The sequence below is a fragment of the Nonomuraea sp. 3N208 genome (genome assembly GCF_052245935.1).
Lineage (GTDB): Bacteria > Actinomycetota > Actinomycetes > Streptosporangiales > Streptosporangiaceae > Nonomuraea.
The window spans coordinates 1-229,913 of sequence record NZ_JBQQBR010000006.1 but is presented as its reverse complement, the minus strand read 5'-3'; the positions used below and the strand labels follow the sequence as shown (position 1 = coordinate 229,913).

201 protein-coding genes, 1 pseudogene and 1 riboswitch are annotated in these 229,913 nt (G+C 69.4%); of the genes and pseudogenes, 109 read left to right on the top strand and 93 right to left on the bottom strand.

Annotated features, from left to right (window positions below; translation table 11 throughout):
- Positions 1-165 precede the first annotated feature (165 nt).
- Together ACTWPT_RS11055 and ACTWPT_RS11050 are read right to left on the bottom strand one after the other, a co-directional pair.
- Positions 166-399 carry a DUF397 domain-containing protein gene (locus tag ACTWPT_RS11055; protein ID WP_127935054.1) on the bottom strand — a complete coding sequence of 78 codons (234 nt, stop codon included), beginning with the start codon at positions 397-399 and terminating at the stop codon, positions 166-168.
- A gap of 135 nt (positions 400-534) precedes the next feature.
- Positions 535-1,416, bottom strand: coding sequence for a helix-turn-helix domain-containing protein (locus ACTWPT_RS11050; RefSeq protein ID WP_443177189.1), 882 nt, complete (start codon positions 1,414-1,416; stop codon positions 535-537).
- A gap of 129 nt (positions 1,417-1,545) precedes the next feature.
- On the opposite strand from ACTWPT_RS11050, the gene ACTWPT_RS11045 reads away from it, so the two are divergent.
- Complete coding sequence (locus ACTWPT_RS11045) at positions 1,546-2,019, top strand: ATP-binding protein (RefSeq protein ID WP_443177188.1); 474 nt, start codon at positions 1,546-1,548, stop codon at positions 2,017-2,019.
- 5 nt (positions 2,020-2,024) lie between these two features.
- Here ACTWPT_RS11045 and ACTWPT_RS11040 read toward each other — a convergent pair whose 3' ends face one another.
- The 7 genes from ACTWPT_RS11040 to ACTWPT_RS11010 all read right to left on the bottom strand — a co-directional run bounded on the left by ACTWPT_RS11040 (position 2,025) and on the right by ACTWPT_RS11010 (position 12,879).
- Entirely contained in the window at positions 2,025-2,651 is a 627-nt protein-coding gene (locus tag ACTWPT_RS11040; RefSeq protein WP_443177187.1) for a phosphoribosyltransferase, read from the bottom strand.
- 210 nt (positions 2,652-2,861) lie between these two features.
- Positions 2,862-7,424 carry a ThuA domain-containing protein gene (locus ACTWPT_RS11035; protein WP_443177186.1) on the bottom strand — a complete coding sequence of 1,521 codons (4,563 nt, stop codon included), beginning with the start codon at positions 7,422-7,424 and terminating at the stop codon, positions 2,862-2,864.
- Positions 7,425-7,442: 18 nt separating this feature from the next.
- Entirely contained in the window at positions 7,443-8,258 is an 816-nt protein-coding gene (locus ACTWPT_RS11030) for a sugar phosphate isomerase/epimerase family protein (RefSeq protein ID WP_443177185.1), read from the bottom strand.
- The gene (locus ACTWPT_RS11025) at positions 8,255-9,460 is read right to left on the bottom strand and encodes an ABC transporter substrate-binding protein (protein WP_443177184.1); all 1,206 of its coding nucleotides are present in this window, start codon (positions 9,458-9,460) and stop codon (positions 8,255-8,257) included. Before ACTWPT_RS11025 ends, ACTWPT_RS11030 begins: the two co-directional genes overlap by 4 nt.
- A complete protein-coding gene (locus ACTWPT_RS11020) occupies positions 9,447-10,385 on the bottom strand; it encodes an ABC transporter permease (protein ID WP_443177183.1) in 939 nt (312 codons plus the stop codon). Before ACTWPT_RS11020 ends, ACTWPT_RS11025 begins: the two co-directional genes overlap by 14 nt.
- A complete protein-coding gene (locus ACTWPT_RS11015; RefSeq protein ID WP_443177182.1) occupies positions 10,382-11,404 on the bottom strand; it encodes an ABC transporter permease in 1,023 nt (340 codons plus the stop codon). Before ACTWPT_RS11015 ends, ACTWPT_RS11020 begins: the two co-directional genes overlap by 4 nt.
- Positions 11,401-12,879, bottom strand: coding sequence for a sugar ABC transporter ATP-binding protein (locus ACTWPT_RS11010; protein ID WP_443177181.1), 1,479 nt, complete (start codon positions 12,877-12,879; stop codon positions 11,401-11,403). The genes ACTWPT_RS11015 and ACTWPT_RS11010 overlap by 4 nt, the downstream gene beginning before the upstream one ends.
- An 87-nt stretch (positions 12,880-12,966) precedes the next feature.
- Between ACTWPT_RS11010 and ACTWPT_RS11005 the strand changes: the two genes are divergently transcribed.
- The 8 genes from ACTWPT_RS11005 to ACTWPT_RS10970 all read left to right on the top strand — a co-directional run bounded on the left by ACTWPT_RS11005 (position 12,967) and on the right by ACTWPT_RS10970 (position 20,850).
- Positions 12,967-14,109, top strand: a complete 1,143-nt coding sequence (locus ACTWPT_RS11005; protein ID WP_443177180.1) for an ROK family protein — start codon at positions 12,967-12,969, stop codon at positions 14,107-14,109.
- A gap of 100 nt (positions 14,110-14,209) precedes the next feature.
- A complete protein-coding gene (locus ACTWPT_RS11000; RefSeq protein WP_443177179.1) occupies positions 14,210-15,319 on the top strand; it encodes an inositol-3-phosphate synthase in 1,110 nt (369 codons plus the stop codon).
- The gene (locus ACTWPT_RS10995) at positions 15,316-16,293 is read left to right on the top strand and encodes an SCO3242 family prenyltransferase (RefSeq protein WP_443177178.1); all 978 of its coding nucleotides are present in this window, start codon (positions 15,316-15,318) and stop codon (positions 16,291-16,293) included. The genes ACTWPT_RS11000 and ACTWPT_RS10995 overlap by 4 nt, the downstream gene beginning before the upstream one ends.
- Positions 16,290-17,147 (top strand): sugar phosphate isomerase/epimerase family protein, encoded by an 858-nt coding sequence (locus ACTWPT_RS10990; RefSeq protein ID WP_443177177.1) that lies wholly within the window; start codon positions 16,290-16,292, stop codon positions 17,145-17,147. The genes ACTWPT_RS10995 and ACTWPT_RS10990 overlap by 4 nt, the downstream gene beginning before the upstream one ends.
- Positions 17,098-17,580: an EboA domain-containing protein gene (locus ACTWPT_RS10985; protein ID WP_443177176.1), complete on the top strand. Its 483-nt coding sequence runs from the start codon at positions 17,098-17,100 to the stop codon at positions 17,578-17,580. The genes ACTWPT_RS10990 and ACTWPT_RS10985 overlap by 50 nt, the downstream gene beginning before the upstream one ends.
- Positions 17,581-17,582: 2 nt before the next feature.
- Positions 17,583-18,425: a TatD family hydrolase gene (locus ACTWPT_RS10980; protein ID WP_443177175.1), complete on the top strand. Its 843-nt coding sequence runs from the start codon at positions 17,583-17,585 to the stop codon at positions 18,423-18,425.
- Positions 18,425-19,522 (top strand): metabolite traffic protein EboE, encoded by a 1,098-nt coding sequence (gene eboE, locus ACTWPT_RS10975; RefSeq protein WP_443177174.1) that lies wholly within the window; start codon positions 18,425-18,427, stop codon positions 19,520-19,522. Before ACTWPT_RS10980 ends, eboE begins: the two co-directional genes overlap by 1 nt.
- Positions 19,522-20,850 (top strand): nucleotide pyrophosphatase/phosphodiesterase family protein, encoded by a 1,329-nt coding sequence (locus ACTWPT_RS10970; RefSeq protein WP_443177173.1) that lies wholly within the window; start codon positions 19,522-19,524, stop codon positions 20,848-20,850. Before eboE ends, ACTWPT_RS10970 begins: the two co-directional genes overlap by 1 nt.
- A 134-nt stretch (positions 20,851-20,984) precedes the next feature.
- On the opposite strand, the gene rsgA is transcribed toward ACTWPT_RS10970, so the two are convergent.
- Positions 20,985-22,085 carry a ribosome small subunit-dependent GTPase A gene (gene rsgA / locus ACTWPT_RS10965; protein ID WP_443177172.1) on the bottom strand — a complete coding sequence of 367 codons (1,101 nt, stop codon included), beginning with the start codon at positions 22,083-22,085 and terminating at the stop codon, positions 20,985-20,987.
- Between the two features lie 324 nt (positions 22,086-22,409).
- Between rsgA and ACTWPT_RS10960 the strand changes: the two genes are divergently transcribed.
- From ACTWPT_RS10960 to ACTWPT_RS10950, 3 genes are all read left to right on the top strand, one after another.
- Positions 22,410-22,937: a sigma-70 family RNA polymerase sigma factor gene (locus tag ACTWPT_RS10960; RefSeq protein WP_443177171.1), complete on the top strand. Its 528-nt coding sequence runs from the start codon at positions 22,410-22,412 to the stop codon at positions 22,935-22,937.
- Positions 22,934-23,653 carry an anti-sigma factor family protein gene (locus tag ACTWPT_RS10955; RefSeq protein WP_443177170.1) on the top strand — a complete coding sequence of 240 codons (720 nt, stop codon included), beginning with the start codon at positions 22,934-22,936 and terminating at the stop codon, positions 23,651-23,653. The genes ACTWPT_RS10960 and ACTWPT_RS10955 overlap by 4 nt, the downstream gene beginning before the upstream one ends.
- A gap of 212 nt (positions 23,654-23,865) precedes the next feature.
- Positions 23,866-25,098, top strand: a complete 1,233-nt coding sequence (locus tag ACTWPT_RS10950) for a CHRD domain-containing protein (protein WP_443177169.1) — start codon at positions 23,866-23,868, stop codon at positions 25,096-25,098.
- A gap of 403 nt (positions 25,099-25,501) precedes the next feature.
- Here ACTWPT_RS10950 and glyA (ACTWPT_RS10945) read toward each other — a convergent pair whose 3' ends face one another.
- From glyA (ACTWPT_RS10945) to ACTWPT_RS10930, 4 genes are all read right to left on the bottom strand, one after another.
- The gene (glyA, locus tag ACTWPT_RS10945; RefSeq protein ID WP_443177168.1) at positions 25,502-26,752 is read right to left on the bottom strand and encodes a serine hydroxymethyltransferase; all 1,251 of its coding nucleotides are present in this window, start codon (positions 26,750-26,752) and stop codon (positions 25,502-25,504) included.
- A gap of 25 nt (positions 26,753-26,777) precedes the next feature.
- A riboswitch (ZMP/ZTP riboswitch) is annotated at positions 26,778-26,860 on the bottom strand.
- Positions 26,861-27,028: 168 nt separating this feature from the next.
- Complete coding sequence (locus ACTWPT_RS10940; RefSeq protein ID WP_443177167.1) at positions 27,029-27,961, bottom strand: YihY/virulence factor BrkB family protein; 933 nt, start codon at positions 27,959-27,961, stop codon at positions 27,029-27,031.
- 57 nt (positions 27,962-28,018) lie between these two features.
- Positions 28,019-28,393 carry a YccF domain-containing protein gene (locus ACTWPT_RS10935; RefSeq protein ID WP_443177166.1) on the bottom strand — a complete coding sequence of 125 codons (375 nt, stop codon included), beginning with the start codon at positions 28,391-28,393 and terminating at the stop codon, positions 28,019-28,021.
- A 42-nt stretch (positions 28,394-28,435) separates the two neighbouring features.
- Positions 28,436-29,215, bottom strand: coding sequence for a TIGR03084 family metal-binding protein (locus ACTWPT_RS10930; protein ID WP_443177349.1), 780 nt, complete (start codon positions 29,213-29,215; stop codon positions 28,436-28,438).
- 264 nt (positions 29,216-29,479) lie between these two features.
- Between ACTWPT_RS10930 and ACTWPT_RS10925 the strand changes: the two genes are divergently transcribed.
- The 4 genes from ACTWPT_RS10925 (at position 29,480) to ACTWPT_RS10910 (ending at position 32,984) form a co-directional block, all read left to right on the top strand.
- Positions 29,480-29,563 (top strand): putative leader peptide, encoded by an 84-nt coding sequence (locus ACTWPT_RS10925; protein WP_443177348.1) that lies wholly within the window; start codon positions 29,480-29,482, stop codon positions 29,561-29,563.
- A 109-nt stretch (positions 29,564-29,672) separates the two neighbouring features.
- Complete coding sequence (locus tag ACTWPT_RS10920) at positions 29,673-31,361, top strand: nitrite/sulfite reductase (protein ID WP_443177165.1); 1,689 nt, start codon at positions 29,673-29,675, stop codon at positions 31,359-31,361.
- 136 nt (positions 31,362-31,497) lie between these two features.
- Positions 31,498-32,226 carry a phosphoadenylyl-sulfate reductase gene (locus ACTWPT_RS10915; protein ID WP_443177164.1) on the top strand — a complete coding sequence of 243 codons (729 nt, stop codon included), beginning with the start codon at positions 31,498-31,500 and terminating at the stop codon, positions 32,224-32,226.
- Positions 32,208-32,984 (top strand): sirohydrochlorin chelatase, encoded by a 777-nt coding sequence (locus tag ACTWPT_RS10910; protein WP_443177163.1) that lies wholly within the window; start codon positions 32,208-32,210, stop codon positions 32,982-32,984. Before ACTWPT_RS10915 ends, ACTWPT_RS10910 begins: the two co-directional genes overlap by 19 nt.
- Before the next feature lie 103 nt (positions 32,985-33,087).
- Here ACTWPT_RS10910 and ACTWPT_RS10905 read toward each other — a convergent pair whose 3' ends face one another.
- Entirely contained in the window at positions 33,088-33,828 is a 741-nt protein-coding gene (locus ACTWPT_RS10905) for a DUF1707 SHOCT-like domain-containing protein (RefSeq protein ID WP_443177162.1), read from the bottom strand.
- 181 nt (positions 33,829-34,009) lie between these two features.
- Here ACTWPT_RS10905 and ACTWPT_RS10900 point away from each other — a divergent pair, with 181 nt between their 5' ends.
- Positions 34,010-35,347 (top strand): ankyrin repeat domain-containing protein, encoded by a 1,338-nt coding sequence (locus ACTWPT_RS10900; protein ID WP_443177161.1) that lies wholly within the window; start codon positions 34,010-34,012, stop codon positions 35,345-35,347.
- 149 nt (positions 35,348-35,496) lie between these two features.
- Here ACTWPT_RS10900 and ACTWPT_RS10895 read toward each other — a convergent pair whose 3' ends face one another.
- The 4 genes from ACTWPT_RS10895 to ACTWPT_RS10880 form a co-directional block, all read right to left on the bottom strand.
- Entirely contained in the window at positions 35,497-35,808 is a 312-nt protein-coding gene (locus ACTWPT_RS10895; protein ID WP_443177160.1) for a hypothetical protein, read from the bottom strand.
- A 222-nt stretch (positions 35,809-36,030) separates the two neighbouring features.
- A complete protein-coding gene (locus ACTWPT_RS10890) occupies positions 36,031-37,230 on the bottom strand; it encodes a serine hydrolase domain-containing protein (RefSeq protein WP_443177159.1) in 1,200 nt (399 codons plus the stop codon).
- Positions 37,231-37,369: 139 nt separating this feature from the next.
- The gene (locus tag ACTWPT_RS10885; protein WP_443177158.1) at positions 37,370-38,260 is read right to left on the bottom strand and encodes a maleylpyruvate isomerase family mycothiol-dependent enzyme; all 891 of its coding nucleotides are present in this window, start codon (positions 38,258-38,260) and stop codon (positions 37,370-37,372) included.
- Positions 38,260-38,817, bottom strand: a complete 558-nt coding sequence (locus ACTWPT_RS10880) for a sigma-70 family RNA polymerase sigma factor (protein WP_443177157.1) — start codon at positions 38,815-38,817, stop codon at positions 38,260-38,262. The genes ACTWPT_RS10885 and ACTWPT_RS10880 overlap by 1 nt, the downstream gene beginning before the upstream one ends.
- A 163-nt stretch (positions 38,818-38,980) precedes the next feature.
- Here ACTWPT_RS10880 and ACTWPT_RS10875 point away from each other — a divergent pair, with 163 nt between their 5' ends.
- Together ACTWPT_RS10875 and glgX are read left to right on the top strand one after the other, a co-directional pair.
- A complete protein-coding gene (locus ACTWPT_RS10875) occupies positions 38,981-39,406 on the top strand; it encodes an OsmC family protein (RefSeq protein WP_327590568.1) in 426 nt (141 codons plus the stop codon).
- Between the two features lie 193 nt (positions 39,407-39,599).
- A complete protein-coding gene (glgX, locus tag ACTWPT_RS10870; RefSeq protein WP_443177156.1) occupies positions 39,600-41,729 on the top strand; it encodes a glycogen debranching protein GlgX in 2,130 nt (709 codons plus the stop codon).
- 26 nt (positions 41,730-41,755) lie between these two features.
- On the opposite strand, the gene ACTWPT_RS10865 is transcribed toward glgX, so the two are convergent.
- Positions 41,756-42,151, bottom strand: coding sequence for a hypothetical protein (locus ACTWPT_RS10865; RefSeq protein ID WP_443177155.1), 396 nt, complete (start codon positions 42,149-42,151; stop codon positions 41,756-41,758).
- Between the two features lie 336 nt (positions 42,152-42,487).
- On the opposite strand from ACTWPT_RS10865, the gene ACTWPT_RS10860 reads away from it, so the two are divergent.
- From ACTWPT_RS10860 to ACTWPT_RS10850, 3 genes are read left to right on the top strand one after another with little or no spacing between them, the layout of a single operon-like run.
- Positions 42,488-43,207 carry a pyrimidine reductase family protein gene (locus ACTWPT_RS10860; RefSeq protein WP_443177154.1) on the top strand — a complete coding sequence of 240 codons (720 nt, stop codon included), beginning with the start codon at positions 42,488-42,490 and terminating at the stop codon, positions 43,205-43,207.
- A complete protein-coding gene (locus ACTWPT_RS10855) occupies positions 43,207-44,358 on the top strand; it encodes an ATP-dependent DNA ligase (protein ID WP_443177153.1) in 1,152 nt (383 codons plus the stop codon). The genes ACTWPT_RS10860 and ACTWPT_RS10855 overlap by 1 nt, the downstream gene beginning before the upstream one ends.
- A 26-nt stretch (positions 44,359-44,384) precedes the next feature.
- Positions 44,385-44,726, top strand: a complete 342-nt coding sequence (locus ACTWPT_RS10850; RefSeq protein WP_443177152.1) for a hypothetical protein — start codon at positions 44,385-44,387, stop codon at positions 44,724-44,726.
- Here ACTWPT_RS10850 and pgeF read toward each other — a convergent pair.
- Positions 44,723-45,430: a peptidoglycan editing factor PgeF gene (pgeF, locus tag ACTWPT_RS10845; RefSeq protein WP_443177151.1), complete on the bottom strand. Its 708-nt coding sequence runs from the start codon at positions 45,428-45,430 to the stop codon at positions 44,723-44,725. The two genes, ACTWPT_RS10850 and pgeF, sit on opposite strands and share 4 nt — an antisense overlap.
- Before the next feature lie 37 nt (positions 45,431-45,467).
- Here pgeF and ACTWPT_RS10840 point away from each other — a divergent pair, with 37 nt between their 5' ends.
- Positions 45,468-46,412 (top strand): hypothetical protein, encoded by a 945-nt coding sequence (locus tag ACTWPT_RS10840; protein WP_443177150.1) that lies wholly within the window; start codon positions 45,468-45,470, stop codon positions 46,410-46,412.
- A 28-nt stretch (positions 46,413-46,440) separates the two neighbouring features.
- Here the strand turns inward: ACTWPT_RS10840 and ACTWPT_RS10835 are convergent, their stop codons facing one another.
- A complete protein-coding gene (locus ACTWPT_RS10835) occupies positions 46,441-47,520 on the bottom strand; it encodes a class I SAM-dependent methyltransferase (RefSeq protein WP_443177149.1) in 1,080 nt (359 codons plus the stop codon).
- Between the two features lie 154 nt (positions 47,521-47,674).
- On the opposite strand from ACTWPT_RS10835, the gene ACTWPT_RS10830 reads away from it, so the two are divergent.
- From ACTWPT_RS10830 to ACTWPT_RS10810, 5 genes are all read left to right on the top strand, one after another.
- Positions 47,675-49,108, top strand: coding sequence for an aldehyde dehydrogenase family protein (locus tag ACTWPT_RS10830; RefSeq protein WP_443177148.1), 1,434 nt, complete (start codon positions 47,675-47,677; stop codon positions 49,106-49,108).
- 19 nt (positions 49,109-49,127) lie between these two features.
- Positions 49,128-50,003 (top strand): tetratricopeptide repeat protein, encoded by an 876-nt coding sequence (locus ACTWPT_RS10825; RefSeq protein ID WP_443177147.1) that lies wholly within the window; start codon positions 49,128-49,130, stop codon positions 50,001-50,003.
- Between the two features lie 823 nt (positions 50,004-50,826).
- Positions 50,827-59,271, top strand: a complete 8,445-nt coding sequence (locus ACTWPT_RS10820) for a DNRLRE domain-containing protein (RefSeq protein WP_443177146.1) — start codon at positions 50,827-50,829, stop codon at positions 59,269-59,271.
- 111 nt (positions 59,272-59,382) lie between these two features.
- Complete coding sequence (locus ACTWPT_RS10815; RefSeq protein WP_443177145.1) at positions 59,383-59,835, top strand: hypothetical protein; 453 nt, start codon at positions 59,383-59,385, stop codon at positions 59,833-59,835.
- A 1,018-nt stretch (positions 59,836-60,853) separates the two neighbouring features.
- Positions 60,854-61,150: a GntR family transcriptional regulator gene (locus ACTWPT_RS10810; protein WP_443177144.1), complete on the top strand. Its 297-nt coding sequence runs from the start codon at positions 60,854-60,856 to the stop codon at positions 61,148-61,150.
- A 74-nt stretch (positions 61,151-61,224) separates the two neighbouring features.
- On the opposite strand, the gene ACTWPT_RS10805 is transcribed toward ACTWPT_RS10810, so the two are convergent.
- From ACTWPT_RS10805 to ACTWPT_RS10775, 7 genes are all read right to left on the bottom strand, one after another.
- A complete protein-coding gene (locus tag ACTWPT_RS10805) occupies positions 61,225-61,620 on the bottom strand; it encodes a RidA family protein (RefSeq protein ID WP_443177143.1) in 396 nt (131 codons plus the stop codon).
- Between the two features lie 39 nt (positions 61,621-61,659).
- On the bottom strand, positions 61,660-61,998 hold the full coding sequence (locus tag ACTWPT_RS10800) for a cupin domain-containing protein (protein WP_443177142.1): 339 nt from the start codon (positions 61,996-61,998) through the stop codon (positions 61,660-61,662).
- A gap of 334 nt (positions 61,999-62,332) precedes the next feature.
- Positions 62,333-62,782, bottom strand: a complete 450-nt coding sequence (locus ACTWPT_RS10795) for a hypothetical protein (RefSeq protein ID WP_443177141.1) — start codon at positions 62,780-62,782, stop codon at positions 62,333-62,335.
- Positions 62,783-63,047: 265 nt separating this feature from the next.
- Complete coding sequence (locus ACTWPT_RS10790; RefSeq protein ID WP_443177140.1) at positions 63,048-63,437, bottom strand: hypothetical protein; 390 nt, start codon at positions 63,435-63,437, stop codon at positions 63,048-63,050.
- A 588-nt stretch (positions 63,438-64,025) separates the two neighbouring features.
- Positions 64,026-64,877: an alpha/beta fold hydrolase gene (locus ACTWPT_RS10785; protein WP_443177139.1), complete on the bottom strand. Its 852-nt coding sequence runs from the start codon at positions 64,875-64,877 to the stop codon at positions 64,026-64,028.
- Between the two features lie 76 nt (positions 64,878-64,953).
- Positions 64,954-65,358: an RNHCP domain-containing protein gene (locus ACTWPT_RS10780; protein WP_443177138.1), complete on the bottom strand. Its 405-nt coding sequence runs from the start codon at positions 65,356-65,358 to the stop codon at positions 64,954-64,956.
- Between the two features lies 1 nt (position 65,359).
- A complete protein-coding gene (locus ACTWPT_RS10775; protein WP_443177137.1) occupies positions 65,360-65,728 on the bottom strand; it encodes an RNHCP domain-containing protein in 369 nt (122 codons plus the stop codon).
- A 329-nt stretch (positions 65,729-66,057) separates the two neighbouring features.
- Between ACTWPT_RS10775 and ACTWPT_RS10770 the strand changes: the two genes are divergently transcribed.
- Positions 66,058-68,262 carry an acyl-CoA dehydrogenase family protein gene (locus ACTWPT_RS10770; RefSeq protein ID WP_443177136.1) on the top strand — a complete coding sequence of 735 codons (2,205 nt, stop codon included), beginning with the start codon at positions 66,058-66,060 and terminating at the stop codon, positions 68,260-68,262.
- Here ACTWPT_RS10770 and ACTWPT_RS10765 read toward each other — a convergent pair whose 3' ends face one another.
- Complete coding sequence (locus ACTWPT_RS10765) at positions 68,263-68,982, bottom strand: class F sortase (protein ID WP_443177135.1); 720 nt, start codon at positions 68,980-68,982, stop codon at positions 68,263-68,265.
- Position 68,983: 1 nt separating this feature from the next.
- Complete coding sequence (locus ACTWPT_RS10760) at positions 68,984-69,442, bottom strand: hypothetical protein (RefSeq protein WP_443177134.1); 459 nt, start codon at positions 69,440-69,442, stop codon at positions 68,984-68,986.
- Positions 69,443-69,604: 162 nt separating this feature from the next.
- On the opposite strand from ACTWPT_RS10760, the gene ACTWPT_RS10755 reads away from it, so the two are divergent.
- Both ACTWPT_RS10755 and ACTWPT_RS10750 read left to right on the top strand, forming a co-directional pair.
- Positions 69,605-69,802 (top strand): hypothetical protein, encoded by a 198-nt coding sequence (locus ACTWPT_RS10755; RefSeq protein WP_443177133.1) that lies wholly within the window; start codon positions 69,605-69,607, stop codon positions 69,800-69,802.
- Positions 69,803-69,810: 8 nt separating this feature from the next.
- Positions 69,811-70,620, top strand: a complete 810-nt coding sequence (locus tag ACTWPT_RS10750) for an MBL fold metallo-hydrolase (RefSeq protein ID WP_443177132.1) — start codon at positions 69,811-69,813, stop codon at positions 70,618-70,620.
- Positions 70,621-70,634: 14 nt separating this feature from the next.
- On the opposite strand, the gene ACTWPT_RS10745 is transcribed toward ACTWPT_RS10750, so the two are convergent.
- From ACTWPT_RS10745 to ACTWPT_RS10735, 3 genes are read right to left on the bottom strand one after another with little or no spacing between them, the layout of a single operon-like run.
- Complete coding sequence (locus ACTWPT_RS10745) at positions 70,635-72,257, bottom strand: ABC transporter permease (protein ID WP_443177131.1); 1,623 nt, start codon at positions 72,255-72,257, stop codon at positions 70,635-70,637.
- The gene (locus tag ACTWPT_RS10740; protein ID WP_443177130.1) at positions 72,254-73,147 is read right to left on the bottom strand and encodes an ATP-binding cassette domain-containing protein; all 894 of its coding nucleotides are present in this window, start codon (positions 73,145-73,147) and stop codon (positions 72,254-72,256) included. Before ACTWPT_RS10740 ends, ACTWPT_RS10745 begins: the two co-directional genes overlap by 4 nt.
- Positions 73,144-73,971, bottom strand: coding sequence for an oxidoreductase (locus tag ACTWPT_RS10735; protein WP_443177129.1), 828 nt, complete (start codon positions 73,969-73,971; stop codon positions 73,144-73,146). The genes ACTWPT_RS10740 and ACTWPT_RS10735 overlap by 4 nt, the downstream gene beginning before the upstream one ends.
- Before the next feature lie 231 nt (positions 73,972-74,202).
- On the opposite strand from ACTWPT_RS10735, the gene ACTWPT_RS10730 reads away from it, so the two are divergent.
- On the top strand, positions 74,203-74,907 hold the full coding sequence (locus ACTWPT_RS10730; RefSeq protein ID WP_443177128.1) for a helix-turn-helix domain-containing protein: 705 nt from the start codon (positions 74,203-74,205) through the stop codon (positions 74,905-74,907).
- A 55-nt stretch (positions 74,908-74,962) separates the two neighbouring features.
- Here the strand turns inward: ACTWPT_RS10730 and ligD are convergent, their stop codons facing one another.
- Positions 74,963-75,964 (bottom strand): non-homologous end-joining DNA ligase, encoded by a 1,002-nt coding sequence (ligD, locus tag ACTWPT_RS10725; RefSeq protein WP_443177127.1) that lies wholly within the window; start codon positions 75,962-75,964, stop codon positions 74,963-74,965.
- Between the two features lie 390 nt (positions 75,965-76,354).
- Here ligD and msrB point away from each other — a divergent pair, with 390 nt between their 5' ends.
- A complete protein-coding gene (gene msrB, locus ACTWPT_RS10720) occupies positions 76,355-76,756 on the top strand; it encodes a peptide-methionine (R)-S-oxide reductase MsrB (protein WP_443177126.1) in 402 nt (133 codons plus the stop codon).
- A gap of 162 nt (positions 76,757-76,918) precedes the next feature.
- On the opposite strand, the gene ACTWPT_RS10715 is transcribed toward msrB, so the two are convergent.
- From ACTWPT_RS10715 to hemG, 3 genes are all read right to left on the bottom strand, one after another.
- On the bottom strand, positions 76,919-77,737 hold the full coding sequence (locus tag ACTWPT_RS10715) for a hypothetical protein (RefSeq protein WP_443177125.1): 819 nt from the start codon (positions 77,735-77,737) through the stop codon (positions 76,919-76,921).
- A gap of 158 nt (positions 77,738-77,895) precedes the next feature.
- Positions 77,896-78,597 carry a hydrogen peroxide-dependent heme synthase gene (hemQ, locus tag ACTWPT_RS10710; protein ID WP_443177124.1) on the bottom strand — a complete coding sequence of 234 codons (702 nt, stop codon included), beginning with the start codon at positions 78,595-78,597 and terminating at the stop codon, positions 77,896-77,898.
- Between the two features lie 5 nt (positions 78,598-78,602).
- The gene (hemG, locus tag ACTWPT_RS10705; RefSeq protein ID WP_443177123.1) at positions 78,603-80,006 is read right to left on the bottom strand and encodes a protoporphyrinogen oxidase; all 1,404 of its coding nucleotides are present in this window, start codon (positions 80,004-80,006) and stop codon (positions 78,603-78,605) included.
- 140 nt (positions 80,007-80,146) lie between these two features.
- On the opposite strand from hemG, the gene ACTWPT_RS10700 reads away from it, so the two are divergent.
- Positions 80,147-81,118, top strand: coding sequence for a DUF4349 domain-containing protein (locus ACTWPT_RS10700; protein ID WP_443177122.1), 972 nt, complete (start codon positions 80,147-80,149; stop codon positions 81,116-81,118).
- 21 nt (positions 81,119-81,139) lie between these two features.
- Here ACTWPT_RS10700 and hemE read toward each other — a convergent pair whose 3' ends face one another.
- Positions 81,140-82,096: a uroporphyrinogen decarboxylase gene (hemE, locus tag ACTWPT_RS10695; protein ID WP_443177347.1), complete on the bottom strand. Its 957-nt coding sequence runs from the start codon at positions 82,094-82,096 to the stop codon at positions 81,140-81,142.
- A 390-nt stretch (positions 82,097-82,486) separates the two neighbouring features.
- Here hemE and ACTWPT_RS10690 point away from each other — a divergent pair, with 390 nt between their 5' ends.
- The 6 genes from ACTWPT_RS10690 to ACTWPT_RS10665 all read left to right on the top strand — a co-directional run bounded on the left by ACTWPT_RS10690 (position 82,487) and on the right by ACTWPT_RS10665 (position 88,387).
- Entirely contained in the window at positions 82,487-82,696 is a 210-nt protein-coding gene (locus ACTWPT_RS10690) for a hypothetical protein (RefSeq protein ID WP_443177121.1), read from the top strand.
- Between the two features lie 60 nt (positions 82,697-82,756).
- Entirely contained in the window at positions 82,757-83,341 is a 585-nt protein-coding gene (locus ACTWPT_RS10685) for a DUF3000 domain-containing protein (protein WP_443177120.1), read from the top strand.
- 58 nt (positions 83,342-83,399) lie between these two features.
- The gene (locus tag ACTWPT_RS10680) at positions 83,400-84,620 is read left to right on the top strand and encodes an HRDC domain-containing protein (RefSeq protein ID WP_443177119.1); all 1,221 of its coding nucleotides are present in this window, start codon (positions 83,400-83,402) and stop codon (positions 84,618-84,620) included.
- A gap of 529 nt (positions 84,621-85,149) precedes the next feature.
- A complete protein-coding gene (locus ACTWPT_RS10675) occupies positions 85,150-86,295 on the top strand; it encodes a Gfo/Idh/MocA family protein (RefSeq protein ID WP_443177118.1) in 1,146 nt (381 codons plus the stop codon).
- Positions 86,295-87,458, top strand: coding sequence for a dihydrodipicolinate synthase family protein (locus ACTWPT_RS10670; protein WP_443177346.1), 1,164 nt, complete (start codon positions 86,295-86,297; stop codon positions 87,456-87,458). Before ACTWPT_RS10675 ends, ACTWPT_RS10670 begins: the two co-directional genes overlap by 1 nt.
- A 59-nt stretch (positions 87,459-87,517) precedes the next feature.
- The gene (locus ACTWPT_RS10665) at positions 87,518-88,387 is read left to right on the top strand and encodes a sugar phosphate isomerase/epimerase family protein (protein ID WP_443177345.1); all 870 of its coding nucleotides are present in this window, start codon (positions 87,518-87,520) and stop codon (positions 88,385-88,387) included.
- A gap of 40 nt (positions 88,388-88,427) precedes the next feature.
- Here ACTWPT_RS10665 and ACTWPT_RS10660 read toward each other — a convergent pair whose 3' ends face one another.
- The 8 genes from ACTWPT_RS10660 to ACTWPT_RS10625 all read right to left on the bottom strand — a co-directional run bounded on the left by ACTWPT_RS10660 (position 88,428) and on the right by ACTWPT_RS10625 (position 97,549).
- Entirely contained in the window at positions 88,428-89,039 is a 612-nt protein-coding gene (locus ACTWPT_RS10660) for a class I SAM-dependent methyltransferase (protein ID WP_443177117.1), read from the bottom strand.
- Positions 89,040-89,043: 4 nt separating this feature from the next.
- The gene (locus ACTWPT_RS10655; protein ID WP_443177116.1) at positions 89,044-91,614 is read right to left on the bottom strand and encodes a PEP/pyruvate-binding domain-containing protein; all 2,571 of its coding nucleotides are present in this window, start codon (positions 91,612-91,614) and stop codon (positions 89,044-89,046) included.
- An 82-nt stretch (positions 91,615-91,696) separates the two neighbouring features.
- A complete protein-coding gene (locus ACTWPT_RS10650) occupies positions 91,697-92,593 on the bottom strand; it encodes an alkaline phosphatase family protein (protein WP_443177115.1) in 897 nt (298 codons plus the stop codon).
- 32 nt (positions 92,594-92,625) lie between these two features.
- Entirely contained in the window at positions 92,626-93,399 is a 774-nt protein-coding gene (locus ACTWPT_RS10645) for a sugar phosphate isomerase/epimerase family protein (protein ID WP_443177114.1), read from the bottom strand.
- Positions 93,396-94,391, bottom strand: coding sequence for a LacI family DNA-binding transcriptional regulator (locus ACTWPT_RS10640; protein WP_443177113.1), 996 nt, complete (start codon positions 94,389-94,391; stop codon positions 93,396-93,398). Before ACTWPT_RS10640 ends, ACTWPT_RS10645 begins: the two co-directional genes overlap by 4 nt.
- Before the next feature lie 213 nt (positions 94,392-94,604).
- On the bottom strand, positions 94,605-95,435 hold the full coding sequence (nadE, locus tag ACTWPT_RS10635; protein WP_443177112.1) for an ammonia-dependent NAD(+) synthetase: 831 nt from the start codon (positions 95,433-95,435) through the stop codon (positions 94,605-94,607).
- Positions 95,436-95,662: 227 nt separating this feature from the next.
- Complete coding sequence (locus ACTWPT_RS10630) at positions 95,663-96,829, bottom strand: hypothetical protein (protein ID WP_443177111.1); 1,167 nt, start codon at positions 96,827-96,829, stop codon at positions 95,663-95,665.
- Between the two features lie 156 nt (positions 96,830-96,985).
- Positions 96,986-97,549: a TetR/AcrR family transcriptional regulator gene (locus ACTWPT_RS10625; RefSeq protein ID WP_443177110.1), complete on the bottom strand. Its 564-nt coding sequence runs from the start codon at positions 97,547-97,549 to the stop codon at positions 96,986-96,988.
- Positions 97,550-97,712: 163 nt separating this feature from the next.
- On the opposite strand from ACTWPT_RS10625, the gene ACTWPT_RS10620 reads away from it, so the two are divergent.
- Complete coding sequence (locus tag ACTWPT_RS10620) at positions 97,713-98,444, top strand: SDR family NAD(P)-dependent oxidoreductase (protein ID WP_443177109.1); 732 nt, start codon at positions 97,713-97,715, stop codon at positions 98,442-98,444.
- Positions 98,445-98,447: 3 nt separating this feature from the next.
- Here the strand turns inward: ACTWPT_RS10620 and ACTWPT_RS10615 are convergent, their stop codons facing one another.
- Positions 98,448-99,962: an LCP family protein gene (locus ACTWPT_RS10615; protein ID WP_443177108.1), complete on the bottom strand. Its 1,515-nt coding sequence runs from the start codon at positions 99,960-99,962 to the stop codon at positions 98,448-98,450.
- Positions 99,963-100,194: 232 nt separating this feature from the next.
- Between ACTWPT_RS10615 and ACTWPT_RS10610 the strand changes: the two genes are divergently transcribed.
- The 3 genes from ACTWPT_RS10610 (at position 100,195) to ACTWPT_RS10600 (ending at position 103,911) form a co-directional block, all read left to right on the top strand.
- The gene (locus ACTWPT_RS10610; protein WP_443177344.1) at positions 100,195-101,358 is read left to right on the top strand and encodes a thiolase family protein; all 1,164 of its coding nucleotides are present in this window, start codon (positions 100,195-100,197) and stop codon (positions 101,356-101,358) included.
- Entirely contained in the window at positions 101,355-103,442 is a 2,088-nt protein-coding gene (locus ACTWPT_RS10605; protein WP_443177107.1) for a 3-hydroxyacyl-CoA dehydrogenase NAD-binding domain-containing protein, read from the top strand. The genes ACTWPT_RS10610 and ACTWPT_RS10605 overlap by 4 nt, the downstream gene beginning before the upstream one ends.
- An 88-nt stretch (positions 103,443-103,530) precedes the next feature.
- Positions 103,531-103,911, top strand: a complete 381-nt coding sequence (locus ACTWPT_RS10600) for an SSI family serine proteinase inhibitor (protein WP_443177106.1) — start codon at positions 103,531-103,533, stop codon at positions 103,909-103,911.
- Between the two features lie 15 nt (positions 103,912-103,926).
- Here the strand turns inward: ACTWPT_RS10600 and ACTWPT_RS10595 are convergent, their stop codons facing one another.
- On the bottom strand, positions 103,927-105,396 hold the full coding sequence (locus ACTWPT_RS10595; RefSeq protein ID WP_443177105.1) for an amino acid permease: 1,470 nt from the start codon (positions 105,394-105,396) through the stop codon (positions 103,927-103,929).
- 108 nt (positions 105,397-105,504) lie between these two features.
- Here ACTWPT_RS10595 and ACTWPT_RS10590 point away from each other — a divergent pair, with 108 nt between their 5' ends.
- Positions 105,505-106,140 (top strand): DedA family protein, encoded by a 636-nt coding sequence (locus ACTWPT_RS10590; RefSeq protein WP_443177104.1) that lies wholly within the window; start codon positions 105,505-105,507, stop codon positions 106,138-106,140.
- Here ACTWPT_RS10590 and dxs read toward each other — a convergent pair.
- Positions 106,088-107,980 (bottom strand): 1-deoxy-D-xylulose-5-phosphate synthase, encoded by a 1,893-nt coding sequence (gene dxs, locus ACTWPT_RS10585; protein ID WP_443177343.1) that lies wholly within the window; start codon positions 107,978-107,980, stop codon positions 106,088-106,090. The genes ACTWPT_RS10590 and dxs overlap by 53 nt on opposite strands.
- A 159-nt stretch (positions 107,981-108,139) precedes the next feature.
- On the opposite strand from dxs, the gene ACTWPT_RS10580 reads away from it, so the two are divergent.
- The 3 genes from ACTWPT_RS10580 to ACTWPT_RS10570 are packed head-to-tail and all read left to right on the top strand — an operon-like array spanning position 108,140 to position 110,670.
- Positions 108,140-108,997, top strand: coding sequence for a neutral zinc metallopeptidase (locus ACTWPT_RS10580; RefSeq protein ID WP_443177103.1), 858 nt, complete (start codon positions 108,140-108,142; stop codon positions 108,995-108,997).
- A 56-nt stretch (positions 108,998-109,053) separates the two neighbouring features.
- Positions 109,054-109,866 (top strand): neutral zinc metallopeptidase, encoded by an 813-nt coding sequence (locus ACTWPT_RS10575; protein WP_443177102.1) that lies wholly within the window; start codon positions 109,054-109,056, stop codon positions 109,864-109,866.
- 36 nt (positions 109,867-109,902) lie between these two features.
- Positions 109,903-110,670: a neutral zinc metallopeptidase gene (locus tag ACTWPT_RS10570; protein ID WP_443177101.1), complete on the top strand. Its 768-nt coding sequence runs from the start codon at positions 109,903-109,905 to the stop codon at positions 110,668-110,670.
- Between the two features lie 12 nt (positions 110,671-110,682).
- On the opposite strand, the gene ACTWPT_RS10565 is transcribed toward ACTWPT_RS10570, so the two are convergent.
- Genes ACTWPT_RS10565 through ACTWPT_RS10550 form a run of 4 tightly spaced genes read right to left on the bottom strand, consistent with a single transcriptional unit; the run spans position 110,683 to position 115,100 of the window.
- Positions 110,683-111,885: an ROK family transcriptional regulator gene (locus ACTWPT_RS10565; protein ID WP_443177100.1), complete on the bottom strand. Its 1,203-nt coding sequence runs from the start codon at positions 111,883-111,885 to the stop codon at positions 110,683-110,685.
- Between the two features lie 35 nt (positions 111,886-111,920).
- Entirely contained in the window at positions 111,921-113,183 is a 1,263-nt protein-coding gene (locus tag ACTWPT_RS10560) for a sugar ABC transporter permease (RefSeq protein WP_443177099.1), read from the bottom strand.
- Positions 113,180-113,944 (bottom strand): ATP-binding cassette domain-containing protein, encoded by a 765-nt coding sequence (locus ACTWPT_RS10555; protein ID WP_443177098.1) that lies wholly within the window; start codon positions 113,942-113,944, stop codon positions 113,180-113,182. Before ACTWPT_RS10555 ends, ACTWPT_RS10560 begins: the two co-directional genes overlap by 4 nt.
- Positions 113,945-113,990: 46 nt before the next feature.
- On the bottom strand, positions 113,991-115,100 hold the full coding sequence (locus tag ACTWPT_RS10550; protein ID WP_443177097.1) for a sugar ABC transporter substrate-binding protein: 1,110 nt from the start codon (positions 115,098-115,100) through the stop codon (positions 113,991-113,993).
- A gap of 548 nt (positions 115,101-115,648) precedes the next feature.
- Between ACTWPT_RS10550 and ACTWPT_RS10545 the strand changes: the two genes are divergently transcribed.
- Positions 115,649-116,194, top strand: coding sequence for a GrpB family protein (locus tag ACTWPT_RS10545; protein ID WP_443177096.1), 546 nt, complete (start codon positions 115,649-115,651; stop codon positions 116,192-116,194).
- A 7-nt stretch (positions 116,195-116,201) separates the two neighbouring features.
- Here the strand turns inward: ACTWPT_RS10545 and ACTWPT_RS10540 are convergent, their stop codons facing one another.
- Positions 116,202-116,942: a sulfite exporter TauE/SafE family protein gene (locus ACTWPT_RS10540; RefSeq protein WP_443177095.1), complete on the bottom strand. Its 741-nt coding sequence runs from the start codon at positions 116,940-116,942 to the stop codon at positions 116,202-116,204.
- A 193-nt stretch (positions 116,943-117,135) separates the two neighbouring features.
- Here ACTWPT_RS10540 and ACTWPT_RS10535 point away from each other — a divergent pair, with 193 nt between their 5' ends.
- From ACTWPT_RS10535 to ACTWPT_RS10495, 9 genes are all read left to right on the top strand, one after another.
- Complete coding sequence (locus ACTWPT_RS10535) at positions 117,136-117,366, top strand: hypothetical protein (protein WP_443177094.1); 231 nt, start codon at positions 117,136-117,138, stop codon at positions 117,364-117,366.
- Entirely contained in the window at positions 117,347-117,682 is a 336-nt protein-coding gene (locus ACTWPT_RS10530) for a type II toxin-antitoxin system PemK/MazF family toxin (protein WP_443177093.1), read from the top strand. The genes ACTWPT_RS10535 and ACTWPT_RS10530 overlap by 20 nt, the downstream gene beginning before the upstream one ends.
- 82 nt (positions 117,683-117,764) lie before the next feature.
- Positions 117,765-118,532, top strand: coding sequence for a neutral zinc metallopeptidase (locus ACTWPT_RS10525; protein WP_443177092.1), 768 nt, complete (start codon positions 117,765-117,767; stop codon positions 118,530-118,532).
- Between the two features lie 437 nt (positions 118,533-118,969).
- Positions 118,970-120,724 carry an ABC transporter substrate-binding protein gene (locus ACTWPT_RS10520; protein WP_443177091.1) on the top strand — a complete coding sequence of 585 codons (1,755 nt, stop codon included), beginning with the start codon at positions 118,970-118,972 and terminating at the stop codon, positions 120,722-120,724.
- A 73-nt stretch (positions 120,725-120,797) separates the two neighbouring features.
- Positions 120,798-121,793, top strand: a complete 996-nt coding sequence (locus ACTWPT_RS10515; RefSeq protein ID WP_443177090.1) for an ABC transporter permease — start codon at positions 120,798-120,800, stop codon at positions 121,791-121,793.
- On the top strand, positions 121,790-122,674 hold the full coding sequence (locus ACTWPT_RS10510) for an ABC transporter permease (protein WP_443177089.1): 885 nt from the start codon (positions 121,790-121,792) through the stop codon (positions 122,672-122,674). Before ACTWPT_RS10515 ends, ACTWPT_RS10510 begins: the two co-directional genes overlap by 4 nt.
- Positions 122,671-123,612: an ABC transporter ATP-binding protein gene (locus ACTWPT_RS10505; RefSeq protein WP_443177088.1), complete on the top strand. Its 942-nt coding sequence runs from the start codon at positions 122,671-122,673 to the stop codon at positions 123,610-123,612. The genes ACTWPT_RS10510 and ACTWPT_RS10505 overlap by 4 nt, the downstream gene beginning before the upstream one ends.
- Positions 123,612-124,487: an ATP-binding cassette domain-containing protein gene (locus ACTWPT_RS10500; RefSeq protein WP_443177342.1), complete on the top strand. Its 876-nt coding sequence runs from the start codon at positions 123,612-123,614 to the stop codon at positions 124,485-124,487. The genes ACTWPT_RS10505 and ACTWPT_RS10500 overlap by 1 nt, the downstream gene beginning before the upstream one ends.
- Before the next feature lie 115 nt (positions 124,488-124,602).
- On the top strand, positions 124,603-125,946 hold the full coding sequence (locus ACTWPT_RS10495; RefSeq protein ID WP_443177087.1) for a hypothetical protein: 1,344 nt from the start codon (positions 124,603-124,605) through the stop codon (positions 125,944-125,946).
- Positions 125,947-125,948: 2 nt separating this feature from the next.
- Here the strand turns inward: ACTWPT_RS10495 and ACTWPT_RS10490 are convergent, their stop codons facing one another.
- The 3 genes from ACTWPT_RS10490 to ACTWPT_RS10480 form a co-directional block, all read right to left on the bottom strand.
- Positions 125,949-126,617, bottom strand: coding sequence for a DUF6879 family protein (locus ACTWPT_RS10490; protein WP_443177086.1), 669 nt, complete (start codon positions 126,615-126,617; stop codon positions 125,949-125,951).
- Positions 126,618-126,704: 87 nt separating this feature from the next.
- Positions 126,705-127,208, bottom strand: coding sequence for a DUF1707 SHOCT-like domain-containing protein (locus ACTWPT_RS10485; protein WP_443177085.1), 504 nt, complete (start codon positions 127,206-127,208; stop codon positions 126,705-126,707).
- Positions 127,209-127,274: 66 nt separating this feature from the next.
- On the bottom strand, positions 127,275-127,991 hold the full coding sequence (locus ACTWPT_RS10480; protein WP_443177084.1) for a PadR family transcriptional regulator: 717 nt from the start codon (positions 127,989-127,991) through the stop codon (positions 127,275-127,277).
- Positions 127,992-128,279: 288 nt separating this feature from the next.
- Here ACTWPT_RS10480 and ACTWPT_RS10475 point away from each other — a divergent pair, with 288 nt between their 5' ends.
- The 3 genes from ACTWPT_RS10475 (at position 128,280) to ACTWPT_RS10465 (ending at position 133,147) form a co-directional block, all read left to right on the top strand.
- A complete protein-coding gene (locus tag ACTWPT_RS10475) occupies positions 128,280-129,008 on the top strand; it encodes a metal-dependent hydrolase (protein WP_443177083.1) in 729 nt (242 codons plus the stop codon).
- A gap of 155 nt (positions 129,009-129,163) precedes the next feature.
- Positions 129,164-131,893, top strand: a complete 2,730-nt coding sequence (gene acnA / locus ACTWPT_RS10470) for an aconitate hydratase AcnA (protein ID WP_443177082.1) — start codon at positions 129,164-129,166, stop codon at positions 131,891-131,893.
- Between the two features lie 390 nt (positions 131,894-132,283).
- The gene (locus ACTWPT_RS10465; RefSeq protein WP_443177081.1) at positions 132,284-133,147 is read left to right on the top strand and encodes a CAP domain-containing protein; all 864 of its coding nucleotides are present in this window, start codon (positions 132,284-132,286) and stop codon (positions 133,145-133,147) included.
- A 29-nt stretch (positions 133,148-133,176) separates the two neighbouring features.
- Here the strand turns inward: ACTWPT_RS10465 and mug are convergent, their stop codons facing one another.
- The 5 genes from mug to ACTWPT_RS10440 all read right to left on the bottom strand — a co-directional run bounded on the left by mug (position 133,177) and on the right by ACTWPT_RS10440 (position 140,119).
- The gene (mug, locus tag ACTWPT_RS10460; protein ID WP_443177080.1) at positions 133,177-133,674 is read right to left on the bottom strand and encodes a G/U mismatch-specific DNA glycosylase; all 498 of its coding nucleotides are present in this window, start codon (positions 133,672-133,674) and stop codon (positions 133,177-133,179) included.
- A 10-nt stretch (positions 133,675-133,684) separates the two neighbouring features.
- Positions 133,685-135,085 (bottom strand): sugar porter family MFS transporter, encoded by a 1,401-nt coding sequence (locus tag ACTWPT_RS10455; RefSeq protein WP_443177079.1) that lies wholly within the window; start codon positions 135,083-135,085, stop codon positions 133,685-133,687.
- A gap of 69 nt (positions 135,086-135,154) precedes the next feature.
- Positions 135,155-137,614, bottom strand: coding sequence for a polynucleotide kinase-phosphatase (locus tag ACTWPT_RS10450; protein WP_443177078.1), 2,460 nt, complete (start codon positions 137,612-137,614; stop codon positions 135,155-135,157).
- Positions 137,598-139,169: a 3' terminal RNA ribose 2'-O-methyltransferase Hen1 gene (locus tag ACTWPT_RS10445; RefSeq protein WP_443177077.1), complete on the bottom strand. Its 1,572-nt coding sequence runs from the start codon at positions 139,167-139,169 to the stop codon at positions 137,598-137,600. The genes ACTWPT_RS10450 and ACTWPT_RS10445 overlap by 17 nt, the downstream gene beginning before the upstream one ends.
- 44 nt (positions 139,170-139,213) lie before the next feature.
- Positions 139,214-140,119, bottom strand: a complete 906-nt coding sequence (locus ACTWPT_RS10440) for an LLM class F420-dependent oxidoreductase (RefSeq protein WP_443177076.1) — start codon at positions 140,117-140,119, stop codon at positions 139,214-139,216.
- A gap of 118 nt (positions 140,120-140,237) precedes the next feature.
- Here ACTWPT_RS10440 and ACTWPT_RS10435 point away from each other — a divergent pair, with 118 nt between their 5' ends.
- Genes ACTWPT_RS10435 through ACTWPT_RS10420 form a run of 4 tightly spaced genes read left to right on the top strand, consistent with a single transcriptional unit; the run spans position 140,238 to position 144,320 of the window.
- Positions 140,238-141,425, top strand: coding sequence for a hypothetical protein (locus ACTWPT_RS10435; RefSeq protein WP_443177075.1), 1,188 nt, complete (start codon positions 140,238-140,240; stop codon positions 141,423-141,425).
- 51 nt (positions 141,426-141,476) lie between these two features.
- Positions 141,477-142,592 (top strand): sensor histidine kinase, encoded by a 1,116-nt coding sequence (locus ACTWPT_RS10430; protein ID WP_443177074.1) that lies wholly within the window; start codon positions 141,477-141,479, stop codon positions 142,590-142,592.
- Complete coding sequence (locus ACTWPT_RS10425; protein ID WP_443177341.1) at positions 142,592-143,704, top strand: sensor histidine kinase; 1,113 nt, start codon at positions 142,592-142,594, stop codon at positions 143,702-143,704. The genes ACTWPT_RS10430 and ACTWPT_RS10425 overlap by 1 nt, the downstream gene beginning before the upstream one ends.
- 16 nt (positions 143,705-143,720) lie before the next feature.
- Entirely contained in the window at positions 143,721-144,320 is a 600-nt protein-coding gene (locus ACTWPT_RS10420; protein WP_443160097.1) for a response regulator, read from the top strand.
- Positions 144,321-144,322: 2 nt separating this feature from the next.
- On the opposite strand, the gene ACTWPT_RS10415 is transcribed toward ACTWPT_RS10420, so the two are convergent.
- The 3 genes from ACTWPT_RS10415 to ACTWPT_RS10405 form a co-directional block, all read right to left on the bottom strand.
- Complete coding sequence (locus ACTWPT_RS10415; RefSeq protein ID WP_443177073.1) at positions 144,323-144,706, bottom strand: hypothetical protein; 384 nt, start codon at positions 144,704-144,706, stop codon at positions 144,323-144,325.
- A gap of 174 nt (positions 144,707-144,880) precedes the next feature.
- On the bottom strand, positions 144,881-145,336 hold the full coding sequence (locus ACTWPT_RS10410) for a lamin tail domain-containing protein (RefSeq protein ID WP_443177072.1): 456 nt from the start codon (positions 145,334-145,336) through the stop codon (positions 144,881-144,883).
- Positions 145,337-145,429: 93 nt separating this feature from the next.
- The gene (locus tag ACTWPT_RS10405) at positions 145,430-146,680 is read right to left on the bottom strand and encodes a class I SAM-dependent RNA methyltransferase (protein WP_443177071.1); all 1,251 of its coding nucleotides are present in this window, start codon (positions 146,678-146,680) and stop codon (positions 145,430-145,432) included.
- Between the two features lie 54 nt (positions 146,681-146,734).
- Here ACTWPT_RS10405 and ACTWPT_RS10400 point away from each other — a divergent pair, with 54 nt between their 5' ends.
- Positions 146,735-148,372 carry an alpha/beta hydrolase gene (locus ACTWPT_RS10400; RefSeq protein ID WP_443177070.1) on the top strand — a complete coding sequence of 546 codons (1,638 nt, stop codon included), beginning with the start codon at positions 146,735-146,737 and terminating at the stop codon, positions 148,370-148,372.
- On the opposite strand, the gene ACTWPT_RS10395 is transcribed toward ACTWPT_RS10400, so the two are convergent.
- Entirely contained in the window at positions 148,359-150,407 is a 2,049-nt protein-coding gene (locus tag ACTWPT_RS10395; RefSeq protein ID WP_443177069.1) for an APC family permease, read from the bottom strand. The two genes, ACTWPT_RS10400 and ACTWPT_RS10395, sit on opposite strands and share 14 nt — an antisense overlap.
- A gap of 103 nt (positions 150,408-150,510) precedes the next feature.
- Between ACTWPT_RS10395 and ACTWPT_RS10390 the strand changes: the two genes are divergently transcribed.
- Together ACTWPT_RS10390 and ACTWPT_RS10385 are read left to right on the top strand one after the other, a co-directional pair.
- A complete protein-coding gene (locus ACTWPT_RS10390) occupies positions 150,511-151,176 on the top strand; it encodes a potassium channel family protein (RefSeq protein ID WP_443177068.1) in 666 nt (221 codons plus the stop codon).
- Positions 151,176-151,835: a potassium channel family protein gene (locus tag ACTWPT_RS10385; RefSeq protein ID WP_138667998.1), complete on the top strand. Its 660-nt coding sequence runs from the start codon at positions 151,176-151,178 to the stop codon at positions 151,833-151,835. Before ACTWPT_RS10390 ends, ACTWPT_RS10385 begins: the two co-directional genes overlap by 1 nt.
- A gap of 42 nt (positions 151,836-151,877) precedes the next feature.
- On the opposite strand, the gene ACTWPT_RS10380 is transcribed toward ACTWPT_RS10385, so the two are convergent.
- Entirely contained in the window at positions 151,878-152,183 is a 306-nt protein-coding gene (locus ACTWPT_RS10380) for a hypothetical protein (RefSeq protein WP_443177067.1), read from the bottom strand.
- Between the two features lie 138 nt (positions 152,184-152,321).
- Between ACTWPT_RS10380 and ACTWPT_RS10375 the strand changes: the two genes are divergently transcribed.
- The 5 genes from ACTWPT_RS10375 to ACTWPT_RS10355 all read left to right on the top strand — a co-directional run bounded on the left by ACTWPT_RS10375 (position 152,322) and on the right by ACTWPT_RS10355 (position 157,181).
- Positions 152,322-152,987: a DUF998 domain-containing protein gene (locus ACTWPT_RS10375; RefSeq protein ID WP_443177066.1), complete on the top strand. Its 666-nt coding sequence runs from the start codon at positions 152,322-152,324 to the stop codon at positions 152,985-152,987.
- 57 nt (positions 152,988-153,044) lie between these two features.
- Positions 153,045-153,419 carry a YciI family protein gene (locus ACTWPT_RS10370; RefSeq protein WP_443177065.1) on the top strand — a complete coding sequence of 125 codons (375 nt, stop codon included), beginning with the start codon at positions 153,045-153,047 and terminating at the stop codon, positions 153,417-153,419.
- A 105-nt stretch (positions 153,420-153,524) separates the two neighbouring features.
- Positions 153,525-154,784, top strand: coding sequence for an RNA polymerase sigma factor (locus ACTWPT_RS10365; protein WP_443177064.1), 1,260 nt, complete (start codon positions 153,525-153,527; stop codon positions 154,782-154,784).
- Positions 154,785-155,360: 576 nt separating this feature from the next.
- Positions 155,361-155,750 carry a copper chaperone PCu(A)C gene (locus ACTWPT_RS10360; protein ID WP_443177063.1) on the top strand — a complete coding sequence of 130 codons (390 nt, stop codon included), beginning with the start codon at positions 155,361-155,363 and terminating at the stop codon, positions 155,748-155,750.
- Positions 155,751-155,912: 162 nt separating this feature from the next.
- Positions 155,913-157,181, top strand: coding sequence for a ferredoxin reductase family protein (locus tag ACTWPT_RS10355; protein WP_443177062.1), 1,269 nt, complete (start codon positions 155,913-155,915; stop codon positions 157,179-157,181).
- Between the two features lie 160 nt (positions 157,182-157,341).
- On the opposite strand, the gene ACTWPT_RS10350 is transcribed toward ACTWPT_RS10355, so the two are convergent.
- The 7 genes from ACTWPT_RS10350 to ACTWPT_RS10320 all read right to left on the bottom strand — a co-directional run bounded on the left by ACTWPT_RS10350 (position 157,342) and on the right by ACTWPT_RS10320 (position 162,955).
- Positions 157,342-158,013: a DUF3159 domain-containing protein gene (locus ACTWPT_RS10350; protein WP_443177061.1), complete on the bottom strand. Its 672-nt coding sequence runs from the start codon at positions 158,011-158,013 to the stop codon at positions 157,342-157,344.
- 4 nt (positions 158,014-158,017) lie between these two features.
- Complete coding sequence (locus ACTWPT_RS10345) at positions 158,018-158,404, bottom strand: OB-fold nucleic acid binding domain-containing protein (protein ID WP_443177060.1); 387 nt, start codon at positions 158,402-158,404, stop codon at positions 158,018-158,020.
- A 29-nt stretch (positions 158,405-158,433) separates the two neighbouring features.
- Entirely contained in the window at positions 158,434-159,084 is a 651-nt protein-coding gene (locus ACTWPT_RS10340; protein WP_443177059.1) for a DUF3710 domain-containing protein, read from the bottom strand.
- A gap of 46 nt (positions 159,085-159,130) precedes the next feature.
- The gene (gene dut / locus ACTWPT_RS10335; RefSeq protein ID WP_443177058.1) at positions 159,131-159,571 is read right to left on the bottom strand and encodes a dUTP diphosphatase; all 441 of its coding nucleotides are present in this window, start codon (positions 159,569-159,571) and stop codon (positions 159,131-159,133) included.
- Entirely contained in the window at positions 159,568-160,119 is a 552-nt protein-coding gene (locus ACTWPT_RS10330) for a PaaI family thioesterase (protein ID WP_443177057.1), read from the bottom strand. Before ACTWPT_RS10330 ends, dut begins: the two co-directional genes overlap by 4 nt.
- A gap of 11 nt (positions 160,120-160,130) precedes the next feature.
- Positions 160,131-161,429 carry an AI-2E family transporter gene (locus ACTWPT_RS10325; RefSeq protein WP_443177056.1) on the bottom strand — a complete coding sequence of 433 codons (1,299 nt, stop codon included), beginning with the start codon at positions 161,427-161,429 and terminating at the stop codon, positions 160,131-160,133.
- 257 nt (positions 161,430-161,686) lie between these two features.
- A complete protein-coding gene (locus ACTWPT_RS10320; RefSeq protein WP_443177055.1) occupies positions 161,687-162,955 on the bottom strand; it encodes an MFS transporter in 1,269 nt (422 codons plus the stop codon).
- Between the two features lie 57 nt (positions 162,956-163,012).
- Here ACTWPT_RS10320 and ACTWPT_RS10315 point away from each other — a divergent pair, with 57 nt between their 5' ends.
- On the top strand, positions 163,013-163,531 hold the full coding sequence (locus ACTWPT_RS10315; RefSeq protein WP_443177054.1) for an ArsR/SmtB family transcription factor: 519 nt from the start codon (positions 163,013-163,015) through the stop codon (positions 163,529-163,531).
- A gap of 40 nt (positions 163,532-163,571) precedes the next feature.
- Here ACTWPT_RS10315 and valS read toward each other — a convergent pair whose 3' ends face one another.
- Positions 163,572-166,070 carry a valine--tRNA ligase gene (valS, locus tag ACTWPT_RS10310; RefSeq protein ID WP_443177053.1) on the bottom strand — a complete coding sequence of 833 codons (2,499 nt, stop codon included), beginning with the start codon at positions 166,068-166,070 and terminating at the stop codon, positions 163,572-163,574.
- 78 nt (positions 166,071-166,148) lie between these two features.
- Here valS and ACTWPT_RS10305 point away from each other — a divergent pair, with 78 nt between their 5' ends.
- Entirely contained in the window at positions 166,149-166,433 is a 285-nt protein-coding gene (locus tag ACTWPT_RS10305; protein WP_443177052.1) for a DUF4235 domain-containing protein, read from the top strand.
- Here ACTWPT_RS10305 and ACTWPT_RS10300 read toward each other — a convergent pair.
- The 4 genes from ACTWPT_RS10300 to paaN all read right to left on the bottom strand — a co-directional run bounded on the left by ACTWPT_RS10300 (position 166,366) and on the right by paaN (position 172,014).
- The gene (locus ACTWPT_RS10300; RefSeq protein WP_443177051.1) at positions 166,366-167,799 is read right to left on the bottom strand and encodes an alpha,alpha-trehalose-phosphate synthase (UDP-forming); all 1,434 of its coding nucleotides are present in this window, start codon (positions 167,797-167,799) and stop codon (positions 166,366-166,368) included. The genes ACTWPT_RS10305 and ACTWPT_RS10300 overlap by 68 nt on opposite strands.
- Before the next feature lie 14 nt (positions 167,800-167,813).
- Positions 167,814-169,358, bottom strand: coding sequence for an FAD-dependent monooxygenase (locus tag ACTWPT_RS10295; protein ID WP_443177050.1), 1,545 nt, complete (start codon positions 169,356-169,358; stop codon positions 167,814-167,816).
- Positions 169,355-170,302 carry an MBL fold metallo-hydrolase gene (locus ACTWPT_RS10290; RefSeq protein WP_443177049.1) on the bottom strand — a complete coding sequence of 316 codons (948 nt, stop codon included), beginning with the start codon at positions 170,300-170,302 and terminating at the stop codon, positions 169,355-169,357. Before ACTWPT_RS10290 ends, ACTWPT_RS10295 begins: the two co-directional genes overlap by 4 nt.
- Before the next feature lie 65 nt (positions 170,303-170,367).
- Positions 170,368-172,014: a phenylacetic acid degradation protein PaaN gene (gene paaN / locus ACTWPT_RS10285; RefSeq protein ID WP_443177048.1), complete on the bottom strand. Its 1,647-nt coding sequence runs from the start codon at positions 172,012-172,014 to the stop codon at positions 170,368-170,370.
- Positions 172,015-172,131: 117 nt separating this feature from the next.
- On the opposite strand from paaN, the pseudogene ACTWPT_RS10280 reads away from it, so the two are divergent.
- The 3 genes and pseudogenes from ACTWPT_RS10280 to ACTWPT_RS10270 form a co-directional block, all read left to right on the top strand.
- Positions 172,132-172,242, top strand: a pseudogene (locus tag ACTWPT_RS10280) (phenylacetic acid degradation protein PaaD); the annotation flags it as partial.
- Entirely contained in the window at positions 172,239-173,537 is a 1,299-nt protein-coding gene (paaK, locus tag ACTWPT_RS10275) for a phenylacetate--CoA ligase PaaK (protein ID WP_443177047.1), read from the top strand. The pseudogene ACTWPT_RS10280 and the gene paaK, both read left to right, overlap by 4 nt.
- A gap of 4 nt (positions 173,538-173,541) precedes the next feature.
- Entirely contained in the window at positions 173,542-174,138 is a 597-nt protein-coding gene (locus tag ACTWPT_RS10270; protein ID WP_443177046.1) for a TetR/AcrR family transcriptional regulator, read from the top strand.
- On the opposite strand, the gene ACTWPT_RS10265 is transcribed toward ACTWPT_RS10270, so the two are convergent.
- The 4 genes from ACTWPT_RS10265 to ACTWPT_RS10250 form a co-directional block, all read right to left on the bottom strand.
- Complete coding sequence (locus tag ACTWPT_RS10265) at positions 174,127-174,927, bottom strand: hypothetical protein (protein WP_443177045.1); 801 nt, start codon at positions 174,925-174,927, stop codon at positions 174,127-174,129. The two genes, ACTWPT_RS10270 and ACTWPT_RS10265, sit on opposite strands and share 12 nt — an antisense overlap.
- A 75-nt stretch (positions 174,928-175,002) precedes the next feature.
- On the bottom strand, positions 175,003-175,302 hold the full coding sequence (locus tag ACTWPT_RS10260; protein WP_020542847.1) for a DUF4193 domain-containing protein: 300 nt from the start codon (positions 175,300-175,302) through the stop codon (positions 175,003-175,005).
- 309 nt (positions 175,303-175,611) lie between these two features.
- A complete protein-coding gene (locus ACTWPT_RS10255) occupies positions 175,612-176,880 on the bottom strand; it encodes a sensor histidine kinase (protein WP_443177340.1) in 1,269 nt (422 codons plus the stop codon).
- Between the two features lie 38 nt (positions 176,881-176,918).
- A complete protein-coding gene (locus ACTWPT_RS10250) occupies positions 176,919-177,572 on the bottom strand; it encodes a response regulator transcription factor (protein ID WP_138668011.1) in 654 nt (217 codons plus the stop codon).
- A gap of 234 nt (positions 177,573-177,806) precedes the next feature.
- Between ACTWPT_RS10250 and ACTWPT_RS10245 the strand changes: the two genes are divergently transcribed.
- Entirely contained in the window at positions 177,807-177,971 is a 165-nt protein-coding gene (locus ACTWPT_RS10245; protein WP_305922371.1) for a hypothetical protein, read from the top strand.
- A gap of 49 nt (positions 177,972-178,020) precedes the next feature.
- Here the strand turns inward: ACTWPT_RS10245 and ACTWPT_RS10240 are convergent, their stop codons facing one another.
- Both ACTWPT_RS10240 and ACTWPT_RS10235 read right to left on the bottom strand, forming a co-directional pair.
- Positions 178,021-178,809 (bottom strand): inositol monophosphatase family protein, encoded by a 789-nt coding sequence (locus ACTWPT_RS10240; protein ID WP_443177044.1) that lies wholly within the window; start codon positions 178,807-178,809, stop codon positions 178,021-178,023.
- Positions 178,809-180,857: an alpha/beta fold hydrolase gene (locus ACTWPT_RS10235; RefSeq protein ID WP_443177043.1), complete on the bottom strand. Its 2,049-nt coding sequence runs from the start codon at positions 180,855-180,857 to the stop codon at positions 178,809-178,811. Before ACTWPT_RS10235 ends, ACTWPT_RS10240 begins: the two co-directional genes overlap by 1 nt.
- Before the next feature lie 57 nt (positions 180,858-180,914).
- On the opposite strand from ACTWPT_RS10235, the gene ACTWPT_RS10230 reads away from it, so the two are divergent.
- On the top strand, positions 180,915-181,862 hold the full coding sequence (locus ACTWPT_RS10230) for a ferrochelatase (RefSeq protein WP_443177042.1): 948 nt from the start codon (positions 180,915-180,917) through the stop codon (positions 181,860-181,862).
- Positions 181,863-181,914: 52 nt separating this feature from the next.
- Here the strand turns inward: ACTWPT_RS10230 and ACTWPT_RS10225 are convergent, their stop codons facing one another.
- Complete coding sequence (locus ACTWPT_RS10225) at positions 181,915-183,096, bottom strand: lytic transglycosylase domain-containing protein (protein WP_443177041.1); 1,182 nt, start codon at positions 183,094-183,096, stop codon at positions 181,915-181,917.
- 92 nt (positions 183,097-183,188) lie between these two features.
- On the opposite strand from ACTWPT_RS10225, the gene ACTWPT_RS10220 reads away from it, so the two are divergent.
- The 5 genes from ACTWPT_RS10220 (at position 183,189) to sepH (ending at position 189,992) form a co-directional block, all read left to right on the top strand.
- Positions 183,189-184,391 (top strand): MFS transporter, encoded by a 1,203-nt coding sequence (locus ACTWPT_RS10220; protein ID WP_443177040.1) that lies wholly within the window; start codon positions 183,189-183,191, stop codon positions 184,389-184,391.
- A gap of 54 nt (positions 184,392-184,445) precedes the next feature.
- Positions 184,446-185,168, top strand: coding sequence for a polysaccharide deacetylase family protein (locus tag ACTWPT_RS10215; RefSeq protein WP_443177039.1), 723 nt, complete (start codon positions 184,446-184,448; stop codon positions 185,166-185,168).
- Positions 185,169-185,212: 44 nt separating this feature from the next.
- Positions 185,213-186,490, top strand: a complete 1,278-nt coding sequence (locus ACTWPT_RS10210) for a D-arabinono-1,4-lactone oxidase (protein ID WP_443177038.1) — start codon at positions 185,213-185,215, stop codon at positions 186,488-186,490.
- A 96-nt stretch (positions 186,491-186,586) separates the two neighbouring features.
- The gene (locus ACTWPT_RS10205) at positions 186,587-187,525 is read left to right on the top strand and encodes a protease inhibitor I9 family protein (RefSeq protein ID WP_443177037.1); all 939 of its coding nucleotides are present in this window, start codon (positions 186,587-186,589) and stop codon (positions 187,523-187,525) included.
- 160 nt (positions 187,526-187,685) lie between these two features.
- Positions 187,686-189,992, top strand: coding sequence for a septation protein SepH (gene sepH / locus ACTWPT_RS10200; protein ID WP_443177036.1), 2,307 nt, complete (start codon positions 187,686-187,688; stop codon positions 189,990-189,992).
- A 179-nt stretch (positions 189,993-190,171) separates the two neighbouring features.
- Here sepH and ACTWPT_RS10195 read toward each other — a convergent pair whose 3' ends face one another.
- Both ACTWPT_RS10195 and ACTWPT_RS10190 read right to left on the bottom strand, forming a co-directional pair.
- Positions 190,172-191,794 (bottom strand): PH domain-containing protein, encoded by a 1,623-nt coding sequence (locus ACTWPT_RS10195; protein WP_443177035.1) that lies wholly within the window; start codon positions 191,792-191,794, stop codon positions 190,172-190,174.
- On the bottom strand, positions 191,791-192,312 hold the full coding sequence (locus ACTWPT_RS10190) for a PH domain-containing protein (protein WP_443177034.1): 522 nt from the start codon (positions 192,310-192,312) through the stop codon (positions 191,791-191,793). The genes ACTWPT_RS10195 and ACTWPT_RS10190 overlap by 4 nt, the downstream gene beginning before the upstream one ends.
- Positions 192,313-193,025: 713 nt before the next feature.
- Here ACTWPT_RS10190 and ACTWPT_RS10185 point away from each other — a divergent pair.
- From ACTWPT_RS10185 to ACTWPT_RS10140, 10 genes are all read left to right on the top strand, one after another.
- Positions 193,026-193,547 (top strand): YbhB/YbcL family Raf kinase inhibitor-like protein, encoded by a 522-nt coding sequence (locus ACTWPT_RS10185; protein ID WP_443177033.1) that lies wholly within the window; start codon positions 193,026-193,028, stop codon positions 193,545-193,547.
- A gap of 183 nt (positions 193,548-193,730) precedes the next feature.
- Positions 193,731-195,260 (top strand): hypothetical protein, encoded by a 1,530-nt coding sequence (locus ACTWPT_RS10180; protein WP_443177032.1) that lies wholly within the window; start codon positions 193,731-193,733, stop codon positions 195,258-195,260.
- Positions 195,261-195,337: 77 nt separating this feature from the next.
- Positions 195,338-197,578, top strand: coding sequence for a SulP family inorganic anion transporter (locus ACTWPT_RS10175; RefSeq protein WP_443177031.1), 2,241 nt, complete (start codon positions 195,338-195,340; stop codon positions 197,576-197,578).
- A gap of 5 nt (positions 197,579-197,583) precedes the next feature.
- Positions 197,584-198,600: an NAD-dependent epimerase/dehydratase family protein gene (locus ACTWPT_RS10170; RefSeq protein WP_443177030.1), complete on the top strand. Its 1,017-nt coding sequence runs from the start codon at positions 197,584-197,586 to the stop codon at positions 198,598-198,600.
- 442 nt (positions 198,601-199,042) lie between these two features.
- Positions 199,043-199,393: a bifunctional 3-phenylpropionate/cinnamic acid dioxygenase ferredoxin subunit gene (locus ACTWPT_RS10165; protein WP_443177029.1), complete on the top strand. Its 351-nt coding sequence runs from the start codon at positions 199,043-199,045 to the stop codon at positions 199,391-199,393.
- Entirely contained in the window at positions 199,390-200,622 is a 1,233-nt protein-coding gene (locus ACTWPT_RS10160; RefSeq protein WP_443177028.1) for an NAD(P)/FAD-dependent oxidoreductase, read from the top strand. The genes ACTWPT_RS10165 and ACTWPT_RS10160 overlap by 4 nt, the downstream gene beginning before the upstream one ends.
- A gap of 15 nt (positions 200,623-200,637) precedes the next feature.
- A complete protein-coding gene (locus tag ACTWPT_RS10155; protein WP_443177027.1) occupies positions 200,638-201,723 on the top strand; it encodes an S-(hydroxymethyl)mycothiol dehydrogenase in 1,086 nt (361 codons plus the stop codon).
- Positions 201,723-202,346, top strand: coding sequence for an MBL fold metallo-hydrolase (locus tag ACTWPT_RS10150; protein WP_443177026.1), 624 nt, complete (start codon positions 201,723-201,725; stop codon positions 202,344-202,346). Before ACTWPT_RS10155 ends, ACTWPT_RS10150 begins: the two co-directional genes overlap by 1 nt.
- A gap of 27 nt (positions 202,347-202,373) precedes the next feature.
- Positions 202,374-203,480, top strand: a complete 1,107-nt coding sequence (locus tag ACTWPT_RS10145) for an aromatic ring-hydroxylating oxygenase subunit alpha (RefSeq protein WP_443177025.1) — start codon at positions 202,374-202,376, stop codon at positions 203,478-203,480.
- A gap of 3 nt (positions 203,481-203,483) precedes the next feature.
- Entirely contained in the window at positions 203,484-205,727 is a 2,244-nt protein-coding gene (locus ACTWPT_RS10140) for an FdhF/YdeP family oxidoreductase (RefSeq protein WP_443177024.1), read from the top strand.
- Here ACTWPT_RS10140 and ACTWPT_RS10135 read toward each other — a convergent pair.
- Positions 205,699-206,472 carry an IclR family transcriptional regulator gene (locus ACTWPT_RS10135; protein WP_443177023.1) on the bottom strand — a complete coding sequence of 258 codons (774 nt, stop codon included), beginning with the start codon at positions 206,470-206,472 and terminating at the stop codon, positions 205,699-205,701. The two genes, ACTWPT_RS10140 and ACTWPT_RS10135, sit on opposite strands and share 29 nt — an antisense overlap.
- A gap of 126 nt (positions 206,473-206,598) precedes the next feature.
- Between ACTWPT_RS10135 and betA the strand changes: the two genes are divergently transcribed.
- Positions 206,599-208,236, top strand: a complete 1,638-nt coding sequence (gene betA, locus ACTWPT_RS10130) for a choline dehydrogenase (protein WP_443177022.1) — start codon at positions 206,599-206,601, stop codon at positions 208,234-208,236.
- A 103-nt stretch (positions 208,237-208,339) separates the two neighbouring features.
- Here betA and purU read toward each other — a convergent pair whose 3' ends face one another.
- A complete protein-coding gene (gene purU, locus ACTWPT_RS10125; protein ID WP_443177021.1) occupies positions 208,340-209,191 on the bottom strand; it encodes a formyltetrahydrofolate deformylase in 852 nt (283 codons plus the stop codon).
- Between the two features lie 235 nt (positions 209,192-209,426).
- Between purU and ACTWPT_RS10120 the strand changes: the two genes are divergently transcribed.
- The 12 genes from ACTWPT_RS10120 to ACTWPT_RS10065 all read left to right on the top strand — a co-directional run bounded on the left by ACTWPT_RS10120 (position 209,427) and on the right by ACTWPT_RS10065 (position 226,203).
- Positions 209,427-210,887: an aldehyde dehydrogenase family protein gene (locus ACTWPT_RS10120; protein ID WP_443177020.1), complete on the top strand. Its 1,461-nt coding sequence runs from the start codon at positions 209,427-209,429 to the stop codon at positions 210,885-210,887.
- Between the two features lie 24 nt (positions 210,888-210,911).
- Positions 210,912-211,970, top strand: coding sequence for a quaternary amine ABC transporter ATP-binding protein (locus tag ACTWPT_RS10115; RefSeq protein WP_443177019.1), 1,059 nt, complete (start codon positions 210,912-210,914; stop codon positions 211,968-211,970).
- Positions 211,970-213,979: an ABC transporter permease gene (locus ACTWPT_RS10110; protein ID WP_443177018.1), complete on the top strand. Its 2,010-nt coding sequence runs from the start codon at positions 211,970-211,972 to the stop codon at positions 213,977-213,979. Before ACTWPT_RS10115 ends, ACTWPT_RS10110 begins: the two co-directional genes overlap by 1 nt.
- A 44-nt stretch (positions 213,980-214,023) precedes the next feature.
- Positions 214,024-215,007 carry an ABC transporter substrate-binding protein gene (locus ACTWPT_RS10105; protein WP_443177017.1) on the top strand — a complete coding sequence of 328 codons (984 nt, stop codon included), beginning with the start codon at positions 214,024-214,026 and terminating at the stop codon, positions 215,005-215,007.
- A gap of 168 nt (positions 215,008-215,175) precedes the next feature.
- On the top strand, positions 215,176-217,578 hold the full coding sequence (locus ACTWPT_RS10100) for a GcvT family protein (protein WP_443177016.1): 2,403 nt from the start codon (positions 215,176-215,178) through the stop codon (positions 217,576-217,578).
- Positions 217,579-217,590: 12 nt separating this feature from the next.
- Entirely contained in the window at positions 217,591-218,847 is a 1,257-nt protein-coding gene (glyA, locus tag ACTWPT_RS10095; RefSeq protein ID WP_443177015.1) for a serine hydroxymethyltransferase, read from the top strand.
- Positions 218,844-220,076, top strand: coding sequence for a sarcosine oxidase subunit beta family protein (locus ACTWPT_RS10090; protein ID WP_443177014.1), 1,233 nt, complete (start codon positions 218,844-218,846; stop codon positions 220,074-220,076). Before glyA (ACTWPT_RS10095) ends, ACTWPT_RS10090 begins: the two co-directional genes overlap by 4 nt.
- Positions 220,077-220,087: 11 nt before the next feature.
- Entirely contained in the window at positions 220,088-220,366 is a 279-nt protein-coding gene (locus ACTWPT_RS10085; RefSeq protein ID WP_443177013.1) for a sarcosine oxidase subunit delta, read from the top strand.
- On the top strand, positions 220,363-223,137 hold the full coding sequence (locus ACTWPT_RS10080) for an FAD-dependent oxidoreductase (RefSeq protein WP_443177012.1): 2,775 nt from the start codon (positions 220,363-220,365) through the stop codon (positions 223,135-223,137). The genes ACTWPT_RS10085 and ACTWPT_RS10080 overlap by 4 nt, the downstream gene beginning before the upstream one ends.
- Positions 223,130-223,693 carry a sarcosine oxidase subunit gamma gene (locus tag ACTWPT_RS10075; protein WP_443177011.1) on the top strand — a complete coding sequence of 188 codons (564 nt, stop codon included), beginning with the start codon at positions 223,130-223,132 and terminating at the stop codon, positions 223,691-223,693. The genes ACTWPT_RS10080 and ACTWPT_RS10075 overlap by 8 nt, the downstream gene beginning before the upstream one ends.
- Positions 223,690-225,066 carry an L-serine ammonia-lyase gene (locus tag ACTWPT_RS10070; protein ID WP_443177010.1) on the top strand — a complete coding sequence of 459 codons (1,377 nt, stop codon included), beginning with the start codon at positions 223,690-223,692 and terminating at the stop codon, positions 225,064-225,066. The genes ACTWPT_RS10075 and ACTWPT_RS10070 overlap by 4 nt, the downstream gene beginning before the upstream one ends.
- Before the next feature lie 219 nt (positions 225,067-225,285).
- Positions 225,286-226,203 carry a serine hydrolase gene (locus ACTWPT_RS10065; RefSeq protein ID WP_443177009.1) on the top strand — a complete coding sequence of 306 codons (918 nt, stop codon included), beginning with the start codon at positions 225,286-225,288 and terminating at the stop codon, positions 226,201-226,203.
- Here ACTWPT_RS10065 and ACTWPT_RS10060 read toward each other — a convergent pair.
- Positions 226,200-226,772 carry a hypothetical protein gene (locus ACTWPT_RS10060; protein ID WP_443177008.1) on the bottom strand — a complete coding sequence of 191 codons (573 nt, stop codon included), beginning with the start codon at positions 226,770-226,772 and terminating at the stop codon, positions 226,200-226,202. The two genes, ACTWPT_RS10065 and ACTWPT_RS10060, sit on opposite strands and share 4 nt — an antisense overlap.
- A gap of 874 nt (positions 226,773-227,646) precedes the next feature.
- Here ACTWPT_RS10060 and ACTWPT_RS10055 point away from each other — a divergent pair.
- Complete coding sequence (locus tag ACTWPT_RS10055; protein WP_443177007.1) at positions 227,647-229,044, top strand: outer membrane protein assembly factor BamB family protein; 1,398 nt, start codon at positions 227,647-227,649, stop codon at positions 229,042-229,044.
- Between the two features lie 435 nt (positions 229,045-229,479).
- On the opposite strand, the gene ACTWPT_RS10050 is transcribed toward ACTWPT_RS10055, so the two are convergent.
- Positions 229,480-229,913, bottom strand: a 434-nt coding sequence (locus ACTWPT_RS10050) for a transposase (protein WP_443177006.1), incomplete at its 5' end; no start/stop codon positions are given.

Here is a 229,913-nt window from a genome sequence, read left to right as displayed (position 1 = left end):
AGCGGCAGGCAGGGAGGGCCGGAGGAGACCATCCGCGCCGACCTCGCGGCGGGGCCCACGCTCGTGCACACCCACGACCTGGCCGAGTGGCGCTGGCACGGCGCGCCCCGCGACTGACCAAAGGTGACCGAAATCCACCCCTGGACCCGCCCGTAATCCGGCGTCTCAGACGATGAGGTCGTCGAATTCGCCGTCCTTAGCCCCGAGGACGAACGCGGTGATCTCCGCCTGGGTGTAGACCAGCGCCGGTCCTTCGGGAAAGCGTGAGTTACGCATGGCGATCTCCCCCGTGGGCAGGTTCGCGACCTCGACGCAGTTGCCGTTGGGGTTGCTCCTCTTGCTCTTGCGCCAGACGACGGGAAGGCGGCCGGCGGGTGTTCCGTTCCGGAACTCGTGCATGGGGGCAGCTCCTCGCGATCTTACGGATGCACGTGCATCCGCGTTTGCGAGGTGACAATACGGCAACACGTTGATCTCCATATACCGGACGACCAAAAATCCCGTTATGTGGTGGATCACAGGGATATCAGCAGCTCAATCGGAAAGCAGGCGCTCCAGAAAGCGCCTCGTCTCCTTCGGCGTCTCCGCCTGGATGCTCAGCCGGTCCATGACCTCCATGTAGTGGTCCGAGTCGGCGGGTTTGTCCAGGTAGAGGGCGCTGGTGAGCTGCTCCATGTAAACCACGTCGGGCAGCTCGCGCTCCGGGAAACGCAGGATGCTGAACGGCCCTCCGGCCGCCGCGTGGCCGCCGCGGTCGAACGGCATGACCTGCACGGTGATGTTGCGCGAGCCGGTGATCTCCAGTAGATGGGCGATCTGCGCCCGCATCGTGTCCCGACCGCCGAGCATCCTGCGCACGACGGCCTCGTCGATCACCGCCCAGAGCGTCAGCCCGCTCTCGAGCCGCTTCTGCCGGGTGGTGCGGACGGCCACCCGCCGGTCCATTTCCACCCGCGTGGCCCTTTCGTGGGCCAGCTTGATGACGGCCCTCGCGTAGTCGGGAGTCTGGAGCAGGCCGGGCACGAACTGGTTCTCATACGTACGGATGCTGGAGGCGGCGCCCTCCAGACCGATGTAGACCTCGAACCAGGAGGGCAGCACATCGGTGTACTTGTGCCACCAGCCCGGGGCGTTGGCCTGCTTGGCCAAGTCGAGCAGCGGCTGCCGTTCGGCCGGGTCGGTGACCCCGTACAGAGTGAGCAGATCGGCCACGTCGCGCTGCTTGAAACTGACCTGACCGAGCTCGAGTCTGCTGATCTTGGCGTGAGATGCGCGAATCGAGTACCCGGCGTCCTCGCGCGAGATACCCTTCTCCGTACGGAGCCTGCGGAGTTGGGTTCCGAGCAGGATACGCAGCACCGTCGGGCTTCCCGGCGCATAGCTGAGAAGCTTTCCTTCCGCGCTTTCTGCGCTCACTGCTTCGCTCCTCGATCATCTGCACGTGCAGATGCGCTTAGCATCTGTAAACTACGAAAAGTCTTGCATTGGTAAGCACTCCCCGTAAAGATGGGCATTGGATCACCAGACCGCGCTTCGGGGGCCTGAATGACGACTTTCGACGCTCGGCCGCAAGCCGCCATCGGTTCCCGGCCACCAGGATGGCTCTCGTCCATTCTGGTAGATGGCCGTGCCGGTGATTGCGATGCTGTGTTCCCCTTCCATCAGCGCACGGCACTCGAGCCTGCCTGCGTGGCCACGGCCAGGCGGTTCGTCGATCAGACGCTGACCTCGTGGGGCGCCATCGAGGTCTCCTTCGACGCGCAGCTGGTGGTCTCCGAGCTGGTGACCAACGCGATGCGGCACGGCGGCGGCGCCGCGCAGCTCCGGCTCCTCGCCCACCAGGCCGACCTGGCCTGCGTGGTGACCGACCACACCCAGACCATCCCGGTGGCCGCCGTGCCCGACGTGTTCTCGGAGTACGGGCGAGGGCTGCGGCTGGTGGACGCCCTCTGCAAGGCCTGGGGGTGGCTGTCCCCCGGCGGCCCGCGCAAGCTGGTCTGGGCCGTGCTCGCGAGCTGAGCCGCTCAGTCCCGGCCGAGCAGCTCCAGCACGTCGTCGTCGCTGAGCTGGTCGAATCGCTCGTACCACTGTCCCACCGCCCTGAAGTCGATCGGCGTCAGAAGCACCACCACCTCGTCGGCCTCCTCCTGCATCGACCGAACAGTCTCGCGGGCGCCGACCGGCACGGCAAGCGTCACCTTGGCCGGCTTGTGCGTGGCGACGGCCCTGAGCGCGGCACGGGCGGTGCCGCCGGTGGCCAGGCCGTCGTCGACCACGATCACCTCTCTGCCCTCCAGCGGGGGCAGCGGGCGGTCGCCCCGGTAGGCGCGCACCCGGCGGGCCAGCTCCCGCCGCTCCTGCTCGACCACGTCCGCGACGGACTCGGGCGTCAGGCCGAGGCGGTCCAGCAGCCGCAGGTCGAAGACGGGCTCGCCGCCCTCGGCTATCGCGCCGACGCCCAGCTCGGGCGTCGGCGGATAGCCGATCTTCCTGGTCACCAGGACCTCGAGGTCGGCGTCGAGCCTGCGCGCGATGGGCACGGCCACCGCCACGCCGCCGCGGGGCAGCGCGAGCAGGATGGGGTCGTGCGCGTCCAGCAAGCGCTCGGCGAGCTCTGCCCCGGCCTGGGCCCGGTCTGCGAAAAGCTCCATGACCTGTGCCCTACCCAGCAGGCATGCACTCCTCGCCTTCTGGCCTCCAGCCGTTCAGACGACGGCCACCCCCGGGCCGGCGTCGTTGTCGTGCTGAGGACGCAGCTGAGCGCGGCCGGAGCGGCGCGGATGGCGAAGGTCTCGCCGGCGCCGGCCCCAAGCCGCGCTCAGATTTCACAGATCGCGATGATTCAGCGTGCTCCTAGGAGACTAGGAGAGGATGGCGATCATCTTGTCGGCGTCGCGGGTGAGGACCTGACGGACGTCGGCCCGCTGTACCGCGATCGTCTTGAAGGTGGTGAGGTGGCGGATGGCCTTGGCGTCGTTGCCGCCGGCCTCCGCCTTTCTGGCGCGGGTCAGCTCCCTGGTCAGCGCCGCCTCCTCGGCGGCGGAGATCCAGGAGGTGGCGCGGAAGCGGTCGATGAGGTTCTGCATGTCCCGGAGGGACGTGGTCACCGAGAAGCGGACGTCTGTGGTCATGGCGTTGTCGGCGTTGTCGTGGGCCGTGACCGAGATCGTGTGCCCGGCCAGCGTCTGGGTGAACAGCGGGAGCACCGAGTCGACCGTGTAGGCGGTCCCGTCGAGGGTGCCCGACATGCTTCGTACCCCTGAGGTGGAGTCGACCGCCTGCCAGGTGATGCGCAGGTCCTGCGAGTCGCCGTAGACCTCGCCGTCGGAGACGCCGGAGACCATGAGAGTGGGGCGTGTCCCGTCGATCTTCAGCGTGGCGGCCTTCTCCTGCTCGGACGTTCCGGCGACGTCGACGGCCCGGTAGCGGACCTCGTGGCTGCCGTCGCCGCTCACGAGGACGGGCTTGTCCGCGTACGGTTGCCAGGCCCCCTGGTCGAGGGAGTACTCGATGCGGGCGAGGCCAGAGCCGGCGTCGGTGGCGGCCAGGACCACGGGCACGTCGGCGTTGTTCCACCCGCTGGAGTTGGGCGGAGCGAACGACGCGGTCGTCGTGGGCGCGGTGGTGTCGAGTTTCAGCGTGAGAGTGCGTGCCTCCTCCACGTTGCCCGCGCCGTCGCGGGATCGGTAATCGAGCTTGCGCGTACCATCCCCGCTGACGAGGATCGGCTCTGTGTAGGGGGTCCAGGCGCCGCCGTCGAGGCTGTATTCGGTGGCGGCCACCTCGCTGGCGTCGTCCTTGGCGGTCAGCGTGACCTCGACGGGGCCGCTCTTGTACCAGCCGTCGCCGCCGTTCGGCTCGGCCGCCTTGGCGGTGGTCACCGGCGGCGTCTTGTCGGCGCCCGCCACCGGTGAGAAGCGGAACCTCTCGTTGTCGGTGTTGGTGCACGTCCACTGGACCACCGCGGCGCCGTCGTCCTGGGAGACCCCGTTGACGTCGAGGCAGAGACCGCTCGCCGCCGCGGTGACCTTGTAGGTCTCACCGGTGGCCGCCGGGAAGAACCTCTGGTTGTTGAGATGCCCGTGCCCGATCGGGTGGCACGCCCACTGGACCAGCTGGGTGCCGGGCGTGGTGGAGCCGCCGGGGACGTCGAGGCACTTGCCGCTCTTGACGTTCTTGAGTTGGTAGCCGCCGTCCGCCAGCGGCACGGCCTCCCACTTCTGCTCGGCTCCCGTGCCGGGGGTCATCTGCACGATCGGCGCGTCGTCGGCGGTGGAGGCGTCCTTGGGGGTGACGTTCTTGCCGCTGTGCTGCGCGGTGATGGTGTAGGTCCCGGCTTCCAGGCCGCCGCTCTGGGCCTCGCCGGTGAACTGAAGTGCGTCCAGGTCGAAGGCGTTGTTCTGGCTGTTCTTGAACACGGCGTAGATCGTCTTGGTGCGCACGTCCGACGTGACCGGGACGGCGGCGGTCATCTGGTAGGTGTCCCATCCGCCGGTGTTGTGCACGGGCGCGGTGGCCAGGAGCGTGCCGGTGGGTGAGTCGGCGTGCAGTTCGATGGAGCCGCCGCCGGACGGGCTGGACAGCCGGAAGGCGACCGAGGTGATCCCGTTGAGGTCCATCGGGGTGAAGGCGATCCAGTCGTTGTTACTGATGTCGCCGATGCGCTTGCCGCTCTCGGCCCCGGCCTGGTCGATGACGCGGACGCCGGAGGAGGCCTTGAAGTACTCGGCCTGCTTGCGCTTGGGCTGCAGGACGACCTTGGCGTACCCGGTCAGCGGGTTCTCGCCCTGGTCGGTGTAGTGGGCGTTGATGACGTAGTAGAGGTTGGCGCCGGCGGGGTGGCCGCCGATGTCGCTGGTGGAGATCGTGCCCTCGCAGCCGGGCTTGTCGACGGTCTCGTGCTCGTGGTCGTCGTGGCCGAGCCCGGGGTTGACGAAGACCTTGGTGCAGTCGATCGTGCCGCCCTCGGGGTCGGTGACCTTCACCTTGTACGGGACGTCCTGCCCGAATTCAATGAGCGTGCCGTCCAGCGGCGTCTCCACGGTCACCACGGGCTTGGAGTTGCCCACGGTGATCTCGACGTTGGAGAAGCCCTCCTTGCCGGTGGAGTCCTTGAGCCGGAGCTGGGCGGTGAAGCGGCCGTTGACCGTGTAGGTGTGCGAGGCCTTGGCGGCGGTCGAGTCGACCGTGCCATCGCCGTCGAAGTCCCACGCCACGTCGAACGGGTCGCCGTCGGGGTCATAGCTGCCCGCGCTGTCGAACTCGACGGTGAGCGGCGCGGGACCGTCGGTCTTCGATGCGGTGGCCTTGGCGACCGGGGAGCGAGTGCCGGCGGAGTAGTCGATCCGGTAGAGGCCGGAGTCGTTGTTGCCGCCGCCGAAGGAGCTGCCCCATTCCAGCAGGTACATCGAGCCGTCACGGCCGAAGGTCATGTCCATCGGCTTGGTGAACGAGCCGAGGAACGGGTCGACCTTGAGGACCTTGTCCTGGTCGTCGAGGTGGATGGTCTTCACGTAGTGGCGCGACCACTCGTAGAAGAAGTTCTTGCCGTCGAAGTAGGCGGGGAACTTCGCGGTGGACGGGTTGGCGGCGTCGTATCGGTACACCGGCCCGCTCATCGGCGCGGAGCCACCCGAACCGAGCTCGGGGAACACCGGCGAGGTGCCGTAGCCGTACCACATGACGGGCAGTTCGATCGGCGGCAGCTCGGTCAGCCCGGTGTTGTTGGGCGAGTCGTTGACCGGGGCCGCGCAGTTGAACTTGGGACCGACGACCTTCGTGTCGGGGTTGTAGGGCGCGTAGGGCTGGTTGTCGCCGTGGCAGAACGGCCAGCCGTAGTTGCCTGCCTTCTTGATGACGTTGTACTCGACCAGCCCTTCCGGGCCGCGGTCGGTGGTGGGCGCGCCGCGGTCGGGGCCGTAGTCGGCCGCGTGCACGTACCCGGTCTTCTGGTCCACGGTGAAGCGGAAGGGGTTGCGGAAGCCCATGGCGTAGATCTCGGGCCTGGTCTTGGCGGTCCCTTCGGGGAAGAGGTTCCCGGCCGGGATGGTGTAGCCGCCGTCGGTCGTCGGGTTGATGCGCAGGATCTTGCCGCGCAGGTCGTTGGTGTTGCCCGCGGTACGGGCGGCATCGAGCATCTGCTGGCCGGGCCGCCAGTCGATCGGCGCGTACCCCTGCCAGTCGGGCGACAGGTTCGGCGGCACGTCGTCGCCCGTGCTGAGGTAGAGCGTGCCGTCCGGCCCGAACTCCACCGCGCCGCCCGTGTGGCCGGGCTCAGGATAGGTGCGCTGCCGGTACGCGGGCACCTCGAGGATCTTCTTCTCGGTCGCGAGGTCGATGGTGTCGCCGCTGACGGTGAAGCGGGAGAGCCGGTTGACGTCCGTCTCGCTGCTCTCCGGCGACCAGTAGACGTAGATCCAGCCGTTCTCCGCGAACTTCGGGTCGAGCTCCATGCCGACCAGGCCGTCCTCGCCGCCGGTGTAGACGCTCAGCGTGGCGGCGGTGACGGTGGTGTGCGTGTCGGGCTTGTAGATCTTGATCTCGCCCTTGCGCTGCACGTAGAAGACCCGCCCGTCCGGGGCGACGTCCAGCTCCATCGGGTCGGCGGTGTTGTCGTCGAGCGTCACCTTCTCGAAGCTGCTGGTGACGGTGCCGCCGCAGTCTCCCTCGACGGCGCCCGCACCCCACTGGATGCCGCCGAGCACGTGCTCGCGGAAGAGCGGCTCGGCGTAGGCGGCGGCGTCGTGGCCCATGGCGGTCGCCCACACCTTGCCGCCTTCGGCCTTGCGGCACCAGGAGATCGGGTGGTCGGGCCCCATCTTCGCCGACCCTGGGTCGTAGGTGGTCTCGTCGGCGGCGACCAGGACGTGCACGTTGCCGCGCGGGTTGGGCGAGAAGTTGTACCACTCCTCGGCGCGCTGCCAGCGCAGCGGCAGGTTCTTGGTCGACGGGTGCACCCGGTCGGTCACCTTGGCGGTGCCCTGCAGCACGCCGGGCGAGTGGGCGGGCATGTGGGCGCCGCCGTTGATCAGCTCGTCCCACCAGGGGAACTCGTTCTCGATGCCCATGTCGAGGGTGTTGTGGATGCCGACGATGCCCTTGCCGGAGCGGACGTACTTCTGCACGGCCTGCCGCTGGGCGTCGTTCTCCCACACCATGCCGGAGTTCTGCAGCATGATTACCACGTCGAAGGTGGCGAGGTTGGCGTCGTTGAAGACGCTGGAGTCATCGGTCTGGACGACCTCGAAGTCGTTGGCGGCGCCGAGATCCTTGATCATCTGGATGCCGGCGGGGATGGAGCCGTGGACGTAGCCGACGGCCTTCGTGAAGAGCAGGGCGCGGAAGGCAGCCTGCTGGGATGTGGTGGCGAGAGCCGGGCTCGCAGGTAAGAAGAGCAGGATGAGGGCAGCAAGGAACCGACGCATGGCGGATCTCCGGTGATTTCAGAGTGTTCTGAGGAAGGTCAGTCCGTCGATGGCTAGAGCGTCTTGGCTGGGAGCGAGCGGCCGCCAGATGGAGGCGGCGGTGGCGATGGTCTGGTTGTGGGCGGTGAAGGATTCGATGACGAGCGGCCCCGCGTACCCGACGTCGTGCAGGGCCTGGGTGAAGGCGGGCCAGTCGAAGCGGTCCTGGCCCGGGGTCCCGCGGTCGGTGCCGCAGACCTGGACGTGCGCGATCCGGCCGGCGGCGCTTCGTACGGCCGCCGCCGGATCCTTCTCCTCGATGTTCATGTGGTAGATGTCGAGAGCCAGGTCGACGCCCGGCGGAAGGGCGTCCAGGGCCTGCTCGACGGTGTTGATCAGGCTGGTCTCGTAGCGGTTGAGCGGCTCGACCGCGATCCGCACGTCGGCGTGGTCGACCAGCGGTTTCAGATTCTCCCGCAGCTCGGCGTAGGCGGCGCGGCGCTCGTCCGGCGACATGCGCCAGGTCCGGCCGACCGAGGTGTACGCGGGGCCCGCGATGACCGGCGAGCCCACGGTGACCGCCACGTCCATGCAGTGGCGGAGGTAGTCCTGGGTCTCCTTGACCGTGTCGGAGGCGACGAGCTCCCGCCCTGGCGGCATGACCAGCACCACTGTGGCCTTGAGCCCGTGCTCGGCGAGGATGTCGGCCGCCCGCGCCGGATCCCAGTCGCCCGGCTGCTCGACCGGCAGTTCGATGACGTCGAACCCCCAGGCGGCGACCTGGGGAGCGAGCCTCTCCAGGTCACCGTCGGTCAGAGGCGAGGTCCACACCCAGGTGTTGACCCCGATGTTCACTTCTTGCCGCCCCACTTCTCCGGGAAGCCGGGCAGGCTCTCGCAGCCGCAGAGCGCGTAGTGCAGCGGCGGCATGTTGGGCTTGAGGTAGGTGGTCAGGTTCTCCGCGGTGATCTTCGGCTGCGGGAGGTTCCAGGTCTTGGGCACCTGCTCGCCCTTGAGGATCTTCAGAGCGGCGATGATCGGCGTGCGCCACTGATAGGTGGGGTACGTGGGCGCGATCGCGGTGAGGTTGCCGTCCTTCCACTTCTGCAGGAAGTCCTGCTGGTCCTCGCCGTTGATCGGCGGGACGGGCTGGCCGGCGTCCTCGAAGGCCTCGATCGCGGCGACGGCGGTGGCGCCCGCGTCCATCCAGACGCCGTCGATCTTGCCGTGCCGCTGGATGTAGTCGCTGACGATGCTCTTGGTCTTGGCCGCGTCGCCGTCGGTGAACTCGACGCCGACCACCTGGAGCTTGCTCTGGTCGAACGTCACCTTCGCCGCCGACCAGCGCGTCTCCAGCACGTCCACGCCGGGCAGGATGCGCAGCGCCAGGATCTTGCCGCCCGCCGGCACCTTCTCGACGAGGAACTCGGCGGCGTCGGCGCCGAAGGCGTACCCGCCGATCGGCTTGATGAACGTCACCGGGCAGTCGGTCTCGACGCCGCGGTCGAACACGATCACCGGCAGCTTGTCGCAGGCGCCCTTGACCGCAGGGGTGAGGGTGGCGGTGGTGTTCGGCGAGATGATCAGCGCGTCACAGCCCTTGGCCTGCAGCTCGGAGATGTCGGAGATCTGCTTGTCGTCCTTGCCCTCCGCGTCCAGCGCGGTCAGCTTGGTGATCTCCTTGTGCTCGGCCACCTCGGCCTGCATGGTCTTCCAGCCGACCTGCCGCCACGGGTTGTTGACGGCCGCGTTGGAGAAGCACAGGTTGTACGGACCGTCCTTCTTGTACTTCGCGGTGTCGATCATTTGCGGCGCGATCGCCTGCTCCCACGGCTTGTCCGAGGGGCCCTCGGCAGTCTGCGACCGCATGGCGAGCTGCGCGTCGTAGTCGGCCTGGACGAAGAACTTCGACTGCTCCCCGGTCCCCGCGGCCGGCGCCTGGCTGCTCGGTGCCGCGGACGACTGGGTGACGGTGGCGGTGGCGGTCGGCTTGTCACTGGTGCAGCCCGCGATGACGAGTAGCGCGAACACCGCGACTATGGCTTTATGACGCGACATGGGCGTCTCCTTTTCGGGGGGTGAACTTCCACGGCAGTCGTACGGCTCCCGCGGCGACAGCGGCGATGATGATGACGCCCTGCACGGTGAACTCCAGCGCCCCCGAAATCCCGTACAGGTTGAGCAGCGTGAACAGCGCCTCCAAGGTGAACGCACCGGCCATGGCGGCCACGACGGAGCCGCGCCCGCCGCCGAGGACCACGCCGCCGAGGACGACGGCGGTGATCGCCGAGAACTCCAGGCCCTGCCCGACCTGGGCGGAAACGCCGGCGAACCCACCGAGCAGGATCCCGGCGACGGCCGCGGCAAGCCCGGAGATCACGAAGGCGAGGACCTTGACCCGGTTGACCCGAACTCCCGACAGGGCCGCCGCCCGCTCGTTGTCGCCGGTGGCGATGAGAGTGCGGCCGAAGTCGGCGCGCATGAGCAGGACCGCGGCCACGCCCACCGCCAGCAGGATGAGGACGGCCCACAGCGTGTCGCGGCCGAAGACGCGGAACGCCTGCGACAGCGCTCCCCTGGGCGCGCCGCCCGTCCAGAGGAAGACCGCGCCGGTCAAGATGAGCAGCATGCCGAGCGTGGTGATGAACGACGGCACCCGTAGCAGCGTCGTCACCACGCCGTTGACCAGGCCCACGAGCAGGCCGAACCCGATCAGCAGGGCGAGCACCGGCCAGGTGGCCGCCTCGTTCCCGTCGATCAGGCGGGCGGCGATGACGACCTCGGCGGTGACCAGCGAGCCCACCGACAGATCGAACTCGCCGGACACGATCACGAAGTACTGGCCCGCCGCCAGGATCACCAGCGGCGCGGCCCGCTTGACGAACGCCAGGAACCCGGCGGGTTCCAGGAAGAAGGGGTTGGCCAGCGCGATGGCCGCCAGCAGGACCAGCAGGACGGCGAAGATCGGCAGGGTGCGCTTCATGACTTCCGCCTCCTGGCGTAAATCGCGACGGCGGCCACGATGACGACGCCCCGGACGACGTCCTTGAAGAAGGAGTTGACCTCGAGCTGGTTGAAGATGCTGTCCAGCACGGCCAGGAGGAGGACGCCGCCGACCGTGCCCGCCACCCCGCCCTTTCCGCCCGCCAGCGCGGTTCCGCCGAGGACGACCGCGGCGATCGACTCCAGGTCGTAGCCGCCGTCGGTGCCGACCGTGGGGACACCGGCGCCGAGCCTGCTGGCGAGGAGCAACCCGGCGATGCCCGCGCACAAGGAGCAGAGCACGTGCGTGACGATGACCACGCGATCCGTTCTGACGCCCGAGAGCCTGGCCACCTCGACGTCGCCGCCCACCGCGTAGACGCGGTAGCCGTACCTGCTCCTGGACAGCAGGAACCACGCTACGCCAGCCACCGCGGCCCAGAGCAGGGCCGAGACGGGGATGGGACCGATGCGGTCATAGCCGAGGTGCTGGAACGACTCGGGCACCTTGCCCGCCGGGCCGTCGTAGAGGTGGTCGAGCACGCCCTTGATGATCAGCGCTACGCCGAGGGTGGCGATGAAGGCGTGCACCTTGAGCTTGGTGATCACCAGCCCGTTGACGAGGCCGACGAGCGCGCTGATCCCGATGACGGCCGCCACGCCTCCCGGGACGCTGCCCGCTTCCATGATCTCGGCCGCCACCAGGGAGCTGAGACTGATGAGGTAGGCAACCGAGAGGTCAAGGGATCCGGCCAGGATCGCCAGCGTCTGGCCGACCGCCACGATGCCGAGGGCTGCGGATCTCTGCTGGATGCCGACGATGGTTTCCAGGGTGAGGAAGTTGCCGCCGTCGATGGCCACCAGAACCCACCCGATCGCGATGACGGCTGCGAGCGCGAGGTAGACGACCTTCGTAGGGTTGAGCGCCGTCCACGAGCGCCGGGCTCGTCCGTTCCCGGTCGCGCCGTTGCGGCCCCGCGAGGGGCGGGCCTCGGCGACACGGGGTCCCGGCGCGTTCACGAGACCTCCTCTCCCGCGGCCAGGTGCATGATGGCTTCCTCCGAAGCCCCGGCGGGGAGCTCGCCGGCGAGGCGGCCGTCGCGCAGGACGAGGATGCGATCGCTCATGCCGATCAGTTCGGGCAGTTCAGAAGAGATCATCAGGATCGCGGTCCCCTCCTCGGCCACCGAGCGCATCAGGTCGTGAATGGCCGCTTTCGCGCCGACGTCGACGCCGCGGGTGGGTTCGTCGAAGAGGAGGATGTCCGGTGCCATGACGAGCCATTTGGCCAGGACGACCTTCTGCTGGTTGCCGCCCGACAGGTACTGGACTTCCTGTTCCTGGCGCGGTGGCGACAGCCGTACCCGATCCAGGAGGTCGGCCAGGGCGGGGACACGCCGGCCGGCGGCACGGGCCACGAGCAGCGCGTTGTCGCGGACGGATTGGCGGAGCGCCAGGCCTTCTGCCTTGCGGTCCTCGGTGACCAGGCCGAGCCCGGCGGTGACGCCCTCGCGTACCGAACGCGGGCGTAGGGGGGTCATGGTGCCGGTGGTGAAGGGCTCGGCGCCGAACAGGGCCTTGACGAGCTCGGTACGCCCGGAGCCCTGCAGTCCGGCGAGACCGACGATCTCGCCGGCGCGTAATTCAAGGGAGATGTCGTGTAAGCGAGCGTTGCCGCCGCCCGTGACGCTGAGCCGGACCTCTCCTGCGGAAGAGGAGCGGGGCGGAAAGTAGGTGCCGAGATCACGGCCGACCATCAGGCGGATGAGCTCGTCAGAACCGGTGGCGGCGGTGTCCACGCAGGCGACGCGGGCGCCGTCTTTCAGTACGGTCACCCGGGAGGCCAGGTCGAAGACCTCCCGCAGGCGGTGGGAGATGTAGAGGACCGCGAGACCACGCTCCTGTAATCGCCGCACCAGCCGGTACAGCAGCTCCACCTCGTGCTCGGCGAGCGCGGCCGTGGGCTCGTCCATCACCACGATCTTGGCGTCCAGCGAGAGCGCCTTGACGATCTCGACCACCTGCTGCTGCGCGACGGACAGCCGTTTGACGGGGTCGCGGGGGCCGAAGGAGTCCTCGCCCAGTTCCGCCAGGAGCCGCTCGGTCTCCCTGACCATGGCGGTCGCGTCGACGAGGCCGCGGCGGGAGGGCTCACGACCGAGGAAGACGTTCTCGGCCACGCTGCGCTCGGGCAGCAGGTTGAACTCCTGGTAGATGATCGCGACGCCGGCTCGCTGCGCCTCCAGCGGATGGCCGAACGAGACCCGCCGGCCATCGATCTCGATCGTGCCCTCGTCGGGCGCGTGCACCCCGGCGAGGATCTTCATGAGCGTGGACTTGCCCGCCCCGTTCTCGCCCACGACCGCGTGTACCTCGCCAGGCACCGCGTCAAGGTCGACGCCGGTGAGCACCCGGACGCCGAGGAAGCTCTTCCCGATGCCGGTCATCCGCAGCACCCGGGAGTATTCGGCCGATTTCCGGCCTATATCCTCCATGTTGCGAGATCGTAGATGGGACTTCTGCCGACGGTCAATCAAAAGCTGGAGTAATCTTGGACTTAATGCTCAGCGAAAGGGGCTGCGTTGACCCACGAAACGCCGGGGGCCCTGCTCTCGATCCTGCGTGACGGCCAGGCACGCACGCGTGCCGAGCTCGTCCAGCTCACCGGCCTGGCCAGGTCGACGCTCTCCCAGCGACTGGATGCGCTGCTGGACCAGCGCTGGATCCTGCCCGTCGAAGAGGCGATCTCGTCGGGCGGACGGCCTGCGACGGCGTTCGCGTTCAACCCGCGTGCCCGGCTCGTGCTCGCCGCCGACCTGGGCGTGACCCATGCGCATGTGGCGCTCACCGACCTCAGCGGCACGTTGCTCGCCGAACAGGCCGCGGACCTGCCGATCGACAGCGGTCCCGAGCGCTGCCTCACCTGGCTGCTGGACACTGCCGCCGGCCTGTTGACCGATCGCGATATCACCGACATCGGAGGCATCGGTCTGGGACTGCCCGGTCCGGTCGAGCACAAGAGCGGCCGCCCCATCAACCCGCCGCTGATGCCTGGGTGGGACGGCTTCCCTGTCCTCGAATGGCTCAACGGCAAGATCAACGCGCCCGTCCTGATCGACAATGACGTGAACATCATGGCCCTCGGCGAGCACCGCGCCACCGCCCCCGACGTGGAGCACATGATCTTCGTCAAGGTGGGCACCGGCATCGGCTGCGGCATCATCAGCGAGCGCCGCCTGCACCGCGGCGCGCAGGGCGCCGCGGGCGACATCGGCCACGTCCGCGTCCCCTCCGCCGACCAGGCGCTGTGCCGCTGCGGCAACATCGGCTGCCTGGAGGCCATCGCCGGCGGCGGAGCCCTCGCGGCCCGGTTGCGGGTGGAGGGCACCCGTGACGTGGTGCGGCTGGTGCGCGGTGGCTCCATCGAGGCCATCAAGCTGGTACGGGAGAGCGGCCGCGAAGTCGGCCTGGTCCTGGCCTCGATCGTCAACTTCTTCAACCCCACCACGATCGTGATCGGCGGCGACCTGGCGGAGGCCGGAGAGCACCTGCTGGCCGGAGTGCGCGAGGTCGTGTACGGCCGGTCACTGCCGCTCGCCACGCAGCGGCTCGACATCCGGGCCAGCTCGCTAGGGGATCGCGCGGGCGTGCGCGGCGCTGCGATGATGGTGATCGAGCACGTGCTCACACCCGCCGCGGTGGACCGGGTTGTCGACTTCAGCTGACTCTCGACGTATGCCTGTGTACTGATCGACAAAATTGACCCTTTACATCCCCAAATTTCCGGACTTATATGTGATCATCGGCAAATGATCGGGAGGTCCTGTGGCTGGGGTCGGGGTATGGCTCATCGGGGCCCGCGGTTCGGTGGCGACCACGGTCGTCACCGGGGCTGCCGCCATCAAGGCGGGTCTGGCCAGCGGGCAAGGGTGCGTCACCGAGACGACGGACTTCTCCCAACACGACGCGACCAGCCTGCCCGCGATCGCGGACCTCGTGTTCGGCGGCCATGACATCGTCGAGACCTCGCTGCGCAAGCGCGCCGAACGGCTCAGCGAAGCCGGTGTGCTCCCCGTCTCCTTTCCCACCCTGCTGGCGCGCGATCTCGACGAGACGGATACGGAGATCAGGCCGGGCAACGTTCCGATCGACCGGCTGATCGAGGATCTCGTGCAGTTCCGCGAGCGGCACGACCTGGACCGCGTCGTGGTCGTCAACGTCTCGTCGACGGAGCCGCCCGTCGAATGGCGCCCCGGCTTCGAGCACCTGGAGACGCTGGATCTCGATCTGCTGCCACCCAGCTCGCGCTACGCGTACGCGGCTTTCAGCGCGGGTTGCGGCTATGTCGAATTCACCCCGTCCACCGGCCCCGCCCTCCCTGCCCTCGCCGAGCTGGCGGTCGCGCGGGGCGTGCCGTACGCCGGCCGTGACGGCAAGACCGGCGAGACGCTCGTCAAGAGCGCGCTCGCGCCGATGTTCGCCGGGCGAGGCCTGCGGGTGCGCTCCTGGTCGGGGCTCAACCTGTTAGGCGGCGGCGACGGCGCCACGCTCGCCGACCCGGCCGCCAGGTCCAGCAAGGAGATCTCCAAGGGCCGGACCGTGGCGGGCATCCTGGGCCAGGAGGTCGACGGCCAGACCCACATCGACTTCGTCCCCGACTTCGGCGAGTGGAAGACGGCGTGGGACCACGTCTCCTTCGAGGGTTTCCTCGGGGTCCGGATGGCCTTGCAATTCACCTGGCAGGGCTGCGACTCCGCGCTGGCGGCACCACTCGTGCTGGACCTGGCGCGACTGGTCGCCCGTGCCCACGAGAAAGGGCGCACCGGCCTCCTGCCGGACCTGGCCTACTTCTTCAAGGACCCCTTGGGCAGCGACGAACACCGGTTACCCGCCCAGTACGACCGTCTGCGCGCCTTCGCCCGGGACCTGGCATGAACGACGGCGTGCGGGCACTGCTGGAACTCGTCAGAGCACCCGCCGCCGTGTCGGTGCCCGGCGACACCATGGCCGGTGCGGCGGCCGCCGGGGTTCGGTGGGCTCCCGGATTGGGGGTGGCCTCGACCCTGCTGTACTGGTCGGGCATGGCGCTCAACGACTGGGCGGACCGCGAGGCCGACGCACTCGACCGGCCCGAGCGCCCCATCCCGTCCGGCCGGGTGGCCGAAGGCCGGGCGCTGGCGATGGCCGCCGGGCTGACCGGTGCGGGCCTGGCCGTGGCGGCGCTGAGCGGCGGCCGTCGCGCGCTTGCCACGGCAGGGCTGCTCACGGGCGCCGTCTGGGCCTACGACCTGAGACTCAAGCACACGGCCGCGGGCCCGGCCGCCATGGCCGCCTGCCGCGCACTGGACGTGCTCCTCGGCGCGGCCGGCCGAAGCACTGCTTCCGAGCCTGGACGGGACGGAGCGGGCGCAAGAGGCTGGGCGAGCGCGCTGCCTGTGGCGCTGGCCGTGGGCGCGCACACCTACGGGATCAGCATTCTGGGACGCGCCGAGGTGAAGGGGGCGACCCCCGGCACCGTGCGAGGGGCGCTCGCCACGACCGCGGCGGCCACTGGGCTCGCCGCGGTCGCTTGCCTGCCCACGCTGCCCGCCAAGGTGCCGGGGCCGAGGGCAGGCAAGGCCACGGACCGGGTCCCGGCCTCGGGGCCGAGGGTAAGCGAGGCCGCGGACCGGGTGACGGCGGTGGCGTTGCTCGCGGCGTACGCGACGCTCACCGCCACGGCCGTAGCCCGGCTGCGGGTGGCGCCCGGCCCGGATCGGGTCCGGCAGGCCGTACGGCTCGGCATCCTCGCCCTCCTCCCCCTGCAGGCCACCGCGGTGGCAGGCCAGGGCCGCAGGAAGCAGGCGGGAGCGCTGCTGGCCGCACACCCGGTGGGCCGGTGGCTGTCGGCGCGGATGGCCACGTCATGAAGTGGGCCTACTGCACGAACGGGTTCGGCGACCACCGCCTCCCGGAGGCGCTCGAGGTCTTGGCCGGCCTCGGCTACCAGGGCGCGGCGATCACGCTGGACCACGGTCATCTCGACCCGTACGCTCCCGGCCTGGCCGCGGAGGTGGCCGCGACGGGCAAACTGCTGGCGAGCCTCGGCCTGGAAGCGGTGGTCGAAACGGGTGGCCGTTACACGCTGGACCCGTGGCGCAAGCACCATCCCACGCTGCTCAGTGACGGCGCCGAACGCAGGATCGACTTCCTGACCCGGGCCATGAGCGTGGCGGTGGACCTCGGGGCGCCGATCGTGCATCTGTGGAGCGGCGTCAGGCCGGACATCTCGGTGGATGAGGCGTGGGAGCGGCTCGTCCGGGGATGCGCAACGCTGCTCGACGCGGCCGACCGGCAGGGCGTCATGCTCGCGTTCGAACCGGAGCCTGGCATGTTCATCGACACCCTCGACGCCTACGAAAGGCTTCGCGGCCTGCTGGACGGGCACCCCAGGTTCGGGCTCACCCTGGACATCGGCCACTGCCACTGCCTGGAGCCCATGACGGTGGCGGAGTGCGTACGGCGGGCGCTGCCGTACCTCGTGCACGTCCAGATCGAGGACATGCGCCGAGGCGTCCACGAGCACCTGGAGTTCGGCGCGGGCACGATCGACTTCCCCGCGGCGCTGGACGCGCTCGGCGACTACGACGGGCTGGTCGCCGTCGAGCTCGCGCGGCACGGCCACGCCGCGCCGGAAGTGGCCCGCCGATCGATCGAGTTTCTCAGGAGGACACATGAGCGACTGGACGGCGCACGCCGTACAGGACATCGAACAGAACCCTGAGGCGATATACCGGCTCTTCCCGCAGGCCGAACGGCGAGGCGGGCCGCAGGCGCGGGCACGGCTGCTGGCCAGGGTGGACGCGCACGCGGTCGCGGAGCTGTATCGGCGCGGGGATGCGGGCGAACGACTGGCGATCCTACGTGCGTTGCCCGAGCTGGAGCTCGGCCTCGACGCGTTGCCGCTGGTGGAGGACGCGCTGCGGACCAACGACGCGCGGCTGGTGGAGGCGGCGCTCGCCTCTTCGCATTGGCTGGATGATCACGCCTTCCGGCAGGCCGTGCTCAAGTGCGTGTTCATGTCGATCCCGCTGGCCTCGATCTCCGAGCTCGACCGGCGCTACGATGCCGAGCTCGCCAGGATGCTCGCCGACTATGCGGCCGAACGGCACGCGGCCGGGCGGCAGGTTCCCGAGGACGTGCTCGAAAGGCTCTGACGATGCGAATCTTCGACCCCCACATCCACATGACCTCACGCACCACCGACGACTATGAGCGGCTGCGCGACGCCGGCGTGCGGGCGCTGGTCGAGCCGGCCTTCTGGCTGGGGCAGCCGCGTACGAACGTGGGCAGCTTCCTCGACTACTTCGACGGGCTGCTCGGCTGGGAGCCGTACCGGTCAGCGCAGTACGGCATCCGCCACCACTGCGCCCTGGCGCTCAACCCGAAGGAGGCCAACGACCCGCGCTGCGCCGAGGTGCTCACCGAGCTCCCCCGCTACCTGCTGAAGGACTCGGTGGTCGCGGTCGGTGAGGTCGGCTACGACTCGATGACCCCAGCGGAGGACAAAGCCTTCGAGGCGCAACTGGAGCTCGCGATCGAGGCGGAGCTGCCAGTGCTGGTGCACACCCCGCACCGTGACAAGGCCGCGGGCACGCGCCGCTCCCTCGACGTCGTCCGCGCGGCGGGCCTGGCCCCGGAGATGGTCGTCGTCGACCATCTCAACGAGATGACCGTCGGCATGGTCGCCGAGTCCGGTTGCTGGATGGGTTTCTCGATATATCCGGATACGAAGATGGATCCCGATCGGATGGTGGCGATCCTCCGCGAGTACGGCACCGACCGCATGCTGGTGAACTCCGCTGCCGACTGGGGCAAGAGCGACCCGCTCAAGACCCGCGAGGTCGCCACGCAGATGCTCGTGGCCGGCTTCACCGACGACGACGTGGACCAGGTGCTGTGGCGCAACCCCGTCGCCTTCTACGGCCAGAGCGGCAAACTCTCCGACGCGATCATCGACGCCCCCGACTACGCCGGCAACACGATCAAGCGGGGCGGCTGATGCGTTTCCACCATCCGGACGGCTCGACCGTCCACCTCGCCTACTGCACCAACGTCCACCCCGCCGAGACCCTGCCCGGCGTTCACGACCAGCTCGCCGGCGCGTGCTCCCGCGTCCGCTCGCTGCTCGGCGTGGACCGCCTCGGGCTGGGGCTGTGGCTGTCACGCGACGTCGCGTCGGCACTGCTCGCCGACACGTCCGAGCTGGTACGGCTGCGCGCCGCCCTCGACCGGCTCGGCCTCGAAGTCGTGACGCTCAACGGTTTCCCTTATCAGGGCTTCCAGCAGGAGGTCGTGAAATACCGGGTGTACGAGCCGGACTGGGCGTCGCCATCACGGTTGCGGTACACGCTCGACCTGGCTGAAATCCTCGCCGAGCTGCTGCCGGCCGACGTCGCGGAGGGCACGATCTCGACCCTCCCCCTGGCTTGGCGCACCGGCTGGACCCGCACCAAGGCGGAGGCCGTTTCCCGAAATATCGCGACACTGTGTGATGAGCTGCACGCCCTCTCCTCCCGCTCGGGCAAGACCATCAGGATCGGCTTCGAACCGGAGCCCGGCTGCATCGTGGAGACCACCCCACAGGCCACCGCCCTCCTGCCGCACCTGGACCTGCTCGGCCTCTGCCTGGATGCCTGCCACGCGGCGGTCGGCTTCGAAGACCCTCCCGACCTGACCCTCCCGATCGTCAAGCTGCAGGCCTCGTGCGCGTTGGAGGCTCCGCCGCACACGCAGAGCGCGCTCGCCGCCTACGACGAGCATCGCTTCCTCCACCAGACCCGCTCGAACTCGGGGTTCACCGACGACCTGGGCGAGGCGATGGGCGGGGCACTGCCTTCCGGCGAGACGTGGCGCGTCCACTTCCACATGCCGCTGCATGCCGAACTCCCGCCGCCGCTGACGACCACGGCTCCCTATCTGCGCGGCCTGCTGCGTACCCTCCTCGGGGGTGACACCGCGCTCACACGGCACGTCGAGGTCGAGACGTACACCTGGACGGTCATGCCGGAAGGGCCGCCCGACACCGCCGAGGGCATCGCGGCCGAACTCGACTGGATGCGCGGCCAGCTGGCCGCGCTCGGCCTGAAGGAGCTGTGATGGCGCCCCTCGTCGTGATCAACGTGGTCGGCCTGACCCCATCCCTGCTTGCCCATATGCCCAACGTCGCCAAGGTCGGCAACGCCGCCTCGCTGCGCCCGGTGCTCCCCGCGGTGACCTGCTCCATGCAGGCCACGCTGCTGACGGGCACGATGCCGCGCGAGCACGGCATCGTGGGCAACGGCTGGTACTTCAGGGACCTCGGCGAGATCTTCCTGTGGCGCCAGCACAACGCGCTGATCCAAGGGGACCAGTTGTGGAGCGCGGTGCCGGGCGCGCGCACGGCCAACGTCTGCTGGTGGTACGCCATGGGCGCGGCCAGCGACATCCTCGTCACCCCGCGCCCGATCTACCACGCCGACGGCCGCAAATCCCCCGACTGCTACACCCGCCCGCCGTCCCTCCACGACGCCTTGGAAGCAGAGCTCGGCACCTTCCCCCTGTTCAATTACTGGGGTCCGACAGCGGGAATCGCCTCCACGCGCTGGATCGTCGGGGCCGCCCGCCACATCCTGCACGCAGAACGCCCCGACCTGCTCATGGTCTACGTCCCGCACCTCGACTACGACCTGCAGCGGTACGGCCCGGCGGGCCCGGAGGCCGTGGCGGCCGCCCAGCAGGTGGACGCCGCCCTGACCCCGCTGCTCGCCGAGGACGCGACCATAGTGGTCGTCTCCGAGTACGGCATCACCCCGGCCGCCAGGCCGGTGAACATCAACCGGGCCCTGCGATCGGCTGGGCTGCTGGAGGTCTACACCCAGGCCGGCATGGAATACCTCGACCCGTGGACATCGCGGGCCTTCGCCGTGGCCGACCACCAGCTCGCCCACGTCTACGTCCGCGACCCGGCCGACCTGGAGCGAACCCGAGCGGTCCTCGCCGAGCTTCCCGGCGTCGACGAGCTCCTCGACCGCACCGGCCAGGCGAAGTACGGGCTGGACCACGAGCGGACCGGCGAGCTGGTCGCGGTCGCCGAACCGGACGCCTGGTTCACGTATTACTACTGGCTGTCCGACGACCGCGCCCCCGACTTCGCCCGCCTGGTGGACATCCACCGCAAGCCCGGCTACGACCCCGCCGAACTCTTCATGGACCCCTCGGACCCCTTCGTCAAGGTACGCGCGGGAATGGCGCTGGCAAGGAAACTCCTCGGCTTCCGCTACATGATGTCGGTGATCCCCCTCGACCCGTCCCCGGTTCGCGGCAGCCACGGCCGCCTCCCCGACGCCCCTGCCGACGGCCCGGTCCTTCTCGGCCCCTTCGACCGCGACACCTACGACGCCACCGCCGTCAAGAACCTTCTCACCGGCCTGCTGACCGACGCCTGAACGCCCGTCCGACGAGGCTGTACGCCACGAGCCGGGCACCTCCGGGGCATGGGGGAGCGAGCCCTACCCGGTCTCGGTCAGCATGTCGGCCGGGACCGGGCAGGGAGAGCGCGGCGGATCGCCCGGCGAGCGGGTCAGGGGCGGTTTCTGTCTGAGCGGCGCATCTCCTTCGTGATGACCTTCCACTTGTTCTGCTGCTCCTTGCGCAGGCGCGCATCGGTGCGGCCGGCCATCCAGGCGGCCTCGCGCTGCAGCTTCCGCCAGCTCTCCAGGCGCCGTTCCGGCAGTTCGCCACTCTCGACCGCGACCAGCACGGCGCAGCCCGGCTCGCCGTTGTGCCCGCAGTCGCCGAACCTGCACCGCTCGGCCAGTGTCTCGATGTCGGAGAAGACGAGGTCCACGCCCTCCCCGATGTCGTAGAGCCCGATCCTGCGGATGCCGGGCGTGTCGATGACGAGCCCGCCGCCCCTCAGCGGGATCAGCTCCCGGTGCACGGTGGTGTGCCGGCCACGCCCGTCCGCGGCGCGTACCTGCTGGGTCTCCATGACCGTCCCCCCGGCCAGCGCGTTGACCAGGGTGGACTTGCCGGCCCCCGACGGGCCGAGGATGACGGCGGTCCGGGAGCCGCCGAGGTAGCCGGCGACCAGCTCCACCCCCTCCCCTTGCAGCGAGGAGACGGCGTGTACGTCCACGCCGGGGGCGGCCACCCGCACGTCGCCGAGCAGGTCGTCGAGCCCCCGCTCGAACAGGTCGGACTTGGTGACGAGCACGACGGGCGTGCCGCCGGACTCCCAGGCCAGCGCCACGAGCCGTTCGATGCGGCCGAGGTCGGCGAAGTCCGTGGAGTGCATGGACGGCTCGGCCACGAACACGATGTCGACGTTGGCCGCGAGCACCTGGCCCTGGCCGTCGCCCGACAGGCCGCCGACCGAGTCGCGGCTCACGCCGCCTCTGATGAACGCGGTAGTCCTCGGGAGCACCTCGTCGAGCTCGTAGCGGCCCTCGGGCAGCAGCCGCAGCGCGACCCAATCGCCGACGCAGGGCAGCGCGACCGGGTCGGCGGCGGACGCCCGGCGGACGTGGGCGGCGTACTTGACTTGATGGTGACCGTCGGCCGCGATCACGTCGGCCGCGCCGCGGTCGACGCGGGCCACGCGGGCGGGAACGGTGCCGGCGGGCAGCTCGGCGGCGCGGAGATCGGTCCAGCCGAGCAGAGAAAGATCGTAAGACGACAACGGAGTGAAACCCTTTGATTCGAGAAGGAACCGGGCAGCGTCAGGCGAGCGCCCGGAGGTGGACTGAGGGCACGCAGAGCAGAACGACCCGCATAGTCCTCACCTCCTCGATCGGTTACCGGAGAGACTCTACGCACCCTGTCCAGAAGGTTGCAATCACATATTGGTCTGGCGTTCTGTTGAACCCTGCCCGGGCGGCTCGTCGTACCTCCTGCCGACGGACGCGAGAAAGGGGAAATGATGCGAGCGAGCACGTATCCCCCGCCCTCGGCCGACGGAGCCGCCCCGATGGGCCAGCCACGCTCACGCCACCGGATCCGGCGCATGCGACCGGATCACGAGGCGCCTGACGACGAGGTGGCAGTGTCCGCGCTCTACCGGGAGTATCACAGGCCGCTGCTGGCCTTCGTGATCCGGCTGACGGCGGGCGATCGGCAGTGGGCGGAAGATGTAGTACAGGAGACCATGATCCGGGCGTGGCGCAGCGCGGAGCAACTCGATCCTGAGGCGGTCTCACTTATGCCCTGGCTAGCCACAGTCGCCAGACGTATCGTGATCGATGACCGGCGGCGCAGGGACGCCCGCCCCCAGGAGTCGGGCGACGGGCCGCTGGAGAGCATGCCCGTGCCGGACGAGATGGAGGGTCTCCTGCACCAGGTGGTCGTGTCAGAGGCGCTGAAGGCGTTGTCGCCGGCCCACCGCGAGATCCTCAATGAGACGATCCTGCGGGACCGGTCGGTCAACGACGCCGCCGTGGCGCTCGGCATCCCGGTGGGCACCGTGAAGTCCCGGGTCTACTACGCCGTTCGCGCGCTGCGCATCGCGCTGGAGGAGAGGGGGGTGACGGCGTGACATCGAGAGTCGAGCACACGGACGTGGGCGCGTATGCGCTCGGGCTGCTCGAGGACGAGGACAAGGAAGCGTTCGAGGCCCATCTGCTCTTCTGCGCCGCCTGCCGCTCCGAGCTTTCCGAGCTGGCCGGCGTGGCCAGCGTGCTGAACGGGCTCGGTGGTCCCGTGGAGGACGACCGCCCGCCTTCGCCGGCTCCGGCGATCGACATGCTGCGCCGCAAGCGGGTGGCGGACAGGAGGACGCGCAGGGGGACGTTCGTGATCGGGATGGCGGCGGCGGTCACGCTGGTGGCCGGCGGGCTGACCGTCGGCACGCAGCTCAGCGGGGATGACGTGCCGCAGGTAGCGCAGGGTTCCGATCACATGACCCATATGGGACCGGCCGAGCAGTTCTACGCCGACGGCCGGCCCATTGAGGGCAAAGGGGTCGACGGGATCACCGGCGGGCTCGTGGTGGAGTCCAAAGGGTGGGGCACGCACGCGGCCCTCAAGCTGGCCGGGGTCAAAGGGCCCTTGGAGTGCGAGCTGATCTCGGTCTCGAAGTCGGGTGAGCGCCGGGTGATGACCGGGTGGTCCGTACCTCCAGCCGGGTACGGAGTGCCGGGGTCGCCCGATCCGCTCTACATGCACGGCGGCAGCGCGACGCCGCTGAAGGACGTCGATCATTTCGAGGTGGTGACCTCGGCCGGTAAGAAGTTGCTCACCATCGAGGCCTGATCCTCGCCTTCCGAGCCCTCCCGCCGCTGGTGGGAGGGCTTACCCATGTCTCGGCGCGGTTGTGTGGAAATTTACGGACAGCTGGGTTGAACCTCTGGGCGATTCGGTGCGTACTGCTTGCCGTACCAACCGGAATATCTAGCCCAATAAGAGGTTTCATCATGTCTATCCGAAAGTTCATGCTTTCTGGTGCCCTGTTATCCAGTGTCCTGATGGTCGGTCCCACGCCGGCGCACGCCTCAGGCGACGAGGTCTATCTCGCGGCCGGGCTGCGCGGCTCGAACGAGGTGGCAACGCCGGGCGACGCCGACGGGCGCTCCACGGTCGTCCTCAAGATCAGCGGGAACGAGGTGACGTTCGCGGCCCGGTGGAACAAGATCGGCACGCCTACCGCGGGCCACGTCCACGTGGCCGCCAAGGGAGCCAACGGCGACGTGCGGCTGGAGTTCTTCACCAAGCCGCTCCCCGAGGGCGTGCTGGGCGTCACCGGCACCGTCAGGGCCGACCCCGAGCTGGTCCAGGCCCTCCTCGACAACCCCGGCGGCTTCTACGCCAACCTGCACGACGCCGCACACCCCAAGGGCGCGGTACGGGGCCAGTTCCACCGGCTCAGCAAGCCCATCGACCTCAACGGCGTGCTGCACGGGAGCCAGCAGGCCACGCTGTCGGCCCGCGCCGACGCAGCCCAGGAGGTCCTGGAGAACGACGGCAAGAAGCGCGGCGACCAGGACGGGCAGGCCACCTGGTGGCTGCGTCCCGACGGCTCCTCCATCGCCTACACCGCCCACTGGTCCGGCCTCGGCCCGGTCACCGACGGGCACGTGCACAAGGGCGCGCCCGGCACGAACGGCCCCGTGGTGGCGGACCTGTTCGCCGGCGCCCTACCGGAGAACCTGACCGGCGTCGCGGGGGTGACGCCGGTCTCCTCCAAGATCGTCAAGCGCATCGCCGCGGACCCCGGCCGCTACTACACGAACCTGCACACCGCCGACTTCTCTGGCGGTGCCGTACGTGGGCAGCTGTCCGGCGCGCCGTTCACCCACCCGCGCGCGCTCACGGCCGATGTGCTGCGCGGCGAGCAGATCTACGCCTGCACCCAGCAGCCGGCGGGCGGCTACGCCTTCACCCAACTCGGCGTGACGGCCAAGCTACGGCGCGGCATCGACCACTCCTTCGTGACGCCCGGCTCGGGCCCGCCGCAGTGGATCGCCCCCGACGGCAGCGCGGTCCGCGGCGCGGTCGTCACTCGAACGCCCAACGGCGACGGCAACATCCCCGAGCTCGTGCTCAACGCCACCCAGTCAGGCGCCGCCACGGGCCTGCTCGCCCACACCACACAGATCCTGCGCCTGAACACCACCGGCGGCGTCGCCCCCACCGGCGCCTGCGAGCCCGGCACCCAGGCCAAGGTCCCGTACGGGGCCGACTACATCTTCCTCGGCTGAGGCCGGCCCGGGGGACGACTCGGTCCCGTCCCCCCGGCAGGCCATCCCCGGCCGTCGCGGCGCCCAGTCCTCTGGGTCCCGCCGGCCGGCCACCGCGACGGGGCACTCCGGCCCGCCCCGCTCGCGACAGCGCCCCGCCGCACACGGAGCCCGTGCGGCGGGGCGCCCCTGTGCACGGGAGCGTGCGGCGGCACGGCCGGGAACCACGGAACCCGGCCAGCGAAACGCCGTAACGGCGGCGCGCCACTGACCGGGTCAGAAACCGTCTCCCTGGACAGAGCCCAGCCAACGTCGGCGACCGGCGAAACCTGGCCCCGCCGTAAAAGATCAAAGCCGTTCCCCCGACAGAGCCCAGCCAATGTCGGCGACTGGAGAAACCTGGCCCCGCCGTAAAAGAAGGATCTTAAAGACCCGGGGCGGGGAACTGCGCGGTGAGCTCACTGACCTCGTGATGAACGCGGCTGATCACGTCCTCGGCATCGCCCTTGGCGAGTGCCGTGACGACCTCGTCCATCCAGGCCCCGATCTGCCGCATCTCCGCCTCGCCCATCCCCCTCGACGTGACGGACGGCGTGCCGATGCGGATCCCCGACGGATCGAACGGCTTACGCGTGTCGAACGGCACCGTGTTGTAGTTGGTCTCCAGACCGGCCCGGTCGAGCGCCTGCGCCGCCGGCTTGCCACCGATGCCCTTGGGCGTGAGGTCCAGCAGGATCAGGTGGTTGTCGGTGCCCCCGGACACGAGGTCGAACCCGCGCGAGGCCAGCTCATCGGCCAGCGCCTTGGCGTTGGCGACGACCTGGTGCGCGTACGCCTTGAACTCGTCGGTGGATGCCTCGTGCAGCGCGACGGCGATGGCGGCGGTGGTGTGGTTGTGCGGACCGCCCTGCAGACCGGGGAAGACGGCCTTGTTGAGCGCCGTCGCGTGCTCGTCGCTCGTGGCCATGAGCATGGCGCCGCGCGGGCCGCGCAGCGTCTTGTGGGTGGTCGTGGAGATCACGTCGGCGTGGCCGACCGGGGACGGGTGGGCGCCGCCCGCGACCAGACCGGCGATGTGGGCGATGTCGGCGGCCAGCACGGCCCCGACCTCGCGGGCGATCGAGGCGAAGCCCTCGAAGTCGATGGTGCGAGGGATCGCGGTGCCGCCGCAGAAGATCAGCTTCGGCCGGTGCTCGAGCGCGAGCTGCCGCACCTCGTCGAGGTCGATGCGGCCGGTGTCCTTGCGTACGCCGTAACGCACCGGGTTGAACCACTTGCCGGTGGCCGAGACCGACCAGCCGTGCGTGAGGTGGCCGCCGAACGGCAGGCCCATGCCCATCACGGTGTCGCCGGGCTGCAGGAACGCCATGTAGATCGCGAGGTTGGCGGGCGAGCCCGAGTAGGGCTGGACGTTGGCGTGGTTGACGCCGAACAGGGCCTTGGCCCGCTCGACCGCCACGATCTCGATCTGGTCGATGACCTGCTGGCCTTCGTAATAACGCTTGCCCGCGTAGCCCTCGGAGTATTTGTTGGTCAGGACGGTGCCGGTGGCCTCCAGCACGGCCTTGGACACGTAGTTCTCCGACGCGATGAGCTTGACCGTGTCGGACTGGCGGCGCTCTTCCGCCTTGATGAGCTCGGCGATCTGCGGGTCGACGCTAGCGAGAGAACTCATGACTCTCCTGTCATCGTTGACAACATGCGAAGACCCAGGCGCACGGCCTCCGCTCCTTTCGCTCCCCGGTGGTCGATCCCACCCAATGCGCCAGTCGCGTCTCGCTGTAGACGATAGCGGATGCGGCAGCGGCATACCGCTTCCTGATCTGCGGGTTCAAGCGGACGAGACGGCGACGTTCTTGATCACATCGAGCGTTCCGAGGTTGACCTCCACCTTCTCCGCATCCTGCGGCAAACCGTCGAAGACGGCCCAGAGCTGGATGGCGCCGTCGAGCTATTTGGTACGACTCACGCCCGGCCAGAGCCGATCGACCTCGGCGTTGAGTATGGCCCCGATCAGCACGGCCAGTGCCGTGATGTAGAGCCACAGGAGCACCGCGATGGGCGCCGCCAGAGATCCGTACACGGAGACGGGTGAGAACCACGCGGACAGCACGGCCCGCAGCACCGCGGCGCAGAGGATCCACAGGAACAGCGCCAGGATCGCGCCGGGCAGCTCCCGATACCACTTCGTCCTGACCGGCACGCTGACGTGGTAGAGCACGGTCAGGAAGAGCACGGAGCCGACGATCACGACTGGCCAGTAGAGTATGTCGATCATGATGCCGTACTCGCCGGGCAGCGCGTCCTTGAGCAGGGTCGGGCCGACGACCAGGATCGGCATGACGATGATGCCGATGACCAGGCCCACGACGTACAGGCCGAAGGACATGAGCCTGGTGCGGATGATGCCGCGTTCCTCGCCCAGGCCGTAGGCGACGGAGATGAGGTCCACGAACACGTACAGGGCTCGGGAGCCGGACCAGAGCGACAGCAGGAAGCCCAGCGAGATGATCGACACCTTGCTCGCGTCGTCGCTGAGCACGTCCGCGATGAGCGGCTTGACCACCTTTTCCACGGCGTCCTCGGCGAACAGCAGCCCCGCCTGCTCGATGACCCACGCATTGACCTGTCTGACCACCTCGCCGCCGGCCCAGGAGCCGATCTTGGCCAGCACACCGATCAGGCCCAGCACGAAAGGAGGCAGCGACAGCAACGCGAAGAACGCCGCCTCGCCCGCCAGGCCGGTCACCCGGTAGGTGACGCCGGCAGTGGTCGCCGCGCGGACGATCGCCCACGACTTCGTGTCGAGCACCCAGTTCAGCCTGGCCCTGGCGTTGGTGGCGAGCCCTCGCTTCGGCCGGGGAGGAGCATCTGTGGACGTCATGGCACCCAACGGTTTTCGCAGTGACTCTTCGGCACAGCTTACGTCCCCGCAGCTGCCCTAGTCGGTGTCCATGATGCGCGCACCCAGCGGAAGGAGGGAGACCGGGATCATCTTGATGTTCGCGATGCCCATCGGGATGCCGATGATGGAGATGAACAGCGGAATGGAGGTGATGACGTGGCCGATGGCGAGCCAGATTCCGGCGACCAGGCACCAGATGATGTTGCCGAGGAGCGAGAACACGCCCGCGTCCGGGTCACGTACGACGGTCCGGCCGAACGGCCACAGCGCGTAGGCGGCGATCCTGAACGAGGCGATGCCGAACGGGATGGTGATGATCAGGATGCAGCAGATGACCCCGGCCAGCGCGTAACCCATCGCCAGCCAGATCCCGGCGAACACCAGCCAGATGACGTTCAGAAGCGTGCGCATACTTCCAGCATGTCAGCGCGCGCGCCAATCGCATCCCTGATTTCACCCTGATCCGGGTGCCCGGCCTTTACCAGGGGGTCCGGCGAACGCCTGGGCGATCTCCATCCAGGCTCGTGCCGGCTCGCCCTCGATCTCCAGTGCCGTGTCGGACAGGTGGACACGCTGGGTGACGGCGAGGCAGAAGTCGAGCATCGGCCCGCGCACCACGGCGGACGCCTCCGGCGGGCCGGCCGTCCACGCGTTCCCGTCGGGCATGGTCAGCTCCGCGCGCACCGGCTCGGCCGGCACGGACAGGCCGCGCACGGCGAAGCTGTACGGCCGCGCCTTGAACCCCATCATCGCCACGTGCCGCAGCCTGGCCGTCGGCTTCCTGACGACGCCGAGCGCGTCGGCCACGTCCTGCCCGTGGGCCCAGGTCTCCATCAGCCGCGCGGTGACGAAGGACGCGGCCGACATCGCGGGCCCGAACCACGGCACCCGGTCGCGCGCGTTCAGCGCGGCGAACTCCTCGATGCTGCGCGCGCGGGCGGCGCGGAACCACTCGCGCAGCTCCGCCGGCGATTTTCCGCGCGCCTGGACGACGAGGTCGTCCACCGAGGAGAAGCCCGCCACCGCGAAGTCCGCCAGCGAGGTGTTGAAGCCTTCGGGGTCGGTGACCGCCAGGACCGCGGCGTCGTCGAACCAGGCCAGATGGCTCACCTGGTCGCGGATCGCCCATCCCTCGGCGGGTGTGGCCAGCTCCCAGTCCTCGTCGCGGAGCGGCTGGAGCAGCGCCTCGAAGGAGGCGGTCTCGGCACGGAGATCGCCGAGCAACTCGGCCATGAGATCCACGCGCGCCAGCGTAACCCGAACAACGTTCCAGGAGAATAATGCAAGCGTGATCTGCCAGAGCTGCAAGGAGAAGCGTCACGAGGACTGCCGTGGCGGTTCGTGGTGCGACTGCCAGCACCAGAGCACGGAGGAAAAGCCCAAGGACTCGGAGCTCGGCTGGCGCCGCCAGGGTTGAAAACAGGGTTGAAAAGATGGGACAGTCCCACACTCTGGACCCGTCTTGGACATCCGGGACGGCCAAGGTATCTTCGAAGCATGCCAGCGGACCCCATGCTCGTCGGTCGACGCCACGTCGACCTCCAGCGTGTCCGCAGTGCCATCTGTTGCGACGCCCACTAGCCCTAGTCTTTACCTGCCGCTGAGCGCGTCGCAATCCTCTCCGAGATCCTGCCCCTCGATGACGAGGCCGGAGGAATCCTGCGCGCGCCCATGATCCGAAGGACGCGCAATGAGCACCCCTGCCAGCCGCACACCAGCAAGCCGGCACCACAAACGCCCGCGCGGCGAAGGCCAGTGGGCTCTCGGTTACCGTGAGCCGCTCAACAAGAACGAAGAGAACAAGAAGAACGACGACGGACTCAATGTCCGCCAGCGCATCATCGACATCTACTCCAAGCGTGGCTTCGACTCGATCGATCCCGCCGACCTGCGCGGCCGCATGCGCTGGTACGGCCTCTACACGCAGCGCAAGCCCGGCATCGACGGCGGCAAGACCGCGATCCTGGAGCCGGAGGAGCTGGACGACAGCTACTTCATGCTGCGCGTGCGGATCGACGGCGGCCAGCTCTCGCTGGCCCAGCTGCGCACGATCGCGGACATCTCCAACGAGTACGGGCGCGGCACCGCCGACCTGACCGACCGCCAGAACATCCAGCTGCACTGGATCGAGATCGAGTCGGTGCCGGACATCTGGGAGCGCCTGGAGGCCGTGGGCCTGTCGACGACGGAGGCGTGCGGCGACACACCCCGCGTGATCCTGGGTTGTCCGCTGGCCGGCATCGACGCCGACGAGGTGCTCGACTCGACCGAGCAGATTCACGAGGTCCAGGAGCGGGTCGTCGGCAACCCGGCGTACTCGAACCTGCCCCGCAAGTTCAAGTCGGCGGTGAGCGGCTGCCCGGCGCACTGCACGGTGCACGAGATCAACGACGTGGCGTTCGTCGGCGTGGTCAACGAGCGGGGGGAGATCGGCTACGACCTGTGGGTGGGCGGCGGCCTGTCCACGAACCCGATGCTCGGCAAGCGGCTCGGCGTGTTCGTCAAGCCGGAGCAGGTGGCCGACGTCTACGAGGGCGTGGTCGGGATCTTCCGCGACTACGGCTACCGGCGGCTGCGGCACCGGGCGCGGATCAAGTTCCTGGTCAACGACTGGGGCACCGAGAAGTTCCGTGAAATTCTCGAACAGGAATACCTGAAGACGCCGCTGCCCGACGGGCCCGCCCCCGAACAACCGCGCGGCAGCCGCCGCGACCACGTGGGCGTCTACCCGCAGAAGGACGGCAACTTCTACGTCGGCTTCGCGCCCAAGGTGGGCCGGGTCGACGGTGACAAGCTCCACACCATCGCCGACATCGCCGAGCGGCACGGCTCCGGCCGGGTGCGTACGACGGTCGAGCAGAAGATGGTCATCCTCGACGTCGCGCCCGCCCAGGTGGACTCCATCGTGTCCGAGCTGGAGGCCAACGACCTGCAGGTCAGGCCGTCCACGTTCCGCCGCCAGACGATGGCGTGCACCGGCATCGAATACTGCAAGCTGGCCATCGTCGAGACGAAGGGCACCGCCGCCCACCTGATCGACGAGCTGGAGCGCCGGCTGCCCGGCTTCGACCAGCCGCTGACGATCAACGTCAACGGCTGCCCCAACTCCTGCGCCCGCATCCAGGTCGCCGACATCGGCCTCAAGGGCCAACTGGTGGTGGACGAGAACGGCGCCCAGGTGGAGGGCTTCCAGATCCACCTGGGCGGCTCGCTCGGCGTCAACGCCGGCTTCGGCCGGAAGGTACGCGGGCTGAAGACCACCGCCAAGGCCCTGCCCGACTACGTGGAGCGCGTGGTGAAGCACTACGACGCCCAGCGCAAGGAAGGCGAGTCGTTCGCCGACTGGGTGCAGCGCGCGGACGAGGCGGACCTGAAATGAGCACGCGAGCGGTCCCCTTCCACTGCCCTTACTGCGGCGACGAGGACCTCGAGCCCTACGAGAGCGACGGCGGCTGGTACTGCCGGGCCTGCGCTCGTGCCTTCAAGCTGAAGTTTCTCGGAATCGGAGTGAAGATATGACGCTGGTGGACATCGAGGTCGGTTTGAGGCAACAACGTGGCGCGCTCGACCTGCAGGACATCGTCGAGTCCGCCGCGACGTTCCTGGAGGGCGCCCCCGCCCGTGAGATCATCCGCTGGGCGGCGGCGACGTTCGGGGACCGGCTGTGCCTGACGTCCTCGATGAGCGACGCCCTCCTCATCGACCTGGTGAGCAGGGTCAAGCCCGGCGTGGACGTGTTGTTCATCGACACCGGCTACCACTTCGCCGAGACGATCGGCACGCGGGACGCGGTGCGGCAGGTCTATGACGTCAACGTGATCGACGTGAAGCCGTCCCGGACGGTCGCCGAGCAGGATCGCGACCTCGGCCCGCGCCTGTTCGGCCGCAACCCGGACCTGTGCTGCTACCTGCGCAAGGTGGAGCCGCTGAATCGGGCGCTGGAGCCGTACCTGGCGTGGATCTCCGGCATCCGCCGCGACGAGTCGTCCAGCCGGACGGACACCAGGGTCGTCGAGTGGGACGCCAAGCGGCAGATGGTCAAGGTCAACCCGATCGCCGCCTGGACCCAGGAGGATGTGGACAACTACATCGCCGACAACGGGGTGCTGATCAACCCGTTGCACTACGACAACTACCCCTCGATCGGCTGCGCGCCGTGCACGCGGCAGGTCGCGGAGGGAGAGGATCCGCGCAGCGGGCGCTGGGCGGGCCTGGGGAAGGTCGAATGCGGCATTCACCTGTGATCCCCAGGAGGGGACTCGTTCCGTTGGCAGGCGGGACGGCCCCCGGTGGCGTGCCACTGGTGGCGGTGGCGCACGGGTCGCGAGATCCGCGTGCCGCCGCCACCGTGGCCGCACTGCTCGAGCAGGTGCCGCTGGACGTTCGCGTCGCGTACCTGGATCACTGTGCTCCCACGCTCCCCCAGGCGCTGAGCGGCCTGGAGGAGGCCGTGGTGCTGCCGCTGCTGCTCACCGAGGCCTACCACAGCCGGGTGGACCTGCCGGCGGCGCTGAACGAGGTACGCGCGCGCCGGCCGCGCCTGCGCGTGAACTACGGGGCCACGCTGGGGCCGCACCCGCTGCTGCGCGCCGCGCTGGAGCGGCGGCTGGCCGAGGCGGGCGTGCGGCCCGGGGACCCGGACACGGCGGTGGTGCTGGTGTCGGCGGGCTCCAGCGACGCCAGGGCGAACGGGGTCATCTCAGAGATGGCGCGCGAGTGGCGGCGCGCCGGCTGGTGGACGGTCAAGGCCGCCTACGCCTCGGCCGCCGAGCCCTCTCCCGCCCAGGCGGTCGCGGAGCTGGTACGCGCGGGCGCGCCACGCGTGGCCGTCGCACCGTACTTGCTGGCTCCCGGCTACTTCGCCGACAAGGTACGGCGCAGCGCGCTGGAGGCAGGCGCGGCCGTCGTGGCCGGCGTGCTCGGCCCTGCGCCGGAGCTGGTCGACGTGCTGCTGGAACGTTACGAGCAGGCGCAGCGGCAGCCGGTGTCACTCGCGATCTGAGCGGCGCGTGACGATCCACCCGTTCTGCGGGCCCGGCATGACGATCCACCCGTTCTGCGGGCCCGCCATGACGATCCTCCCGTCGCCCGGGACCGCGGGAGCGTCAGTAGCCGCGCTTGTAGTTCCCGCGCTCGTCACGTAGCTGCCTGCGCAGCTCGCGGCCCTCGTCCCGCAGCTGCCTGCCGAGCTCACGCCAGTCCTCGCCGTGCAGCTGCCGCCAGTGCTCGCGCCAGGCCGCGAAGGTCCGCTTCAGCGGCTGCGCCCGCGAGTCGCCGAGCACCTTCACGTCGCCCATGATCGCGTACGCGTGCACCCGGACCACGGGCACGTTCATGCCGGGCGCGGCCTCCAGCACGTCCACCTTCTTGTCACCCATGACGGCCATCCCGTCGAGATCCACGTTGACCCCATCAGGGACGATGATCTTCACGTCGCCCATCACGGAGACGGCCGTGATGTCGACCACGTCCGTGCGCACCTCGGCCTCGCGCAGGTCGAGCACCACGTCTCCCATCACGGCGACCGCGCCGAGCTCCTGGTCGATCCGCCACTTCCCGCGCCGCTTGGAGTCGCCCATGACGCCGACGAACCAGCGCCGCTTCCTGCCCTCACGAACCGGCCGAGCTCCGGCGGGCGGCCGGGCTCCGGCGGGCACGGCGGCGGCGGCAGGCAGGTCCTGGGTGAGCATCGCCAGCTCGGCGTGCGTGGTGGCGGTATAGGCGGCCTCCGTGCGGTCGGTCAGCTCGGCCAGCGTGAGCCTGCCTTCCACCGAGGCGACACGGAGCTGCTCGACGACGGCCTCGCGCTCGGCATCCGACGCGCGGACCCCACCGGGATCAGTCATACTCGCAACATATCGCGTCTTGGCTGAAATGCAGCTCCTCCTTCTGGAGGAGAAGTGTCATAGCCGAACTATGCACATTCGTCATAATCGTTGAACCCTGCCGGACTTGGAACGCGTACCAATCGATGACATGGCCCTAGCTTGGTCCGGGGCGCGGCCGGACCAGGTTAGGGTCCGTGTCATGCATGAGGAACAGCTCTACCGCGCGGCGTTGAATGGCGAGACCGAGACCGTGGGCAAGCTGCTGGCCGGCGGCGCCGATCCCAACAAGCCCAGCGCGGGCGAGGAGGAGGGGCTGCCGCTGTGCGCGGCCGCCGCCTGGGACCGGCACGAGGTGGCGAGCACGCTGCTGACGGCCGGCGCCGACGTCAACGGCCGGGAGATCGGCGGCTGGACGGCGCTGCTCTGGGCCGCCTCGAACGGCCACGCCGCCACCGCCAGGGTGCTGATCGAAGCAGGGGCCGGCGTGGACACGGCCAACGACGACGGCGACACCCCGCTCTCGCTGGCCGCCAGGCGCGGCGCGCTGGGCGTGGTCCAGGTGCTGCTCGAGGCGGGCGCCGACGCCCAGAAGTACGACGGCGACGGCGACACGCCGCTCGACATCGCCGTCGACTGGGTGGGCGTGCACCTGGAGAGCGCGCTGCTCGACCAGATCGAGCAGGAGGGCTGGGACTACGTCGTGGCCCGGCAGTACGCCAAGGACGGCACCGAACTGGTCACGGTGGCCGGGCAGGCGCCCGACGGCGAGCAGACCGAGCAGGTCCAGGCGCAGCGGGGCCACGCCGCCATCGCGACGCTGCTGGAGGACGCGACCGGGGTCTACACGCCGGTGGAGCGACTCGTGGCGCGGGCGCTGGCCCACCGCGACATCGACGAGGACGCCGAGACCTGGTGGATCGTGGCCGACACGCTGGGCAAGCGGGCCGACGAGGAAACGTATGAAGCGCTGGCCAGGCTGTGCGTGAGCGAGGACGCCAGGGAGCGGGAGTTCGGCGTGGACGCGATCGCCCAGTTCGGTTTCGCCGACGGCGAGAAGCCGTTCCTGGAGCGCACGCTGCCGCTGCTGCAGAAGATGGTCACCACGGAGGGCAACCCGCAGGTGCTGCGCTCGGTGCTGGCCGCGCTCGGCCACCAGGGCGACCCCCGGGCGTTGCCGGCGGTCCTCGACATCATCGGCCGCCCGGGGCGCAAGCGCACGATGACGGACGCGATCGCGCTGGCCGACGTGCTGCCGCCGGACCACGAGGAGGGCCTGGCGCTGCTGATCGAGATGACCGAGGAGGACGAGGCCGAGGTACGCGACTGGGCCACCGCCGGGCTGGCCGGGCTGGAGGCCGACACACCGCGTATCCGCGAGGCCCTGGCGGCCCGGCTCGCCGACCCGGATCTGCGTACGGTGGCCGAGGCCACGCGCGGGCTGGCCATCCGCGGGGACGACCGGGCCGCTCAGGGTACCGAGCGGGTGCTGGCCGAAAGCGACGACGAGTACGCGAGGGACCTCGTCACGCAGCAGTAGCACAAATTCTGACAAATGCCGCGACCATTCTTCTGGCCGCGGCATTTGTCATAAACGGATTTGGACTCTTCACGTGTTCGCGCGGGTCCTTGTGGTGGTGCCCGCCCGGCCCCGGAGGGCCGGGCGGTCCCGAGTCGTCCCAAGCCGTCCTAGTCGTGGTCTCCGTAGTGGGGCCAGGACCCGTGGTGGTGCCCGTAGTAGCCCCGGCTACCGTGGTGCCAGCCGGGGTTGTAGCGCCAGACGGGGTGTTGGTAGCGCCACCAGCCGTAATTGCAGCGGTAGTTCCACGCGCAGTACTGCGGCGGATTCTCGTGCGAGCTGACCGAGACCCCGGTCGTGACGGTGGAGCTCGCGCCGGCCACCCCCTGACCGGCCGGAAGGAGCACGACCCCGGCGGCCGCGGCGGCCAGGGCCAGTGTCGCGACACGCCTGAGGCGCGGTTGCCGACTTTCGGTATTCACCTGCATTCGACTTCCATTCATGGGTAGATGGTCCGCGTAATCCGGCGCACGAATGTCGTGGGGTGCCGGACGGAAACAGAATTACCCATCCGCGGAAGCGCAGTTAACCTCCCCAGACCTCAACAACGCGTCAAATCCCTGGCGCTACTCAGCGGAGTTGCCAAACAACGTTTTTCTGCTTGTTTGCGCGACGCGCAGCGTGTCACCGCGCTTTTCGCGGGATCAGTCGTCGATCGCCGCGTACGCCAGGGTCCAGAAGTCCTGGAACACGCGCGGGGGCAGGGGTGCGTCCAGGGCGCGCTGGGTGAGCAGGATGCCGACCAGGTCCTCGGCGGGGTCGACGTACGCTTCGGTGCCCAGGCCGCCGGTCCAGCCGAACCGGCCGGGGCCGACGGCCAGGTCGTCTCGGCGCGCGTCGACCGCGAGGCCGAACCCCCAGCCGCCCGACCCGAGGAACATCTCGTTGCCGGCCTTCTGCGCGGGCGTGAGGTGGTCGGTGGTCATCAGCTCGACCGCGGGCCTGGACAGGATCCGGCCGCCGTCGTACCGGCCCTTGCGCAGCAACATGCGGCAGAACGCCAAGTAGTCGTCAGCGGTCGAGAGCAGGCTCGGGCCACCGCTGCCGGAGGGGAAGACCGGCGGCCGGTCCCACGCGCCCTCGCGAGGGCCCGGGCGCGGCGCCAGCGCGCCGGTCCCCGGGGCGGGGGCGTAGGACCCCGCGAGCCGGCCGAGCTTCTCCTTCGGCAGGTGGAAGCCGGTGTCGCGCATGCCCAGGGGCTCGAAGACCCGCTCGTGCAGGAAGTCGGCGAAGGGCCGGCCCGCGGCACGGGCGATCAGCACGCCGAGCACGTCGGCCCCGACGTTGTACATCCACGTCGTCCCCGGCTGGTGCACCAATGGCAGCGCGCCGAGCCGCTTGATCCACTCGTCCGGTCCGAACGGGGGCCCGTCGGGGCCGATGCCCAACCCGGCCTCCGCCATCGCCCGCCGGATCGGGGTGTCGCCCAGCACCAGGCCGGCGCCCAGGCGGAAGGTCAGCAGGTCCCGTACGGTGATCGCGCGCTCGGCGGGGACGGTGTCGTCGAGCGGTCCGTCAGGGCGGCGCAACACGCGCGGCGCGGCCAATTCCGGGAGCAGGTCGTCCACCGGGTCGTCCAGCCGCAGCCGGCACTCCTCAACCAGGATCATGGTGGCGACGGCGGTGATCGGCTTCATCATCGACGCCATCCGGAAGATCGTGTCGTGGCGCATCGGGGCCTCGCCGCCCAATTCCTGGGAGCCGAGTGCGGCGACGTGTGTCTCGCCGCGCCGGTGCACCAGCGCGACCACCCCTGGCACGTCGCCGTCCGCCACCGCCTGGGCCAGCACCTCCCGCATCCGGCCGAGCCGCACCGCCGACAAACCTCCGGCCTGCTCACCCATGGGGAACCCTCTCGTCCGTCCGTCGCCTCTACCGGAGAACAGACCACCAGGAGGCGCGCAACTCATCGGTCCTGACGGCACCGCCCCACCCGGCATCCTGCCGCATTCCGACCCGGCCGCCGCGGGGACGGGGGCGGGGTCAGGGGCCGGAGAGGGCCGGGGCCGTTGTCAGGACGTCCCGGGCAAGGGCGAGGTCGCCGGCCACTTCGGCCGGGAAGTCCGCCGGGTCTCCCCTGCCGCCGAGCAGGAAACAGAACTCGATCACGTCCGCGCTGATGTGCGCGTCCGGTTCGCCGGGCGCGCTCTCCTCCACCCCCAGCGGCAGCAGCCACTCACCGCCGCCAGGACCGGTCAGCGTCAGGTGCAGCGTGCGGCCGGCGCCGTTCAGACCGGAGAAGAGCATCGTCCAAGGAAGCAGGCGGGCACACAGGTCCGCGGTCGGCCGGATGTGCTCCGGGATCGGGTGGGGAAGCCGGAGCCGGGCCGTCTTTGCGGCGTCGTCCGTGTGGACCCACGTCTCCAGGCCCCTAGCCAGGATGTGGTCGCTCACCGGGATCTCCATGCCGTCCAGGGTGGCCGGCGTGGTCGGCGGCAGGTCCGCCAGGTGGCGGCAGAGCGCGTCGGCCTGCGCCCGCCAGTCCCGCCTCGTCTGCTCGGGGCTGCGGGCCCGCTCGTACGCCTGCACGTCGTGCGTACGTCCCAGCGAGTCGGCCGCCCCGATGGGCGGGCCGAGCACGGGGGCGCCCACGGAAGCGGCGAGGAGGCCGTCCTTGGCGGCCAGGTGGGCGACGAGCTCCTGGAGTGTCCAGCCCTCGACGATGACGCGTGACCAGTCCTCCTCCACGGCCGAGGCCAGCAGCGCGTCCATCGCGGCCACGCGGCCCGCATACGGCTCCACCCAGACGGCGGTGGAAGCCGCGGGCCTGCGGCGCGCCCGGGCCCCGGCGAGGAGCTGGGGCCGCAACGAGCCCGCCGGCACCGCCGGCTCCTCCATCAACGCGTCCAGGTAGAGACGCTCGACGGCGTCCATCACACCTCTTCCTCCGCCAGCGCGTCCGCCAGCCGCCTCAGGGCGAGCCGGATGCGCGATTTGGCCGTGCCCTCAGGCACGCCCAGTTCCTCGCCGACCTGCCGATATGTCCTGCCCCCGAAGTAGGCTAACTCGATCGCCTGTCGGAGGCCTTCGGGCAGCGACGTCACGGCCTGCCGCACCCGCGCGGCCTCGTCGGCGGCGAGCACGGTGTCCTCCAGCCTGGCCGGCTCCCGCTCGAACAACCGGGGCCCCAGCGCCGACACCCGCCGCCGCTCCTCGGCGCGTACGTGGTCGACCGCCCGGCGGTGCGCGATCGTCGCGAGCCAGGCACGCAACGTGCCGCGATCCGGGTCGTAGGCCAGCGGCCGTTCCCAGAAGACCAGGAACACCTCCTGCGTGATGTCCTCGGCGATCACCCGGTCCCTGGTGACCCGCAGAGAGAGACCGAAGATCAGCGAGGAGAACCGGTCGTAGACCTCTCCCAGCGCCGACTCATCGCCGCCGACCACCCGCTGATGCAGCAGCCGGTCGTCGTACGGTGCCTCCACTGGCACCACACTCCCGTTTCATCCGGACCAAGGCGGCAGATGCACCGCGACCCGAGCATGTCATTATTCGTCGGAAAAGTAGAGCCGGATGACCGGCGCGGCACACTTTGTCAGCCGTCGATCGGACCGCGATAGTGTCGGAAGTCCACGACGGAGGGAGCACATAGCCATGGCCACCACACGTACCGCAACCACCCAGTGGAAGGGCGCCTTGCTCGACGGTTCGGGCACCGTCTCGCTCGACACCTCGGGCGTCGGCACGTTCGAGGTTTCCTGGCCCTCCAGGGCCGAGGCGGCGAACGGCAAGACCTCACCGGAGGAGCTCATCGCGGCCGCCCACTCGTCCTGTTTCTCGATGGCGCTCTCGCACGGCCTGGCCGGCGCCGGCACGCCACCTGAGTCGCTGCAGACGAGCGCGGACGTGACGTTCCAGCCGGGTGAGGGCATCACGGGCATTGTGCTCACCGTGAAGGGGCACGTGCCAGGCATCACGGCCGAGCAGTTCCAGGAGGCGGCCGAGACCGCCAAGGCCAACTGCCCGGTCAGCAAGGCCCTGACGGGCACCACGATCTCCCTCAAGGCCGAGCTGCTCTGACGCTCCTCCGCCCGCCCTCGGCGCCGCTCTCCCCTCCGAGGCCGTCCGCGGCGTCGCGGGGCGAGCCGAGCCGTTCCGGCGCCGTTTCATGCGGCGCCGGCCGCCGGCGATCGGGACCTGTAGGTGTCCTGGTCGTGAGGGCATCGGCTCATTGAGGACCAAGAGCGGTTATCCCGTGCGACAATTGGGCCACATGCGCGAGGTCTGGCCAGGCGAGCCCTATCCACTCGGCGGCACCTGGGATGGCGTTGGCACCAGCTTTTCGGTGTTCTCCGAGGTCGCCGAGCGGGTCGAGCTGTGCCTTTTTCACGATGACGGCACCGAAGAGCGGGTGGATCTGCCCGAGGTCGACGGTTTCGTTTGGCACGGCTACCTTCCGGGGATCCAGCCTGGCCAGCGATACGGCTACCGAATGCACGGTCCCTACGACCCGTCGCAGGGACACCGGTGCAACCCCGCCAAGCTGCTGCTCGACCCCTATGCCAAGGCCATCGACGGCGAGCTGACCTGGAACCAGGCACTGTTCCCCTACTACTTCACCGATCCCTCCCGGCGCAACACCGAGGACAGCGCGCCCTACATGCCGAAGAACGTGGTCATCAACCCGTTCTTCGAGTGGGGCAACGACCGGCTGCCGCGCATCCCCTACCACCAGACCGTGATCTACGAGGCCCACGTGCGCGGGCTCACCATGCGGCATCCCGACGTGCCGCCGGACCTGCGGGGCACGTACGCGGCGGTGGGGCATCCGGCGATCATCGATCACCTGCTGTCGCTGGGGGTCACGGCGGTCGAGCTGATGCCGGTGCACCACTACGTGCCCGAGCATTTCCTGGTGGCGCGCGGGCTGACCAACTACTGGGGCTACAACACCATGGCCTACCTGGCCCCCCATGGCCGCTACTCCAGCGCGGGCACGCGGGGGCAGCAGGTGCTGGAGTTCAAGGCCATGGTGCGGGCGCTGCACGAGGCGGGCATCGAGGTCATTCTCGACGTGGTCTACAACCACACGGCCGAGGGCGATCACATGGGGCCAACGCTGGGGTTCAGGGGGATCGACAACGCGGCCTACTACCGGCTTCACGACGGCGACCGGCGCTACTACCTCGACTACACCGGGTGCGGCAACTCGCTCAATGTGCGCTCGCCGCACGCGCTGCAGCTGATCATGGACTCACTGCGTTACTGGGTGCTGGAGATGCACGTCGACGGCTTCCGCTTCGATCTGGCATCGGCGCTCGCGCGGGAGCTGCACGACGTGGACCGGCTGAGCGCCTTCTTCGACCTGATCCAGCAGGACCCGGTGATCTCCCAGGTCAAGCTGATCGCCGAGCCGTGGGATGTGGGCCCGGGCGGCTACCAGGTCGGAAACTTCCCTCCTTTGTGGACGGAGTGGAACGGCCAGTATCGGGATATCGTGCGCGATTTCTGGAGGGGCACACATTCCGCCCTCCCCGAGTTCGCCTCCCGCCTGACCGGCTCCGCCGACCTGTATGAGTCGTCCGGCCGCCGCCCGGTCGCCTCGATCAACTTCGTCACCTGCCACGACGGGTTCACGCTCGCCGACCTCGTGTCGTACGACCACAAGCACAACGAGGCCAACGGCGAGGACAACCGCGACGGCACCAACGACAACCGCTCGTGGAACTGCGGCGCCGAGGGGCCGGTCGAGGACCCCGGCATCGTCACGCTCCGCCGCCGCCAGCGCCGCAACTTCCTGGCCACGCTGTTCCTGTCGCAGGGCGTGCCGATGTTGTCCCACGGCGACGAGATCGGCCGCACCCAGCGCGGCAACAACAACGCCTACTGCCAGGACAACGAGCTGGCGTGGGTGGACTGGTCGATGGTGCGCACCGAGTCCGACCTGCTGGAGTTCGTCCGCGCGCTGTCGAAGCTGCGCCGCGAGCACCCGGTCTTCCAGCGCCGCCGCTTCTTCCACGGCCGCCACCCCGACAACGGCGCCCGCGACCTGGTCTGGCTCAGGCCGGGCGGCGCGGAGATGACGGCGGGCGACTGGCACATCAGCTACGCCAAGTCGCTCATGGTCTACCTCAACGGCGAGGCGATCACCGAGCCGGGGCCGCGGGGCGAGCGGATCGTGGACGACTCGTTCCTGCTGCTGATCAACGCGCACCACGAGAACATGTCGTTCACGCTGCCCGGCGATGAGTTCGGCACCGGGTGGCTGCCCGTGCTCGACACCAGCCACGACACGGTGGAGGACGTGTTCGCGGAGGATGGGTGGCATGCGGGGGACGTGGTGGCCGTCACGGCCCGCTCCCTTCAGGTGCTCAGGCGCCCGCGCGCGGCCAGGTCTCACTGAGGCCCTCCGGCAACAGGTAGGGCCGCTCAGAAAACGCGTGCCGCGCTGGCCGTGAGAAACACCAGCACGAACGTCGTCACCCCGGCCAGCCCGTGCAACGTCACCGCCAGCACTGGGAACCCTGGCCCGTCCTTCTCGTGCCGGCCCGCCCCAAGCCATCGCGTGAACATCACGAACCCCAGCAGCGCGGCCACCGCCAGTCCCCCGAACGCCACCCACGCCAGCACCCGGCTCCCGGTGACCAGGGCGGCGATCCAGCACACCAGCGCCGACACCGCGAGCGTCGGGTGGGAGAAGACCAGTGTCGCAGGGAAACGGGTGACTTTGGCCCGGCGCATGCCGCCTCCTGAGAGCCAGAGGTAGAGCAGGTAAAGCCCGGCGAGTGCGGCGATCGTCCACGTCCCGACGGTGACCAGGCCCACGGGCCCCTCCCCTGTCCGTCCCATCCCTGTTGTCACGTTAAGCCGAGAGTCGCCGGTATGTCTCCACATAAACGAAAGCGGCTTCTGCCGGAAAGCTCGCCGTCTGCGAATGCCGACGCTCTAGGACTGGGCCTCGTGTGTGCTCGCCGGGCACGCCGCCCATCGCCCGGCCCCGCTCGCCATCCGGCGCCTTTGCGCGCACCGCCGCTCCCCCGGCTGCTTTCCTGCGCCGCCCTCGTAGGGACATGCAGGACAGTGAACCGTGGGCGGCGGGCCGAGCGGGGTGGGGGTCGGTGGGTGGTGAAGCTGGGTGGGGCGGTGTGCCAAGGTAGAGGAGTGCGGCGCATCTATCCCGACATACAAGACAACCCGGACATCGTGCAGGCGTACGCCTACCCGGAGGGCCAGCCGTGGCTGCGGCTCAACATGGTCGCCAGCGCCGACGGCGCCGCCTGGCTGAAGGGTCGCTCCGGCGGCCTGTCGAGCAGCGGCGACAAGCGGATCTTCCAGGTCCTGCGCGGGCTGGCCGACGTCGTCGTCGCGGGCGCCTCGACCGTGCGCAAGGAGGGGTACGGCCCGGTCAAGCCGCGCGACTCGTGGGCGGAGATCCGCGCGGGCCGCCCCGACGTGCCGCACATCGCGGTCATCAGCCGCAGCCTCGGCTTCGACCTCGACGACGAGCTGTTCACCGCCGCCACCACCCCGACCATCGTCATCACCTGCGAGTCCGCGCCCCACGAGCGACGCAAGGAGCTGGCCAGGCACAACGACGTCATCGTGGTCGGCGAGGACAGCGTCGACCTGCGGCTGGCGGTGGCGCAGTTGCACGAGCGGGGGCTGACGAGGATCCTGTGCGAGGGCGGACCCCGGGTCAACGCCCAGCTCTCGGCCTGCGACCTGGTCGACGAGCTGTGCCTGTCGATCAGCCCGATGCTGGTCGGGGGCGGCGCGGCGCGCATTCAGAACGGCGAGCCCGCGCAGGTCACACTGGATCTCAAGCAGGTGCTGGAAGAGGAGGGGGTCCTCTTCTGCAGGTACGTGAGGGAGCACAGCTGATGAGCGAGCCAACGGAGCCGACCGGGACGGTCGAAGAGCCGGAGCCGGTGCCGAATCTGCCGGTGCGGCCGCCGGTGCCGCCCATGCTGGCCAAGGCGGTCAAGGCCATGCCGAAGCAGGACGGAACGCTGTTCTACGAGCCGAAGTGGGACGGTTTCCGTTGCATCGTGTTCCGCGACGGGGACGAGGTCTATCTGGGCAGCCGCAACGAGCGCCCGTTCACCCGCTACTTCCCCGAGCTGGTCGAGGCGGTGCGGGCCGAGCTGCCGGACAAGTGCGTGGTGGACGGCGAGATCGTGTTGCCCATGGGGTCGCAGCTGGACTTCGACGCCCTGCAGCAGCGCATCCATCCGGCCGCGTCGCGGGTGAAGATGTTGTCGGAGCGCACGCCGGCCCAGTTCATCGCGTTCGACCTGCTGGCGTTGGGCGATGAGTCGCTGATGGAGACGCCGTTCGCGCAGCGGCGCTCCCGGCTGGAGGGGATCTTCCCGGAGAAGGTCGGGTCCGTCCGGCTGACCCCTGTCACGACCAGCGACGAGCAGGCGCGTGAGTGGTTCGAGACGTTCGAGGGCGCGGGACTGGACGGCATCATCGTCAAGCCGGGCGACCAGCCGTACGTGCCGGACAAGCGCACGATGTTCAAGGTCAAGCACGAGCGCACGGCCGACGTCGTGGTGTGCGGCTACCGGGAGCACAAGTCGGGCCCGATCGTCGGGTCGTTGCTGCTCGGGCTCTACGGCGACGACGGCAGGCTGCACCACGTGGGGGTGGCGGCGTCGTTCCCGATGGCACGCAGGGCCGAGCTGGTGGAGGAGCTCAGGCCGCTCGTCGCCGAGCTGAGCGAGCACCCGTGGGGGCACTGGGCCGAGCAGGCGGCGGCCAACATCGGCCAGCCGGCCGCCGGGCCCGCGAGGGGTGGGCAGCGGGTGCCCGGGGCGGTGTCGCGGTGGAATGCGAAGAAGGACCTGTCGTTCATCCCGCTACGGCCGGAGCGGGTGATGGAGGTGGCCTACGACCAGATGGAAGGCGACCGGTTCCGGCACACCGCGCACTTCCGCCGCTGGCGGCCCGACCGGACGCCGGAGTCGTGCACGTACGAGCAATTGGAGCGTCCCGTCAGTTACAACCTTGACGACATCCTTGCCCACTAGCCCGATATCCCGATATATCTCGATGTATGAGTACTGGGGATGAGTTAAAGGCCGCTGTGTCCGCCCGCCGCGATCTCGGGCCCGACTTCGAGGACGCCATCGTGGAGTCGTTCCTCGACAAGATGGGCAAGGAGGTCGACCGGCGGGTGGACGAGCGTCTGGCCCATGCGGCCCCGAAGTCGGTGGCCCAGCAGGGGCCGAGCGACGCGCAGCGGCTCGCCCTGGCGATCGTGTCGCTCAGCCTCGGCACCCTCACCACCATCTTGTTCGTCCTGATGGGCGACGGCCGTGCGGGCTATGTGATCCCGATCTGGGTCGCGATCATCATCGTCAACGTGTTGTTCAGCAACCGGGGCAAGAGCGGCTAGACCATCCAGATGAGCCCCGCGAAGCGGCCGCCCGGCTGCTCGCGACGGTGGGAGTAGAGCTCTTCTGACTCGATCGTGCAGCGGGCGTCGTGGCGTATGTCCTCCAGCCCCGCCGCCCTGAGCTGGGCCTCGATGCCAGCCCTCAGGTCGAGCGCGGGCGTCTGCCACAACGTCGTCGACCAGGTCTCCGGCACCCGGGAGGCGACCCGCTCGCGCAGCTCGGCGGGCACCTCGTAGCAGTGGCCGCAGGCGCCGGGCCCCACCAGCGCGACCATCCTGCCCGGCACGGCGCCCTTGGCGGCCATGGCCGCCACCAAGGTGGTGACGATGCCGGCCTCGGTGCCGGGGCGGCCGGAGTGCGCGGCGCCGACCATGCGGGCCTGCGGGTCGGCCAGCAGCACCGCCGGGCAGTCCGCCCCGAGCGAGGCGAGCGCCAGCCCCGGCTCGGTGGTGAACACGCCGTCCAGCGGCGGCGGGTCGTCGCCGAACGGCTCGCTCACGTACGTGACGTCGGCGCTGTGGACTTGGCGCATGTAGACGACGGCCCGCACGCCCAGCTCGGTCGTCAGGCCCTCTCGGTTGGCCCGCACGGCCGCGGGATCGTCGCCGACCATGCCGCCGAGGTTGCGGGAGCCGTACGGCGGGGCGCTGACGCCGCCGTGCCGATCGGTGATGGCGACGTGGACTCCAGGGGCCAGTTCCATGCCTAGATCCTAAAGTGGCACGAGGAGGAGGTTACCCATGACCAGTCTTGCCGATCTGCACGCCTTGATGGCCCGCCTCGGGCACCCGGTGGTGCAGGCCGCGTCCCCTGCGGGGACGAGCTTCGCGGACGGTGCGCCGTACCGGTTCGAGATTCCCAGCGTGGAGGGGCCCGCCGTGCTGGAGGCCGTGGTCGCGGAGGCCGACCGGCTCGGCGTGCCGGTCGCCAGAACCTCGCAGGGCAGCGGGGTGATGATGCTGACGGACGATGAAATTTCCGACATGGCGAGGATCGGGGCCGAGCGCGGCATCGAGGTGAACCTGTTCCTCGGGCCGCGGGCCGCCTGGGACACCGGCGGGCAGGCGAAGCTCACGCAGGCCGTAGGGGCGGCGGCGCGGGGGAACGCGATGGTGGCGGCGTGCGTGGCCGACGCCCTGCGGGCCTGCTCGCTGGGCATCCGCAGCCTGCTGGTGGGCGATCTCGGCACGCTGGAGGTGCTGCGGACGCTCAAGGAGGACGGCACGCTGCCGGCCAACCTGGTGCTGAAGACCTCCGTGCTGCTGCCGCTCACGAACGGCCCGACCGCCGCGATCCTCGAACGGCTGGGCGCCACGACGGTCAACGTCGGCACCGACCTGACCATCCCGCACCTGGCCGAGATCCGGGCCGCGACCCGGCTGCCGATCGACCTCTACCTGGAGGTGCCGGACGACCAGGGCGGGTTCGTACGGTTCTACGAGGCGGTGGAGATCGTCCGGGCCACCGCGCCCGTCTACCTCAAGATGGGGCTGCGTAATGCGCCCAACATCTACCCATCCGGCGGGCATCTGGGCGTGGTGCCGCGTGAGCTGGGCCGCGAGCGGGTGCGGCGGGCTGCGCTGGTGCAGCGGCTGATCGAGCAGCTCGATCCCGAGCTGGCCAAGCGGCTGACCGCGCAGCGAGCTCCGTCGCCCCCGTCCGACCTGGGTGTGCCCGAGGTCTGAGTCCGGCGGTCCAGGTGTGTCCGGGGCCCTAGGCGTGCAGGCGGTGGACCGCGAGAGGGCCGCCGCCCCAGCGGCCGATGGCCTCCTCGTCGGCGAAGGCCAGCACGCGCATCATGTTGCCGCCGTCGCTGAGCTCCACGTTGCTCCGCAGCCGCGTGATCAGGTCGGAGGGCAGTTTGGTGGTGCCGGCCTCGATGGTGTCGCCGTAGTGGGGGGCGAAGGCGACGCCGGCGAAGCCCGTACGGCCGAGCAGCGTGCGCACCGTCTCCGAGGAATAGAACATCAGGTGGTTCTTGGTGAAGCCGCTCCACGCCGGCCCGTACGCCTTGAGCAGGAGCGACCGGGCGTTGACGGTCAGGATGAGCAGCACCCCGCCGGGCGCCAGCAGCCGGCGGAACTTCCTGAAGTCCTCCAGCGGCCGGGGCAGATGCGCGAGCACCGACCAGAGCGTGATCACGTCGAACCCGCCTGCGGCGATCTCCGGCACGTCCTCGGGCGCGCCGAAGTAGGTCCGCGCCCTGTCCAGCCGCTCGTTGGCCTGCTCGACGGACTCCGGCGACAGATCCACGCCGAATGCGTCGAAGCCGCGCTGCTCGGCCAACTCCAGGAACAGGCCCACGCCGGAGCCGAAGTCCAGCAGGCGCCGTTCCTTGCCCTCGTCGAAGACCGGCGAGAACGCCTTCATGGTCAGGTCGTAGCGGCGCTGCCGGTTGGCCGCGTACTTGCCGGACAGGAAGTGGCTGTAGCCAGTGGCGTACAGGTCGCCGAGGCGTTCCGGGCGGACGTTCGGATTGCGGTAGAGGAAGCCGCACGACGGGCAGCGCACGACGTAGTAGCGCCATGATCCGGGGCCGCCGGTCGGCTCGAACAGCGGCTGCTGGCGGGTTTCCCCGCACATCATGCAGCCGAGGAACTCCTCGATCTCACCCAGCGGCCTGAGCTGCTGGTACGCCTCCAGCGAGATGACCGGCGCGCGCCTGGTCAGCCATTTCCACTGCGCCTCGCGGATCAGCCGCTCGCCGGGCCGCACATAGACGCGCTGGCCCCAAGGAACACCGTCATAGCGGGAGCCGTACGCGAGCCGCCCCAAAAGTCGTCGATATGACATAGCCACCACCTTGCGAAGCGTCTTGCCCCACACCGCTATGACTATGCGCCCAGGTTCGGGCGCTTTACAGGCTCTTGGGCGACGAGACACAGGCTCTCATCGACATGTCAGGACTTATGGCTTGATGTTATCAAGCAAGCATATGCTTGGGTGCGTGCCTGACTATCGTAATCTCATCGGCGGCGAGCTGGTCGCCGCGGCCCGGACGATGGACTCGATCGACCCGGCCACCGGCGAAGTGTGGACGCGGGTCCCCGCGGGCGGCCCCGCAGAGGCCGAGGCGGCCGTGGCGGCGGCCCGCGCCGCGTTCCCCGCCTGGTCGGCGCTGCCCGCGCTGGCCAGGGCGCACTTTCTCCGCAAGGTGTCGGAGGTCTTCGGCCGGCACGCCGAGGAGCTGGCCAGGCTGGAGACCCGCGACAACGGCCGGATCCTGCGGGACACACTGAAGAAGGACCTGCCGGGGATGGCGTACCTGTGGCAGTTGGCCGCCGGGCAGTGCCTGGACGCGGTCAAGGGCGACACGGTCATCCTCGGGCCCGACGCGCTGGGGCTGACGCGGCGGGAGCCGTACGGCGTCGTGGTCTGCATCATTCCGTGGAATTCCCCCATCTCGACCTTCTCGGCTAAGGCCGCGTACGCGCTGGCGGCCGGGAACACGGTGATCGTCAAGCCGGCCGAGCAGGCGAGCGCGTCGGTGCTGCGACTGGGCGAACTGCTGGCCGGGGTGTTCCCGCCCGGGGTGCTGAACATCGTCAGCGGCCTGGGCGAGGAGGTCGGGGACGCCCTCGTGCGGCATCGCGACGTCGGCAAGATCAGCCTCACCGGCTCGACGGCGACCGGCCAGGCGATCACCCGGGCGTCGGCGGACTCGCTGAAGCCGATGACGTTCGAGCTGGGCGGCAAGTCCCCCAATATCGTCTTTCCTGATGCCGACCTGGACGCGGCAGCCCAGGGCGTCACCGTGAACTCCATCTACACCGGGAACGCCGGGCAGGTCTGCGTCGCCGGCTCGCGCATCCTCATCCACCGCTCGATCTGGGACGACCTGCTGGGCCGGATCCAGGAGATCTGCGCGGGCCTGGTGCTGGACGACCCCCAGGACCTGGCGACGACGATGGGCCCGATCGTGTCGGCCGGGCAGTTCGAGCGCGTGACCTCGTACCTGGAGCTGGCCGAGAAGGAGGGCGCCCGGCTGGTCTTCGGCGGCCGGAGCGGCGCCGACGTGGTGCCCGGACTGCCGGGCGGTTATTGGGTGGAGCCGACGTTGTTCACGACGGAGGACAACTCGCTGCGGGTGTGCCAGGAGGAGATCTTCGGGCCGGTGGGGGTGGCGTTGCCGTTCGAGACGGACGAGGAGGCGCTGGAGATCGCCAACGACTCCCCGTACGGGCTGGCGGCCGGCGTCTGGACCCGTGACCTCGGCCGCGCACACCGCTTTGTACGGGATCTGCAGAGCGGTACGGTCTGGGTGAACACCTTCCGCCAGATGCCGCCGGGGCTGCCGTTCGGGGGCGTCAAGGACAGCGGGTACGGCCACGATTCGGTCCTCGAGTTCACCCGCGAAAAAGCCGCCATTATCCACATCTAGTCGGATAGATTTGCCCCTCGTGAGCGAGGGGATCAAGGACCACTCCGGCCTTTCGGAGGCAGCCGCCCAGTCACGGGCATCGGTGCTGCGTAGCCGCGCCGAATCGTACATCGCCCTGTCGCGGCATGACGCCGCGATAGCGGACCTGACGGAGTCGATCGCCCTGGCGCCCGACAACGCCCGCGCCTGGCGCCTGCGCGGGGAGAGCCACCGCATGATCGAGCGGTACGAGGCCGCGCTGGAGGACTTCGACGAGGCGCTGAAGCTGGAACCGGACAGCGCGTACGCGCTCGGCTCGCGCGGCCAGACCCACGCCGCGATGGGCCACCTGGAGGATGCCATGGCCGACTTCGACCACGCCCTCACCCTCTCCCCCGACTCCCTGTGGATCTTGGAGGCGAAGGCGGACGCCCTGGTGGACCTGGACCGCCTCGACGAGGCCCTGGACGAGCACGCCAAGATCCTCGCCCTGAACGGCGACCTGCCCTACTCCTGGGTGGCCCGCGGCGACCTGTACCAACGCATGCACCTGTACGCCGAGGCGATCGACGACTACACCAAGGCGCTGAGCCTGGACCCCGAGCACGTGCGCGCCCTCAGCCGACGTGGCGAGGCCCTCCGGATGGTCGACCGATACGAGGAGGCGCTGTCGGACCTGAGCCGGGCCCTCGAGCTTGACCCGGACAATGACCGGGCGCTGGGCAGCAGGGGCGCGGTGCTGAGCGAGCTGGGCGACAACGAGGCGGCGCTGACCGACCTGGACCGGGCGATCGAGCTGGACCCCGAATATGTGTGGGCGTATCGCGTGCGCGGCGAGATCTTCCAGGAGCTGGAACGCCACGAGGAAGCGGTCTCCGACTTCACCCAAGCCCTCAACCTGGAATTCGGCGGCTAAGGGGGCCAAGGGGTAAAAGCATGGTCCTCGCTAGTCGCTCGGGCGTCCTTCCAAAAGCACCCACGCCTTGCCCGATTACCGAGTGGGCTGGCGGGAGCCCACCATCGGTGAGTTCCTGCAGGCGTCCGGGCAGGAAGTCCGCATTTTCCGGGAACGATCTTGTTGTCCGCGTAGGGCCTACAGAAAGAGCCCAGCCATAAACACCTCGCCAGTGGTTGACTTCACTCTATGGGAGACCGGGGGTGCGATCCCGTCGGGCTACCTGACCGTCGTCCGTGGCCGTGTCGATGCTCCTTCGCGTCGTCGCGAGGGCGGGTCGTCACCGTGGGGTGTTCCGGCCACTGGCACTTGGGTTGTCCTCTCCGCGGTGTGATGCGGGCCAACCTTTTCGATCTACACATGGATGGTGACGGCGGTCAAGACCGTCAGGCAAAGATTCGCCGCCATGGCCCCGTCTGATACGCCTCTCCGCAGGTCGCTCGACGTGTCGGCCGGAGGTTTACGGGTTGTGCTGGTTCCTGTGAGTTTCCTGGGAACTTGATCAGGGGTGCACTGAAGGGCTCTACAGCAACCTGCGCCTTTCACTCTCCGTAACTCTTGTGCGTGTCGGCCGGGGACCTCATCTTGGGGTGGATCTTCGCAGCATGAGAACCCTGCCGCCCTCGTTTCAACAGTGTGTTCGATAGCTCGGGTAAGTCACCTTCCGTTGACCTTGACCGAATGTGCCGGTTTGTGGCGTGATTCGGGTGTTTTGCTCTGAGGATCTTTTAGATCCTCCTTACCTGCGGCCCCGCGAGGGGTCGCGTGAGTGTGGAGTGTGCCCGTGTCGCAATTACCCGTCCCTCGACCGCAACCGGCCGGACGGCCCCACCGTCGACGTCACACACGGTTACGCCGTTCTGTCGTCGTCATCACGTCGCTGGCGCTGCTGGCCTGGCTGGTGTCGGCGCCGCCTGTAGCGGCGCAGAGCGGTGGCCCGGCGGAGCCCGGATTCCTGTCCCGCGTCTCGAGCTGGGTGACCGGCCAGGTGGCCGGCTGGTTCGCCGCCGAGCCGGAAGGCAAGACACCCCCGAGCGCCCAGATGGGCGCCTTGCCGGGCCGGGACACCCGCCCAGCTGCCCGTCCGCAGGCGGCGCCGCCGGGTAAGCGGGTCAAGGAGCTGCCGGGCAAGCGGTCTCGGTTCGCCAGCGTGTACGAGCTGGACGACGGCCGGCTGCAGGCCGAGGTCTCCGCTCGGCCGGTGCACTACCGGGACGGCAAGGGCGAGTATCAGCCGATCGACACCCGGATCTCGCCGGTCGCCGAGGACGGGTTCGTGCACGGCAACGACAAGGCCGGATATGCGACCCGGTTCGGTGACTCCTCCGACAAGCTGGTCCGTGTCAAGGCGGGTGATCGGCAGCTGACGCTGGGTGTGCCCGGCGATGCCCGGCAGCTGACCCCTAAGGTCGAGGGTTCGACGATCACCTATCCGGCGGTGTGGGACGGCGCCGATCTGGTGTATCGCCTCACCCCGGAGGGGGTGAAGGAGTTCCTGGTGTTGTCGAAGGCGCCAGCGGCGGGCACGTCGCTGGCGTTCACGGTCAAGACCGGCGGGCTGCGGGCGCAGGCCCAACCCGATGGGTCGATCGCGTTCCTCGGGGAGGACGGCACGGCGGTGTTCACCATCCCGAAGCCGTTCATGATCGACTCGGAGGGGGATGCGGCCTCCCCGTACGGCAAGCGCTACAGCGACGCGGTCACCCAGACCGTGCAGCAGCAGGGCGATGAGGCGAGGATCACGCTGGTGCCGGATGCGGGCTGGCTGGCCGCGAGCGAGCGCAAGTGGCCGGTGGTGATCGACCCGACGATCCGGATCCAGCCGCTGGCCTGGGAGTCGCACGACACCTACGTCAGCTCGGCGCAGAAGACCACCAACTTCGATGCGGCGTGGAATCTGCCGGTGGGCAAGACCAGCGCGGGGGCGATCAACCGGGCGCTGATGTTCTTCGACGACCTGCTGGCGCTGGCGGGTACCCGGGTGGATCAGGCGCGGCTGGAGACGTACTTCGATCAGGCGCTGGGTGAGGCGGGGCCGGTCACGGTCGGCGCGCATGAGATCACCTCCGACTGGGACTCGTGGCTGGTGAACTGGAACAACCAGCCCTCGGTGGTGGCAAGCGCCGAGGCGACGGTGACCCGCAATCCCGGTGAGTTGTCGCGGTGGCATTCCTTCGACGTCACCGGCGTGGTCAACAAGTGGATGACCTCGGGAGGGGACGCGCTGGGGTTCATGCTCAAGGCGGCCGATGAGGGCACGACCGGTAAGGTCGGTGGGCCGGTGTATGAGGCCGCGGCCGAGGTGTACGGCGGCGAGGGCATGAACGGTGAGACCGCGCACTACCCGCGGCTGGTGGTCACCTACGGCACCCCGAGCGTGCTGATCAACCCGGTGACCACGGCCACCTCGGTCGGTGCGTCGCTGTCGTGGACCGCGTATGCCGACCCGACTCCGGGCGATGCCTCCGATGATCTCCTGGGTTATGAGCTGTATCGGCACTGCCCATCAGGCTGCCAGCTCGGCGAGGGGCACTCCACCAGCAACGATCAGCTGGTGACGGCGTTGCCATCGGATGTCACCTCCTACACCGACACCTCCAGCGGCGGCGAGCCCGACGCGGTGGCCGACCCCTCCTACATCCACGAAGCCACCTACTGGGTGCAGGCGGTGCTGGCCAACGGGCAGCGCTCGCCGTCGCAGCAGCTGACGGTGATCCTGCCACGGCCGGGCGAGATCGCCACGACCATCTACGGCACGGCCGACACCACACTGGCCGCCGGCGAGCCGTCCGCCGACCATGACGGGCCGCGGCTGCAGGCCGGCAACACCGCCACCCCGCAGGCCAACACTCGCGCCGTGGTGCGGTTCGATGACTTCGCCACCGAGATCCCGGCGGATGCGGAGATCAGCCAGACCACGCTGTCACTGTGGGCGGCGACCTCGACAGGGTCGGGGGCGGGCTTTGCGGCGCACAAGCTGAGCACGTCGTTTGCGGAGTCGGCGACCTGGACCAGCCCATGGACCAGCCCGGGCGGCGACTTCGACGCCACCGCCCTGGACACCGTCACGGGGATCACGGCTACGCCGGGCTGGCGCAAGTGGACGGTCACCGACGCGGCCAAGGCCTGGGTCGCCGACCCGGCCACGAGCAAGGGCCTGCTGGTCAAGGTCGCCAACGAGGCCGGCACCGCCAAGCAGTCGGTCTCCTTCCTGTCGGGCGAGGCCGACGAACCGGTGTTGCGGCCGCGGCTGCGGGTCACCTACAAGGAGAAGAGCGCCGGGGCCTCGACGTTCTACGTGCCCGGCACCCCGGAGCGGCTTGACGCCGGCGCCACCCGGCAACTGCCGGTGGTGGTCACCAACACCACCAGCGAGACCTGGCCCGCCGCCTCCACCGCGGTCTCCTACCACTGGAAGCTGCCCGACGGCAGCGACATCTCCACCGCCGGCAACCAGCTCAAGACGATGCTGCCGGTCGACCTGGCGCCGGGCGAGTCTGTGGTGGTCTACGCCGATGTCAAAGCCCCTACGGTGACCAGCACGAACCTGGCCGAGGGCGTGCAGCTGGTGTGGGACGTACAAGACACCACGACCAACAACTGGAAGTCGGCCACCCACCACCTGCCGCAGCTGCCGCAGCAGATCCGCATCGACTCCCCCACCTCGGACCTGCTCGGGTTGGAGAAGTTCTACGCCTACACCGGCAAGAACACCGGCGCCGGCGGCACCGCGCTGACCAACCTGTATGCCGGCAACGTGGTGTGGGGCTACAACGCCTTCTCCAACCCCTCCCGCGGGCCGCAGACCTTCGCGAGGATGACCTACAACAGCCTCGACACCTCCACCGCCTCCCTCGGCTACGGCTGGTCCTTGCAGACCTCCACGCTGGTCAAGCTGGGCTCGCAGCTGCAGTTCCACCCGCCCGGCCGGGACTGGCCCACACAGGTGCGGTTGACCGACGGGGATGGCACCACGCACGTGTGGACCCTGCCCGAAGGCACCGACACCTCGACCTGCAACCCGTCCACCTGCGCCTACACCAACCCCCGCGGCGTGCACCTGTATCTGCAGCAGGTCGCCCGCGCAGACGATGCGACCCGCCGCTCGACCGACCCGCTGCGGCAATGGGTGTTCACCAAGCCCGACCGCACCCAGTTCTTCTTCGACTCCGAGGGCTTCCAGTCCGCGATCGTGGACAAGAACGGCAACACCATGTCGTTCAGCTACGAACGGCGCCGCTCCAACAACAAGCCGACCAAGTTCCTGCAGCACATCACCGACGCCGCCGGCCGCCGCACGCTGACCCTGGACTACTACGCCAAGGGCCAGGACTACACCTACATCGATGACGAGACCTGGCAGCCGGTCCAGGACACCAAGCTGACCAACCCGCACATCATCGACAACGTCGAGTCGATCACCGACATCGCCGGCCGGAAGGTCACCTTCGCCTACACCGACAAGGGCCTGATGGCCAGGATGGTCGACGGCGCGGGCGACGATGGCGCGAAGACGTTCGGTTTCCGCTACGACGCCACCCAGGGCAACAAGAACGTCAAGCTCGTCAAGGTCATCGACCCGCGGGCGCACGCGGAAACCCCGGACAACCCCGAGCAGCGCGCCACCGAGTTGGACTACTACGACGCGACGGAAGACCCGGAAGATCTGTGGAAGATCCAGACCCTCACTGACCGGCTGGACGGGGTCACCACCTTCGACTACGTCGACCCCGACGGCCCGGACGAGGCGAAAATCCACGCCACCGTCACCGACCCGCTCCAGCACGCCACCATGTACGAGCTGGACGCCTTGGGCCGCCCCGAGAAGATCATCAACGCCAAGGACGAGACCACCCGGCTGCAGTGGGACCCCGACCACAACGTCACCGACCTGATCGAAGCCAGCGGGCAGCCCAACCAGGCCATCACCAGCTGGACGTATGACCCCAAGACCGGCTACCCGCTGACCATCACCGACGCCGAGGCCAACAATGCCGAGGTCACCAAGGCGACGGTGCTGGACTACTACCGCGGCCTGGGCGGCTACGTCGCCGATCTGAAGACCAAGACCAGCCCGCAAGGCCGCAGCTGGGCCTTCAGCTATGACGCCCTCGGAAACCTCAAGACGGTCACCGACCCGCTCGGCGTCCCGACGCCGGACGCGACCGACTACACCACCTTCTATGAGTACGACCCCGTCGGTCAGCTGACCAAGGTCATCGACGCCGAAGACAACCCCACCACGTTCACCGACTACCACGCCTCCGGCTTCCCGGAGAAGATCACCGACGCCGAAAGTAACGTCACCAGCACCGGCTATGACGTGCGCGGCAACGTGCTGTCGGTGACCGACGCGCTGGGCAAGACGACCAGCCAGACCTACGACATCTTCAAACGCCCGCTGGAGTCCAAGGTCCCCAAGGACCAGGACGCCTCCCCGCCGGTGTTCATCACCACGCCCGCGCCGGTCTACGACCGCAACGACAACATCACCAAGACCACCGCCCCCAACGGCGCCGTCGCCACCGCCACCTACGACAAAGCCGACCAACTGGTCGCATCGGTGCTGCCCAAGGACACCGACACCGGGCCCGAGCGCAAGGCCACCTTCACCTGGGACCTGGCCGGCAACCTCACGTCGCAGACCGAGCCGAAGGGCAACCTGCCCGGCGCGAACCCGGCCGAGTTCACCACCACCAATAAGTACAACGAGATCTACCAGCTGACCGACGTCCTCAACGCCGACCAGCACAAACTCACCTACCGCTACGACAACGTCGGCAACGTCACCACGGTCATCGACCCGCGCAAGAACACCACCACCGCGGACGACTACACCGCGTTCTCCACCTACGACCTCAACCACCGGGTCACGACCGTCAAGGACGCCGCCGGATACCAGACCTCGGTGGACTACGACCTGGACGGGCTCGTCGTCGGCCAGACCGACCAGGACAACAACAAGACGATCACCGCCTACAACGCGCGCGGCGACGTCACCGAGACCAAGGTGCCGCATTCGGAGACCGGCGGCGTCATCAAGTACGTCACCACCCAGTTCATCTACGACGAGGTCGGCAACCGGACCAAAGTCGTCACCCCGCGCGGTGTGGAGACCCCCGATGACCCGGGCGACTTCATCGCCGAAACCGTCTACGACAAGCTGAACCGCCCTGCCGAGGAGATCTACCCTTACGACAAGGACGACCCGGTCTACAACACCCCCGACAAGGTCCTCTACACCTATGACCCGGTCTCCCGGCTGAAGACGATCTCGCACCCGCCCTCGCACGGGCAGACCATCCGCAACGTGTCCACGATGACCTACTGGGACAACGGCTGGTCCAAGACCACCACCGACCCGTGGGACATCAAGACCACCTACGACTACAACGAGCTCGGCCTGCAGACCAACCGCACCGTCACCAGCGCGGGCGGCTCCAGCCAGCGGGCGCTGGACTGGTCGTACTACCCCGACGGCAAACTCAAGACCCACTCCGACGACGGCACCCCGCTCGGCCTCGACGTCGTCATGAACGACAATTCCGACACCGGCCAGGTCACCACCACCGGAACCTGGACGCCGGGTTCGGGCGGCACTTCCGCCTCGAATATCGTCGGCCCCCAGGCTGAGGCGGCCACCGGGTTCGTCGGCTATGACTACGCGACGGCTCCTGCGGGAACCGGGCAGTCGGCGTTCACCTGGAACCTGACCACCCCCACCGACGGCACCTACAAGGTCCAGCTGCAGTACCCGACCGGCGCCACGGCCACCAACGCCAAATACACGGTCAAGCACCAGGGCGGCGAGGCGAACGTCACCGTCGACCAGACCCAGAACCCCGGCACCTGGGTCGAGCTGGGCAGCTACACCTTCACCGCCGGCACCACGCACAGCGTCACCCTTACCGACGACGCCAACGGCACGGTAGCGGCCGATGCGGTCAAGCTGGTCCGCGACAACAGCGGCGAGGCGGACGCCGAGAAGAAGGACTTCGCCTACACCTACGACCCCAACGCCAACCTCACCAAGATCGAGGACAAGTCCCCCACCGCCAAGATCGACATCTGGGACGTCGCCTACACCAACCTCAACCAGATTGACACCATCAAGGAGTTCCTCGACGGCGCGCTGAAGAACACCACCAGCTACGCCTACAACGAAAACAGCGCCGTCACCACCCGCACCCACGACAAGACGGTGGCCACCTACGGCTACGACGTGCGTGACCTGGTGAACGAGGTCGTCAACAAGAAGTCGGCCACCGACACCGCGCCGAAGACCACCCGCTACACCTACACCCCCCGCGCCGAACGCCTGACCGAGACCAAGGCCAACGGCAACACCGTCACCTACGACTACTTCCTGTCCGGCGTGCTGCGCCACTCCCTCGAAAAGAAGCCCAACGCCGCTGTGGTGGCGGAGCACACCATCGGCTACCAGGGCAACCTGCACCGCTCAAGCGACCACGCCAAGATCCAGAACGCCGACAACCCCGGCGCCTACCTCGATCACACCTACGCCTACACCTACGACCCCCGCGACCGCATCGCCAAAACCGTCAAAACCCCGACCGGCGGCGGCACGGCCGAGACCGAAACTTACTCCCACGACGCCAACAGCAACGTCTGGGAAGAAGAGGTCCTCGGCAAGAAGACCACCTTCACCTACGACCGCAACCGCCTGATGACCTCCGTCACCGGCGGAGCCACCAGCACCTACACCTACGACCCCTACGGCCGCTTGCGCACCATCCAAGGCGGCGGCAAGACGCAGGAGAAGTACACCTACGACGGCTTCGACCACGTCACCAAGCACGAAAAACTCGGCGGCGACGGCACCACCAACACGGTCACCACCTACACCTACGACCCACTCGACCGCACCACCACCAAGACTGAAAAGGAAGGCACCGCCAACGCCAAAACCACCACCTACTCCTACCTCGGCCTCTCGGCGGAGGTGCTCGACGAGGAGGTGGCCGGCAAGCTGGTCAAGTCCTTCCAATACAGCCCCTGGGGCGAACGCCTGTCCCAGGTCAAGGTCAACGCCGACAGCACCGAGGAGTCGTCCTACTACGGCTACAACCCCCACACCGACGTCGAACAGATCACGAGCGATACCGGCGACACCCGCGCCACCTACGGCTACACCGCCTACGGCAAGAACGACGACAAACTCTTCACCGGCATCGACAAACCCGACCCCGTCGACCCCACCGCCAAGGAGGAGTACAACCCCTACCGCTTCAACGCCAAGCGCTGGGACAACTCCACCGGCATGTACGACATGGGGTTCCGCGACTACAACCCCGGCCTCAACCGCTTCCTCAACCTCGACACCTACAACGGCGCACTCGCCGACCTCTCCCTCGGCCTCGACCCCTGGACCGCCAACCGCTACGCCTTCACCGGCGGCAACCCCATCAACATCATCGAACTCGACGGCCACAGCGGCTGCACACCAGGCGAATACTGCAATACCGGCAGGCGGTCGGCTTCGGGTGACCTGAACCCCGATGGCACACCGAAGCGCAGGAAGTCGCAGAATGTCAACCTTCCCCAGACGTGCGATCGGGCATGTTGGCAGAAGATGGGCATCGATCCCGATACGGGAAAGCTGACCAACGTCAAGGATCCGTTCACTCCATACGCCGTCAGTCCCGATTACGACAAGGCAGAAGAAAGAGGAGGAAAGCGCGCGCTGTGGGACCTGGCGTGGTCATTCACCGTCGATGATTACGTGGAGTGTGCTCGTGGTGATGTCGGCGCCTGCGCCTGGGCCGCTTCGGGCTGGGTTACTTTCGGCCTGTCGAAGGTCCTGAAACCTCTCCTGAAAGCAGGACGAGGAGCCGGACCGGGCGTACTTGACGATGCCGGCGACGGCACGCAGTCGGTCATGAAGCGCGGCGCGAGAGACCTCAAGGGAGTCAAACTGCCGCGGACTTACGAAGGGTTGGACTTCGATCATGTCCGCACCAACCACTTTCCAAAGGGGGACGGTGTCACGGCGAGGAAGGACCTCTGGCCCGAGAACATGCCCAATGAAAAACTCGATGAAATAGCGCGCCAAGCGCTGGCGAACAATCCAACGGTCGTAGGATACGACTCGATCACAGGAATGATTCAAGGCCAGGCCGTCGTGCAAGGAGTTCGCGTTCAGTTCCAAATTCCAAGAGCAGGGGGGTTGATGCGATCCATTTACCCCCTCGCCCCCTGGCCCAGTTGACATCAAGCAAATAGCGAAGCGCTGATGCCGGATGCGCGTGTGGAGCTTCGACTTCGCACGCGCATCTGGTATATTCGACTTGATATGTGGAAGTCCGAGAAAGGGGCTTGCTTGTTCGAGCTGATCATCCCAGTCGAAGAGCTTGAGGTGCGCTCGCGGAGTCCGCTTTTCGTCGCAGGGAGAGTATGGGTTTCGATCGACGGAGTCGACTTTCCGGGTGCTCGCTGGACTGATTCGCCGATCTCGGTGCTGGGCTCCCTGGAGGCTGCCATTCGGGATGTTCGACGGGGCGAAGTCGGTGAAGCTTATTTCTTCGACGGGCCATATTATTTGAAGATCTTTCCGAAAAATGGTTTCGCTGCATCATCGAAAGTCGACGTGGCGGCGGTCTGCGACCGGGAGCCCGGCGAAGGTGTCGTTCATGTCCAGAGGGCCGTGGACTTGTCGGAAGTAATTCAGAAGTACCAGCTGTCCCTCTCTTCCTTGCGCGAATGGGCGGAGAGCCATGGAGAGGCCGAGATGCTCGCCCTCCTGTCACGCATGCCGTCTTTCGCGGAGAATTGACCCGACAGGTCAGCGATAATCGGTTAAGCGATCATCTTAACAACCCTACGCGTCGGCGGAGCTTCTCGCGGCTCCGTCGACACTTAGATTGCTTTACTTAAGACTATGGCTCCGCTATAGTATGAGTGTTCAGTGTACACAATCCGCAAAGTGGAATTATGATCAAACAAGCAGGATTTTTCGGGAACTCGAACACGGTGACCCTAGCGGACCAAGTATTCACGCGTCACCAGGAAAGCCGGCGGGAGAAGTCGACGAAATTGTTGACTATCTAAGCGATGCCTCCATCCTTGACGAACGCGATGCCGTCATCGGAATCATAAATATACAAACTGATGGCGAATGGGCATGGCCAAGCGATCTAGCCTATTATGTCGAGAAATACAGAGTTGACATCCCAGACGAGTTTGGTCAGCGTATTGCGTATCTCCATAGCCCGCCTCGGCCATCAGTGGAAGAAGTCGCCGCGCTCGCCGATACTTTCTTTGAAAGCATGATTGAATATATAGTCAAGAGTGAAGCCTGCTAATCCAGTGCGTCTACACAGGTTGAACTCATAGAGCCGATCTTGCGATAAAGGGATGTTTTCGATCGTGAGTCCAGCGTGGGCCAGGCGGCGTCGATCGGGTGTGACCGGTACTGGCCTCGATTCGTCAGGGGCTTGTTGACGTTCATCGAGTCCGCAGTCTCGCCCGTTATGTCCCCTGCGCGGTTGGCCAGGCCCGCCCGCCAGGGCGAGCGGGGCGGACGTGGTGGGGGCCACCGTCTCGGCCCGCGTGGGCAAGGTCAGTCTGCGGGCGAGGCCTTCTCAGCGCGGCACGTGCGAGTCGTACGCGCCTGGGGTGGTGCCTGAGCGTGGCCGGTTGGGGCATTGCATCGAGAACAGCACGCCGCGCTGACGCAGGATTGCGTCCCAATGCTCCGTGATGACCATCCACTCGTATCGGTTCTTGACGATCCGGGTGCCGCAGAACGCGCATTTGTTTCCGCAGGTCGTCGATCCAATAGGGTCTTGCTCATGGCCCTGCAGGATAAAAGCGACCGAATTGACCACGACGGGGCAAAGCTGGTCTGGCAGCAAGTGGCTCCGGACATCGAAGCCGAGATCGCCTCTGGTCGGCTCGCCGTCGGCGCCAAGATGCCAACGGAGCTTGAGATGGCGAGCCAGTACGGCGTTTCTCGCGTAACGGTCCGCCGCGCCATCAAGGACCTAGCCGAACGCAGCCTGCTCGTCGTCGTCCATGGGCGTGGCACTTTTGTCGCGGAGGATCATGCCCCACACAGTGACAGCGAAGCTGGAGACTGGACCGCGTAGCGACCTGACCACTCGTCCTTTCGCCGGGGCGATCAGGACGCAGCTCTCCGCGGCGACGCCAGCGGATCCTGAGCTCAATCGACGACCGCGATCGCGTCCACCTCGATCAGGTAGCCTGGCGCGGCCAGCTTTTCGACTCCAAGCAGCGTGTCGGTGGGCTTGTGGTCGCCGAACAGCGCGGTCCTGGCCTCTTCAATGATCGGCAGGTACTCCTGGCGGTGACCGACGACGTAGATCCCGATCCTGGCGACCTGGTCCGGTCGGGCTCCGGCGGCGGCGAGGGCGCGGCCGAGATTGGCGAACACCTGCCGGGCCTGGGCCGCCAGGTCGCCGGGGAAGACAAGGTTGCCCTCAGGGTCGTCCGACATCTGTCCCGCGATGAACACCAGCCGACTGCCGGTCGCGACGATGACGTGGTTATAGGTCTTCGGGTTGTCCAAGCCCTCAGGTTGGATGATTTCCAGAGTCATCGATGCGGGTCCCTTCGTGGGTTGGGAGCAAGGAGCAGCTCACCGGCCCTGCGTGCGCGAGCCGTACGCCGGGCCGAACACCACCAGCAGTGCCAGGTCCTCGGTCACCTCGTCGAACCGGTGCTCCTCCCCCGCCGGTACGAAGATCACCGAACCGGGGCCCACCTCGGCCACACCGTCCGGCGTCACGATCTTGGCCCGCCCCGCGGTGACCACGTAGATCTCGTCCTCGGTGTGCGGGCTCTGGCTGTCGAGCCCGCCGGCCGGGATGCAGTACGTTCCTACCGACAGGTCCGGCACCCTCAGGTGCTCCACCCAGTCGTTGGCCGCTCCAGCGTCGGGCGGCGTCCACTCGCCCGCCCCCTCGATGATCTCCATGACGGAAGCATAGCCATGCACGCTGAAACGGCCGACTCCCGCGTGCAGGATAGCCAGTTGCTGCGGCTTACATCACCGCTACGAGCCCCGCGGAGACCACTTCAAGCGGGCGGCGTTCGGTTCGGCAAGTCGGAGCTGCACAGCGGTCGCGAAAAGGGAAACAGCCGATCGGCATGGTGGTGTCGGTCACGGGGGAGCCGGCCAGCGCAAGCAGGCCCGCCCTTGGCCTTCCAGGCGGTCCGGATGTGGAAGCCGGACCGGGCGCGTTGAGGGCCATGCTCGCCCTCGATCTGCTGGTGCACGCGGGGGCGAAGCCTGCCGCAGTGGTGAGAAGTCAGCTGACCAGTTGCACTTTGCGCAACGTTTTGGCTGCGCTAGTTCCCTTCTCGATCTTCGCCAGAATCGCCTCCATAATGGCCGCGTAGAGGTTGGAGCCCACATCCGCAGTCTCGATGACCTCAGCCAGTTCAAGGCGATCTCCGACCGCAAGGGCGGCCACGACGACCGAATCCTTCATCGCCTGGTCAACCATCTGAGCGAACTCCGCGCCCTCCGCGGGCCTCAGCTTCGCGATCTGATCCTCGGACACCTGCACATAAGCCCAGACGTTGATGTCCCAAGCCTGACCCTCAATGCAGTCGAACAGGAAGGTATGCCCTTGCTGCTCGATGAGGCCACAGGTCGGCCTGTCATGGCGATCGAAGACCTCGATCAACATGGCGTTATCAGCTGGCCGCCACGGCAAGGCTCCGAAGCGGAGATGTACCAGCTCAGGCATCGCCATCCCCCATCCACATCGGTTGACCGAAGCACTCGCTGAAGCGGGCGCTCTCATCGTCTGTCCATTCAGTATTCCCGTCCAGGCTGACGGACACATGGTGGGGGTTTCTCTTCGGAGTGCCTGTGTCCCGCGCCGGCTCATTGCCTCGTCGGAGAAGGTGAAGCCTTTGCGGGACACAGGCACTCTGCCGCAGTTCACTACGACCTGGACAAGGCCGCGTGATCCGCCACTCGACCGTTCAACTCGCTCCTGCGAGCGCTTTGCACGACTACAAGCCAGCGGCGTCGGGCGTCACCTGAAGCAGCTTGTTGGGCGCAAACGACTTGTTGTCCGAGAACTGGTCCTGGTTCTGGTCCTGGTCCTGGTCCTGGCGCTCGACCTGGTGCTGGTTCTGATGGTTGTTGTTGTGGACCCAGAGGCGGGTTTTCTGCTTCAGGCGGCTGTGGTAGCTGTAGTGGTGGTGATGCTTGGGCTTGGCGTGGCTTACGACGGGCTGCTCTTTGACGGGCTGCTTGACGGGCTGTTCCGGCGGGCCTCCGGTGACGTAGGTAGTGATGGGCGCGGCGTAGGCGGTCGAGGAAGCAGCCAGCGTGACGGCGGCAGCGGTCATGGCGACGCTGACTGCGAGAGCCGCGGTCGCAGTCTTGAATTTGGGCATTGAATTTCCCCCAAAGGTTCGGTTGCCCTGTTCTCAATATTTTCCGTACAGGTTGGGAAAATATTGCCGGATGGCGGTTAAATGCGCTATCCGTGCGTTTTCTTTCCGGGATAAGTGTCCAGCAAACGGGGGCTTTCGTGTGTTTGCCTGGTTCTAACGCATCCATGGCCCCACTTGGGCTTTCATGAAATGAAACGAAATGAGGTGACTTGCCGGTTTTATCCGCCCCCGGCGGCGAAAGCTGAGCCTGGATCCGCGTGCGCCGTGAAGCGTGGACGTCATCCTGGGACCGGTCAGGGCGCGGCAGCATGTCGCACGTGGAACATTTACGCCGGAGCGCTCAACGACATCATGGCCGTCTCGCGGAGAGGACTGCTCACTCTCTTAGGCGTGTTCCTGGACGACTCGCGTGAATGTGAGGCTGAGCTCAGCGAGGCGCAACGCGCCTTTATGGCTCAGATCGAAACACGTGCGACCGAATGGTCAGCGGACAACGCACTGTGAAGCATGGTTCGGACGGATCGCTCTTCCAACTGCAGAGGGGCGGACAGCATTGCCACTCGGCAGAGTCATATTCCACACGCTTCGTCAAGAAGTGGCGTTCACGCCGAGCCACTCCAACGCGTCCGTGGCCGAATGGAGGACTGAGATGTGCCCGTCCTCCGGGTACAACCGCAGCTCGGCGCGAGGGCAGCGGCGGGCCAGCCACTCGCCGTGTGAACTGGGCACCACCCGGTCTTGCCCGCCGTGCATGAGCAGCACCGGAGCGGTCACCTGGCCGGGATCGCAGCCCCACGGGGTGACGTACGCGAGGTCGTCGTCTACCAGCCCTCCAGGACCACCCTCCAGAGCCGGGCCGACGACGCTGTCGAACCAGGACCACTCGCCGGTGAACGCCGCGTGATCCACAGGGGCGAACATCTCCGGGTCGTACTCGGCCGTCGCCTCGTGTCGTTCCTTCGCCGCGCGTCCCGCGACGGCGGCACGCAGGGAGGCCTTGCCCGAGGCGGACATGCCGGCGAACCAGTCGAGCCCCTCCGCGCCGTACGGGGCTATGCCAGAAACGCTGACCGCGGCCAAGACCCGGTCGGGCAGCTGGGCGGCGCAGGCCAGCGCGTGTGAGCCGCCGCCCGAGTGGCCCATGACGGCGAACCTGGCGATGCCCAGAGCATCGGCCACCCGCCTGACGTACTCGCCGGCCGACGCCACGTTCCGGCCTCGGGCGGGGGTGGAGCCGCCATAGCCGGGGCGGTCGTATGACACCCAGCGGATGCCAAGCCGGTCCGAGACCGGGAACAGGGGCTCCGGGGGTGTGCCTATGTTGGGCGTGCCGTGATGCCAGAAGACCGTCAGCCGGTCGGCGGCGTCGTCCTCGCCCGCGCTGTCGTAGACATGCAGCGTGCGGTCGCCGCCGAGATCCAGGGACAGTTCTTTCACCATCCGGCGAGCCTAACGACCAGGGAATCCGCGCGCCAGGCGTTCTCACCGGGGCCGTACCGCACGGCCCCGGTGAGGGTTATAGGGCGAGCAGTGCGTTGACCGGCAGGCGGGAGTCGGACAGCGGGCGCATGGCGATGCGGAGCAGCGCCAGCGCGTTGTCGTCGCCCGCGATGCGGTTGGCGCTGAGCTCGCCGCAGGACTGGCAGTGATGGATGATCAGCCACTCCCCGTCCGGGCGGACGGTGACGCTCAGCGCCGCCATCCTGCCCCGGCAGCCCGCCCGCCGGTCCCCCGGGATGCGGTGATCGACGTGCAGGCTGGTTAGACAGTGGGGGCAGTGGTTGCGGTGTGCGGTGCCCGGCGCGATCATCGGTACGTCCAGGCGGCAGCCGACGCAGCGGAACGCGTCGGCGGGCTCCAGATGATGATGCGTGGGCTTGCGTCGTTGCGGCCTCTCCCGGGCCGGGTTCCTCCTGGGCATGTCACAGGTCGCCGAACGCCTCGAGCGGGAACGGCGGCTGCGCGAGCGGGCGTACCGCCATGCGCATGAGGATGAGCTGGTTGTCGTCCCCGCAGATGGGGTTGGACGTCAGCTCACCGCAACGGGTGCAACGATGGATGATCATCCAGTCGCCGGTGCGGAGGACCGCGATCGAGATCGGGATCATCCGGGACCGGCAGTCAGACGGGCCGCCTTCCACGCGGTCGAGCGTGTGCTGTGAGTGCAGACAGCTCGGGCAGTGGTTGCGGCGGGAGCCGTCAGGTGCGGTCGCCGTCACGGTCAGGCCGCAGCGTACGCACTGGAAGGTCTCGGTGTTGACGATGGAACGTGGTTTGCCGTTGGCAGACAACGCAGGTGCTCCTTGCCGAAATGGGTTGGTAAAGGCAGCAAGGAAGTGCGCCTGGGCGAGCCACGCGATGGACGCGGGCACGCCGATGCCGCAGGCGGTCCGGCCCCGGTCAGGACGATCTCAGATGTGGTGAGTCAGAGACGGGTTCGCCGGCAGCACGTCGAGGCGCACGTGGCGCGGTGCCATGCATAAATCCACTCCCTCCAGGCGGCGTTCGCCGCCGGTTCGACTCGGCCACGTGCGAGGGTAGCCGGGCCGAGCGGCGGACGGCCAACGGTTTTCCTGCCGCCTGGTGGAGATCGACCGAATAAGCTTCTAGATTCGGACTCATGGGCATCGGGCTGACCGAGGAACACCTGGCACTGGCCGCCTCCGTGCGGGGGCTGGTGGAGCGGACCGTCGATCACATGGCCCTGGCCGGTCAAGGGCTGCTGGGGCTGCATGTGCCCGAGGAGTGCGGCGGGCAGGGCTATGGGCTGCTGGAGTTGTGCGTCGCGCTGGAGGTGCTGGGTGAGCTGCGCGTCCCAGGTCCCTACCTGCCGGCCGTCGTGGTGTCGGCGGTTCTCGCGCGTTCGGGCGGCCGGCACAAGGACCTGATCAGGGCACTCGCCGACGGCTCGGCGACCGCGACGGTCGTCCTCCCGGCGGACGGCCCGGCCGGCGAGGGCGGGGTGCTCGCGCTGGGGGCGTGCGACGCGGACTTCTTCCTGCTGCCGGTGGGTGACGGCGGCTGGGCGGTGGTGGACCGCGACGACGTCGCAGCCGAGCCCGCCGGCGGCGTGGATCTCGACCGGGCCCTCTGCTCCGTGACGCCGCGCGGGCCCGTCCCCGCCGACCCGCTGCTCCCCCACGCGCCGGTACGGGAGATCGCCGCGGTGCTGCTCGGCGCCGACGCGTGCGGTGTCGCGGCGTGGGCCGTGGCGACGGCGGCCGACTACGCGAAGGTACGCGAGCAGTTCGGTCGGCCGATCGGGCAGTTCCAGGGCGTCAAGCACCGGGTGGCCGCCGCGCTCGTGTCGTTGGAGCAGGCCCGTGCCGCGGTCTGGGACGCCGCCAGGGCCATGGACGCCACCGCCACGCCATCCGCCACCGCCACGCCATCCTCCACCGCCGCCACCACGCCATCCTCCACCGCCACCGCCACCGCCACGCCAACCGCCGCCACCACGCCATCCTCCGCCGTCGGCGAGCCATCCGTCGGCATCGTCGGGCCGACGATCGAGGATGGCATCGGCCTCTCTGACGAGACGCGGTTGGCGGTGGCGGTAGCGGCGGTGCTCGGGGCTGATGCGGCCGTGCGGTGTGCGGCGGACATGATCCAGGTGCTCGGCGGCATCGGCTACACCTACGAGCACGACGCCCACCGTTACTACCGCCGCGCCCTGTCCGACCGCATGCTGGCCGGCGACCCCGGCCCCTGGGCCGAGGAGGCCGCCGGGCTGGCGGTGGCGGGCACGCGGCGCGCGATGGAGCCGGACCTGCCGGAGGAGGCCGCCGCCGTCAGGGACACGATCAGGGCGGAGGCGGAGTCGCTGCGGGCGGAGGAGCCGGCGGCCAGGCGGGCCAGGTTCGCGCGGGAGGGCTGGATCATGCCGTACCTGCCCAGGCCGTGGGGCAGGGACGCCTCGCCGCTCGAGCAGGTGATCATCCACCAGGAGTTCCGCGGCCTCAAGCGCCCGAACCTGGGCATCGCCGCCTGGGCGGTCCCGTCCATCGTCCGGTACGGCACCCGCGAGCAGCAGGAACGTTTCCTGCCGGGCACGCTCAGCGGGGAGATCGTGTGGTGCCAGCTGTTCAGCGAACCGGGAGCCGGCTCCGACCTGGCCGGGCTGTCGACGAAGGCCACGAAGGTGGAGGGCGGCTGGTCGCTGAGCGGGCAGAAGATCTGGACGTCGCTCGCGCAGTTCGCCCACTGGGGCATCTGCCTCGCCCGCACCGCTCCCGAGCGACCGAAGCACGACGGCATCTCGTACTTCTTGGTCGACATGTCCTCCCCCGGGATCACCGTCAGGCCGCTCAAGGAGATCAACGGCGAGGAGATCTTCAATGAGGTGTTCCTCGACGACGTCTTCGTACCCGACGACCTGGTCGTCGGCGCGGTGAACGAGGGCTGGCGGGTGGCCCGCGACACGCTGTCCCACGAGCGTGTCGCGCTCGGCGACTCATGGGGGCCCGGCTCGCAGCACACCGACATGGTCAAGCTGATCACCCGCCTGCCCTCGCTCCGGCAGGCGCAGCGCGAGCAGGCGGGGCGTCTGTGGGCGGAGGGTCAGGCCATCTCGGCGCTCGGCCTAAGGGTGACGCTCTCGAAGTTGTCCGGCGCCGACCCCGGTGCGGCCTCCAGCGTCCGCAAGCTGCTCGGTATGCGGCACGCACAGGCGATCTCCGAGTTCTGCTGGTCGCTGGCCCCGGCCGACCCGTACTGGAACCGCATGATCCTCACCACGCGCGCGTTCACGATCGGCGGTGGGACGACGGAGGTGCAGCTCAACATCATCGCCGAGCGGGTGCTGGGGCTGCCGCGGGATCCGTGATCAGCTCTTGGGATAGTACGGGGCCGCCAGGTGCGCGTACACGATCGTGTTGTCCCGGTAGCTGTGTGCCTGCCGGTCGAACGCCCCGCCGCAGGTCACCAGCCGCAGTCCCGGATAGGCGACCTTGCCGTAGACCTTCTTGGCGGGGAAGCGCGTCTTCGCCGTGTGCTCGACCTTGTCGACGACGAAGACGGCCACCGAGCGGTCGGCGCGCAGCACCTGGACCTGGTCGCCGCGCTTGACCTCCTTGAGGCGGGCGAAGACGGCGGGGCCGCTCTTGGTGTCGAGGTGCCCGGTGATCACGGCGGCGCCACGCTGCCCGGGGACGGGGCCGTAGCGGTACCAGCCGGCCAGGTTCGGGGCGTCGAGCGGCGGGTTCTCGATGGCGCCGCGCGCGTCCAGGCCCAGCTCCGTCAGCGGCGCGGCGACGCCGATGGACGGAATGTAGACGGCGGTGGGACGGGCGGCCTCCATGGGCCTGGCCATCTTGGAGAGCGGCACACCGGTGATCGGCGCCGGGCGTGCGGTCGCGACCGGCGTCGTCTCGGGCTCGCCGCCCACGATGCCGCTCAGCCCGAGCCAGATCAGCAGCGCCCCGGCCAGGGTGATGACGCCCGCGATGGCCAGGATCAGCCGATTTCCGCGAGCACGCGACCCGCCCGCCGCACCAACGCGAGCACGCGACCCGCCCGCCACCTCAGCGCGCGATCTGTCGGCCACCCTAGGCGGCGTCCCGGCTGCGCCGTACCGCGAAACCGGCCAGCCCGGCCCCGGTCAGCAGTGCGGCACCGCCCAGTGCGAACGGCCACACCGCGCCGTCCTGAGTGAGCCCGCCACCGCCGGTCTCCGGATGCCCCTTGGGCACCTTGTGCTCGCGCTCGCCGGCCGGCCGCCACGGGTCCTCATTCGCCTCGGGCCCCGGCCGGGAGGGCCAGGGCTCCTCCTCCGGTGCGGGCGCGCTCGACCAGGACTCTTCGGGTGCGGGGGTACTCGACCAGGTGTCGCCCGGCGAAGACTCATCGCACAGGATCGGCAGCGGAAGGAGGCAGGTGGAGACCACGCCCGGCACCTGAGGGCCGGACTCGGCGGAGGCGGTGCCGATGCCCGCCGCCAGGCTCACTCCTGCGACCACGAATGCCGTTACCGCTCCAGCGGCCGCGAGACGTCGCGCTCTTGCCATGAAGGCTCCCGAATCCGTCGGCTGTTGCCCCCGATGCACGAGAGAGCCTTGCGAACTATTGGACCAAGAGTCAAGTAATGTAACCGAAGCGAAACAGGCAGATACGGAGTGTTTGGTCAGCCGCCGACGTGGCAGAAGTACCCCGTTAGGGGGACAAAAGCCATGACCCATCCACAACAGCCCGAGCTTCGCAGATCAGGCAAGGCGGCTACCGACTCCACATCCGCCCACGCCATACCTGAGACGAAGAGCGGCTCCAAGCGGCGGACCATCCGCCCGCACGGATCCGACAAGGGCGCCAAAGGTGGCGGCAAGGGCGGCGGCGTGCCTCCCGGCCAGCGGTCGCCGTATCCGGAGTGAGGACAGAGGTGAAGGGAAGCCTGCAGTTCATCGGCAACGCCACCACGCTGATCCGCTACAACGGCTTCACGCTGCTGACGGATCCGAACTTCCTGCATCGGGGCCGGCGAGCGTACCTGGGGTACGGCCTGAGCTCGCGCCGCCTCACCGACCCCGCCGTGGAGATCGAGGACCTGCCGACCCTGGACGCGGTGGTGCTGTCCCACATGCACGGCGACCACTGGGACCGGGTCGCCCGACGGGGCATCGACCGGGACACGCCGATCATCACCACGACCACGGCGGCACGCAAGCTGCGCTGGCGCGGCTTCCGCAGCAGCGTGGGCTTGGAGGAATGGCAGCAGCACAAGCTACGCGGCCCCGGTGGCACCCTCGTGATCACCGCCCTGCCCGCCAGGCACGCGCCCGGTGCGGCCGAGGCGCTGCTGCCGCCGGTGATCGGCACGATGCTGGAGTTCTGCAACCAGGACGAGCGCGTCGAGCTACGCCTCCACATCAGCGGTGACACCCTGCTCGACCGCCGCCTGGACGCGATCCCGCGCCGCTTCCCGGAGATCGACCTGGCCCTCGTCCACCTGGGCGGCACCAAGCTGTTCGGGGCGCTGGTCTCGATGGACGGCGAGCAAGGCGCCTCATGGGTGGACGTGATCAACCCCAAGACGGTCGTGCCGGTGCACTACGACGACTACCCCGTCTTCAGTTCGCCGCTGAACGACTTCCGGCGGCACGTCGAGCAGGCCGGGCTGGCCGACCGGGTGGTCTACCTGGAGCGGGGTGAGACCCGAGAGCTCGCCCCGCACCGGCTCATCCGCCGCTGATCCGCGGCGGCGCCTCAGCCTGCCGCGAGGTCGCGGCGGCTCAGGCCGTACAGACCTAGGCTCGTCAGCGCCGCGGCGAGTACGACCAGCACCACCGTGGCAACCGGGGCGAACGCCCCCAACGGGTGCCAAGGAAGGTGGGACAGCACCGACGTGTTCGTCACCCATCCCGGCAGGCCCCAGTAGGACCCCAGGACCTGGACGAACCCGCTGTACACGAGCACGGCCCAGGCCACGGTCATGGCCCGCGGGGCGAGCCCCAGCAGCGCGACGGGGACGGCGAGCAGCACCAGCACCTCCGGGATGCGGAGCAGGCTCGCCCCGATGGCCTCTCCCACGAGGCCGAGATCGCCGGTCGACGCGGCGGCGCCGATGCCGAGCGCGGCGCCGTACACCGCCAGCAGCATGACCCCGGCGAGCGCGGAGACCAGCAGAGATGACCCCAGCCACGTCGATCTGCCGGTGGGCCCGGCCAGCACGGGACCGATGCGGCCGCGCGCCTCCTCTCCCCGGAGCCGGCTGATCGACAGGACCGCGAAGACGCCGGTGTAGAGGGAACCGGTGAACACCATGAGGCTGATCCAGGCTCGACCGTAGTCAGCCCCGGTGAAGATCGGGAGATCGGTGTTCGACATTCCACCGGTCATGCCGCCCAAGATGAGGCCGACGGCGAGAAAAGCGGCTCCCCACCAGCCGATCGCCGCCTGCTGAAGTCTCAGGGCGAGCGTGAACGGCGAGCGCAGCCAGGAAGGCGCCGAGGCCCGGCCGGGACGGGGGGCGACCAAGGCGGCACCGAGATCCCTGTGGCTCGCCAGCGCGTAGGCGCCCGCAACCAGGAGCCCGGTGAGCAGGGCCGAGAGGACGAGTGGCCACCAGCGCTCGCCGGCCAGCACCCGGGTCTGCTGTGACCAGCCGATCGGCGACAGCCAGAACAGCGGACCACCCTCCTGGCTCTGCATCGCACCCGCGCCGCGGAGAATCCACGCCGCGAAGAGCGCTGCGCCGGCGAGCCCGCCGGCGCCTCTCGTGTGCTCGGTGATCTGGGCGGTCACCGCGGTGACCGCGGCGAACACCAACCCGGCCGCGGCAAGCGAGGCACCGAACAGCAGCGCGCTGCCGGCGGGAAAGCCTATGCTGATCGCCGCGGCGGCGGTGCAGACCGCGAGCACGACATCGCCGATCAGGGCGACGATCAGCGCCGCGGTGAGCTGGGCGTGCCGGCCCACGGCGGCCGCCCGGATGAGTTCGGCCCGGCCCGTCTGCTCTTCGGCCCGGGTGTGCCGGGTGATGAGCAGCACGTTCATCAGCGCAGCGGCCAGCAGGAACTCCACCCAGTAGGCGGCGAGGAAGTAGCGTTGTGAGGTGACGTCGCCGAAGAGTGGCCCGCCCAGCACCCTCATGAACGAGGATGTGATCAACTGCGCGGCTTCGGCCATGGCCTCCGGCGTCGGGACGACCGTGGTCACGGCCGCGTAGTAGAAGCGCGGGACGAGGATCGTGATGGCGAGCACCCAGATGGGCAGCTTGATCCGGTCGCGGCGCAGCGCCAGCCGTACCATGGCGCTGGTGCCGGTCAGCTGGGTGCCTGCCGCCGTCGATCCGGTACGGTCGCGCGCTGGGAAGACGGTGGTGGTCATGCCGCCTGCCTGCCACCGTAGTGCCGGAGCATGAGCTCCTCGAGCGTCGGCGGGTGGCTGACCAGCGACTGGATGCCGAATCCTGTGAGGTGCCGGACGGCGGCGTCGAGGTGTTCGGCGTCCACGCTGAAGCGTGCGCTCCCGTCTTGGATCTGCACGTTGTGGATGCCGGGTAGCCGGTCGAGCCCGGCGACCGGGGAGGCGGTGCCGGCCACGATCGTGGTCCGGGTCAGGTGCCGCAGCTGCGCCAGCGTTCCCGACTCCACGACCTTCCCGTCCCGAATGATGGTGATGCGATCGGCGAGGGTTTCGACCTGGGCGAGGATGTGGCTGGACAGCAGGATGGTGCGGCCGGCGGCTTTGGCTTCGGCGACGACCTGCTGGAACACCACCTCCATCAGCGGATCCAGCCCGCTCGTGGGCTCGTCGAGGATCAGCAGCTCCACGTCGGCGGACAGGGCGGCGACGAGGGCGACCTTCTGGCGGTTGCCCTTGGAGTAGGTTCGCGCCTTCTTCGTCGGATCGAGCTCGAACCGCTCGATCAACTCGTCCCGGCGTCTTGTGCCGAGCCCGCCGCGCAGCCGGCCGAGCACGTCGATGGCCTCGCCTCCAGTGAGGTTGGGCCACAGCTCCACATCGCCCGGCACGTACGCCAGCCGCCGGTGCAACGCGACGGCATCGGCCCAGGGGTCGCCGCCCAGCAGCCTGGCGCTGCCGGAGGTGGCGCGCATCAGGCCCAGCAGGATGCGGATCGTGGTGCTCTTTCCCGCCCCGTTCGGGCCGAGGAAGCCGTGCACCTCTCCGGTGTCCACGGTGAGGTCGAGCCCGTCGAGGGCGCGTGCAGGCCCGAAGTCCTTGACGAGCCCGGAGGTGGCGATTGCCGGGATCATGGGTTTCTCCGGCCGGTTACCCGTGCGTCGAACTCGCGGTCCGGGAGGGATCTGTTGAGGCTCAGGAGAGCTTCGGCCTGCCAGCCCACGACGTAGCGGGTGTCCGGTCGGTCCGACTCCACGGCCTGCCGGATCGCCGTCGCGACGACGTCGGGGTCTGAGGCCGGGTTGTCCTGGCTCAGCTGAGTCTCGGCTGCGTGTGCCATGGCCTCGGCCATCTGCCGGTAGGCCCCGTTTCCCGAGATCTCCCGCAGTTGCCGCGCGGTTCCGGCCTCGAAGTCGGTCTTGATGATGCCGGGCTGGATGACGACCACGTCGATGCCGAACGGCTCGACCTCCATGCGGAGCGTGTCGGAGAAGGCCTCCAGGGCATGCTTGGAGGCGTAGTACCAGGCGCCGAGCGGCAGGGCGATCTCGCCGCCGATCGAGGACACGTTGACGATCGTGCCCGATCGCTGTTGCCGCATCCGTGGCAGCACCAGCTGGGTCAGCCTTGCCGGAGCGAACACGTTGACCTCGAACTCGTCCCGTGCCATCGCCATCGGCGTGTCCTCGACCGCGCCGTGTACGACGGCGCCCGCGTTGTTCACCAGGACGTCGATCCGCTGGTGCTGGTCCAGGATGGTACGGACGACCCGCTGGAGATCTTCTTCCTTGGTCACGTCCATCGGCAGGATGTGACCGCCCGCTTCGCGGATCGCCGCCATTTTCTGCACCCGCCGCGCCACGCCGTAGACGACGTGGCCGCCGCGCAGGAGCTCGAGTGCGGTGGCGTGGCCGATGCCGGATGAGGTGCCGGTGACGAGACATATCTTGGCAGCCATGCCGGGGATCTCCTTGGGATTTCGACGCTGTCCGGGGGCGCCCACTGTTCACGTGCAGAGAAAGCTACGGCTGCGTTCGAACATGCGGCAAGTGATGTTCGGCGTTACCGCAGCTCAAGCGGCAGCAATTGGCGCAACGACATTGTCGGCTAATGCAACAACCGCGATGCCGTGTCGCAATCAGTCATGCCTGGGGACATACTTGGGCAGGCGCGCGACGAGGGAGGACCGATGCCAGGAGGGCGCCTGACGTACGAGGATCGCCGCAAAATCGCCGAAGGACTGGCGGAAGGGCTCGCCTATGCGGAGATCGCCCGCCGCCTGGAGCGGCCGAGGTCGACCATCGGCCGCGAGATCGCACGCAACGGCGGCCCGCACGGCTACCATGCGGCCCGCGCCCAGCAGGCGACCGGATGGCGCGCCCGCCGCCGGCCGAACCCGCCACTGAGCACGCCGGCCACCGCGCACGCCGACGAGCGTGATCCCCTCGCGGTACGGGAGTACGAGCAGAAATTGACCGGGCTGATGTCAGGAGGGTGGCCGCCGATGGCGGCCAGGGTGATGGTCTGCCTGCTCACCAGCGATTCCGGCAACCTGACCGTCGCCGACCTGACCGAGCGGCTGCGGGTCAGCCCCGCGTCGATCTCCAAGGCCGTCGGCGCGCTCGAGCAATTGGGGCTGGTCAAACGCGAGCGTGACAACCGGCGCGAGCGGTACCTCATCGACGATGAGGTCTGGTACCGGGCGTGGTTGGTAGGCACCCGGTCGATGGCGCTGTGGGCCGACACCATCCGGGAAGGCGTCGACGTCCTCGGCGCCCAAACCCCCGCCAGCACCCGGCTCAAGACCGCAAGCCGGTTCTTCGACCTCCTCAGCCGCGACATGGCCCAGGCGGCCGAGCATTATCGCCAGACCTTCTCCGGCCCTGGCGACTGATCAGCGCATCGGCACCCTGGAGCAGTTGTTCGTCCACGCGACGGCTTTGGACGTGTTAGCCGGCGTTCCTGGCCCGGCTCGGCTGGACCCGCATCGGCTCCCCGGGCATCTTCGGGTAGTTGGGCGGGTACGGCATGTCGCCGCGTTCGTCCTTGGCGTACATCTCCAGCAAAGGCTCGATCGAGTACGGCCGGTCGTCGATGTCCGCGTGCACGTCGCCCACCTCGGCGAAGCGGGCCGGCACCGTGCGGATGTCGAAGTCGCGCGGCTCGGCGTCCGCCAGCTCGTCCCAGGTCAACGGCGTCGACACGGGCGCGTGCGGCTGGGCCCTGATGGAATAAGCGCTGGCCACCGTGCGGTCGCGGGCGTTCTGGTTGAAGTCGATGAAGACCCGCTCCCCGCGCTCCTCCTTCCACCACGCCGTGGTCACCAGGCCCGGGTCCCGCTCCTCGACGGCTCTGGCCAGGGCGATGCCGGCGTGGCGGACCTGGATGAAGTCCCAGCGCGGCTCGATGCGCACGGCTATGTGCGCGCCCCGGTTGCCCGACGTCTTCACGAACCCGGTCATCCCCAGCTCGCCCAGCACTTCCCTGGTGAGGAACGCGGCCTTGCGCGCGGCGTCGAAGTCCAGGCCCGGCTGCGGGTCCAGGTCGATGCGCAGCTCGTCGGGGTGCTCGACGTCGGAGGCCCGCACCTGCCAGGGGTGGAAGTCGATGGTGCCCAGGTTGGCGCAGTAGGCGATGGCGGCCACCTCGGTGACCCGCAGGGACTGCGCCGTCCGCCCGCTCGGGAACGTGACGGTGACCGACTCGAGCCAGTCGGGGTGCTTGGGCGGCATGCGCTTCTGGTAGATCGCCTCGGTCTGCACGCCGTCGGGGTGGCGCTTGAGGTTGGTCGGCCGGTCCTTCAGCGCCCGCAGAGCGCCGTCGCCGACGCTCACGTAGTACTCGACCAGTTCGCGCTTCGTGGCGCCGATCTCCGGAAAGTACACCTTGTCGGGGTTGGTGACCTTTACGGTCCGCTGGCCGACCTCGAGCTCTATGAACGGCGATGCCATGCCCCCGAACCTACCGCTTCCGCGCAAGGAAGTGCCGTCACCCGAGGAGGGAATGCCGTCGCCTGGCGAGGGAGTGCAGAGCAGGGCGGGCCCGCCCCGGAGCCGCCTCGGTGGCGGGACCGAGGGCTCGACGGGGCGGGCCAACAGATCGTCCCTCGCCGTCCCGGGCGCTGGCGCGCCACCCGGTCGGCCGCGACGATCCCCAGCGGCTCCAGCACGGGCGTGGGCTGTGCCGCTTGGCGGGATCTGCGGACGATCTCACCCCTTGGCAGGAGGCGATGACACCCCCTTGCCTACAAAGACGCGAATTCTTCCCAGAATGGATGCTTCACCCTGCGAAGATCTCTTTTTGCCTGATCTCTAGTTGCTCGGATCTCGTACTCTTAACGTATGGAAAAGGTCGTCAAGAGCGAGGCCGAGTGGCGGATCCAGCTTGCCCCCGAGGAGTTCCACGTCCTCAGGGAAGCCGGGACCGAGCGCCCGTTCACGGGGGAATACGTCGACAGCAAGACCGAGGGCGTCTACTCGTGCCGCGCCTGCGGGGCTGAGTTGTTCCGGTCCGACACCAAGTTCGAGTCCCACTGCGGGTGGCCGAGCTTCTTCGCGCCTGCCGACTCCGACGCGGTGACCCTGATCGAGGATCACAGTCACGGCATGGTCCGGACCGAGGTCCGGTGCGCCCGGTGCGACTCGCATCTGGGGCACGTGTTCCGCGGTGAGGGGTATCCGACTCCGACCGATGATCGCTACTGCATCAACTCGGTCTCGCTGCGGCTCGAGCCCAAGGCGTGATCGATTCGCGACTCCGCGTACCAACCTCCTGCCACGGGTAAAGTCCCCGCGTGTGGTTCCTCCATCTCCGCCACCGGTGGGTGGCGATAGAGACCATTGGTCGCATCGTGACCCAGCGGTGCGAGGTGTGCACGAAGACACGTGTGCGAGTGCGGTGACTACTCAGTCCGGCGCAGGGTGGGTGACGCTGCAACTCCGGTCGGAGGGGCCGAGGATGTTGGCGAGCACCGGGTTGCCGTTCCCCCCGAACCTGGCCTGCACGAACACCACCGGCTTGGCCACCCCGGCGGCCTTCAGGTAGGCGAGGCCGCGCTTGCACAACGTTATGGCGTGAGGGGAATTGTGTGCCGTTTCTGGTAAATCGGTATAAATCCGCAAATATCCGCCGATGGTACGAATGTCTTTGAGGCGTTTCAGCGCCTTGTCATCCGGGCCCCAGTGCGTACGGAAATACTCCGCCGCCCGCCGGTCCGTGTGCGGCGAGGGCCCGTCGGCGCGGTAGCCATCGGTGTCGTCCATCCCCGGCACGAGCAGCACCGCCTCCTCCGGGGCCTCCTCTGGCGGCGCCGAACCCTCGACCACGTCAGGATCGGCAGAACCCTCCACTACGTCGGGACTCTCTTCCCGCACAGGTTTCTTGGTCTCTTTCGGCACGGCCTGCTCGACCTCGCGCGCCTTGGCCTGCGCACTCGACCTCGGGCTCGCCGCGCCCGCCCGGCCGGGCAGCGCCGCGGACGGGCTCGCCTCCTCCGCCCGTGCGTGCCGCCCGGGCTGCGCCGGCAACCCGGAGGCCACCGGTGCCCCGCCGAAGATCCCGTTGGCGCCCAGCAGCCCCGCCACCCCGCCGGCCAGCGCCAGCGCCCCCAGCAGCAGCAGCCCCCGCCGCCCGGCACGGCGACGCCGCCGCCCGTGCCGTGAGCGACCCGCAACGTGCCGACCGGCCGGGCCCCGTCTGCGGCCCGGCCCTCCGGATGTCTCCACCCGCCCCTCCTTGCCCCCGTGGAACGTGCCACCGCACGTCACATCCCACGAACAAGGGATTTCCCTGATTGTGACAAAGGGGGTAGATCACTTCAGTTGGATCGCCAACTTGGATCTGACTCTCCCCCGATCAAGGACGCGGGGCTCGGGCCCGCGGATTACGGCAGGGCAGCGACCAGCTCGCGGACCGGCTTGCGGGCGCCGGTGTAGAACGGGATCTCGATGCGGGTGTGACGGCGGGCCTGCGCGCCCCGCAGCGTACGCATCAGGTCGACGATCCGGTGCAGCTCGTCGGCCTCGAACGCCAGCATCCACTCGTAGTCGTTGAGCGAGAAGCAGGACACGGTGTTGGCCCGCACATCGGGATAGTCGCGCGCCATCCTGCCGTGCTCGGCCAGCATGGCCCGCCGCTCGGAGTCCTCCAGCAGATACCACTCGTACGAGCGGACGAACGGATAAACGCTCACATACGCCCGCGGCTCCTCCTCCGCGAGGAACGCCGGAATGTGCGACTTGTTGAACTCGGCCGGCCGGTGCAACGCCATCGCCGACCACACGGGCCTGCTGTGCCGCCCGAGCGTGGTGCGGCGGAACCTGGCGTAGACGTCCTGCAGGTCCTCGGGCGTGGGCGCGTGCCACCAGAACATGTAGTCGGCGTCGGCCCGCAACCCGGCCACGTCGTAGACCCCCCTGGTCACGACGTCCTTGCCGGCCGCCTGCTCCAGCAACTCCTCGACCTCGCCCGCCAGGCCGTCGCGGTCGACGGGACACGGCTCGGTCACCTGGAAGACCGACCACATCGTGTAACGGATCACCTGGTTGAGATCGCGGGCCTTGAGCCGCGGAGCTGCCTCTGTCATGGTTCTTATTCTCCTCGCAGAGACAGGTGGTCGAGAATCCGGGCGGCCGCAGTGCGGGCGGTGCCGACGCAGGCCGGGATGCCGATGCCGTCGTAGGCGGCGCCGCAGACGGCCAGGCCCGGTTGCATCGCGACCGCCGCACGCACGCGCGCCACCCGGTCCAGGTGCCCCACGTTGTACTGCGGCAGTCCGCCTCCCCAGCGCGACACCCGGCTGTCGACCGGCAGCCCGCGCACGCCCATCACGTCGGCCATCTCCGCCGTCGCCAGCGACACCAGCTCGGCGTCTTCGCGCTGCAGCAGGTGCTCCTCGCCGATCCTGCCGATCGAGCAGCGCAGGATCACCAGGTCCTGCGCCAGATGCGGCCACTTCACCGAGCTGAACGTGACCGCCTTGACCGGCCGCCCCTCGACGGGCGGCACCAGGTAGCCGCTGGAGGCGGGCGGCTCGGGGAAGGCGTCCAGCGGGTACGCGAGCGTGACGATGGCCATGCTGGCGTATTCGATCCTGGCCAGCTCTCCGGCCGCCTTGGGCGCCTCGGCCTTGAGCAGCCGGGCCGCGGCGTGGCCCGGCACAGCGACGATCACCGCGTCGGCCTCGATCGTCTCGGGTCTGGGCACCGGACCGGTCACCAGCCGCCAGCCCTGCTCGGTCCTGTGCAGCTCGCGTACGGTGACCCCTGTCCTGACATCGGCCCCCGACGCCTTGGCGACCGCCTCGGGGAGCGCGCCGACGCCGTTCTTCAGCGAGGTGAAGACCGGCCCCGCGTCTTTGGGAGTCTCCTCCACGAGGTGCCTGACCGCCGTCAGCAGCGAGCGCTCGGAACGGGCGACGGCCGCCACCCGCGGCATCGTGGCCTCCAGCGACAGCATGTCGGAACGGCCTGCGTAGACGCCGCCGAGCAGCGGCTCCACCAGCCGGTCCACGACCTCGCCGCCCATCCTCGCGCGGATGTAGGCGGCCACGGACACGTCGGTGCGCACCAGCGTAGGCGGCAGGATCTGGTCGAGCGGCACGCGCAGCAGCCCGCCGGGCGAGATGATGCCGGACTTGGCCAGCTCGGTCAGGTCGGCGGGCACGCCCATGACCTGCCCCTTCGGCATCGGGCGCAGCGCGCCCCTGGTGTAGATGGCCGATTGCGTGGTGCCGGGGAACACCAGCTCGTCGCCGAGCCCGACGGCTCTGGCCAGCTCGGTGCCCTCGGGCCGCCTGGCCAGCATGGCCTCGGCGCCCGCGTCGACGCTCACCCCGGCGACCTCCGAGGTGTGCAACTTGCCTCCGATGCGCGGGCCCGCCTCGAGCACGGTCACCTTGACCCGCTCGCCGGCGCCCTGCCGGATATACCAGGCGGCGGCGAGACCGGAGATTCCCGCGCCGACGACGACCACGTGCGCCCGATTCCCTTCCACGCCTCCTGACGCTACCGCCTCATCGGCGTGGCCAGCCGCTCGGGGCCGTGAGGGCCGCGAGGGAGTGAGGCCATGAACACAGTGACCGTACCGTGATTCCCGCTCTTAAACCGGGGTGATCCGCACGCCGTCTTAGAGGCATGAGGAGAATCCGGTACGGCATCGCGCTCTCGGCCGCCTGCGCGGCCCTGGCTCTGACGGGCTGCGGTGGCAGTGGCAGCACGGTGAGGAGCACCTCGGAAGCGGCCGGAGCCCCCGCCCCCGCGTACGTGGCCAGGGACGAGGCCGCCACCGCCGAGGTCCAGGCGAAGCAGCGCCAGCCTCAGAAGCAGGGCGGCCAGGACGGCATCGTCTCCAACGTCAAGGTCACCCAGCAGGAGCGGCAGGTCATCTACACCGGCAGCATGACCGTGCGGGTCAAGCAGGTCGCCGCCGCCGTCGAGCAGGCCAAGCAGATCGTGATCGCGGCCGGCGGGTACCTGTCCAAGGAGGAGAGCAGCTCGGCCAACGACTCCCGGGACTCGGCGACGCTGGAGTTCAAGATCCCGCCGAACGGGTACGGCGGGGTACTCGGGCGGCTCGGCAAGGACCTGGGTAAGCAGATCTCCATGAACCAGGCCACCCAGGACGTCACACTGCAAGTGGCCGACGTCAACAGCCGGCTGAAGTCAGCCGAGCAGGCGCTCGAGTCGCTGCGTGCGCTGCTGACGCGGGCCGACACGATCGGGCAGGTGCTGGAGGTCGAGCGGGAGATCTCCGCTCGGGAGGCCGACCTCGAATCGCTGCAGGCGCAGCAGAAGGAGCTGGCCGCCCAGGTGTCCATGGCCACGTTGACGCTCCGGCTGCTCGGGCCGGTCGCGGTCGCGGAGGAGCCGGACGAGGAGGAGCCCGCCGGGTTCCTCGGAGGGCTCAAGGCGGGGTGGAACGGGCTGGTGTCCTCCACGAAGGTGGTGCTCACGGTGCTGGGCGCGGTGCTGCCGTGGACGATCGTCGCGCTGCCTCTGGTGGCGCTGCTGGTCTACCTGGTCCGCCGCGACCGCGCCCGACGCCCCGGGATCCCGACGCCCCCGCCGGGCCCGCGCGCGGGCGACCCGGACCCGGAAGCCGCTTGACCCGTCCCTAGGGCGGTGGGCTCAGGAGTCGAGGGCGAATTCGTGGACCAGGTCGGTGAGGCGCTTGAGCTGGTCGGGGTCGGTCGAAGGGAGCACTCCGTGCCCCAGGTTGAACACGTGTCCTTCGGCCGCCCGCCCCCGCCGCAGCACCTCGCGGGCCTTGCGCTCGACCACCTCCCACGGCGCCAGCAGGATCGCCGGGTCCAGGTTGCCCTGCAGCGCCTTTCCCGGCCCGACCCGGCGGGCCGCCTCGTCCAGCGGCACTCGCCAGTCGACCCCCACCACGTCGGCGCCCGCCTCCCCGAGGACGCCGAGCAGCTCGCCCGTGCCCACGCCGAAGTGGATGCGCGGCACGCCGGCGATGCCCTCGAAGATCCGCCGGGTGTGCGGCAGGATGAACTCCCGGTAGTCGTCCGGCGCCACCGCCCCCACCCAGGAGTCGAAGAGCTGCACGGCCGAGGCGCCCGCCGCGATCTGGATGCGCAGGTGCTCCAGCACGATGCCGGACAGCCGCTCCATCAGCTCGTGCCACAGCTCCGGGGCGCCGTACATCATGGCCTTGGTCCGGTCGTGGTTCTTGGACGGGCCGCCCTCGATCAGGTAGGAGCCGAGTGTGAACGGCGCCCCGGCGAACCCGATCAGCGGCGTGCCGCCCAGCTCGCCGGTCAGCGCCCGGATGGACTCGGTGACGAACGGCACGTCGCCGGGCTCCAGCGGGCGCAGCGCGTCGAGCCCCTTGGCGTCGCGGATGGGATCGGCGACGACCGGCCCGACGCCCGGCTTGATGTCGAGGTCGACACCGATGGCCTTGAGCGGCACCACGATGTCGCTGAAGAAGATGGCCGCGTCCACCCCGTAGCGGCGGACCGGCTGCATGGTGATCTCGACGATCAGGTCCGGCGTCGCGCATGCGGTGAGCATCGGCACGCCCTCGCGCACTTTGAGGTATTCCGGCAGCGACCGGCCGGCCTGTCGCATGTACCAGACCGGGGTGTGCGGGACGGGCTGGCGGCGGCAGGCACGCAGGAACGCTGAGTCGGCGAGGTTCACCCCACAAGGGTGCCATGCTCAGAGGCCGGTCCCCGCATCGGCAAGCGCGGTGTCGGAAAAGCATGCATCGGACACCCCAAATCATGATCAGATAGCAGGATGAAGGTTTACCGGTCCGCTCGGCGGCGGCATCGCACACGGGTCGAACACGGCCCATGGCGTACCAGAGAGCCGGTCTCGAATGGGTCAAATGTTCGCCAACCCACCGCGCGGCACCGATTCAGCGACCACTTTCGGGACACGCCGAGCGCGTTGCGGGGAATTGTCAGCGGCTCGTGCCAACGTCGGAGCCACGACCCGAAGGAAAGGCCCCGTGCGATGACCGCGTTGTGGAGTTCCCCAGAGCACCGCAGTGAGCGCTGCGCCTCCTGCGCTGGTGAGCGGCTGTTCGAGCAGCCGCCGTGCTTCGACGGACACGAGCCGGGAGAGTGCCCGGACTGGGCCTGCGTCGAGTGCGGCCACGCGATCATGCTCGGCTCCGCCGAGTCCACCAGAACGGCTCGCCGGCTCATGATGGCTGCGGCTTGATCACCAAGGATGAGCACCCCCGTGGTCCCCTTCCGTCCGATATCGACCTACGCTTCGGCTATGACACTCGGTGACCAGCCACCGCCTCCCGCGGCGTTCACGCGCGCGGCGGAGAGCCTGCGGCTGTGCGAGGTCAGGCCGGAGATCGAGCTGGAGGACCTGCCCGCGCCCCAGCGGCTGGCCCCCTACTCGGCCGCGATCGGCGCGTCGGTCTACCGCGACGACGACGAGCTCGCGGTGGGCAGGCTGATCCTGCTCTACGACCCCGACGGCCAACGCGGCTGGGAAGGCCCGTTTCGGCTGGTGGCGTACGTGCGGGCCGACATGGAGCCGGAGATCACCTCCGATCCGCTGCTCGGGCCCGTCGCGTGGAGCTGGCTGACCGAGGCTCTCGACGCACATCAAGCCGACTACTCCGCCGCTGGCGGTACCGTGACAAGAGCCGTGTCAGAGGGGTTCGGCAACAAAGCCGAAGACCCGGTCACGACCGAGCTCGAGCTGCGGGCGTCCTGGTCACCCGCTCAGGAGGATCTCTCCGGCCACGTCGCCGCCTGGTGCGACCTGATGTGCCTGGCGGCGGGGATCCCGCCGCTCCCGCCGGACGTGGCCGCGCTGCCCCGCCGACGTGATGAAACCGGAGAGTGACCGAACGAAGTGAGGGCACCAGTCAATACAGCACCCGCGTCATGAGGCCGGTGAACTCGTGACAGAAGAACGTACCGTCGAGCCGCTGCTCGAGCCGCGCGAGGGCATTCCGCCGGTGATCGAGGACGCGGACGGTTTCGCCATGGTCGTGGAGCGGTTCGCCGGGGGCAGCGGCCCGGTGGCGGTCGACGCCGAGCGTGCCTCGGGCTACCGCTACGGCAACCGCGCCTACCTGGTGCAGCTGCGCCGGGCCGGGGCGGGGACCGCGTTGATCGACCCGATCGCCTGCCCCGACCTCTCCCCGCTCGACGCGGCCGTGGCCGAGGCGGAGATCGTGCTGCACGCCGCGTCGCAGGACCTGCCCTGCCTGCTGGAGGTGGGGTTCCGGCCGCGCGAGATGTTCGACACCGAGCTGGCGGGACGGCTGCTCGGCTACGAGCGGGTGGGGCTCGGCACGATGGTCGAGACCGTGCTCGGTCTGCGGCTGGAGAAGGGCCACTCGGCCGCCGACTGGTCGACCAGACCACTGCCCGAGGACTGGCTGCGGTACGCGGCGCTGGACGTGGAGGTGCTGGTCGAGCTGCGGGACGTGCTCCGCAGGGAGCTGGCGGACAGCGGGAAGCTGGAGTGGGCGCGCGAGGAGTTCGCCGCCGTGCTCAACACCCCGCCGCCGGCGCCTCGGTCGGATCCGTGGCGGCGCACGTCGGGCATTCACAAGGTACGCAACGTCCGGGCACTGGCCATCGTGCGCGAGCTGTGGACCATGCGCGACCGGATCGCCCGCGAGGCCGATCTCGCGCCCGGCCGGGTGCTGCCCGATTCGGCGATCATCACGGCCGCCCTTGAAGGGCCCCGCACCAAGAAGGCCTTGACCGAAATTTCGGCTTTCACCGGTCGCAGCGCGCGCCGCCACATGACCGACTGGCTCGCCGCCGTGAACCGGGCCCGCAACCTGTCCGACAGCCAACTCCCCCAGCCCAGCACGCCCGGCGATGGCCCACCGCCGCCCAACCGCTGGGCCGACCGCGACCCGGCGGCCGCCAAGCGCTTGGCCGCGGCGCGCGCCGTGGTGGCCGCACTGGCCGACGAGCACCACATGCCGACGGAAAACCTGCTGCAGCCGGACGCGGTGCGGCGGCTGACGTGGGAGCCGCCGGACGAGATCACGGACGAGACGGTCACGGCCCGGCTGCGCGAACTGGGGGCGCGCGAATGGCAGCTCTCCCTGGCCGCCCACCCGATTGCCAAGGCGCTTTCCCGCCTCGAGATGGTCCCGTGATCATTTGTTACTCGTTGCCCTGGAGGGCCACCCGCCGCACTCCGGCCGATGACCCTCCAGGGAACGACCTCTGACCCGAAGACCCATCTGTTACGCGTTGCCGTGGCCGGCCACCCGCCCCTCCAGGCAACAGCCTCTGACCCGTGGGAAGACCCATCTGTTACGCGTTGCCGTGGATGGCCACCCGCCCCTCCAGGAAACAGCCTCTGACCCGTGGGAAGACCCATCTGTTACGCGTTGCCGTGGATGGCCACCCACCGCACTTCGGTTGATGGCCCTCCAGGAAACGGCCTCTGACCCCTTCACAAAACGCCCGCCGTTACGCGAGCCCACGTCAACCGGCTCTGTGGTATCAGTTGGCCTTGCGCCGCATGGGCACTGGCGTTACGACCCCCGTGACTGACGCGAGAAGTGGCGCTCCGTACCCTGTGATCGGGTGGTTAGGGGAGGCGCTACTTGACGCCCCCAGTGGGACGGCCGTACGGTTCGGGAAAGCGCTTTCCTCCCCTTTGACCTGAAAGGATCCTCAATGAGCGTGCGCACCATCGGCGTCGTGATGAACGGCGTCACCGGACGGATGGGCTACCGCCAGCACTTGGTCCGGTCCGTCCTGGCTATCAACGAGCAGGGCGGTGTGACGCTCTCGGACGGCAGCCGGGTGAAGCTCAAGCCGGTGCTGGTCGGCCGGAATGCCGACAAATTGGCAGATATCGCGTCGAAGCATGGAATTTCGGATTTCACCACTGACCTCGACGCGGCCCTCGCCGACGACGACAACGTGATCTACTTCGACGCCCAGGTCACCAGCGCCCGGGTGAAGGCCGTGTTGAAGGCCATCGAGGCCGGCAAGCACATCTACGCTGAGAAGCCGACCGCCGAGTCCACGCAGGAGGCGGTCGCACTGGCCGAGGCCGCCGCCGCCAAGGGTGTCAAGAACGGCGTGGTCCAGGACAAGCTGTTCCTGCCCGGCCTGCTCAAGCTGAAGCGGCTGATCGACGGCGGCTTCTTCGGCCGCATCCTGTCGGTGCGCGGCGAGTTCGGCTACTGGGTGTTCGAGGGCGACTGGCAGGAGGCGCAGCGCCCCTCGTGGAACTACCGGGCCGAGGACGGCGGCGGCATCGTGCTCGACATGTTCCCGCACTGGCACTACGTGATGGAGAACCTGTTCGGCCGGGTCGAGTCGGTCTACGCCCGCGCGGTGACGCACGTCCCGGCACGGGTGGACGAGCAGGGCAACACGTATCAGGCCACCGCGGACGACGCCGCGTACGGCATCTTCGAGCTCGAAGGCGGCATCGTCGCTCAGATCAACTCCTCCTGGACCGTTCGCGTGAACCGAGACGAGCTGGTCGAGTTCCAGGTGGACGGCACGCACGGCAGTGCCGTGGCGGGCCTGCGCAACTGCCGGGTGCAGCACCGCTCGGCCACCCCCAAGCCGGTCTGGAACCCCGACCTGCCGGTCACGGCGCGCTTCCGCGACGGCTGGCAGGAGGTGCCCGACAACGCCGATTTCGACAACGGGTTCAAGATCCAGTGGGAGGGGTTCATCAAGCACGTGGTGGAGGACGCGCCCTTCCCGTACGACTTCGCATCGGGCGCTCGCGGCGTGCAGCTCGCCGAGCTGGGCCTGCGCTCGAACGCCGAGGGCCGCAGGATCGAGGTGCCGGGGCTGTGATGATCGACCTGCCCGGCGTCGGCGCGTACACGCTGGCCGAGCCGACGGTCTGGCCGGTGTCGGCGACGCCGGCGACCAGCCGCATCGTGTACGCGGCCGCCCACGTGGTGGCCGACCCGCTCGGCGACAACACGCCCGGCTCCCCCGCCGCCGTGGACTGGGACGCCACCCTCCGCTTCCGCCGCCACCTGTGGTCGCACGGACTGCGGATCGCCGACGCGATGGACACCGCGCAGCGCAACATGGGCCTGGACTGGGCGGCGACCAAGGAGCTCATCCGGCGCAGCGCCGCCGAGGCCCGCTCGTTCGGCGACCCGGGGACGCTGGTGGCCTGCGGCGCGGGCACCGACCACGCGCCCGACGCCGGTGACCTGCACACGATCACGGCCGCGTACGCCGAGCAGCTGGAGACCGTCCAGTCGGCGGGCGCCGGCGTGATCATCATGGCCTCCCGCCAGCTGGCCAAGGTGGCCGCCGGACCGCAGGACTACCACCAGGTGTATGGAAAGCTCTTCGGGCTGGCCGACCGCCCGGTGATCCTGCACTGGCTGGGCGAGATGTTCGATCCGCAGCTGGCCGGCTACTGGGGCTCGCATGACGTGGACACGGCGACCGAGTCGTTCCTGGAGCTGATCCACGCCCACGCCTCGATGGTGGACGGCGTGAAGGTGTCGCTGCTGGACGAGGAGCACGAGGTACGCCTGCGTGCCGCGCTCCCCGAGGGCGTCAAGCTCTACACGGGCGACGACTTCAATTACCCGTCGCTGATCAAGACCGGCTCGCACGCGCTGCTCGGCATCTTCGACGCGATCGCCCCGGCGGCCGCGGCCGCGCTCCAGGTGCTGGACGCCGCCGAGGCGGCCTGCGACGAGGCGGGCCGTGAGCGGCTGCTGGCCTCGTACGACGAGATCCTGGACCCGACCGTCCCGCTGTCGCGGAAGATCTTCGAGACGCCGACGTACAACTACAAGACCGGCATCGTCTTCCTGGCCTGGCTGAACGGCCACCAGGACGCGTTCGCCATGGTGAACGGCGCCCAGTCGGCCCGCTCGCTGCTGCACCTGTCGGAGGTGTTCCGTCTGGCCGACCAGGCCGGGCTGCTGGCCGACCAGGAGCTGGCCGTGCACCGCATGAAGGCGCTGCTGGCGGTGCATGGACTGTGAGCGAGCGAAGCGAGGGAACCATTGGACACAGCAGCCTGGCTCAGAGGGCCGAAGGACCGCTGAGCCTTTCGCTCAACCAGTGGACGACCAGGCGCTGGTCCGTGGCGGAGGCCGTGGGCGGGTGCGTGCGGCACGGCCTTGGGGTGATCGGGCTGTGGCGGCAGAACGTGGCCGAGCAGGGCCTGGCGGAGAGTGTCAAGCTGGTGCGGGACGCGGGGCTGCGGGTGTCCTCGCTGTGCAGGGGAGGCTTCCTCACGGCGGGCGGGCTGCCTGGCGACGAGGGACGCCGCGCGTTCGCCGAGGCGCTCGACGACAACCGCCGTGCCATCGACGAGGCGGCCGAACTGGAGGCGGCCTGCCTGGTGATGGTCGTGGGCGGCCTGCCCGGTGTGCAACCGGGTGAGCCGCTGGCCGCGGGCGCGTCGCGCGATCTGGCGGGCGCGCGGGAGCGGGTGGCCGAGGCGCTGGCGGAGCTGGCGCCGTACGCCGGTGAGCGGGGCGTCAAGCTGGCCCTGGAGCCGCTGCACCCGATCTACTGCCCGGACCGGGCCGTCCTGTCCACCCTGGGCCAGGCGCTCGACCTCGCCTTGGCGCACCCGGAGGAGCAGGTCGGCGTGGTGGTCGACACCTTCCACGTGTGGTGGGACCCGAGGGTGTTCGACGACATCGCGCGGGCCGGCCGCAGGATCGCGTCCTACCAGGTGTGCGACTACCTGCACCCGCTACCGGAGGACGTGCTGCTCGGCCGCGGCATGATGGGCGACGGTGTGATCGACTTCAAGCCGATCACGCGTGCCGTCCTGGACGCCGGTTACACCGGCGACGTCGAGGTGGAGATCTTCAACGCCGACATCTGGGCCGCCGACCCGGACGAGGTGGTGGCCACGATGAAGGCCCGCTACGAGGACGTGGTGGTGGCCCGTCGGTAAGTAGGCCTCGGGGCGGCGGCTCGAAGGGGCCGCCGCCCGGTCAGCGCTCGGGTTTGTCCCAGGTCAGCAGGTAGCGGCGGAGCAGCAGGCGGCGGAAGCGGCAGCCGGGCAACATCCGCCAGGCCTCACGGGCGATCTCTCCCCAGGAGATCGCCGCAGGCATGCCCGGCACGCCGGGCCCGCGCTTGCCGCCGTGGAACACCTTGAGCACATGCGAGGCCCCTTGCCCAGTCAGCCGGACGATCCAGTCCAGGGGCGTGCGGTCCTTCGCGAGTCCGACGACCACCAGCCTGCCGCCCGGCGCCAGCAGCCGGACCAGCCCGTTCACCGCCTCCCGGAAGTCCGCGTGGTGGATGACCGCGACGGCGGTGACCAAGTCGTACTTGCCCTCGGGGAGCAGTCCCTTCTCGTCGTCGAGGTAGTCCGCCTCGACGAAGGTGACGTTGTCCAGGTCGCCGTACTGCCGCCGGGCCATCGCGATCGCGTCGGCGGCGCGGTCCGCGCCGGTCACGGCAGGGACGCGGGCGGCCAGCTTGCTCACCAGCAGTCCATCGCCGCACCCGACGTCGAGCGCGCGCTCGCAACCGCCGGGCACGAGCTGTAAGACCAGCCGCTGGTAGTGGACGTTGTGGTTCCAGTACGCCTCGGGCATTTGATCACACTAGCGTCACGGTGCCCGCCGCGCCGTTCACTTCGATTTCCTGGCCCGTGCTGATGCGGTGGGTGGCGTCGGGGACGCCGACGACGGCGGGGATGCCGTACTCGCGGGCAACCACCGCCCCATGCGACATCGCGCCGCCCATCTCCATGACGAGGCCGCCGGCCGTCAGGAACAGCGGCGTCCAGCCGGGATCGGTGGACGGGCAGACGAGGATCTCGCCCGGCTCCAGGTGCGCGCCGACCGGGTCGAGCACCACCCTGGCCACGCCGGTGACGGTGCCCGCCGAGGCCGCCGTGCCGGTCAGCGCGCCGTCCACAGCGGCGGTCGCCAGCGCCTCGGGCTCGGTGCCGTCGGACAGCAGCACCCTGGGGACGTGCCTGCGGCGCTGCTCCTGCACGTACGCCGCCCGCCGCTCGGCCACCAGCTCCCGCAGATCGCCTCCGCCCAGCGCGGCCCTGACCTCGCGGAAGTCCAGGAAGAACACGTCCTCGGCCGCATGGAGCACGCCGAGATCCACGAGGTGCTCGCCGACCGCGCGCAGGCTGTGCCGTACCGCGGCGAGCGTCTTGACCAGGTAGAACTTGGGCAGCTCACGCAGGCCCGCGAACTTCCTGGTGCGCCGGAGCCCGAACCTCGCCACGGCGCCCCGCCAGCGGGCCCTGCGTCCGGCCAGCCGCCCCACGTGCGCGATTGCGGCCTGCGCCTGCTCGGCGCCCTTGGCGAACAACGCGGCGGGGGCGAGCTCGGCGCTGCCGTCCATGCGCAGGTAGTTGGCCAGCACGCCGAGGATGTGCGCGGGCTGTTCCGACCAGCGGGGCACGCCCAGGTCGATCTCCGCGACGCCGCGGTGGCCGTACTTGTCCAGGAACGCGGCGATCTCGCGCTGCGCGACAGGAGGCAGGCCGCCCTCCTGGTAGCGGCGCACCAGCTCGGCGACCGGCAGCTCCTTGAACGGCTCCGGCTCGATGCGGGTGGCCAGGTCCCACAACTCCAGGTCCATCTCCGTGGTCGGGTTGTGCGGGACGCTGCGCAGCACGTCCTGCATCTCGGCCAGCGGCACGCCCGACAGCTTGGACGCCAGCGCGAACAGGCCGTACCCGGTGATCACGATGGGCATGATCGAGATGATGGTGGGGAACGTGCCGGCCAGCATGCGCTCGGCGTGATCCAGCCGCTGTGCGGGGGTCGCGGAATCGGGCACCTGGAGCCTCTTGTCGAGCTCTCCGCCGAGCCGGACGGCATAGGCCAGGGCCCTATCCGGCCTGGTCAGGGCCATCAGGACACGCGACGGGGCATGGACGCGGTGGGCGAAGCGCGCGAGGGCGCGCAGGAACGGGCGGCGGGAGGTGTGGACGAGCGACAGGCGAGGGTCCTCCACCAGCCGCTCCATGACGATGGCGGTGCGGGCCTCGCCGAGCGTCAGCGCGCGCGGGAGGATGGCGCGGCCGGGGCGGCTGCGTACGGCGGTGGTGATGTCGAGCCACAGGCGCTGCCCTGAAACGGACACGAAGGGCGGGCCGTCGAGCGGGTCGGCGGGGCCGGAACCGGGCAGGCTCGCGGCACCGCCGCTGATCAGTTTGAACGCCGACAGCCCCAGCGGCGTGATCGGTCCCATCACGCCTTGGGCGACGTTGACCGAGAAGTAGACCCGCAGCCCCGCCCTGGTGGTCTCGGGCAGCGGGTAGAGGGTGGTGATCGGCCTGGCCTGGGTGAGCCAGAGCGTGCCGTCCGCGTCGATGGCCCATTCGGTGTCCTGCGGCGCACCGTAGTGATCCTCGACCCGGCCGCCCAGCTGGGCCAGCGCGAGGACTTGGGCGTCGGTCAGGCAGAGGCCGTCGTGGGCGGTCTCGACACGCTCGGTCCCGCCGCCGGGGAGGGAGCGGATGGCCAGCTTCTTGTCGCCGGCGTGGCGTTCGAGGATGGCGCCGCCGTACACGACGAAGCGGTCGGGGTTGACGGCGCCGGAGACGACGGCTTCGCCCAGCCCGGGACTGGCGTCGATGACGGTCTCGCGCCGCCGGCCGGTGACCGGGTTCGCGGTGAACATCACGCCGGCGACCTGGGAGTCCACCATGACCTGGACGACCACCGCGAGGCGTACGGCGGCGTGGTCGATGCCGTTGGACTCGCGGTAGGCCACGGCGCGGTCGGTCCAGAGGGAGGCCCAGCAGCGGCGTACGGCGTCGACCACCGCCTCGGCGCCCACGACGTTGAGGTAGGTGTCCTGCTGCCCGGCGAAGCTGGCGAACGGCAGGTCCTCGGCCGTGGCCGACGAGCGCACCGCAACCGGGACGTCGGGGCCGAGCGCGGCGTAGTGCTTCACGATCGCCTCGTGCACGGTGGCCGGCACCGGCGTCTCGAGCAGGTGCCGGCGCGCGCGCTCGGCCAGCCCGTCGCCGCTGGTCTCCAGCCCGGTGGCGACCTGACGGTACGCCTCCGTCGTGAGCACCCAGCCGGGCGGCACGGGCAGTCCGCCCCTGGTCAGCTCGCCGAGGTTGGCGGCCTTTCCGCCCACCTCGGCCAGCATCCCGGCGTTGATCTCGGAGAAGTCCAGTGCCGTGTTCATCGAATGCACTCCCGCAGTTCAGCGTCCTGTCACCCAGTTTGACGCCTTCCCGGCAGAAATTCAACAGATGATGAACTCCGGATTAGAGCCCCAGGGGCACGCCGTCGAGATTCCATTCCGGTGCGATCGGCACTTCCAGTGCCGCCAGCGCCATCGGCGCCACGTCGACCAAGCGTGGCGTGCCGAGCGAGCGCCCGCCCAGGTCCTCGCCCAGCCGGGTGGCGATCACGAAAACCGTGCGCTCCTCGTCCGACGTGCCCCCGTGGCCGCCCTCGTCCACGTGCCCGTGGTCGGTGGTGACGACCACGGTCCAGCGCTCGTCCGGGTACGACGGCCGCGCGCGGATCGTGTCGAGCAGCCGGCCAAGGTACGCGTCCTCGGTCTGGAGTGAGGCGGCGTACTCGGGGCCGTGCGGGCCGACGTCGTGGGCCACCTCGTCGGCGTCGCCCAGGTACACGAATACGGCGCCTGGGTCGTCCTGCGCCAGATGCCGTTCGGCGGCCTCGGTCACCTGCTTGTCGGCCTCGGCCCAGCCCACCGTGTAGCCGTCCAGCACGAACCGGTGGTCGATGGCCGGACCGAAGGCGCCGTGCTCGGCGAGCGCCGCCCACGAGAAGAACGCGGAGGTGACGAGGTCGGGCCGAGCATTCTTCGCACGAGTCAGGAAGTCCGGAAATTTCTGGAACTGGGGGTCGGCGAAGCCGTTGTCCACGATGCCGTGTTTGTCGGGCCAGACCCCGGTCGCGATGGACGACCAGCCCGGCCCCGAATCGGTCCGGGACTCGATGACCCGGCCGCCGTCCCCCGGCTCCGGGCGCATAGGCACGACCTCGCCGGGCGACTCCGTACGCGGCGCGCCGGCCTCGCCGTACGGAAGCAGGCTGGTGCCGTACGCGCCGGTGGACATCAACGCGGTCAGCACGGGGGCGCCCGAGGCGGCGAGCAGGTCGAACCGCAGGCCGTCCATCCCGACGACCAAGACTTTGTTCCTAGGTAGGGGCATGCCCCTATCTAAGCGGCGAACCTCTGAACCCAGTCAGCGGCTCCCGGCAGGATCTCCTCGACCGGCGCGACCTGCGGATACCACGTCCGCTCCCACTCCAGTGACACCCAGCCGTCATACCCGGACCCGCGCAGCAACTCGCCCGCCTCCTCCAGCGGCACGGATCCTGTGCCCATCGGCACCGGGGTGGTGTCCTGCGCCGAGACCGCGTCCTTGACCTGGACGTAGGCCAGGTAGGGGCCGAGCGCGGCCAGCGAGTCGGCCGGGGACTCACCGTGCCGCCACGGGTGCAGCAGGTCCCAGATCGCTCCCGTCGTGTCCGGACAGCCCGCCTCGGCAAGCAGCCCGGCCACAGCCGTGCAGGTGGCCATGCTGTCGTGCGTCTCGACGAGCACGCGGCGGCCGAGGGCTTCGGCCGTACCGGAGACCGCCTTCAGCCTGCGGGCGCCGACGGCCGGATCCTCGCCGCGTGGGAACACCCGCACCCCGGGCGCGCCCAGGTCGGCGGCGAGCCGCAGATCGGCGAGGAGCGCCTCCAGGACCGGCTCATCCGGCCCCGGCTCGCAGATCCCGACATAGCCGGCGAGGGCGGAGATCTCCAGGCCCGCGCGTTCCACTCGCTCCCGCACCGAACGCCGCTCCGCCGAGTCCAGCCCGGCGTGCACCCCGGTGTCCGGGTGCAGGCGCAGCTCCAGCCCTTGGCAGCCGTGCCCGGTCGCGATCTCGATCGCCCGGTCCAGATCCTCGCCGGGCATCCCCAGCGTACTGACCGCCAGCCTCACATCAGCCTCCGTACGCTTTCCCGCAACACGACCTCGCCGGCGACCTGCTCGACGACGACCGCTTCTTCCTCGCCCAGCGCCAGCTCCAGCGCCCGCGCTCCCATGTCCTTCAACGGCAGCCGCACGGTGGTCAGCGCCGGCACGTGATCCCGCAGGGTGACGATGTCGTCGAAACCGGCCACCGACACGTCCTCCGGCACCCGGATGCCGCGTTCCCGGTAGGCCGCCAGCGCCCCGACCGCCATCACGTCGTTGACCGCGAACACGCACGTCGTGTCCTTGCCCACCTGCTGGGCGGCCGCGTAACCGCCGTCGCGGTCGAACGGCCCGTGGATCACGTCCGGCGCGGGCAGCCCCAGCTCCTCCAGCGCCCCGGCGAACCCGGCGCAGCGGTCGGCGGCGGTCACCAGGTGCGGCGGCCCGGCGAGCACCGCGAAGCGGGTGTGCCCGAGCCCGGCCAGCGCGCGGGCCAGCTCCGCCGCACCCTCGCGGTTGGCGGGCGCGACGGTGTCCACACCCAGCAGGTCCTGCCCGACGCAGGCGGCCCGGCCACCGCCCGACCGGTATCTGGCCAGCTCGTCGCGGAGCCGCCCAGTGACGGCCGGGTCGGCCACACGGGAGCCGACCAGCAGCACGGCCCGCACGCGCTGGGCGTTGAGCGTGGCCACGTAGGCGATCTCCTGCTCCGGGTCGCGATGCGTGGTTCCCACCACGACCAGCAGGCCCTCGGTGGCCGCGGCCCGCATCGCCCCGTCGGCCAGGGCCGCGAAGTAGGGGTCCGTCAGGTCGTGCACGACGATGCCGATGACGTTGCCGGCGCCGCGGGCCAGCGTCTGTGCCGCGATGTTGGCCCGGTAGCCCAGCTCGTCGGCGGCCTGCTCGACGCGGGCCCGCAGGGCCGCGCCGACCTGGCGGGTGCTGCCGTTGAGCACCCGCGAGGCGGTCGCGAGCGAGACGCCCGCCTGCCTGGCGACGTCCTCAAGCGTGACCACGAGACCTCCTCGGAAAGCGGTTTCCAAGTGTGCCAGAACAGCACCTGGATCCGCATCTTTGCACGCCCAGTCCCCGGCACGACAAACGCCCGCCGCGCCGCGTCCGAACGATCCTGTGCCCGGGAAATGAGCGACCAGACGCCGACGGCCGTGGCGAGCCACCGGCCTACGGCGGCGCAGCCCCGACGCGCAGGCGGCTGACGAGGGACCAGCTCAGGGGGCGATCGGCAGCTGTCGCTTGTGCTCGGTGAGCCGGTAGCGGCGGACCATGGCCACGAAGGCAGCCTCATCGACCGGCTTGCCTTCAAGGAGGTCGTCGATGTCGTCGTAGGTGACGCCGAGCGCCTCCTCGTCGGGCCTGCCCGGGTTCAGTGTCTCCAGGTCTGCGGTCGGCGTCTTCAGAATCAGCGCGGACGGCGCACCCAGAGCCTGCGACAGGGCCCGTACGCGCCGCTTGGTGAGACCGGTGAGCGGGACCACATCGGCCGCGCCATCGCCGAACTTGGTGAAGAAGCCGGAGACCGCCTCGGCGGCGTGGTCGGTGCCCACAACCAGGCCTTCGTGGGCGCCCGCTACCGCGTACTGAGCAATCATGCGCTGCCGGGCCTTGATGTTGCCGTGCACGAAGTCCTGGTGGTGCGCGTCGCGGAAAACCATGCCGCTGGCCAGCACCGCCTCCAGCGCGGCGTCGCTGGCGGACTTCACATCGACGGTCAGGACCCGGTCGGGCCTGATGAACTCCAGCGCGAGCTGCGCGTCCTTCTCGTCGGCCTGGGCGCCGTACGGTAGCCGCATCGCGAAGAACGTCGATTGTCCCCCGGCGGCACGGACCCGCTCAACGGCGAGCTGGCACAGCCGGCCCGCGGTCATGGAGTCCACACCGCCGCTGATGCCCAGCACCAACGAGCGCCGGCCCGTGGAGGTCAGCTGGTCGGTGAGGAAGCTCACCCGGCGCTCGATCTCCTGCTGCACCTCGAAGGACGCGCTCACCTGGAGGTCTCGGGCGATCTCCTGCTGCAGGGACATGGACGCCAAGTCGGTCACGGTTGCTCCTCGGTGGGGCCCGTAGGCAGGGCAGGCGCCGCCAGGCGGGGCCACAGGCGCGTGCAGGGGACGGCAGCACTCTAGAGGACGGCCGCGAATGACTGCTCAGCGCATGTGACTTGGCAGCAACAACCGGTCGTAGTCGGGTGCCGGGGGTGTGCCCGGCAGGCGGGCCCGGGGCCGGGGAATGGGTGCGTCAGCGGGTCGTGCCCCGGCCCGTGGGAGCGTCACCAGGGAAAGAGGATGTCGAGCAGCCCCTTCCGTTCCTCCTGCGTCGGCGTCGGCGCGGGCGCTTGGGTTGTGGGCTGCTGCTGTGCCGGCTGGGTGCTCTGCTGCTGCTGGGGCTGCTGCTTACTGTCCGGCGAGTTCTGGGGGGCCGTGTCCGGGTCCGGGTCCGTGTCCTGCATCTCGCTCACCGGCGGCCTGGTGGCCTGGCTGGTGGGCTTCTTGGTCGGCTCGCCGTTGCGGGTGGACGTGGGACGCGCGGCCGGCTCGCGAGTCGGCCGCGCCCGCTGAGTCGTCGGGGGCATTGCGGACTCGGTATCGGTCGGCTCGGTGGTGGCCGAATCGTCGGGCTCGGGAGTGGCCTCCTCGGCCGGCGTGTCCTCCGGAGCCGCGCTGTCGGAAGGCGTGGTCACCTCCCCCGCGCTGGCGCACTGGCCGCCCTGGCACGGGTCGTCCGACGAGGTGCCGGTGAGCATGAACCCGGCCCCCACGCCGACCAGCACCACCGCAGCGGCCGCCACCAGTAGCTTCCTGGTGCGGCGCCGCACCTCACGGTCGCCGCCCGAACGCCCGCCATGGGAGTCGTCGGTCCACCCCGAACCGAGGAAACCGCGCTTGGGCTGGTCCTCCTCGCGGTCGTCGGCGTAGCCCGCCTCGTAGCCCCGGTCGAGCGGCAGGTACGGGGCCTCGTCGTCAACACGATGCGGTCCGCTGTGCTCCAGCAGATCGTCATGCGGGCCACTGGCGTCGCCGAGCATGTCATGGGGACCGCTGTGGCCCCCCAGCACGTCATGGGAACCACTGTGGCCACCGAGTACGTCATGGGGACCACTGTGGCCACCGAGCACGTCGTACGGGCCACCGGGGTCGCCCAGCACGTCCCGCTGGCCGCTGCCCAGGTCGCCGGGCCCGCCGCCCAGCAGATCGTGCGAGGCCGCCGGGGCGTCGTCGAGCACGTCACGCACGCCGTCGCGGCCCACCAACTGCGGCTCACCGGTCAGCGAATTGGGCGGCATGATGTAGGTCTCGTTGCCGACGACCTGGATGGCAGGCTGCTCGTCGGTGTCATCGGTGCTCCACCGCGGCGACAGGACGTCACCCGTCAGCTCCGGGTTTAACGGCCTACCCTGCCCATCCTCGTATGGCCTGTCGTTCTCGTCGCGCGCCACGATGGAACCTCTCTAGTACGAATTCGGACCGCGCCCTTTCCTAGCAGACCCGACCATCACTTGTCCGGAAATTTCACATGTTTCCCTAAAATCACGTAGAGTAACATTCGTCACTCTACGCTCTCAGGCCACCTCAGGCGGTATTCCAGACGGCGGTCAGGCGGCGAGTCCGTCGAGCAGATCACCGAGCGCCGACTTCACCCGCTCGATCCCCACGCCGCACTCCCGGATCCGATGCGCCAGCAGCGGCGCGGCCAGCGGCGCCAGCAACGCGTCGGCCAGACAGGGGGCGTCTGCGTCCGGCCGCAGCTGCGCGATCAGCATCGCCAGATGCCCGTGGTAGGCGTCGTACGCGCCGCCGAACCGGGCGAACGGCCCCGCCGTCTCCGCCATGACCAGGAGGTCGAGCTGCTCGACTGTGCGATCCGCGAGCCCGTCGAGGAACGCGCGTGCCCGCGCGGCGGGCTCCGCACCCGGCCCGAGCGGCGGCGGCCCCTCGATGAAGGCGGACTGGAACTCCCGCTCCCGCCGGTCGATCAGCGCGTACGCCAGCCCGGAGCGATCCCCGAAGCGCCGGTAGAGCGTGCCGACGCCGACCCCGGCGGCCGCGGCCACCTCCGCCATCGACAAGCCGCCCACTCCCCGGTCGGCGACGATGGCCTCGGCCGCGGCGAGGATCTTCGCGCGGTTACGGGCCGCGTCGGTGCGCTCGCGTTTCACGGTCTGCCCTCCCGCGTCACGGTCCGCCCTCTCGCGTCACAGTCTCCGCCCTCGCGCCATCCCGGACCCTCTCACGATCGATCTCCATCCTGGCATCACTTGCATGCGGAATGCGTTCCGCTTAGAGTACAACCGGAACACATTCCGGTTCTTGGAGGATGGCATGATCCGTAAGGTCGCCCTGGTCACGGGCGGGAGCAGAGGAATCGGCGCAGCCGTCGCGCGGCGGCTGGCCGGCGACGGATTCGACGTGGCGATCACGTACCAGAACGCGAGCGACCGGGCCGCCACCGTGATCAAGGAGGTCGAGGCGGCCGGCCGCCGCGCCCTCGGCATGCGCGCGGAGGCCGCCGACGCCGGCGCGCTGGTCGAGGCGGTGGAGCGCACGGTGCGCGAGCTGGGGCGGCTCGACGTGCTGGTGAGCAACGCCGGGATCGCGCCGTACGGGACGCTGGAGGAGGTGACGCTCGAGGAGGTGGACCGGCTGCTCGCCGTTCACCCCAGGGCGGCGTTCGTGCTGGCGCAGGCGGCCGCCCGGCACATGGGGCGGGGCGGCAGGATCGTCCTCATCGGCAGCAGCCTGGCCGAGCGGGTGCCTTATCCCGGATGGACGGCGTACGCGATGAGCAAGTCGGCGCTGGCCGGCCTCGTCAAGGGTCTGGCTCGAGATCTGGGACCGCGCGGCATCACCGCGAACCTGGTCAACCCGGGCTCCACGGACACCGACATGAACCCGGCCGACGCCCCGGAGGCGGAGGAGGAGCGGCGCTACACCGCGCTCGGCACGTACTGCTCTCCCGACGACATCGCCTCCGCTGTCGCCTACCTCGCCGGGGAGGGCGGGCGCCACATCACGGGCGCCTCGATCCCCGTCGACGCAGGCGTCACGGCCTGAGGCTCACAAGCACGGGTTGGTGCTCGAGTCGACCACCTTGTCCTTGAGCGAGTCCGGTATCGCCGATTGCACGCGCACGCCCGGCCAGTCCGCCCCGATCACGAGCTGGACGATCGGGCCGTCGGGCGGCTCGGCGACCTTGGACTTGTACGGCTGGGTGTCGACCGGCTTGACCTTGCCGGCCACCGCGGTCCGCTTGTCCTGGGACAGCCGGGCGGCGATCGCGTCGGCGTAGGCCGGGCCGTCCTGGGCATCCTTCTTCGCGTAGCGAATCGCGGTGGTCGCGGTCGCAGGAGCGTTGCCGACCTCGATGACCACGAAGCCCTGGGCGGTCAGTTCGTCGGCCACCTGGACGGCCTTGCCCCCCTCGCTGGTGCCGTTGAGCACCTGGACGCGCACCTGCTCGTGCTCGATCTTCGGCGTGGCGGACTTGCCGGGGGTGGGGGTGGCGGTGACCTCGACGTCGTTGCGTACGGCCTCGAAGAACTCCTTCGCCGCCGGCTGGCTGAACTGCACCCGGTTCTTGTCCTGCGGGTACGCCTCGACGGGCACCGTGATGCCCTTGAGCTCCTTGGCGGTCAGGCCCCTGACGCTGTCGGCGATCTCCAGCATTCGCTCGAACGTCAGCTCGCTGTCCACGGTGACCGCGGCGGCGGCCGAGCGCAGGAAGTCGTTCAGCCTGATGGGGTTGGTGAGCAGGCCGCCGTCGGTGATCTTCTTCAGCACCTGGGTGAGGAACACCTGCTGGCGCTGGATCCTGCTCAGGTCGCTGCCGTCGCCCAGCGCGTAGCGGGTGCGTACGTAGCCGAGCGCCTGCTCGCCGTTGACCACGTGCTTGCCCGCGGGGAGCACCAGCTTCGCCTTCGGGTCGTTGACCGGCTTGGGCAGGCAGATCTCGATGCCGCCGACGGCGTCGATGATGCCCTTGAAGCCGGTGAAGTCGACCTTCACGAAGTGGTTGATCTTGATGTTGGTGAGCGATTCGAGCGTCTTGACCGTGCAGTTGATGCCGCCGTCGTTGAAGGCGGAGTTGATCTGCCTGGTCCCGCCGGGGAGCACGGCGCCGTTCCTGCCCTGGCACTCAGGGATGGCCACCATGGAGTCGCGAGGGAAGCTGATCATGGTGGCCTTGTCCCTGTTCGGGGAAATGTGCAGCAACATGATCGTGTCGGTCCGCTCCCCCAGCCCCTGCGACTTGGGACCATACTGCTTGTTGTCGCCCTCACGGGAGTCGGAGCCGACGAGCAACACGTTGAGCGCCCCCGTATCCGGCGGCCGGTTCGGGCCGACGACGATGGGGTCGCGGGGGATGCTGCTCTCGATGCTGCGGTAGTACGCGTACGCGCCGAGCGTGGTGGCCACCAGCACGACCGTCAGCGCCACACTCACCCAGCCCAGGGGCGTCAGCGGGTTCCTGCGCGGCCGGGGGTCGAGCTTCCTGGACCGGCGCGGCACGGGGGCGACGCGGGTGTCCGCATCGCCGGGTCGCCCTCTCACGCGGTCCACCCCCTGCGTCATGATCGCGAAGCATAGCCACAACCAGGGGTCCCCGACGGCACATCACCACTTGCCCACCGCCCCCACGCTCAGTTCGCCTGTCCGCAGCCCGGGAGACTATGACCTTTCCGCCACTCCTCCATCACCCGGCCCGGGGGGAGGGCGGAACGCGGACTAGTTACTCACGAGTAGCATGAGCGTGGAACCCCATCCAGCAGCGAGGAGCGAATCCGTGCCTTCCTCTCGTGACGTCGTGTTCGTCGACGGCGTGCGCACGCCTTTCGGCAGGTCAGGGCCGAAGGGACTGTACGCGGAGACCCGCGCCGACGACCTGGTCGTCCGGGTCATCCGCGAGCTCATCAGACGTAACCCCAATCTGCCCCCCGAGCGCGTGGACGAGGTCGCCATCGCCGCGACCACGCAGATCGGCGACCAGGGCCTGACCATCGGCCGGGCGGCGGCGGTGCTGGCCGGGCTGCCCAAGAGCGTGCCCGGGTACGCGATCGACCGCATGTGCGCGGGCGCGATGACCGCGGTCACCACAGTCGCGGGCGGCATCGCGTTCGGCGCGTACGACGTGGCCATCGCGGGCGGCGTCGAGCACATGGGCCGCCACCCGATGGGCGAGGGCGTGGACCCCAACCCGCGCTTCCTGTCGGAGAAGCTGGTCGACCCGAGCGCGCTGGTCATGGGCATGACGGCGGAGAACCTGCACGACCGCTACCCGGCGATCGGCAAGGCGCGCGCGGACGCGTACGCGGTGCTGTCGCAGGAGAAGGCGGCCAAGGCGTACGCCGACGGCAAGATCCAGCCTGACCTGGTGCCGACCGCGATCAGGACGGCCGAGAAGGGCTGGGGGCTGGCCGTCGAGGACGAGGCGCCGCGCCCTGGCACCACGATGGAGGGGCTGAGCGGGCTCAAGACGCCGTTCCGGCCGCACGGCAACGTCACGGCGGGCAACTCGTCGGGGATCAACGATGGCGCCACCGGCTGCATCGTGGCCGCCAAGGACATCGCCGAAGAGCTGGGGCTGACGCCGAAGATGCGGCTGGTGTCGTACGCGTTCACGGGCGTCGACCCCGAGGTCATGGGCGTGGGCCCGATCCCGTCCACGGAACGGGCGCTCCGGCTGGCGAATCTGGATATTTCGGATATCGAGCTGTTCGAGATCAACGAGGCGTTCGCCGTACAGGTCCTGGCATTCCTCGACCACTTCGGCATCGCCGACGACGACTCCCGTGTGAACCCCTACGGCGGCGCGATCGCCTACGGCCACCCGCTCGCCTCCTCGGGCGTGCGACTGATGACGCAGCTCGCGCGGCAGTTCGGCGAGCGTCCCGACGTGCGTTACGGCATCACCACGATGTGCGTCGGCATGGGCATGGGCGGCACTGTGATCTGGGAGAACTTGGCGTGAGTAACATCGACACCTGGCGGGCGCTGCTGAGCGAGCGCAACTCTGACGAAGTCGTCACCAAGGCGCTGGTGCGCGACGTGCAGCTGCCCTACGGCGCGGGCACGATGGCGCTGATCACGCTGGACAACGGCTTCGACCACACCAAGCCGAACACGTTCGGCCCGCACGGCCTGTTCGCGCTGAACGGCGCGCTGTCGGAGATCGCCGAGCGCACCGACCTGGCCGCGGTCGGCGTGACGGGCAAGCCCTTCATCTTCGCCGTCGGCGCCGACCTCAAGGGCGCCGCCCAAGTGGCCTCCCGCGAGGAGGCCCTGGCCATCGGCGCGCTCGGCCACCACGTCTTCCGCAGGCTGGGCGAGCTGCCGATCCCGTCGTTCGCGTTCGTCAACGGCGCGGCCATGGGCGGCGGTCTGGAGGTGGCGCTGCACTGCACGTACCGGACGATCTCCTCCGGCGTGCCCGCGGTGGCGCTGCCGGAGTGTTTCCTCGGCCTGGTGCCGGGCTGGGGCGGCACCCAGCTGCTGCCGCGGCTGATCGGCCCGGCCAAGGCGATCAAGCTGATCGTCGAGAACCCGCTGGCGCAGAACCGCATGATCAAGGGCAGGGACGCCTTCGAGCTCGGCGTCGCGGACGCCATGTTCGAGCCGGCCGATTTCCTGGAGGAATCGCTGCGCTGGGCCGCCCGCGTGCTCCAGGGCGAGGTGAGCGTCGAGCGCCGCTCCCACGACGGCTGGGAGAAGGCCGTCGCCGACGCCCGCTTCCTGGTGGACATGAAGCTGCGTGGCGCCTCCCCCGCCCCCTACCGGGCGCTCGACCTGATCGTCCAGGCCGAGACCGCCACCCGCGACGAGGGCTTCGCCGCCGAGGACGAGGCGCTGGCCGACCTGCTGATGGGCGACGAGCTGCGGGCCGGGCTCTACTCCTTCGATCTGGTGCAGCGCCGGGCCAAGCGGCCCGCGGGCGCGCCGGATCGCTCGCTGGCCCGCAAGGTCACCAAGGTCGGTATCGTGGGCGCGGGGCTGATGGCCTCGCAGATGGCGCTGCTGTTCGCGCGCCGCCTCGAGGTGCCCGTCGTGATGACCGACCTCGACCAGGCCAGGCTCGACAAGGGTGTGGAGTACGTACGCGCCGAGGTCGCCAAGCTCCTCGCCAAGGGCCGCGTGACCGAGGACCAGGCCAACCGGCTCAGGGCCCTGGTGACCGGGTCGCTGACCAAGGACGCCTTCGCCGACGCCGACTTCGTGATCGAGGCCGTGTTCGAGGACATGGCGGTCAAGAAGCAGGTGTTCAGCGAGGTCGAAGCGGTCGTGGAGCCGACGTGCGTGCTCGCCACGAACACCTCCTCGCTGTCCCTCACCGAGATGGGTGCCGGGCTGAAGCACCCGGAGCGGCTGGTCGGGTTCCACTTCTTCAATCCGGTCGCCGTCATGCCGCTGCTGGAGATCATCAAGGGCGCGGTGACCGACGACGCCACGCTGGCCACTGCCTTCGCCGTCGGCAAGTCACTGAAGAAGTCGTCGGTGCTGGTCAAGGACGCTCCGGCGTTCGTGGTCAACCGGCTGCTGACCTGCTTCATGGGCGAGGTCGTCGCGGCCGTGGACGAGGGCACGCCGCTGGAGGTGGCCGAGCACGCGCTCGACGGGCTCGGGCTGCCGATGACGCCGTTCGCGCTGCTGCAGCTCGTCGGCCCGGCGGTCGGCCTGCACGTGGCCGAGACGCTACACGAGGCGTTCCCCGACCGCTTCGGCGTCTCGGAGAACATGGCCAAGCTGGTCGCCGCGGGCAAGCCGGGCGTCTACCGCCCCGACTTCACGCTCGACCCGGAGGCGGTGGCGCTCTTCGCGGGCGGCACCGCACCGTCCACCGCCGAGCAGGTACGCGAACGCGTCCTGACGGCGCTGGCCACGGAGATCCGCATCATGCTCGACGAGGGCGTGGTCGCGGCGCCGCAGGACATCGACCTGTGCATGATCCTCGGCGCCGGCTGGCCGTTCCACCTGGGCGGCATCACGCCTTATCTGGACAGGACCGGCATCGCCCAGCCCCGGTTCCTTCCTCCGGGTGTGGCCTCGCTCCCCGCCTGATTCTTTGCGGGGGCCCGACCAGGGCCCCCGCTTTTCATGACCTTCATCGCCGTAGCGTTTGGTGCCGCACGACGAACGGAGGGTAATCATGATGCGAACGATCGGTACGATCGCGCTCTGCGCGGCGTTCCTGGCGTGCTCGTCCCCCGCCGCGCAGGCGGCCCGCCCACCCAAGGGCAAACTGAAGATCGCGATCGCTACGAAGGGCAGCCCGACGCGGGGCGGCACGCTCGAATGCGGGCCCGACGGCGGCACCCATCCGCACCCGCGCGCGGCCTGCGACGTGATCCGCCAGCTCGGGGGTGACTTCAACAAGATTCACGTGCCGGCTAACGACACCTGCGACCAGCAGGTCCAGCCGTACGCGGTGGTCATCACGGGCACCTGGCGCGGCAGGAAGGTGGCGTGGAGCAAGGGGTACCGCAACTTCTGCGTGATGCAGGCCGCGGGCGGGAAACTGCTCTCCTGACCGACGAAGGGCGGGCTAGCGCCTGCCCTTCACAGGTGCGCCGGTCCTGCTGTGCCAGTAGCTGTAGCCGAAGTAGATGACCACGCCGATGGCCATCCAGATCAGGAACCGCAGCCAGGTCTCGACCGGCAGGTTCAGCATCAGATAGAGGCAGGCGAGCACGGACAGGATCGGCAGCACCGGCACCAACGGCGTGCGGAAGGCCCGGGGCAGGTCCGGCCGGGTGCGCCTGAGCACGATCACGCCGATCGAGACAATCACGAACGCGAACAGCGTGCCGATGTTGACCAGCTCGGCCAGCTCCTCGAAGTCCACGAATCCGGCCAGCGCCATCGTCACGACGCCGATCACCAGGGTGAGCCTGGCGGGGGTGCCGAAGCGGGGGTGGACCTTCGACAGCGCGCGCGGCATCAACCCGTCCCTGGACATCGCGAACAGCACCCGGGTCTGCCCCAGCAGCAGCACGAGCACCACGGTGGTCAGGCCGGCGATCGCGCCCACGCTGATGATCGTGGACAGCCAGGTCTGCCCGACGGCCCGGAACGCGTCCGACAGCGGCGCGGATGTGCTCAGCTCGGTGTAATTCTGCATGCCCACGACGACCAGCGAGACGGCGACGTACAGGAACGTGCAGATCGCCAGCGAGCCGAGAATGCCGCGGGGCACGTCCCGCTGCGGCTCGAGGGTCTCCTCCGCGGCGGTGGCCACGATGTCGAAGCCGATGAAGGCGAAGAACACGATCGCCGCTGCGGAGAAGATGCCGATCACGCCGAACGCCACCGGCGTGATCCCGAACAGGACCTGGATCAGCGGCGCGTTCAGCCCTCCTACGCGCGGCGTGGACACCGCCTCAGGGATGAACGGCGTGTAATTGGCGACACGGATGAAGAACAGCCCGGCGATGATGACGAGCAGGACCACCGCGACTTTGGTGACCACCAGGACGAGGTTGACCCGGGAGGAGAGCTTGATGCCGGCGACCAGGATCGCGGTGAGGACGGCGATGATGAGCACGGCGGGGACGTTGACCACGGGGTTCGCCCCGGCGATAGAGGCCGGCAGAGGGACGCCGATGGAGGCCAGCATCGAGGCGAAGTAGCCGGACCAGCCGGTCGCCACCACGGCCGCCGCCAGCGCCAGCTCCAGGAGCAGGTCCCAGCCGATCACCCACGCGGGGAACTCACCCAGGGTGGCGAAGGCGAAGGTGTACGCCGACCCGGCCACCGGGATCGTGGAGGCGAACTCGGCGTAGCACAGGGCGGCCAGCCCGCAGACGATGCCCGCCACGACGAACGACAGCGCCACCGCCGGGCCTGCCAGCCCTTTCGCGACCGTTCCAGTGAGCACGAAGATCCCGGTACCGATGATCACGCCGATGCCGAAGACCGTGAGGTCCGTGGCGGTCAGGCGTTTACGCAGCTGATGCTCGGGATCCTCGGTGTCACGGATCGACTGTTCGACGGACTTCGTACGAAAGATCTCCACGGCCAGTGATCCTTCCCATACGCTAGGCGATCATTCCTTATTGCTTGACAGGGATGGTTCGGTGACGTTCCCGATGATCTTCCCGTATCGGGGTAGCGGTCCTGGACTATGTCTCATGGTCTGCTCGACGCTCTGGCCAGACAAGACCTTGGCGTGGTGTTGCTGTTCCTGCTGGTCTTCCTGACGCTGGACGCCTCGGTCGGAGTCGGCCTGATCACGCCTGGCGACACCCTGCTGCTGGTCGCGGGCGCCAGCGCGGACAGCCCTCTGGAGGCGCTGGCGCTGATCGGCGCGGGCATCCTGGCGTGCTTCGCGGGCGCCTCGGGCGGCTATTTCCTGGGCCGCCGCTACGGGACCCGGCTGCGGCACGGGCGACTCGGGCGGCGCATCGGCGAGGCGCGTTGGGAGCGCGCGGAGCGGTTGTTCGAGCGCAGGGGGTGGGCGCTGGCACTGGCGTACTTCCTGCCGGTGCTGCACGCGCTGACGCCGGCCGTGGCGGGCACGGTGGGAATGTCCTACCGCACGTTCATGCCGTGGGCGATGGCGGGCAGCGCGGCCTGGGTGAGCGCGTACGTGACGCTCGGCGCGGTGGCGGGCGGCGTGGCGCGGCAGCACGCGGAATGGCTGCTGCCGATCGCGGCCGCGGCGGTGATCGTCGTGCTGGCGATCTCCGCCGCGGTCCGCAGGGTGGTCAGTGGCGGGCAGGCTCCACGTGGGAGGTCCGCTTCGCGACCGCCTCAGTGATCTGGCGGGCGAGGTCCTGGCCGGTCAGGCCGATCTGGCCGAGGATCGCGGCCCGCTTGGCGTGGTCGAGGAACTCCTGCGGGATGCCGTAGGTGCGCACGGGCACGTCGACGTCGGCGTCGCGCAGCAGGCGGGCCACGGCGTCGCCCACGCCGCCGACCCGGCCGTTGTCCTCCACGACGGCCACCAGCTTGTGCGCGCTCGCGGCCAGCACAAGCGCCTCGTCCAGCGGCTTGACCCAGCGCGGGTCGACCACGGTGGCCGCGATGCCCTGGGCGTCGAGCAGGACGGCCGCGTCCAGGCAGACCTGCGCCATCGGCCCCACGCCGACCAGCAGCACGTCAGGCTCGGCGCCAGTGTCCGCCACTGGGACGCGCAGCAGGTCCATCTCGCCCAGCTTGCCCACCGGCTCGACCCCCTCGGCCACCGGGCCCTTGGGGAAACGCAGCACGGTCGGGCCGTCGGTGACGTCCACGGCCTCGCGCAGCAGCTCGGTGAGCCGGTCCCCGTCGCGCGGGACCGCGATCCTGAGCCCGGGCACCACTTGGAGGATGGACAGGTCCCACATGCCGTTGTGGCTGGCGCCGTCGTCACCCGTGACGCCCGCCCGGTCGAGCACGACGGTCACCGGCAGCCGGTGCAGGGCGACGTCCATGAGGAGCTGGTCGAAGGCCCGGTTGAGGAACGTGGCGTAGACGGCCACGACCGGGTGCATGCCGCCGAGTGCCAGTCCGGCGGCGCTGGTCAGCGCGTGCTGCTCGGCGATGCCCACGTCGTAGATGCGCTCCGGATAGGCCTCGGCGAACGCGTTGAGCCCCGTCGGGTGGAGCATGGCCGCGGTGATGGCGACGAGGTCATCCCGTTCTTTGCCGAGCCGGACGAGCTCCTCGCTGAACACGTTGGTCCAGATGCGGCCCTTGGGCTTCTCCTGGCCCGTGATCTTGTCGAAGGGGCCGGGGCCGTGGAACTGGTCCTCGTCGTGGTTTTCCGCCGGCGTGTAGCCGCGGCCCTTCTGGGTGACCGCGTGCACGATGACAGGCCCGCGGAAGTCGCGGGCCTTGTGCAGGGCCGCCTCCATGGCCTGCTCGTCGTGGCCGTCGATGGGGCCGACGTATTTCAGCCCGAGGTCCTCGAACATGACCTGCGGCGCCAGCACGTCCTTCACGCCCTTCTTCACGCCGTGCAGCGCGTCGTAGAGCAGCGGAACGTTCCCGATCTTGTCCTTGACGTAGTCGAGGAATTCCTCATAGCGGCGGTTTACCCGCAGCGAGGACAGGTGGGAGGCGAGCCCGCCGATCGTGGGTGAGTAGGAGCGGCCGTTGTCGTTGACCACGATCACGACCGGCAGGTCCTCGCCGGCGGCGATGTTGTTGAGCGCCTCCCAGGCCATGCCGCCGGTCAGCGCGCCGTCGCCGATCACCGCGACGACCGTGCGGTCGTGGTCGCCACGCAGCTTGAACGCCTTGGCCAGGCCGTCGGCGTAGGACAGCGCGGTCGAGGCGTGGGAGTTTTCCACGAAGTCGTGCTCGGACTCGGCCTGGCTCGGATAGCCGGACAGGCCGCCCTCCTGCTTGAGCGCCGCGAAGCCGGCGGCCCGGCCGGTGAGGAGTTTATGCACGTAGGCCTGGTGGCCGGTGTCCCAGACGACGGGGTCGCGCGGCGAGTCGAAGACGCGGTGGACGGCGATGGTGAGCTCCACCACGCCGAGGTTGGGGCCCAGATGGCCGCCGAATCTCGCGCACGAGTCAACGAGCAGGTCACGGATCTCCCCCGCGAGCCCCGGCAGCTCATCTGCCGCCAGCCGTTTGACGTCGTCCGGTCCCTTGATCGAGCCCAGCAACCCGCTCACGGATCCGACTCCCCTCTGCTCTTGTGCGCCGACCACCCGAGTGTAGTTCGCGGACGCCTCGCTGACTCCATCGAGTCAAATGCACCCACATTTGTCCGATCTTGACCTAGTCTTTCGGTACCTATGAACTCCGTCCCCATAAGCAAACTCGTGGCACTCGTCGCTGCTCTTCTGGCGCTCGCCCTGGCGGCGGCCGGTCTGGTGCTCGTGCTCGCCGACGTGGCCACGACCTCGACGGAGCCGGACAACGAGGCCCAGCAGATCGTCTCCCCGCCGGTGAAAGCCGCCGACAAGAAGCGGGCGGCGGCGCCGGGCAAGGCGCTGGCCACGGCGAACCCGCTCTACAAGACCGGGCGGCTGGCCGACGTGAACTGCTCACCCGGTGACCTGCCGGCCGGCAGCATGACGGCGTACCGGCGTTTCCTCACCCGCGTCACCGGGTGCCTGAACAGGGCGTGGGGCGCCCAGTTCCGCAAGGCCGGGCTGCCCTTCGCCAAGCCGCGCCTGCGCATCATCACCAGCAAGGTCAAGACGCCCTGCGGAGCGTGGAACACCGGCGCCGACGGCGTCTACTGCTCCACCGACCGCACGATGTACCTGATGATCAGCAGGGACCAGCTGCGCAACCCGTTCCCGCTGGGCATCACGCGGCTGATCGCCCACGAGTACGGCCACCACGTCCAGCAGATCTCCGGCATCTGGAACTACTACTGGACGGCCAGGATGGGAGCGACCAAGGCCCAGCGGCTCATGCTCTCCCGCAAGTCGGAGCTTCAGGCCGAGTGCTTCTCGTCGGTCTTCATGAGCACGATGCAGGGCACGCGGCTGGTCACCGACGCGGACTGGTCGTACACGGTGGACTGGTTCAGGAAGAACGGCGCCAAGGGGTGGCCGCAGAACGACCACGGCAAGGGCCCGACGCAGGCCGCCTGGATGACGCGGGGCTTCAACCGCGGCACTCCGGGCTCATGCAACACCTGGGCCTCGACTTACCGAAATGTCACCTGACGCCACGCTTTAATCTTCCTTTACCTGGAACTCCCTCTTTACTAGGGTGCATTCCCATGCGTATCCCCCGATTGGCGCTCATCGCGGGCGCCCTGGCGAGCGTGCTGTTCGCCGGCACGGCCCATGCGGCTACCGCGTCCGCTCCGGCGTTCAAGCCGGTCCTGGCCAACAACCCGATCTACAAGACGGGCGAGCTGGGCCTCGAGACCTGCGAGGAGCCAAAGGTCCTGACCGGGAGCGCGGACGAGGTCAAGGGCTACATGGACGTGGTGCTCGACTGCCTCAACGCCGCCTGGGAACCGAAGATCAGGAAGGCCGGCTTCGCCTTCAGCAAGCCCTCGTTCCAGGTGGTCACCAAGGTCGGCGCGGCGACAGGATGCGGCAAGTACCCCGCCGGCGCGCTGGCGCTGTACTGCTCGCTCAACAAGAAGATCTCCCTCCTGGTGCAGCCTGCCCTCGTCGAGGAGCAGTCGGACATGCTCCTGCTGGTGACCGTCGCCCACGAGTACGGCCACCACGTCCAGCAGCTCACGGGCATGTTCAAGGGCCTGACGCGCTACAACGGCAAGAACGAGGCCAAGGTGCTGGACGAGCTGCGCCGCTTCGAACTACAGGCCGAATGCCTGTCCGGGGCGTTCATCGGCGACGTGTGGCACTCGCTCGGCCGCCGGCAGACCGAGTTCGACTTCCTCGTCAAGGGTGGCGGCAGCGGCGCCGGCCTGGGGGCCATCGGGGTGAACGTGGAGGACTGGGGCTCGAAGACGCACGGAAAGCCCACCACTGTGGGGCGCTGGCTGAAGCGCGGCTTCGACACCGAGTCCGCGGGCGGTTGCAACACCTTCAAGGCGCCGAAGTCGCAGGTAATCTAGGACAAATCCCGACATATTGATCTATGATCCGCGGTCGTGCGCACTCTTCTCGTAGCGGCAGCTACGTGCACGGCCGCGGGTCTCCTGTTATCTGCGCTCGTTTTATCTGGGCCCGCCTGGGCGGCGGCGCCGGGCACGCCCCAGACCGGGTTGTCCGACGTGATGGGCGGTGACCAGCCCCGTCTGACGTGCGTGGTCCCCGCGATCCGGGCAGGAGTGGTCGCCTCGCTGAAGTCCTTCCACCGGGCGATGGCCCGGTGCGCCGACCGGTTCTGGGCCGGCCGGTTCGCGGCCGCCGGCTTGGCGTACAGCACGCCCCAGGTCACGATCACGACGGGCTCCGACTCCGTCTGCGGGAAGATCACCAGCAGTGGCGCCCACTACTGCCCGGAGCAGCGCACGATCGTCATCCGCATCATGAAGCAGGACCTGCGGGACCCGTTCAGGATGAACATGGCGCACTCCGTCGCCCACGAGTGGGGGCACCACGTGCAGCAGCTCACCGGCGTGCTGGACGCGCAGAGCGCGCTGTACCGGCCGGCGTCCGGCAGCGCGCGCACCCTGCTCAGCCACCGTCTCGAGATGCAGGCCGAGTGCTTCGCCGGCGTCTTCTACAGTGCGACGCTCGAGTCGATCAAGCCCCAGATCGAGTGGGAGGAATGGATCGACGCCGTGCGGCGGGCCGAGGAGAGCGAGATCCACGGCAAGCCGAAGAACCTGGCGTTCTGGCAGGACCGCGGCTATCGGGGCGGGGCCACGGGCTTCTGCAACACGTGGACGGCCACCAAGGCCAAGGTCACCTGACGGGAGCCGGGGTCAGGTGTTGGCGCGGGCCAGGACTTCCAAGGGGTCGGCGAGGACGTGGGCGAAGGCCAACTCGGCGGCGCCCACCAGCGTGGCCGCGTCCCCCAGCGCCGATGTGCGCAACCGCAGCCGCTCGCGCTGCGGCGCCATGGCATGCAGGGTCAGCTGCGTACGCACCTGCGCCGCCGACCCGAGATAGACCTCACGCAACATCCCCCCGAAGATCACCAATTCCGGGTTGAAGATGTTCACCAGGTTCGCCACGCCCAGCCCCAGCCACTCGCCGACCCGGCTCAGCGCCTCCTGCGCGACGATGTCCCCCCGGTCGGCGGCCTCGACCACGGCCCGCACCGCGTCCCGACCCTGCTGTCCCCCGAACCGGCCAGCCGACTCGAGCAGGGCCCGCTCCCCCACCTCGGCCTCCAGACAGCCGTGCGAGCCGCAGCCGCACGCCCGGCCACCCGGGTTGACCACCATGTGGCCGATCTCACCCCCGTAGCCGTCGTGGCCGCCGAGCAGGTGCCCGCCGGTGATGATCCCGCCACCGATCCCCACGTCGCCGTGCAGGTAGATGAGGTCGCGGATGGCGACGCCGACGCCGCGGCTGTGCTCGGCCAGCGCGGCCAGGTTGGCGTCGTTGCCCACGCTGACCGGCAGCCCTAGACCCAGCTTGCGGCCCAGCTCCTCGCCGAACGGCGCTTCCTCCGCCTTCAGGTTGGGCCCGAACGTGACCACGCCGTCGGCCTTGCGCACGCCGCCCGACACGGCCGCGGCCGCGCCGACGCAGACCGTGTCGTCCCTGGTCTTGCGCCGCATCTGGCGGGCGAACCCGGCCAGCGCCCCGGTCAGCTCCTCCAGCTCGAACGCGCTCCGCCGGCGTGCGATCTCCCGCTGATCGAGTATGACGCCGCCGAGGCCGACGCGGGCGACGGCGAGCCGGTCGGGGCCCACGTCGAAGGCGAACACGTACACGCGCGCCGACTCGGGCCGCACCACGAGCGAGGGCCGGCCCGCGCGGCCCGTCTCGCGGGGCAGCTCCTCGCGCACCAGCCCGGCCGCGGTGAGGTCGGAGGTCAGCGCCATGATCGTGCTGCGATTGAGCCCCATCTTCGAGGTCAGCTCCGCGCGCGAGATCGGCCCGCCCAGATGGACATGACGCAACAGCGCGCCGAGGTTGTGGCGTCTGATGTCCTCTTGCGACGGGCCGGCACGCATGGTCTGGGGTTCCTTCAGGGGCTGCTGGTCGCCGATCACCTTAACCCAGCGGCAGCCGCCCGCTTGCGCGCAAGGGCGTCCACGCCTGCGGCAAGGAGCAGGACGGACCCCGTGACGAGATACTTCACGCTCGCCCCGTAGCCCATCAGGCCCATGCCGTTCTCGATCACTGCCACCACGGCGCCGCCGAGCACGGCGTCGAGCACCCGGCCCTTCCCGCCGAACAGGCTCGTTCCGCCGATGACCGCGGCGCCGACCGCGTACAGCAGGACGGAGCTGCCGCCCGTGTTCGGGTCGACCGAGCTGGCGCGGGAAGCAGCCACGATGCCGCCGATGGCGGCCATCGAGGAGCAGATCACGAACGCGCTGATCCTGAGCCGGTCGACCGGGATGCCCGCCCTGCGGGCGGCCTCGGTGTTCCCGCCGACCGCGTAGAGATGGCGGCCGAACGCGGTGCGCCGCAGGATCACGGTCCACACGACCAGCAGCACCAGGATGACAGGGACCACGATCGGCACGCCGGTCAGCGAGACCAGCAGGGGGTTACGGCTGCGCTCCAGGTTGAGCACGAACACGGCGGCGCCGGCCAGCACCGCCAGTGTCCCGACGCGGAAGGCGATCAGTGACAGCGGGTCGGCCACCAGCCCGCGCTTGTCCCGCTTCCTCGCCCGCAACAGCTGCACGCCCGCGAAGACGGCCACGCACACGGCGTACAGAGCCCAGCCAAGCCACGGCGGCAGGTTCCTGTTCGCGATCGCGACGATCACGTTGTCCCGGATGGAGATGTTCGTGCCCTCGTCGACCAGCACCAGGACCAGGCCCTGGAAGGCGAGGAACGCGGCCAGCGTCACGACGAACGACGGTATGCCGACCTTGGCCACCAGCGTGCCGAGCACGGTCCCGATGATCACACCGGTGAGGATGGCGGCCAGCGCGCACACGTACCACGGCAGGCCCATGCTGGTGAGCGTGACGGCGAGCACCGCCGCGCACACACCGCTGGCGAAGCCGGCCGACAGGTCGATCTCGCCGAGCAGCAGCACGAACACCAGGCCCATCGCGATGAGCGTGACGGCGGCACCCTGGGTGAAGAGGTTGGCGAAGTTGCCCGCGGTGACGAAGGACGGGCGGGCGACGGCGAACACGGCGCAGAGCACGACCAGGCCGAGCACGGCGGGCAGCGCGCCCATGTCACCGCCGCGCACGCGCTGGATGTACGCGCGGAAGCTGTTCTTGATCGACGGGGCCTGCGTCGCGGTGACGATGGCCTCGCCGGGGAGTTCCTTGACCTTGATCATGGCGTGACCCCGTTCTTGAGGCCGAGATCACCGCTGCGGCCCGCGGTGATCAGTTCGACGACCTGCGCGTGCGTCACGTCGGCGGTCTTGACCTGGGCGGCCATCCTGCCGAGGTAGAGCGCCGCGATCCGGTCGGAGACGGCGAACACGTCGTTCATGTTGTGGGAGATGAGCACGACGGCGAGGCCCGTGTCGGCCAGCCTGCGCACGAGTTCGAGCACCTGCGCCGTCTGGGCGACGCCCAGCGCCGCGGTCGGCTCGTCCAGGATGACGACCTTGCTGTTCCACAGCACGGCCTTGGCGATGGCGACGGTCTGCCGCTGCCCACCGGACAGGCTGGAGACCTGCTGCCGGATGGACTTCACCGTACGCACGGACAGGCCGCTGAGCGTCTTCTCGGCCAGCTCCTCCATGCTGTCCTCGTCCAGCAGGAGCCCGCTCTTGCGCTCCCTGCCGAGGAACATGTTCTGGACGATGTCGAGGTTGTCGCACAGCGCCAGGTCCTGGTAGACGATCTCGATCCCGAGCTCGCCCGCGTCGCGGGGAGAGTGGATCACGACCGGGCGGCCGTCGAAGAGGACCTCGCCCGAGTCGATCGGATAGATGCCGCCGACGCACTTGACCAGCGTCGACTTGCCCGCGCCGTTGTCGCCGACGAGCGCTGTGACCTCGCCGGGGTACGCCGAGAGCTCGACGTCGTGCAGGACTTTCACCGGACCGAAGCTCTTGTCGATCCCGCGCACTTCAAGCAGGGGGGTCATGGGGCTCCCTCAAGGGGGCGCGACCGGCGGCCGCGCCCCCATGGACTCACTGGATTCCGGCCTCGGTGCACTTCGCGGCGAAGTCACCGGTGCACAGTTCCTCCTTGGTCACGTAACCGTCGGCCACCACGTCCTTGACGTTGTCGAAGTAGATGGCCTGGGGATCCATGAGCTCGGAAGGCACGTCCTGACCGGTCTCCGGGTCCTTGACGCTCGAGGCGGCCGTGGGCTTCTCACCCTTGGCCAGCGCCACCGCGAGCTTGGCCGCGGCGTCGGCCTCCTTCTTGACCGCCTTGTAGACGGTCATGCACTGGTCACCCGAGAGGATGTTCTGCAGGCCCTGGACAGTGGCGTCCTGGCCGGTGACCGGCACCTTGCCGTTGAGGTTGTTCTTCTTCAGCACGGTGATGGCGGCGTTGCCCAGGCCGTCGTTGGCGGCCAGGACGCCGGCGATCTTCGGCTGCTCGGTCAGCATCTGCTCGAACAGCGTGCCGGCCTGGGTGTTGTCCCAGTCGGGCACCGACTGCTCGGGGCCCTTGACGTAGTCGCCGGAGTCGAACTTCGGCTTGAGCACCCCGTCGTAACCGCTCTTGAACAGGGTGGCGTTGTTGTCCGTCGGCGAACCGTTCAGGTACGCCACGATCGGCTTCTCGGCCTTCTTGTCGGTCAGGCACTTGGTGAGGCCTTCGCCCTGGAGCGTGCCGACCTTGGTGTTGTCGAAGCTGACGTAGTAGGCGGCGCCGCCGCCGAGCGTCAGCCGGTCGTAGTCGATCGTCGGCACACCCTGGGACTTGGCCTTCTCGATGACCGTCTTGCCGGTGCCGCTGTCGAGGTTGACGATCATCAGAACGGTGGCTCCGTTCGTGATCATCTGGTCGGCGATGGTCTGGAACGCCGTCTTGTCGTTCTGGGCGTTCTGAATGTCGTACTGGACGCCGGCGGCCTTGAACGCCTCTTCCAGATACTTGCGGTCTGCCGTCTCCCACCGTGCGGACGACTTGCTGTCCGGCAGGATGACGCCGATCTTCCCGGCCTTGGCCGCCGTTGCCGTGGCCGCAGAGGTCGACGTGGTCTGACCGCTATCGCCCCCGCAGGCGGTGAGACCGAGGGCGAGCGCGGCTGCCGCGGCGGTCAAGCTGAGGATCCCCTTGCGCATAGTGCAGGGTCCTTTCTTCCGGAGGGGCCCGGATGAATGTTGTTTGCGGCAACGTATTCCGGGATGGCCTGCTTTGGAAGGGGGTTGAGGCCAGGAGTTTGTTGTTTCCAGTAACAATCCAGAAACGCCATCTCAACCTCCCCGACGCCTGCCGTTGACGCGGAGAGCGGTAGATGACCCTTGGAGTGGTAGTTGGCCCGTCTGGGAGCCGTAGTTGGCTCGGGTGCCGCACAGGGCGACCCGCCGCTGCGATCCTCGACAGCTCAGCCTGAAGGCTCTCAAGCGGCTGCCACAGCAGGGAGATCGAAGTCGTTTGGGTGACGCTCGGACTTCAGCACAGGCGGCGGATCTGCGGGCAAGACCGTCACGAGGGCGGGCGGCGACATATACAAGGGCCCACCGGGAGAACGGCATGAGCACGGAGCATGGCAGCTCGACCCACCACAGGTCGCCGAGCGGGCCGACCGTCACTCACAACGGCTCCTACCGTTCATAGGCTCACCCACCACTTCCCGCACCGCCCAAGTTGCTCCTGGGACAATCCAGGCATGACAGATCCCGTGGAGATCGTCGACTACGACCCGAACTGGCCGATGCGGTTCGCCGCCCTGGGCGAAGCGTTGCGTACGGCGCTCGGCGACGTCGCGGCGCGGATCGATCACATCGGCTCGACGTCGGTCGCCGGCCTGGCCGCCAAGCCCGTGATCGACGTCCAGGTCGCGGTGCGCTCCTTCGAGCCGCTGGAGGAATTCCGGATCCCGCTGGAACGGCTCGGCATGGTGTACCGGGCGGGCAACCCCGAGCTGACCAAACGCTACTTCCGCGAGGCCCCCGGGCAGCGCCGGACCCATGTCCACGTACGCGAGCTCGGCAGTTTCTCCCAGCAGCTTCCCCTGCTCTTCCGCGACTATCTCCGCGCTCACCCCGCCGCCGCGGCCGAGTTCGCCGACGCGAAACGGCGGTGCGCCGAACGCTTCCACGACGAGCGGGAGAAGTACGTCGCAGCCAAGGAGCCGTTCGTCTGGGACATCGTGCGGCAGGCCGACACGTGGGCTCAGAGCGTCGGCTGGCGACCCGGCCCGAGCGACGCATGAGAGCTCCTCAGGCCGACATGAGCTGAGTGACCACGTTCTGCACGATCAGCGCCACCGCCGAGGCCGCGGCCACGACCAGGACGGCCGCACGCACCTTGCCACCGTCGAGATAACGCCGCAACGGCCCCGACACCATGAACCCCAGCACCATCGGCACGATCAGGACGGCCCCCGTCACCAGTGCCTGGGACGGCAACTCGTCCACGAAGGCGAGGATGGCCAGCGACTGCGCGGCACTCAGGAAGAAGAACATCGCCAGCGTCGCGCGGATCTGTGGGCCCTTGGCGTTCTGATAGACCAGCGCGAGAGGCGGCCCGCCGATGCCCGTTGCGGTGCCGGTGATCCCCGACACGAACCCCGCCGACGTGATCGTCACACCGTTGCGCGGCACGCTAAGCGCCCTGGCGGTCAGCGCCACCGCTACGAGCACCATGACCGCGACAAAGATGCCGCGTGTGTAGACAGAAACGTAGACAACAATGAGTGCGCCGAGGACACTACCAGGGATCCTGCCGAGCACCGCGAACCCCAGCCCGCGCCAGTCCACCCTGCGCCATTCGGCGGCCAGCGTGAACAGCGGCAACGTCATATTGACGACCTGAATGGCGCCCGGCATCAGCTCGGGATTGAGCAGGGTGAGCACGGGCGCTGCGACCAGTCCCAGGCCGAAACCCACGGCGCCCTGGACGGTCGCACCGACGAAAACCGCCAGACCGGCGAGAGCCAGCACCAATGCCGCAACAGTCATGCAGGAGAGTCAACCATCTTTACTCTCCGTTGCCGTTTCTACTGCGAGAGTGACCGCTCCGGTGTAATGTTCTCCACGACGCCGACGTAGCCTGTGGAGTATGAGCATGAAGCCTAAAGCTGCAACGACGATACGCGTCAGCGTCACCACCAGAGACCGTCTAGCCCGAATCGCCCGGCAGGAGGGCCGAACCATGACCGAGGTGCTTAACGAAGCCATCGCCGACTACGAGCAGAAGCTGTTCTGGCAGACCCTCAACGAACAGATCGAGCGGACCCAGCGCGAAGACTCAGAGGGCTGGGCCGAATACCTCGCCGAGCGCGAGGCCTTCCTGGGTTCACGGCCGCGCTCCCGCCAGATCGCGCCGGAGTGGGAAGGGCTGATCACATTCCCCGAGGAGAAGGATGAAACTAACGCAAGGTGAGATCTGGTTCACACGGTTCGATCGCGGCCCAATCGGTCGCGAGCAAGGCTTCGATCGTCCGGCCATGATCCTCAGCAACGACCAGTTCAACCAATCGAGACTGGGGCTCGTCTGGGCGGTGCCGCTGACCAGCCGTGAGCGCGGGTATGTCTCTCATATTCGCATCAGCAGCAAGGACACAGGGCTGGCCAAGACCAGCTGGGCGATGATCGAGCAGGTGCGCGCGATCTCCCCCGACAGGCTCGACTTCTTCATCGGCAACGCACCTGACGACGTCGTCGCAGAAGCGATCACGGCGCTCAACCGAATGCTATGAGGCCTGCCGCCCGGCGAAGTGGTAGTTCGCCGGGTGGCGCATCCCATCGTGTCACACGTCGCGGATCGTTAAGCTGCCGACCGTGCATTCCCACCCGATCAAGCGCACCCTGACCCTCGGCGCGATCCTGGCCATCGCCTGCATACCCGCCCAGAGCGTCCAGGCGGCGCCGGCCCCATTCCCCGAGAAGGCCGGCAAGCTGGCGATCGCGTCGTGTCCGGAGACGGCGATCAGCTCGGGAGGGATTCCGCGGACGCGGGAGTATCTCCAGGCCGTCATGAAATGTCTGGATAAGTCGTGGGGTGCGTACGTCGCTCGGACGCGGTGGACGTTCCGCAAGCCGGTCGTGCTCTACTTCGAGGAGCCCCAGAGCACCGTGTGCGGGGTGCCGTGGCCCGAACACGCGGCGGCCTTCTACTGCACCGAGCGCAGCACGTTGGTGTTCCCGCTCACCGGGCGGTGGATCGAGGACAGGACTGATCTCTTTCCGTTCAAGGTGGCCGCCCACGAGTATGGGCATCATCTGCAGAGCCTCACCGGTGTGCGGCGCGTCTACGAAGCGCGGGTGCGGACCGAGCGGGGGCGTCAGGACGAGCTGAAGCGGCGGTACGAGTTGCAGGCCGACTGCCTGGCCGGCGTGTTCCTGGGCAGCGTGTGGGGATCGCTGGATCGCACGGAGCGCGACTGGGAGGCGCTCGTCGATGCCACCCAGGCCAGCGGGGACGACGGCGACGACTACCGCAGTCACGGCAAGGGGAGCACCCGCGTTTACTGGCTCAAGCGCGGGTATCGGGCCCACTCCCCCGCCGCCTGCGACACCTGGTCGGCGCCCGCCGCGAAGGTCTCCTGACCGGACAGGTTCCACGCAGCCGCCGCCACACGGCCGTGCGCGCCGTGTCGCAGTGCGCGCGTGTGCGTCCAGTGTCGTCGTTGAACCGGTTAGCCGTTGACTCCCCCGGCGGGTGTTCGTGCGGGATGCGGGCGCGACACCGTCATGGGAGCGCTTCCAAATGCACGTCTCGAAAGCGTCACGGCTATTGACGGCATGGACATGCGGAATTTACGTTCGCGGTACTTATCCGGTTCAGCAGGGTCGCATGACCTGTGACTACTGAAGAGTGATCGCTCACCGGTCTCATTGCGGGAGCGTGCTTGCGATATGTGTGGGAGCGCTCCCAGCTCACCGGCACCAGCAGGCGCGGGCCCCGTCCGAGCCCGGCCCATCGGGGGTGTCTAAGCACACGTGCGAACCTTCGCGCCAGACGCGCGGAGGGAAGGAGAGAAGCGATGCGTAACCGGGCTCGGATCATGATTCCGCTCGTGGCGGCGGGCCTGCTCGCCACTGCCTGCACCGGCGGCGGATCCACGCCGACCCCGCCGGCCAACCAGACACAGGGCCAGGGCGCGGCGCCCGCCAACCCCGATCAGCTGCCGCGCAGCGAGACCCTCTACACCACGGGCACACAATGGGGTCCACCGGCCAACTTCAACCCGATCAGGGAGTGGGACTCGGCCGTTGGCACCAAGGGCCTGGTGTACGAGACGTTGTTCCACTACGACACCACCGCGGCCAAGCTCACCCCGTGGCTGGCCGAGAGCGGCTCGTGGAGCGACGACACCACCTACCAGCTCAAGTTGCGCCAGGGAATCAAGTGGTCCGACGGGCAGCCGCTGACCGCCAAGGACGTGGTGTTCTCCTTCGAGCTCGGCAAGATGGAGACGATCCCGTACCACAACCTCTGGACCTGGCTGAAGAGCGTCGAGGCCGTTGACGATCAGACGGTGAAGTTCACCTTCTCCAAGGCCAACTACCAGCAGTGGGACTTCAACCTCTACAGCCGCTCGATCCTGCCCGAACACATCTGGAAGGGCCGCTCGGAGAAGGAGGTGCTGGACGGCGTCAACGAGAACCCGGTCGGCACCGGTGCGTACAAGTTCATGAGCAAGGACCAGGACCGCGTGGTGCTGCAGCGCCGCGACGACTGGTGGGGCAAGACCGCCCTGAACATGGAGCCCAAGCCCCGCTACATCGTGGACATCGCCACCCCGAGCAACGAGGTCGCGCTGGGCCTGCTGATGCAGAAGGGCCTGGACCTGTCCAACAACTTCCTGCCCGGCGTGGCGAACCTGGTCAAGGGCAACTTCGGCCTGACGACCTACTACGCCGAGCCGCCGTACCACCTGTCCGCCAACACGGCCTGGCTGGTGCCGAACAACACCAAGAAGCCGATGGACGACCCGGCCTTCCGCAAGGCGCTGGCGTCTTCGATCGATGTCAAGCAGATCGTCGAGGGCGTCTACGGCAACCTGGTCAAGGCCTCCAGCCCGACCGGCCTGCTGCCGCAGTGGGAGCAGTTCGTGGACCAGAGCGTGGTCTCCTCGTCCGGGTTCGCGTTCGACGCCGCCAAGGCCAAGAAGATGTTGTCGGACGCCGGATACAAGGACACCGACAACGACGGGTTCGTGGAGAACAAGGACGGCTCCAAGATGAACCTGACGCTCATCGTGCCGTCCGGCTGGACCGACTGGATGGAGTCGGCCCGGTCCATCGCGACCAGCGCCAAGAGCGCCGGCATCCAGATCACGCCGGACTTCCCCGACTTCAACGCGCTGGTCGAGAAGCGCGCCAGGGGCGACTACGACCTGCTGATCAACAACGAGCGGCAGCTGTCGAACTCGCCGTACACGTACTACGAGTACATGTTCCAGCTGCCGATCCAGAAGCAGCAGAACACGGTCAACTTCGCCCGCTACGACAACAAGAAGGCCTGGGACCTGGTGCAGCAGCTCGACCAGGTCAAGACCGACGACATCGAGGGCATGAAGAAGATCACCTCGCAGCTCCAGCAGATCCACCTGGACGACATGCCGGTGATCCCGCTCTGGTACAACGGCCTGTGGGCGCAGTCCAGCAACTCCGTGTGGAAGAACTGGCCGGCCGGCTCGGGCAGCGCGCCCAAGACCGGCGCCGTCATGTGGCGCAACTGGCTCGAACTCGGCGGTTTCGAGAGTCTCACCCAGCTCCAGCCCTCCGGCTCCTGATCGAACCCTCGACCCCGCCAACCCCCTCTAGCCCCCCGCTCGCCGAGCGGGGGGCCTTCCGGGAGAGCCGCACGTGCGTCGTTATTTCGGCAGAAAGCTCCTCATCTACGGATTGACCTTCTTCGTCGCGGTCACGGTCAACTGGATGATCCCGCGCTTCATGCCGGGCGACCCCGTCGCCAGCATGGTGGCCAGGGCCAACGTGACCAGGCCTGAGGCCGTGGAGGCCATGCGGGCCTACTACAACAACCTCTTCGGCTTCGACCAGGCGCTGTGGCAGCAGTACCTGAACTTCTGGGGCGCCCTGTTCAGGGGCGATTTCGGGCTGAGCATCTGGCTGTTCCCGACTCCGGTCAGCGACGTGATCATGGGCGCGGTCCCGTACACGCTGGCCCTGGTCGTCCCGTCGGTGCTGCTCAGCTGGGTGGTGGGCAACCAGTTCGGCGCGTACGCCGCCCGCCGCAAGCTCCTCGACAACACCGTTCTCCCGGTCGGGTACGTGCTGACGGCCATGCCGTACATGTGGCTGGCGGTGCTCCTGGCGTGGGCGCTCGGCGTGATCGGCGGCTTCTTCCCGGTAGCCGGCGGTTACAGCTTCTCGATGCGTCCCAACTGGTCGTGGACGTTCCTGCTCGACCTACTGCACCACTGGACGCTGCCGTTCCTGTCGTTGTTCCTGGTGGCGCTGGGCGGCTGGGCCATCGGCATGCGCAATATGATCATCTATGAGCTGGAGTCCGACTACTCCAACTACCTGTCGGCACTCGGCGCCCCCGCCAGGCTGATCCGCCGGTACGCCTTCCGCAACGCCGTCCTGCCCCAGATCACAGGCCTGGCCCTGCAACTGGGCGTGCTGGTGGCCGGGGCGCTGGTCACCGAGATCGTCTTCGCCTATCCAGGCCTGGGCAGCCTGATTCTCAACGCCATCAAGAACAAGGACTTCTTCCTCCTCCAGGGCACGTTCCTGTTCATCGTGCTCGGCGTGCTGATCGCCAACTTCATCATCGACATCGTCTACGTCGTGGTCGATCCGCGGACCAGGGCGGGAATGGCGGGTGCGCAGGCATGACGACGCTCCAGGAAGTCGCCCCGCGCGAGCGGGCCGGGGTGCGGCGCGAGGCGCTCTACTTCGCGGTGCGCAACGGCAAGCTGATGACCGGCCTCGGCATCGTGCTCGTGCTGCTTCTGCTGGGCCTGGTCGGCCCGCTGTTCGTGGAGGCGGCGCCCAACCAGTACGGCCCGAAGCCCATGAGCCCGCCCTCCGGTGAGTACTGGCTCGGCACCACCACGTTCGGCCAGGACATCTTCGCCCAGTTCGTGCACGGCCTGCGCAGCACCTTCGCGGTCGGCGTGATCGGCGGCGGCATCGCCGCGGTCATCGGCATGGTCGTCGGCTTCGTGGCCGGTTACCTCGGCGGCATCGTCGACGAGGTGCTCAACATGCTGACCAACATCATCCTGGTCATCCCGACCCTGGCCGTGCTGTTGATCATCAACGCATACCTGGGCATCCGCAGCGTGGCCGTGCAAGGCCTGTTCATCGGGCTGACGCAGTGGCCATGGGCGGCGCGGGCGATCAGGGCGCAAACGTTCTCGCTGCGTACACGGGAGTTCGTGGACCTGGCCAGGATGAGCGGCTCGGGCACCCGGCGGATCATCTCCAGGGAGATCGCGCCGAACATGAGCTCCTACCTGTTCATGACGTTCATCCTGCTGTTCGGCGGCTCTGTGCTCATCGCCTCCTCGCTGGACTTCATCGGCCTCGGCCCCACCGAGGGGATCTCGCTCGGGCTGATGCTGCAGAACTCCACCCAGTGGAGCGCCCTCCAGTTAGGCATGTGGTGGTGGTTCGTGCCGCCGGGCGCGGCCATCACGGCCATCGTGGGCGCCCTGTACGTGGCCAACGTCGGCCTCGACGAGGTCTTCAACCCGAAGCTGAGGGAGACATGAGTCTGCGGGTCAGCGAGCTGCGCGTCCACTACAGGACGCTGAAGGGCGAGGTGCGCGCCCTCGACGGCATGTCCTTCGATATGGGCGACGGCGAGATCCTCGGCCTGGTCGGCGAGTCCGGGTGCGGCAAGAGCACGCTGGGTAAGAGCCTCATCCGCATGGACGGCCGCATGCAGCACGTGGGCGGCCGCGTGGAGCTCGACGGCAAGGAGCTGCCGATCGCCGACGACCGCAGGATGAACGACTTCCGCTTCAAGGAGGTCTCCCTCATCCCGCAGTACGCCATGAGCGCGCTCAACCCCACCCGCAAGATCCGCAGGATGGTGACCGAGCTGCTCAAGTCACGTGGCGCGACGCTGGACGCCGCCGAGCTGGAGCGCCGGATGGACCAGGTCGGGCTGCCGCGCGAGATGCTCGACCGCTATCCGATCGAGTTGTCGGGCGGCATGAAGCAGCGCATGGTGATGGTCATCTCCACGCTGCTCGACCCGTCCCTGCTGATCGCCGACGAGGTCACCTCCGCGCTCGACGTCTCCACCCAGAAGGCCGTGGCGCGCGCCCTGCTCGGCTTCCGCGACAGCGGCTACGTCAAGAGCATGATCTTCGTCACCCACGATCTCGCGCTCACCCACCACATCGCCGACACGATCATGGTCATGTACGCGGGCAAGCTGGCCGAGAAGGCGCCGGCCAACGTGATCGTCAAGGCGCCGCGGCACCCGTACACGAGGTTGCTCCTGGACTCCCTGCCCGAGGTCGGCGTCCGATACGCCGACCGGCGGCTGGAGGGCATCGCCGGCAGCCCGCCGTCGCTGCTGCACCCGCTGGCCGGCTGCCGCTTCCGCGACCGCTGCCCGCTCGCCGGGGACGAGTGCGCCGAGGAGCCGCCGGTGGTCGAGATCGCGCCCGCCCACCACGTCGCCTGCTGGAAGGCATGATGCTGACACTCCACGACGTCACGAAGGAATTCAGGATCGGCGCCTTCGGCGGCAAGACCGTCGCGGCCGTGCGGAGCGTCAGCTTCGACGTCGTGCCCGGCGAGGTCGTCTCCTTGATCGGGGAGAGCGGCAGCGGCAAGAGCACGATCGGCCGCATGATCCTCGGACTGAACCCGGTCACCAGCGGCTCGATCACGTTCGACGGGCGGCCGGTGCGCGGCGCCAAGGAGTACTACCGTCACGTGCAGGGGATCTTCCAGGACCCGTTCAGCTCGTTCAACCCGGTGTTCAAGGCCGACCGGGTGTTCGCCATGATCAAGGACTCCTACTACCCGGCGGTGCCCGAGCAGGAGTGGGCCGAGCGGGTCCGCGCGGCGCTGCGTGACGTGCGGCTCAACCCCGACCAGGTGCTCGGCAAGTATCCGCACCAGCTCAGCGGCGGCCAGCTGCAGCGCCTGCTCATCGCCCGCGCGTTGCTGCTGGACATCAAGTTGCTGGTGGCCGACGAGATCACCAGCATGCTGGACGCCTCCACCCGCATCGACGTGCTCAACCTGCTGGCCGAGCTGAAGACCAGGGGTCTCGGCGTGCTCTACATCACGCACGACCTGTCGCTCGGCAACTACCTCGCCGAGCGCACGGTGGTGCTGCGCAAGGGCTCCGTGGTGGAGATGGGGCTGACGGACAAGGTCTTCGGCGGCCCGCTGCATCCGTACACGCGCGAGCTGCTGTCGGCGGTGCCGCGCCTGCACGAGGAGTGGGCCGACGCCGCGGCCGTGGACACCTGCTTCTACCACCAGCGCGGGGCCTCAGGGGGCCTGCTGGAGGCCGAACCGGGGCATTTCGTGGCCTGCGCCCAGCTCGAAACCTGCTGAAGGAGTCTCCGATCCCCAGCTGTGGTGGCCACGCGGATACGGCGACCAGCCTCTCTACGACCTGGCCGTCCGCCTCGGCGACGACGTGTGGCGAGGCAGGATCGGGTTCCGGTCCGTGGAGCTGGAGCGTGAGGCGTTCACGCTCCAGGTCAACGGCGCCCCGGTCTTCGTCAAGGGCGTCAACTGGATCCCCGACGACTGCTTCCCTTCCCTCGTCACCAGGGAGCGCCTGGCCGAACGGTTCGCCCAGGCGGCGGATGCAGGGGTCAACCTGCTGCGGGTCTGGGGCGGCGGGCTGTACGAAAGTGACGACTTCTACGACCTGGCCGACGAGCTGGGCCTGATGGTCTGGCAGGACTTCCCGTTCGCCTGCGCCGCCTACCCGGAGGAGGAGCCGTTCCGCTCCGAGGTGGCCGCCGAGGCCAGGGAGAACGTGTCCCGGCTCGCCCCGCACCCCAGCCTGGTGCTGTGGTGCGGCAACAACGAGAACCTGGAGGGCCACGCCGACTGGGGCTGGCCGGACCGGCTCGAGGCTCGCAGCTGGGGGGCGGGCTTCTACTACGACCTGCTCCCGGGGATCGTCGCCGAGCTGGACCCGGCCCGCCCGTACTGGCCAGGCAGCCCGTACTCGGGCGCGCCCGGGCTGCCGCCGAACGACCCGGCGTCTGGCACGATCCACATCTGGGATGTCTGGAACCGCGAGGACTACACCCGGTACGCCGCCTACCGGCCCCGCTTCGTGGCCGAGTTCGGCTTCCAAGGGCCGCCCGCGTACGCCACGCTGCGCCGGGCCTCCTCCGACGAGCCGCTGACGCCGGACTCCGCGCACCAGAAGGCGATCGACGGGCAGGCCAAGCTGCTGCGCGGGCTGGGCGAGCACCTGCCGCGGCCCGAGACGTTCGACGACTGGCACTACCTGATGCAGCTCAACCAGGCCCGGGCGGTGACGTTCGGCGTCGAGCGATTCCGCTCGCTCATGCCGTGGACGATGGGCACGATCGTCTGGCAGCTCAATGACTGCTGGCCGGTGACGTCGTGGTCGGCCGTCGACGGCGACGGCCGGCGCAAGCCTGTCTGGTACGCGCTGCGCCGCGCCTACGCCCACCGGCTCCTCACCGTGCAGGACGGCGAGCTCGCCCTGATCAACGACCTCCCCGATGCCTGGTCGGGCGAACTGCACCTCGTCCGGCAGAGCCTGTCGGGCGAGCCTTTGGCGAAGGAGGTCGTGGCCGTGCACGTGGCCCCCCGTTCGGTGACCAAGGTGGCGCTGCCGCCGTCGGTCGCCGAACCCGACGACCCGGCGCGCGATCTTCCCCGACCGGCTCGACCAGGACGCGACCGTGGACGATCAGCTCGTCACCCTGTTGCCGGGCGAGAGCGCGGTCTTCCAGGTCACCACGGCCAAGGATCTGGACGCCCGGGCGTTGACCAGCTTTCCCGTGCTGCGTTGCGTGAATGAGGTCAGACCCTGAACTCCTCGGTGCGGTGCGCGTACGCGGGCACCGCGGCCCTCATCGCGTCGGTGACGACCGGGGGCGGCAGTGGTGCGATCTCGCGTTCGTGGAAGCGGAGCACGTCCTCGCCATCGGTGTACAGTGCGCGCACCGCCCGCAGGCACGGGGCCACTACGTGGGGATCGGTGACGCGTCGGCCGCCCCGGCAGCCGCCGTACCGGTCGTAGAGCACCTCGTACATGAGGGACTGCGAGAAGATCACCAGCTCGGGCAGGGGGTCGAGGGCGGCGACCCGCTCGGCGGGCACCACCCGGCAGGGCGAGCCGGCCCGGGCGCGCACGGCCAGCACATGCAGCTCCCACTGCAGGTACGCGGTGATCGGGAACTCCACCACGCGCACCCGCCGGACCGGCACGCGGCTGCGGAAGTAATCCTCCAGCGGCCCGGCCATGCGCTCGGCCAGGGCCAGCGAGCCCGCCCAGTCGCCGTCCATCATGGCCCGCCAGCTCGCCACATCCGGCTCGTAGAACACCTGGGCGCGCTCCAGCTTCCACATCGGCTCGGTGCGTGCGGCGTGGTCGCGGTCGAATCCGGACTGGTACTCCGGCACGTCCAGGTCGAGCCCGTCGGCGTGCGCGACGGCGGCGAACGGGTTGGCCGGAGTGCCCTCGGTCATGCGGGGTCCCTTTCGCGTTTAAGGTCCGCCCAGATCATCAGGTGAGCCCCTGACAGGGTCAAGGCCCAAAAACGACCTGGAGGGGCCTCAGCTGCGAGAATGGAAACGCCGGTGGACCAGGCTGAAGACCATCGCGCCTATCCACACCGCGAACAGCACCTTGAAGAGGCCGAATCCGAAGATCAGGCTCAGCAGCATGATCCCGAACAGCACGCCGACGATCGGGTGCGGGCCCCGGTGATGGTGTCGCCACGGCTGACCTTGGTGGTGCCACTGCCGCCGCATCTCCCTGTGCGCCTGGCGCATGCCCCTGTGGGCCTGCCGCATGGCCTCGACCTGGTGCCGGTTGGCCATCATCGACTCGCGCCAGTCGTCCATGCCGTACTGCGGGGTGGACTGGTGCCCGGGCAGGTCGGCCGTGATCTGCGCGAGGTCGCCGCCCGTCTTGGCGGACAGCGTGCGATCGAGCCGCTCGTCGAGCTCCTCGTGGGTCAGGCGGCCCTGCGCGAAGTGCTCGCGCAGGGCGGCCATCGTCTGCTCGCGCTCGGCGTCGCCGATGCGGAGGTCGTTGCGGTCCATACCTGTGCTCATGGCCTCACTCCGTTCGGCGACTCGGTCGCCATACGCCGGCACTCCCTCGCGGGCCCCATAATCCGGTCACTCCTCGCCCGGTTCGTCGTCGGCCAGGATCTGGTAGAGCTTGCGCCGGGTCTCTACCAAAGTCTTACGCGCTTCGCGGATTTGTGCGTCGTTTCCGGTCTGGAGAATTTGCATCATCGCGAAGGCCGACTGCCGGGCGATGTGCCAGAGATCGGCGGTGTTGTCGTCGATGTCCGGGCGCATCTCGTCCCACGGGGCGCGGACCTCGTCGGCATGCGCCTCGATGTAGTTGCGGCCCGCCTCCGTGAGGCGGAAGGACTTGCGGCCTTCATTCTCCTCCGAGATCACCAGGCCCTCGTCCGTGAGCTGCTGCAGTGCCGGGTAGACGGCGCCAGGGCTGGGCTTCCAGCCGCCCTCGCTGCGCTCGGCGATCTCCTGGATGATCTGGTAGCCGTTGCGCGGCTCCTCGGCGAGCAGGGCCAGGATCGCGGCGCGTACGTCGCCCCGCTTGGCCTTGCGGCTCCTGCCGCCCCAGCCGCGGTGACCGCCCCACGGCCCGCCGGGACCGCCCCAGGGACCACCCCGCCCGAAGTCGAATGGGAACGGCCCGGGACCGCCTCGCCGGCCGCGCTGCCGGTGCTCGTGCTCGTGGCGGTGGCGCCGCCCACCCATCTCGTCGAAGGCGTCGGCCACGGCCTTGAACGCTTCGCGGGCGACCCGCTTGTATTCGTGGGCACCCGGCCATGGACCGCCTGCTGCTTGTGCGGAACTCATAGCTTCCTCCTATATCGTGATCTATTCTCGATGCGTCAAAGATATATCGATAGTGTGTCGTTCGCAAGTCCAGACCTAGAGTGATCCAGATCACGAAAAAGTTGCGGAATCCGGGAACAGGATTGAGGGGAGGGTCGTTGTTCAGAGCAGACGAGGTCGTTTCGCGTCGGCAGGGCTGGGGGGTGCTGTCGCCGCGGAGACGACCTCGTCTGCGTTTCCGGGTCCTGCTTCACCGCGTCCGGCCCTGCCTCACCGCGTAAAAGGCTTCTTTGCCGTACAGTCCCGATCATGATGGGGCACACGCATGCGTTAACCGGGGCCATCGCCTGGCTGGGGCTGGCGCCGCCGCTCGCCGCGCTGCCGCTGCTGACCGAGTCCTCCCGGTTCATCGAGACGGGGATCATGGCGGGCGCGTTAGGCCCCGCCGAGTTGATCGCCGGCGCCATCGTCTGCGCGGGCGCCGCGATGTTGCCCGATCTCGACCACCCGAGCGCGACGATCGCCCAGACGTTCGGGCCGGTCACGTGGGGGCTCAGCAAGGCCGTGTCGTGGATCAGCGGCGGGCACCGGGGCGCCACACATTCACTGGTCTTCGCCGTGGCGATGGGGTTCGGGGCGCACTGGCTGGCCAACACCTATCCCATCGGCCGCGACATCATGGTCGTGCTGCTCATCGGTCTCGCGCTACGCGCGGTCGGCATCGGGATCCCGGGTAACAAGATGGGATCCGTCATGATCAACGTCGGGCTGACCGCCGGGCTCTACGCCGTCTTCATGTCATTGTCCGTCGGGTACGCGTGGCTGGGGCTGGCGGTGGCGGCCGGCTGCCTCATGCATGTGGTGGGCGACTGCATGACCGAGCGGGGCTGTCCGGTGTTGTGGCCGCTGGGCACGAAGTTCCTGTTGCCGTGGAAGATCGGCATCAAGACGGGCAAGACGTTCGAGCAGAAGATCCTGGCGCCCATCCTGTCGGTCGCGATCATCGGCCTGCTGTTCTGGCGCCTGGCGCCTGTTTAACTTGATGTCGAGATACTCTAGAGATATCTTGACGTCGAGACATCTGTCCGCAGCGCTCCCGGACCTGCGAGTTAGGTTTACCTAACATGCATGCTCCTTTGGGAGTGCGGCAGGATTTGGTCTGGAACCCTGTCTGATGGAGGAGGCGAATCACCGTGTCCGCGAACAGCTTCGGCAGCCGTGACACGCTACGCGTCGGCGACGCGTCATACGAGATTTTCCGGCTGGATGCCGTCGAGGGCGCCGCACGCCTCCCGTACAGCCTGAAGATCCTGCTGGAAAACCTCCTTCGCACCGAGGACGGCGCCAACATCACCGCCGACCACATCCGTGCGCTGGGCTCGTGGGACCCCAACGCGACGCCGAGCGTGGAGATCCAGTTCACGCCCGCGCGCGTCATCATGCAGGACTTCACCGGCGTGCCGTGCGTTGTCGACCTGGCCACCATGCGGGAGGCCGTGCGCGACCTCGGCGGCGACGCGGCCCGCATCAACCCGCTCGCGCCCGCCGAGATGGTCATCGACCACTCGGTCATCGTGGACTTCTTCGGCCACCCCGACGCCTTCCAGCGCAACGTCGAGCGCGAGTACGAGCGCAACCGCGAGCGCTACCAGTTCCTGCGCTGGGGTCAGACGGCCTTCGACGAGTTCAAAGTCGTGCCGCCCGGCACCGGCATCGTGCACCAGGTCAACATCGAGCACCTGGCCCGCGTGGTCATGATCCGCGACGGCAAGGCGTACCCCGACACGTGCGTCGGCACCGACTCCCACACCACCATGGAAAACGGCATCGGCGTCCTGGGCTGGGGCGTCGGCGGCATCGAGGCCGAGGCCGCGATGCTCGGCCAGCCGATCTCCATGCTGATCCCGCGCGTGGTCGGCTTCAAGCTCAGCGGCCAGCTCCCGGCCGGCGCCACCGCCACCGACCTGGTCCTGACGATCACCGAGATTCTGCGCAAGCACGGTGTGGTCGGCAAGTTCGTGGAGTTCTACGGCGAGGGCGTCTCGTCCGTGCCGCTGGCCGACCGGGCCACGATCGGCAACATGAGCCCCGAGTTCGGCTCCACCTGCGCTATCTTCCCGATCGACGGCCAGACCATCGACTACCTGCGGCTGACCGGACGCTCCGAGGAGCAGATCGCGCTCGTCGAGGCGTACGCCAAGACCCAGGGCCTCTGGCTCGACCCGTCCGCGCCCGAGCCCGCGTTCTCCGAGTACATCGAGCTGGACCTCGCCACCATCGTCCCGTCCATCGCCGGCCCCAAGCGCCCGCAGGACCGCATCGCGCTGTCGGCCGCCAAGGCCACCTGGCGCCACGACGTGCAGAACTACGTGGCCGACGGCGTCGACGAGGAGGGCGAGGAGTCCTTCCCCGCCTCCGACGCGCCCGCCTCCAACGCCACCGCCAACGGCAGCCGGCCGCACAAGCCGGTCCCGGTCACGCTGGCCGACGGCACGTCGTTCGAGATCGACCACGGCATCGTCTCCATCGCCGCGATCACCTCGTGCACCAACACCTCCAACCCGTACGTCATGCTCGGCGCGGCGCTGCTGGCCCGCAACGCCGTCGAGAAGGGCCTAACCCGCAAGCCGTGGGTGAAGACGTCGCTGGCCCCCGGCTCGCAGGTGGTCACCGGCTACTTCGAGCGGTCCGGGCTGCAGCCGTACCTCGACAAGATCGGCTTCAACCTGGTCGGCTACGGGTGCACCACCTGCATCGGCAACTCGGGTCCGCTGCCGCCGGAGATCTCCGAGGCCATCCAGGCCAACGATCTGGCGGTCACGGCCGTGTTGTCGGGCAACCGCAACTTCGAGGGCCGCATCAACCCCGACGTCAAGATGAACTACCTGGCCTCGCCGCCGCTCGTGGTCGCGTACGCGCTGGCCGGGACCATGGACCTCGACCTCGACACCGAGCCGCTCGGCCTCGGCACCGACGGCGAGCCGGTCTATCTGAAGGACATCTGGCCGTCGCCGGAGGAGATCTCCGCCGTGGTCAACTCCTCCATCGGCCGCGACATGTTCGAGCGCGACTACGCCGACGTGTTCAAGGGCGACGACCACTGGCGCTCGCTGCCGATCCCGACCGGCAACACCTTCGAGTGGGACCCCTCCTCGACGTACGTGCGCAAGGCCCCCTACTTCGACGGCATGCCGGAGAAGCCCGAGCCGGTCACGGACATCAGCGGCGCCCGCGTGCTGGTCAAGGTCGGCGACTCGGTCACCACCGACCACATCTCGCCCGCCGGCTCCATCAAGACCGGCACCCCGGCCGCGCAATACCTGCAGGCCAACGGGGTCGAGGTCAAGGACTTCAACTCCTACGGATCGCGGCGCGGCAACCACGAGGTGATGATCAGGGGCACGTTCGCCAACATCCGCCTGCGCAACCAGATCGCCCCCGGCACCGAGGGCGGCTACACCCGCGACTTCACCCAGGCCGACGGCCCGGTGTCGTTCATCTACGACGCCTCGGTCAACTACGCGGCCGCGGGGACGCCGCTGGTGGTGCTGGCGGGCAAGGAATACGGCTCGGGCTCATCGCGCGACTGGGCGGCCAAGGGCACGGCGCTGCTGGGCGTGCGGGCGGTCATCGCGGAGTCGTACGAGCGGATCCACCGCTCCAACCTGATCGGCATGGGTGTGCTGCCGCTGCAGTTCCCCGAGGGCGCCTCGGCCGCTTCCCTGGGGCTGACGGGTGAGGAGACGTTCGACATCACGGGCGTCGAGGAGCTCAACAAGGGCGGCATCCCGCAGACCGTGCATGTCAAAGCGGGCGATATCGAGTTCGACGCGGTCGTCCGCATCGACACGCCCGGCGAGGCCGACTACTACCGGCACGGCGGCATCATGCAGTATGTGCTGCGCTCGCTGCTCGCCAAGTAGATCTTCCCGCGCACCCGTCCGGTCATGAGCCGGGCGGGAGCCGGGAACCCTTGGCTGTTTCGTTGAGCCGGGGGTGGGGCGCGATCCTCACGCGCCCACATCGGGGGAACCACCCGACACACAGGAGAGCCGCCCGGCGGGACACCCCCCGCCGGGCGGCTCTCGCGTTTCAGTGGCATGCCGGTCGCAAGGGGCGGCGAACGTCATAGCACCCTCGGCGGGTTTCGGTCAGGCCGACAGGACCGGCCGATCAGCCTGCGCAGACGCTTCAACGATCACTTTGGTTTACCGCCGCATCACCGGAATATTGCAGATTTGATGACAAATGGGTTGCGGTCCCGACAGAATGCGGTGCCATCCAGCGTCTACCGCAACTGGAGGAAACCCCCTATGCGTAGACCCCTTGGGGTACTCGCCGGCCTCGTGAGCCTTGCCGCGCTCAGCACGCCGCTCACGGCGGCCGAGGCCGCGACGGTGTCGGAGGCCGCCAGGTGCCGCGTGAGCGTGGCCAAGCCCCGGCTCAACAGCGCACTGAAGATCGAATCATTTGCCGCCCGCCGCGGCTGTTTCTCATCCGCGCTGCTGCGCATCCGGATCAAGCGCGCCGTCCCCGGCCGCGACCCCGTGGTCAAGAGCGGGGCCACCAGGAACGGCCGCGTCAAGGTGGCGGTGGCCTGCGAGCCCGGCGTCTACTACGCGGTCGCCACCGACATCCGCGGCCGTACCATCGCCAAGTCCAGGGCGGCCAGGCTGTCCTGCTCCCCGGGCAGCGGCACTCCTACCCCCACGCCGTCTAGCTCCCCCACCGCAACGCCCTCGAGCTCCCCCACCGCAACGCCCTCGACGCCCTCGACGGGGACGGTGGGCACGGCCGAGGAGAACGAGGTCGTCCGGCTGACCAACGCCGAGCGGGCCAAGGGCGGCTGCGGGCCGCTCAAGCACGACCCGCAGTTGCGGGCGGCCGCCTTCGGCCACTCCCAGGACATGGCGAAGACCAACCACTTCGACCACACCTCCAAAGACGGCCGCAGCTTCACCGACCGCATCAGGGCGGCCGGGTTCACCGGAGGATCGGCCTGGGCGGAGAACATCGCCTTCGGCCAGCCCTCGCCCGCCGCCGTCGTCCAGGACTGGATGAACAGCTCCGGTCACCGCGCCAACATCATGAACTGCCGGTTCAACCTGATCGGCGTCGGCGCGGCCAAGAACTCCCAGGGCCGGATCTACTGGACCCAGGACTTCGCGGCCCGGTAGTCCCGGTGGGCCGGCAAGCGCCGGTAGCGCTAGGCGAGCGAGACGCGCAGGCGTCCCATCTCGCCGGCGATGGCGGCCAGGGTCCAGTGGGCGTTGATCCCGCTCGGATTGGGCAACACCCACACCCTGGCCCCGCCCACCGTCTCTCCCTGCGGCCCAACCCGCGCCTTGGGCCGCAGGAAGGCGGTGCGGTACGCCGAGACGCCGAGCACGGCCAGCACCTTCGGGCCCGCCTGCGCCACCTTCAACGCCAGCGCGGCGCCGCCTTCGACCAGCTCTTCCCTGGTCAGCTCCGACGCCTTGGCGCTCGCGCGGGGCACGATGTTGGTGATGCCCAGCCCGTACGAGGGGAGCAGGTGCTGTTCGGCCGGCACGAGCAGGCGCGGCGTGAATCCGGACAGGTGCAGCGCCGGCCAGAACCGGTTGCCGGGCCGGGCAAAGTGGTGCCCGGTGGCCTCGGACAAGAGGCCGGGGTTGATGCCGCAGAAGAGCACGTCGAGCGAGGGGCCGAGGACGTCGTCGATCACGTCCCGGAGGTTAACCCATCTCCTCCAGTTTTCGGCCCTTGGTCTCCCTGACGCATTTGGCCACGAAGAGGAACGACAGCAGCGCGAAGAGCGCGTACCCGGCGTACGTGAGCGGCAGGTTCCACGCCGACAGGGCCGGGAACGACACCGTGATCGCCCAGTTGGCGATCCACTGGGCCGCGGCGGCCAGGCCCAGGGCGGCGGCCCGGATGCGGTTCGGAAACATCTCACCCAGCAGCACCCACACCACCACGCCCCACGACAGCGCGAAGAACAGCACGAACACGTTGGCCGCGATGAGCGCGATCGGCCCCTGCGGGTCCGGGAGCGTGACGCTGCCGCCGACGAGCCTGCCCGCGCTGAACGCCCACGCCGCGGTGGCCAGCGAGATCGCCATCCCGGCCGAGCCGATCAGGAGCAGCGGCTTGCGGCCGATCTTGTCCACGAGCGAGATCGCGATGAAGGTGCCCACGATGTTGATGATCGAGCTGGAGAAGCTGATCAGAAGGGAGTCGCTCTGGTTGATGCCGACCGACTGCCACAACACGGTCGAGTAGTAGAAGATCACATTGATGCCGACGAACTGCTGGAAGGCCGACAGGGCGATGCCGATCCAGACGATCGGCAGCAGCCCGAGTGCCGGCCCGCGCAGGTCCTTCATGCCCGGCACGCGCTGGGTCCGCAAGACGTGCTGGATCTCCGAGATGCGCTCGTCGATGTTCACGCCGTCGCCTTCGACCTCGGCCAGCACCTCGCGTGCCCGCCTGGTCCGCCCCGTCATGACCAGGTAGCGGGGCGACTCGGGGATGTTCAGTGCGAACAGCAGATATATCACGGCGGGCCCCACGCAGGCGCCCAGCATCCACTGCCACGCCTGCAGCGGCCCCAGGTGGTTGTTCACGTCGCCGCCGGCCAGCCAGGCGATCAGGTAGTTGACCAGCTGCGAGACCGCGATGCCGAGCACGATGGCCAGCTGCTGGAGCGAGCCCAGCCGGCCCCGGTAGGCCGCCGGGGCCACCTCGGCGATGTACGCGGGCGCCAGAACCGAGGCCATGCCGATCGCGAAGCCCGCCATCACCCGCCACACCGCGAGGTCCCAGATCGCGAACGGCAACATCTGCCCGATCGAGCTGACCGCGAACAGCAGCGCCGCCACCTGCATGGACCTGGTGCGGCCCAACCGGTCGGCCAGCCGGCCGCCGATCCACGCGCCCGCGGCGGACCCGAGCAGCGCGATGGCCACCACGAACCCGATCTCGACCGGCCCGACGCCGAAGTGCCTGCGGATCCCGACGACCGCGCCGTTGATGACGGCGCTGTCGTACCCGAACAGGAATCCGCCGATGGCGGCGGCGGCCGTGATGAAGAGCACGTGGCCCAGGTGCTCATGGTGGGTACGCTGAGTCGCCATGCCGGTCCTTCCCCCAGGAAAGGGGACATACCCGCACGTCACCGGCGTATCGTCCGGCTTACCCAAGCTTTACAAGCGCGGGTCCACCGGCTCCGACTCCAGTGCGAGCACGGCGAAGACCGGCTCGTGCACTCGCCAGGCCGGCTCGCCGTCGGCCAGCCGCGCCAGCGCCTCCAGGCCCAGCGCGTACTCGCGCAGCGCCAGCGAGCGCTTCTTGCCGAGGAAGCGCCTGCGCAGCACGTCGAGCGACTCGGTGTAGTCCGGGCCGTAGATGATCCGCAGGTATTCGCGGCCGCGGACCTTGACCCCGGGCTGCACCCGCCCGGGCGCGTACGCGGCCGGCTTGACCACCATGCCCTCGCCGCCGGCCGCCGTCATCGACTCCCACCAGGCGGTCGCCTCGGCCCTGGACTCCGGCGAGCCGAGATCGACGAACACGTGGCGGGTCCTGGCGATCAGCGGCGAGTCGAGCAGCGCCAAAGTGTTCAGGTGCCAGGCGTGCGGCTCCAGCGCCGTGGCCCGGCCCTCGCAGGCGAGGATCTGGAACGGCGCCAGCTTGATGCCCTCCAGCCCGTCGACCGGCCAGCAGTAACGGGCATAGGCGTCGCGGAACAGGGCAGCGTTGCGGAAGCGGCGCCGGGTGCGGTGCAGCAGATCGCCCACATCCAGCCCGCGCTCGGCCGCCGCCTCCAGGGCCTGCACCGCCTCGGGCAGCGCGGCGCGGGCGGCCGCGCCGACGGAGGCGTACTGGCTCCTGATGAGGTCGCCGGCCTTGGCGGACCACGGCAGCAGCTCGCAGTCGAGCACCACCCAGTCGGAGCCGAGCTCCTCCCACAGCGGCTCACAGGCCGCGCGCAGCCCCTCGACCAGCGGGCCCGTGTCGGTGAAGAACGGCCGCCCGGTGCGCGTGTACACGGCGCCGCAGCCGCCATCGGTCACGCCGAACCGGACCGCGGCCGCTTCCGGCGTCCTGGCCAGCACGGCGACGGCTCGCGAGCCCATGTGCTTCTCCTCGCACACGACCTCGCGCACCCCGGCGGCGGCGAACTCCTCGAAGGCCTCGTGCGGGTGCTCCAGGTAACCGTCGAGCTGCGAGGTCTCCGGCGGGGCCATGGTGGGCGGCAGGTAGACCAGCCAGCGCGGATCCACCGCGAAACGGCTCATGACCTCCAGGGCCGCGGCCGCGTTGTCCTCCAGGACCTTGACCCGGGCGCCGAACCTGGTCTCCACGTGGCGAGTGCCGATCACGTCGTTGACGTCCAGCATGCCGGGGTCGCGGGCGCCGGCGCCGAGCGGCTTGGTCGGCTCGTACCAGACCTTCTCAGCTCGGACCTGGACGATCTGGCGCTCGGGGTATCGCAGCGCGGTCAGGTGGCCGCCGAAGACGCAGCCAGTGTCGAGGCAGATCGTGTTGTTGATCCACTCGGGCCGGAGCGTGGGCGTGTGGCCGTAGACGACCATGGCGCGGCCGCGGTATTCCTCGGCCCACGGCAGTCGGACAGGCAGGCCGTACTCGTCGGTCTCGCCGGTGGTGTCGCCGTACAGGGCGAACGAGCGCACCCGCTTGGACGCGCGGCCGTGGTAGGCCTCCTTGAGCCCGGCGTGCGCCACCACGAGCCGGCCGCCGTCGAGGCGGTAGTGGCTGAGCAGGCCGTCCATGAACCGCTTGGCCCGCTCGACGAACTCGGGCGGCTGAGCGGCGAGCTGGTCGAGCGACTCCTGCAGGCCGTGGGCGACCGTGACCTTGCGGCCGTTCAGTGCGCGCACCAGCTTCTGCTCGTGGTTGCCCGCCACGCAGATCGCGGTGCCGGCCTCGACCATGTCCATCACCAGGCGCAGCACGCCGGGTGTGTCGGGGCCGCGGTCCACCAGGTCGCCGACGAACACCGCGGTACGGCCCTGCGGGTGCCTGACGCCCTCCCAGCCCAGCTCGCGCAGCAGGGTCTCCAGCTCCGCGCGGCAGCCGTGCACGTCGCCGATGAGGTCGAACGGGCCCGTCAGCTCGGTCAGGTCCGACCACGCCTTCTCGTACGTGATCACCGCGTTGTCGACCTCGTCGAGCCCGCGCAGCACATGGACCTTCCTGAAGCCGTCGCTGGTGATCTTGCCGAGCGAGCGTCGAAGGTCCTTGCGCTGGCGGATCACCACGCCGGGGCCGAAGTCGCGGTCGGGGCGAGCGGCGTTGCGCTCGATGGCCACCTCCTCCGGCACGTCCAGGACGATCGCGTCGGCCAGCACGTGGTGCTTCCTGGCCAGGTCGATGAGGCTCTTGCGGGCGGCGTACTGGACGTTGGTGGCGTCGACCACGGTGAGCAGGCCCCTGGCCAGGCGTACGCCGACGATGTGGTGCAGCAGCTCGAACGCGGCCGGGGTGGCCGACTGGTCGTTCTCGTCGTCGGCGACCAGGCCGCGGCAGAAGTCGGAGGAGATGACCTGCGTGGGCTTGAAGTGCTTGCGCGCGAAGGTGGACTTGCCACTGCCGGAGACGCCCACCAGGACCACGAGGGACAGCTCAGGAACGCTGATCACGGGTGAACACTCCCATCTGGGTGGGCGGGCCGACCTCGGGGTCGTCGTCGCCGACCGGCTCGAACGTGACCTGGTAGCCGTGCTCGGCGGCCACCCGGGTCGCCCAGGCGGCGAACTCGGCGCGGGTCCACTCGAAGCGGTGGTCGGGGTGGCGCAGGCCGGTGAGGAACTCGTAGCGGACGTTGTGCTCGATGTTGGGGGTGGTGACGAGTACGTGCATGGGCTTGGCATGGCCGAACACGACGCGTTCGAGCGCGGTCAGGCGAGGCGGGTCGACGTGCTCGATCACCTCCATGAGCACGGCGGCGTCGTAGCCCTTGAGCCGCTTGTCGGTGTACGTGAGCGCGCCCTGGAACAAGGTGAGGCGGGCACGCTTGGCGTCGGGCATGCGGTCGAGGCGCAGCTTGCGGGCGGCGATGGTGAGCGCCATCGACGAGACGTCCACGCCGGCGACCCTGGCGAACCTGGGCCTGGCCAGCAGCGCACCGACCAGCTCGCCCTGGCCGCAGCCCAGGTCGATCACGCTGGCCGCGCCGAGCTCTTCCAGCACCCGCAACACGGTTTCGCGGCGCTGAAGGTTGAGCGGCTTGGCCTTGGCCTCGGCGCCCTTGGCCGGGCCCACCGCCGCGAGCGCGCCGGCGGCCGCGTCCTGTGCGGGGGTTGCTGCGGGCGCGTCCAGCGGGAAGGCCGCGTCGGGTGCGGTGGGCGCCGTGGTTGTGGCGTGGGCCTCGGCCTCGGCGGCGGCCATCTCGTCGGCGGCGGTCTCCTCCGGCGGCGCGTCCTCCGCGACCGCGGGCTCCAGTTGCTCCTCCGTCTCGTCGCCCAGCTCGGCCAGCCTGGCCAGCGCGGTGCGGGCGAGGGCCCAGCGCCGGCCCAGGTAGCGGCGGGCGATCAGCCCGCGCTCCGGGTGCCCGCGCAGCCAGCCCTCGCCGGCCCTGATCAGCTTGTCGACCTCGTCGGGCGCGATCCAGTAGTGCTTGCCGTCGTCGAGCACGGGCAGCAGCACGTAGAGGTGGTTGAGCGCGTCGGACAGGAGGGCCGCGCCGCGCAGGGTGAGCCGGACATAGCGCGACTCGCCCCACTCGGGGAAGCCCTCGTCGAGCGGCAGCGCCTGCGCCTCGACCTCCCAGCCGAGCGGCTCGAACAACCGCCGCGCCAGGTCGGGCCCACCCCGGCAGGGCAGCGCGGGCAGCCTGAGCTCCAGCGGCAGCGCCTCGCCGGGAAGTTCGGGCCGGGCCTTGCACCGGCCGGCCCGCGCGGTGCGGAAGACGTCTCCCAGCGCCACGGCCAGCAGCGAGGACGCCGCGTAGGGGCGGTCGTTGACGTATTGAGACAGACTGAAGTCGGGCGAGCCCTTGCCGCGTGACCTGACCAGCGCGATCGGGTCGACCTCCAGCATGAGCGCCGCCGTGCAGCGCTCCTCGCCCGCCTCCGGGTAGAACACCCTGGCCGTGCCGAACGACTGGCTGAACTCCTGCACGCGCCCCGGATGCTTGTGCAAGAGAAAACCCAGGTCGGTGGCGGGGCTCGCGGTAGTCGTGATCGTCAGCAGCACGCCCCAAGTCTGCCGTAACCCCGCGAACCCCCGCCAACGATTACTTACACGTGCGGGAGCACCTCGGCCGCGATCAGCTCCAGGTGCTCGAGGTCGCTCAGATCCATGATCTGCAGGTAGACCCGCTCGGCGCCCAGCTCGGCGAACTTGCCGATCTTCTCCACGACCTCAGCCGGGGTGCCGCCCAGGCCCAGGGTGTCCGGGTTCTCGCCGATGGCGGCCGCGCGCCGCTCGACCTCCGCCCGGTCAGCGCCCACGACCGTGGTCTGGGCCACCGACAGCCGGACGGTGCGGCCGGTCGTCTCGCACGCCTCGCGTACCCGGTCGAACGCCTCGGCGGTGTCGGCCAGGGTGCGGAACGGCACGTTGTACTCATCGGCGTACGTGGCCGCCAGCCGTGGCGTGCGCTTGGCGCCGAACCCGCCGATGATCATCGGCGGCCGGGGCCGCTGCACCGGCTTCGGCAGCGCGGGCGAGTCCACGAGCCGGTAGTAGCGGCCATCGAACGAGTAGGACTTCTCCGCCGTCCACAGGCCGGTGATGATCTCCAATTGCTCTTCGAACCGCCCGAACCGCTCGCCCGTCGGCGGGAACGGAATACCGTACGCGGCGTGCTCCCCGTCGTACCAGCCGGTGCCGAAGCCCAGCTCGACCCGGCCGCCGCTCATCTGGTCCACCTGCGCGACGCTGATCGCCAGCGGGCCGGGCAACCGGAACGTGGCGGGCGTCACCAGCGTGCCCAGCCGGATGCGCGAGGTCTCCCTGGCCAGGCCGGCGAGGGTGATCCAGGCGTCGGTCGAGCCCGGACCCGGGTCGCCGGCGCCGATGCGCTGGTAGTGGTCGGACCGGAAAAACGCGTCGAAGCCGAGCCGTTCGGTGGCCTGGGCGACGGTGAGCAGGTCGTCATATGTCGCGCCCTGCTGGGGCTCGGTGAAGATCCGCAGCTTCATGCCCACATTATCGGCACACATCGGACGCGAACCGGAAAAGACTCACGCCGTGCCGGGAACGCTTGCTAGCGTTCACGTCAAACGCCGTACGTAGCCAGTCGACTACACGGGGTGTCCTATGCCACGGCACAAAAGGGAACCCGGCACGCTCCCCCGCCCGCTCGCGATCCTCGGCGGCCTCGGGCTCGCCGCCGCCACGGGTGTGGTGATCCAGTTGCTCCCCGCGGGCGCCGCCGCCCCGACGCCGCAGCGACCGCCGGAGGTCGGGCGGCCCTCCCCCAGCGTCTCCCCCACGGTGGCCGCGGAGCGGCATACCCCGTTCGTGGGCTTCGTCGACACGGCCCGCGAGCCGGACTTCGACCTGCCTGCCCACTCCCGCCGTACCGGCGTGCGCCACTACGTGCTGGGCCACCTCATTGCGGGCGGCGACGACGCCTGCTCCCCGAAGTGGGCAGGGCCACTCGAAACGCTCGACCGGGACAGGGTGCCGGACTCGGGCACGTCGGACAGGGTGCCGGACTCGGGCACGTCGGACAGGGTGCCGGACTCGGGCACGTCGGACAGGCTGCCGGACTCGGGCACGTCGGGCACGGACCGGAGTGATCCGCTCGAAACGGTTGGGCCGGCCATCGACCGGGCCGATCCACTCGATCCCGGCGCGAACGCGGTGGCGAACAAGATCGGCCGGCTAAGGGCGCTGGGCGGGGACGCCGCTCCCGCGTTCGGCGGCCCTGGAGTCGAGGAACTGGCCGTGACCTGCACCAGGCCGGGCGGGCTCGCCGCCGCTTACCGCAGGGTGGTCGGCGCGTTCGACGCCGCGTCCGTCGACTTCGAGATCCGCGACAGCGAGGACGGCGCCGTGGTGCTGCGCAGGGCCCGCGCCATCCGGGCCATGCAGCGCGAGCGGCCGCTACGGGTCAGCTTCACGCTGCCGCTGAGGCCGCACGGGCTGGACGCCGCCGACGTGGCGATGCTGCGCACCACCCACCAGGCGGGCGCGGAGGTCGGCACCGTCAACCTGCTGGCCGTCATGGAGCCGCGCTCGGGTCCCGGCGGCCGCCTGCGCCGGCTAGCGGCGGCCATCCAGCTGGCCAAGGACCAGATCGCCCAGGCCCAGGACCTGCCGGAGCCCGGCCGGGCATGGCGGCGCATCGCCCTGACCCCGGTTCTGGCGGGCGAGGGCGACCTGAGCGAGCTCGACGCCCGCACGCTCGCCGACTACGCCGCCCGCCACGGGCTGGCCTGGCTGTCGCTGCGCGGCGTGCCCCCGTCACGTGAGGTTGCGCGGACTCTGCGGGGCCCCTGAACTATAGGATTTTGGGGACCAGGAGGCTTCTGTCAGCGGGGGGGAGGGACGATGGCGGCCCGGCCGGACACCGCGCGGAAGATCCTGATTTACTGGATGGACGGGATGGTGGCGTTCGTCGCCATCCTCTCGCTCGTGCTCATCCTCGCGGCCGCTACGGAGGGCACGCTCTCGCCCTTGGCCGCGGGCATCGCCATCGTGTGCACGTTCGGCTTCTACGGGCTCTTCCCCTTCCTCCTCAGAGACGCCTTCGACTCCCGGCCTCGCCCCACGGTGAAGCTGCTGCTCGCCGCGGTGTTCGCGGTGGCCAGCCTGGCGATCCTGCCGCTGGACACGGACGCGGCGGGCGCGTGGATGCAGACGGAGGGGCTATGGCTGGGGGCGGCCGCGCTCTACCTGCGGCCGTGGACGACGGCCGGTCTCACGGTGACCGTCGTGACCACCGTCACCACATACACCGTCCTGACGACCGGGCAGGCGTGGCAGGGCGTGCTGCTCGGCAGTGCGGTCATCTCCGTCTCGATGGTCGTGACCATGTTGCTGTGGCGCTGGCTCTGGTGGGTGATCAGGGACGCGTACAACAGCAGGGAGGCCAAGGCGCGGCTGGCGGTGGCCGAGGAGCGGCTGCGCTTCGCGCGCGACCTGCACGACCTGCTCGGGCACAGCCTTTCTGTCATCACGCTGAAGAGCGAGCTGGCCGCCAAGTTGGCGAGCAAGGACACCGCGCGGGCCGCGGCCGAGATGGCCGAGGTCCGTGCGCTGGCCGCGGAGTCGCTGGCCGAGGTGCAGCAGGCGGTGCACGGCTACCAGGCGCTCGACCTGGACGAGGAGCTCGTCGGCGTACGCGCGGCGCTGGAGGCGGCAGGCGCCCGCTGTGACATCGTCGCCAGGGCGGACGGCCTGTCGCCGGCCGCCAGGGCGCTGCTGGCGTGGGCGGTCCGCGAGGGCGGCACCAACGTGCTCAAGCACAGCAGGGCCACCCGCTGCGCGATCACCATCCACGGAGGCGTGCTCGAGATGCTTAACGACGGCGTGCACGGGGAGCCTGCGCCGCCCGGCAACGGGCTGCGCGGCCTGTCGGAGCGGCTGGCAACGGCCGGTGGATCCTTCTCCGCCGCGCCCACCCCGGCGGGCGAGTTCCTGCTGCGCGCGGCGGTGCCGGCGTGATGCGCGAGGTGCTCGGCAGGGTCCGGAAGGCCTCCAAGCTCGACAAGGTCCGCTGGTTGGTCGTCGGCTCCTCCAACGTCATCGTGCTGTTGCCGCTCTTCGGCTACGCGGATCTGTTCATCCGCTGGCAGGCGGGCATCCTGCCCTGGCCACTCGGTGTCGGTGCCGTCGTCCTGCTGCTGGTCTTCAACGTGCTGAGCACGCGCCCGTTCGGGATCGCCGTCCGAGGCGGAAAGCGGCCGACCGCGATCCTGGCGGTTACCGGGGTGATCGTCGTGCTCCTTTCCGTCTTCCCGCTGTTCTGGATCATCCCGGCCTGGCTGGCGTTGATGGCGGCGTTCGTGCGCAAGCGCACCGTCATCGCCCTTTCTGTCGCGTCGATCGTGCTCATCAACCTCTACATCACCCTGATGGGAGAGTTCGTCTTCCCCGTGTTGCTGACGCAGACGCTGTTCACCGTGATCAGCGTCGGCGCGGTGTGGGCCAACCTGCGGCTCTGGCAGCTGGCCAAGGAGGCGCACGAGGGCCAGGAGGCGCTGTCCAGGCTGGCGGTCTCCGAAGAACGGCTGCGCTTCGCCCGCGATCTCAACGACCTGCTCGGGCAGAGCCTCACCGACGTCGCGGCCCGGGCCGCCCACGCCGAGCAGGCGCTGCGTAGCGATCCTGGCGCGGCGGCGGCGGAGATGTTCGGGGTACGCGACCTGGCCAGGCGGTCGTTACGCGAAGTGCGTACCGTCGTGCAGAACTACCGGGCCGTCGACCTGGACGAGGTGCTCGCCAGTGTGCGGGCGGTGCTGGAGGCGGCGGACGTGCGGTGCACCGTACGCGCCGAGACGGGCTCACTGACACCCGAGGCCCGCACACTGCTGGCCACGGTCGTCCGCGAGGGCGCGACCAACGTGCTCAAGCACAGCCGGGCCGAACGCTGCACGATCACGATCGAGGACGGCGTGCTGGAAATGGCCAACGACGGGGTGAGCGGGCCGGTGGGCGAGCACGCGGCCAACGGGCTGGCGGGGCTGGCCGATCGCGTGCGCGCGGCAGGCGGCACCCTGAAGGCTGAGCCGGCGCCCGAGGGCCGCTACCTGCTGCGGGCAGGGGTGCCCGCATGATTCTCCGGGAGCTTTCATGACCATCCGCGTGCTGCTCGCCGACGACGAGCACCTCATCCGCGGCGCCATCGCGGCCCTGCTGGACCTCGAGGACGGCATCCAGGTCGTGGCCCAGGTCGGCCGGGGCGACGAGGTGGTCGCCGCGGTGGCCGAGCATCGGCCCGACGTGGCGGTGCTCGACATCGAGATGCCGGGCATGGACGGCCTGAGCGCGGCCGAGCGCATCAGTGCCCAGTGCAAGATCGTCATCCTGACCAGCCTGGGCCGGCCGGGTTACCTGCGCAGGGCCATGGCGGCAGGCGTGAGCGGGTTCCTCGGCAAGGACGCCTCGGCCGAGGAGCTGGCCATGGCGATCAGGAAGGTCCAGAGCGGCGGCCGCTACCTGGACGCGGAGCTGGCCGCGGCGGCGATGGCGGCAGGCGACAGCCCGCTGACCGAGCGGGAGCGCGACGCGCTGCGGCTGGCCGGCGACGGGGCGACGATCTCGCGGATCGCCGGTGAGCTGCACCTGACCGAGGGCACCGTACGCAACTACCTGTCGAGCGCCATGACCAAGCTCAACGCCCAGAACCGGCTGGAGGCGATCCGCACCGCCCAGCGCATGGGCTGGCTCTGAGCTCAGGCCGCACACCAGGTCTTGATCTCGGCGACGATCTTCTTGGCCTGCTCGGCGTCCACGTCGGTGAACCGCTCTTGGGCGGCCTCGATCGCCTGTTCCTCGCTCTTGCCCTGCTTGATGTCCTCGCAGGTCTTCGTGGCCGCCGACCAGTTGATGTCCTCGTCGAGCAGCCATGGGGCGATCAAGGCGAGACTGATCAGGAACTCCTTGCGCCGCTGCTCCATCGGCGTCGTGCCCCCGCTCTCCTCGCTCTTCTGGGGGAGCGCCACCGACGGGGTCTGCGGCGGGGCGAGCAGGCGCGGGCCCACGACGTTGACGAGCAGCACGCCGATGACGGCGAGAACGGCGAGGCCGCCGACCCCCGCCCCTATGATCAGCAGCACTGGCCTCTGCTTCGGGGGAGGCGGCGGGGGCTGTCGCGGCTGAGGGTGCTGATGCGGTGGGGGACGCATGCGGGCCACGTTAGCGACGGACGGCATGACCTACACGGCAAAAGCCGCAGAACGCATGGCCGCTTCGCCGGCGAGGGGTGCCGGCGGTCCACGAGGGCGCACTTCTCAGCAGGTCACGTAGGCCGAGGACCTCCGGGACCGGGAGGCGCTGTAGGCGCAGGAGTCGACGAGCTTGCCGTTCGAGTGGCGGACGTAGGCGCTGTCCTGGTCGTTGTTCCAGACGTACTGCTTGCGTCCCCAGTACACGCTGCTGGTCCCGTCGTCACCCTGCCCGGAACGCAGCGTGATCCGCTTCTTCGCACCGAGCATCACGTCCGGGCCGAACTCGTACGTGTAACCGGTCTTGTCGCGGATCGTCCAGCCTTCGAGGTCGATCGCGCGTTTCGTGGTGTTGAGGACGGTGATGTACTCGGCGTTCAGCGAGCTGTTCGAGCGCCGGTCGCTCCCCGGGGAGTCGTAGTAGATCTTCACGATCTGGATCGCGGGAGCCGCGGCCTGGGCGGGCAGTGCCGTGCCGAGCGTCGCCGCCGCGACGAGCGCGCCCGATAAGACGATTCTCACCGTCGACGTCCTCTACATGTGGGCAATGTGACGCATGTAAGGACGACGGACGACAGCTCATGGTTGGCACGGAAATAGCGCCATTTGCAGGGGCTATTTCCTGACTAGCAGTCCCACACATTCCACGTGATGAGTCATCGGGAAGGCGTCGAAGGCACGCAGGTCGGCGAGCACATATCCGCGTTCCGCCAGCCACTTCAGATCCCGGGCGAACGTGGCAGGATCGCAGGACACGTACACCATCCGCGTCGCGTCCAGCGCCGTGATGCGCTCGACCACCTCCCGCCCGAGCCCGGACCGCGGCGGGTCCACCACGACGAGGTCGGCGCGCTCGATCTGGAACCGGTCGAGCGCCTCCTCCACCCGTCCCCGCTCCACCCGGGCCTGCGGCAGGTCGCGCAGGTTGGCGCGGGCGTCGCGGACGGCCGAGGCCTCCGACTCCAGGCCGAACACCGCCCCCTCGGGCCCCACGGCCTCGGCGAGCCCGGCCGCGAACAGGCCGACGCCGCAGTAGAGGTCGAGCGCCCATTCGCCCGGCTCCGGCGCCGCGTACGCCAGCACCGCGTCCAGCAGCGTCTCCGCGGCCCCCGGGTGGACCTGCCAGAAGCCGCTACCAGCCACCCGGAACTCGCGGTCGCCCACCTGCTCGTGCAGCACGCCCGACCCGCGCCGCGGCACCGTGCGGCCCTTCCCCTGGTCGAGCAGGATCGAGGCGGGCGCCTCCAGCTCGGGGACGGTGACACTGCGTCGCGGCCGGGGCGAGACCACTACGGCCCGGTCGCCGCTGGAGGAGGCGATGACCTCGACCCCGGCCGCGCCCGGCCACTCATGCGCCTCCGCCCCGACCGCCTCCACCTCGGGGTGGGCGATCAGGCAGGCGTCCACCACCTCGATCTCGTGCGAACGGTGCCGCCGGAAGCCCAGCTCGCCGGTCGGCAGGGCGGCGAACTGCACCCGCGTCCGCCAGCCGAGCCCGTCCTTGGCCCCGGGCACCTCCTCGACCACGACCTCGCGCTCGATCCCGGCCAGCCGCTGCAGCTGCTCGGCCACGACATGGGCCTTGAGCCGCCGCTGCGCCTCCGGCGTGGCGTGCTGCCAGTCGCAGCCGCCGCAACGGCCCGGGCCCGCGTACGGGCAGGGCGGGACCACGCGGTCGGGCGACGGCTCGAGGATCTCCACGGCGTCGGCACGCAGGAACCGGGTGGTCTCCTCGGTGACGTCGGCGATGACCCGTTCGCCGGGCAGCGCGTGCCGCACGAACACCACGCGTCCTTCATGGCGCGCCACACACCAGCCGCCGTGCGCGACCGGACCCACCGTCAGCTCGAGAGATGCCTGTTCCACACCGCCACCCTATGCCCCCTACCTGCCCAGATTGATCCACTACTGTAGGTGGTGGTGGAAACGGCGAGGGTGGTACGACGGCGGCCCGGCTTCGGGGGGACGCTGCTGGCCGTGCTGTTCGCCTGCGCGTCGCTGACGCCGTCGATGCTGCCCCGCACGTGGTTGTACCAGGGGGTGATGTGCGCGGTCACCGGCATTCTCGGGTACGCCGTGGGAGCCGCGCTCGGCGCGCTGGGCAGGGCGGTGATCTCGTACCGGCTGCCGGAGCGGGGACGAAGGATCGCCTGGCAGGTCTTGATCGGCGCGGGCGGGGGGCTGGCGGCGGTGGCGCTCTGGTACAGCGTGGACTGGCAGCGCGACCTGCGGGCGCTCATGGGCATGGACACGCAGATCACGTGGTTCCCTCCGGTGATCTTCGCGATAGCCGTCGCCCTTTTCACGCTATTTCTCGTTATTTCGCGAGTTGTCCGCTTGGGTTGCCGCAAGCTGATCGCCTGGCTCGAGCGCTTCGTCCCGATCTATGTCGGCCATGTCCTCGGCGTGCTCGTCATCAGCCTCGTGGTCGTCGTCTTCGCCAACGACGTGGTCTTCTCCGCCTTCGCCGCCCGGGTGAGCGAAGTCTCCTCGGTCACCAACGCCGGCACCCACCCGGGCGTGCGCAGGCCCACGTCCACCTTGGCGTCCGGCGGCCCGGGTTCGCTGGTGACCTGGGAGTCGCTCGGCAAAGAAGGCCGCCGCTTCACCGGCACCGCCACCACCCGCGCCCGGCTCACCGCCTTCTCCGGCCGCCCCGCCGCCGACCCGATCAGGGTGTACGTCGGCCTCGACACCACCCGCTCACCCCAGGCCCAGGCGGCGCTGGCGGTACGCGAGCTCGAACGCACCGGTGCGTTCGCCCGCCCCGTGCTCGCCGTGCTCGGCACCACCGGCACCGGCTGGGTGGACCAGCACGTGACGGACGCGCTGGAGTACATGTACAACGGCCACACCGCCATGGTCGCCCTGCAGTACTCCTACCTGCCGAGCTGGGCGTCGTTCCTGCTCGACAGGGACAAGGCGGCGGCCGCGGGGCGGGCGTTGTTCGAGGCGGTACGCGCCAGGTGGGCCCGGCTGCCGGCCGGCGACCGGCCGAAGCTGGTGCTGTCGGGCGAGAGCCTGGGGTCGTACCAGCTGGAGGGGGCCTTCCTGGACCTGGAGGACCTGGCGGCCAAGGCGGACGGCGCGGTGTTCGTCGGCCCGCCGAACGCCAACCACATCTGGCGCAGCGTCACGAACGGCCGCGAGCCCGGCAGCCCCGTGTGGCGGCCGGTCTATCAGGCGGGCAAGACGGTCAGGTTCGCCCAGCACCCCGACGACCTGAACCGGCCGGCCGAGCCGTGGCCGCACCCGCGCGTGGTCTATCTGCAGAACGCCTCCGACCCGGTCGTGTGGTGGTCGCCCGAGCTGATCTACCGCCGGCCGGCCTGGCTGGAGGGCGCGCGTGGTCCGGGGATGAATCCGGAGATGAACTGGTTCCCGCTCGTGACGTTCTGGCAGGTGCTGGTGGACCTGACGGCCGGGTTGTCCGTGCCGCCGGGCCACGGGCACCGCTACGGCCCCAACATCGTCGACGGCTGGGCCGCGGTCGCCGCGCCGCCGGGCTGGAGCGCGGCCGACACCGACCGGCTGCGCGCGCTGATCAACGCGTCCTGATCTGCCCTTCCTCTTCCTTGACCGTCGTGTGCCACGGACGCCGCACCGATCCGGGCGCGAACGGCTCCGGCCGGCCCTTGAGCCGGTCCGAGGAGTGCAGCTGCCAGGGCACGCTCGTGACCATAACCCCCGGCTTGAACAACAGCCGCGCCTTCAGCCGGAGCGCGCTCTGGTTGTGCAGCAGGTGCTCCCACCAGTGGCCGACGACGTACTCGGGGATGAACACGGTCACCACGTCCCGCGGCGAGCGCCTGCGCAGGTGCTTGACGTAGTCGAGGATCGGCTGCGTGATCTCCCGGTACGGCGAGTCGAGCATCTTCAGCGGCACCGGGATGCCCCGCCGCTCCCACTCCTCCTGCAGCTTGCGCGCCTCTTCGCCCTCGACGCCCACGGTGATGGCCTCCAGCATGGACGGCCTCGTGGCACGCGCGTACGCCAGGGCCCGCAGGGTCGGCTTGTGGATCTTGGAGACGAGCACGATGGCGTGGTTGCGGGCGGGCAGCATGGTGGGCTCGTAGTCCTCGGTGATCTCCAGCTCGGCCGCCACGTTGTCGTAGTGGTGCCTGATGCCCTTCATCATGAGGAACAGGATCGGCATCGCGATGACCACGATCCACGCCCCGACCAGGAACTTGGTCAGCAGCACGACGATCAGCACGAGCCCCGTCATGACGCCGCCGAAGAAGTTGATCACCCGGGACCGGTGCATCTGGAGGCGGATCTTGGAATCGGTCTCGGTCTTCAGATGGCGGGTCCAATGGATGACCATGCCGGTCTGGCTGAGCGTGAACGACACGAAGACGCCGACGATGTAGAGGTTCAGCAGGCGGCTGACGTCCGCGTCGAACCCCCACAGCAGAAGACACGCGCCGAGCGCCAGGATGACGATGCCGTTGGAGAAGGCCAGCCGATCGCCGCGGGTGTGCAGCTGGCGCGGCAGGTAACGGTCCTGCGCCAGGATCGAGCCGAGCACCGGGAAGCCGTTGAACGCCGTGTTGGCCGCCAGGAACAGGATCAGCGCCGTCACCGCCGAGATCACGATGAACATCAGCGACCCGCCGCCGAACACCGCGTCGGCCACCTGGGAGATGATCGGCTGCTGGTAGTAATTGGGGCCGACGGGCGTGCCGTCCGGCCGGAGCAGGTCCTCGGCGACCACGGATGGCTCGGCGATCTTCACCCCCGACGCCAGCCCGAGCGCGATGATGCCGCTGAACATGGTGACCGCGATGAGGCCCATCATGAGCAGCGTCGTGGCGGCGTTCTTGCTCTTGGGCTTACGGAAGGCGGGCACGCCGTTGCTGATGGCCTCCACACCGGTCAGGGCCGCGCAGCCGGAGGAGAACGCGCGCAGGATGAGGAACGCCGCGGCGAAGGCCGTCAGGTTGACCTGCTCCGGCTCGATGGTGAAGTCGGCGCTCGGCGCCTTGATCTCGTCGCCCAGCACCAGCAGCCGGAACCCGCCCCAGGCGACCAGCCCCAGCACGGCCACCATGAACGCATACGTGGGAATGGCGAAGGCGGCGCCGGACTCACGGATGCCGCGCAGATTGATCACGGTGAGCAGGATCACGATGGCGATGGCCACGGTGGGCTTGTGTTCGCCCACGAACGGGATCGTGGCGCCCACGTAGTCGACGCCGTTGGCCACGGACACCGCGACCGTCAGCACGTAGTCGACCATGAGCGCGCTGGCCACGGTGAGGCCGGCGTTCTTGCCGAGGTTGGTGGTCGCGACCTCGTAGTCGCCGCCGCCGCTTGGATAGGCGTGCACGTTCTGCCGGTAGGACGCCACCACCGTGAGCATCACGACCACGACGGCCATGGCGACCCAGGGGCTGTAGGTGTAGAAGGACACACCGGCCAGCGACAGGATGACGAGGATCTCCTGCGGCGCGTAGGCGACGGAGGAGAGCGCGTCACTCGCGAAAACGGGTAGTGCGATCCGTTTCCGGAGGAGTTGCTCATGAAGCTGCCCGCTGCGTAGGGCACGCCCCACGAGCAAACGTTTGACAAGATCCGTCACCTTCGCCACGTAACGAGATGCTAGCCCCATGTGCAGGCCCTAAACGAGGCGAGTCCCTGCTGGGGCCATACTGGTGTCGAGCAACCGGCCGACCGCGACGATGCGGGGGGATATGCATATAGTGATCATGGGATGTGGCCGGGTGGGTTCGACCCTCGCGCACATCCTCGAAGACAGCGGACATTCCGTCGCCATCATCGACCGCGACCCGCAGGCGTTCCGCCGGCTGCGCGCCGGGTTCCGGGGGCGGCGGGTGACGGGCATCGGCTTCGATCGCGGCGTGCTCATCGAGGCCGGCGTCGAGTCCGCGGCAGCGTTCGTCGCCGTCTCCAGCGGTGACAACTCCAACATCATCTCCGCGCGCGTGGCCCGCGAGACGTTCGGCGTCGACAACGTGGTGGCCCGCATCTACGACCCCCGCCGGGCCGAGGTCTACCAGCGGCTGGGCATCCCCACGGTGGCGACCGTGCGCTGGACCGCCGACCAGATCCTGCGCCGCATTCTCCCCGAGGGCGCCGAGCCGCTCTGGCGCGACCCCACAGGCACCGTGGTGCTGGCCGAGGTCACCGCCCAGCCGTCCTGGATCGGCACCCGCGTCGTCGACCTGGAGAGTCGCGTCCGCACGCGCCTCGCCTTCATCAACCGCATGGGCGAGGCCGTGACCATCACGGAGGACACCATGGTCCAGGACGGCGACGTGCTCCACGTCATCGCCGCCGAGAACGACATGGACCGGATCAACAAGGTGCTCGCCGCGGCACCGGAAGAGGACCACTGATGCGCGTCGCCATCGCCGGAGCGGGGGCCGTCGGCCGTTCCATCGCGGCCGAGCTCCTGGAGAACGGCCACGAGGTCCTGCTCATCGACGTCGACCCCCGCGCCATCAAGATCGACAGCGTGCCGCGCGCCGAATGGCTGCTCGCCGACGCCTGCGAGATCGCGTCCCTGGACGAGGCCGGCCTCAACAACTGCCACGTCGTGGTGGCCTCCTCCGGCGACGACAAGGTCAACCTGGTCGTGTCGCTGCTGGCCAAGACCGAGTACGGCGTGCCACGCGTGGTGGCCAGAATCAACCACCCCAACAACGAGTGGCTGTTCAACGAGTCGTGGGGCGTCGACGTGGCCGTCTCGACCCCGCGCCTGCTGAGCGCGCTGGTGGAGGAGGCGGTGAGCGTCGGCGACCTCGTCCGCCTGATGACGTTCCGCCAGGGCCAGGCGAACCTGGTGGAGCTGACGCTGGCCGAGGACGCGCCGGTGGTGGGCCAGCGGGCCGGCTCGGTGCCGTGGCCGGTGGACGCCGCGCTCGTGGCCATCCTGCGCGAGGGGCGGGTCCTGGTGCCGACCGCGGACGATCCTCTGGAAGCGGGAGACGAGCTGCTGTTCGTCGCCAGCCAGGAGGTGGAGCAGGAGCTGGCCCACCTCCTGTCCCAGCATTAGCCATGCCTATCGGTTACTGAGGCCAGGGGCCAGCGGTCCTCGCTACGCTCGGGCTCTGTCCATGGGGCTCAGGGCTTCGCCCGCCACCCGGGCAGGTGGCCTCCGGGAGGTCACCACCGGCAGCGACCGCCGGTTGGCGGCCCGCACCACCGTCGCTGCCGTGACCTGCTCGGCGGCGTACAGTCCGGCTGGCCGCAGCATCTCCGCCACGGCGGGCGCACTACTTGTGGTCGCATCGTCCACGAGGCTGATCTCCATGTTCAACAGCGCCTCTACGATGGCTACTGCCTTGTCGGGCAGCTGGGCGAGCGCTGCGGTCAGGGCTGCAGCAGTGATGACTACTGGCACGATGTAGCCGTGGTGCCCAAGGGTGAACCCAAGAAATCTTGAAAAAATCTGTGGGCGCGTGTCGAAACCGCCTCACCTCGTTCGCAGCGTATCCAGAAGGCCGGACGAGCCGGCCCCGCCGATGCGAGGTTGACGACCATGACCCAGCAGCTTGCCCACTCCTCCACCCGCCCCCTCTCCACCCGGCGCCTGCTGCTCGGCTGCGGCATCGTCGCCGGTCCGATGTACATGACCGTCGCCCTGGCGCAAGCGTTCACCCGGGAGGGCTTCGACCTGGTCCGTCACCCCTGGAGCTTCCTGGCCAACGGCGAGCTCGGCTGGATCCAGACCACGAACTTCGTCCTCACCGCCCTGGCCACCATCGCCGCCGCCGTCGGCCTGCGTCGCAACCTGTCGCCGGGGCGCGGCGCGCGCTGGGCGCCGATCCTGGTCGGCGCGTTCGGCGCCAGCATGATCGGCGCCGCGCTCTTCCCCGCCGACCCCGCGATGGGCTTCCCCCCAGGAACCCCCGAAGGCCCCGGCACGGTCACCCTGGCAGGGACCCTGCACATGGCCGTCGGCGGCGTCGGATTCCTGTGCATGGTCGCGGCCTGCTTCGTCATCGCCTCCCGGCACACCCGCGAAGGCCGCAAGGGCTGGGCCCTGTACTCCCGGGTCACCGGCACGCTCTTCCTCGGCTCGTTCGCGGGCATCGCCAGCGGCGGCGGCGTCGCCTGGGCCAACCTGGCGTTCATCGCCGGCATCGTGGCGATCTGGAGCTGGCTGTCGCTACTGTCGCTGAACCTGTCCCGCCACACCGCCTGACTCCCCCGCTCCTACAGAGACCTGACGCCCCACCCCAACGAAGAAAGGCAATGCACAATGCGCTACTTGGTCACACTCAAGGTCACCGCCCAGCCCGACGGGCCACCGCCGGCCGACCTCATGGAGGCCATCTTCAAACTCGGCCAGGAGGCCACCGAGGCCGGCGCCCTGCTCGACCAGAGCGGTCTGGCCCCCAGCTCCGAGGGGGCAAGGGTCGAGGTGAGCGGCGGCCGCCTGGCCGTGAGCGACGGGCCGTTCGCCGAGGCGAAGGAAATGATCAGCTACGCGCTGTACGAGGTCAAGACCAAGGAAGAGGCCGTGGAGTGGACCTCCCGCTTCATCAAGCTGCACCGTGACCTGTGGCCGGGATGGGAGGGCCAGGCGGACGTGCTGCGGCTGTTCTCGCCCGAGGACTTCGCCCCACCGGCCTGACCCCCACCCCCAACGGCCGCCGGGCCGCCGACGCCCGGCCCGGCGCTTCACCGGCCGCGGACCGCAAACGCGCGGGACCGCGGCCGGATGCTGTATTCAGGACGCATGACGGTAGCCGATTCCCATCGGGCGGTGGAGGCGGTCTGGCGGATCGAGTCCGCCCGCGTCATCGCCGCCCTGGCTCGCATGACGGGCGACCTCGCCCTGGCCGAAGAGCTGGCCCAAGACGCGCTGGTGGCGGCGCTCGAGGAGTGGCCCCGCAAGGGTGTGCCCGACAATCCGGGCGCCTGGCTGACGCTCACCGCCAAGCACCGCGCCCTCGACCAGTTCCGCCGCCGCGACACCTACCAGCGCAAGCTGCAAGAGATAGGCCGCGACATGGAGCTCCGTCAGGAAACGGCCGAAGCCGAGCTCGACGACGCCCTCGACGACCACATCGGTGACGACCTGCTACGGCTCATCTTCACCGCCTGCCACCCCGCGCTGCCTGCCGAGGGGCGGCTCGCGCTCACCCTCCGCCTGCTCGGCGGCCTGTCCACCGCCGAGATCGCCCGCGCTTTCCTCGTGCCCGAGCCGACCGTCGGCCAGCGCATCTCCCGCGCCAAACGTACCCTCGCCGACAAGAAGATCCCGATCGAGCTGCCGCCACCCGCCGAGCTGCCGGAACGGCTGGCCTCCATCCTGGAGGTCGTCTACCTGATCTTCAACGAGGGGTACGCGGCGACCTCCGGCGAGGACTGGATCCGCCCGTCGTTGTGCCAGGAGGCCATGCGCCTCGGCCGCATCCTGGCCGGGCTTATGCCCGCCGAACCCGAGGTGCACGGCCTCCTGGCGCTCATGGAGCTCCAGGCATCGCGCATCCCGGCCAGAACCGCCGGGGACGGCTCCCCCATCCTCCTCCTCGACCAGGACCGCAGCCGCTGGGACCGGCTGCTCGTCCGCCGTGGCCTCGACGCGCTGCGCCACGCCGAGGATCTGGGCACACTCGGGCCGTACGGGCTCCAGGCCGCCATCGCCGCCTGCCACGCCCGCGCGCTGAAGCCGGAAGCCACCGACTGGGAACGGATCGCCGCACTGTACCGGCTGCTGGCCCACCTGACGCCGTCGCCTATCGTCGAGCTGAACCGGGCGGTCGCGGTCGGCATGGCCTACGGACCCGCGCGCGGGCTGGAGCTTGCCGACACCCTCAGGGACGAGCGTGCCCTGCGGGATTACGCGCACCTGCCTGCCGTCCGGGGGGACCTGCTGGCCAAGCTCGAGCGGTCCGAGGAGGCGGCCGCCGAGTTCCGCCGGGCAGCCGAGCTGACCCGGAACGCACGCGAGCGCGAGCTGTTCCTGGAGCGCGCCGCCGCACTGTCAGCCTGACGCCCGCAGCCGGCCCGGTGAGCCGGGCACGGCACTCGTCTGGCGTGACCGGGCCCAGATCATCTTGACGCAGATCGATGGCGTCTATACGACCTGGCTGCACTGTATGAGATGCGGCTTCACGATCCGGACGGGAATGTCCTGCGAGTGAGCTCGCCGCCCCAAAGCACATCAGACTGATCGAGCTCCTGTCTCCTCCTGACATGTCCACCTCGTAGGTGGGTACATCGTGCTTGCGGTCAACCCTCTGCAGGCGGCGCTCGTGATGGCGGGCCCGTGCGGCCCTTGGAAGCCAGCCTCCGCGGCGCAGGGTTCTCTGATGCGCTTGCCGCGCCCGCCGAACCACAGCACTCGGCTCAGCGAACGGCGTGTGACGAGAGCGGCCCGCGAATCACACGGAAGCGCGATATGAAGACATCACGGTGGAACCTGCGAGTCGATGCGTGGCGAGCAACGCTCCGATTCCTCATGACGGCCTGTCTGCTGTCGCTACTCCTGGGCTGTACTCAGCGAGAGCCCACCCGACCCCAATCCACCTGGAATCGTGAGGGACTGGTCGATGGGCAGGTCGGCCCGATGCAACTGCTGCACGTCCACATCCTGGCCCCGCCCATGGACCTGCAGAAATCCGGCGACGACCTGGGCCTGTACCTGACCCTGGTCAACAACAGCGACACACCCCAGAAACTCGACGGTGTCAGCACCGTGCACGCCGAAAGGGTCGTCTACCGCGCAAGCCCGTCCGCCCCTCAGCAAGCCGTCAACGTGACGATCCCCGCGCGTGGCACCCTCTCACTTCAAGAGGGGCAGAACCGTCCGCACCTGGAAGTCGTCGACATCCGCCGCCCGCTCGGGGCCACTCCGATCGACGTCACGTTCCGCCTCTCCACCGGTACGACCACCTTGCGCATTCCGGTACTGCCGCTGGAACGAGGAGCCGGATCACCCACACCCGGCCAGAGCTGAATCCTGCTCGGGCGATTTGCATCGTGCTTTGCGCCCCGGAGAGCGTGCGTCATTCGAGCGGAGGGTAGGCCGTGCCATACGCCCGTCACCGGGGGCAGAGGGGAATCAGAGGCGATGTCGCTGGCGGTCCGGGGAGCTTTCTGGATTGGAGTTTATCTGGCCGTGGCGGTCGCTCCCCTGATCTTCGCGCTGCTCGGCGACAGTCCGCCCGGGCGCGGGTTCCTCATCGACTTCTCGGTGGCTCTGGGATTCGTCGGGCTGTCGATGATAGGGCTGCAGTTCGCCCTCGTCGCGCGTTTCCAGTCTGCTGCCGCGCCATTCGGCGAGGACGCGGTGGTGCAATTTCACCGGCAAATTTCGTACGTCGCGACCCTTTTCATGCTGGCCCATCCGGCGCTCCTGCTGGTCCAGGACATCAGCCTGATCGCCCTGTTCAATCCGGTCACGGCGCCCTGGCGGGCCCGTTTCGCGGTCACCTCCACGATCTGCGTGCTGGCCATCATGATCACCTCCATCTGGAGGCGTCGACTCCGCATGCGCTATGAGGTGTGGCAGGGCCTGCACATGCTGCTGTCCATCGCGTCCGCGTTGTTCGCTCTCGCGCACATCGAACTGGTCGGTCACTACGTCGACACGCCATGGAAGCGGGTGCTGTGGGTGGTGATGACGGCTGCCTTCGTCGGCCTGATCGTTTGGGTACGCCTCGTCCGGCCGCTCCGCCGACTCGGGCGGCCGTGGGAAGTCGAGCAGGTCACCGCCGAGCGAGGCGCCACCACCACAATCAGCTTGCGTCCCGTCGGACACGACGGATTCACGTTCGAGCCCGGGCAGTTCGGGTGGATCACGGTGGGACGCTCTCCCTTCGCCCTCACCCAACACCCCTTCTCCTTCTCCTCGAGCGCGGAGGCCGACGGCAGGGTGCAGATGAGCATCAGAGCACTCGGCGACTTCACCAGCAGTGTCGCGGACCTGCGACCCGGCACGCGGGCCTACCTGGACGGCCCGCACGGCGTATTCAGCCCGGACCGCAACGAAGGGCCAGGCTTCGTGCTGATCGCCGGCGGGGTCGGCATCAGCCCGGTGATGAGCATGCTCCGCACCTTCGCCGACCGCGATGACCGGCGGCCCTGCCATCTGTTCTATGCCAGCAGGACACTCGAGGACACCACGTTTCTCGAAGAGCTCCGCGAGCTCCAACGACGGCTCGACCTCACCCTTGTCCTCGTGCTGGAAATCCCGCCTCGGGACTGGACTGGCGAACGAGGTCGCATCGACCAGGCAGTGCTCGGCCGGTGGCTACCCGAGCGCTACCTGCGGATGCAGTTCTTCATCTGTGGACCGCCACCGATGCTCGATGCCATGGAGTCCACTCTTGCCGAACTCGGCGTGCCGGCGGCGCACGTACACACCGAACGATTCGTCTTCGTCTGATCGGGAGCACGCTGATGCGTCACGTCTACACCACACGCGCTGTCATCCTGATCGGCGCCCTGCTCCTCATCGCCTCGGCGGCCTTCGCGGTGGCGAAGAACGCCTGACCGCCGCGGGGTTCCAGGAGCGCGCCGCGCGCATCACCCGGTGAACCCCGGGATCAGGCGGGGGCGACCGGGGGTTTGATCGGGGTGCGGCCGCGGCCCAGGACCCAGAGCATCGCGGCGAGCGCGGCCACCTGGAGCGGCCAGCCCATCGCGATCTTGGCGACCCCGAGCGCCGCCACCGCCTGGTCCCCGCCGCCGAACAGGTAGACCGGTCCCTGCACCGCCACCCTGACCGCGCACGGCAGCATGAGCAGCCACGTCAGCCGCGTGCAGAGCTTCACGATGCCCGGATCCTTGTGCCAGCCGGTCGGGTCGTTCGTGACCGAGCCGATCAGGAAGCCGACGACCGGCCACCGGGTGACGATCGACAGCAGCATGCCCACCATGTAGGCGGAGTTCCACAGGATGCCGGGCAGGAAGAAGTCCTTCGCGTCGCCAGAGCGGCTGGCGAAGAACCAGCCGATCGCGATGCCGATCAAGCTGTTGATCACGAACTGCGGGCTGGACCGCTGCACGATCCTCGCCACCAGCAGCACGACCGCCAGCGAGATGCTGATGATGAGCGACAGTTTCAGGTCCTCGGTGGAGATCCAGGACACCGTGAACGCGATTGTCGGGATCGCCGCCTCGAGGATGCCGCGCACCCCGCCAAGCGCCTTGGCGAGCTGTGCTCGCACCGCCGCTTCCACGGTGTCGTGGGCGACCTCTTCCGCCTCAGCACTCAACTGGTCAACTCCCTGGGCGCAGCTCGTAACGAGGATTGAACATCACCTTGCGCCCGTCCTGCATGCTGACCAGGCCCTCGGCCTTGACTATGCGGCCGGGCTCGATGCCCGCGATCTTGCGGCGGCCGAGCCAGACCAGGTCGATCACATCCGACCCGTCGTAGAGCTCGGCCTCGAGAGCGGGGGCACCGCCCCTTGGACGCAGCGTCACCGTACGTAGCGTACCTGCTACGCAGAAGCGCCGACGGCCGCCACACGACGCGATCGGCGTCGCGCCGACCTCGTCGGCGTCCTCCCGCAGTTCCTGAGCTTCGATCTCGGACTGGGGGGATGCCAGCCGGCTGAAGAACCCGCGCAATCCCCCACGTTTGGGGGGCTCTGCCGTACTCATGATGAATCAGCCTATGCGAATGTCAGCCCTTAGCGAATCTCGCTGATTTCAGGTCCTCGTCGGAAGGGGTTGAAGCCGGGCCGCTCGTCGGCATTCTCGCCCGCCTGGTCGCTCGGCCGGCGCAGCGGGATCGGCTCCTCCCGGGCCATCGGCTCGTCGCCGCGGACCACCACGACATCCTGGATGAAGTCGACGAACGCCCCGAAGACCGTCTCGTCCTGCGCGCCCTTGCCGGTGATCAACACCAGCAGGAGCCAGCGCGGGCCGTCGATGCCGAGATAGCGGACCGGCCTGACGTTGCCGTCGGTGGCCTTGACCTCGCCGCTCAGCTCGGTGCCGAACGGGCCCTCCCGCTCTTCCAGGTCCTTCGCCTGCGCCCGGATCTTGGTCTTGACCTCGTCCCACAGGCCCGCGCTGCGCGGCGCGGCCAGCGCCTGCAGGCGCAGCATGCTGTCCTCGTAGCCGACGACGACGCTGACGAGCTGGTCGCCGACCGAGGCCGGCCGTACGTCGAAATCGGGGTTGTGCGGCAGCCGCAGGCCGCCGTAGTCGATCCTGTCGGTGTCCGGGTGGGGCTCGTCGGCGTCCCAGGGGCCGGACTCCCGCGTGGGTGCGGCAGGCTCCTGCACCTGCTCGCCCGCCTGATCCGGCTGCTCATGCCGACGACGACGTCGGAACACTTTTCTCACTCTCCCTGCTCGCTCGGGCCGCGGAACGGCCCGTCCGTCAACGTCCCGTCGATCCGAAGCCGTTCGCGCCGCGTACGGAGCCCGGCAGGCGCTCGACCTCGGAGAAGGCCGCGCGCTCAACCCGCTGGATCACGAGCTGCGCCACGCGGTCGCCGCGCTGGAGCCGGAACGGCTCCTTGGCGTCCGTGTTGATCAACGTCACCTTGATCTCGCCCCGGTAGCCGGCGTCGACCGTGCCGGGTGCGTTGACCATGGTGACCCCGTGCCTGGCCGCCAGCCCCGAGCGCGGATGCACGAACGCCGCATAGCCGTCGGGAAGGGCGATCGCCACGCCCGTCCCGACCACAGCCCGCTCGCCGGGCAGCAGCTCGACGTCCTCGGCCGCGTAGAGATCGGCGCCCGCGTCTCCCGGATGGGCATAGGACGGCATCGGCAGCTCGGCGTCGAGCCGGTGGATGAGGACCTCCACGTTGTTCAAGGGTTCACCTCGTAGTCCTGGTGCTCTGCGGCGATGGCGGCCAGGTCGCCGTGCTTGGCGAAGTGCTCCATGCTCACCTCGATGAACAGCGCTGCCGCGCGGACGGCGACCGGTCCGTCGGGGGCGCTGATGCGCCCCTCTGCCTCAAGGTACGCCTTCCTGCCCGCGATGCCGTTGCACCAGGCGCGCAGGTGGAGTGTCGTGCCCACGGGGACGGGGAGAAGGTAGTCGGTCTCCAGCCGTCCCGTCACATACGGCTTGTGGAACAGATAAACGGACATTCCGATGACCTCGTCCATGGCGGCTGCCAGCACGCCGCCGTGCGCCAGCATGGGCGCCCCCTGGTGCGCCTCCCCCACCGTGAACTCCGCCTCGACGGTGGTCCCGTCGGGGGTCCTGGCCGTGAGATGCAGGCCGGTGGGGTGGTCGGTGCCGCAGCCGAAGCAACGGCTGTAGTGGGAGCCCAAGTCGGTCCCCGGCGGCGCATCGGGGTGCGCCGCTGGCACACCGGCGTCCGGCGGCGGGGTGGTGAGGGAGGAACGGGTCACGGGTGACGAGGTTACTCCGTGTCCGCGCCCTGCTCGTCGTCGGTGCGTGATGTGTGCGTGCCGCGCTCCTGCTCGGACCGCGTTCCGCCGGCGGCTGGAGTCTCGCCGCGCGAAGGCGTGCCTGCCGCGGGAGCCTCGGCGGCAGGCCCGCCGTCCGCAGGAGGCCTGGCCTCGGCGGGAGCAGGTCGGGGTGTCGGGCGCGGCGGCTCTCCGCCGGAGGGTGGCTCGACGTGGTCCTCGGACGGCGGCGGCAGAGCGGGCGGCTCGTGCCTGAGCTCGGGCAGCGCCCGGTAGAGCACCGCCGCCACCGGCACGGCCACGGCCGCCCCCGCGATGCCCGCCAGGATGCCCCCGATGGACAACACCAGGATGATCGCCAGCGGATGGAAGTTGAGCGCCCGCCCCACGATGAGCGGCTGCAGCACGTGGTTCTCCAGCTGCTGCTCCACGATGAGGATCCCGAGGAATACCAGCGCGAGCACGAGCCCCTTAGCGCCCAGCGTGACCAGCGTGGCCACCGTGCCGGCGAAGAAGATGCCGACGATGGGGATGAAGCTGGCGAAGAAGATCAGCACCGCCAGCGGCGCCCACAGAGGCACCCCCATGCCGGCCAGCACGATGCCCATGATCAGGCCGTGCACCGCGGCCACCGCCACGGTGCCCTGCACGTAGTGGGAGAGCGTGGTCCACGCGGCCCGCCCGGCCCGGTCCACGCGCGGCGCCATCCTGCCGAATCCCCTCAGGAACCAGGCCCAGATCCGCTCGCCGTCCTTGAGCAGGAAGAACGTCACGAACAGCAGCAGCACGATGGACGCGAGCACCTCGAGTGCGGCCGCGCCGGCGCTCAGCAAGGTGCCGGTGATGGCCTGGCGTTGCGTGTTGATGATGTTGGCGAGCCCGTCGACGTAGGCGGTGATCTGCGTCTGTTCGAGGTGCAACGGTCCGGTGATCAGCCATTCCTGCACGTCACGAGCGGTCGCCTGGACCTGATTGACCAGGTTGGGGAACTCCTCGCTGGCCCGCGCCCCGACCAGCCATCCGGTGCCGAAGATCACGGCCAGGGCCACCAGCATGGTGAGCCAGGTGGCGTAGATCGGTCGCATGCCCGCCTGGCGCAGTCGGTTGGTCAACGGGAACAGCAGCGCGGTCAGCAGCAGCGCGATCGCCACGGGCAGCGCCACGAACGTGAGCCGGGCGATGATCTGGGCGAAGAAATAGACGACCACGCCGACGAGGATCAGGCACACGCACCACGCGGCCATCTTCGCCAGCACGGGCGGCACGAGTTTGGTTGGGCGGTCGGGCAGCACGTGTTCAAGACTGGCATGTCCGGGCCGCGGATGCGCGCGGATAACCGCCGGGGCGCCGGACAAGGTCGAGATCGGGGCTTGCGCGTATCGCCGGGTCGGCGCACGACGCCGAGATCGGGCCTGTGCAAGGGGTTGGCCGCGTGTCACCGTCAGTGCGCGCGTTCTTCGTCCTTGGTCGTATAGGCGTAGCCGTCGGCTCGCTGGAGCAGGCGCAGATGCTTGTACGAGGTCTTGACGGGGCAAATGCGGGTGTCTGTTCACGGATGCGCGTCCGTCGAGCCCGCGTTCGGTTCTACCGTGGGTGTGCAGTCAATTGCAGACAGTTCCCGCATGGTGCGTAGCGGCGAGGTGACCAGCCACAGGAACGACAGGCAGGCCCCGAACGCTGCCACCAGGAGCGTGTTCCGCACCCCGATCATCTCGCCCAGCACGCCGCCGAGCAGCCCGCCCAGCGGCAGCGTCCCCCAGACGAGGAAGCGGATGGTGGCGTTCATCCGGCCGAGCAGCGACTCGGGCGTGATGGCCTGGCGGAAGCTGACCTGGGTGACGTTGTAGACGACGATGCCCGCCCCGACGCAGAACTCGTACAGTACGAACAGCGCCAGCCGCCAGTCGGCCTCCAGCCAAGGCAGTACGAACGTCAGCGGTGCGGGCAGCGCGATGGCCAGCCACATCGTCGGCCCCTGCCCGAACCGGCGGACCAGCCGGGCGTTGACCAGCACGCCGGCGACGCCGCCGATCCCGCCCGCGGCGAGGAGCAGCCCGATCGTGCCCGCGCCCAGCCCCAGGTCCCTGGCCAGCAGCAGGAGGAGCACCGGCTGCGCGATCGAGTGGAACAGGTTCGCGGTCGCCGTGCAGCCCGCGATGCGGCGCAGCAGCCGGTGCCCGAGCACGTACCTGACACCCTCGGCGATCTCCTTCGCCAGGTGGGCGTCGCGGCGCTCCCGGCGCTCCTCGCGCTTGCGTATCGTGGTCAGGCAGACGGCCGACCAGGCGAACCCGGCCACCGTGACCACGAGTGCGAACGGCGCGGTGAGAAACTGGATCAGGTAGCCGCCGGCGCTGGGACCGCCGAGCTGCGCCACCGTGCGCACGCCCTCCAGCGCGGAGTTGCCCTCGACGAGCCGCTCACGCCCGACCAGGTGCGGTAGATAGCTTTGGTAGGCCGCGTCGAAGAACACGGTGAAGACTCCGAGCACGAGCGCCACCACATAGAGCTGGTAGATCGTCAGCGCGTCCAGCCACCACGCCACCGGCACGGAGGCGAGCGCGGCGGCCCGCGCCCAGTCGCTCACCACCATCACGGCGCGCTTGCTCAGCCGGTCCACGATCGCGCCCGCCGGCAGCCCGATCACCACGAACGCCGCCGTCTGGCAGGCGGCCAGCGCGCCCACCTCGAACTCCGAAGCCTCCAGCGCCGACACCGCGGCCAGCGGCAGGGCCAGCACGAGGAGCTGGGCGCCCACCTGGCTGGCGCTGTCGGCCAGGAACAACCCGCGAAAGTCGTGATCGCGTAACAGGCCCATGGGAAAGAGGATCCATAACCGATTGGGAAAAGTCAATCAGTTGTAGGGTGGCCTGCCATGGGCAACAAACGCCGCCCCGCCACCGAGGCGGAGGCCCGCGCCCTGGCCTCCGCCTCCCGCCTGCGCATCCTGCGGCTCTGCCTCGACCAGGCGTTGACCAACAAGGAGATCGCCCAGCGGCTCGTCGCCAACCCCGCCACCACGCTCCACCACGTGCGCAAGCTGGTCGAGACCGGTTTCCTGGCCGCCGAGCCCAGCCGCCCCGGGCCGCGCGGCTCGACCGAGATCCCCTACCGGGCCACCGGCAAGTCCTGGGAGATGGACGTGCGCGAGAGCGGCGTCACCGGCGCCAACGCGGCGATGCTCGACGCCTTCCTGGAGGAGATCAAGCTCGTCGACGTCGAGGAGGGCAACTTCACCAGGCTGGGGCTCAGGCTCGACGCCGACGGGCTCGCCGAGTTGCAGCGGCGGCTGCGGGAGGTGTTCGAGGACTTCCGCGAGCGGCAGCCGCCGCGGGACGCGGAGGCGTACTCGCTGTTCGTCGCACTCCACCGCGACGTCGGCCGCGACACATGAAGAAAGCGGGGGACGCGGTGTCCCCCGCTTTCCATGAGCGTCAGCCCAGCTGGACCTCGACCCTCAGCTCGTCACCGTGGTCGAGCACGAACTCCTCGACGTTGCCCGCGGCGCACAGATCGTCCTGCGCCTGCCGCACCAGCTCCACCTCGGGGCCCGTGACCGTCAGCCGGGACGCCTCGGCCCGCATCGACAGCTTGGCCTCGGACTTGGCCTTGCGCACCCGCCCGAGCACGTCCGAGGCCACGGCGAGCACCGCCGGATTCCCCGGGCCGGGCTCGGCGACGGGCCACGGCGCACGGTGCACCGAGCCCTCCCGCCACCAGGACCACACCTCTTCGGTCACGAACGGCAGGAACGGCGCGAACAGCCGCAGCAGCACGTCGAGCGCCTGCCGCAGCGCCGCGTGGGCGGAGGCGGATCCGTCGTAGGCCCGTGCCTTGACCAGCTCCAGGTAGTCGTCGCAGAACGCCCAGAAGAAGCGCTCCACGGCCTCAAGCGCCCGCGTGTGGTCGTAGGCCTCGAACGCCGCGCCGGCCTCGCGCACGGCCTCCGACAGGGCCGCCAGCATCGACAGGTCGAGCGGCTCGGTGACCTCGCCGTCGCTCTCGGCCAGCCCGAGCACGAACTTGGACGCGTTGAGGATCTTGATGGCGAGCCGCCGCCCGATCTTGAGCTGCCCGACGTCGAACGCCGTGTCCACGCCGTAGCGCCCGTTCGCCGCCCAATAGCGCACGGCGTCGGAGCCGTGCTGCTCCAGCAGGTCCATGGGCGTGACCACGTTGCCCTTGGACTTGGACATCTTCTTGCGGTCCGGGTCGAGGATCCACCCGGAGATCGCGACGTCGCTCCACGGCAGACCGTCGAACTCGTAGTGCGACCTGACCACGGTCGCGAACAGCCAGGTGCGGATGATCTCGTGGGCCTGCGGCCGCAGGTCGGCGGGGAAGACCCGCTTGAACAGGTCGTCGTCGCTCTCCCAGCGGCCGGCGATCTGCGGCGTGAGCGACGAGGTGGCCCACGTGTCCATGACGTCCGGGTCGGCCATGAACCCGCCGGGCACGCCGCGCTGGTCCTCGCTGAAGCCGGGCGGCACGTCGGAGGACGGGTCGATCGGCAGCATGTCCTCCCCCGGCACGATCGGCGCGTCGTGGACCGGTTGCCCGGACTCGTCGATCGGATACCACACCGGGAACGGCACGCCGAAGAAGCGCTGGCGGGAGATCAGCCAGTCGCCGGTGAGCCCTTCGACCCAGTTGTCGTAGCGCACCCGCATGTGCGGCGGATGCCAGCTCAGCTCGCGCCCGCGCGCCAGCAGTTGCCGCCGCAGCTCCTCGTCCCTGCCGCCGTTGCGGATGTACCACTGGCGGGTGGTGACGATCTCCAGCGGCTTGTCGCCGCGCTCGTAGAACTTCACCGTCCGTGTGACGGGCCGCGGCTCGCCCTCCAGGTCGCCTGACTCGCGCAGCATCTCCACGATCCGCTCGCGCGCGCTGTGCACGGTCTTGCCGGCCAGCTCCTTGTACGGCTCCGCGTCAACGTCCTCCGGCGGCTCCGGAAGCAGCCGCCCGTCCCAGCCGATGACCGGCCGGATCGGCAGCCGCAGCTCCCGCCACCAGGTGACGTCGGTGATGTCGCCGAACGTACAGATCATCGCGATGCCGGAGCCCTTGTCCGGCTCGGCCAGGTGGTGCGCCAGCACCGGCACCTCGACCCCGAACAGCGGCGTCAGCACCGACGTGCCGAACAGCCCCTGGTAACGCTCGTCGTCGGGGTGCGCGACCAGCGCCACGCACGCCGGGATCAGCTCGGGCCTGGTCGTCTCGATCCAGACGGGCCCCTTCTCGCCGTAGAACGAGATCCGGTGGAAGGCGCCGGGCCACTCCCGGTCCTCCAGCTCGGCCTGCGCGACCGCGGTGCGGAAGCTGACGTCCCACAACGTCGGCGCCTCGGCCAGGTAGGCCTGGCCGCGCGCCAGATTCCGCAGGAACGCCCGCTGCGACACCGCCCGCGCACCGTCGCCGATCGTGGTGTAGAGCAGCGACCAGTCCACCGAGAGGCCGACCCGCCGCCACACCTCCTCGAACGCCTGCTCGTCGAGCGCGGTCAGCTGGTGGCACAGCTCCACGAAGTTGCGCCGCGAGATCGAGATCTCGCGTTTGCCGGGCTTCTCCGGTGGAACGAAGTCGGGGTCGTACGGTAGCGACGGGTCGCACCGCACGCCGTAGACGCTCTGCACCCGCCGCTCCGTGGGCAGGCCGTTGTCGTCCCAGCCGATGGGGTAGAAGACCGCTTTACCGATCATCCGCTGGTAGCGGGCCATGATGTCGGTTTGGGTGAAGGAGAAGACGTGACCGACGTGCAGCGAGCCGGACACGGTCGGCGGCGGCGTGTCGATCGAGTAGACCTGATCGCGCGACTTGGACCGGTCGAAGCGGTAGGTGCCGTCGGCCTCCCAGCGAGCTACCCATACCTGCTCCAAGCCGTCAAGGGTCGGCTTTTCCGGCATGGATGCATGGCGTAGTCGCTGCTGAGTCATGCCTCCTTATGGTACGGCTTCACCGGCCGCACACGCGGTAGAGACTAGTGTTCGTTACATATGGGGAAGGAGATCGGGATGGCGGACGACAAGCCCGACGTGGCCTGGCGGATCATCGGCGGCCTCGTGGGTCTGGTGACGGGGTGGGCGATGAAGAAGCTCCTCGGGTTCGTCTGGGTGAAGACGACCGGCAAGGAGCCGCCGGTCGACACAGAGTCACCCGAGGTCAGCATGGGCGAGGCCATCGGCTACGCCGTGCTCATGGGCGTCGGCATGTCCGTGGCGCAGATCGTGGTCAACCGGACCGCCAAGAAGCGCTACGACGCGTGGAAGTCTCTGAAGCAGGTGACTCCAGGGCAGTGAGAAACTCGCTCGCCCAGCGGTCCACGTCGTAGGTGGCGACCCGGCGGCGCATCGTACGCATCCGCCGGGCCAGCTCGTGCGGCGTGGCCCGCATCGCGGCCAGCATCTGCCGCTTGACGTCCTCCACGTCGTACGGATTGACCAGATAGGCCTGCCGCAGCTCGTCGGCGGCCCCCGCGAACTCGCTGAGCACCAGCGCGCCGTGCAGGTCGTGATGGCAGGAGATGTACTCCTTGGCCACCAGGTTCATCCCGTCGCGCAGCGGGGTCACGACCATGACGTCGGCGGCGAGATAGAGCGCGGCCAGCTCCTCGTGGTCGTAGGACTGGTGGAAGTACACGACCGGCTGGTAGCCGAGCTGCGCGTGCTCGCCATTGATCCGCCCCACCTGCAGCTCGATGTCGTCGCGCAGCCGCCGGTACTCCTCCACCCGTTCCCTGCTCGGCGTGGCGATCTGCACGAAGACCGCCTCGCCCGTCTGCAGCCGCCCGTCCTTCAGCAGCTCGCCGAACGCCTCGAGCCGCTGGCCGATCCCCTTGGTGTAGTCCAGGCGGTCCACGCCGAGCAGCACGTGCTCGGGGTCGCCGAGCTCCACCCTGATCTCCTTGGCCCGCGCGACGACGCTCGACTCGCGCACCAGCGAGTCGAGGTGCCCGAAGTCAACGGAGATCGGGAACGCCTGCGTCTGGACGATGCGGTCGTCGAGGAAGATCTCGTTCCCCTTGTACGGCAGCCCCAGGAGCCGCCGGCACAGCCTGCGGAAGTTAGAGGCCCCGCCGGGCAGCTGGAAGCCGACCAAGTCGGCCCCGAGCAGGCCCTCGACCAGCTCCTTGCGCCACGGCAGCCGCCAGAACAGCTCGACCGGAGGGAAGGGGATGTGCAGGAAGAACCCGATCCGCAGGTCGGGCCTGAGCCTGCGCAGCATGGCAGGCACCAGCTGGAGCTGGTAGTCCTGCACCCAGACGACCGCGCCTTCCTCGGCCGCCTCGGCGGCGGCGTTGGCGAAGCGCTCGTTGACCTCCCGGTAGGTCTCCCACATCGCCCGGTCGAACACGGGCGGCGCCACGACGTCGTGGTAGAGCGGCCACAGCGTGGCGTTGGAGAAGCCCTCGTAGTAGAGCTCCACCTCGGTGGCCGACAACGGGACCGGGATCAAGTTCATGCCGCCCTGCTCGAACGGCTCCAGTTTCTCGTCGGGCGCCCCATGCCAACCGGCCCAGGCTCCGTGGCGGCGCCGCATCACCGGCGCGATCGCCGTGACGAGCCCGCCAGGGCTCCTGCGCCACGAGGCCGTTCCGTCTGGCTCGATCGTCCTGTCCACCGGCAAGCGGTTCGCAACGATCAGAAACGAGCTCCGGCCAGTCACGCAGTTCCCTCCTCTTATGGGGTCATGTCAGGCGAGCCGCCCAGCGCGCGGCTCAAAGCGGCCGCCACCGACTCCGGCCTCGCGCGGGGGGTGATCGCAGCGATGTGAGAGTCGGGCCTGATGAGCCATGCCTCATCCTGCCCTGCGCCAAGCCTTTCACTGAGCGAGCCGGTCCCATCCATCTCCGCGAGCCCGCGTACGGCGAGCGGCGCCGTAGTGACCTTGCCCAGGACCTGCACAAACAAACTCGAATCGCACATATCACCCAGAAGTACTAGAAATCCATCCCGGCAGAACTCGCGCAGCCGCCCGCCCGGAATGCCCGCGTCGGGCAGGATCACACCGGGCGCGGGCGGGCACAACGCCCCTTTGGGCGGCCTGCCCGCGAAGGGCCGCGTCGGCTCTGGCGTGGTCAGCGGCGAGTCGACATACCAGTACGGCTCGGCGAAGCGCCCGGAGTCCACCTCCGCGACCAGCCCGCCCTCCAGCACCGCCCGCCTGTGCATCCGCTCCTCCACGCTGCTGGGCGCCAGGAAACGCATGGTGGCGGCGGTGACCTCGAGGTTCTCCCGCGCGGCCGCGTGCCGCTCGACGTGGTACGACTCCAGCAGGCCCTCCCCGGCCCAGCCGTTGAGCACGAAGGCCAGCTTCCATGCCGCGTTCTCAGCGTCGGGCACGCCGGAGTTGAGCCCGCGCGCGCCGAACGGGGCCACCAGGTGGGCGCAATCGCCGGCCAGCAGGACCCTGCCGACCCGCATGCGGGAGGCGATGCGGGAGTGGAAGCGGTACGTGCTGTACCAGATCAGCTCGTAGGACCGCTCTCCAATGATTTGCCTGATTTTTCGCGAAATATCAGTCTTTGTTGGGATGAAGTCGGGCGCGATCTGCCAGTCGATCCTGAACATGCCTCCGGGACACGGGTGGATCAGCACCTGCCGTCCCGGATTCCAGACGGGGTCGAAGTAGAAGCGGCGCTCGTTCTCCCACTCCGGCAGGTCGGCCTTGATGTCGCAGATCAGGAACTGGTCGTCGAACGTCTCCCCGTCGAACGTGACGCCGAGCGACTGGCGTACCTGCTGGGCCCGGGCTCCGGCGCAGACCAGCACGTACGGCGCCCGCAGCAGCCGCTGCCCGCAGTGCACCGTGACGCCGGAGGCGTCCTGCGTGAGCCCGGTGGCCTCGTGGTTCCAGCGGACCTCGATGAGCGGCTGCCCGGCGATGGCCTCGTCGAGGATCTGCTCGGTGCGCGCCTGCGAGATGTTCACGAACGGGGGCATCGGGCCCTCCCGCTCGAACGACCAGGAGAACAGCTCGCGGTCGCGGTAGTAGGTGCGCGCGGTCGTCCAGGTCAGCCCCTCCTCGGCCACCTTGCCCGCCCCCACGGCGGCCCAGACGTCGAGCACGTCACGCTGCTGGCAGATGGAGCGCGACCCGCCCGCGTCCCGCTCCGGCCGCCGGTCCAGCACCAGCACCTGGATGCCCCAGCGGGCCAGCAACAACGCGGCACTCTGCCCGACCGGCCCCGCGCCGATCACGATGACCTGCGGCTCGGTGTTCACGACTGCAGCTCGTTCCAGACCTCGCGGTCGCGCTCGGCGGTCCAGATGCGCGGCCGCTCGACGCCGTGCAGTTCGTCCCAGAGCCGGGAGACGTTGAACGGCAGGCAGTGCTCGAAGATCGGCCAGGCTCCGTAGCGGGGCTCCAGAGCGCGATGTGTGTTGCCGAACGCCTCCTTCAGCGTGCCGGCGGCGCTCACCTCGCGCAGCATGACCTGGAGGAAGTCACGGGTCTGCGCGATGGCGGCGTCAACTCCTGCCTTCCCCCTGGCCACCGCTCCCCTGCCGCCGACCAGCATCTCCGCCCCGAACGACGCCACCCTGTCCAGGGTCGTCGTGGACCACTCCCGGTGGAAGGCGTCACCGGTGTAGAGGGCGGCCTGCGACTCGACCAGGTCGCCGGCGAACATGATCCGGTGGCGCGGCAGCCACGCCACCAGGTCGCCCTCGGTGTGGCCGCGACCGCAGTAGGCCAGCACCAGGTCGCCCCGGTCGCCGCCCAGGTCGATGGTGAACGTGTCGCTGAACGTGGCTGTCGGCCACGTCAGGCCGGGGATCGACGCGGGCTCCTTGAACAGGCGGGGCATCCTCGCGTATTCACTGGCCCAGTCCTGCTCGCCCCGCTCGGCGATCAGCTCGCGGGTCTTGTCGTGGGTCACGATCACGTCCGCGCCGAACGCCGACGCGCCCAGCACCCTCACCGCGTGGTAGTGGGACAGCACGAGATACCTGATCGGCTTGCCGGTGTGCGCACGCAGCCTGGTCAGCCACTCGCCGGCGGCCACGGGTGTGGCCAGGGCCTCGAAGCAGACGAGGAAGTCCTCGCCCTCGATGGCGCCCACGTTGGGGTCTCCCTCGGCGGTGAGCGCGTACACGCCGTCCGCCAGAACCTCCAGGGTCTGCCTCTTCTCACCGAGATCCGCCGACGAGGCGAACGGCTTGGCCATGGCTCTCCTCCCGTCACCACTCGTAGAATCCCTTCCCGCTCTCGCAGCCCCCTCCCTGGGCGGGGTCATGCCGGGCGGCGGAACTGCACCAGGTGGAAACGGCCCGCCACGTAGCCGGGGTCGGTGAGGGACGCCGTGGCGGCCGGGTTGGCGCCGGTGCCGTGGTAGTCGCTGAAGGCGGCCGACTGGTTGACGAAGACACCGGCGGTCAGGTTGCACGACAGGTTCACGCCCGCGTCCAGCGCGGCGCTCTCGGCCTGGTCGAGCACCTCCGGAGAGGTCGAATAGGCGGATGCGGTGAGCGCCCCGCGCGCCTTGGTCGTGCGGCGCAGCACCTCCAGGCTCTCCTCGGTGGAGGCCGTAGGAACGAGGAACGCGATCGGTCCGAAATGCTCACGTCCGTAGACGTCGGAGGCGGACGGGTCCACCCGGACGATCACCGGCGTCCTGATCACCGCGTCAGGGAACGACGGATGCTGGACGGCCCGCGACGGCAGGACCACATCCCCCAGCGAGGGCGCGCTTTCCACACGCACCAGCACGTCCGGGTTGACGATGGCGCCGGTCAGCTCGACCGCCCGCGCGTCATCGCCGAGCAACTTGCCGACCGCCGCCGACAGCCCCGCGGCGACCTCGACGAAGCTCTTGTGCCCCTCGTCCGTCTCGATCCCGCCGGCGGGGACGAGGATGTTCTGCGGCGCGGTGCACATCTGCCCGCTGTAGAGCGACAACGAGAACGCCAGATTGCCCAGCATGCCCCGCCAGGAGTCGGTGGAGTCGATGACGACGGTGTTGACCCCGGCCTTCTCGGTGTGCACGAGGGCCTGGCGGGCGTTCTGCTCCAGCCACTCGCCGAACTCGGTGGAGCCGGTGAAGTCGACGATGCGGACGTCCGGGTGCGTGGCCAGGGTCTTGGCCAGCCCCCGCCCCTCCTCGGCGGCCAGCGACACGAGCGCCGGGTCGAAACCCGCCTCGGCCAGCACGTCGCGGGCGATCCGCACGGTGATCGCGAGCGGCAGCACGGCCCGGGGATGCGGCTTGACGATCACCGGGTTGCCGGTGACGAGCGAGGCGAACAACCCCGGGTACGCGTTCCACGTCGGGAACGTGTTGCACCCGATCACCAGCGCGACGCCCCTGGGCACGACGGTGAAGCGCTTGTCCATGGCGAGCGGCTCGCCTTTGCCCGGTTTCTCCCAGTGGGCGATCGAGGCCGAGGACGTCATGGCGGCGTAGCCGTACGCGACGGCCTCCAGCGCGCGGTCCTGCGCGTGCGGCCCGCCGGCCTGGAACGCCATCACGAACGCCTGCCCGGTCGTGTGCTGCACCGCGTTGGCGAGCTCGAAACTGTGCTGGTTGATGCGGTTGACGATCTCGACGCAGGTCAGGGCGCGGGTGTCAGGGCCGGCGTCGCGCCAGGCCGGCATCGCCGCCTTGGCGGCGCCGATGAGGTCCTCGACGACAGGCTCGGGGTAGGTGACGCCGAGGTCGATCCCGTACGGCGAGCGCTCGGCGCCGATCCACGTCCCGGTGCCGGGCTGGTCGAGGGGGAACGGCTTGCCGAGGTAGGACTCGAACACCTCCTTGCCCCGCTCGGCCGCCCCTTCGCCGTACACGCGCGGGCTCGGCGACTCGGGGTAGGCGCTCCAGTATCCCCGTCCGGCGATCGCGGAAAGGGCTTTCTCCAGGGTGTCGCGGTGCTGTTCGAACATGGTTGCTCACCGTCTTGACAGAGATCGACCAGACGGTGAAGTGTTTACCGAACATTCGGTCAGTTGACAAGGGAGACCTGCGTTGGAGAGCGCGCGTCGGATGATGGATGCCCCGAGGCCGCCGAGCGGACCCGCTACGGCCGCAGCGGCATCTACGACATCACGGTACGCAGGCCGGACGGACAGGTGGTCGCGGAGTTCCGCGGCCGGAGCCGAGAACTGAAATGAGACGCGCCGATCCCCCGAAGCCGGACGAGCTCGACCCGATCGAGCGGGCCTCCCGCGACGAGCTCATGGCACTGCAGCTGGAGCGCCTGCGGTGGACGCTCAGCCACGCCTACGAAAATGTCCCCTTTTATCGGCAAAAATTTGACAGTACTGGTGTGCATCCAAGCGACTGCAAGGACCTGGGCGACCTGACGGCGTTCCCCTTCACCACGAAGCAGGACCTGCGCGACCACTACCCGTTCGGCATGTTCGCCGTCCCGCGCGAGCAGGTGGTCAGGGTCCACGCCTCCAGCGGCACCACGGGACAGCCGACGGTGGTGGGCTACACCAGGAGGGACATCGACCTCTGGGCGGACGTCATGGCCCGCTCGATCCGCGCCTCGGGCGGCAGGCCAGGCGACCTCGTGCACGTGGCCTACGGCTACGGCCTGTTCACCGGCGGCCTGGGCGCGCATTACGGGGCCGAGCGGCTGGGCTGCACCGTGGTGCCGGTCTCCGGCGGCATGACGCCCAGGCAGGTGCGGCTGATCGCGGACCTGCGGCCGGACATCATCATGGTGACGCCGTCGTACATGCTGGCCTTGCTGGACGAGTTCGCGGCACAAGGGCTGGATCCGCGCGCGTCGTCGTTGCGGATCGGGATCTTCGGGGCCGAGCCGTGGACCGAGCGCATGCGGGAGGAGCTCGAGGACGGTTTCGACCTGCACGCCGTCGACATCTACGGGCTGTCGGAAGTGATCGGACCCGGCGTGGCCAACGAGTGCGTGGAGAGCAAGGACGGCCTGCACGTCTGGGAGGATCACTTCTACCCGGAGACGGTCGACCCGTTCACCGGCGAGCCGGCGGACGCCGGCGAGCTGGTGCTCACGAGCCTCACCAAAGAGGCCATGCCGATCATCCGCTACCGCACGCGCGACCTGACCAGGCTGCTGCCGGGCACCGCCAGGCCGGCTTTCCGGCGCATGGAGAAGGTGACGGGCCGGACGGACGACATGATCATCCTGCGGGGCGTGAACGTGTTCCCGACCCAGATCGAGGAGCTCGTGCTGCGGGTGCCGGGCCTGTCGCCGCACTTCCAGCTGCACCTGACCCGCCCGGAGCGACTTGACGTGATGACCGTCATGGTCGAGGCGCGGGCAGGCTTCGAGGGGCGGGCGGAGGCGGGGGACGACCTGCGTGAGGCGGTCAAGCAGAACGTCGGCGTGAGCGTGGAGGTCGAGGTGGTCGACCCCGAGACGCTGGAGCGGTCGGTGGGGAAGCTGAGACGGGTCATCGACTCGCGTCAGGATAATTAGGCATATGGTTACCCCCACCTCCACCCCTTCGCGCCGGCGCGGGCATGATCCCGAGTCCGTGTTGTCGATCGCCGTGGGCGTCTTCAATGAGCGCGGCTACGACGGGACGAGCATGGAGGATCTGGCCAGAGCGCTCGGCGTCACCAAGTCGGCGATCTACTACCACGTGCCGGGCAAGGAGCAACTGCTGGCGCGGGCGCTCGACCGGGCGCTGGACGGGCTGTTCGAGCTGGCCTCCGACGAGCGGGCGGCCACCGGCCCGGCGATCGACCGTCTGGAGTGGGTCGTGCGGCAGAGCGTGCGGCTGCTCATCGACCGGCTGCCGTACGTGACGCTGCTGCTCAGGGTGCGCGGCAACAGCCTGACGGAGCAGGCGGCGCTGGAGCGGCGGCAGGAGTTCGACGTTTTCGTCGGCGGGCTGGTCAGGGCGGCGGCGGAGGAGGGGACTGTCCGCCCTGACGTGGACCCCGCGCTGCTGACCCGGCTGTTGTTCGGCACGGTCAACTCGATCGCGGAGTGGTATCGACCGGTGCCGGGCGCCTCGGCAGAGGACCTGGCCGACGCGCTGGTCAAGATGGCCTTCGGCGGCCTACGACGGTAGCTCGTCCTGGCGCGGCGGCGGGGGCAGCTTGCCGCGCAAGTCATTGCGCACGGCCTCGGCCAGCCTCTTGGTGGCGGCCCTGTTGAGCGCGCCGCCGGCGACCGCCCCGGTGAGGAACGGGCCGAGCGTGGTCAGATGGCGGCCGAGGGTCCGCAGGAGGCGGTTACGCAGGGCCGTCTTGGCGGCCGCACCGAACGCGAGCGAAACGGACGTGGGAGCGAGGGGGTCGATCCCACGTTGTTTGGCCCAGGCGGAGGTGAACATGAAGGCGCGCTGAGTGCCGCTGCCCTGGACACGTACGCCGTAGACCTCGTGTAGCTCGGCCAGGAGTTTCACCTCGATGGCGGCGACGACGATGGTCTCGGCGACGAGCTGCGCGGGGGCGGAGAGCAGAAGAGGTGGTGCGGCGAACTCGGCCGCCGCGAGCGCTCCGCCGATGGCGCCCACCGTCATCGTGGCCTTCTGCGCGGTGCGCACCAGGTCGTCGGCGAGTTGCTCGCCGGTCAGGCCGTGATGATGCTCGGAGAGGGTGTGCAGGTCGCGGATCGGAATGCGCGGGGCGATGTTGAGGAAGACGTCCGCCAGCCAGCGCCCCCGGCCGGCGCCGGTCTCGCGGGCCCTCTTCGCTCCCGCGGACAGGGCCTGGGCTAGTCGGCCGAGCAGCCTGCGCCGCTCGGCCGGCTCCAGCTCACCGGGCTCGGTGAGCTGGCCGACGAGCTCGCCGACCTCTTTGTCAGGGTCGGCGATCTCGTTGCCTGATTGTTGACGGTCTTTCTCCGGTACGGCCACGCGATGCCTCCGTCCTCATTGTCCACCGCTCAGGGTTCGCCGGCTCGCTTGCTGTCGGACCCTGAGCCACGGCGATCAGGCGGCGCACTCCCGGCAGACCTGCTGGCCGTTCTTCTCCGAGGCCAGCTGGCTGCGGTGATGCACCAGGAAGCAGCGTGAGCAGGTGAACTCGTCGGCCTGGCGGGGAATCACCCGCAGGGAGAGCTCTTCGTTCGACAGGTCCGCACCGGGCAGCTCCAGCGACTCGGCCAGATCGGTCTCGTCGATGTCGATGCTGCCAGACGACTTGTCGGTGCGCCGCGCCTGAAGCTCCTGGAGGCTGTCCTCCCCCAGGTCGTCGTCTGTCTTGCGCGGGCTGTCGTAGTCGGTAGCCATTGTGCTTACTCCATCCCCCTCATCTATAAGTCTTCGCGCTCGTTGCGCGCTCTACTAACGTCCAGGAGACCCATCTTGTGCCCGTTCCTCCGGGGAGATTTCCCATCGGTACCCCGCGAGAACGGACAACGAACCTCCCAACACGTCAGTGCCTGCTGCCGTCGGCAATGGTTAGCCAAATATGGCGAAACCCACAGCCTTGGCGCCATGCACCACCGTGTTCGACGGCACATCCAACCACATGTGCGGCGAGAACGAGACTCCCCCCGTCCATCAACACGCGGACGAACGTTCCAGAAGCAACCGCAGTCAGCGCCTCGGCAGCCGAATCGTCACCACAAGTCCTCCGCCATCTCTAGGCACGGCGGCCACATTTCCGCCGTGAGCCTGTACGACCGCACGGACGATGGACAGCCCGAGACCCGCTCCCTTGGCCGATTCCACGCGGTCGGCGCTGAGCCTCCTGAACGGCTCGAACAGGCTGTTCACCTCGTACGCCGGGACGTGCTGTCCCGTGTTGGCCACCTGAACAACCAAGACACCGTCCACCATTCCCGTCCGGATCCAGACTTTTCCATTTTCAGGAATGTTGTACTTGACCGCGTTCTCCAGCAGGTTGCCGACGGAGCGCTCCAAGAGCACGGGATCGCCTATGGTAGGCGCGCTGACCAGATCGGTCGTCACCGTGACGCCGTGTTCCTCGGCGAAGGGCGCGAGCTGTTCCACGGCCGTCTCAGCGACCTCCCGGACGTCGACCGGTTTGCGCACGGCGAGTTCGCGCTCGCTCCTGGCGAGCAGCAGCAGGCCCTCGATGAGCTTCTCGTTACGCGCGTTGACTTCCAGCAGAGTACGGCCGAGCGCTTTGAGGTCCTGCGACGCCTCCGGATCCGACAGGGCGATCTCCAGGACCGTCCGGTTGATGGTGAGAGGGGTGCGCAATTCGTGGGAGGCGTTGGCCACGAACCTGCGCTGGGTATCGAAGGCGATGTTGAGCCTGGTGAGCATGGCGTCGAAGGTGTCGGCCAGCTCCTTCAGCTCGTCGTTGGGGCCCTGCAGGTCGATGCGCTGGTGGGCGAGCGTGCTCTCCGAGAGCTTGCGTGCCGTGGCCGTCATCTGCGCCACCGGTCGCATGGCCCGGTCGGCGACGAAGTAGCCGAGGATGATCGCCAGGATCCCGACGCCCAGCAGCGCCATCAGCGAGCTGCTGAACAACGTGCTCTGAGCGTTCTCCACGGCCCGCTCCCTGGCCGCGCTCCACCGGTTCTGCATGATCGCGGCCGAGATCGCGTCGAGCTGGGAGGTGTCCAGCGGCAGCCACGCCTCGGCGATCGCCCTGCCGACGATGGCGTAGATGGAGTAGAGCAGGGCGGCCGCGGCCATGAAGAACAACAGGCTGTAGGCCAGCGTCAGCCGCCAGCGGATGCTGACCCGCTCCGGGAGCGCCTTCACCCGCTCCATCGTGGTGCGCTGGATCGGCGTGTGCTCAGGCGGCGGCGGTCCGTCCCAGGCGGGCGGCCCGGCGGGCGGCGGCGCCTCCTGCACACGTGCTGCTTTCCGCGCCGAGTGCGGGCTGATCATCGGATGCGTCGGCCCCGTCTGGCGCTCTGGCCCGTCTGTCACAACTTGTACCCAACCCCGGGCACAGTCTCGATCACCTGAGGCTCGCCCAGCTTCTTCCGCAGCGTCATCATGGTCACCCGGACCACGTTCGTGAACGGGTCGATGTTCTCGTCCCACGCCTTGTCCAGCAGGTCCTCCTGGCTGACCACGGCGCCCTCGGCACGCATCAGCTCTTCCAGGACCGCGAACTCCTTCTTGGTCAGCACGACCTCCCTGCCGTCGCGCTCCACCAGCCGCTTGCCCGGGTCGAGCCGGATCCCGGCCCGCTCCAGCACGGGCGGCAGGGCAGGCGCCGAGCGGCGGCCGAGCGCCCGCACCCGGGCCACCAGCTCGATGAACACGAACGGCTTGGCCAGATAGTCGTCGGCCCCCAGACCGAGCCCTTCGACCTTGTCGTCCACGTCCCCCGACGCGGTCAGCATGAGGATGCGCGAGGCTGTCCGCTGCTCGACCAGCTGCCGGCACACCTCGTCCCCGTGCACGACCGGAAGGTCACGGTCCAGCACGATCACGTCGTAGTCGATGTAGGAGGTCCGCTCGAGCGCGCCACCGCCGTCGTAGGCCACGTCCACCGCCATGGCCTCGCGCCGCAGCCCGGTCGCGATCGCGTCGGCGAGCACCCGCTCATCCTCTACCACCAGCACTCGCACGCCTGATACACCTCTCTCCGATTCTGGGCACTCATTCTGCCCACAGCCTCGATAAGCGCACGGTAAGGCATGTTCAGGGGTTGGTGACCGCCAGGGGAGGCAGGGCACAGAGAAATTCATGTTTCGGAGGGCGATGACCCGGGGTATGCCTGCGGGACACCCATTGCCAGGACATCGACCGGCAATGGGCGCGTATCGCCCGGACACGGAACGAACCCCTAGAGAGAAGGTGAGATGGGCGAGTTCACGACCACGATCGAACACCGCCTCGACCAGGCTTATGAGGGCCTTCGGGAGGCCCGAAGCGTCGGCGACGAATACCTCGCCGACACACTCACCGCCGAGATCGAGGACCTGCGCCGACTGGCGGACGATCACGGCATCGCGTTGCCCCGCTAGCCACGCGAAACGGCCGGAGCACCTGGCTCCGGCCGTTTCCCCTTTCAGCTCACGCGTCGCGCTCGGGATCCAGCGTCGCCAGCAGGTCGTGCAGCTCCTCGAACAGCCCGGGAGCGGCGCAGATCGCGAACTCCGGACTCACCGGCCTGCCGCGCAGCCCGCCGAGTCTGGCCCCGGATTCGGTCGCCACCAGACCGGCGGCGGCGTAGTCCCACGGGTTGATGCCACGCTCGTAGTACGCGTCCACCCGCCCGGCCGCCAGCGAGCACATGTCGATGGCGCACGAGCCGCCGCGCCTGATGTCACGCACCCGCGGCAGCACCGCCGCCACCACCTGTCCCTGCACGGCCCGTCTGGCCACCCCGTAGCCGAACCCGGTCGCGACCAGCGCCTGCGCCAGCGGAACCCCGGTGTTGCAGCGCAGCCGCTCGCCACCGAGCCAGGCGCCCTCGCCGAGCGCGGCCGTGTAGACCTCGCCACGCATCGGGATGTTCACCACGCCGGCCACGACCTGGCCGCCGACCTCGACGGCGATCGACACCGCCCAGTCCGGCAGGCCGTACAGGAAGTTGACGGTGCCGTCGATGGGGTCGACGATCCACCGGACGTCGGACTCGCCGGGCTCCTCGCCGCCTTCCTCACCGAGGATGCGGTCGCCGGGCCTGGCGGCCTGGATGCGCTCGCGGATGAGCTCCTCGGACGCCGTGTCCAGGGCGGTGACCACGTCGGTGGGGCTGGACTTGGTCTCGATCTCCTCCGACATCGTGGGCCGCTTGGCGAGCAGCATGTCCCCCGCCTCGCGGGCGATGTCCTCGGCCAGTCTGACGAAAGCGGTCATCACGCCACCGAGTCCGGGCGCTTCCACTCCTGGTCGAGCACGTGCCGGCCCAGGAAGGCGAGCACGGTCTCGTACCAGGCGACGATGTTGCCCGGCTTCAGGATCCAGTGGTTCTCGTCGGGGAAGTACAGGAACTTCGAGTCGACCTCGGTGCGCCGCAGGTCCCACCACAGGCGGAGGGCCTCGCCGATCGGCACGCGGTAGTCCTTGTCGCCGTGGATCACGAGCATCGGCGTGGTGATCTTGTCGAGGGCGACATGCGGGGACAGCAGCTCGTACCGCTCGGAACCGGGCACGCCGAACTCGCGCTGCCAGTACATCGGGGCGTCGGTGGTGCCGGCGAACTGGTCGAGGTTCCACAGCGAGGCGTGGGTGACAATGGCCTGGTAGCGGTCGGTGTGGCCGGCGAGCCAGTTGGCCATGTAGCCGCCGAACGAGCCGCCCAGGGCGGCGACGCGTTCGCTGTCGATGTCGTCCCTGGCCAGGGCCACGTCCACGATCGCGTCGAGGTCGGCCTGGGTGCGCGGGCCCCAGTTGCCCCAGCCGCGATCGATCATGTCCTGACCGTAACCGGTGGACAGGCACGGGTCCGGCATCAACACGGCGTAACCGTGCTCGGCCATGATCCACGCCTGCCAGCGCCACTGCCAGTCGTTCCAGGAGGCGACGGGGCCACCGTGGATGAACAGCAGGAACGGCGCCGGGTCCGCGGCGGAGGCGCCCTCGGGCAGTGCGAGCCAGCCGCGGATCGTGGCGCCGTCGTCGGCGGTGGCCGAGATCTCGGTGAGCGTGCCGCGTACTTCGGGGCGCGGCGCGGGCGAGGGCAGGTCCGTGATCTCGCCGGTGGCCACGTCGATCCTGGCGGGGGCGGGGGCGAGGTTGACCGCGCTGCGCAGCGCGTATATGAAGCGGCCGTCGGCGGAGGCGTTGAGCCCCAGGTACGCGGCGTCGTCCCTGGTGAGCCTGGCCACGTCCGCGTGCTTATGGTCGCGCCCGCTTCGCTCCTCGTTGGCTCGTCCCTCGCTCTCTCGTCGCGAGCTCCTGCCCTCGGCCAGCGGGACACGGAAGATCGGACGGCGTCCCTGATGATCGGCCGCGACGTAGACGGCCGAGGAGTCCGGCGCCCACTCGAGGTCGGCGGGGAACAGGTCGGGCGCGTAGGCACGGCCCTCGCCGGTGGCCAGGTCGGCGATCCACAGCTCGCTCCTGGCCGAAACGTCCCACCCGGTGTGCCGCTCACGCGCGCAGGCCACGCGGGTGCCGTCCGGGGAGATCGCGATGGGGTGGGTGAAGTCGTGGGCGTCATCGCCGAGCAGCGCGCGCCGCTCGCCCGTGGCCACGTCGATGATCACCAGGTCGGTGCGCATCTCGCCCTTCGGCAGGTACGCGCGCCACGTCGTGATCACACTGGCGCCGTCGGGCGTCAGCTCGAAGGTGGCGTCACGCAGCGCGTCGCCCGCGTCGGGCGTCAGGTCGCGGACGTCCTCGAGCCGGTCGTCGCCGAGCCGCGCGGCGAACAGCCGGGTGCGGCCGGGGCCGAGGTCGTGGTCCCAGTAGCGGACCGGGTTGCCCTCGTGCAGGATCGCGCTGATCCCGGCGTCCTTGCGGGCCTTGCGCTTGTCCTCCTCGGCCGCCTCCTCGCCGTCCAGCACGTCGGAGGCGAACACGACCACGTCACCGGCGGTGCGGATCCCGCTGATCCCGCCGGGTCTGGCGGCCACCTGGCGGGCCTCGCCGCCCGCGCGGGGCAGCAGCCAGAGCGCGGGCACCTCGTCCGTGGAGTCCTTGACGGTGGGGTCGGGGCGGGCGGAGGTGAACAGCACGTCGCCCGCGGCCGTGAAGACGGCGGCCGACTCGCCCTTGGCCGAGCGGGTGAGCCGGTAGGGATCACCGTCGAGAGGAATCGCCCAGAGCGCGGTGCCGTACGACTTGCCGTCGGGGTTGAGCGACTGGACTGTCGAGATCAGCCTGGAGCCGTCGGGGGAGAGCCGGAGCGAGAGAACCCGGGGAATGGCCACATATTCACGTATGTCGGTAAATGCGCTCACTCACCCGAACCTACCGCGAGCCCGGCACTACGAGCACTCCCGAATAGGGTTGGTCACGTGGGAGATTACGACGCGCTGCTGGTCCTGTCGTTCGGGGGTCCTGAGGGTCCCGACGACGTGATGCCGTTCCTGGAAAACGTCGTGCGCGGCCGCGGCGTGCCGCGCGAGCGACTGCTCGAGGTAGCCGAGCACTACCAGAGCTTCGGCGGGGTCAGCCCGATCAACCAGCAGAACCGCGACCTGATCGAGGCGCTGCGGCCGGTCGTGGACGTGCCGGTCTACTGGGGCAACCGCAACTGGCACCCGTTCGGCGAGGACGCCGTGCGTCAGATGAAGGCCGACGGCGTCCGCAAGGCGGCCGTCTTCGCCACGTCGGCGTTCGCGGGCTACTCCAGCTGCCGGCAGTACTACGAGGACATTGCCAGGATCTCCGTGGAAGACGGTCCCGAGCTGGTCAAGATGCGGCATTTCGGGGACCATCCCGGGTTCGTGGCCGCCATGGCCGACCACACGCGCGCAGCGCTGGAGCAGCTCGGCCGCGACGACGCCAGGCTCGTGTTCACCGCGCACAGCATCCCGGTGTCCATGGCCGAGACCGCAGGCCCGTCCGGCGGGCTCTACGAGGCGCAGCTACGCAGGAGCGCCGAGCTGGTCAACCAGGCGCTCGGCCGCAGCGAGCCGTGGGACCTGGTGTGGCAGTCGCGCAGCGGCCCACCGCAGGTGCCGTGGCTGGAGCCGGACGTGTGCGACTTCCTGCGCAAGACCGAAGCCAGCTCGGTCGTGCTGGTGCCGATCGGGTTCGTCTCCGACCACATGGAGGTCGTCTACGACCTCGACACCGAGGCCAGGGACGTGGCCGCGGAGATCGGCCTGCCTCTGGAGCGGGCGGCGACGGCCGGCACGCACCCGCGTTTCGTGCGGATGGTGCGCGAGCTGATGGACGAGCCCGAGCCCGTGCCGTGCGCCATCACCTGCTGCCCGCGTCCTTCTCGCCCCACTGCGTGAGGCGACTCGGTCGCCAGACGCCGCCGCACTCCCTCGCGGCGCGAAGGCGTCCTCAGGCGTAGGTGCGCGCGTACGCCTCCGCGATGCCCATGACCTTGTTCACGTAGTCCCACGAGTGGTTGTAGAACCAGATCGCCTTGCGTAGCTTCTCGCCGCCCTTGCCCGCGCCGTTGGCGCACAGGTAGTTGGCCGCGCCCGGCACCGCGTCGTACGGGCTCCAAATGTCGGTCTTGCCATCGCCGTCGCCGTCCACGCCGTAGTGCTTCCAGGTGGCGGGCATGAACTGCATGGGCCCGAGCGCGCCGGCGCTGGACGGGCCGTTGTTGCGGCCGTGACTGCTCTCGACCTGCCCGATCGCGGCGAGGACCGTCCATGACAGACCGGGGCATCGGGTGGCGGAGGCTTTGTAGAGCTCGAGGTAGCTGCCTGGGCGGCCCACGTTGACCGTCTGCGGGCTCGGCTGGTTCTGCTTCGGGGCGCGGGCGGCGGAGTCCAGCATGACGACCTGGGCGCCCTTGCCGAGCACCTTACGCACCCCCGACTCGCTGATCTTGCCCGGCTTGCCGTGCAGCAGCACCGCGACACCCGGCGCGAACCCCAGCGACCTGCCCAGGTCGGCGCCCACCAGCCCGTCCACGCCGTGCAGGCCGAGCGGGGCCGAGGCGGCGACGCGGAGCGTGGGACCGCCGTCCACCTGGTACATGGCACCCAGGATCATCCCGAACTTGCTGATCGCACTCGCGTCGGCCACCAGCTCTCCCCTGGCCAGCGCGCTCCACACGGCAGGCTGGTCGGCGACCGGCTGCGGGGTCCACGAGCGGAAGTGGGCCGGGTCCACGGCCAGCAGGTTCAGCGCGGTGCCCGAGACCTTGACCGCGCCCGCGTCGACGACGGCCACCTTCTGCACGTGCTTCAACTCGCCGAGCTTGAGCCTGGTCTGCTTGGGCACGGCGGACGGGGCGATCGCCAGCACGCGTGGCGGGGTCGGCGTGACCCCGGGGCCGCCGGCGCCGAAGTCCTTGACCGGCCCCTCCTTGATCGGCTCAGCTTTGGGTACGAGCTGGTCGAGGCGGGGGGCGGCCGTGGGCTGACGGGTCGGCCTGCGTACCGGCTCCTGAGCGGTTTTGAGCAGGTCACCGTCCAGGAACACGACGATTCCGCCTGCCGCGGCGGTGACCGCGAGCACTGCGGTGATCATGAGCATGACCGCGCGGAAGGTGGGAAGACCGGACACTCGGGACACGTTAGCCCAGCCGGCCGAATATCGACTTGCTAACCGGGCATCCGTGCGCAATGGTTAGCTGGCGGAAGTAAGGGGGAAACGGGGTGGTCGGGCCTTACCGGGGGCTGTTCAACGGGCCCGGCATCAAGGCGTTCGTGCTCGCCGGATTCGTCGGGCGCATGCCGATGTCGATGATCGGGATCGGGATCGTCTTACTGATCTCCGCGCTCACCGACAACTACGCCACCGCCGGCGCGGTCGCCGCCACCACCAACGTGGCCTTCGCCGTCGGCGCGCCACTGTCCGGGCGGCTCATGGACCGGTTCGGGCAGAGCCGGGTGATCCCGCCGTTCGCCGTGATCAACGCGCTCGGACTGGCCGCGCTCCTGTTCAGCGCCGGTCTGCGACTGCCCGAGTGGACGCTGTACGCCTCCGGCCTGGTGGTCGGGGCCACGTCGTTGTCGGTGGGCTCACTGGTGCGGGCCCGCTGGTCGGTCATCCACGGCGGCTCCAGCAAGCTGCACGCAGCCTTCGCCTTCGAGTCCGTGGTGGACGAGGTCATCTTCGTCACCGGCCCCGCCCTGGTCACGGTGCTGGCCACCGCGGTGAGCCCGTACATGGGCTTGGCCGTCGCGCTGGTCTTCATGTTCGTCGGCTGCCTTGCGCTGGCGACGCAGCGGCGTACGCAGCCGCCCGTCCAGCCGGCCAGGTCCGGGGGCGGCACGCCCATCCTGATTCCCGCGATCGCCCTGCTGTCGTGCGTCTTCCTGGCGATGGGCGCGGTGTTCGGGTCCGTGGACCTGATCACAGTGGCGTTCGCCGAGGAGGAGGGGGTGAAGGGGGCGGCCGGGTTCCTGCTGGCGTCCTTCGCCGGCGGGTCGATGGTGTCGGGGCTCTGGTTCGGGTCCAGGCACTGGCGGATTTCGCTCCAGGGCCGGTTCGTGCGGGCGCTGTGCGTGTTCGCGCTGGGGCTGGTGCCGATCGTGTTCATCGGCGACGCGCGGGTCATGGCTGGGGCGCTCTTCCTGGCCGGGTTCGCGATCTCGCCGACGCTCATCACCGGGTTCTCGCTCATCGAGCGGCTGGTGCCGCCGTCCCTGCTCACCGAGGGCATGGCGTGGATCTCCACCGCGCTGGGCTTCGGCGTGGCGATCGGCGCGTGGGCGGGCGGGCGGCTCACCGAGACGTACGGCGCGTCCAACGCATACATCTTCAGTTTGGGCGCGGCGTTCCTTGCCGTGATCGTGGGAATCGGAGGTTCGGGTTTCCTGAGAGTGCCCGAGGCACCTTCACCCGCACAGAGTTGATCCGCTACCGTCGGGACATCCCTCGCAACATCCATCACTATGGAAGCTTTATTTATGTCCCGACAGATCAGTTCACTTCTAGCAATCGCGGCTGTATGCGTCACCCTCGCCCCAGCACCCGCGTTAGCCCAGGCTCCCAAGCAGGCCCCGGTCGACTGTGAGCAGGTCAAGTGCATCGCGCTGACCTTCGACGACGGACCGGGCAAGTACGCGGGCGTCCTGCTCGACACGTTGAAGAAGCACAACGCCAAGGCGACGTTCTTCCTCGAGGGCCAGTACGTGAAGAGCCGCCCCAAGTACGTCAAGCGCATGGCCACCGAGGGCCACGAGCTCGGCAACCACAGTTACAAGCACCCTGACTTCACCAAGCTCGAGCCCTGGGACGTCAGGGCCGAGATCAAGAAGACTCAGGACGAGATCAAGAAGGCGGCGGGCGTCGAGCCCAAGCTGCTGCGGCCGCCGTACGGGATGGCCGACTTGACGGTTTCCGACATCGCCGCCGAGTTCGGCATGCCGATCATCCTCTGGACCGGCGGCTCGGAGGACTGGAAGAGCAAGAACGTCGAGTCCATCAAGAAGAAGACCCTCGAGGTGGCCAAGCAGGACGGCATCATCCTCATGCACGACTGGGTGAAGCAGTCGGTCGACGCCATGCCGTCGATCATCAAGACTCTGCAGAGCAAGGGCTACCACCTCGTGACGGTGTCCGACATCGTCAAGAGGGAGAACCTCGAGCCCGGCGACATTTTCCCGGTTCCCGCGGGCTGGGAGAACTGAGTATCGTTCACGTTCACCGGAACGAGACTCCTAAGGGGTCGCTCATGGTCTTCACGAACTGGGCGAAGAACCAGTCGGGCAGCCCCGCCGAGGTGCGCGTGCCGGCGTCCGTCGAGGACGTCGTACGCGCCGTACGGGACGCCGCCGCCTCCGGGCGGCGCGTCCGCATGGTCGGCACGGGCCACTCCTTCACGGGGGTGGCCCTCACCGACGGCATCATGTTGCGCCCCGACGCGCTGACCGGGATCACCTCGCTGGCCGACGACCGCGTCACCGTGCTGGCCGGCACCCCGCTCCGGGCGCTGAACGAATTGCTCGGCGAGCGCGGGCTGGCGCTGGCCAACATGGGCGACATCACCGAGCAGACCGTCGCGGGCGCCATCCAGACCGGCACGCACGGCACCGGGCGCGACAGCGGCGGGCTCGCCGACCAGGTCGCCGAGCTGGAGCTGGTGCTGGCTGACGGGTCCGTGGCGACCGCCTCCCCGGGTGACGACCTGTTCGACGCGGCCCGGGTGGGGCTGGGCGCGCTCGGGGTGGTGACGGCCGTGACGTTCCGGGTGGAGCCCGCGTTCCTGCTCCACAACAGGCGGCGCAAGATGGCGCTCGGCGACATCCTGGACTCGCTCGACGAGCTGACCTCCGCGAACGAGCATCTCGACTTCTTCTGGCTGCCGCACACCGACGCCTGCCTGGTCAAGACCAACAACCGGCATCCTGGTCCGGCGTCGCCGCCGAGCGCGGTCAAGCGCTGGCTGGACAACGTGTTCCTGGAGAACACCCTGTTCGGCGCGGCGTGCGCGACCGGGGCCCGCTTCCCCGGGCTGATCCCGCGGATCAACGAGGCCAGCGCGGCGGCGCTGGGGGACTCCGAGTCGGTGGACACCTCGTACAAGATCTTCACGGCGCGGCGGGACGTGCGGTTCCTCGAGATGGAGTACGCCGTGCCGCGCGAGCGCCTCGCGCAGGCGTTGCGCGAGACGCGGGACCTCATCGACCGCATGGATTGGATGATCACCTTTCCGGTGGAGGTGCGGGTCACGCCGCCCAGTGACGCCTGGTTGTCCACCGCGTACGGGCGGGCCTCGGCGTACATCGCCTGCCACATCTACCGCCCGACGCCGAATCCGGCGTACTTCGAGGGCGTGGAGGAGATCATGGTGCGGCTGGACGGCCGGCCGCACTGGGGCAAGCTGCACACCAGGGACGCCGCCTACCTGGCCAAGGTCTATCCACGCTTCGCCGACTTCGCCGCGCTGCGCGACCGGCTCGACCCGCGCCGCATCTTCACCAACGACCACCTAAACCTGGTGCTCGGCTAGGGTCGTCGTTCTTTCGGTAAAGAACTTCCTCGCGAACGGCCGTGAGCGCGTGTCCCGCCGCCCGGATGACACGCGCGGGCTGCACCCTCGTCACTCGTGTCCCGACGACTCGGCCTGCCCTCCGTTTACCTCGCCGCGGCCGTGGCGACGGCCGCCACGACCGCCGTCCCCTTGGCCATGACACCTGCTTCAGGACTCGCCCTGCGCCCCGCCGCCGAACCCGCCCGCCCCTACATCGTCGTCGCGCGCGGCCCGGCGGCCGCCCGCGATCTCGTCGGCGAGGTGCGCTGGCGGGTGCGGCGCTACTACACCGCGGCGCTGCCCGGGTTCGCCACCTTCCTCACCGCCGCCGAGCTCGCGTCGCTGCGCGCCGACCCGCGGGTCCGCACGATCGAGGCCGACCGGCAGGTCCATGCCATGCCCGTCAGGAGACCCGCGCGCCCGCTCGCCGGCCCGGGCGCCGGCGCCACCGTGTACGTCGTGGACAGCGGCGTAGACGCCGGCCGGGCGGAGTTCGGGGACCGGGCCTGGCGCGCCTTCGACGCCACCGGCGGCGCGGGGCGGGACTGCGGCGGTCACGGCACGCAGGTCGCCGGCCGCGTCCACACCGCAGCGCCCGGCGCCGGGATCGCCTCGATACGCGTGCTCGACTGCGGCAACTCCGGCGCGCTGGCCGACGTTCTGGCGGGGCTGGACTGGATCCACCGGCACGCGCGCGGACCGTCCGTCGCCACCCTCGCGCTCGACGGCGCCCGCTCCCCAGCACTCGACACCGCCGTGCGTTCACTGGTGCGGTCGGGGGTGTTCGTGGTAGGCGCGGCCCACTCCGGTCGTTGCCGGATCGCGCCGGGCGGCGTGGCGTACTCGGCGCTCGCCCCGCACCTCGCCGGAGCCGCCGCCCGCCATCTGGAGTGCCATCCGGGTGTAAACCCGGCCATCCTGGCATCTCGCCTCAACTGCACCGCGGCCCGTGGCGCGATTCGCCAGAACCCGTCCAGGGCCTTTAACCTCCTCATGCGCGACGGCGGGCTCTAGAGGCATGGATTCGACAAATGTGACCGGCGTCACATCGCCCCGGGGCTATCCCAGGAAGGCGATGTTCGGACATGCCGGGTACGGTGCTGGCAGGCAACCGGCACACGCGAGAGACTCAAGGGTCCGGGGGAAGAATGGCGACGCTGACGAAGGGACTCGCATGCAGGAGCTCCGACTCGTCGCGGTGAGTGAGGACGGCACCTACCTCGTGCTGGCGACTGCCGGGCGGGGCACGCGCTTCACGCTTCCCGTGGACGACCGGCTCCGTGCTGCCGTCCGCGGCAACTTCTCCCGTCTCGGCCAGTACGAGATCGAAGTGGAGAGTCCGTTGCGCCCCAAGGAGATCCAGGCCCGCATTCGCGCCGGAGAGACCGCGGAGGAAATCGCCGCGACCGCCGGCATCCCAGTCGAGCGTGTGCGCTGGTTCGAGGGGCCGGTGCTGCAGGAACGGGAGTACGTCGCTCAACAGGCGCAACGGGTCGCTGTGCGCATGCCCGGCGAATCCGCGCCGGGGCCGACCCTCGGCGATCTCGTCGCCGAGCGGCTGACCAGACGCGGCGTGCCCACGGACGAGATCGACTGGGACTCCGCCAAGCGCGACGACGGGCTGTGGCGGGTCAAGCTCGGCTACGTGTGGAACGGCCACACGCGGCACGCCGAGTGGCTCTTCGACCCGCGCAAGCGGCACGTGACGCCGTACGGCGACGAGGCCATGCGGCTGTCGTCGGCCGACTTCGACCCGGAGCCGCCCGTCGTCGAGGACACGACGGTGACACCGTTCGCGCCGCGCGTGGCCAAGCTGCAGCCGGTGCCGCCGCTCAGCTCCGACGCCGTCCCGTCGGTGGTGCGGCGCGAGCCCGAGGAGCCGGCGGTCGGCTACAACCCGCCGCCCAGGTCCTCGGAAACCGGCTACACGCGCGCCTCGGACGTTCCGTCCCGTGAGGCCGCCCCCTTCGACCGCGCCGCCCCTCCCCGCGACACGGCCCCTCCATCCCACGAGACCACCCTCCGCCACGAACCGCCGTCTCGCGAGACACCCCTCCGCGAGGAACCGCCATCCCGCGACGACTCTTTCCGCCCGGACTCGCCGTCTCGCGACGACTCCTTCCGGCCTGAGACGCCTGCCCGCGAAACAGGCCATGCCCTTCCCGGCGAGACGTCCTCGCGTCGCGGCGGGTCTTCGTCGTGGCTGCCCGACTTCGGCTCCGGCCGTTCGGCCGAGCGCGACCCGGCCGAGCGCGACGCCGACCCCATCTACGCGCCTGCCGCCCCAGCGGACCGCCCTGCCCCCGAGGCGCCCGCCCCTGCGGAGACCCGTCCGGCTCCTCAGGCATCCGCCGAGGAGCCGGCCGCCGTCGCCCAGGGGCACACGGCCGCCGGCGAGCACACCGCGCCGCAGGCGCAGGATCCTGCGGTCGCCCACAGCCTGTCGCAGGAGCAGCCTCCCGCGCAGGAACCGGTGACCGTCCAAGAGCAGCCGGTCACGGCGTCTCAGCCTGCCGCGCAGACCGCCGCCGTCGAGACGGCCTCGGCCCCGGCGGCGGCCGCACGGCCCGAGGCGGTTTCGCAGGCGGCACCCGTAACCGACACGGCCATCAAGCCCCAGGCGACCAGCCAGCCGCCCACCGAAAACCAGCCGACCCTCGACCGCCCCCCGACCACCGACGCTCAGCCCACCACCGACGGCCGGCCCGCCACCGGCGGTCGGCCGGTTCCCGCTGCCGAGGCTGTTCCCTCCGTTCAGCCAGCTGCGACATCGCCCTCCGACGCCGCGCCCGTCTCCGAGGCATCCGCGCATACCGAAGCCGGCACCCCCGCTGAAACTGACACCACCGCCTCTCCTGCCACCGCCTCACCCGCCGTGGACACGGCCGGGCCCGCGGACGCCTCTGCTCCAGCAGTGGACGTCACGACCGAGGGCCCAGGCCGGTCGGCGGAGGCCAAGCCGGTAGCCGCCCAGGCCGAGTCCGAGGTGGCAGCCGGCCCGGTCGCGGAGACGGAGAAAGCCGCGCAGGCCAAGGCGGCCGAAGTCGGGGCGGCGCAGGTGTCCGAAGCCGTGGAGCCCGATGCCTCCAAGACCGAGGAGCCAGGCGCTCCCCGGGCCACGGAGGCCGACGCTCCGCAGGCCAGGGATGCCGGCGCGGCCAAAGTCACGGAGGCTGGCGCCTCACAGAACACGGAGGCCGGCGTGTCCAAGGTCACGGAGGGTGAGCCGAGCGAGTCGGAGGAGGTAGCGAAGGAGGCCAAGCCGCCCGCGCCCGCGCCCAAGCCGAAGCCCGCCCCCGCCGAGCCCAAGGTGCCGGCCGCTCGGGCAGGCAAGGACGGGGCCAAGGAGGAGCAGGCCGTGCCGGTGCCCTCCCCACCGCCCGCGCCGGCCGCCCGCCAGACGCGTAAGGGTTCCCGTGGCCGCCGGGCTTCGGTCCCGACCTGGGACGAGATCATGTTCGGCGCCCGCCGCCAGGACTGACCTCTCCACCGACCCACGACCACGACCCTTCGCCGGCCACCGCGCATAGCGTTCATGGCGGTATGCGACGGCGCGCATCGGAGTGCCGGGACCAGAACAGCGCGTCATGCCCACCCGGCAGGCAGCAGGTCAGGCCCACCCGGTGAACGGCGAGTCGGACCCACCCAAGGACGGCGGGGTCAGACCCACCCAGTGGGGGGCGTCCGAGGCTCGGTGGAGGGCGGGGGCTCTGGGGGTGTGGGCCGCAGGAACGGGGTGAGCCACTCGGGGGTCACCTCGGCGGGAAAGCCCGCCCCCTGCGCCTCCGAGACGTCGAGCGCCTCGTACCCGCCCTTGCCGGCCCCGACCCCGGCGATCAGCGTGAGCACACCGGCCCGCCGCTGGAACCAGGTCTGCCGCAGCCGCCATCCCACCACGGCCCGGCGTTCGACCACGGCCTGGGACCGCCGCAGCGAGCCCGACCGGACCGCCACCCGCACCCCGTCGTAGCCGTGCCCCAGCGACGCGTACCGGTCGAGCCCCAACGGGATCCCCACCCCGGCCAGCAGCAGCGACAGGACCAGCAGAATCCACCACAACATCAGGCCCGTCGCCCACACAGCCACTCCGCTGACCAGCGCGATCATCGCCCACGGGAAGACGGCGCGGAACAGGCGGCGGTTGCGTGCCACGGGCGGATGACGGCGCAGCTCGGCCGTGTAGGGACCGATCGCATCCCCGGTCACCTGGTACGCGACCGGGCGTGGCACGTCGGGCAACAATTGCCCTCGGGTCTGCGAGTCGCCGAGCCCCGTCACGATGGCCCACACGCGCACGACCCCGGCCCACCGCTCGGCGAGGCCGTCCACGATCTCGTAGCCGCGCACCCGCGCCGACTCCAGCGACACGCTGCGCCGGTTGATCAGCCCGCGTTCCGCCACCAGGTAGCCATCGCGGCGTTTGAGCTCGAAGTTCCAGTTGAAGACCGCGTACATGAGCCCGCCGAGGATGGGCATCGCCAGGACGAGCAGCACCGCCACGATCAGCAGCAGGTAAGGGCGGTCCCAGAGCCATCGGCCCACGTTCCAGGCGGCGTCCCGGCCGAACCCCAGCTCGTCCCCCCACTGGAACGCCAGCCCGACGGCGCCGCCGGCCAGCGCGAACGGGGTGAGCAGGTATGCGCCCGACAGCGGCCCGTACAGCAGCCACCTGCGCGGCACCCTGACGATCGGCCGCTCCACGGACCCGGCCGCCGCGGCCTCGGGCACGGGACCTTCCTGCCGGGCCGCCCGCCGCAGGAGCAGTGCCTTGAGCCGGTCGGCCTCCTCCCGCGTGACCCCGTCGAGCTCGGCCTCCTCGTCGCCGCCGCTCGCGCCCGTGTCGATCTTGAGTACGGCCAGGCGGAGCAGGCGATGCATGGGCGGCGTGGACACGTCGACGCCGCGGATGCGCTCCAGCGGGATGGTACGGACGGAGCGGCTGATCAGCGACCGTTTCGTCTCCAGGCGGTCGCCGGCGATCTCGTAGGTGAAGGTGGCCCACCTGACGATCGCGAACACCACGGTGCCGACGATGCCGAGCAGGGCCCAGCCGTACGACCTGGCCGAGAAGCCACCCACGAACAGCACGCCGAGGAGGGGCAGGAGCAGCGAGGGCAACATGCGTACCGGGTCGATGAGCAGCACCTTCGGGCTCAGCCGCAACGGCGCCCTGACAGGGAAGGGAGCAGGCCCCGGCTGCCCGTCGCCCGCGCCATCGGGTGGGGCTTCATGGCCCGCGCCGTCACGCGGGAAGTCGCCGCGGGGCGGTCGGGGGTCGGTCATGTGGCGTCGTCCCTGAGCGCTTCGGCCCGGTGCGCCAGCTGCTCGGCCAGGTCCGCCGCCACAAGGTAGTCCAGGCCCTTGATCGTCGAGGAGCCGGCATGGGACGCGGTGCGGATCTCCAGGGTGGCCAGCCCGAGCATCCGCTCGAACCACCCTTGCCCCTTGTCGACCGTCTGGATACGGCTCACGGGCACGAAAACCCACTCCCTGGTCAGGAACCCCGACCTGGCGTAGACGACGTCGCCTGAGAGCTCCCAGCGATGCACGGCGTACCGTACGAACGGCTCGGCGGCCAGGAACGGCAGGGTCACCACGACGACGGCCAGAGGCAGCAGCCAGGAGTTCGCGGCGAACCAGTCCGGCACCCACGACCACCCGCTGCCGCCGACCCACCGCGACACCAGAAGCGAACCGCCCAGGAAGAATGCAAAGGCGACCAGCGCCTCGAGCAGCCACAGGCGCACGGCCTTGGGCGAGACGCGGTTCGCCGGTTCGCGTAGCGGGCCTGTTGTGGTCACAAGGCCAGCTTAGGCCGCGTACCCGGGAAGTGATCGGCCCGCGGGGGCGGTAAAGATCCCACGATCACGGCGGCGTGTCTGCCCGCCGGGGGCCGGGGCCTGCTGCCATGCTCGGTGGCGGCCGGCCGCAGGCTGTCGAGCCTGGCCACGTCGGCGGCGCCACGTTCGTGCCATCCAGGCCGGGGCAAGCGCGGGACCGCACCACAGCGCACGCGCCTCACGGAACGTGGCAGCCGCCGTCCGCATACCGGCGTCCCGCCCCACCGAACCACCGCACACCGGCATCCCCGCACCAAACCCCGCGCATGGGCGGGCCCGTCCCATTCGCGCATGCACCCCGCCGTGCCGGTGCCGGGCTGCGGGTATTACCGTTTGCGGCGAGCTGGCGCACCTGGTTTTTGCCGAGGAGCACGTCCGAAACATCCGTCCGTTTTGTCGGGTCGCCGTACGAGGTCCCGCCCGCCGTCCCGTCGCTGCGACGCAGCAGGCCAGTAGGGCTTCCTCGGCCCGCCTCGATTCGGCTCGACCGGTGGGGCTCAGGACACAGCTGTGGTCAACGTCACTCGCCGAATGCCTCGATTCTGGCTGATTTCGGATCCTTTACCAAGCACGGACCATCGAGAAACGGTCTGCGCACCGCCGAGAGCCGCGTAGCATCGTCCGGCATGGGGCTGTGTAACACGGCATCACGCATGCGACGCATCATCGTCAGTGTGACGACGGTGGTTGTGGCGTTCGCGCTGTCAGGTTGCAGCAGCTTCATCGGCAGATCCCAGGCCCAGGACATCGCGGAGATCAACGTCTCGAGCCCGGAGTTGCGCGACGGCAAGCCGCTGCCGCGTGAATACTCCTGCCGGGGCGGCCAGGTCAGCCCGCCACTGCGCTGGTCGAGCCAGCCGCTGTCCGAGGCCAAGTCCATCGCGATCGTGGTCGACTCGCGAGCGTCGTCGAAGGCGACCGTTAACTGGGTGCTCTATAACATCCCGGCGACCACGACCGAGCTGGGCCCCGGCGCCTCCGAGGATCCCCCGGACGACGGGATCAAGCAGGCGAGGGCGACCAACGGAAAAGTGGGTTACGACCCCCCATGCGACCCGGGAAGCTACCGCTTCACGGTCTACACGTTGAACGGCAAGGTCGACGTCCCGGAGGGCGCGCCCCTTCCCGAGATCCTGAAGAAGATCGCGGACCAGACCATAGCCCGCGGCCGACTCACAGCCGTTGACATCGAGTGAGAGGCCGAACACCGCAGGTAATACGGTGTACCAATTCTTCACGTAGGGTGTGACAACGCTCATAGTGGTCCGACACAATCAGATCCAATTGTTAGGCATTGGTGATCAAAGGGGGCAGGTCGCGTCGATGGCCGCGCGATCTCACCGATGCCAGAGGGAGGCCATGGCTTTGAGGGTGGTGCAATGACTGCGGTTGTAGTGAGTTTGGTCGCCGTCGTGCTCCTCGTGCTCGTCGTCGTGGCACTGGGCATGCGTTCGATGAGTCGCCGGGAGAGTTCTTTGCCTCCGGAACGGTTGAAGGAGATGGCCGAGAAGGAGGAGAAGACACACGCGCGCTCGACGGACGAGTTCGCCGCGCACGAGCCGCGGATGAACAATTTCAGTCCCGACTTCAGCCCGATTGACGCGCCCAAGGCGCCGAAACCGGTGCGGACCGGCCAGCGCGGCAAACGCGGCGTCGACGAGTGGGGCAACCCGACCTCGGACGACGAGGACGAGGAGTTTTGGGCCAACATCCGCAGCGACGCGGAGCAGGGCAACTTCGGCGCCGGCGGCACCGTGGCGGCCAGGAAGGCCGCCGCCCGCCCAGGCGACCGGGAGCGAGAGCCGCAGCGCGCCGCCGAGCTTCCAAGCCGGGCCGAGCGACGTAGCGAGCGCAAGGCCAGCCCGCAGCCCGTGGCCGCCGCTGACCCCGACGCGACCACCGTCCAGGCACCCCTGCCACAGCGCCAGGTTCCCGCGGCCGCCGCGGCGTCGAACCTCGCCGACCTGGTCGAGCCGGCCAAGCGCGCCACTCCCTCGCAAGCCGACCTGGCCGATCAGCGCACCGTGACCTTCGCGGCCCCGACGGCCGATGTGATGAGCATCCTCGGCGCGGGCGCCCAGCCGGTCCCCCCGGCCCCCCGCCCCGAGCCGACGCCGTCCCCCCGCCCACAGCCGACGGCCGCGAACGGCAGCGGCTCGTACGTCAACGGCAGCGGCTCCTACTCGAACGGCAGCAGCTCGTTCGCGCCCTCCAACGGCAGCGGCTCCTACCCCGCCTCCCCGGCGAACGGCAGCGGGTCGTTCCCGGCCTCTCCCTCGACCGGCAGTGGCTCGTTCCCCGCCGCGGGCCCGGCATCCAGCGGCTCGTTCCCGATCGCACAGCCCGCGCCCATCCACGGCGCCCCAACGAGCGACCCGTTCCCCGCCTACAACGGTGCGGCCGACCCGCTCGAGACCACGTGGACCACCCCGCCGACGCCCACCCCGTCGGGTTCCTGGCCCCCCAGCGCCTCGCCGGACATCCTGGACGACCCCACCCCAGCGCCCGCGTACGACTTGGGAAGCTCCTGGCCGGCGTTCGAGCAGCCGGCCGCCCGCACGGCCTACCCCGCCTCGTACGAGGTGCGCCCCGGCTGGGCGATCGCCGACGACTCCGATCCGCTGACCGGCCCGTCCCCCGACACCGGCGCCCCGACCACCCCCCGCAGGGCGGTCTCGGCCAACTACGACGACGTGTTGTCGGCGCCGACGCCCCCGCCGTCGTACCCCGCGTACGAGACGGGCGATATCGCCTCCGCATGGCCCGAGCCGCCGTCACCGAACGGCGCCCAGTCGACCTGGCCCGGGTACGGCGGTGACATGTTCGGCAACCAGTCGCAGGCGTCCAACGGCAACGGCGGTCACCGGCGCCCCTCCGAACAGGACTATCCGCACGACTATTACCGCTGATCACCGGCGGCATGAATATGTAAAACCCATGTGACGCACAGCTAAAGCGCGGAGGGCGGAGCATTAGGGTTTGCTCCATGTTCCGCGACACGAAGAGTAGCTGGCTGAGCACCCTCCGGCATGACGTGCCAGCCTCGCTCGTGGTTTTCCTCGTCGCGGTGCCCCTTTCGCTGGGCATCGCGATGGCCTCGGGGGCGCCGCTCGTCGCCGGGCTGATCGCCGCCGTGGTCGGCGGGATCGTAGCGGGCACGCTCGGCGGCTCGGCCGTGCAGGTCAGCGGGCCCGCCGCCGGGTTGTCCCTGGTGGTCGTGGATCTGGTGCACACGTACGGCTGGCGGGCCACCTGCATGATCACCCTGCTGGCGGGGGCCGTGCAGCTCGTGCTGGGGGTGTTCAAGGCGGCCAGGGCGGCGCTCGCGGTGTCCCCGGCCGTCGTCCACGGCATGCTGGCCGCGGTCGGCGTGATCATCGCGCTGTCCCAGCTCCACGTGGTGCTGGGCGGCAGCTCGCAGCGTTCGGCCGTGGCGAACCTGATGGAGCTGCCCGGGCAGATCGCCGACCTGCACGGGCACAAGGTCGCGGTCGGCCTGCTCACGATCACGGTGCTGGCGGTGTGGACGCGGCTGCCTCAGAAGGTCAAGGCGATCCCCGCGCCGCTGGCCGCGTTGCTGGTGGCGGCGGTCACGGCGTGGGTCTTCGGCTGGGACGTCACCCGGGTGGACCTGTCCGACAGCGTCACCGAGTGGGCCTTCCCGGTGCTGCCGCAGGGCGACTGGCACCTGGTCGTGGCGGCGGTGATGCTGGTGGCCCTGCTGGCCGGATGCGAGTCGCTGCTGTGCTGCGTGGCCGTCGACGGCCTGCACGGCGGCCGCCGCGCGGACCTCGACCAGGAGCTGACCGGCCAGGGCGTGGCCAATATGGTCACCGGCGCGCTCGGCGGTCTGCCGGTTGCCGGGGTGATCGTGCGGAGCACCGCGAACGTGCACGCCGGAGCCCGTACCCGCGGCTCGGCGATCCTGCACGGGGTGTGGGTGCTGGTGTTCGCGCTCGGGTTCGGCTGGACGATCACGCTGATCCCGATGGAGGCGCTGGCGGCGCTGCTGGTGTTCATCGGCGTGCAGATGGTGAACCTGGGCCACGTCAAGAAGGTGCACGGCCACGGCGAGGTGCCGGTGTACGTGGTGACGCTGGTCGCCGTGATCCTGCTCGGGCTCGCCGAGGGCGTGCTGGCCGGGCTGGCGCTGGCGGCGCTGCTCGCGCTGCGCCGCCTGACCTGGGTCACCGTGCTGAAGCAGGGGGACAGGGGCGGCAGGCTGCACGTGACGATCTCCGGGTCGCTGACGTTCCTGGGCGTGCCGCGGCTGACGCACGAGCTCCGGACGATCCCCGCGGGCACACCCGTGGACCTGGACCTGAACATCGATTTCATGGACAACGCCGCCTTCGAGGCCATCCACTCCTGGCGGCTGGACCACGAGCGGATGGGCGGCACGGTCGACATCGACGAGCTGCACGACGAGTGGTACACGCTGGCGGCCAGCGGGGCACGCATGTTCCCGGCGAAGTCGCCGCCGGTGGCGCCGGACCGGTGGTGGCTGCCGTGGGCGCACCGGCGCCGCCCCGGCGGCCGGACCATGTCGTCGAACGGCGGGGGCGCGCAGGTGGAGTGCCAGCTGACGGCGGGCGCACGCGAGTACCACCGGCGTACGGCGCCGCTGGTGAAGCCCATCTTCACCGAGCTGGCCCGCAAGCAGCAGCCGTCGCACCTGTTCATCACGTGCGCGGACTCCAGGATCGTGCCGAGCCTGATCACCGCCAGCGGTCCCGGTGATCTGTTCACGGTGCGCAACATCGGCAATCTGGTGCCGCGCAGGGGGTCGGAGCCGCACGATGACTCGGTGGTGGCGGCGATCGAGTACGCGACGCAGGTGCTGGGCGTGCACACGATCACGGTGTGCGGCCATTCCGGGTGCGGCGCCATGGCGGGGGTGCTGAGCGCGGGTGTGCAGGCGGGCAGCCTGCCGGGGCTGCGCCGGTGGCTGCGGCACGGCAACCACAGCCTGGCCACGTTCATCGAGACGGAGGGCGACCGGTTGCACAGCGGGGCCCTGGACGTGTTGTGCCGGGTCAACGTGCAGCAGCAGCTGGAGAACCTGCGGACCTACCGGAAGGTGGACGAGCAGGTCAGAGCCGGGAAGCTGCAGCTCGTGGGGTTGTTCTTCGACATCGCGACGGCCAGGGTGCACCTCGTGCCACCGCTGCGCGCTACGCCCTCGGTGAAGACACATGATCGGAGGGTTCTCGCAGGCGAAGAATGACCCTTATGAGGGTTCTTGTCATCGGTGGTTCCGGGTTCTTGGGCCGCGCCGTCGTGGAGGAGGCGCTGGCCCGTGGGCACGAGGTCACGACATTCAACAGAGGGCGCACCGGCGTGGACGTGCCCGGGGTCGAAGTGGTGCGCGGCGACCGTGAGACGCCGGGCGACCTCGAGCGGCTCGTCGACGGGCGTTCGTGGGATTTCGTGGTGGACACATCCGGTTACGTGCCGCGAGTGGTGGGGTCATCGGCGCGGGCGCTGTCCGGGCACGCGGGGACGTACGCGTTCGTCTCAACCATCTCCGCGCTCGCCGGATTCCCCGGCAAGCCGGCCGAGGACAACGCGGAGATCTGGCCGTGCGAGCCCGACGCGGGGCCCGACGACGGCAACTACGGGGTGCTGAAGGCGGGCTGTGAGCGGGCGGTCGAGCAGGGGTTCGACGGCACCGTGCTGATCGTCCAGCCCGGGATCATCCTCGGTCCGCGCGAGGACGTGGCCAGGCTGCCGTGGTGGCTGACCAGGATCGCGAAGGGCGGGCAGGTGCTCGCGCCGGGCGAGCCGGACGCTCCGATGCAGTTCGTGGACGCGCGCGACCTGGGGATCTTCACGCTCGCCCAGGCCGAGCGCGGCACAGCCGGCCGGTTCCTGGTGACGGGTCCGGTCGGCCAGACCACGTACGGGGAGTGGCTGGAGTCGTGCAAGGAGGCGACCGGGTCCGACGCGGAGTTCGTGTGGGTGGACAGCGCCTTCCTGGCCGAGCAGGGGGCGGGGACGTTCGTGGAGCTGCCACTGTGGGGCGGCCCGCCGTCGGCGGAGATCGAGACGTTCTGGAGCGTCTCGACGGCCAAGGCGCAGGCGGCCGGGCTGCGCATCCGGCCCGTCGCGGAGACCGTACGCGACACGTGGGAATGGTTGCGGGAGATCCCCGAGAAGCGCCGCAACTTTGGCAACAACACCACGCACGGGATCGCGCCTGAGAAAGAGGCCGCGATTCTCGCCGCGTGGGCGGCCCGTTCTGAGTAGTTCTGCGCAGACCGGAGGGCGTGGCCCGGGTTAGTGTCGGCGGTGCAGGCGAGGTACTCCAGGTGCCCATGGCGCACCTCGCCACACCGGTCCTGACTCCCAGGGGCCGGAGGGGCGGAGGTGCCTCTGTTGTCACGCCATGCCTCTTGGAAGGGCCTCGTGAGGGGGCACCTTCAAGGAGGGGCCGCCGATGGTGGCGGGACAGCAGGGCGGGCGCTTCCGCCCCTCACCACGTCTGCCGGTCCGATCCCCGGCGGCGAAAGGCCGCGGGCGGCCCTCTGGCGCAGACCACTCCTCGTCGGGTAGACGATGAGGAGGCGTGACGTACCTACCGGCACCACCACGAAGCACTACAAATCAGGCTTGACATCTGAATTCCGCACCCTCACGCTGTTGCGTATAGCGCTTGACGTTTCTCTTTGCGAAACCGGGGTGTGACTCGATGATTCCAGCGTGCCCTCTGGCGTCACTGCCGCGAGGTGAGGCCTTCCGGGTCGAGGCCGATCCGCCCATCGCGGTGTTCCACACCGAGGACGGCGAGATCTACGCCATCGACGACACCTGCACCCACCAGGACGCCTCGCTGGCCGACGGCTGGCTGGAGGGCTGCGAAATCGAGTGCCCCCTGCACGCCTCGCGCTTCGACCTCAGGACCGGCGAGGTGGACGCGCCGCCCGCCAAGCGCCCCGTCCGCACGCACCGCGTGGTGGTCGAGAACGACGTCGTCTTCGTCGTGCCGTCCGACGCACTCCCCAACCTGCCCCCCGGCGTCACCGTGAAGGGGCAGGCGTGAGAAGCGTCTGCATCGTCGGCGCCTCGCTCGCCGGGCTCCTGACCGCCCGCGCGCTGCGCGCCCAGGGTTACGACGGCCGCCTGCTCCTCGTCGGCGAGGAGTTCCACCGCCCCTACGACCGTCCCCCTCTGTCCAAGGACTTCCTCAAGGGCGTCCTGGACGAGGCCGACCTGGCCCTGGAAGCCGACGGCGAGGACCTGGACGCCGAGTGGCGGCTCGGCGTGGCCGCCGTCGGCCTGGACGCCGCCGCCCGCCGCGTCACGCTGAGCGACGGCACCTTCGTCGAGGCCGACGGCATCGTCATCGCCACCGGCGCCTCGGCCCGCCGGCTTCCCGGCACGGGAGGCCTGGCCGGGGTGCACACCCTGCGTACTTTGGACGACGCCCGCGCGCTGCGCCACGACCTGGCGAGCGCCAAGCGGGTCGTCGTCATCGGCGGCGGTTTCATCGGCACCGAGGTCGCCGCGACGGCCTGTGACCAGGGGCTGGAGGTCACGCTCGTGGAGGCGGGGAAGATCCCGCTGGCCGGCGTGGTCGGCGCCCAGATGGCCGAGGCCATCGCCGCTCTCCACGAACGGCGCGGCGTCCGGCTGCTGCGCGGCGCGAGCGTGACGGCGCTGACGGGCGTGGCCCGGGTCGACGGGGTACGACTCGCCGACGGCACCCTGCTGCCCGCGGACGTGGTCGTCGTCGGGATCGGCGCGGTGCCCAACATCGCCTGGCTCGAGGGCAGCGGCCTGCGGCTGGGCGACGGAGTGATCTGCGCCGCGGGTGGCGGGGTGATCCGCGACAAGGGCGGCGCGCCAGGCTACGACGAGAGCGGCGGACCGGCCGGCGAGAAGGGCGGCGGCACCCTGGCGCCGGGTATCGTCGCGGTCGGCGACTGCGCGGCCTGGTTCGATCCGGCGCTCGGCAAGCACGACCGGTGCGAGCACTGGACCGGCGCGCGCCAGCGGGCCGCCGTCGCGGCGGAGACGCTGCTGTCCGGCGGCACCGCCCGGCCCGCGCGGCCGCGGCCGGCCTACATCTGGTCCGACCAGTTCGATGTGAAGATCCAGTTCGTCGGGCAGGCCCGCCACGCCGACACGGTCGTGGTGGAGGAGGGGGATCCCGCCGATCACAGCTTCCTCGCCGTCTACCGGCAGGGCGAGCGGCCGGTGGCCGTGCTGGGCGTCAACCAGGTCCGCCTCTTCTCCCGCTGGCGCCGCCGGCTGGAGACGGCGGTCTGAAACAGGAGTGAATCAATGGCTCATGAAGTACGCGGTGTGGTCGCGACGGGCAAGGGCAAGCCGGTCGGCCTGGAGACGATCCTCGTCCCCGACCCCGGCCCCGGCGAAGCGCTGGTGAAGGTGATCGCCTGTGGCGTCTGCCACACGGACCTGCACTACCGCGAGGGCGGGATCAGCGACGACTTCCCGTTCCTGCTCGGCCACGAGGCGTCCGGCGTGGTGGAGTCCGTCGGCGACGGCGTCACCGACGTCGCGCCCGGCGACTTCGTCATCCTCAACTGGCGCGCGGTGTGCGGGTCCTGCCGGTCGTGCCTGCGCGGCCGGCCGCAGTACTGCTTCGCCACCCATAACGCCGTGCAGAAGATGACGCTGACCGACGGCACCCCGCTGAGCGCGGCGCTCGGCATCGGCGCGTTCGCCGAGAAGACGCTGGTGGCCGCCGGCCAGTGCACCAAGGTCGATCCGGCCGCCTCCCCCGCGGCGGCGGGCCTGCTCGGCTGCGGTGTGATGGCGGGGCTCGGCGCGGCGGTCAACACCGGCGCGGTCAGCCGCGGCGACTCCGTCGCGGTCATCGGCTGCGGCGGCGTCGGCAACGCGGCGATCGCCGGAGCCCGGCTGGTCGGCGCCACCACGATCATCGCGGTGGACGTGGACGAGCGGAAGCTCGAGTGGGCGCGCGGCTTCGGCGCGACGCACACGGTGAACGCCAAGGACGGCGACCCGGTCGAGGCGATCAGGGAGCTGACCGGCGGGAACGGCGCCGACGTGGTGATCGACGCCGTGGGCCGGCCCGAGACGTTCAAGCAGGCGTTCTACGCGCGCGACCTGGCCGGCACCGCGGTGCTCGTGGGCGTGCCCACCCCGGAGATGACCCTGGACCTGCCTCTGCTGGACGTGTTCGGCCGCGGCGGGGCGCTCAAGTCCAGCTGGTACGGCGACTGCCTGCCGAGCCGCGACTTCCCCATGCTGATCTCCCTCTACCTGCAGGGCCGCTTCGATCTGGACGCCTTCGTCACCGAAACCATCGGCCTGGACGGCGTCGAGGAGGCCTTCGCGAAGATGCACCACGGCGACGTGCTTCGTTCGGTGGTGGTGCTCTAATGCGCGTCGAGCGTCTGGTCACCTCGGGCACGTTCAGCCTGGACGGCGGCACCTGGGAGGTCGACAACAACGTCTGGCTGCTCAGCGACGGCGACCAGGTGCTGGTCATCGACCCCGCCCACGACGCCGCCGCGATCGCCGAGGCCGTCGGCGGCCGCCGGGTCGCGGGGATCGTGTGCACGCACGCGCACGACGACCACGTCAACGCCGCGCCGGAGCTGGCCGCCCGCACCGGCGCGCCCGTCATGCTGCACCCCGACGACGAGGCGCTGTGGAAGCTGACGCACCCGGCGGCCACGCCGGACCGGGCGCTGGCGGGCGGCCACATCCTGCGCTTCGGTGGCTCGGCCGTGCACGTGCTGCACACGCCGGGTCACGCCCCCGGTGCGGTCTGCCTCTACGTACCCGAACTGGGGGTGCTGTTCTCCGGGGACACGCTCTTCCGCGGCGGCCCCGGCGCCACCGGGAGGTCGTACAGCGACTTCCCGACGATCATCAAGTCGATCAGCACGACGCTCCTCACCCTGCCCGGCGAGACGGTGGTGCACACCGGGCACGGCGATGACACCACCATAGGAGCCGAGGCTCCGCAACTCGAGGACTGGATCCGCCGAGGACACTGACCCGGCCCACCCCACAGGAGTACTCCCGTGACCACGTCAAGCGTGATCCCCACCCTCCCCGGCCGCTACTACGTCGACCCCGAGATCTTCGCCCTCGAGCAGAAGAACATCTTCGAGTCGATGTGGTTCTGCGTGGTGCGCTCGTCCGATCTGGGCAAGCCGGGAGCCTTCAAGACCGTGCAGGTCGGCACCGAGAGCATCCTCGTCACCAGGGCGAGGAACGGGTCGGTGCGCGCGTTCTACAACGTCTGCCGCCACCGCGGCGCCACCATCCGCACAGAGGAGTCCGGCGAGGTCAAGCGGGCGTTCCAGTGCCCCTACCACGCGTGGACGTACGACCTGGACGGCAAGCTCATCGCGGCGCCCAACCTGACCAAGATGGCCGACCTGGACCGGGTCGAGTACGGCCTGGTCAAGGTGCACGTCCGCGAGTGGCTCGGCTACGTGTGGGTCTGCCTGGCCGACGATCCGCCCTCGTTCGAGGACGATGTGCTCGGCGCGGTGACCGAGCGGCTGGGCGCGCTGGAGCTGATCGACAACTACGACGTGCCGAGCCTCGAGGTCGGGCGGCGAATCGTGTACGACGTCCAGGCCAACTGGAAACTCATCATCGAGAACTTCATGGAGTGCTACCACTGCGCGACCATCCACCCTGAGCTGACCGAGGTGCTGCCCGAGTTCGCCGACGGCTACGCGGCGCAGTACTTCATCGGCCACGGCGCAGAGTTCGGCGAGGAGATCAAGGGTTTCACCATCGACGGGTCCGCCGGGCTCGACCGCATCCCCGGGGTGAACGACGACCAGGACAGGCGCTACTACGCGATCACCATCAAGCCGCAGGTCTTCGTGAACCTGGTGCCCGACCACGTGATCCTGCACCGGATGTTCCCCCTTGCGGTCGACCGTACGGTGGTCGAGTGCGACTGGCTCTACCTGCCCGACGTGGTGGCGAGCGGCAAGGATCTGGACAAGTCGGTCGAGCTCTTCCACCGGGTCAACGAGCAGGACTTCGAGGCGTGCGAGCGCACCCAGCCGCGTATGAGCTCGCGCACCTACGCCAAGGGCGGCGTGCTGGTGCCGAGCGAGCACCACATCGGCGCCTTCCACGAGTGGGTCCAGGACCGGATCGGCTGAGAGATGGCAGACGAGGACGAAGGACTCCGGGTCGGCCCGCCCAAGGACTGGGCGGGCGGGCTGCCCGCGGTGGGACACGCCATGCGGATGGCGTACCAGCAGATGGGAGCCCGCCGCACCGTCCTCACCCTGCTGCGGGTGAACCAGAAGAGCGGATTCGACTGCCCGGGCTGCGCCTGGCCGGAGGGCGAGCACCGCAGCCCGGCGGAGTTCTGCGAGAACGGCGCCAAGGCGGTCGCCGAGGAGGCGACGACGCGGCGGCTGACCGCCGATTTCTTCGCCGCCCACCCGGTCGGCGAGCTGGCGACGATGAGCGACTACTGGCTGGGGCAGCAAGGCAGGCTCACCGAGCCCATGTACAAGGACGCGGGCTCGGACCGCTATCGGCCCATCGGCTGGCCGGAGGCGTTCCGGATCGTCGCGGAGGAACTGCGTGCGCTCGACGGCCCTGACGAGGCCGTGTTCTACACCTCCGGCCGCACGTCCAACGAGGCGGCCTTCGCTTACCAGCTGCTCGTGCGCCGCTTCGGCACGAACAACCTGCCCGACTGCTCCAACATGTGCCACGAGTCCAGCGGTTCGGCGCTCACCGAGACGCTGGGCATCGGCAAGGGCACCGTCACACTGGAGGACCTGCACCGCGCCGAGCTGATCTTCGTGGTGGGGCAGAACCCCGGCACCAACCATCCGCGCATGCTGAGCGCCCTGGAGCGGGCCAAGCGGGGCGGGGCGCGGATCATCGCGGTCAACCCGCTGCCGGAGGCCGGGCTGCTGCGGTTCAAGAACCCGCAACGGCCCTCGGGGCTGGCGTCGGGCACCGCGCTCGCCGACCGCTTCCTGCAGATCCGCCTCAACGGCGACATGGCGCTCTTCCAGGCGCTGTCGCTGCTGCTCCTCGACTCGGCCGACAGGGAGTTCATCGAGGAGCACACGCACGGCTTCGAGGAGTGGGAGCGGCACCTGGCCGCCCTCGACTGGGCGGACGTGCTGGAGGCCACCGGGGTGTCCAGGGCCGAGCTGGAGGAGACGGCCGGGGAGGTCCGCGGGGCGCGCTCGGTCGTCGTGTGCTGGGCCATGGGCCTGACCCAGCACCGCAACTCCGTGGCGACGATCAGGGAGGTGGTCAACTTCCTGCTGCTGCGCGGCAACGTCGGCCGGACGGGGGCGGGCGTCTGCCCGGTGCGCGGCCACTCCAACGTGCAGGGCGACCGCACCATGGGGATCTACGAGAAGCCGTCGGATGACTTCCTGGACGCGCTGGAGGCGGAGTTCGGATTCGCCCCGCCGCGCCGGCACGGACTGGACACCGTGGAGGCCATCCGCGCCATGCGCGACGGCGCGGTCAAGGTGTTCTTCGGCATGGGTGGCAACTTCGTCAGGGCGACGCCCGACAGCGAGGTCACCGAGGCGGCGCTGCGCCGTACCCGGCTGACCGTGCAGGTGTCCACCAAGCTCAACCGCTCGCACGCCGTGTGCGGCGAGCGGGCGCTCATCCTGCCCGTACTGGGCCGCACCGAGCTCGACGCCGCGGGATTCGTGACGGTGGAGGATTCGACGGGCCTGGTCCACGCCTCCAGGGGCAGGCTCGGGCCCGCTGCGCCCGGACTGCTGTCGGAGACGGCCATCGTGTGCGGGCTGTCCCGCGAGCTCTTCGGCGACGACCCGCACGTGCCGTGGGCCGAGTTCGCGCGCGACTACGGCGCTGTCAGGGACCGCATCGCCCGGGTGATCCCCGGGTTCGCGGACTTCGACGCGCGGGCCGAGTCCGGCTTCGCGCTGCCCAACGCGCCCAGGGACGAACGCCGGTTCCCCACCGCGACCGGCAGGGCGAACTTCACCGTCAACCGGCTGGAGGTGCTGCGGGTGCCACCGGGACGGCTGCTGTTGCAGACGGTCCGCAGCCACGACCAGTACAACACCACGATCTACGGCCTGGACGACCGCTACCGCGGGGTCAAGGCGGGCCGCCGCGTGCTCTTCGTGCACCCCGACGACCTGGCGGAGCGCGACCTGGCCGACGGCGACATGGTGGACCTGATCAGCGAGTGGCCGGACGGCGAGCGCAAGGCGAAGGGCTTCAGGGTGATCGCCTACCCGACGGCGCGCGACTGCTGCGCGGCCTACTTCCCCGAGACCAACGTGCTGGTGCCGCTGGACTCGGTGGCCGAGACGTCCAACACTCCGACGTCGAAGAGCGTGGTGGTACGGCTGGCGCGGGCTAGCCCGCGTAGCCGAGCCGCCCGCTGATCTCGTCGGCCCCCCCGATGAGGACGGAGGCGAGCTCGTGCATGCGCTCGGCGGGGAAGCGGTAGGCGGGGCCGGAGGCGCTGACCGCGGCTACGACGTCCCCGTGGTAGGAGCGGATGGGCGCGGCTATGGTGTTCAGCCCGTCCTCCAGCTCCTCCAGGCAGTAGGCGTAGCCCGTCGTCCTGATCTCGGCGAGCTGCTTCTCGAGCTCGGCCACGTCGGTGATGGTCCGGCCGGTAAGGGGCTCCAGCGGCCCCTCGGACAGCAGCTTCGCGCGCTGCCTGTCCTCGAGGTGGGCCAGGAGCACCTTGCCGCTGGAGGTGGCGTGGAGGGGGGTGAGCTGGCCGACCCAGTTGTAGGCGGTGACGGCGGACGGGCCGCGCACCTGGTCCAGGTTGACCGCGTAGGAGGAGCGAAGCACAGCGATGTTCACGGTCTCACCGATCTCCTCGGCCAGCCGCTGGCAGACGGGATGGCTGCGCCGGCCGAGGTCCATCTGGGTGTTGACGCCGCCGGCCAGGCGGATGATGCCGAAGCCGAGGCGGTATTTGCCCCGGTCCTCCGCCTGCTCGACCAGGCCGCGCGCCTCCAGGGCGCCGAGCAGCCGGAAGGCGGTCGACTTGTGCACCTCGATCTCGGCGGCCACCTCGCTGACGCCGGCCTCGCCCCGGCGGGAGAGGATCTCGAGGACGCTGATCGCCCGATCGACCGACTGCACGCCCCCACTACCCGAGTCGTTGCTCATAGCGAAACTGTAAGTGCTGTGAGGAACTCACGCGAGCTGAAGTGCGGAAAAGATCTCCTGTTGCGAGTAGTGCAACGAAATGCACATAACGCTACGATTTCCGAAACGTGCGAGAGACGAGGCACCATGACGTCACAGCAGTACGACTTCGTCATCGTCGGAGGCGGCTCGGCCGGCTGCGCCCTGGCCAACCGGCTCTCCGCGGACCCCGCCACGCGAGTGCTGGTGCTGGAGGCGGGCCGGCCCGACTACCCCTGGGACGTCTTCATCCACATGCCGGCGGCGCTCCCCTTCCCGTGCGGCAACCCCTTCTACGACTGGCGGTACGAGTCCGAGCCCGAGCCGTTCATGAACGGCCGCCGGATCCACCACGCGCGAGGGAAGGTCCTGGGCGGTTCCAGCAGCATCAACGGCATGATCTTCCAGCGCGGCAACCCGCTCGACTACGAGCGCTGGGGCGCCGATCCCGGGATGAAGACCTGGGACTACGCCCACTGCCTGCCGTACTTCAAGCGTATGGAGAACTGCCTGGCCGACCCCGGCACCCCGTGGCGCGGCCATGAGGGCCCGCTGGCGCTGGAGCGTGGGGCGACGGACACGCCGCTCTACTCGGCCTTCTTCGAGGCGGTGCAGCAGGCCGGCTACCCGCTCACCGACGACGTCAACGGCTACCGCCAGGAGGGCTTCGCCCGCTTCGACCGCAACATCCGGCGGGGCCGCAGGCTCAGCGCGGCCAGAGCGTACCTGCACCCGGCCATGAGGCGGCCGAACCTCACCGTGAAGACGCGGGCGTTCGTGACGCGGATCCTCTTCGAGGGCAAGCGGGCCGTCGGCGTCGAATACGACGGCGAAACCGTGCGCGCGGGCGAGGTCATCCTGAGTGGCGGCGCGATCAACTCGCCGCAGCTCCTCCAGCTGTCGGGGATCGGCAACGCCGAGGAGCTGCGCGCGCTCGGCGTCGACGTCGTGCATCACCTGCCGGGCGTGGGCGAGAACCTTCAGGACCACCTGGAGGTCTACATCCAGCACGGGTGCGGCAAGCCCGTCTCGATGCAGCCGAACCTGCAGAAGTGGCGCCACCCCTGGATCGGCGCCCAGTGGCTGTTCCTGCGCAAGGGGCCGGGCGCGACCAACCACTTCGAGGCCGGCGGCTTCGTGCGCAGCAACGACGACGTCGACTACCCCAACCTCATGTTCCACTTCCTGCCGATCGCGGTGCGCTACGACGGGTCCGCGCCCGCGGCCGGGCACGGCTACCAGGTGCACGTCGGCCCCATGTACTCCGACGCCCGCGGCTCCGTGAAGATCAAGAGCAGCGACCCGCGGCAGCATCCCGCCCTGCGCTTCAACTACCTGTCCACCGACCAGGATCGGCGCGAGTGGGTGGAGGCCGTCAGGGTGGCACGGAGCATCCTCGGTCAGCCCGCGCTGGCCGAGTACAGCACCGGCGAGCTGTCTCCGGGGCCCTCCGTCGAGACCGACGAAGAGATCCTGGACTGGGTGGCCAAGGACGGCGAGACGGCGCTGCACCCCTCGTGCACGGCCCGGATGGGCGTGGACGAGATGTCCGTGCTCGACCCCGAGAGCATGCGCGTGCACGGCGTGGACGGGCTGCGGGTGGTGGACGCCTCGGCCATGCCGTACGTGACGAACGGCAACATCTACGCGCCGGTCATGATGCTGGCGGAGAAGGCGGCCGACCTGATCCTCGGCAACACCCCGCTGCCTCCGGAGCCGGCCGAGTTCTACCGGCACCGTGCCTAGACAACGGGCCTGGACAACTTGCCTAGACAACGGGCCTAGACGACGGGCCTAGACGACGGAAGAGGCGGTGAGGGACTCCCCCACCGCCTCACGGCGCGGAATGTCAGCGGAAGACGACCGTGCGGTCGCCGTTGAGCAGCACCCGCTGCTCGCTGTGCCACTTCACCGCCCTGGCGAGCACCTGGGCCTCGACGTCTCTGCCGGCGGCGACCAGGTCGTCGGGGTCCAGCTCGTGGTCCACCCTGGCGACGTCCTGCTCGATGATCGGCCCCTCGTCCAGGTCCGCCGTGACGTAGTGCGCGGTCGCCCCGATGAGCTTCACGCCGCGCTCGTGCGCCTGGTGGTACGGCTTGGCGCCCTTGAACCCCGGCAGGAAGGAGTGGTGGATGTTGATCGCCCGCCCCTCCAGCCGCTTGCACAGGTCGTCCGACAGGATCTGCATGTAGCGGGCGAGCACCACCAGGTCCGCGTCGTACTCGGCGACCAGTTCCAGCACCCTGGCCTCCGCCTCGGCCCTGCCGTCCGATGTCACGGGGACGTGGTGGAAGGGCACGCCGTAGGAGGCGGCCAGCGGCTCGAGGTCCGGATGGTTGGAGACCACCGCGGGGATCTCGATGTTCAGGCCGCCGACCTGGCGGCGGAAGAGCAGGTCGTTCATGCAGTGGCCGAACCTCGACACCATGATCAGCGTGCGGGTCGGGGTGGCCGCGTCCTTGATCTGCCAGGTCATCTGGAAGGACGCCGCGACGTAGGCGAAGCCCTCGCGCAGCACCTCCAGGGTGTCCTGGGAGGTGAAGTGCACGCGCATGAAGAAGCCGCCGCCCTTGCGGTCGTTGAACTGCTTGCTCTGCAGCATGTTCCCGCCGTGCTGGATGAGGAAGCTGCTCACCGCGTAGACGATGCCCGGCTTGTCGGCGCAGGAGACGGTGAGGATGAACTCGCGCCCAGGAGCCATCGCTCCTCCTTGTGTTGCGTATTACGCAAATGAGTTAGTTATACGCAACAGCGTGAAGCAGAGCAGCACCTCCGTCAAGAGGTGAAATGTCGCCCAACACCGGGACAAACCCATCACAACGCATAGTTTCGGCCAGTGATTCCTCCAAGGCCTTGACGAACCGCCAGCAGCCGGTCAATCCTGTTCCCCATTAAGCACAAGCTTGCGCTATGCGCAACGATCAGGGATGTGCCCGATGACGGACCTCTACATCGGCGGAACGTGGACGAGGCCGATCGCCGGCGGCCTGCGGCACATCCACTCGCCCGCCGACGGCAGCCTGGTGGCCACGGTGGCGGAGGCCACGGCGGCCGACACCGGGCGGGCGATCGAGGCCGCCCGGCACGCCTTCGACGCGGGCCCCTGGCCGCAGACCCCGGCCCGCGAGCGGGGCGCGCTCCTCGACAGGGTAGCTGACCTGCTGGAACGCGACCGCGACAGGTTCGCGAAAGCCGAGTCGGGCGACACCGGCAAGCGGCTCGTGGAGAGCGAGTACGACGTCGACGACTCCGTCGCCTCCCTGCGCTACTTCGCCGGGGTGGCGGGCACCGACGCCGGGCGAGTGATCGACACCGGCCGGGACGACGCCATCAGCCGCGTCGTCTACGAACCCGTCGGCGTCTGCGGCCTGATCACGCCGTGGAACTATCCGCTGCTGCAGGCGACCTGGAAGGTCGCCCCCGCGCTCGCCGCCGGCAACACCTTCGTGCTGAAGCCCAGCGAGCTCACGCCCAGCACCTCGATCCTGCTGATGCGGGCGCTGGAGGAGGCGGGCCTGCCCGCGGGCGTGGCCAACCTCGTGCTCGGCACGGGCCCCGAGGCGGGTGCGCCGCTGGCCGAGCACCCGGCCGTGGACCTGGTGTCGTTCACCGGCGGTGTGGCCACGGGACGCCGGATCATGGCGACCGCCGCGGCCACCGTCAAGCGCGTGGCGCTGGAGCTGGGCGGCAAGAACCCCAACATCGTCTTCGCCGACGCCGACGTCGAGACCGCGATCGACTTCGCCCTCACCGCGGTGTTCCTGCACTCGGGCCAGGTCTGCTCGGCCGGCGCCCGCCTCCTCGTCGAGGACTCCCTGCACGACGCCTTCGTGGACGAGGTGGTGCGGCGGGCGGAGCTGATCTGCCTGGGCGGCCCCTTCGACCCGGACGCGCACACCGGCCCGCTCATCTCCGCCGCCCACCTGGCCAAGGTCGCGGACTACGTGGCGGCGGGCCTGGCCGAGGGCGCGGTCCTGCGCTGCGGCGGCCACCGCGTGGAAGGCCCCGGCTTCTTCTACCGCCCCACCGTGCTCGACGAGTGCAAGCAGGGCATGCGCGTGGTGCGCGAGGAGTCCTTCGGCCCGGTGCTCACCGTGGAGCGCTTCACCACCGAGGACGAGGCCGTGCGCCTCGCCAACGACACCGAGTACGGCCTGGCCGGCGCGGTCTGGACCCAGGACGCCGGCAAGGCGCAGCGGGTGGCGGGCCGGCTGCGGCACGGCACGGTGTGGATCAACGACTACCACCCCTACGTGCCGCAGGCCGAGTGGGGTGGCTTCAAGCAGTCAGGCATCGGCCGTGAGCTCGGGCCCACCGGTCTGGACGAGTACCGCGAGATCAAGCATGTCTGGCAGAACATCCGCCCACGCCCCCAGCGGTGGTTCCCCGCGAACTGACGCCCCGACGACCAAGAGGTAGTCATGGCCGTACCGTCACTGACCGAGAGCATCCCGCTCGGCACCGAGACACCCCCGATCCTCGAGGTGAAGGGGCTCTGGAAGGTGTTCGGGCCCAAGGCTGACCGCGTCGTCGGCACCGCGCTCAGCCGCGCGGAGCTGAAGGAGCAGACCGGCTGCGTCGCCGCCGTGCGCGACGTCTCCTTCTCGGTACGGCGGGGCGAGGTGTTCGTCGTCATGGGCCTGTCGGGCTCGGGCAAGTCCACCCTGGTCCGCTGCCTCACCAGGCTGATCGAGCCGACGGCCGGCGAAATCGTGCTCGACGGCGAGGACATCCGCAAGGCGGACGAGAAGCGGCTGCGGGAGCTGCGCAGGCACCGCATGGCCATGGTCTTCCAGCACTTCGGGCTGCTGCCGCACCGGTGCGTGCTGGACAACGTCGTCTTCGGGCTGGAGATCCGCGGCGTGCCCAAGCAGGACCGCTACGTCAGGGCACGCGAGGTCGTCGGGCTGGTCGGCCTGACCGGCTTCGAGAACTCCTATCCCGACCAGCTCTCCGGCGGCATGCAGCAGCGCGTCGGCCTGGCCCGCGCGCTGGCCGCCGACCCCGAGGTGCTGCTGTTCGACGAGCCGTTCTCCGCGCTCGACCCGCTGATCAGGCGGGAGATGCAGAACGAGGTCATCCGCCTGCACCACGAGGTCGGCAAGACCATGGTCTTCATCACCCACGACCTGAGCGAGGCGCTCAAGCTGGGCGACCGCATCCTCATCATGCGCGACGGCCAGCTGGTCCAGATGGGCACGCCGGACGAGGTCGTGGGCGCGCCGGCCGACGACTACGTCAGGGACTTCGTCAGCGACGTGCCGCGCTCCCACGTGCTGACGCTGCGCTGGATCATGCGCGAGGCGCTGCCCGGCGAGCCCCTGGACGGCCCGGAGCTGGGCCCCGACGTGGTCATCAGGGACGCGGCGCACAGCGTGATGTCGGCCGACCGGCCGGTCCGCGTGACGGAGAACGGGGCCCTGCTGGGCGTGGTCACCAGCACGGAGATCCTCGAGGTCATCGCGGGAGGGCAGTCCTGATGGCCCCGGTGACGGGCACGGTGACGGCCGCTGTGAGCGCCCTGGCCACGCGGCTGCGCGGCCGGTGGCTGATCCTGGCGGTGCTCGCGGCCTGGGTGCTGGGCTGGGCGCTGCTGAACGGGCGCGACACGCTGGAGCTCGGCGGCGCCGAGCTGACGCCGCTGCACGGCTCGCTCAACCAGGGCATGGACGCCATCGACGACGGCAGGAACAGCAACCCGTTCTTCCTCTACTTCATCAACTACATCCGGCTCTTCCTCGACGAGGCCGTAACGTTCGTCCAGGCCCTGATCAGCCAGCCGTCCTTCGGGCGCCCGGTCCCCGTGCTGGGCTGGCTGGGCGTGACGGGCCTGGCGACCGCGATCGCCCTGCTGTACGGCAACAGGAAGGCGGCCCTGCTCACGGCGGCCGGCCTGGTCTCCTTCGGGCTGCTCGGGCTGTGGCAGGAGAGCATGGACACGCTCGCCCTCACGCTCACCGCGGTCGTGCTGTCGCTGGCCGTGGGCATCCCGCTCGGGATATGGGCGGGGCTGAGCGACCGCTTCCACCGGCTGGTCACCCCGGTGCTGGACTTCATGCAGACGATGCCGACGTTCGTCTACCTGGCGCCGCTCACGCTCTTCTTCCTCATCGGCCCGGCCAGCGCGACGGTCGCCACGATGATCTACGCGATCCCGCCGGCCATCCGCATCACCGCGCACGGCATCCGCCAGGTCTCGCCCGACACCCTCGAAGCAGGAGCCTCGCTGGGCGCCACCACCGCCCAGTCGCTGCGGCACGTGCGGCTGCCGATGGCCAAGCAGACGATCATCGTCGGGGTGAACCAGACCATCATGGCCGCCCTGTCCATGGCCACCATCGCGGCGCTCATCGACGCGCCTGGTCTGGGCAAGACGGTGCTGAAGGCGCTGCAGACCCTGGACGTGGGCACCGCGTTCAACGCGGGCCTGGCCATCGTCATCATGGCGGTGGTGCTGGACCGGGTGACCTCGGCGGCCAGCCGCCGGGTGGAGGCCGAGCGGAGGGCGGGCAGGCTGCTCACTCCTGGAAAGCGGCGGCTGCAGGTGACGGCGGTGCTCGGTGTCGCCGCGATGCTGGGCTACCTGTCGTACACCTACGTCTGGGCGGCCGAGTTCCCTGTGCAGGCCAACATCGGCCCCATCGTGCGCCGCGCCGCCGACGCGGCGAGCGTGTGGGTGCAGGACAGCCTGGTCGGCGTCACCGACGCGGTCAAGAACCTGCTCACCAACGGGCTGCTCAACCCGTTCGAGGCGCTGCTGACAGGCTCTCCGTGGTGGCTGGTCTTCGCCGTGGCCGTGGCCGTGACCCTGCTGGTGGGCAACGTGCGGGCGGCGCTGGTGACCACGATCGGCCTGGCGCTGCTGGTGCTGCTCGGGCTCTGGCAGGACAGCATGGTCACGCTGGCCTCGACCCTGGTGGCGACGATCCTGGTGATGGCGCTCGGCGTGGTGCTGGGCGTGTGGATGGGCCGCAGCGACCGGGCCGACACCGTGCTGCGCCCCGTGCTCGACGCCGGACAGACCATGCCGGCCTTCGTCTACCTGGTGCCGATCCTGGGCCTGTTCGGCCCGACGCGGTTCACCGCGATCATCGCGGCCGTGGTCTTCGCCGCGCCCGTCGCGATCAAGCTGGTCGCCGAGGGCATCAGGCGGGTCTCCCCCACCACGGTCGAGGCCGCCACGTCGGCGGGGGCGAGCACCTGGCAGCTCATCTCCAAGGTGCAGCTGCCGATGGCCCGCAGCGGCGTGACGCTGGCGGCCAGCCAGGGACTCATCTACGTGCTCTCGATGGTCGTCGTAGGCGGCCTCGTGGGAGCGGGGGCGCTCGGCTACGACGTCGTGGCCGGCTTCTCGCAGCACCAGCTCAGGGGGAAGGGGCTGGCCGCCGGGCTCGCGATCGTCGTGCTCGGCATCGTACTCGACCGCGTCATGCGCGCTGCCACAGAGCGCGCGGACGCGGCCGCTCACGGGGGGCAACCGCACAAGTAACCGATGACGGGCCCCTCGGCCCGGGAACCACTAGGAGGACCTAGGTGACGAATTCGAGGAGCGAAAAGATCAGGGTACTCGTGCTCGTAACCGGCATGGGCCTCCTGCTGAACGCCTGCGCGGGTGCGAAGGTCGGCGAGACGGCCGCGCCCGCTGCGAGCGGCGGCAGCGCGAAGGCCTGCGGGACGCTCAACCTCGCGATCAACCCGTGGGTGGGCTACGAGGCCAACGCGGCCGTGATCGGCCATGTGGCAGAGAAGAACCTCGGCTGCACGGTCGTGAAGAAGGACCTCAAGGAGGAGGTGGCCTGGCAGGGCTTCGGCACCGGCGAGGTCGACGCGGTCGTGGAGAACTGGGGCCACGACGACCTGAAGAAGAAGTACATCGACGAGCAGAAGACCGCGGTCTCAGCGGGGCCGACCGGCAACAAGGGCGTCATCGGCTGGTACGTGGCGCCATGGATGGCCGAGAAGTACCCGGACATCACCGACTGGAACAACCTCAACAAGTACGCGTCCCTGTTCAAGACCTCCGAGTCCGGCGGCAAGGGCCAGCTCCTCGACGGCGACCCCTCCTTCGTCACCAACGACGAGGCCCTGGTCAAGAACCTCAAGCTGGACTTCAAGGTGGTCTACGCGGGCAGCGAGACCGCGCTGATCACGGCCTTCCGCCAGTCGCAGAAGCAGCAGACACCGCTCATCGGCTACTTCTACGAGCCGCAGTGGTTCCTGTCGGAGCTCAAGCTGGTCAAGGTCAACCTGCCCGCCTACAAGGACGGATGTGACGCCGACGCGGCCAAGGTGGCCTGTGACTACCCGCCGTACGAGCTCGACAAGATCGTGAGCAAGAAGTTCGCCGACTCAGGGAGTCCCGCGTACGACCTGGTCAAGAACTTCACCTGGACCAACGACGACCAGAACCTCGTGGCGAAGTACATCACCGAGGACAAGATGACCGCCGAGGAGGCGGCCGCCAAGTGGGCGGCCGACAACCAGGACAAGGTCAAGGCCTGGCTGCCCAAGAGTTGACGGCGCGGCGAACCGGCCCGACCGCGAAGCGCGGTCGGGCCGGTTCGCGTGTGCCCAGCGCTACGGCCGGAAATTAGACAGAACGCCCCTTGACACCTGCAATCCAGCGAGCGACGCTTGTTGCGGCAAGCGCGTTGGGTTGCATATATCGCAACAACGGAGGTGGCTATGACGGGCTCGAGAGTCGTTGTCATCGGGGCCGGCGTGGTCGGCGCGGCACTCGCCGACGAGCTGTCGGCCCGCGGCTGGACCGACGTCACGGTGGTCGACCAGGGAGACGTGCCCGCCACAGGCGGCTCCTCCTCGCACGCACCCGGTCTGGTGTTCCAGACCAACGGCTCGAAGACGATGACCGAGATGGCCGGCTACACGGTGGAGAAGTTCGTCGAACTGGACAGCTTCCTGCAGGTGGGCGGCCTCGAGGTGGCCACCACCCCCGAACGCCTCGCGGAGCTGCACCGACGCCACGGCTGGGCGGCGGCGTGGGGCCTGGAAGCGCACCTGCTCTCCCCCGCCGAGTGCGTGGCCAAGCACTCGCTCCTGGACCCCGGCAAGGTGCTCGGCGGCCTGTTCGTCCCCACCGACGGCCTGGCCAAAGCGGTCAAGGCGGTCCAGGCGCAGCTCACCAGGGCGATGGAGCGCGGCGTGCGGGTGCTGGCCAGACACGAGGTGCTGGACATCGGAACCGAGGGCGGCCGGGTCACCGCGGTGGTCACCGACCAGGGCGAGATCCCCGCCGATGTGGTGGTCTGCTGCGCCGGCATCTGGGGGCCGCGCGTGGCCAGGATGGCCGGGATGGAGCTGCCGCTCACGCCGCTGGCCCACCAACTGGCGTGGACGGGGCAGGTCCCCGACCTGGCCGGGCAGACCGAGGAGGCGACCAGGCCCATCCTGCGCCACCAGGACGCCGACCTGTACTACCGGGAGCGGTACGACACGCTGGGCATCGGCTACTACGGCCACCGGCCCATGCCGATCAGCCCCGACGACATCCTCTCGGTGGACGCCGCCGAGGTCATGCCGTCGGTGCTGACCTTCACCCCCGACGACTTCGCCGACGCCTGGACCGAGACCCAGAGCCTGCTGCCCTCGACGCAGTCGGCCAAGGTGGAGCAGGGCATCAACGGCCTGTTCTCGTTCACGACCGACCACATGCCGCTGATGGGCGAGTCACGGGAGGTCCAGGGCTTCTGGGTGGCGGAGGCCGTCTGGGTCACCCACTCCGCCGGCGTCGGCAAGGCCATGGCCGAGTGGCTGGTCGACGGCCACTGCTCCTCCTTCGACCTGCACGAATGCGACGTCAACCGGTTCGAGCCGCACCAGCTCGCGCCCGACTACGTGGTGGACCGCGGCTGCCAGAACTACGTCGAGGTCTACGACATCATCCACCCGCTGCAGCCCATGGAGCACCCGCGCCCGCTGCGGACCAGCCCGTTCCACGCCCGTCAGCAGGAGCTCGGCGCGATCTTCCTGGAGGCCTCCGGCTGGGAGCGACCGCAGTGGTACGGCGCCAACGCCCCGCTGCTGCAGGGCCGCGACATCCCCGAGCCCGGCGACTGGGCCGCGCAGTACTGGTCGCCCATCGTGGGCGCGGAGGCGCAGGCCACTCGCGAGTCCGTCGCGATGTACGACATGACCGCGCTCAAGCGCCTGGAGATCAGCGGCCCCGGCGCGGTGGGTTTCCTGCAGTCCCTCGTGACCGGCGACATCGACAAGTCCGTAGGCTCCGTGACGTACTGCCTGCTCCTGGACAGCGACGGCGGCATCCGCAGCGACATCACCGTCGCGCGCCTGGGGCGCGAGCTGTTCCAGGTCGGCGCCAACGGCAACCTCGACCTCGACTGGCTGGACCGGCGGCGGCCGCGTGACGTGCACGTCCGGGACATCACCGCGGGCACCTGCTGCGTGGGCGTGTGGGGGCCGCGCGCCCGCGACCTCGTCCAGCCACTGACCGGCATCGACCTGACCGCGCTGCGCTACTTCCGCGGCGCCCGCGGCTACATCGGCAACGTGCCGGTCACCATGCTGCGCCTGTCGTACGTCGGCGAGCTGGGCTGGGAGATCTACACCACCGCCGACCTGGGACTCAAGCTCTGGGACACGCTCTGGGAGGCCGGCCAGCGGCACGGCGTCATCGCGGGCGGCCGCGGCGCCTTCACCAGCCTGCGCCTGGAAAAGGGCTACCGCTCGTTCGGCACGGACATGACCTTCGAGCACGACCCGTACGAGGCGGGGCTCGGCTTCGCCGTCAAGCTGGACAAGGGCGACTTCGCCGGCCGCGAGGCCCTGCTGGCGCGGAAGGAGTCGGTGCGCCGTCGGCTCGCCTGCCTGCTGACCGACGAGGTGGTCATGGGCAAGGAGCCCGTCTACGACGGCGGCGGCGCCGTCGGCTACGTCACCAGCGCCGCCTACGGATACACCATCGGCAGCGGCATCGCGTACGCCTGGCTGCCCGCCTCCCTGGCGAGCCCCGGCCAGGAGCTGAGCGTCGGCTACTTCGACCGGAAGGTACGCGCCGTCGTCGCCGAGGAACCGCTCTTCGACCCCACCATGCAGCGGCTGCGCGGTTAGGAAAGGACGCACATGATCGACACCCCGCTGGACGTGGTCGACCCGGAGGTCCACGCCGCCATCGGCGACGAGCTGGCCCGCCAGCGCTCGACGCTGGAGATGATCGCCTCGGAGAACTTCGCCCCCGTCGCCGTCATGGCGGCCCAGGGCTCGGTGCTCACCAACAAGTACGCCGAGGGCTACCCCGGCCGGCGCTACTACGGCGGCTGCGAGCACGTGGACGTGATCGAGCAGATCGCCATCGACCGGGTGAAGGTGCTCTTCGGCGCCGCGGCGGCCAACGTGCAGCCCCACTCCGGCGCCCAGGCCAACGCCGCCGCCATGGCCGCGCTGCTCGAACCCGGCGACACCATACTCGGGCTCGACCTGGCCCACGGCGGCCATCTCACCCATGGCATGCGGATCAACTTCTCCGGCCGCCTGTACAACGTGGTCGCCTACCACGTGAACGCGAGCGACCACCTGGTGGACATGGAGGAGGTCGAGCGGCTGGCCCGCGAGCACCGGCCCAAACTGATCATCGCCGGCTGGTCCGCCTACCCCCGCCACCTGGACTTCGCGGCCTTCAGGAGGATCGCCGACGAGGTGGGCGCGTACCTCATGGTGGACATGGCGCACTTCGCCGGACTGGTGGCCGCGGGCCTGCACCCCTCCCCCGTGCCGCACGCCCACGTCGTCACCACCACCACGCACAAGACCCTCGGCGGCCCGCGCGGCGGCGTGATCCTGTCCACGGACGACCTCATCAAGAAGATCAACTCGTCGGTCTTCCCCGGCCAGCAGGGCGGGCCGCTGGAGCACGTCATCGCCGCCAAGGCCGTCGCGTTCAAGATCGCTGCCGAGGACGTGTTCCGCGAACGCCAGCGGCGCACGCTGGAGGGCGCCAAGATCCTGGCGGGCCGGCTGCTCGGGCCCGACGCCGCCGCGGCCGGGGTGAAGGTGCTGACCGGCGGCACCGACGTACACCTCGTCCTGGTCGACCTGCGCGACTCGGAGCTGGACGGAAAGCAGGCCGAGGACCGGCTGCACGCCGCGGGGATCACGGTGAACAGGAACGCGGTGCCGTTCGACCCGCGCCCACCGATGGTCACCTCCGGCCTGCGGATCGGCACGCCGGCGCTGGCCACGCGCGGGTTCGGCCCCGACGACTTCAGCGAGGTGAGCGACATCATCGCGACCGCCCTCACGCCGGACGCCGACCTGGCCTTCCTGCGCGGCAGGGTCGAGGCCCTGGCCGGCAAGCACCCGCTCTACGGGCAGGTCCGATGAGCCCCCGCACGCCGGGCGCCGACCTGCCCGAGCACCCCGACCGGCTGTGGAGCGTGGCCGAGCCCAAGGCGTCCTACGACGTGGTGATCGTCGGAGCCGGCGGGCACGGCCTGGCCACCGCCTACTACCTGGCCAAAAACCACGGCATCACGAACGTCGCCGTGTTGGAGCGCGGCTGGCTCGCGGGCGGCAACATGGCCCGCAACACCACGATCATCCGTTCCAACTACCTGTGGGACGAGAGCGCCGGCATCTACGAGCACGCGCTGAAGCTCTGGGAGGGGCTGGAGGAGGAGCTCGACTACCCGCTGCTGTTCAGCCAGCGCGGCGTGCTCAACCTCGCGCACAGCCTCCAGGACGTCCGCGACAGCGTGCGGCGGGTCGAGGCCAACCGGCTCAACGGCGTGGACGCCGAATGGCTGGACCCCCAGCAGGTGAAGGAGGTCTGCCCGATCGTCAACGTCTCCCCCGACGTCCGCTACCCGGTGCTGGGCGGCACCTTCCAGCCCAGGGCCGGGATCGCCAAGCACGACCATGTGGCGTGGGGCCTGGCCAGGGCGGCCGCGGCGCTCGGCGTGGAGTTCATCGAGCACTGCGAGGTCACCGGGCTGCGGGTGAGCGAGGGCCGGGTGACCGGCGTGGAGACCAGCCGCGGCACGATCGCGGCGGGCCGGGTGGCGCTGTGCGCCGCCGGTCACACCTCGGTCGTGGCCGCCACGGCGGGGATCGACCTGCCGCTGCAGAGCCACCCCCTCCAGGCGCTGGTCTCCGAGCTGCTGGAGCCCGTGCACCCCACCGTCGTCATGTCCAACGCCGTGCACGTGTACGTCAGCCAGGCGCACAAGGGCGAGCTGGTCATGGGGGCGGGCATCGACGCGGCCAACTCCTACCGCCAGCGCGGCGCCTTCCACATCATCGAACAGCAGATGGCCGCGGCCCTGGAGCTGTTCCCCGTCTTCGCCCGGGCGCACGTGCTGCGTACCTGGGGCGGCGTGGTGGACGTCTCACCGGACGCCTCACCGATCATGGGCCTGACCCCGGTCGAGGGCCTCTACCTCAACTGCGGCTGGGGCACCGGCGGCTTCAAGGCGACACCGGGCGTGGGCTGGTGCTTCGCCCACACCGTGGCCAACGACGAGCCGCACCCCCTCAACGCTCCCTTCTCCCTTGACCGATTCGTCACCGGGGCGCTCGTCGACGAGCACGGCGCCGCCGCGGTCGCGCACTGAGGAACGCCACGATGCTGCTGATCCCCTGTCCCTGGTGCGGCCCTCGAGATGAGGCCGAGTTCCACTACGGCGGCCAGGCCCACGTCGCCTACCCGGAGGACCCGGGTGCGCTCTCCGACGAGGAGTGGGCCCGCTACCTGTTCTTCCGTGACAACCCCAAGGGGTCGTTCGCCGAGCGGTGGAGCCACTCCGCGGGCTGCCGCCGCTGGTTCAACGCCGTACGCGACACCGCCACGAACGAGATCCACGCCGTCTACCGGGTGGGCGAACGCCGGCCGGTGACGCCGTGAGGCGCGAGACCGGCGGACGCGTCGACCGCGCCCGCACGCTCCGCTTCCGCTTCGACGGCCGCGACTACACGGGACACCCCGGCGACACGCTCGCCTCGGCGCTGCTGGCCAATGGTGTGCGCCAGGTCGCGACGAGCGTCAAGCTCGGCCGCCCGCGCGGGATCGTCGCCGCGGGCAGCGAGGAGCCCAGCGCGCTGGTGCAGATCGAGGAGCCGTTCCCCGAGCCCATGCTGACGGCGACCACCGTCGAGCTGTACGACGGCCTGGTCGCGAGCGGGCTGCCCGGCCAGGGCCGCCTGGCCGCCGAGCCCGACCCGGCCCGCTACGACGCCATCCACGCCCACTGCGACGTGCTGGTGGTGGGCGCGGGCCCCGCCGGGCTGTCCGCGGCCCGGGCGGCAGCGCGCACCGGCGCCCGCGTGATCCTCGCCGACGAGCAGCCCGAGCCCGGCGGCAGCCTGCTCGGCACGGCCGAGCAGCTGGCGGGCCTGCCGGCCGCCGAATGGGCCGGGGCGGTCGCGGCGGAGCTGGCGGGCCTGCCCGAGGTCACGGTGCTGCCGCGCACCACGGTCTTCGGCTATTACGACGACAACTACCTCATCGCCGTCGAACGGCGCACCAACCACCTCGGCGGGGCAGCGCCCGCGCATGTGGCCAGGGAGCGCGTGTGGCGCATCAGGGCGCGGCGGGTCGTGCTGGCCACCGGCGCGCACGAGCGGCCGATCGCCTTCGCGGGCAACGACCTGCCCGGCGTGATGCTGGCGGGCGCGGCGCGGACGTACGTCAACCGGTACGGCGTGCTGCCCGGGAGCCGGGCGGTGGTGTTCACGACCGGCGACAGCGCCTACGCGGCCGCGTTGGACCTCGCCGGTGCGGGCGTGGACGTGGTGGCCATCGCGGACGTGCGGCCGGCGCCCGGCGCGGGCTGGGCCGAGCGGGCGCGCGAGGCCGGCATCGAGGTGCTGACCGGGCACGTGGTGACGGCCGCCGCCGGGGACGGGCAGGTCTCCTCGGTCCTGGTGGGGCGGCGTCCGGACAACGGCGCGGTCGCCGCGGGCGAGCGGTCGTTCGACGCCGACTTGCTGCTGGTCTCCGGGGGCTGGAACCCGGTGGTGCACTTGTTCAGCCAGTCGGGCGGGACGCTCCGCTACGACGAGGCGCTGGGCACGCTGGTGCCCGGCGCGTCCCGGCAGGCGGTGGAGGTGGCAGGCGCGGCCAGGGGGGTGTTCACGCTGGCCGGATGCCTGGAGGACGGCGCGAGCGGCGGTGGCGGCCCGGCCTCGGCCACCGGCGAGCCGTACTGGCTGGTGCCCGCCACGGACTACGGTGCCCACTTCGTCGACCTGCAGCGGGACGTGACCGTGGCCGACGTGCTGCGGGCGACTGGCGCGGGGCTGCGCTCGGTCGAGCACGTCAAGCGCTACACCACCGCGGGCACGGCCCACGACCAGGGCAAGACCTCCGGCCTGCTGACCACGGCCGTCATGGCGCACGCACTGGGCGTCCCGGTGAGCGAGCTGGGCAGCACGACGTTCCGCGCGCCGTACACGCCGGTGAGCTTCGCGGCGCTGGCCGGGCGCGACCGCGGCCTGCTGCACGACCCGATCCGGGTCACCGCGCTGCACGAGTGGCACGTCGCCCACGGCGCGCTGTTCGAGAACGTCGGCCAGTGGAAGCGGCCGTGGTACTACCCACGGCCCGGCGAGGACATGGAGAGCGCGGTCCTGCGCGAGTGCCGGGCGGCGCGGGAGGGCGTGGCGGCGATGGACGCCTCCACGCTCGGCAAGATCGACGTGATCGGGCCCGACGCGGCGGAGTTCCTCGACCGGCTGTACACGAACATGATGAGCACGCTGGCCGTCGGCGCCATCAGGTACGGCGTGATGTGCCGGGCCGACGGCATGATCTTCGATGACGGCACCGTCATCAGGCTCGCCGGGGACCACTTCCTCGTCACCACCACCACCGGCAACGCCGCAGCCGTTCTCGACTGGATGGAGGAGTGGCTGCAGACCGAGTGGCCATGGCTGCGGGTGCACCTCACGTCGGTCACCGAGCAGTGGGCCACGGTGGCGCTGGTCGGTCCAGGATCGCGCGAGGTGCTGGCGGGGCTCGCCTCCGGGCTGGCCGTCGGCGCGGCCGACTTCCCCTTCATGACCTGGCGGGAGGCGGAGGTGGCGGGGATACCCGCGCGGGTGTGCCGGATCAGCTTCTCGGGCGAGCTGGCCTACGAGATCAACGTGACCTCGTGGGAGGGTCTGGACCTGTGGGAGGCCATCATGGACACCGGGGTCGTCACACCGTACGGGACCGAGACCATGCATGTGCTGCGGGCCGAGAAGGGCTACCCGATCGTCGGACAGGACAGCGACGGCACGGTCACGCCGCAGGACCTGGGCATGTCATGGGTGGTGTCGAAGAAGAAGGCCGACTTCGTCGGCAAGCGCTCGTTCGCCCGGGCCGACACGGCGCGCGCGGACCGCAAGCACCTCGTCGGGCTGCTCCCTGAGGACCCCGGTCTGCTGCTGCCCGAGGGGACGCACGTGGTGGAGTTCTCCAGCCTGCCTGAGCCGCCCGTGCCGATGCTCGGGCACGTGACCTCGAGTTACCGCAGCGCCGCGCTGGGCCGCACGTTCGCGCTGGCGCTGGTCAGCGGCGGGCAGGGACGAGTCGGCGAACGGCTCTACGCGCCGGTCGGCGACGCCCTGGTGCCCGTCACCGTGACCTCTCACGTCCTGTACGACCCGGAAGGAGCGCGCCGCGATGGCTGAGCGCAGGAGTCCGGCCGCGGCCTTCGCCGACCGGTTCGCGACCGCGTCCAAGAGCGAGGTGCTGACGCTGGCGGAAATCCCCTTTCTCCGCCAGATCAACGTGCGTGTGGCCCCGGAGAGCCCGGCCGCGGCGGACCTCGGGGCGGCGCTCGGCGTCGCGCTGCCCGTCACGCCGGGCACCGCCGCGCGGTCGGGCGAAGTGACGGTGGCCTGGCTCGGACCCGACGAGTGGCTGGTGATCGGCCCCGAGGGGTACGAGGCCGGGCCGCTGCGCGAAGCCCTCGGCGACCGGCACGGGTCCGTGGTGGACGTGTCGGCGCAGCGCACCACCCTGCTGGTCGGCGGCCCTCGGGCACGCGACCTGCTGGCCCACGGCTGCACTGTCGACCTGCACCCTTCGGTGTTCGGCCCGGGCGCGTGCGCGCAGACCATGCTGGCGCGGGCCCAGGTCGTGCTGCTGCCCCAGCAGGAGGGGTTCCTGGTGCTCGTACGCTCATCGTTCGCGGCCTACCTGGCCGAGTGGCTGCTGGACGCGGCGACGGAATACGTGACATGAGCATCGGAGTCTTCGACCTGTTCAAGATCGGCATCGGCCCCTCCAGCTCGCACACGGGCGGACCGATGGCGGCCGCGCACAAGTTCGCGCGTGGCCTGCACGAGGACGGCCTGCTGCCGCGCGTGGCGCGCGTCGAGGCCATCCTGTACGGCTCGCTCGGCCTGACCGGCAAGGGCCACGGCAGCGACAAGGCCGTCCTGCTGGGCCTGTCGGGCGAGAAGCCCGAGCTCGTGGACGTGGACACGATCGACGACCGCCTGGCCGCGATGCGCGCCTCGGGCACCGTCAACCTCTACGGCACCCACGAGATCCCCTTCGTCGTCGGCCAGGACCTCATCTTCGAACGCAAGATCTCCCTGCCCGAGCACCCGAACGGCATGCGCTTCACCGCGTACACCGCCTCCGGCGAGAAGCTGCGTGAGAAGGTCTACTTCTCGGTCGGCGGCGGCTTCGTCGTGGACGAGAACGCCACCGGCGCCGACCGCATCAAGCCGGACGACACCGTCCTGCCCTACCCCTTCACCACCGGCGAGGAGCTGCTCAAGCACTGCGCCACCACGGGCTTGTCGATCTCCGGGCTGATGTTGGAGAACGAGAAGGCCTTCGGCCGCACCGAGGCGGAGATCCGCGCCCGGATCCTGGACCTGTGGCGGGTCATGTCAGAGTGTGTGAACCGCGGGATCTCCCGGGAGGGCATGCTGCCCGGCGGGTTACGCGTCAAGCGCCGCGCGCACGGGCTGCACCGGCGGCTGCGCAGCGAGTCTCCGGAGAAGGATCCGCTGCAGGCCATGGACTGGGTGTCGTTGTTCGCGCTGGCGGTCAACGAGGAGAACGCGGCGGGCGGCCGCATCGTGACCGCGCCGACGAACGGCGCGGCCGGCATCATCCCCGCCGTGCTGACCTATTACACGCGCTTCGTGCCGCGGGCGGACGACGAGGGCGTGGTCCGCTTCCTGCTGACGGCGGCGGCGATCGGCGTGCTGATCAAGGAGAACGCCTCGATCTCGGGTGCTGAGGTGGGCTGCCAGGGCGAGGTCGGCTCGGCCTGCGCCATGGCCGCCGCCGGGCTCACCGAGGTGCTCGGCGGCACGCCCGAGCAAGTGGAGAACGCGGCCGAGATCGGCATCGAGCACAACCTGGGGCTGACCTGCGACCCGATCGGCGGGCTGGTGCAGATCCCGTGCATCGAACGCAACGCGGTCGCCTCCATCAAGGCCATCACCGCGGCCAGGATCGCCCTGCGCGGCGACGGCCGCCACTTCGTCCCGCTGGACAAGGCGATCAAGACGATGAGGGACACCGGCAGGGACATGCTGGACAAGTACAAGGAGACCTCCCGCGGCGGACTCGCGGTCAACGTCATCGAGTGCTAGGCCGACGCCTCGCTGTGGGCGGCGAGGTGAGATGCTGCGCTGCCCACCGTCCGGTAGGTGTGATGGGGCCCGCGAGCCGGGAGCGAATTTCCAGGTAGCGCAGCTCCTGCTAACACGGTGGAAACACCCGTGTCGGAATGCTGACTGCCATGAGTTCCCGAGCTCCCCGGACTCCGCATTCCCTGTTGTCTTTCTTATCCGGTCTCGGGTAGTCCGGCCGTGCCGGCCAAGCCCGGGGAGCGGTGGCGTACGACGCTGGGATCGGTCGTGGCCGCGCTCGCGCCGCTGATCGTCCTCACGTCGAGCATCCCCCTGCCCGACCCCGTTCCCCTCACCGCCATCCCCGTCGCCATGACCGCGACCGCGACCGCGGTCCCGGTCCCGGTGTCGGCGAAGGAGCCGGAGCGGTCACCCAAGCCGAAGCCGTCGTCGTACAAGAAGGCGTTGACCCACTCACTGAACGACCTCCCTGGCCGATTCGCGGTGACGGCACACGATCTGTCCACCGGACGGTCCTACTCCTACAACCGCGGGCTCAGAACGGCCACGGCCAGCATCGTCAAGGTGGACATTGTGATGGCGCTGCTGCTCAGGGCCCAGCGCCAGCGCCGCAGCCTCAGCGGCTGGGAGCGGCGCGCGGCCGCGCGGGCCATCAAGGTCAGCGACAACGCCGCCGCCTCGGCGCTGTGGTCGGCCATCGGCGGCGCGTCGGGTCTGGCCGCCGCCAACAAGAAGTTCGGGCTGCGGGAGACGCATCCGGGGCCGGGCGGGGCGTGGGGCGCGACCACCACCAGCGCCGCCGACCAGGTCCGGCTGCTGCGCGCGCTCACCTCGCCCAAGAGCCCTCTTTCCCCGAAGAACCGCAGGTACGTGCTGGGCCTGATGGGCGACGTGGCGCCCGAGCAGTCGTGGGGCGTCAGCGCGTCGGGGCGGGCGGACGTGGCGCTCAAGAACGGCTGGCTGCCGCGCGCACGGCACGGAGGACTGTGGACGGTCAACAGCATCGGGCGGGTGCGGGATCGCGGGCACACGTTCCTGATCGCGGTGATCTCCGAGCGGCACGGATCGATGGGCGCCGGTGTCAGAACGGTGGAGCGGGTCAGCAAGCTCGTCACCAAAGTCTTGGCCGAGGGCTAACAGCACTGCCATAAGAAGCGGCCCTCCTGCTCGTCCGGGCTGAGGAAGCCGTAGCCGACCCCCACGTCGCCGAAGTTGACGTGGTTGCCCAGAGGCCCTGCCGAGTCGAGCTGGAACAGGAAGTCCCACCCGCCGCGAGGGTATTCCTCGGACTGCAGCCACGTCGGGAACCCACCGATGCGGCTGTCATAGACGTCGTCGAGCTCGCCAAGATTGGTCACGTCGAACTCGACGACGTGTTCGCAGATGGCCGGGCCGCTGGCGTCGGCGCCCACCTCGACGAACGGCGGCACCCGGCCAGGCTGGACGATCAGCGCGTTCTCTCCGGCCTCGCTCTCGTAGGTGCAGTCGATGTCCTCGCCCGTCATGAACAGGTACGCCATCCGCGGCTCCGGGCCGGGGAGCCGGAACTGGCCGATGAACGTCATCGGCCGCTCCAGCCGCCGTGACAGCGGCCACTGCGGCTCGCTCACCCACACCGGCGCGCCACCGAGCTTGGTCACGTGCCCGCGAATCGGCTCCTCAGCGGGAATGAGCAGGAGCCGGTACGACGGGTTCTCGATCGTCATGTCGGGCACCCTAGCCATCGCGGCCGACATCGCCAGGCCTCAAATGGCGTGACTCCCTTACTGCTATCTGGCGCCGATGGACAAGGGTGGTGCGGGCGGCTTGGCCGTTCCCGGACGACGAGGACCTCGGACGCGGCGCGATCGACGTTAAGATCGAGAACGACCTGGCGGAACAGAGCCGGAACAAGAAGGAAGCATGGCCCCTAAGCGCCTGGTCAGAGGGCTGAAGGTGACGAGTCGGCCTGTAGGCAGGGTTCTAATTTGGCATGATCGTGACCTGCGATGGATTACGCGAAACATCGTTTGAACTGCGGAAACGCTATGGTCGCTTGACGTTGCTTGACGTTATCTTGCGATGCGATGTGCCCTGGATGTGCCCTGTCGCGAGTTACTGAGGGCGGCTAGTGACCACTTGCTTGTAAGAGTAGCTATTGGATCACTGGAGCTGGCGTTTTCGCTGCTCAGGTCTACATTCCGTGTGCACTCATGTGCATGGCCGCGCTGCGATGGGCGTCCCCCATGTCACTCGGTTTGTCACTCAACATCTCCATGCCCCGAGCGTCAGAAACCCCTTCTTGACCTGTCCAAGCTCCCGCGATAGGACTCAAACCGCCGCACAGGTCCTGTCCGGCGTCCTCACCAAGGGCAGGACGCGCGGCGTCGGCGAACCGCGAGGGGGCCCGACATACCGCCGATATACCAGCGGGATATAGCGTTCCACGGCGTTGATCGCACGAGGAGCTCTATGAACCACGTTCCGCCTCACCCACCTCGCCGGCAGCCCTGGGGCGCGCAGTCGTACGGTCAGCCTCCGATACGCAAGCGCAATCGCACGGCAGGCCGCAGCGTCGAAGACGTCATTTTGATTGTGGTCATGCTGGTCGCCGCCGGCGTCCTGATGGTCGCCGGCATCGTGATATGGGAATTTGATGATGGCCCCAGAGGGACCGGCGGTTACCGGGCATGGTCGGCGGCTGCGGAGAAACTGGGCATCGCCGACGTCAAGGTGAAGACGGTCGCCGCTTTGGGCAAGGGAGCGCTGGCGTCGAACCAGGGGGAGGCCTGGTTCACGCAGACGCATTTCGTGCACAGGAAGTCCGGCAAGGTCGTCTCCTACGAGATCGCCACGGGGAAGATCGCCTGGGAGTACCGCTTGCCGTCCGACGACCGCTGTCCGAGCTCGGCCGAGCAAGTGGATGGCCGGGTGGTGATCACGACCGGGGGCGGTTCCAGGATCGACTGCGCGACCCTGACCCTCCTGGATATCGGCACCGGCAAGAAGGTCTGGCAGACCGAGCTCCCCAGCTCCGGTCCGCGGCCCGCCAAGTACGACGCGCCGGTTGTCCACGGGAAAAGGGTCGCGATCAGCGCGGGGCGGGGCTACTACCTCCTCGACCTGGCGACGGGGGTGCCGGAAACGGTCGAATCCACGCAGGGCTGCCGGGGATTCCGCTTCACTGTCGTCGACGGGCTCCTGCTGGCCAGACGCGTCTGCCCAGCGACCGGCGACGGGCTCGAGGCGTTCGGTGAGGCGGGTGAGAGTGTGTGGCAGTGGTCGTTGCCGCAGGCGCAGGGCAAAGGCGAGAACTGGCCGAAGCTCGCGCAGGTGCTCTCCGCCGATCCGCTCGTCGTCATGGTCACCCTCGACCCGAGCAGTCGCGACGCGGAGATCTGGAAGGTCGATCGGGAGTTCGGTAGGCAGACCACGGTGTGGAAGGGAACCGACGGCGACACCTCGCCCTGCGACCCGCACGCCCCCGGCCTGCGTCACTGCCCGCGCGGCGCCATTATCGGTGAGAAGCTCGTCCTGCACACCGGACGCGCCGAGATCGACCCATCCGCTGAGAAGCACGAGGGAACTCACGATCATGCCAATACCCACGGGGAACTGTTCGCCGTGGACCTGGAGACGGGCAAGACGGTCTGGACCACCCCGGTGATACAGAACCGGACGCTCGGCGTGATCACGGTCGCCGACGGGAAGATCATCGCTTACCAGGAAGCCCTGCCTCCGCAGACTCTGCTGAGAAGAAGCCGCAAGACATGGGCGGGCGTGCCGGGGCTGGTGGTCGCCATCGACCCCGCCACCGGCAGGGACACCCCGCTCATGGCCCTGCCCTCCGACTCGACCACATCCCTGCGCAATCTGACCGGCACCTCCTCCTTCGGACACCTCGGCACCAGCGCGCTCTGGGACGGCAAGCGCCTGGCCCTCTACAACAAGAGGTCGTACGCGATCGGGCCCACCCTGGACGCGGTCGTCTTCGAGTGATCAGCGGGGGCCGAGGGCCATTCTGGGACGACCTTCGAACGCGATCCGTACCGGAATGACAAATGCATTCGCTCGGTACTGCCGGGTGGAGCGGGCGACAGTCGCCGACGAGTCGGTCTGCTGGGTGTGGTCGATGAGGACCTCGGGCTCCATCGAGACCGTGGATGCTGACTTCGGCAACGGAGATCAAACTGGGTAGTGGCTCCCGGAACGGCTCAGGCCCCCTATCCTTGATCTAGGAAGAGGGTCTGAGCTGCGTGTTCTTCAGTTCTACCAAAGCTCCCGCGATAGGACTCGAACCAGCTGCCCGCCGTTTGGATCAGTTCATGCGGATCCGGATGCGAGGTCAGCCCGTTCGTCTGAGTTCGCATCCGGTCCGGCTCGTTCAGCGCCGCGTGGCTCGGTACCTGTCAAGATCTTTGAGACAGCTTCCTGCTATTTGGACGCTATGAGCGCTTGTGGGGTTGGCGGGTTGATCCACGCGGCGGTGGGGAGCGGTGGCGGACTCGGCGGGCTGCCGAACCGCGTGGGATTGGCCGCGTAGGCATCCGCCAGAACCTTGGCCCGCTGTTGCTGGATCTGCTCGGCCTGGCCGAAGTAGACCGAGGCCGGTGTGTGCAGGCCGAGCCCGGAATGGCGATGCTCGTGCCGGTAGTAGTCGAAGAAGTCAGTGCAGAAGGCTCGGGCGTGCTCGATCGAGTCGAAGAACTCGGGGAAGTCGAAGCGGTACTTCAGTGTCTTGAACTGCGCCTCGGAGTAGGGATTGTCGTTGGAGACGCGCGGCCGCGAATGCGAGCGCTGCACCCCGAGATCGACCAGGAGCTGGACGACGTTCTTCGAGGTCATCGATGGTCCTCGGTCGGCGTGGA

What these genes read in the sequence shown, in the direction of transcription:
- ACTWPT_RS11055 (WP_127935054.1), bottom strand. Translation starts at nt 399, where the DNA reads ATGCACGAGTTCCGGAACGGAACACCCGCCGGCCGCCTTCCCGTCGTC.
- ACTWPT_RS11045 (WP_443177188.1), top strand. Translation starts at nt 1,546, where the DNA reads ATGACGACTTTCGACGCTCGGCCGCAAGCCGCCATCGGTTCCCGGCCA.
- ACTWPT_RS11040 (WP_443177187.1), bottom strand. Translation starts at nt 2,651, where the DNA reads ATGGAGCTTTTCGCAGACCGGGCCCAGGCCGGGGCAGAGCTCGCCGAG.
- ACTWPT_RS11035 (WP_443177186.1), bottom strand. Translation starts at nt 7,424, where the DNA reads ATGCGTCGGTTCCTTGCTGCCCTCATCCTGCTCTTCTTACCTGCGAGC.
- ACTWPT_RS11025 (WP_443177184.1), bottom strand. Translation starts at nt 9,460, where the DNA reads ATGTCGCGTCATAAAGCCATAGTCGCGGTGTTCGCGCTACTCGTCATC.
- ACTWPT_RS11020 (WP_443177183.1), bottom strand. Translation starts at nt 10,385, where the DNA reads ATGAAGCGCACCCTGCCGATCTTCGCCGTCCTGCTGGTCCTGCTGGCG.
- ACTWPT_RS11010 (WP_443177181.1), bottom strand. Translation starts at nt 12,879, where the DNA reads ATGGAGGATATAGGCCGGAAATCGGCCGAATACTCCCGGGTGCTGCGG.
- ACTWPT_RS10995 (WP_443177178.1), top strand. Translation starts at nt 15,316, where the DNA reads ATGAACGACGGCGTGCGGGCACTGCTGGAACTCGTCAGAGCACCCGCC.
- ACTWPT_RS10990 (WP_443177177.1), top strand. Translation starts at nt 16,290, where the DNA reads ATGAAGTGGGCCTACTGCACGAACGGGTTCGGCGACCACCGCCTCCCG.
- ACTWPT_RS10985 (WP_443177176.1), top strand. Translation starts at nt 17,098, where the DNA reads ATGAGCGACTGGACGGCGCACGCCGTACAGGACATCGAACAGAACCCT.
- ACTWPT_RS10980 (WP_443177175.1), top strand. Translation starts at nt 17,583, where the DNA reads ATGCGAATCTTCGACCCCCACATCCACATGACCTCACGCACCACCGAC.
- eboE (WP_443177174.1), top strand. Translation starts at nt 18,425, where the DNA reads ATGCGTTTCCACCATCCGGACGGCTCGACCGTCCACCTCGCCTACTGC.
- ACTWPT_RS10970 (WP_443177173.1), top strand. Translation starts at nt 19,522, where the DNA reads ATGGCGCCCCTCGTCGTGATCAACGTGGTCGGCCTGACCCCATCCCTG.
- ACTWPT_RS10960 (WP_443177171.1), top strand. Translation starts at nt 22,410, where the DNA reads ATGCGACCGGATCACGAGGCGCCTGACGACGAGGTGGCAGTGTCCGCG.
- ACTWPT_RS10950 (WP_443177169.1), top strand. Translation starts at nt 23,866, where the DNA reads ATGGTCGGTCCCACGCCGGCGCACGCCTCAGGCGACGAGGTCTATCTC.
- glyA (WP_443177168.1), bottom strand. Translation starts at nt 26,752, where the DNA reads ATGAGTTCTCTCGCTAGCGTCGACCCGCAGATCGCCGAGCTCATCAAG.
- ACTWPT_RS10940 (WP_443177167.1), bottom strand. Translation starts at nt 27,961, where the DNA reads ATGACGTCCACAGATGCTCCTCCCCGGCCGAAGCGAGGGCTCGCCACC.
- ACTWPT_RS10935 (WP_443177166.1), bottom strand. Translation starts at nt 28,393, where the DNA reads ATGCGCACGCTTCTGAACGTCATCTGGCTGGTGTTCGCCGGGATCTGG.
- ACTWPT_RS10930 (WP_443177349.1), bottom strand. Translation starts at nt 29,215, where the DNA reads ATGGCCGAGTTGCTCGGCGATCTCCGTGCCGAGACCGCCTCCTTCGAG.
- ACTWPT_RS10925 (WP_443177348.1), top strand. Translation starts at nt 29,480, where the DNA reads ATGCCAGCGGACCCCATGCTCGTCGGTCGACGCCACGTCGACCTCCAG.
- ACTWPT_RS10920 (WP_443177165.1), top strand. Translation starts at nt 29,673, where the DNA reads ATGAGCACCCCTGCCAGCCGCACACCAGCAAGCCGGCACCACAAACGC.
- ACTWPT_RS10915 (WP_443177164.1), top strand. Translation starts at nt 31,498, where the DNA reads ATGACGCTGGTGGACATCGAGGTCGGTTTGAGGCAACAACGTGGCGCG.
- ACTWPT_RS10910 (WP_443177163.1), top strand. Translation starts at nt 32,208, where the DNA reads ATGCGGCATTCACCTGTGATCCCCAGGAGGGGACTCGTTCCGTTGGCA.
- ACTWPT_RS10905 (WP_443177162.1), bottom strand. Translation starts at nt 33,828, where the DNA reads ATGACTGATCCCGGTGGGGTCCGCGCGTCGGATGCCGAGCGCGAGGCC.
- ACTWPT_RS10900 (WP_443177161.1), top strand. Translation starts at nt 34,010, where the DNA reads ATGCATGAGGAACAGCTCTACCGCGCGGCGTTGAATGGCGAGACCGAG.
- ACTWPT_RS10890 (WP_443177159.1), bottom strand. Translation starts at nt 37,230, where the DNA reads ATGGGTGAGCAGGCCGGAGGTTTGTCGGCGGTGCGGCTCGGCCGGATG.
- ACTWPT_RS10885 (WP_443177158.1), bottom strand. Translation starts at nt 38,260, where the DNA reads ATGGACGCCGTCGAGCGTCTCTACCTGGACGCGTTGATGGAGGAGCCG.
- ACTWPT_RS10875 (WP_327590568.1), top strand. Translation starts at nt 38,981, where the DNA reads ATGGCCACCACACGTACCGCAACCACCCAGTGGAAGGGCGCCTTGCTC.
- glgX (WP_443177156.1), top strand. Translation starts at nt 39,600, where the DNA reads ATGCGCGAGGTCTGGCCAGGCGAGCCCTATCCACTCGGCGGCACCTGG.
- ACTWPT_RS10855 (WP_443177153.1), top strand. Translation starts at nt 43,207, where the DNA reads ATGAGCGAGCCAACGGAGCCGACCGGGACGGTCGAAGAGCCGGAGCCG.
- ACTWPT_RS10850 (WP_443177152.1), top strand. Translation starts at nt 44,385, where the DNA reads ATGAGTACTGGGGATGAGTTAAAGGCCGCTGTGTCCGCCCGCCGCGAT.
- pgeF (WP_443177151.1), bottom strand. Translation starts at nt 45,430, where the DNA reads ATGGAACTGGCCCCTGGAGTCCACGTCGCCATCACCGATCGGCACGGC.
- ACTWPT_RS10840 (WP_443177150.1), top strand. Translation starts at nt 45,468, where the DNA reads ATGACCAGTCTTGCCGATCTGCACGCCTTGATGGCCCGCCTCGGGCAC.
- ACTWPT_RS10835 (WP_443177149.1), bottom strand. Translation starts at nt 47,520, where the DNA reads ATGTCATATCGACGACTTTTGGGGCGGCTCGCGTACGGCTCCCGCTAT.
- ACTWPT_RS10810 (WP_443177144.1), top strand. Translation starts at nt 60,854, where the DNA reads ATGGCCCTGCAGGATAAAAGCGACCGAATTGACCACGACGGGGCAAAG.
- ACTWPT_RS10805 (WP_443177143.1), bottom strand. Translation starts at nt 61,620, where the DNA reads ATGACTCTGGAAATCATCCAACCTGAGGGCTTGGACAACCCGAAGACC.
- ACTWPT_RS10800 (WP_443177142.1), bottom strand. Translation starts at nt 61,998, where the DNA reads ATGGAGATCATCGAGGGGGCGGGCGAGTGGACGCCGCCCGACGCTGGA.
- ACTWPT_RS10795 (WP_443177141.1), bottom strand. Translation starts at nt 62,782, where the DNA reads ATGGCGATGCCTGAGCTGGTACATCTCCGCTTCGGAGCCTTGCCGTGG.
- ACTWPT_RS10790 (WP_443177140.1), bottom strand. Translation starts at nt 63,437, where the DNA reads ATGCCCAAATTCAAGACTGCGACCGCGGCTCTCGCAGTCAGCGTCGCC.
- ACTWPT_RS10785 (WP_443177139.1), bottom strand. Translation starts at nt 64,877, where the DNA reads ATGGTGAAAGAACTGTCCCTGGATCTCGGCGGCGACCGCACGCTGCAT.
- ACTWPT_RS10780 (WP_443177138.1), bottom strand. Translation starts at nt 65,358, where the DNA reads ATGCCCAGGAGGAACCCGGCCCGGGAGAGGCCGCAACGACGCAAGCCC.
- ACTWPT_RS10770 (WP_443177136.1), top strand. Translation starts at nt 66,058, where the DNA reads ATGGGCATCGGGCTGACCGAGGAACACCTGGCACTGGCCGCCTCCGTG.
- ACTWPT_RS10760 (WP_443177134.1), bottom strand. Translation starts at nt 69,442, where the DNA reads ATGGCAAGAGCGCGACGTCTCGCGGCCGCTGGAGCGGTAACGGCATTC.
- ACTWPT_RS10755 (WP_443177133.1), top strand. Translation starts at nt 69,605, where the DNA reads ATGACCCATCCACAACAGCCCGAGCTTCGCAGATCAGGCAAGGCGGCT.
- ACTWPT_RS10745 (WP_443177131.1), bottom strand. Translation starts at nt 72,257, where the DNA reads ATGACCACCACCGTCTTCCCAGCGCGCGACCGTACCGGATCGACGGCG.
- ACTWPT_RS10740 (WP_443177130.1), bottom strand. Translation starts at nt 73,147, where the DNA reads ATGATCCCGGCAATCGCCACCTCCGGGCTCGTCAAGGACTTCGGGCCT.
- ACTWPT_RS10735 (WP_443177129.1), bottom strand. Translation starts at nt 73,971, where the DNA reads ATGGCTGCCAAGATATGTCTCGTCACCGGCACCTCATCCGGCATCGGC.
- ACTWPT_RS10730 (WP_443177128.1), top strand. Translation starts at nt 74,203, where the DNA reads ATGCCAGGAGGGCGCCTGACGTACGAGGATCGCCGCAAAATCGCCGAA.
- ligD (WP_443177127.1), bottom strand. Translation starts at nt 75,964, where the DNA reads ATGGCATCGCCGTTCATAGAGCTCGAGGTCGGCCAGCGGACCGTAAAG.
- msrB (WP_443177126.1), top strand. Translation starts at nt 76,355, where the DNA reads ATGGAAAAGGTCGTCAAGAGCGAGGCCGAGTGGCGGATCCAGCTTGCC.
- hemQ (WP_443177124.1), bottom strand. Translation starts at nt 78,597, where the DNA reads ATGACAGAGGCAGCTCCGCGGCTCAAGGCCCGCGATCTCAACCAGGTG.
- ACTWPT_RS10700 (WP_443177122.1), top strand. Translation starts at nt 80,147, where the DNA reads ATGAGGAGAATCCGGTACGGCATCGCGCTCTCGGCCGCCTGCGCGGCC.
- hemE (WP_443177347.1), bottom strand. Translation starts at nt 82,096, where the DNA reads ATGCGACAGGCCGGCCGGTCGCTGCCGGAATACCTCAAAGTGCGCGAG.
- ACTWPT_RS10690 (WP_443177121.1), top strand. Translation starts at nt 82,487, where the DNA reads ATGACCGCGTTGTGGAGTTCCCCAGAGCACCGCAGTGAGCGCTGCGCC.
- ACTWPT_RS10685 (WP_443177120.1), top strand. Translation starts at nt 82,757, where the DNA reads ATGACACTCGGTGACCAGCCACCGCCTCCCGCGGCGTTCACGCGCGCG.
- ACTWPT_RS10675 (WP_443177118.1), top strand. Translation starts at nt 85,150, where the DNA reads ATGAGCGTGCGCACCATCGGCGTCGTGATGAACGGCGTCACCGGACGG.
- ACTWPT_RS10670 (WP_443177346.1), top strand. Translation starts at nt 86,295, where the DNA reads ATGATCGACCTGCCCGGCGTCGGCGCGTACACGCTGGCCGAGCCGACG.
- ACTWPT_RS10660 (WP_443177117.1), bottom strand. Translation starts at nt 89,039, where the DNA reads ATGCCCGAGGCGTACTGGAACCACAACGTCCACTACCAGCGGCTGGTC.
- ACTWPT_RS10655 (WP_443177116.1), bottom strand. Translation starts at nt 91,614, where the DNA reads ATGAACACGGCACTGGACTTCTCCGAGATCAACGCCGGGATGCTGGCC.
- ACTWPT_RS10620 (WP_443177109.1), top strand. Translation starts at nt 97,713, where the DNA reads ATGATCCGTAAGGTCGCCCTGGTCACGGGCGGGAGCAGAGGAATCGGC.
- ACTWPT_RS10615 (WP_443177108.1), bottom strand. Translation starts at nt 99,962, where the DNA reads ATGACGCAGGGGGTGGACCGCGTGAGAGGGCGACCCGGCGATGCGGAC.
- ACTWPT_RS10600 (WP_443177106.1), top strand. Translation starts at nt 103,531, where the DNA reads ATGATGCGAACGATCGGTACGATCGCGCTCTGCGCGGCGTTCCTGGCG.
- ACTWPT_RS10590 (WP_443177104.1), top strand. Translation starts at nt 105,505, where the DNA reads ATGTCTCATGGTCTGCTCGACGCTCTGGCCAGACAAGACCTTGGCGTG.
- ACTWPT_RS10575 (WP_443177102.1), top strand. Translation starts at nt 109,054, where the DNA reads ATGCGTATCCCCCGATTGGCGCTCATCGCGGGCGCCCTGGCGAGCGTG.
- ACTWPT_RS10565 (WP_443177100.1), bottom strand. Translation starts at nt 111,885, where the DNA reads ATGCGTGCCGGCCCGTCGCAAGAGGACATCAGACGCCACAACCTCGGC.
- ACTWPT_RS10560 (WP_443177099.1), bottom strand. Translation starts at nt 113,183, where the DNA reads ATGATCAAGGTCAAGGAACTCCCCGGCGAGGCCATCGTCACCGCGACG.
- ACTWPT_RS10555 (WP_443177098.1), bottom strand. Translation starts at nt 113,944, where the DNA reads ATGACCCCCCTGCTTGAAGTGCGCGGGATCGACAAGAGCTTCGGTCCG.
- ACTWPT_RS10550 (WP_443177097.1), bottom strand. Translation starts at nt 115,100, where the DNA reads ATGCGCAAGGGGATCCTCAGCTTGACCGCCGCGGCAGCCGCGCTCGCC.
- ACTWPT_RS10545 (WP_443177096.1), top strand. Translation starts at nt 115,649, where the DNA reads ATGACAGATCCCGTGGAGATCGTCGACTACGACCCGAACTGGCCGATG.
- ACTWPT_RS10540 (WP_443177095.1), bottom strand. Translation starts at nt 116,942, where the DNA reads ATGACTGTTGCGGCATTGGTGCTGGCTCTCGCCGGTCTGGCGGTTTTC.
- ACTWPT_RS10535 (WP_443177094.1), top strand. Translation starts at nt 117,136, where the DNA reads ATGACCGAGGTGCTTAACGAAGCCATCGCCGACTACGAGCAGAAGCTG.
- ACTWPT_RS10530 (WP_443177093.1), top strand. Translation starts at nt 117,347, where the DNA reads ATGAAACTAACGCAAGGTGAGATCTGGTTCACACGGTTCGATCGCGGC.
- ACTWPT_RS10520 (WP_443177091.1), top strand. Translation starts at nt 118,970, where the DNA reads ATGCGTAACCGGGCTCGGATCATGATTCCGCTCGTGGCGGCGGGCCTG.
- ACTWPT_RS10510 (WP_443177089.1), top strand. Translation starts at nt 121,790, where the DNA reads ATGACGACGCTCCAGGAAGTCGCCCCGCGCGAGCGGGCCGGGGTGCGG.
- ACTWPT_RS10505 (WP_443177088.1), top strand. Translation starts at nt 122,671, where the DNA reads ATGAGTCTGCGGGTCAGCGAGCTGCGCGTCCACTACAGGACGCTGAAG.
- ACTWPT_RS10500 (WP_443177342.1), top strand. Translation starts at nt 123,612, where the DNA reads ATGCTGACACTCCACGACGTCACGAAGGAATTCAGGATCGGCGCCTTC.
- ACTWPT_RS10490 (WP_443177086.1), bottom strand. Translation starts at nt 126,617, where the DNA reads ATGACCGAGGGCACTCCGGCCAACCCGTTCGCCGCCGTCGCGCACGCC.
- ACTWPT_RS10485 (WP_443177085.1), bottom strand. Translation starts at nt 127,208, where the DNA reads ATGAGCACAGGTATGGACCGCAACGACCTCCGCATCGGCGACGCCGAG.
- ACTWPT_RS10480 (WP_443177084.1), bottom strand. Translation starts at nt 127,991, where the DNA reads ATGAGTTCCGCACAAGCAGCAGGCGGTCCATGGCCGGGTGCCCACGAA.
- ACTWPT_RS10475 (WP_443177083.1), top strand. Translation starts at nt 128,280, where the DNA reads ATGATGGGGCACACGCATGCGTTAACCGGGGCCATCGCCTGGCTGGGG.
- ACTWPT_RS10465 (WP_443177081.1), top strand. Translation starts at nt 132,284, where the DNA reads ATGCGTAGACCCCTTGGGGTACTCGCCGGCCTCGTGAGCCTTGCCGCG.
- ACTWPT_RS10455 (WP_443177079.1), bottom strand. Translation starts at nt 135,085, where the DNA reads ATGGCGACTCAGCGTACCCACCATGAGCACCTGGGCCACGTGCTCTTC.
- ACTWPT_RS10440 (WP_443177076.1), bottom strand. Translation starts at nt 140,119, where the DNA reads ATGAAGCTGCGGATCTTCACCGAGCCCCAGCAGGGCGCGACATATGAC.
- ACTWPT_RS10435 (WP_443177075.1), top strand. Translation starts at nt 140,238, where the DNA reads ATGCCACGGCACAAAAGGGAACCCGGCACGCTCCCCCGCCCGCTCGCG.
- ACTWPT_RS10430 (WP_443177074.1), top strand. Translation starts at nt 141,477, where the DNA reads ATGGCGGCCCGGCCGGACACCGCGCGGAAGATCCTGATTTACTGGATG.
- ACTWPT_RS10425 (WP_443177341.1), top strand. Translation starts at nt 142,592, where the DNA reads ATGCGCGAGGTGCTCGGCAGGGTCCGGAAGGCCTCCAAGCTCGACAAG.
- ACTWPT_RS10420 (WP_443160097.1), top strand. Translation starts at nt 143,721, where the DNA reads ATGACCATCCGCGTGCTGCTCGCCGACGACGAGCACCTCATCCGCGGC.
- ACTWPT_RS10390 (WP_443177068.1), top strand. Translation starts at nt 150,511, where the DNA reads ATGCATATAGTGATCATGGGATGTGGCCGGGTGGGTTCGACCCTCGCG.
- ACTWPT_RS10385 (WP_138667998.1), top strand. Translation starts at nt 151,176, where the DNA reads ATGCGCGTCGCCATCGCCGGAGCGGGGGCCGTCGGCCGTTCCATCGCG.
- ACTWPT_RS10375 (WP_443177066.1), top strand. Translation starts at nt 152,322, where the DNA reads ATGACCCAGCAGCTTGCCCACTCCTCCACCCGCCCCCTCTCCACCCGG.
- ACTWPT_RS10370 (WP_443177065.1), top strand. Translation starts at nt 153,045, where the DNA reads ATGCGCTACTTGGTCACACTCAAGGTCACCGCCCAGCCCGACGGGCCA.
- ACTWPT_RS10365 (WP_443177064.1), top strand. Translation starts at nt 153,525, where the DNA reads ATGACGGTAGCCGATTCCCATCGGGCGGTGGAGGCGGTCTGGCGGATC.
- ACTWPT_RS10360 (WP_443177063.1), top strand. Translation starts at nt 155,361, where the DNA reads ATGCAACTGCTGCACGTCCACATCCTGGCCCCGCCCATGGACCTGCAG.
- ACTWPT_RS10345 (WP_443177060.1), bottom strand. Translation starts at nt 158,404, where the DNA reads ATGAGTACGGCAGAGCCCCCCAAACGTGGGGGATTGCGCGGGTTCTTC.
- ACTWPT_RS10320 (WP_443177055.1), bottom strand. Translation starts at nt 162,955, where the DNA reads ATGGGCCTGTTACGCGATCACGACTTTCGCGGGTTGTTCCTGGCCGAC.
- ACTWPT_RS10315 (WP_443177054.1), top strand. Translation starts at nt 163,013, where the DNA reads ATGGGCAACAAACGCCGCCCCGCCACCGAGGCGGAGGCCCGCGCCCTG.
- valS (WP_443177053.1), bottom strand. Translation starts at nt 166,070, where the DNA reads ATGACTCAGCAGCGACTACGCCATGCATCCATGCCGGAAAAGCCGACC.
- ACTWPT_RS10305 (WP_443177052.1), top strand. Translation starts at nt 166,149, where the DNA reads ATGGCGGACGACAAGCCCGACGTGGCCTGGCGGATCATCGGCGGCCTC.
- ACTWPT_RS10290 (WP_443177049.1), bottom strand. Translation starts at nt 170,302, where the DNA reads ATGGCCAAGCCGTTCGCCTCGTCGGCGGATCTCGGTGAGAAGAGGCAG.
- paaN (WP_443177048.1), bottom strand. Translation starts at nt 172,014, where the DNA reads ATGTTCGAACAGCACCGCGACACCCTGGAGAAAGCCCTTTCCGCGATC.
- paaK (WP_443177047.1), top strand. Translation starts at nt 172,239, where the DNA reads ATGAGACGCGCCGATCCCCCGAAGCCGGACGAGCTCGACCCGATCGAG.
- ACTWPT_RS10270 (WP_443177046.1), top strand. Translation starts at nt 173,542, where the DNA reads ATGGTTACCCCCACCTCCACCCCTTCGCGCCGGCGCGGGCATGATCCC.
- ACTWPT_RS10260 (WP_020542847.1), bottom strand. Translation starts at nt 175,302, where the DNA reads ATGGCTACCGACTACGACAGCCCGCGCAAGACAGACGACGACCTGGGG.
- ACTWPT_RS10255 (WP_443177340.1), bottom strand. Translation starts at nt 176,880, where the DNA reads ATGATCAGCCCGCACTCGGCGCGGAAAGCAGCACGTGTGCAGGAGGCG.
- ACTWPT_RS10245 (WP_305922371.1), top strand. Translation starts at nt 177,807, where the DNA reads ATGGGCGAGTTCACGACCACGATCGAACACCGCCTCGACCAGGCTTAT.
- ACTWPT_RS10240 (WP_443177044.1), bottom strand. Translation starts at nt 178,809, where the DNA reads ATGACCGCTTTCGTCAGACTGGCCGAGGACATCGCCCGCGAGGCGGGG.
- ACTWPT_RS10215 (WP_443177039.1), top strand. Translation starts at nt 184,446, where the DNA reads ATGTCCCGACAGATCAGTTCACTTCTAGCAATCGCGGCTGTATGCGTC.
- ACTWPT_RS10210 (WP_443177038.1), top strand. Translation starts at nt 185,213, where the DNA reads ATGGTCTTCACGAACTGGGCGAAGAACCAGTCGGGCAGCCCCGCCGAG.
- sepH (WP_443177036.1), top strand. Translation starts at nt 187,686, where the DNA reads ATGCAGGAGCTCCGACTCGTCGCGGTGAGTGAGGACGGCACCTACCTC.
- ACTWPT_RS10195 (WP_443177035.1), bottom strand. Translation starts at nt 191,794, where the DNA reads ATGACCGACCCCCGACCGCCCCGCGGCGACTTCCCGCGTGACGGCGCG.
- ACTWPT_RS10180 (WP_443177032.1), top strand. Translation starts at nt 193,731, where the DNA reads ATGACTGCGGTTGTAGTGAGTTTGGTCGCCGTCGTGCTCCTCGTGCTC.
- ACTWPT_RS10175 (WP_443177031.1), top strand. Translation starts at nt 195,338, where the DNA reads ATGTTCCGCGACACGAAGAGTAGCTGGCTGAGCACCCTCCGGCATGAC.
- ACTWPT_RS10170 (WP_443177030.1), top strand. Translation starts at nt 197,584, where the DNA reads ATGAGGGTTCTTGTCATCGGTGGTTCCGGGTTCTTGGGCCGCGCCGTC.
- ACTWPT_RS10165 (WP_443177029.1), top strand. Translation starts at nt 199,043, where the DNA reads ATGATTCCAGCGTGCCCTCTGGCGTCACTGCCGCGAGGTGAGGCCTTC.
- ACTWPT_RS10155 (WP_443177027.1), top strand. Translation starts at nt 200,638, where the DNA reads ATGGCTCATGAAGTACGCGGTGTGGTCGCGACGGGCAAGGGCAAGCCG.
- ACTWPT_RS10150 (WP_443177026.1), top strand. Translation starts at nt 201,723, where the DNA reads ATGCGCGTCGAGCGTCTGGTCACCTCGGGCACGTTCAGCCTGGACGGC.
- ACTWPT_RS10140 (WP_443177024.1), top strand. Translation starts at nt 203,484, where the DNA reads ATGGCAGACGAGGACGAAGGACTCCGGGTCGGCCCGCCCAAGGACTGG.
- ACTWPT_RS10135 (WP_443177023.1), bottom strand. Translation starts at nt 206,472, where the DNA reads ATGAGCAACGACTCGGGTAGTGGGGGCGTGCAGTCGGTCGATCGGGCG.
- betA (WP_443177022.1), top strand. Translation starts at nt 206,599, where the DNA reads ATGACGTCACAGCAGTACGACTTCGTCATCGTCGGAGGCGGCTCGGCC.
- purU (WP_443177021.1), bottom strand. Translation starts at nt 209,191, where the DNA reads ATGGCTCCTGGGCGCGAGTTCATCCTCACCGTCTCCTGCGCCGACAAG.
- ACTWPT_RS10120 (WP_443177020.1), top strand. Translation starts at nt 209,427, where the DNA reads ATGACGGACCTCTACATCGGCGGAACGTGGACGAGGCCGATCGCCGGC.
- ACTWPT_RS10115 (WP_443177019.1), top strand. Translation starts at nt 210,912, where the DNA reads ATGGCCGTACCGTCACTGACCGAGAGCATCCCGCTCGGCACCGAGACA.
- ACTWPT_RS10110 (WP_443177018.1), top strand. Translation starts at nt 211,970, where the DNA reads ATGGCCCCGGTGACGGGCACGGTGACGGCCGCTGTGAGCGCCCTGGCC.
- ACTWPT_RS10100 (WP_443177016.1), top strand. Translation starts at nt 215,176, where the DNA reads ATGACGGGCTCGAGAGTCGTTGTCATCGGGGCCGGCGTGGTCGGCGCG.
- glyA (WP_443177015.1), top strand. Translation starts at nt 217,591, where the DNA reads ATGATCGACACCCCGCTGGACGTGGTCGACCCGGAGGTCCACGCCGCC.
- ACTWPT_RS10090 (WP_443177014.1), top strand. Translation starts at nt 218,844, where the DNA reads ATGAGCCCCCGCACGCCGGGCGCCGACCTGCCCGAGCACCCCGACCGG.
- ACTWPT_RS10085 (WP_443177013.1), top strand. Translation starts at nt 220,088, where the DNA reads ATGCTGCTGATCCCCTGTCCCTGGTGCGGCCCTCGAGATGAGGCCGAG.
- ACTWPT_RS10075 (WP_443177011.1), top strand. Translation starts at nt 223,130, where the DNA reads ATGGCTGAGCGCAGGAGTCCGGCCGCGGCCTTCGCCGACCGGTTCGCG.
- ACTWPT_RS10070 (WP_443177010.1), top strand. Translation starts at nt 223,690, where the DNA reads ATGAGCATCGGAGTCTTCGACCTGTTCAAGATCGGCATCGGCCCCTCC.
- ACTWPT_RS10060 (WP_443177008.1), bottom strand. Translation starts at nt 226,772, where the DNA reads ATGACGATCGAGAACCCGTCGTACCGGCTCCTGCTCATTCCCGCTGAG.
- ACTWPT_RS10055 (WP_443177007.1), top strand. Translation starts at nt 227,647, where the DNA reads ATGCTGGTCGCCGCCGGCGTCCTGATGGTCGCCGGCATCGTGATATGG.